Raw genomic sequence first — 230,686 nt, forward strand, 5'->3', positions numbered from 1 at the left:
TTTGAAAAAATAAAAGTGCCGGGAGGCGTAAGCTGGTCATCCAATACCGTTAAAAGCGCTTCGTCAAGAGTTCCGGTTTCAGCAGCCGTTTTTAAAAAGCTATTCCGCTGTTGGATAATTTTATTATAGCTGATCAGTTGTTTCAAATATTCCGGGTCAAGCTGGGAGAGCAGGGCGTCCATAAAGCCTCTCCGTTCTTCGCTGCCGCCGGTTATTAAAACCGCGTCATCCGGCGCAATTACCACACAGGGATAGCGGCCAATATGTTGGGAAAATTTATCATAAGGCGTTTCATCAATTAAAAATTCTTTCTTACCCGTTTCCCTTAAAATGCAAACGGCTTTTTCTTCCTGGCCACTCAGGGTAAACTGCCCCTCAATACGGAAGCCCCGGGCGCCCTGCTGTACATTGATGGTATCGGTATTACTGAAATAACTTTTGGTAAAACACAAATAATGGATGGCGTCCAGTATATTGGTTTTTCCCATCCCGTTATTGCCACAGATAGCCACCACCTTCTTCGGGAAGTCGAAACTCCGGTTGGTGTAATTTTTAAACTGTAAAAGCGATATGGAATGCAATTGCAACATCTGTTGATCAAAACTAGTGGTAATTACTGATTTCTCATTTCTGATTTGCCCGTTTTCCTGCCGGAATATGGAGAAAGCAGATGGGATCATCAGCACAAAAGATGTTTGTAATTCGTGCCTGCACGAATGGGACAGGCGCGCATTTGCGCCAGCTTTTACATTTATGCGTTCGCACTGCTGATTCCATACCCACAGGGCAAACGCATATAAATTTTTTAGAGCCGTTGGCTCGATTTGTTTTCGTAAAGCCGTGCTTTAGCGCGGCTTCGTGAACCAAACGCTGAACGAAGTGCCATCGGCACGGTTCTCTACCGTCTTTGGCTACTCTCCAAATGGCTTTAAACCCATTTTTTAACTATCTTTTCGAGGCAACGCCTCTCTATTGGCACTTCTTTTAATTTTGATGCGTTTGACCTGATTCCATACCCCGGAAATCCGAAAATTTCCCTTACATTTGCTACTCAAAATTTTAGACGCGTGGCAACAAAATTTTCAAAAGAAACCTACCTGTATTGGTATGAGCTGATGGAGCTGATTCGCACTTTTGAGCTTACAGCCGAGGAAAAGTATAAAATGGAAGGGAAGATCCGCGGTTTTTTCCACGCCTATGTAGGCCAGGAAGCCATCGCAGCAGGATGTATGACTGCTACTAAACCCGAAGATATTTTTATCACTGCTTATCGTGACCACGGTCTGGCGATTTCAAAAGGTGTTTCTGTAGACAGTTGTATGGCGGAATTGTACGGTAAAGCCACCGGCTGTGCGAAAGGAAAAGGAGGAAGCATGCACTTTTTCGGAAAAGAGCAGCATTTTTTTGGCGGTCATGGTATTGTAGGAGCGCAGATCGGAACCGGAACAGGCCTGGCTTTTGCCGAGCAGTACAAGGGAACCGATAACGTGGTGCTTTGTTTCTTTGGAGATGGTGCCGCCCGTCAGGGGATTTTACATGAATCCTTCAACCTGGCCATGCTGTGGAAGCTACCGGTAATTTATATCTGCGAGAATAACAACTATGCCATGGGTACTTCGGTAGAAAGAACCTCCAATATCCATGACATTTATAAATTAGGCTCCGCTTATGATATGCCCTCGGAAATGGTAGACGGAATGAATCCGGAAATCGTTCATGACGCCGTGGCCAAAGCGGTAAAAAGAGCACGCGAAAAAGGCGGTCCTACCTTATTAGAAATTAAAACTTACCGCTATAAAGGACACTCTATCAGTGATCCGCAGAAATATAGAACCAAGGAAGAAGTAGATGAGTATAAGGCGAAAGATCCTATCAATCAATTAAAAAAATATATCCTGGACAACAAAATTCTTACTGAAGCCCAGGTGAAAGAAATCGATACTCGTTGCGAGGAAGTGGTTGCGGCCTCAGTAAAATTTGCTGAAGAAAGCCCCATCCCGAACGATGATGAGGTATTAAAAGATGTATATGTGGATCAGAACTATCCATTTATCGTAGATTAAAACTAACAATTAATATATATTAAAATGACGGATAAGCGTAGCATAGGTACTGTAAATGAGCATAATGCAGGATCTGACGCAATGGACAACTTGAAAGTATTCTGGCTGCAATATGGAAAAAAAGTCAGCCTTGTTTTGGGAGCCGTGGTAGTAGTGGTTGCCGGCTATATGCTTTATAAATCATTTGTACAGAAGCCCAAGATCGAGGAAGCCCTGGATAAAGGATTTAAAGCTGAAGAATATTACAGGAAAGACTCTTTTAACCTGGCATTGAACGGTGATGGTGTAAATCCCGGGTTTGTTGCCATCGCTAATAAATACAGCGGTACCCCCATGGGCAACCTGGCAAATTTTTATGCAGGTGTTTGTTATATTAAGCTGAATCAGAATGATAAAGCCGTAAAACATCTTAACGAATTCAAGTCTGATTCCAAACAAGTACAACAGCGGGCTTACAAATTATTGGGCGATGCTTATGGCGACCTGGGCAATGGGGCCAAAGCGTTGGAAAATTATAAGAAAGCGGCCACCGAATTCGAATCAGATCAGATGGCATCGGCTGATGCACTGTTCAGTGCTGCTTACCTTGCGCAACATATATTGAATGACAAAAAGCAGGCGATAGACCTGTACACCCAGTTAAAACAAAAATACCCGCGTACCCAACAAGGTTTTGACGCCGATAAATACCTGGCGCAACTGGGGGTATATAATGTAAACTAATGGCAACACAAGGAAACAGTTCTTTATACACTATTGATGCGGGCATTCTTAAAACGGATGCCTGTGTTGTTTTGGTGAAAACAGAATGGAACGCTCCAATAGTGGACGCGCTCGAAGAAGGTTGTAAACGTGTCTTTGAACAGTACAAAGTACAATATCAGACATTGATCGTTCCCGGGGCAGTGGAGCTGCCGTTTGCGATCAAGCGTCATTGGACACGCACGCATGCCCAGGGCGGACCAGATGCCTTTATAGCGTTGGGCTGTGTGATAAAGGGCGACACTCCACATTTTGATTATGTGTGCGATACAGTCACCCAGGGAGTATTACAGCTAAACCTGTCGCTGCCGGTGCCTACTATTTTTGGCGTACTCACGGTTAATACCGAAGTGCAGGCACGGGAACGTATCGGAGGGGTGCACGGGCACAAAGGGGAGGAGGCCGCCATTACGGCTATAAAGATGATCAATTCTTAAATGAGGGATACTGGTCACTGGATGCTTGATCCTGGATCGACAACCATCAACATCAGGAATCCAATATCCAGTATCTAGTATCGAGCATCCAAAATCTGCCAGGCGATTAAAGAATTTAAAGTAAATCCGCAGAATAAAATGAACGTACAGCTATTTATACCCTGTTTTGTAGACCAGCTTTATCCGCAGACCGGCTTTAATATGATAAAAGTGCTGGAAAAGTTTGGATGCACCGTTTCTTATAACGCGGAGCAAACCTGTTGCGGGCAGCCGGCTTTTAATGCAGGCTTCTGGGAAGAATCAAAAGCCGTATGTTCAAAGTTTCTGAATGATTTCAGCGGAGCTGATTATGTGGTAGCGCCCAGTGCAAGCTGCGTAGGCTTTGTACGAAATTATTATCCCAAATTGTTCGACAATTCTTCTGTGCACAATGAAGTTAAAGCGCTCGGCGCCCGGATCTATGAGTTCTCAGATTTTCTTATCAATGTTTTAAAAATAGCCGATACCGGTGCTACATTAAGAGGCAATGCCACCTATCATGACAGTTGCGCTGCCCTGCGGGAATGTAAAATAAAATCGGAGCCCAGAACCTTGCTTTCCCATGTGCGCGGTCTGATAGTAAATGAAATGAACGATGTGGAAACCTGCTGTGGCTTTGGCGGCACTTTTGCCGTAAAATTTCCCGGCATCTCCATCAATATGGGTGAACAAAAAGTGGAGAATGCCATCGCCACTGGTGCCGAATATCTGATCAGCACCGACCTTTCCTGCCTGATGCATTTACAGGGCTATATCGACAATAAAAAATATGCTATAAAAACCATGCACCTCGCTGACGTACTGGCTAGTGGATGGTAAAAGAATCAGACCTGTGAGGTTTTGGTAAACCACACGGGTCTGGCTGTTATTTCCCATTTTCAATAATATGTGTTTTCGGATTAATTATATAGCAGAATTGCTTTATATTTAGTTCTCTTGATTTTATTAAAACGCAATTTAAAATGGAAAAGAAAATTCTTTTGAACGAGAAGGACATGCCTACTCAATGGTATAACATCATTGCCGACATGCCCAATAAGCCCCTGCCGCCGCTGCACCCCCAAACCAAACAACCCATCAGCGGTGAAGATCTGGCGCCTTTGTTTCCCATGGAGCTGATCCAGCAAGAGGTTTCTGCAGAACGATATATTGATATTCCCGAGGAGGTGCAGGAAGCCTATCGTATCTGGCGGCCGACGCCACTCATCAGGGCTACAGAACTGGAAAAAGCACTGCAAACAGATTGCAAAATTTATTACAAATATGAGGGCACCAGTCCCAGCGGTTCGCATAAACCCAATACGGCCATTCCCCAGGCTTATTATAATAAAAAGGCAGGTGTAAAACGGATCATCACTGAAACCGGAGCCGGACAATGGGGCACGGCGCTTAGTTTTGCCTGCAGCCATTTCGGTATCGATTGTGAAGTGTACATGGTGCGCATCAGCTATGATCAAAAACCGTATCGTAAAATACTGATGAATACTTTTGGGGCTAAAGTTTATGCCTCGCCCAGCACCAATACCCAGGCCGGGAAAAACGCCCTGGAGGCCAATCCCAATACACCCGGGAGCCTGGGACTTGCAATATCCGAAGCCATTGAAATAGCTGCAGGGGATGCCGATACCAAGTATTCATTAGGCTCTGTATTGAATCATGTGCTGTTACATCAAACCATCATCGGGCAGGAAGCAAAGAAACAATTGGAATATACCGGTGATTACCCGGATGTGATCATTGCGCCGTTAGGCGGCGGCTCCAACTTCGCCGGACTTTCTTTTCCGTTTATAAAAGATAAAATTTCAGGCAAGCAAATGCGTTGTGTTGCGGTAGAACCGGCGTCCTGTCCCAAATTGACCAAAGGAAAATTCATGTACGATTTTGGCGATACGCAGGGGTACACTCCCTTATTGCCGATGTATACATTGGGGCATACCTTCACACCCGCGGCCATACATGCAGGGGGATTGCGTTATCATGGCGCCAGCGTATTGTGCAGTCAACTGCTAAAAGACGGACTAATTGAAGCCAATGCCATCCAGCAACTGGAATGCTTTGAAGCCGGTATTTTGTTCGCCAAAGCTGAAGGCATTGTTCCGGCGCCGGAAGCGAATCATGGTATTGCCCAGGTAATACGCGAAGTGAACCGGGCTAAGGAAGAAGGTGTAAAAAAGACGATCCTGTTCAATTTATGTGGGCATGGCTTTGTGGATATGGCAGCCTACCAGGATTATTTCGCAGGCAAACTGGTGAATCATTCTTTTACTGATGAAGAATTAACCGGTGCCCTTAAAGATATTGAGGCGCTGCAGCCGCAGTAAAAAGGTTATGTTATTTTTTATCCGGGCGGTCTTTTGCTTTATGGAAGACCGCCTTTTGATAATCAGGCTACCTGTAGGTCGGCTTCCGTTTTAAAAGACATTATATGAAATATAAGCACATTATTTTTGATCTGGATGGGACCTTAATTGATACGGAAGCAACGGTATTAAATTCTTTAAAAGAAACACTAAAAGAAACTCAAAACATAGATTATACATTAGAAGATTTAAATTTTGCACTGGGGATACCCGGAGCAACAGCGCTTCAACAACTTAAAATCGATAACATAGAAAAAGTCTTATCCGTTTGGCAACAAAAATTCAAAATTCATTTTTCAAAAGTTCAATTATTTCCAGGTATTAAAGAGCTGCTTTTTGCTATAAAAGAAAAAAATATAAAAACAGGCGTGCTAACCTCCAAAACCAGATTAGAGTATATAGAAGACTTTATTCCATTTGGCTTAGGGGATAAAATTGATATTTCCTTATCTATTGATGATTACAAAGTGCCCAAACCATCATCAACAGGAATGGATCTCTACTTAAAGCAGGCAGGCATTAAAGCCAGCGAGGCATTGTATATCGGCGACACCCTATATGATTATCAATGCGCCAGGGATGCCGGTGTCGATTTCGGTTTGGCAGTTTGGGGTTGTAAAAAATTGGAAGGCATAAATGCAAAATACTTTTTTCTATCCCCTGAAGATATAGATCAGCTTATAAAAAGCAAATCAGAACTGGAAGAAGGATTGGCAAACAATGGTTGAATGAAAGGCCGGCGGTTGTAATGAAGTAACCGAGTAAAAGATTCCGGTCATTTCTTCGCAATCTTACTGTCGCCCTTTAAAACAATGTTCCCTGTTCACCCGCTTTATCGGGGATCTTTAATGAGAGACCAAAAGTTTCGTTCATCGAACGGATAAAATGCGCGGCAAGCAAGGGCGAATCCAGTTCCACATTCTGGTGCACAAAAAAATACAATTTTTGCAGGCCTTCGTTCCTCCATTTTTTAATACGTCCTATCCAGTCGTTCAACCGGTTTATATCGGTAGGGTGGTTGGCTCCAACAAAGCGGACAAATGCCACGGGGCTGGTAAGCCGCATGTGAAGCATATCCCGGCGCCCGGCGGTATCTACAATAATGTTAGAGAAGCTATGGGCTTCCAATAATGTTGTGAACCGTTTATTTACCTGCCTGTTGGCAAACCATTGTTCGTTGCGTACTTCAACAGCCAGCGGAATGCCCGCAGGAAAATGATTCAAAGTTGTTTCCAACCGGTTAAGATCTTTGGGCGTAAAATTATCGTGCACCTGTAAAAAGGCCATCCCCAGCCGGTCTTCAAAATTGCTGATGGCATTACAAAAGGTTTCCACTTCGGACTGCACTTCAATCAGGCGTTTATAATGGCTGATCGTATTCGTAAGCTTAGGGAAGAATTTAAACCCTTCAGGTGTTTTATGCTTCCAGGTCTCCACCTGTTTCCAGTCGGGCATTTTATAAAAAGTAGCATTCAGCTCAATGCAATTAAATTGCCTGGAATAATACTGAAGCTCATCTTTGGTTCCCTTCGGATAAAAGCCCTGCAGGTCGGTGCGGTTCCACTTGGCACAGCCAACATATACTTCAAAATCCGGTCCTTTTGTGTTAGTACCCAGTACCCATGCCGTTTCCGGGTCATCCCCAGGCAGAGAAAAATCAATGGCTCCGGGGTTATCAACTTTTCCGAATTTCATTTTTGTTTGGAAAGATAACTATTAACTATTCAGGAATCAATTCCGTTTATTCAAATCAACCTGAAAAACAATTCCCCCGGCAATGCATCTCTGGTTTAATTATCTTATTTTTGAATACCTCACAAAAGCACAACGATAATATATGAAAAGAAGAAGTTTTATAAAGACAACCGCTGCCGGATCCATAGCATTCCTGTTACCCTTCCCATCATGGGCATCGGGCAACGCCAATAAATTAAGAGTGGCCCAGGTAGGCGTGGGCAGCATGGGAGCTAACGACCTGGCAGCTATTGCCGCACACGCCGCTGTAGAGATTGTGGCGCTTTGCGATGTAGACAAAAATAATCTTAGCAAGGCCAGTGCACTGCATACCGGTGCACGCACCTTTTCAGATTACAAGGAAATGTTCAAAACGATGGGGCATGAAATTGATGCGGTAGTGGTGTCTACCCCCGATCATATACATGCGCCCGTGTCACTGCTGGCCATGGAGCACAACAAGCATGTATACTGCCAGAAGCCGCTCACCCATTACATTGCGGAATCAAGGAAAATGGAAGCAGTGGCTACACAAAAAAAATTAGTGACGCAAATGGGCATCCAGGTCCATTCATTTTACGATTATAAACTAGCCACCCTGCTCATCCGGAAGGGTATTATCGGGAAGGTAAAGAAAGTCATTGCCTGGTCGCCTAAAGTGTGGGGATATGATGGCGCAGAACCGCAGGGCAGCGATCCTGTGCCGGCATCGCTCGACTGGGACAAATGGTTGGGCACTGCTAAAAAAAGACCTTATAAAGAAGGATTCTATCACCCCAGCAACTGGAGAAAATGCATTGATTACGGCTGCGGTACGCTGGGGGATATGGGCGTTCATATTTTTGACACCCCTTACAATGCATTAAAATTAACGGTGCCGCTGAGCGTTAAGAATGAATGCCGCGCCCCCAACAGCTTTGGCCATCCTGAAAAAAATCATGTAACTTATGTGTTTCCGGGCACCGCTTACACCGCAGACAACCTCGAGTGGGTATGGTATGATGGTAAGTGCGCGCCGGAGCCCCAGGCCGACCTGCAGCTACCCGGTGGTGCAACGCTGCCGGATCAGGGGGCTATGTTCATTGGAGAAAATGGGAAACGTCTCCTATTGCCGCATTTTATGCAACTGCCCAAATTGATCGTTAATGATCAATACGAAAATATTGATGTTGCGAAATACGACCCCGATGGTGCCGCAGGAAAGCCCGTTACCAACTATGATGCGGAATCGCTCAAACATTATCACCAGTTTGTAGATACCTGCCTGGGAAAAGCAAAATGCAGTGCACCTTTTGCCTACTCCGCCAAACTTACCGAAGTAATTCTCCTGGGAGTGATTGCCGCGCGATTCCCCAATGAAACCCTGCACTGGGATAATAAAAGCGCGCGGTTTAAAGAAGCGAAAGCGAATAAGTTTATTTCAGGCTGAGCTAAATAAAAACAACAACGAAATACCATTTTTATTTTTTACCACATAGATAGGTAGCCTGCTATTACAAAAAAGGGAACATTGACCGGTTGGTGCCATAATAAACCGGCATCAAAATTATTTTTAAGGGGTGTACCCATGGCACACCAAATGATCTGCGGCCTTAACAAGCCTACCAACCGGTTGTTCCGATGGAACAAAATGACCGAAACGTTTCCCGATGCCTTGTATTAGAAAATTGTTAAATAATGCCTTCGGCATTACCCATTTTTAGAACTGTATATTATGATGATTAAACGTGCCGCGTAGCGGCTACCCATTGAAAGGAATTGTGTTAATTGTGATTGCGGTTCAGTATCAACAATGATTTTGACGCTAACCCGCTCTTTTCATGCGGTTATGCCCTTTTCGGTCTTATTGATTCACTATTCACCATTGCCTATTCACTTCTAACCCTTCCGCATCAGCTCCGCCACGGTTCTTCCCACCACCGGCGCCAGTGCCACACCCATGCCGCCCAGGCGCAGTGCGCAAAAACTACGCGTTGTCAATTGTTCTACTATCGGCATTTTCTCATTGCCCATGGCCATGATGCCGGCCCAGCGTTGTTCAATTTGCGGTTGTTGCCCCGGCAGCACTACGGTCGATAAAAACCGCTCTAATGCCTGCTGGATGGGGAGCGTGGGAAACGCATCCAATGTATATTCGGTTTGAAAGGACGTATTGCGGGCGCCCCCCAACAAAATCCGGTCGCCCATATTCCTGAAATAATAATAGCCTTCTTCACAATGAAAGGTGCCATTAAATTTGAGATCAGGGACCGGTGCGGTAAGCAATATTTGTCCGCGTGCCGGCACCAGATCAACTTGGGGCAATAGCTGCGCACTAAAAGCATTGGTGCAGTATACGATCTGAGTGGCATACAGATCCGGACCATTCTGTGTAACAAGCCGGACCCGATTGGACCTTTCATCCACTTCCTTTATTTCCGTGGCAAATAAAAACTGAACCCCGGTTCTAACGGCAAGCTGCCAGAGGCTATTGAGTAATTTACCTGAATGCAGGCTGCCTTCAAAGCGGTTTTCAATTAAATGGGAGATACCGCCAAATCCAAACGATTCGATCTTATCATCGGCAAGTGTAAAAGTATCTGGTGAGCCCGTTATTAAATAAAGCCATTCGTTCAAAACACTGAGCCGGGCCAGCTTTTGTTCGTCTGCCAGCAATTCATATCCTTTGCAAATAGTAAAATCAATAGGTGCAGCCGCAAGAATTTTTTGTATGATACGCAGCCCTTCAAAACGCATGCTGACCAACTGCAATGCTTTCTCACTTCCCATAGAATCAATATCTGCCAATATCTCCGTGGCGCTTCCAAAACAAGCGAATCCGGCATTACGCAGGGAGGCACCCGCAGGAGTAACGCCGCGCTCCACAACTGTTATTTTCTTAGAAGGAAATAGCTGACGCAGGTAGAGCGCCGTCCACAACCCGGTAAAGCCGGCTCCGATGATGATGATATCCTGCAGCGCATAGAACGTTTCCTGTTCCCAAATACTTATCTGTTGCGTATAATTACTGATAGTTCGCTATTTTTATTCTTAAAAGTACAAATTCTACATTCATCATTTAAAATTCATAATTCTTATGGCCTACTGGCTCATTAAATCGGAACCCTTCAAATACAGCTACGATCAACTGGTGAAAGATAAGAAAACCGTGTGGGACGGGGTGCGTAACTATGCAGCCCGCCTGAACCTGCGCGCTATGAAAAAAGGAGATTTGGCTTTTTTTTATCATAGTAATGAAGGCGTTGCCATCGTGGGCATTGCAAAAATTGTTAAAGAGGCCTTCCAGGATCCCACCACAACGGATGAACGATGGGTGGCAGTAGAAGTAGCGCCCTATAAAAAATTAAAAAAAGAGATTACACTGGCGGAGCTAAAAGAAATTCCTTCTTTAAAAAATATGGACCTGGTGCGACTCGGGCGTTTATCCGTACAAACGGTAAAACCAGAAGAGTGGGAGCTGGTGTTAAAAATGGCCGGCGAAAAAGTATAAGGGTCAAATTTTAATGGCGGCGCCTCATATATTTTCATTAACTTACAACCGTTAGTTTTTAAAAGTATATGAACAATTACAGTAACAATCTGATTGATAAACTTCCCCATCATTTAAAGCAATATATTGTTGAGCAACATTATGAGCATTACACATCCGTTGACCATGCGGTATGGCGTTATGTAATGCGGCAGAACTACCGGTACCTGAAGGACGTTGCTTATTATCCCTATATCCCCGGACTGAAAAAAGCGGGGTTAACCATTGAACACATTCCTGATCTGCAAACGATGAACGATCATCTGAAACAGATCGGCTGGGGAGCTGTTACAGTCAACGGCTTTATACCCTCACAGGCGTTTATGGAGTTCCAGGCCTACCGGGTTTTAATTGTGGCTGCAGATATCCGTCAGATCGAACATATCGAATACACACCAGCCCCGGATATTATTCATGAGTCAGCCGGGCATGCGCCCATTATCGGCGAGCCGGAATACGCGGCCTATCTGCAATTTACCGGTGAAGTGGGGACTAAGGCCATGCTGTCAAAAAAAGATCAGGAACTTTTTGAGGCAATACGAAAGCTGGCGGTTTTAAAAGAACTGGCTGGGACTTCCGAACGGGCGATCAAAACGGCAGAAGAAGCGCTACGCCATATTCAACAAAATATGGGCGCGCCTTCAGAAATGGCGCTGCTGGCGCGGTTGCACTGGTGGACGGTGGAGTATGGCCTCATTGGCACTTTGGAAGACCATAAAATTTACGGAGCGGGATTGCTCTCGTCCATCGGCGAGAGTGTTAGCTGCATGCAGCCGGAAGTGAAAAAGATACTTTATACAATTGACGCGGTCAATTACCCATACGATATTACCAAACCGCAGCCGCAGCTTTTTGTGACACCCGATTTTCAAAACCTGGTGCAGGTGCTGGGCGCATTTGCGGATACCTTGTCTTACAGAAAGGGGGGAAGTGAAAGCATACAAAAAGCAATTGATTGCGGCCTGGTATGTACCGCCGTTTACAGTTCGGGGTTGCAGGTGTCAGGGGTTTTCGCAGCTACGGAAATAGATGAGCTGACCTATATTCAGACAACCGGACCAACCGCACTTGCTTTTGCGGATAAAGAAGTAAGCGGCCATAGTAAACAGGTCCATCAAAAAGGATTTGGGTCACCGGTGGGGAAGCTTAAAGATTATGATCTTCCGCTGGAAACATTTACTATTGAGGCTTTAAAAAATAGCGGCGTAGAAAAAGAAAAAAACGCTGTGTTGCGCTTCCAAAGCGGCATTGAGGTTTCAGGAAGAGTAGTGGATCTACTTATATACGATGAAAAACCAGTGCTTATCAGTTTTATTGATTGCACCGTTACGGATACAATCAGCGGAAGGCGGCTGTTTGAACCGGAATGGGGGAAATATGATATGGCCGTTGGTGAAAAAATAGTCTCTGTTTTCTCCGGTGCTGCTGATAAAGATGCCTATGAGCAGATCACCATCATTCCCAAAGAAATGCCGCGGTCCAAATACACTAAAGAAACACTGCGATTACACGCTTTATATCAGCAGGTGCGTGCTATCCGGGAAGGCCGTGAAGCAGAAAGCGCTCTTGCAGCCATCTGGCAGGAGCTGCAGCAAAAATATGAACAGGACTGGCTTTGCCCGTTGGAGCTGCTGGAGATCTTAAAAGACAGATCGATCAATTCCGAAATGCAAAAGGAGATTGAAGGACACCTGCAAAAAATGAAAGCCGATCATGAAGAGCTTTCAAAATTAATTGAAGACGGGTTGCATACGCTAGGCCATATTGAATTGTTGCCGGGGCGTTAACTATACAAACCTGTGAGGTTTTAGAAACCTCACAGGTTTGTAAACTTATAAATCGTTTTAGTATAATATTCTTCCCCCGGCTTCAGCACGGTATTTGGAAACGAAGGAATCGTGATAGCATTCGGGTGCACTTGTGTTTCAAAACAGAACGCGGAAAAAGCAGTGTAGGGCTGTCCATTTTTGCCGGTAATATCGGGTGAACCATAGCTGTTATATAAATGCACCACCGGTTCTGTAGTATATACTTCCAGTTTTACATCTTCTTCATCGCACCAGGCTTCGGCAGCCACCTGTTCAATACCCCGTTTATCTAACGGAAAGCTGATATCAATCCCTTTTTCGGGATGTTCAATATTGCCCGTCTCCTGGTATGCGCTGAAATCATTCCGCGTTCCCTTTACAGGCAGCACCCTTCCGGTGGTACAATAATTTCCATCCTGCTCAAGATAATGGGAGGCATGAACTTTTAAATGATGCATATCGATCCTGCCTTTCCCGTTATTCAGGTTAAAATAGCTGTGGTGGGTTAAATTCACCGCAGTTGGTGCATCTGTAGTAGCTTTGTACTCATAGCTGAACTCATTGGCTTCATTTAATGAAAAAATGATCTGGACGGTAAGGTTGCCGGGGAAACCTTCTTCGCCATCAGGACTTACATATTGTAATACTACCTGCCCATTGTTTACGGTAATTTTATCCCACACTTTTTTATCAAACCCTTCCACACCGCCGTGTAACTGACAGCCGGAGCCGGAGCCCTGCAGCGCATATTCTTTTCCTTCAATGGTAATTGCTGATCCCTTAATGCGGTTCGCATACCGGCCAATAGCAGCACCATAGTAAGGGTAATTTTTCAGATAAGCGTCTGACCAATATTGCTGCGGTTCATCAAAGCCTAAAACAACATCATTAAAACTTCCATCCGATTTCCGTATTTTTATCGACATAATAATGGCGCCGTAATTGGTTACCTTAACTTCAGTTCCCGCGCTGTTCTTTAATGTAAATACATAAACACTTTTTCTATTAGGATGCTGCGCGGCAAGCTGCTCAGTAATTTCAATCATGAAGAATTGATTTTTGATAAAAATAATACTATTGTTATGACGATTAGTGAATTGCAAAAAGAATTTGAAAAAATTTATAATAAACAGACAGAGCATATTTTTTTCTGTCCTGGCCGTGTAAACCTGATCGGGGAGCACATTGACTATAATGGCGGACAGGTAATGCCCTGTGCTATTTCTTTAGGTACGACTTTGCTTATTGCGAAGAACGACGCCAATATTTTTCGCTTTCATGCCGTTGATTTCCCTGAAGCCGCTACCCTCGAACTCAATAAGAACGGCTATACAAAATCGGGGCCTGAATGGTATAATTACCCGGTTGGTGTGTTGCATGAAATGCAGCAGAAAGGTATTGCGCTTACCGGGCTTGATTTTCTTTTTTCCGGGAATCTGCCTGTTGGCTCGGGGCTCTCATCCAGCGCTTCCATTGAGGTATTAACGGCTTACGCAATTAATACTATGTTTAACGGAGCACTGTCAAATACAGATTTGGCGATACTGGGAAAGAAAGTGGAAAATGATTTTATGGGACTGAACAGTGGCATCATGGATCAGTTCGCCGTAGCGATGGGGAAGGAAGGGCAGGCCATTTTGTTGAATACTGGTACGTTGGACTATGAATACCTGCCTTTTGAGATCGGGGATTACGTGCTGGCTATTGTTAACAGCAATAAACCCCGCAAGCTGGTGGAGTCGAAGTACAATGAACGGTTTAATGAATGCCGGGCGGCGCTAAAGAAACTGCAGGAAAAATTTGCGGTGCAGCACCTGACTGATATCAGCAGCGTTGAATTTGAAGAAAGCAAACAGCTTTTGGGCGACCCGGTGCTGGAAAAGCGCGCCCTCCACGTGATCACTGAGAACGACCGGGTAAAAAAAGCGAAGGACGCATTAGTGAAAAAAGATATTAAAACGTTTGGGGAGCTAATGTATGCTTCGCATGATTCCTTACAACATCTTTATGAAGTATCGGGTGCTGAGCTGGACGCCATTGTTGATTTTTGCCGGACTTATAAAGACTGCATTGGTGCCCGCATGACGGGCGCGGGTTTTGGAGGTTGCGCCATCGCCCTGATAAAAAAAGATTGTTTTGACGATTTTGCTGAAAAAGTATCGGCAGATTATGAGGCGCGGATTGGCTATAAGCCAGGCGTTTTCTCCTCAATAATTGCTGAAGGGGTAAGGACGATTAAATAAGAGACCTGTGAGGTTTTTAAACCTCACAGGTCTTATTTTAGTACCCACTGTTTATACCTATCTAAGGCTTCCATAAAATAATAATCAGCATAACTAAGGGAAACATTTACTTCTGATTTTGAAGGAAGATTTCCCACACTTTGCGTAAGTATAAAACCCTTGCTGCCACCGGGTTTCGACCGGTAGGTAGTTGATAATGCCTTAAGGATAGTGGTGGCATCGCTTATATAGGCTGTTTTTTGTTTTGCATTGCTGTATTGCGCCAGTTCCAGCAGGGCGGAAGCCATTACCGCGGCGGCAGAAACATCCCGTGGCGCATGGGGAATATCCAGTGCATCAAAATCCCAATACGGCACTTTATCAGCCGGCAGATGTGGATTGGTCAGGATAAAGGCGGCAATCTTATGCGCCTGTGCCAGGTATTCCGGCTTTTTTGTAAACCGGTACATCATGGTATAGCCGTAAAGCCCCCAGGCCTGGCCGCGCGACCAGGCAGAGGCATCTGCATAACCCTGGTGGGTGACTCTTTTTAATACGGCCCCGGTGGCAGTATCATAATCCACCACGTGATAACTGCTGCCGTCCGGTCTGAAATGATTCTTCAGCGTAGTATTCGCATGGTTTTCGGCAACTTCTGCCAGGTATTTTGTACCACCGTTTCCTGATGCCCATTCCAACAACTCCAGGTTCATCATATTATCAATGATCACGGGAGCATTGAACTTTTTACTTTTATTCCAGGATTGAATGGCGTGCATTCCCCGCCGGTAGCGCTTTGTAGCCGTTTGCGCCGCGGTCAGAAGTACGTCTTTATAATGCGAATCTTTAGTGAGTTGATAAGCGGTACCAAAGCTGCAATTGATCATAAACCCGATATCATGATTGCCGGTATAATATTTCATCGGCTCTTCGATGGTCAATCTTTTTTTTGCTTCGGCAAGAATCTGAGGGTCTTTTGTTGCCTTGTATATCAGCCACAACGTTCCCGGGTAGAACCCGCTCGTCCACCAGTCAACACCTGAAGCATTCAGTTGGTCCTTTGCCGGATCGTAGTTTTGCGGCATTTTGTCTACCGGCACCTTTTGCATCAGTAGTTTATATTGTGCAGCGGCAAATGCTTCATCTTCCTTTATCAGGGCACGCATGTTTTGCTGGGCGTCGCTCACAAATACGGATAAAAGCAACCCGGCTACAATCGTCAATCGTAGAATAGGCTTCATTGAAATTGGTTGTTAGGCTAGTGTATTATCAGGCAATAGTTTTACCGGCATAGGACTTCCCCAGATCGACGCAGAGAAGGATTATTCCAATTACTTATTTACAGTTGACAAGACACTATTGGTTAAAAGGGCAAAATAATAAAAATCAGGAGGATGAGCAACAATTCCACATTGTTCCTATTTTTATGGTTTAAAAATCTTCTTATGAAATCGATTGGCTTTTTTTTGCTTTTTGGATTCCTGTTAGCATCTGGTACCGGTTACGGGCAAACGCATTTAGAACAGTTGGCTGCAAAACCGCATCCGCGGCTCTTATTGTTTAAAGGCGAAGAAAAGCAAATTGAAAATGCCATCGATAAAAATGCAGCTTTCAAAAAAGTAAACAGCCTGTTGCTGGAAGAATGCGATAAGATCATAGCTGCACCAGCATTAGAGCACAAAAAAATAGGAAAACGCCTGCTTTCCGTATCCCGCGAAGCGATCCGCAGGATCTTTTACCTTTCCTATGCTTACCGCATGACCCATGAAAAAAAATACCTGGATGCGGCAACGCAACAACTCCTCACCATTTCCGCTTTTGAAGACTGGAACCCATCACATTACCTCGATGTGGCTGAAATGACGATGGCAGCAGCGATCGGGTATGATTGGTTATATGATGAGTTGGCCCCGGCCTCCCGCGAAAAAATAAAAACGGCTATTTTGAACTACGGCATCAAAACCTCATTTGACAGCCATTTCAACAATTGGTTGAAAATAGATAATAACTGGAACCAGGTTTGTAATACCGGCATCACTTATGGGGCTATTGCCATTTTTGAATCGGAACCCGAACGCTGCAGTCAGGTCATTGCACGCGCTGTGGAATCCATAAAAAAGCCCATGAAATTATACGCGCCGGACGGGGCTTATCCGGAGGGTTATGGCTATTGGAGCTATGGAACCACTTTCAATGTTTTCTTTATTAATGCGCTGGAACAGTTGCTGGGAACGGATTACGGGCTGAGTCAACTGCCTGGGTTCCTTAAAACTCCCGGTTATCTGCAGCAAATGATCGCTCCTACCGGGGCTCCTTTTAATTATTCTGATGCCGGCCGGGGCGCCGAATGTAATGGGGCTATGTTCTGGTTTGCAAAAAAAATCAATGATCCTTCTTATGTATGGAACGAATTGCAATTCCTGGAGAACGATAAAAATAAAAATGCGCTGATCCATGATCGTTTTTTACCAACGTTGCTGCTTTGGGGAAAAGACTTGTCATTGACCAATAGCTCCGCGCCAAAAAAATTATTCTGGCAGGGGGGAGGGCCTACGCCCGTGGTAATGATGCGCACCAGTTGGACAGATCCAAACGCCTTGTTCCTGGGTTTTAAAATGGGCTCGCCAGGTAACAGTCATGCGCATATGGATGAAGGCTCCTTTGTTTTTGAAGCCGAAGGCGTGCGTTGGGCAATGGACTTTGGCATGCAGGAATATGAATCGCTGGAATCGAAAGGCCTAAATATCTGGGACCGTTCGCAGCATTCAGATCGCTGGAAAGTGTTCCGCTATACGAATTTTGCGCATAACACACTAACGTTTGATGACAGTCTGCAGCGTTTGGAAGGGAGGGCGGTTATTACGAAATCTTCCGGTGCAGCTGGTTTTAGTTTTGCAACAACGGACCTCAGCAGCGTTTATAAAGGACAAATAAAAAGTGCCGAAAGAGGTGTCGCTCTTGTAAACAATGGATACGGATTGATACAGGATGAAATAACCACTGCCAACAAATCCGTTAAAATGCAATGGCGGATGGTGACGCCGGCTACGGTCACCGTTAAATCAGCTACCGAAATTGAGCTGACAAAGAATGGAAAAACACTGTTCCTGCAGATCGTAGCGGAGCAACCCGTTACGATCAAAACCTGGAGCACGGCGCCGACCAATGGTTACGATGCGCCCAATCCGGGAACGACCATTGTCGGTTTTGAAACAGAGTTGCCGGCCAACAGCAAAAAAACATTTGCGGTGTATCTTGTTCCGGAGGATAAGGGTAAAGTTGATAAAAAAATTACTGCATTGAAAAACTGGCATTAAACCATTCGCAGCAATAGTCGTCAAAAAGGCCCGCGTTACCGTAGAAAAGAAAATAGAGCCGGTCAGCTATTTTTTTTTATCCCTGCAGGACGCAGTGAGTATATTTAATGTAATTGCTTCATCTGTAAAAAAAACGAATGGATAACCGCAGAACCTTTCTGAAAAAATCAATGTTATTATCCGGTGCCGCCGGTATTAAAACAACGCTCCCTGATTCACTGATTAAAGCCCTTTCTATTGATCCCGCTCTGGGAAGCACATTCCTCGATGCAGAGCATATTGTGATCCTGATGCAGGAAAACCGGTCTTTCGATCATTGCTTTGGCAGCCTGCAGGGCGTACGGGGACTAAACGATCCAAGAGCGATCACCTTGCCAGATCAGAAACCGGTTTGGTTCCAGACAAATGATAAAAAGGAGACCTACGGCCCCTTCCGGCTGAATATTAAAGAATCAAAGATCACCTGGATGGGCTCGCTGCCACATTCCCGTCCCAGTCAGGTAGATGCCTTTAATAATGGCAAATACGATAAGTGGTTGCTGGCAAAAAGATCCGGCAACGCAAAATACGCCCAAATGCCCCTCACGTTGGGCTTTTATACCCGTGAAGACCTGCCGTTCAATTATGGAATGGCGGATGCTTTTACGATCTGCGATCAGAATTTTTGTTCTGCCATGACCAGCACCACGCCCAACCGTTCTTTCTTTTGGACAGGAAATATTCGTGATACGGACGACGGCTATCCGCGGGATAATATCCGGAACGATAATTTCGGGCATGCAAAAATGACCTGGAAAACTTTTCCCGAATTGCTTTCTCAAAACCAGGTTTCCTGGAAGTTCTACCAGAATGAAATATCCTGTGGGGGCGGGTTTAAAGGAGAGGAGCGTTCCTGGCTGGCCAACTTTGGATGCAATCTCCTGGAGTTCTTTAAGGCCTATAACGTAAAATTTACTCCTTATTATATTGAGAATATAAAAAAACAAGTGCAGACACTTCCCGGCGAGATCAACAAACTGCAGGAAGAAAGCCCGTCCAGTGAAGAACGCGCCAATAAGGTGAAGGCCGCATTGCAGAAAAAACAGGAGGCTTTGGATAATGCCACTGCAGAGCTGAAACAATGGAGCATTGAAAATTTTAATGGCCTTACAGATGCCCAAAAACAATTATTCTATAACGCATTTGTGAATAATAAAGGCGATAAAAATTATCGGAATATTTCACGTTTGGATTATACGGATAACGGCACCAAACGCGAAGCAACGGTGCCTGCCGGAGATATTTTTTACCAGTTCCGTAAAGATGTAAATGAAGGGAAACTCCCAACGGTTTCCTGGTTTGCGGGACCCCAGAACTTTTCAGATCATCCCAGTGCACCCTGGTATGGCGCCTGGTATGTGTCGGAAATGCTGGACATCCTTACTAAAAATCCTGAAGTATGGAAGAAAACGATCTTTATTGTTACCTATGATGAAAACGATGGCTATTACGATCACGTGCCGCCTTTTTCAATTTGCGATAATAAGAAACCGGGCACCGGAAAATGCAGTGCAGGTATTGATACCGAGATCGAACATGTGCGCCTGGAATATGAATTAAAACAGGGAATACCAAAGAAGCAGGCACGGGAAGCCCCGGTAGGATTGGGCTTTAGGGTACCCATGCTCATTGCTTCTCCCTGGAGCCGCGGGGGCAAGGTATGCTCACAGGTATTTGATCATACCTCTACCTTACAGTTTTTGGAAACCTTTGTTAATAAGAAATACAATAAGCACCTGCATTTCGAGAATATCAGCGCCTGGCGCCGTACTATTTGCGGCGACCTTACGGCGGCTTTTAGTCCGTTTGATGGTAAGCCTGTAGAGCGGATACCCTTCCTGAAAAGAGATGCCTTTGTTGAAACCATTTTCAATGCGCAGTTCAAAAAGGAGCCAGGCGATTTCAGCGCGCTTTCTCCGGCCGCTGTCAAAGCCGTAATCGAAAATCCTGTTATCCCACCTTCTTTACCGCAGCAGGAGCGGGGCACGCGGCCGTCGCTGGCCCTGCCTTACGAATTATATGTGGAGAGCCGTTTATCGAAAGATAAAAATAACGTGGAACTGCAGCTAAAGGCAGGCAATACATTTTTTGGTAACGACGCACAAGGCGCACCCTTTACGGTTTATGCCCCTGTGGCTTATACTGATGAAACCGGTTCGGAAACCTGCAGGAACTGGTCGTTTGCCGTTAAAGCCGGCGATGCGTTGAACTATGAGTGGCCGGTAAAAGCCTTTGATAAAGGGGCTTATCATTTGCGCGTACATGGTCCCAACGGGTTTTACCGGGAGTTTAAGGGGAATAACACTGACCCTGCATTTGATCTTACTTGTGAATATGAAATGGACAGCCGTAATAAACCCACGGGAAACATATTATTAAAGATGAACAGCAGTGTCCCTGTGGCGATAGAAATTACCGATAACGCCTATAAAAATGCGGTTATCCAAAAACAGGTAAGCGGAGCGCAAAATCTTGTGTTGAACTTAAATAAAAGCGCCGGCTGGTATGATTTTTCCGTACGGTTAAAAGGCAATAGTTCCTTTGAAAAACGTTATGCAGGCCGGGTGGAGAAAGGAGCCGAAAGCACTACAGATCCTTTTATGGGACGTGTAGTATAGGAACTATAACGTCGTCCGCCTGGAGCGTGTTGTTATTGCCGGGCTGTTAAAAAAAAGTGCACCAACTTTTAAGCTGGCACACTTTTTTAATTTTAAGACTGAGGGTTTAACTTTCAACAGAGAAAAGCAGCGCCTGATCATTTCTTCTTTTGATCTTCGATCGTGATGTTCAGATCCGTTATGGTCTTTTTGATCTGCTCTCCATATTCCTTTGCAATTTTGGCCAGATTGCCGGATACGCCAAAGGGCTTGTTAAATGTGGCTTTAACCTGTGTGCTGTCGCCTTCTTTTGTAACGTTCACAAAAAGGTTTATCACCTTGCCCTCGCCCATGACAATATATTGTTCTGCCTGTATCGTTCCGCTGGTTTTATCTGTGTTTTTAACCGAGAACCGGATGTTGCTAACGGCCTGGAGCGCCGCAGCATAGACTTTATCAACGGGTTGTTTGGAGGTAAATACCCCAACACCTGGTTTTTGTGCCGATACAGTGATGCCCGTCAGCATTAAGGCCAGCAATACGATTGTGATTTTCATGTTTGATAAGATTTAAAAGTGTTTGAATTGAAATCGGGGGTAAAATTAAACAGGTCAAACGATTTGGAGAATACCGGTTTCCCTGTATTTCAGGCAAGGCGGGAACGATTATAATTTTTAAAAATAGAAGCAGCCGCGGCCGTGATTTGTGTGTTCACAAGCTATTTAGCTTCTTATATTGCTCACAGATTACACGGATTTTCACGGAACGCTTTAAAATCTGTGGAAGTCGCTGCCTTGGTTTGTGTCCGCACAAACCATTTTGCATAGTCACTTTTTACAGCACCGCCAGGCTATCTATTTTATCCTGGTCTATCTGCTTTACCAGCGCTTCAAGGGAATCAAACTTTAATTCTTCCCTTAAATATTGTTTTACATACACGCGGATCGTTGTTCCGTAAATGTCTTTGTCAAAATCAAAAATATTTACTTCAACGGTTCTTTTTTTACCGTTAACAGTGGGTCGTAACCCGATGCTCATCATCCCTTTTAACAGGCCGGCATGCCCGGGAACGGCAACATACACCGCATAAATACCATTGCCGGGGATGATCTTCTCTTCATCCTTCACATGTAAGTTCGCCGTGGGATATCCCAGTTCACGACCCAGCTTGTCGCCATGCACCACTTCGCCCTCAAAAAAGAAATCATAACCCAGTAAATGCCCCGCAGTAATGGCGTCGCCCTTCAGGATCGCTTCGCGGATCTTGGTGGAGCTGATGGAAATATTATCCAGCACATGCTTGGGTATTTCCCGTAGTTGATACTTATATTTTTCCTGCAGCAATTCCAGCAACTTATAATCGCCCAGGCGATCCCGGCCAAAACGGTGGTCATAACCTATCACAATGGTGTGTGGTTTAAATTTTTCGATCAGGAAATCGCATAAATAATCCTCGGGAAGCTGGTTGGCAAAAACTTCGGTGAAGGGAATGATCACCAGGTGATCGACCCCTAACTGACCCAGCAGCTCGATCCGCTCATCGAGCGTGGTGATCAACCGCAGGCCGAGTATAGAGGAATTAACCACTTTCCGCGGGTGTGGGTGAAACGTGATGATGACAGACTCGCCGCTTACGGCATTCGCCTGATCCACTATTTGTTTGATAACTTTCCGGTGCCCTTCATGTACCCCGTCAAATGTGCCGATCGTGATCACTGCGTTCCTGAAAGCCGGCAACGCTTCAATATTCCTGTGAATTTGCATAAACTACAAAATTAGCAAATCCTGCCTTATCTTAGCGGCTCCAAAAAAAGTAGAACTGATGTCGTTATATTCCAAAAGAGGTGTTTCTGCGCAGAAAGAAGAGGTGCACGCTGCAACAGAAAAGCTGGATAAAGGGCTTTATGAAAAAGCTTTTTGTAAAATTTATCCTGATGTGCTGGTGGGGGATGCCAACTGGGTAAACCTGATGCACGCCGACGGTGCGGGTACTAAAAGCATCCTGGCCTACCTGTATTGGAAGGAAACGGGCGATGTAAGTGTTTGGAAGGGCATCGCCCAGGATGCTATTGTAATGAACCTGGACGACCTGCTTTGCGTGGGTATTTATGATCATCTGGCCTTTTCATCTACTATCGACAGAAATAAAACCGTGATCCCCGCGGAAGTATTGTCGGAAGTGATCAATGGCAGCCAGGCTTTTTTTGACACCATGAAAACCTTTGATGTAAATATTACCTATATGGGCGGCGAAACCGCCGACGTGGGAGATGTGGTACGTACTATTGCCGTAAACGGAACCATGACGGCCCGTTGGCCTAAAGATAAACTGATCACCAACGAAAAGATAGGGCCCGGTAATGTGATCGTAGGACTGGCCTCTTTTGGAACTACCCATTACGAAAGTGAATACAACAGCGGACTGGCCAGCAATGGCCTCACCAGCGCGCGCCATGATGTTTTGAAAAAGGAATACGCCCAAAAATATCCCGAAACATTTGAACCCGGATTGCCGGACGAAGTAGTATATATCGGCCCGCATTCCATGACGGATATTGTTGAGGTAGAAGGAAATACAACAACTATCGGAAAATTATTATTAAGTCCTACGCGCACCTTTGCTCCAGTAATGAAAGCATTACTGGAGGAACATTTTGATGCCATTAAAGGCCTGATCCATTGTAGCGGTGGCGGTCAGACGAAATGTATGAAATACGTGCCGGCCAATGTAAAGATCATAAAAGACAACCTGTTTACACCACCGGTAATTTTTGATATTATCCAAAAGGCAAGCGGTGCAGACGCCCGGGAAATGTACCAGGTATTTAATATGGGCACCCGCATGGAAATTTACACCAATGAAAAAGATGCTGATGCTATTATAGCCCTGGCAAAATCATTCGGGGTAGATGCGCAGGTTATAGGAAGGGTAGAAGCTGCTGAAAAACAGGAGCTGGAGATTCATACCGGTACAGAAACCATCCGGTTCTGATCACTCCAGAGGGTGACTTATCAAAAACAACTGGTTTATTTAATAAACCGTTGGTCGTAATGCATTTTGATGAACCAGCCACAATGCACAACGGGCAGGCCTCCACGGTTAAATAATTTTCGTACAAGATTAATCAATTGATTCATAAGCTTTTGATTTAATTATCAGTCATAAAATTTCAGATAAAATTGATCTTACCGTCTTGCTCGAACGGCGTCAATTTCATGGGGACGGTACGATTTTCTTATACAAAGTTAAATTCCGTAACTGCCCATTTCAATAGCTATTTTTGGGTATGTGGATAAAATGGTAGTTTCTTTCCGGCAGTTGTAGAATGTGTACCATTATTTTTTTCACTCTATATTTTGTTTAAACCCGATCTTATTTCTTGACAGCGGGCGGCTTTGTTTTTCGATCAGCTCTTTGAGCACCACGAAAATATTCTCAATATTCCGGCTATTGCCTTTCACCTCTTTTTCCAGTTGCGCCAGCTGTCGCAGGATCTCACTATGAGTAAGGGTATATTCCTTAAGCTTTGTAAATACGCGGATAATCCGGATATTGACTTCTATGGCCGTATCGCTGTTCAATACGCTGGAAAGCATGGCTACTCCCTGTTCCGTAAAAGCGTTGGGAAGTTTTCGGATGCCGCCCCAGTTTGCCGCCAAACTTGAAGTCGCAATTTGCGACATCAAGTTGTCCAGTTCTTTTTGGGTAAGCGCAAACATAAAGTCTTTCGGAAAGCGTTTGCTGTTGCGTTTTACCTGTTCGTTCAAGCGCCTTGTCTCCACGCCATACATTTCCGCTAAATCCCTATCTAACATTATTTTTTGCCCACGTATTACATAAATGCGGTTGAGGATTTTTTGTTCTGCTACAAGCATTTGCAGGTCAGCCTTTGCCATACAATCGATTTAGGGTTTTTCATTATTTGGTTAGCTCCTTATAAAGATAGATAAAATATCAGCAAAAGACTACGACGGTAGTTCTTACTCAGGGCGAACGCATAAATTGGCTAAGCCACGAATGCGCTAATAAATGATTAATCTAATCGTAAAACAATGAACACAAATAGCGCCGGCGGCGCATGGGATTCGTGTTTATTTTCTTTGAATAGGGTACAACAGCTAATTCATTCGTGTATTTGTGGTAATCTTTTAAATTATGGCCCCCCTGAGTTCTTACAGTGTTTTTCAGTGGCAAAGCTCAGCCACAGAAACTCAGAAACACAGAAGGATATGCGTTACCTCAATAAAAATGCACCTCCTAATCCTTCGGCTCCCACAATTCCACTTTGTTGCCTTCGGCATCCAGGATATGCACAAACTTTCCGTAATCGTAGGTTTCAATTTTATCAACAATGGTCACGCCTTCTTTTTTCAGCTCCTCCACAAGCGCTTCCAGATTTTCAACCCGGTAATTGATCATAAAGTCCTGGGCGGAGGGGCCAAAGTATTTTGTCGTTTCCGGGAAGGGCGTCCATTGTGTTTGTGCTTTTTTGGTGCTGTCATCGCCTTCATACCACTCAAAACTAGCTCCATACGGGTTGGCGGGCAGGCCCAAATGTTTTTGATACCATGCCGTCATTTTCTTTGGGTCTTTGCATTTAAAAAAAATGCCCCCGATGCCTGTTACTTTTTTCATTTTATTGTTATGGTTTGTTGTCATTGTTTTAAAAGCGAAGCCCAGCACAAACGATGCGGCAATCAGCAATACGGTTACGATTATTCGTTTCATTTTAGAAAGATACCAATTCCCGGTATTTTTTGCAAGTGGCTTTTAAACAGTAAAGATGGGTAAGGTTGTTGTTTTTGGGCGTGTCCCGGTATGGGGCAGGGGTGTTGAGTGGTAAGCTGATTGGGGGAGTGCCCCATACCCGGGCCGGGCTATCCGCTCATACTCCGCCACAAGACCCGCCACACCGGGCTTCAGCGGGGTATCCGCTGCTATCCCTCACGCGGATTCCGTTTAAAACAGCGTGTTGCTTTTAAATGAAAAGTTTAAACAAACCGATGATAAAAAGGGGTGTACCTACGGCACACCATAAAACCCGGGGCCGTTACACGGCTACAAAGGGGTTGTCTCTACGAGACAAAAAACAGAAAAAAAAGTGGGGCAAATAACGATCTCTTTTTTATGCCTTTTATCTTTTGCAAGTGCTCCAATATTAGCTCTTTGTCTTAAGTAAATATGTCGAAAACATCCACCTTCATTCTCTACAAATATGCCGTAGGCATAACCCCTTTTTAGAAATAATATATCACAACGATTGACCATGCCGCGTAGCGGCTACCCTAATCGTTTTCAGGATCGGTAAAAAGGTACAAAGGATTGTATTCAATCCCGTAATCGTTCAACAACTCCAGGTATTCATCTCTGAATAGCTTTTTAGCGTGATGTTCTTTTTGATTCTGAATATATTTTACAACCGTGTCAATCTGTGCATGGCCATGACTAAACGCACCATAACCTTCCTGCCAATAAAATTTTCGCCGGGTAAATCTCTCTTTGTTTACAAATTCGCTGCTGTCGCCTTTAACCTGGCGCATTAATTCGGAAATGGATTGTTTGGGATTTAAACCAATAAACAGATGCGTGTGATCAGCGGCGGAATTAACGGCAATCATTTTATGACCATTATGTTGCACAATGCCGGTAATATATTTATGTAACCGGCCTTCCCATTCGGGTTGTATAAGCGCCTTCCGGTATTTAACAGCAAATACAAAATGGATGTGCAATTGGGTGTAGGTGTTAGGCATAGGTAATAATTTGTTATAAATATAATCATAAATATTTACATGGGGTGTGCCTACGGCACACCACCAAACCGGGCCGTTACACGGGCTACAAGGGGGTTGTCTCTACGAGACAAAAAACAGAAAAGGTGGGGGATAATGGCCTTTTTTTCATGTCTTTTATCTTTGGCAAGTGCACTTAAAGGGTTGCGCTTCGTCTTTGGCAAATATGCAGAAAACATTCCTTTTATTCTCTGCAAATATTTATACTAATGATCTTTTATTCTCGACAAATATGCCGTAGGCATTACCTCTTTTTAGAAACGGAATATACAACGGTTGCCATGCCGCATAGCGGCTACCCTTCGAGACCATTAAAAATATAAAAACTCCAATCCTTCAAGCGTGTTTCGTTAAAAATGGTATTGCTTTTAAAAGAAAAATTTGAACAAGCCGGTGATAAAAGGGTTGTACCTACGGCACACCATAAACCCCGCGCCGTTACATGGGCTACAAAGGGGTTGTCTCTACGAGACAAAAAACAGAAAAGGGCTGAGGAGTAAGGGCCTTTTTTCATAACTTTTATTCTCTGCAAATATTTGGAAACATTATATTAATGATCTTTTATTCTTTACAAATATGCCGTAGGCATAACCCCCTTTTAGAAACGAATTATACAACGGTTGGCCATGCCGCGTAGTGGCTACCCAAATAAATGTTGAATTCTTTATTTATTAAATAAAGAAGTTGGCCAATTCAAAAGGACGCGAACCCCGGCAGTATGGAGAGGAATCATTTTATTGTATCCAATGATTTCCATTCATGTCCGATGTTTTCCATTAAAAGGGCATTATCAAATTGTATGGTACCCTCTGGAAAAATGTTTTTGTCTTCGAAAAAACTGGATTTTACATTTTTGACCTTTAGCGGTTTTACTTCCCATTTATGTGTCTCTAATTTTAGTCCATCAAAATGTTTGCCGTTAGGAGAGTACCCGACCGAACCGTTTTCAAAAAACCTTGATGCATTTTCAAGAGTTTTAAATATCGAATCTTCATTGAATTTGTCGGTAAGGCTTGCGTCAATTTCAATAGTTGTGTTATCAGTGCTTGTAAAGTCGATATGATAATCGTTATTGTTTTCAATAACATTAAATTTTGCTAAATGATGTTTTCCCGGAAATATTCTTCTACCGACGAGTGTATTTAGTTTTAGAGAAGTGTCCCTTCTGGGAATAAAAACCCCTTGTTTTATTTGTCCATTTTCGTTCCATTCAACTGCAATTCGGTGGGCCGCATTTTCTGAACGCACCCCTAAAAAATCAGGAAACCCTTTTGGCCGGATGTTTTTAAGCCGGATTAAACAAATTCCTACAATTGATTTTCCATGAAAGATTTTTGGTTTAAAAGGCTTGGGTAAAATTTTCTTTACATATTCGGGTTCCGTAATAAAGTTGACGAGTATTCGCCTTTCAATTATCCCTTTAATTGTTGGAATTTTCATATTGTATTGGTATGGGTCCTTTATTTTGTGGAGAATCGATATAATGTTTCTATTTATTACAAAATAATTTTACTAAGGTTTCCATCATTGTATCGTTTTGCTTCACCTTTTTTTATTTAAAATCGACAGTAGACAGGCGGTCGTTCGAGGGTTCGTGGATACCGCGAAACGAAATAAATTATAATTGTTGTATGTAAGCATTAACCATTGTTTCCGTTCGATACTACAGAGGACAATAAAGTGCGCGCCATGTAACGCAACACAGGCAGCGCTCGATGCACGACCATCATATCTTCGTATGAATCCGCACCGAAAGGCTGTATCTCGTCAAAGTTCAGATGGGCAATCGGAACTCTTAAGGTATCTCGAAGCCGATCTCTCACGTCAGTAAACTTACGGCCAACATAAGGTTTAAAATACTCTGCTTGATACAATAAATCAGAGGGATGAAGAATTGCAGAAAGATCCTGAGGCATACGTTCGCATTCTTGATAAAGAGTTTCCCCCTGTTCTTTGATCGCCTCTCTCTCAATTTTGCGAATTGAAAAAACGCCTTCGATAACTTTGTAGAACGATAGTACTTGATAGAGCGGCTCGCATGAACTGAGGCCTTCGCGATAACAGGCCATCAATCTTCGGATCTCTGGTGTTGAAACTCGAAGATCAATTGACATTCCTTTGACTGCCCCGATGCAAGTCTGCGACAGTTGACAAATACCGGTGGCTACTTCGACCATCTTGCGACCGGTAGTGGTGATTGCTACTTCATGAGTAAACGATAGCTGACTCAAGAATGGCATAATTAGATTGTGAGCTTGTGCAGCCGCATGTCCAAAGGATTTTGCATGAAACTGAATTTTTGCTGCAGCAAGTCGATGATTTTCATTCGTGCTCAACGTAAAATTATGAATTGCGTCACCATCTCGTGATAGTTGATATGAAACATCAAATTGTTTAACTTCGGCTGGGGCTCCAATGAGGCTATCGCCTGTTGATTCGAGTGCGTCGAAGTTAAATTCTGTACTCGCACTCTGTACCCCCGGCACTCCAAGCCTATAGATTACGATGTATTCTCCCTCCGATCCATACGGACCATTTCCTAACTTCGAGCGAGGGTCAGTGTCAGGAAACTCGGGAACGATAGTATATATAACATCCTCCGTTACGATTGGACGCCCAGTAGTTGACGGTTGTCCTAGCGGGGTAGCATCGATTGCAGACTCGTTCTGTTTTTTTGTTCGAGACCCGAGCTTATTCCCTGACCGATTCTTCTTCTTTCTTGTATTTCTACTGATTGGCATAGCTAAATTTACCTACTTTAAAAGATTTTCTTTGAAGCTTTTATAATTTGTTAACAATAGCCTCTTTCAATTTTGGAAAAGCAAGCTCAATTGGTTTTTGAAAAGATCAGAAACTTCGTTTAAAGCTTAAGTCTTTACTGCAATTCTTCGATCATCTTAATTTAATGTATCGATATCATTCCTCTGTTTTCTTCTTTCATTGACCATTGAACTTGCCAAGTTCTACCATCAAGTTGGTCAAGCAGTATGAATGTAAAAATGTTCTGTGTCGAGTAAAGAGTAAATCTATCGTTCGTTTCTTTGTCTGTCGTTATTAAAGTCTCTGTACTTAAATTTGTCACCGAGCGATTCTTCTCTTTTACGTCAAATTGAACCTGCCACATTTGTCCATTTCTGGTATTTAATTTTATAAATGTCCACATATTTTGCGTTGGAAAAAGTCGATATGCAACGGCATTACTCTTTTGTGTTAATTGTCCATCGCTTTGTTTCTTGTCAACTTGAGCAAATGATTGCTGCATTATTGTTAATGCAAAAACAATCGATAGCATAATTTTTGTCATAGTTTTTGGTTTTATGTTGATGCGGACCTCTCAAATAGGTGAAAGTTTATTTATTTGTAATCATGCCAATTAGTTTATAATAAATAGTCTATTTCTCGGCAATCAATTTTTCGAATTTTATACCCATTTCCCCCGCGTTAGGGATTGCAGCGGCATCCTTTTGTGAAGTGCAACGGAACAAAAGATATAGCGGAAAGCCCGACCCGTAGGGAACGCCCTAAAAATTATTTCTTTTCAATTAGTTTTTCCAACTTCTCAATCATTTCTTTTTGTTGCTGAAGCATGCGCTCGTATAGCTCAACCATTTTTTCAACAGGATTAAAATTGAAAGTAGGAAAAGCATTCACGCCATTTGATTGGTCGTGTGTATTAAATGTATTAGATATGATACTTACGGCATGTTCCTCATCAAAATTCTGTATGGCCTCCGCAGGTATTTTTAACGCAGCGGAAATTTGTTGGAGTAGGGGAGCGTCAATGGTTTCTTTTTGTTCCAGAAGGGAAATTTTTTGCTGGTTCCAGTCATCCCCAAGCTCATAGGCAAGGGCGTCCTGCTTTATACCCAGCATTTCACGGAAGCGTTTTACATTTCGGCCCTGATGTATTTTTTTGTCCATAGCACTTGTATTTGTCATAGGTTCAAATTTAAGCGTTAATAATGACTTTAAAGATACGTAAAATACACCGGTTAAAAACAAGGCGCCGCGTGTATTTTACAATGCCGCGATGTTGCATACAGACCTGCCGCGGGTATAGTTTTGGGGTGCTAATAAACAGATCACCAAAAATAATAACCATGAAAAACAAATTGCCCAAAGACCCGTTTGAAACGGCCTGCTGGTGCGGTGCCAGCATTGCCGATCCGCGCCAGGTGCTGGCGGAAGCCTTTACCAGCACGGATATTAAAACCCTACGCCGGGAAATTAAACAGATCATCAGCTATGCACAAGCGGATAAATTATACAAAGAGCACGCGCCTTGTGATGTGCTGCTGGATATGAAAATTGTACGCTCTGTATTAAAAGCCACCCATGCGCTGAAGAATGAAAAAGGCAGCCCGGTTGCCGTTGCTGCAAACGACATTTTTGATAAGAGCTGTTATTGTAGTCCGGGCAATAAAGCTAACCCGTGGAGCGATTTTCCGCGTTGTTTGTCCCAAAAAGAATTTTGTGATCCGTACCGGGTGTTTAAAAAGTTTTTTAAAAAACAGTCGCTACACCAATGGCTGCAGCACTGGGAGGAAATGGTAACCTGCGCGCTGAACTATTACGCCAGCGGGGCGGAGCTGCATGGACTGCCGTTTTACTTCCGGCTGGTAAAGCTGTCGGAGGCGGCGCACCTGGTAGCTGTACGGGAGGGGCATCGCCTTAAAAACGGCCTTGCGGATAACCACTGAAACCTATTTTATAACACCAAAATTGAATAACCATGAAAGGACCAGATTACATGAGCCAGTTAAACGGCCGGGAACAAAACGCCTTTTATTGTATTAAAAAGCTGGTTGCCGCACGGCTGCAGCCCCTGATCATTTATTGCTATGGCTGCGAAACGCTGGTGCATACCCGTCGTAATTGTTTTATGACCAAACAGCGAACCGAGCAGCGACAATTTAGCTGCGATCTGTTGCTGATCACTCCGGATGAATGTGTAATTGACGACGCGTTAAAAACCGAGGTTCAGGAAATTACCAGTCACCTGGGCAAGGTAAATATGATTATACACCCATTAAGCTTTGTAATTCAGCAATTAAATGCCCAAAACCTGTTTTTTAACTGGATATGCAGGAATGGAATGTTGTTGTTTGATAAAAACGCGTCCACCCAATTATTGCCGGCCGCCATTGGCCGGGAATATCGCCGGCAGGCGGAGGAATTTTATACGGGCGACCCGGAAATGACCAATTATTTGGAGGAAAAATTGCAGCCGGTTGTTGCTACACAGCATTTAAAAAAGGAGCATAACCAGGAACTAAAACCTATGGAAATAAGGCTGACGCTGGATCCGGGAAATGGCTGGTGGTCAGGAATATAAATAAAATTATTTTATATATAATATTTATAATAAAATAATAATTAATTGATTAATTACATTTATATAAATTTAAATAGGACAACAAAAGGCCGCCGGGTTAGGAGTTTGATATATTATGTTAAATAGGATTGCTGATCAGAATTGAGCCGTCAGGGGATATCGGAGGCTGTTTTAAAAGCTGAGCGCCTGGGAAAGCACTGGCTGGAGTTTACGCGGCTCTGGTGCGTAGCCGTTTCATAAAGATTCATTGGCAAAGCCGGCCATGGGAATCGCTCTTTTGTTTTAAATAGATTATGGGCGGTTCCCGCAGTGGCTTACCGGGTTTACAGAGCGCACCAGAATCCAGGGAAAAACTCCGTGCAGCGATCTATGGAACGTTTCGACAACCGGTGGGTTCAGGCTGATCCATTCAAGATGGTAACCTGTACAACGATACATCCGCGGGCAGTGATGGAAAATCTGTAAAACAAACGTCTCCGTATAGAAATATGGAGACGTCTCATTTTAAACCTAACCCTAAATACCGCACACGATGTCCTGGACGAATAGTCCATTAGAATCCCCGTATGCGATTTACAAAGATACGATATTTTCCTATAATTTATATTATGTTAAGTAATACATAACATCCTACTGTTCTTACCATATGCTGAACTTTTGAAAAAATCTTAATTTTAAAATACAAACCTGTGTTTCCTTACGCTTGCCTATTGGGCGGATTTGATATTGTGAAAGTAATGCTTCCTCATTTTTATACACACTCAAAACGGTTTTATGGGTTATCTGCAAAAATTGGAAGAAACAATAAAGAAGCACTCGAAAAACAATTGGTGATTGGTAGTAGAAACGGAATCATTAAGTAACTAAAATTATAGCAATATGATATTTAATAAAATATCGGCAGTAATTGGAATGACAATAACTATATGGCCTTCAGGTCTGCAAGACCTATGCTGCAAGGATTCTGAGTGCATTTCAGAAAATATTGTAGTAACTACTGCTATTACAACCGGGCATTTAGGTAATACAAACACCATAGACCCCTGGAAATTATTTACAAAAGCGGATGCTGATAAAATAATGGGCCAATCTACGCATTTAACAGATAGTTCTTCTAAAGTAAAAGGATTGTCATCTTCCTACCTATGCAGTTACAAGACCGATGTTACAGAACCCGGGACAGGGAAAACAGGGGCTGTCTATTTTCTGTTTGAACAATACCAGCAAATTTCCGGTGCCAAAAAACGATACGCAGATGTTATGCTGGCAAATAAACCACATGGCATTGAAGACATAAGTGATTTAGGCGATGAGGCCTATTTCCACACGGACGGTACGGGTTTTTACTTTATTATGGTCAGAAAGGGAAAAAATGTGTTCAATATAAAAGTGAATAAGATAATAAAAACGACCTCTTTGAGTGAGTTTAAAAAAACGGCGAGAAAAATAGCCGCAGCGATTTAGCGCCAGTTATAAGCGTCCAGCAAATGACCAGATTTCATCATGTATTGAAAGTAAATTATACTATCGTCATACCGAGCGCTACAAAGTGGAGCCGAGGCATCTCAGTGATACCGGACTCCCCGAGAATTGAGAGCCCCTTCCGCTTCTCCCGACTTTCGTCGGGATGCGGTCAGGGTGACGATTGGAACAATATTCACTTAAGTAACCGATCGAATTTTTAAAACCGTTTCTATAAATTTATACTCTTTATTATGAATCACTATACTTTATAAAAAGCCTGTGCGTTATCGTAAGAAACAAACACAGAATGAAAATACCATCTGTCCTTTTATTGACCGTTGCAGTGTTATTTGCCGTTGCGGGGGCTAACGCTGCTACACCTAATAATGATACATCCGTTATAACCTGCGATGGCCCATGGAAATTTAAGACCGGCGATAAACCTCAATGGAGCGCCCCGGATTTTAATGATGCCGGCTGGGAGTTGGTAGATCTGTCTGCCCCGCCGGGTGCGCATGATGGCGATGTTGGCCTTTCAGGCTATGTGCCCGGGTGGACGGCTAAAGGTCATAACGATTATTCCGGGTTTGCCTGGTACCGTTTAAAAATTTCATTGCCTGCTGTAAAAGGCGCCCACCTGGCTATAGCCGGCCCCCCTGCTGTTGATGACGCTTATCAGTTATTTGTTAACGGGGTGCTATTGGGCAGTGCCGGCGATTTTTCAGGCCCGGTGCCGGTTGCATACAGTATACGCCCGCAGTTATTTTTGCTGCCGGATAGCCTTAAAAATAAAAACCAGGTAACGATTGCCTTTAGAGTGTGGATGAGCAAAGCCACCATAAGTCAGCTCCCGGATGCCGGTGGGATCCATATTGCCCCGGTATTGGGTGAGCAAAGTAGTGTTGAAACGATATATAAATTCCAATGGGGTCAAACCATCAAAGGCTATATAGCGGAAGTGATACTGCCTGCTATATTCATACTATTGGCACTGCTGATTTTTATTTTGTACAAACCCCGAAAGCAGTACAAATGGTTTGTGATGGCATTAATCCTGCTTGCCCTGGTGCGCACCAACCAGGCTGTTTTTTACTGGCTCCAGATAGAGAGCGCTCATGCATTTGATCTGATTACCACGGTTATCCTGATACCGCTGGTGCTGGGTAGCTGGCTGCTGGCCTGGTGGCACTGGCACAAACTGGTACGACCTGTTTGGGTGCCGCGGGTCATCCTACTGCTTACCTTTATTTATATGTGCGTACAATTGCTGGGGCTTCCCTGGGTGGCTGAATCCCTTCCCCACACTGTTTTTGACACGCTTTCCAAAGCCATACGCCTGGTATTTGTTTTATTGCTATTGTATATTATCTACCGGGGCATACGGCAGCGCACAGAAGATAAAGGGCTTGTTTTACTGGCCACCTTGCTGGTTGCAACGGGTTTATTTGCACCCGAATTATCGGCGCTGCATATTCAGGGCATCTGGTTTCCTTTTGGTGTGGGCGTCTCGCGCTCTCAGTATGCTTATATGGCGTTTGATGTGATCCTGTTTATAATACTGATCCGTCATTATAAACGACAAAAGCAAGATCCTGGAGTTTTTAAGAAATAACATTTTTCCGATTCGTGTCCCCACGAATCAGGGCGACCAGCCGTGGCGCTGTGTCTCCACGCGCCACTTCAGGATAAAAATGTTATGTGCCGTTCAGGCTTTGTTGACCTGGTTTCTGGTATAAGTTTATTATTTTTAGTTGCAGATTATGAAACGACTTGTATTTATTGCCCTATACATTGCAGGATTTTTTGGTAACGTGCAAGGTCAATCCAATAACAATAACATTACCAGTGTTTTTCTTTCCCGCCTGCCTATTGTTCCTGATGGCACTCTATGGTGCGGTCAGTTTTCAAGCCATAGTCCGAATCAGCAAAACGGCGATGTAAATCATTTTTTATACAGGGATGCACAGGACGATGCGGTGATCTTTGATGTGCGGGCACCGGGCTGTATCAAAAGCATGTGGGCAACAGCGCTCGACTCCAGTGCTGTATTAAAATTTTATTTTGATGATGAAAACAGTCCGCGTTATACGATACGGGCGATTGATTTTTACCAGGGTCGGCTGCCCGGTTTTTCCAGACCGCTGGTTGCTTATCAACGGCGTGGCTATTATATCCGCGACTCCTATGCCGGCAATAGCTTTGCTCCCATTTTCTTTCAGCGGTCGCTTCGTATAAGTGTTAAGGGCAATCCATCGTTCTATCATATTTTGTATGAGAAATATCCTTATGGCACAAAGATCGACCCGGCAAAAACACAGGAGCAGCACGATTTTGTTTTAGCAGCATTTGGCAATCAAAAAACGTCCGTTGCAAAGTATCCGGCCCAACAAATACAAAGCAAGTTGTTACCACGCCAGGAAATCAATCTGTTCCGGCAGCCCGGCTCAGGATCCATTCGCTCTATTGAAATAGAAACAGATACCTCAGCAGCTTTTTTGAAAGATGTTTTTATTGGAATGATCTGGGATGAGGCGACACAAAAAGATGATAAAGCGCCCCGGCTGGCTTTTGAAGCGACCAATAACAGCCGGCAATACCAGGTGCTGGCGCCCATCGGGATGTTTTTTGCTACGCCTGATTATGTGCTCCCGGTTCAGTCGCTGCCGCTTTCTGTTGAAAGATCCGGCAAAGACCGGTTAAAGCTAACTTGTCGCTTTGTAATGCCCTACTGGCGCAATGCGCGGATCATTTTGCAAAACCGGTCGGAGCGCTCTTTTTCCAATATTCAATCAAAAATTGTGTATGATGCGACGCCTTATCCTGAAAATAAAACGGGCTATTTTACCACCTTTTATCGCAAGGGAATTACAGAATACGGAAAAGACTGGTTGTTTTTTGCATCACCGGGTACCGGCTGGTATGTAGGTACTGTACAAACCTGCCGGTTGGAGCATTATTGCGAGGGCAATGAACATTTTTATATGGATGGCAACCGCACGCCACAGATTAATGGAACAGGAACAGAAGATTACTACCTGGGCTGTTTCTGGCCCAGCAAAACCTATCATAGCCCGTTTGCGGGAAGTGTGAATGATGTGCGCCGGCTTAGCGGTGGGGATACCAGTCGGTTTCTTACTATATTTAAAGAAGACTATTTATTTCCGGCTGCTTATTACCGCTTTCACCTGGAAATGCCCCTTCCCTTCTATAATGCCATTGATGCCAAAATTCAACATGGAGCTGAAGATAATATTGCTTCTGAATATTCAAGCCTGGCCTATGCATATTTAAAGTCAACTCCCAGTCTTTCTGAAACAGATTTTATCGATGTAGGCAATGCCTCCAGCCGGGCGTTTCATGGCTATCATTGCAGTGATATGGCAACACCTGTATCCCTGCTGGCGCGATACGAAGGCGATAATGTATACACCACCATACAAGATGAGGGTTTGTCACACAAAGGCGGCCGCATCCGTTTTACAATTTCTATTGACCCGGATAATGCAGAGGTACGACTCCGGCGGCGCATGGATCAGGCCATAGCACGCCAGGAAGCGGATGTGTATATTGATGGTGTATTTGCGGGCACCTGGTATGACCCACAATGCAACCCGGTTTTACGCTGGTACGATTCGGAATTTCTGCTACCCTCCCATTTAACAAAACAGAAAAAACAATTGGCGGTGGAACTGCGGGTACATGGCATGGCCGCCCCTTTTTCTGATTTTGAATACAGGGCCTTCTGCTATAAGCGTTTTAAATAAGATAAAATATGGCGCCGGAACACTGTAAGCAAAATTGGAACAAAAAACAGAAGATAACGCAAATAGCTTCCACGTAATGGCGTAGAAGAATACATCAGAACATTATTTTTTCATCCAAATAACAGACAACGGCTTTTGCGCCTGTTTATCATCATTGGGCGGAAGATGCGGCGTTGTGGGTACCCGGTTCAGACGCGCATAATTGGGAATGGCAAGCAGCGGTGTACCGTCGGCCCACTTGCCTTTAATGGCCATGATTCCATGCAAAAAATTGGGCTGCCACTCCAAAGAAAGCGGTGCATTACCCAGGGATTGGTCAATATTGGGTTGATCGGCCTGCTCCACATTATAAACCAACGGCCCATAGCGCAACGCCACTTTATCCTGGTCTGCTTTGATCTTATTATCTGCCGTAACTTTTTGTATTTGCATGGGTATCGCCCAGGTTACCCTGTCTCCTTTTTTCCAGGTGCGCTTGATAACGGCATAGCCTTTTTCTATTTTTACCGGAACCGGCTGGCCATTCACCATCAATGATTCCAGCCCGCTTACTTGTGGAAACGTAGTATACAGTTTGCTGGTAGCACGGTTGGGCACCCGGATGTAAAGCGTAAACGCCTTTGTTTGCTTGGGGTTCACCACCAATGACATATTACCGCTCCAGGGATAATCTGTTTTTTGAATCATTTCCACATCTGTGCCGGCTACTTTTTCAACATTTATAGTACTGCCGATAAACAGGTTCACATATAAACCATCCGTTCCTTTTACATAGGTCCAGGTGGGAATCATCAGCAAGGTTCTGGGGATATTGCCCACGCAGCAGGGACAAACATGCCATTGGTAGCGGCCTTCGGCCGTGTTTAAGGGATTGGTATAGGTAAAGTTTTTTCCATTAAGATCCAATGAACCTAACAATGCATTGTACATCGTTTCTTCATAAAGATCGGCATATTTGGCATCATGATAAGCCAGGTTCATTTTATATTGAAAGAAGATCAGTCCGCAACTGGAGCAGGATTCACAATACGCATTATTGCCCAGTGAATAGTTGGGACCAAAACCTTCGGAGGTTTCGCCGCTGCCGATTCCGCCGGTGAGGTAATATTTTTTGTTCACCATATTATCCCATAACGACAACACGGCGCTTTGGTAATCCTTATCCCCTGTTTCGGCGGCCACATCGGCCATGCCGGAATAATTATACACCGCACGCACTGCATGGCCTACGGCTTCATATTGCTGCTGCACGGGCACATGGCTTTGATCGTATGAGCTGCCGCCGTTGCGACTGTCCAATAAAAATTTAGCCAGCCGGATATAGCTGTCGCCGTGACTTTTTTTGCCTTCCATATCATTTACAAAACGGCCAAAGCGCACCAGCGCCTGCTCCATTTCCTGATGCCCATCGTACCAGGTCTTTTTGCCGGGGCCAATATTGGCAACCCAGCAGTCGGCCAGCTTTTTAGCGGCATTGTACAGTCGTTTGTCTTTTCCTTCGGTAAGGGTATAATGATTGATGGCTGATTCGATAAAATAACCGGCCACATACCCTTCATGGTTGCCCCGCCGCTCCGGCGACCAGCGCTGGTGCCATTTGCTGGTATCGCGCAAGGTAAACGCCGTTTGTAAGTATCCATCGGGCTCCTGTGCCGACAGGATAATGGGGATCCATTTATCCAGCGTCTTTTTCATTTTAGCCTGTGCCGCAATCATTTCAGCGTCTCCCTGCGGATCTACCATCAGCGCTTCGCACATCGATTCTACTGTTTGGTGTACCCAGGCATTGGAAAACACATATCCTTTGTGCTTATTATGTGGCTCACCCCGCAGCGCTTTAGCCGCTTCAATAAAATTATCAATGCCTCCGTCGCCGGTGGTAAGATCGGTGCGCTCGCATTGATCGATGCACCAGGGGATCCAGTTAACGATCATGGTCTTCAGCCTGTCGCTCCACAATTTGCTGTCGATTTTATACCGTTTGGTGTATACCACATCCAGGCGTTTTGCAGGCGGTGGTTCATGCACACTCACTTTTAAGGTAGACGAAGTTGCCTGCGCCCCTTCTGTTGCCGTTAACTGCAGCACATATTCCCCCGGAGCAGAAAAAGTAGCTGTAGCGTCTTTTTTATCGGCATGGCTGAATACCACGGCACCCGGACCGGAAACCTTGCTCCAGGTTATTTTATCAGCCGATGATTTAATTACACCAGACAGATAGGTTTTTCCGCCGGTTACAACGTCCCGGTCTTCGCCTGCGTTAACCGTGGGCCGCTGACCAAAAAGGATCATCGGGGCTATCAGTAAAAATACCAGCAATCGGAAGGCTTTCATATTTATGGCACTATTAAATTTGAAATAATACTCCAAATATAAAAAATAAAATAATTGTAAAAACAACATTTATTTGCCGCAGGAGCCTCCCTTTTGTCGAAAGCAAAAAGCCCATTTCCCTATTCTACTTAACGAGCGCATCGGGCCAGGCTACCGGGATGCCGCTGCTTTTCCAGACTGGCATTTGAGCGCCTTTCCGTTTCAATTCAGCCGTCATTAACCGGGCGAGTTCTTTGAGCTGTTGCGGGTCGGATTTTGAAAGATCATGTTGTTCTCCCAAATCCTTTTCAATATCGTATAGTTCTAATTTTTGCTGTTTCATTAAATAAACCAGTTTCCATTTACCATAGCGCATACCGCTCGACCAGGCATAACCCTCGTCCTCATTGCTTGTCCAGCGGTTGGGATAATGGAACAATAAAGGGCGATCATTTTTCACCATTGCCGGATTCTTCAGCACCGGAATATAGCTGATTCCATCTACAGGCGTGTTTAACCGAATACCGGCCATTTCAAGCACCGACGGAAAGAAATCCTCGGCACTTACATAGCTGTTGGTACGGGTACCGGGTTGCACCACACCGGGCCACCTCACCATCACAGGAACCCGGATGCCCCCTTCATAAGGCGATCCTTTTCCTGCACGCAGTGGCAGGTTCTGCGTATTGCGCGCACCTCCCCTGCCTGCATTGGCCAAACCGCCATTGTCCGACATAAAAATGACCACCGTATTTTTCTCTATCTTTTTTTCTTTCAGGTAGTGCATGATATCGCCCAGGCTTTTATCCATGCCTTCAATCAGTGTGGCATAAGCCGCTTCCGTAGGATCCAGTCCGGCGGCAAGGTATTTATTAATAAATCTTTTGTCTGGCTGAATGGGCATATGCACTGCATAGTGGGCCAGGTATAAAAAGAAAGGCTTTTTGTTTTCCACAGGAAAATTCATGGCTGCTATTGCTTTTTGTGTGAGCGCCTCGGTAAGAAAAGTATCTTTCCCATAAAATCGCTGCAAGTCAGGCACGGCGTTAAAGGTTGTTTTGCCGGGCATATTGCCAAAGTTTTGTTCGCCGTAATAACTTTGGGGATGCCCCAGCGATGAACCGGCGATGTTTACCACAAAACCCAGGTTCATGGGGTCACTGCCCCCGCTACCCAGGCTTCCCCAATGCGCTTTCCCTACATGAATGGTAAAATACCCGGCTTCCTTCAACAATTGCGGTAAGGGCTTCTTACACAGGTAGGTATTTTGTTCAGCAATATTACTGAGCCCGTTTATATTCCATTTAGGTGCCGTTAACTGGTCGTCTTTAAAATCGGTTGCTTCGTTAGGCGTAATGGCGGTCCAGTTAGTAATATGGGTGCGGGCAGCGCTCATACCACTTATCAAACTGGTGCGGGTAGGCGTGCAAACGGAATTGGCATAAGCCTGGTGAAACAGTATCCCTTCTTTTGCCATGCGTTCCATATTGGGGGTGTGAAACTTATGATTCAATGCCATTGCCGAGTCACCAAACGGTTGCGAAGTATCCATCCAGCCCATATCATCTACCAGGAACAAAATGATATTGGGCTTTTGCGTTGTTTGCCCCGGTGATTGCTGTGCCTTTCCTGTACCCCAGCAACAGATAAAAAACAAAATCTTAAGATAGCCTTTCATTTATATTTTTTTTGTAAATCAAGAGCCTTTTGCCTTGCGGATTAAAATTAATGATTATATCCGGGCCGGCCTCCCCATTCCCGCAGGCATGTTTTACAACGCTTCCTTGCAAAACGCACCATAAGACAATCTATAAAAATAAAATTAAAATCCATTGTACATACCAGCCGGATGAGTAAATTTGGAGGTACATAAATTTATTAACGCGCTTTCTTATAATTGTTTGCCGTGAGATTTCCGATTACTATCAGTGTTATCGCTTTTGCATTAATGGGTGCTTTTTTGTTTTCAAGATGCAGCCATAAATCGAAAGGGGAAAACGACGGGTTGGTGAGTTATAACTATGATGTTCGCCCCATTCTATCCGACAAATGTTTTGCCTGCCACGGGCCTGATAAGAATAAGCAGGAAGCGGGTCTGCGGCTGGATATTGAAAAATTTGCCAAAGCTCCTTTACGGGAAACCAAAGGCGCTTATGCCATTGTGCCCGGGAAGCCGGAAGCATCGGAAATGATCAAAAGGATCACTTCTGCCGATGCGTCTTACCAGATGCCCACGCCGGAATCGCATCTGGGAGTGCTGAATGAAAATGAAATTGCCATATTGACCAAATGGATCAAACAGGGCGCTAAATATGAAAAACACTGGGCCTTTACCACTCCTCAAAAAACAAAATTACCGGAGATCGATGATCATAAATGGGCCAGAAATGAGATCGACTATTTTATAGAAGAAAAATTAGAAGCAAAACACCTCACTCATAACCCCGAAGCCGGTAAAGAAGCACTGCTGAAAAGAATTTCACTGGACCTTACCGGCTTATTGCCCGACATTCAATTACAGAAAGAGTTTGTTGCAGACAACAGTCCCCTGGCTTATGAAAAAATAGTTGATAAACTTTTATCCTCTCCACATTATGGGGAGAAAATGGCCATCCATTGGTTAGATGTTTCCAGGTATGCCGACAGTTATGGTTACCAGGATGATGACATCCGGACCCAATGGCCCTATCGTGACTGGGTGATCCATGCGTTTAATGAAAACATGCCGTACGACCGGTTCATTACCTGGCAACTGGCGGGCGATATGCTGCCGGATTCCTCAAAAGAAAAAATACTGGCCACTGCATTTTTACGCAACCACAAAATAACCGAAGAAGGTGGCGTTATCCCGGAGGAGTACCGCGTGGAATATAATCTTGACAAAGTAAAAACCTATTCCAGGGCTTTGCTCGGGCTTACCGTAGAATGCGCACAATGCCACGATCATAAGTATGACCCTATTTCCCAAAAAGACTATTACCAGCTCTTTGCATTTTTTAATAACAGCAAGGAAAAAGGATTAGAGGGATTGGTTAATTCCGGGCCGGCAAAAACGCCCGTGTTGACGATTACATCTGAAGATACCAAAAACCTGTTGCAATTCATTAATAAAAGAGATACCGCCAGTGTTAAAGTCTGCGTAATGGGCGAGCTGGACACGATGCGCGCCACCTATATTCTGAACCGAGGGGTATATGATCAGCACGGCACTGAGGTAACGGCCAGCGCGCTGCCGGCGGTGATGAAATTTGATACTACCAAATATCAAAAAAACAGGCTGGGACTGGCCGAGTGGACGGTAGATAAACGCAACCCTTTAACCGCCCGTGTTTTTGTTAACCAGCTCTGGGAACAGTTTTTTGGTAAAGGCATTGTAAAATCCACAGGCGATTTTGGCATGCAGGGTAACTTACCCACCCATCCCAAATTGCTCGACTGGCTGGCAGTAGATTTTATGGAACATGACTGGGATATTAAACGTCTGATCAAAGAAATAGTGACTTCTGCCACTTACCGGCAGTCCTCAAACATAACTAAAGAAGCGTTGGCAAAAGATCCGGAGAATTTATATTATGCGCGGGCGGCGCGGATACGGCTTCTGGCGGAAAGCATACGGGACATGGTGCTGGGCAGCAGCGGCTTGTTAGTGAACGAAATTGGCGGCCCCAGCGTAAAGCCCTATCAGCCAAAAGGCCTTTGGGAAATGGCTACCTCTGGAAGAGGATCCTTAACCGTATACCGGCAGGATAAGAACAATGACCTGTACCGGAGGGGTATTTATACCTTTATCAAACTAACGGTTCCTCCCCCATCGATGATCATTTTTGATGCCAGTAACCGGGATCAGTGCGAAGTAAAACGATTGACGACCAGTACACCGCTGCAAGCTCTGGTGATGATGAACGATCCTACAGTACTGGAAGCCTCAAGAGTATTTGCTGAGCAGCTCACCGCAAAGGAACGTAATCCGGAACAAGCCATCGGTAAAGCTTTTGAAAGTATTGTTTGCCGGGTGCCGGATAAAAAAGAAGCCGGTATTCTGACCGCCTATTATAACGATCAGTTGTCAACATTCAGAAAGAAGAAAGAAACGGTTAATAAAATTATCGATGTCGGCGAATATCCTCATCCGGACAATCCGCCGGACCCTGCGGCAACAGCGGCATTGGTGCGCGTCATCAACATGATCTACAATATGGAAGAAGCGATCGTCAGGATCTGATAAAAAACAAAATAGTATGGAAAAAGAAGCATATGAATATGGCCTGAACCAGAACCGCCGCCGGTTCCTTACCAAATTAGGAATGGGCATTGGCGGGGCCGCTTTAGGTACTCTTTTAATCCCTGACCTGTTCAGTGGCAAAGATGTTGAAGAAGCCATAGTTTCCGGTCTGCCCCATTTTGCACCCAAAGCCAAACGCATTATCTATTTGTTTCAGAATGGCGCGCCTTCACAACTGGATCTGTTTGATCACAAACCCAAGCTGCAGGAAATGCAGGGCCAGGATTTACCTGAATCGGTACGCCAGGGACAACGTTTAACGGGCATGACAGCGAACCAGGCAAAATTCCCCCTGGCCGGAAGCGTTTTTAAATTTGAGCAATACGGCGAGCACCGGGCATGGGTCAGTGAGCTGCTCCCCTACACTTCCCGCATTGTAGACGACCTGTGCATTGTAAAAAGTTTATATACGGAGGCGATCAATCACGACCCCGCCCTCACCTTTTTTCAAACAGGCGCCCAGGTGGGTAACCGCCCCAGTATGGGATCGTGGCTGAGCTATGGCTTGGGCAGCGAAAACAAAAACCTTCCTGCGTTCTGCGTGCTATTATCAAAGGGCAAAGGAAACGGACAGGGCGTGTATTCCAAATTATGGACGAATGGTTTTTTAGATTCGATACACCAGGGCGTACAATTCAGCAATGGCGAAAATCCTGTATTGTATTTAGGCGATCCCGACGGAATGGATAAAACGGAGCGAAGAAAAATGCTGGATAAACTGGCTGAGCTCAACAATGAGAACTATGCCGTGGCGGGCGATCCGGAGATAAAAGCAAAGGTACAGCAGTATGAAATGGCCTACCGCATGCAAACAGCGGTTCCGGAAGTAACCGACCTGAGCAAAGAACCGGAGTCTATTATTAAATTATACGGCCCTGATTGTTTGGTGCCCGGTACCTATGCGGCCAACTGTTTATTAGCACGCAAACTTTCAGAAAGCGGCGTCCGTTTTGTACAGTTGTACCACCAGGGATGGGATTCACATGGCAATCTTCCCAAAGAGTTAGCGGGACAATGTAAAGATACCGACCAGGCATCGGCTGCCCTGGTCACCGATTTGAAGCAAAGAGGATTACTGGATGAAACACTGGTGATCTGGGGCGGCGAGTTTGGTCGCACCAACTATTGCCAGGGCGCCCTTAGCAAAGAGAATTACGGGCGCGATCACCATCCCCGTTGCTTTACCATGTGGATGGCGGGCGGCGGCGTAAAACCCGGTGTATATGGAGAAACAGACGAGTTTGGATACAACATTGTATCGAACCCCGTGCATGTACATGATTTTCATGCTACGGCCCTGCATCTGATGGGTATTGATCATGAAAAGCTGGTATATAAACACCTGGGGCGCCGTTACCGGCTTACGGATGTGGCAGGTAAAGTGGTGAAAGGGTTGATGGCGTAGCAACGTCAATAGTCAATAGCGTTGTGCGTTCAGCATTACGCGTTGGGCATTTAATAAAAATAAATCATGAACAGAAAAGCATTTCTTCAAAATACAGCACTCGGCACCATTGGCGCCATATATGCACCCGAATGGTTGATAAAAAACGACGTGATCCTGGGCCAGGGCAAAAAACGGTATAAATTAAACACACGGTGGAGCCAGGCTGATGTGGCCAAATACCCCGTGAATAATTGTCATGAGATGTTGCAGGACCGTAAGGGCCGCATACTGTTGCTTACAGACGAAACAAAAAACAATGTAATCATCTATGATAAAAACGGGAAGTACCTGAATAGTTGGGGCACAGAATACCCGGGCGCGCACGGGCTGACCCTGTTTAATGAAAATGGTACAGAGGTATTGTTTATTTGCGATAACAAACGCCACCAGGTTATAAAAACAACAATCGACGGCAAGGTACTGATGGTATTGGATTACCCTAAAGAAACCGGTGAATATACAAAGGCCGATGAGTATATACCAACAGAAACGGCTATTGCAGCCAATGGCGATATTTATGTAGTAGATGGTTATGGAAAAGATTTTGTAATTCAATACGATGCAAAAGGCCGTTATATAAGGCATTTTGGCGGACGAGGCACGGAAGCCAAACACCTGAAAAATGCACACGGCATTTGTATAGATAAGCGAAAGGGCAAGCCGGTGCTCATTGTAACCTCCCGGCAGCAAAATGCATTTAAACGGTATACGATGGAAGGCGTTTACCTGGACTCGATCGAACTGCCCGGCGCCTGGGTATGCCGCCCTGTCATTCATGGCGACTATTTGCATGCAGCCGTTTTACAAAGCAACAGCCTGCAGGGAAAACAATCAGGTTTTGTAACCATCCTCGATAAAAATAATAAAGTAGTGTCCAATCTTGCCGGTAGTGATCCGGTATATAACGGCGGGCAACTTCAGGAAATGAGTCAGAGTCTTAAGGTATTCGATTATCCGCATGATGTGTGCATCGATGATGAAGAAAATATGTATGTGGCACAATGGAATTCCGGCAAAGTATATCCGTATAAATTGGAACTAATAGCCTAATAAGCGGTTTTCTTAATGAGCTTAATGCCTAATGGTTCAAAAAAGTTCAAGCATAAAAGTAAAATGATGGAGGAACGATCGCGCGCGCAGGCAATTATCTTTAATGCCTGTATCTTTTTAAACTGCTTATTGGTTTTTTTGCTGTTCTTTGGAAGTGAGCTACGGTTGCCGGCTTTTTTACAGGTATTTGGCCGCGCGCACCCATTGGTCCTGCACTTCCCTATCGTGCTGCTGCTATTGGCTTTTGGATCAGAGCTCATCGTGGCCTCTTCCCGCGCAGCGGTTCCAAAAAATACCGCTAACTGGCTATTGCTTTCCGCCGCATTTACTACGGTAATTACAGCACTAATGGGTCTTTTTTTATCAAAAGAGCCGGGATATGGCGGGGATGAAGTGACTACGCATAAATGGCTGGGCATCGCCTGCTCCTTATTAGCCTTCGGATGGTATGGCCTTAAAGACCAGGTCAGAAGGAACAAGGCGATTACTACTGTTACAGGTATAGGCGTTGCGGCTGTCTTATTAGTGGCCGGTCATATTGGCGGCAATATAACGCATGGTGAAGATTTTCTTTTTTCGCCCGTGCTTGCTAAAAGCGAAACGCCCCAGGTGCCTTTTGAAGATGCGATTGTTTATACGCACCTGATCCAACCCATTTTTGAAAAGAAATGTATGAGCTGCCATAACAGTAGCAAGGCCAAAGGCGAGCTGGTAATGGAAACACAACAATTGTTATTAAAAGGAGGTAAAGACGGAAAACTCTGGGATACAACGGCTGCCGGCTTTGGCTTATTGATGCAGCGTATTCATTTACCGTTGGAAAGTAAAGAACACATGCCTCCACAGGGTAAACCGCAACTTACTGATGAGGAAGCCCGGATCCTGTACCTGTGGATCAAAGCGGGAAGCAGCTTTACACAAAAATTAGCGACGCTGCCTGATTCGGATTCGTTGAAAATGATTGCCCGGTCTTTCTTTAAAAGCAAGGATGAAGAACAGTACACTTTTGCCGCGGCGGATGAAAATACAGTGAAAAAGCTCAGCAATTCTTATCGCGTGGTGGCGCCCATCGCAACCGGCTCCCCCGCCCTGGACGTAAGTTTTTTTAGCGCAGCTCAATTTAAAGGTGAACAATTAAAAGAGCTGGAAAAGGTAAAAGACAATATTGTGTCTTTACAATTGAGCAAGATGCCTGTAACGGATGAAGACCTTAAAGCCATTGGCAGTTTTAGTAACCTGAGAGCGCTCAACCTTTCCTTTACCAAAGTAAAAGGAGACGGAATAAAGTACCTGGCCGGTTTGCAGCATTTAAAACAACTCTCCCTTTCCGGAACCGGCATTACGACGGGCGGACTGCAACCGCTGGCAAAATTAAAAACCCTTATCGCTATTGAGGTGTGGAATACCGCCATTACAGACAAAGACCTGACATCGTTAAAAAGTAACTTTCCCAAAGCCGCCTTTGACATCGGTTATAAGGGCGATACGGTCATTGCGAAATTGAGCACGCCCATAATAACTGCAGCAAATGATAAACAGATCTTCAGCAATACATCCCTGATCACCATTAAAAGCCCGGTTAAAGCAGCCATCATACGTTACACGACGGATGGCAACCCGCCCGACAGTCTGAAATCCCCCGGTTATGAAAAGCCGTTTATTATCGGCAAATCCGCTGTCATTCATGCACGGGCATTCTTAAAAGGATGGATCAGCAGCGACACGGCTACAGCCGGCTTTTATAAAAGCGGAATAAAAGTGGACAGCGTTTTTTTAATAACACGCCCCAACCCGCGGTATATTAAGAATGCTATGGATGGAAAAGCATTTATTGATGAAGCTTTGGGCGGTGTTAACTTTGGCACACCCGAATGGGTAGGATACCAGGACAGCGTGCTTGAAATATACTTATTTTTCAAACAGCCTGTAAAAGTGAGCGCTCTTACATTAAACGGGCTGGTAGCCACCGGAAGCGACATATTTCCTCCTGATGTATTGCAGGTTTGGGGAGGCACCACCACCCAGTCGCTGCAATTACTATCTCAAACCCGCCCCACACAGCCTTCCGCCAATCAGCCTGCTTATCTCGCCGATTTCACCGGCTCTTTTCAACCCCGGCAGGTCAGTCTTATAAAACTGGTTGCAAAGCCCGTTCGTTTGCCGGCCTGGCATCCCCGAAAAGGCAAGAAAGGCTGGGTATTTTGCGATGAAGTGTTGGTGAATTAGCAGTATTTTAATCGGGTGCAATGATGTAATACTGAACGGCCATTAGAATTACTACTATTTTTTTTCAATGGGTAGCCGCTACGCGGCATGGTCAATCATTATACGCTACGGTTCTAAAAATGGGCAATGCCGAAGGCATTTTTCAACACTCCTCTTATACAAAGTACCGGGGAGCCGTTTCGCCTGTTTTGTTCCATCGGAACAACCTGTTGGTAGACTTGTTACAGCAGCAGATCATTTTGGTGTGCCGTAGGTACACTCCGTAAAATAATTTTGATGCCGATTTATTATACTATCGACAGACGCGGGTTGCTCACGTTTATCGTTTGACATTTCACGACTTGCTTAGCGCCAGTATCCAATAGCGAAAAACAAGCCGCTGAAGCTCCTAAATGATGAGATTTCTCTTCCGCCTCCCCGTCTGACCGTCGTCCGGGCGGGCTGCGTCGGGTTCATCGAAATGACGATGCCCTAATGTGTCATCGCCTCAATTTCCCGGATCTACTCCCGCAGTGATAAAATATAGCTAACCATTATTTCAACATCATCAAAGGAAAGCTGCGCATGCGGTGTCATTACGGCGTTGCCCCAGCTTCCGCTTCCCCCCTGAATTATTTTTTTGGCGAGGTATTCAATATAAGCCTGGTTTACCGGGTATCGTTTGGCGATATCTTTAAAAGCAGGGCCAACAGACCGCTGGTCTTCTTTATGACAGGTATAACAATCGGAATAACCAATTAACACCTCCCCCTTTTTTGCTATAGCAACAGGTACGGGGTCGCTTGGCCCCGGTATCGCTTTAATATAATCAACCGGTTGCCGGGTTTCCTGTTTTGGCTGCCTGCCGCTACAAGCAGGGATACATAAAACAGCAACTGAAATACAGCTAATAAGGATTGTTATTCTTTTCATTCCAAACATATCGACAAAAGTACAATCCAAAAGTTTTATTCAACAATCCATTGCCATAACCGCCTCAAGTAATAAATTTGGTTAAAGCATTCAATACCGCTCCATTATTGCCTATCGGATTTACAAACAATACAAATGAAACGAATTCTATTACTCTGCGCTTTGGTCCCTTTTACATTCATGACAAGCGCACAAAACAGCCGGCCCAACATCATCTATATCCTTGCCGATGACCTGGGTTATGGCGATGTAAGTGCCCTGAATAAAAACTCCCAGATCCCCACCCTGCATATGGATCAGTTGGCGCGGGAAGGCATGGTCTTTACCGATGCGCACTCTTCCTCTGCCGTCTGCTCTCCTACACGATATGGCATATTAACCGGCAGATACAACTGGCGTACCCGTTTACAAAGCGGTGTATTATGGAGCTATGATCCTCCTCTGATCCCTGAAAGCCGCACCACGGTGGCTTCTTTGTTAAAGCAAAGTGGTTATCATACTGCATGCATTGGCAAATGGCATCTGGGCCTGGGCTGGCAACAAGGGGAGAACGGAAAGGTGGATTTTAATAAACCCATTTTAGGAGGACCTACCGCGATAGGGTTTGATTATTTTTATGGCATTACGGCCTCGCTGGATATCCCACCCTATTTCTACATAAAAAATGATCGTATTACCGCCACAGTTATTGATAGTATCAAAGGCGCCACGGGCAAAGGGTTTTGGCGCGCCGGCCCCATTGGTAATGATTTTAAGCATGAAGAAGTATTGCCACAGCTTACTCAAAAAGCAACTGACTATATAAAGGAGCAGGCCGCCGGTAAACAGCCCTTTTTTCTTTATTATGCCTTGCCTTCACCGCACACACCCATTCTTCCGGCAAAGGAATATTCTGGTCGCACGCATACCAACGCCTATGGCGACTTTGTGTTGATGACGGACGATATGGTGGGCAAAGTATTGCAGGCCGTTAAAGAGGCGGGCATCGAAAATAATACCATTATTATATTTACCAGCGACAACGGATGTTCGCCCAGCGCCGATTTTAAGGAACTGAAAGCAGCAGGGCATTATCCCAGCTATATCTTCCGCGGAGAAAAAGCCGATATTTATGAAGGCGGCCACCATATTCCGTTCATCGTAAAATGGCCGGGAAAAGTAAAAGCGGGCACCACAACTGCCACTACGATTTGCCTTACAGATTTCATGGCCACTGCCGCAGCCCTTACCCACCGGGCGTTGAAGGACAACGAAGGTGAAGACAGTTATGACCTGTTGCCCCTGCTGTTACAAAAAGGCGTATATCAAAGAACTTATACCATCCATCATTCCATCGACGGGAATTTTTCCATTCGCAACAAAAACTGGAAGCTGGAATTTGCCTACGGATCCGGCGGCTGGAGCGCCCCCAGGGAAAAAGCAGCCCGGACGCAACAACTGCCGCCGGTTCAATTATTTGATCTGGCAAAAGACATCGCTGAAAAAAATAATATAGCCGGTAAAAATCAGGAAATTGTAAAACAGCTTACCCATCAAATGGAAATCATTATTAATGACGGCAGAAGCACTCCCGGTGCTAAACAATCCAATGATGTGCCTGTAAATTATTTGAAATACCGGTAAGGAATATATCGGAAACAAAAGGCCTGTGGGATATTGGCATTTTCACTCTGTTCGTAATGCTTTAACCGGGTTGGCCACCGATGCTTTTATTGTTTGGTAGCCCACGGTCAGCCACGCAATAATTTCTGCGATCAAAATGGTTAATAAAAATAGCCCGATACCCAGATGAACCTTATATGCAAAATGTTGCAGCCACCAGTGCATTAAATAATACGCGATCGGGCTTGCAATTAAAAAGGCGACACCAATAAGCAGCGTAAATTCTTTCGAAAATAAATAAAGGATGCTGCTTCCGGAGGCCCCTAATACCTTCCGGATGCCTACTTCTTTGGTACGTTGTACGGCCATAAATGCAACAAAGCCATACAAACCCAAACAGGAAATAAAAATGGCAATACCTGCAAACAACTGAAACAATTTTGAAAGCTGGTTTTCCTGTTGATAAAAACCGGCGATCTTTTCATCCAGGAACTGGTATTCATATACAAAATCAGGATAGGTCTTGCTCCAGATGGATTCTATCGCCGCCAGGGTTTGCTTTGCCTGTTGCGGTTGTATTTTTATGTTGATGAGCCGGTAGAACATTTTGTTCGAACCCAATACCATGGGTTTCATTTCCTCTTTAAGCGAGTAGCCATTAAAATCTTTTACCACTCCAACCACAGGAGCGTCTATTTTTCCATTCCAAAAACTTATTTTTTTACCAATGATATCGGCGGGGTTTTTAAAGCCTGATTTTTTCGCCAGCAGTTCATTAACCACAAACCCGTTTACCGTATCGGCCGGGCTATAAGGCCCGCCAGCAATGAACCGGAGATTATAGGTCTTAAAGTAATCCACATCTGCCCATTTAAAGTCGGCTTTAAAACCCGTTTTTCTATCGGCATTATCAAATTTAAAGTCATCGTCCCACCCTGCCTGATCCATCGGGCTAAATGCGCTCATGCTCACCTCCTTTACACCTGCCAATTGCTGCAATTGCAGTTTTAGCGCGTCTTTAGACGGATGTGAAGTATCGTTAGCCATGGGCACGGTAAGAATGGCGGCCTTATCAAAACCCGGATCTGCATTTTGAAAAAGGTTCATCTGGCGTACGACTACTAATGTTCCTATGATCAAAATTTGTGCAACCACAAACTGAAAGACCACCAGTATTTTCCTCATGGAAAAACCGCCGGCCGTTTTATTGGTAAATTTATTTTTAAGAACGGTAATGGGATTAAACCCCGATAAAACAATGGCAGGATAAATGCCAGACAACAAAGTGACGCCGATAATGAGGCAGGATAAAAACAGCACTACCGAAGCACTAAACTGTATTTTTACGGATGTCTGTAACAATTGGTTCAGCAGGGGCAATACCATAAAAGCGATCCCAATTGCTATAATAACCGAGACCAGGGTAATAAGAAAAGTTTCGCTGAGGAACTGTAGTATCAACTGCATTTTATTGCTGCCTAAAACTTTCCGGATACCTACTTCTTTTGAACGGTTTACGGCCTGAGCGGTAGCCAGATTTATAAAATTAATACAGGCAATAATTAAAAGAAATAAACCGATCAGACTTAACGCTGCAATCAGTTCTCTGCTAAAGGTTTTTCCACTAAGCGTCCCAAACGCCCGATCATAGTGGATCTTATTTAAAGGTTGCAACATATAGCCCTGGTTGGCATATTCAGTGGGAGTATGTTTTTTTACAAAAATTTTCAGATCCTTATCAAATTGTTGTGCCGACACGTTTTTTGGAAGCACCACAAAAGTATTCAGCGATCCGTCCTGGGCGCCCCAATCGGTTGAAAGGTCTTCCTGCCGGGACGTTTTAAATGATAATACCACCTGCAAAGGAAAGTCCGTATTCACAGGCGTATTTTGCAGGATGCCGGTTACTTTGCAAATAGTACTATTATCATACCTGATCAACTTGCCGATAGCCGAATGCCAGTCTCCAAAATATTTTTCGGCGGTTGCCTGTGTAAGCACTACCGTGTTTACTTCCGACAAGGCCGTTTTGGGATCGCCCGCCAGGAAGGGAAAATTAAAGATGCTGAAAAATTCAGGTTCAGCGTAGAGAACATTTTCCTTAAACTTTTTTTGCGGGATATTGGTGGTATCGTTTAGTGCGGTTAGCTGCTTATTGTTCCGCGCATAGATGCGGGCCACCTGTTCCAACTGCGGATAATCTATGCGCAGGCCCTCTGCAACCGGAAGGGCACTCCCCTGCGAATAATGCATCCCTTCCGGGGTTTTGTTGGCGGCTACTACCCTATAGATACGTTCTTTGTTGTTATGAAAATCATCAAAACTTGTTTCATATTGTGTCAATAAGAAAATAAGCAGGCAGGCGGCAACGCCGATGGCTAAGCCGGCGGTATTGATGACTACGTAAGCTTTATGTTTGCGTAAATTTTGCCACGCTGTTTTCAGGTAATTTTTTAACATGATGGACCTACTATTATGAGTTGAGCAAGAAATAATATTCCAAAATCTTCAATAAAAATGCCATTTGTTTATTCACCTGATAAGCAATACGATGCATGCCGGTGAAAAATATAAATTGTACGTTTTTGATACAATGGTTGTTCATTTATACGACAAGGGAGCCGTATTAAGATATTGCGTATTTTCACCCGTAGAAAAATTATACCCAACAAAGAAACAGAACAGGAATCAATAACAACATGAGCCTGACAATCATTTCCATTCTTATTATCAGTTTTATTGCCTCGCTCGTTCGATCAACTCTGGGTTTCGGAGAATCGTTAATTGCGGTGCCCCTGTTCCTGCTTTTTTTGCCAGCAGCAACCGCAGTTCCTTTATCGGTAATGCTGTCGATTGTGATTGCGCTTATTATCGTTATCCAGGACCACCGGAAGATCCATTTTTATAGCGCCAAATGGCTTATTATTTATGCTATCCCAGGTATTCCTTTAGGACTGCTGATCCTTATATATGGCAATGAGACCCTGGTAAAAATAGCGCTCGGATTATTGATCATCAGCTATTCGCTTTATACCCTGGCTGTCAGAAAACCAAAAAGTTTAAAAGAAGACAGTCAATTATGGCTTTTTATTTGCGGTTTTTTGTCGGGCGTTTTTGGCGGCGCTTATGGATTGAACGGTCCGCCCCTGGTAGTATACGGTAATCTTAAAAAATGGACGGCAACACATTTCCGGGCTACGCTGCAGGCTTATTTTTTACCGGTAAGTTTACTTGGGTTTATCGGGTATTACGTAAAAGGATTGGTAACAGCAGAAGTGAATTATTATTTTCTGTTATCCCTCGCAACATCAGTGCCGGCAATATTTTTAGGCAGATGGCTAAACCACAAATTGAACAGCCGGTCGTTTCTCCAATACATTCTTTACGGGCTTATTATCATCGGTGTTATTTTAATACTAAATGCGTGGTCCGGTAAATAAATCTATTGGTTCCTCCGGGAACTCCCAATAACCCTCAGCCACTTCGGTTTCCAGTTCTCCAAAATCCCAGCCGCAATAGCCCACAAAGATCTTGACGTCCTTTTCAGTTAACCTGCCATTATTGATGGCCGCAACTGCCTGTTTAAAATTCCCACCCAGGTAAATATCATTTCCAATCAACTGGCCCTCATCGATTAAATCAGGTCTTCGATGAATAAAGTAGAGGTGCTCCTGGTCTACTGGGCCACCATTAAATAACGGAAATGCAGGGCTGTGGCGAAATTCCACTAATTCATTTAACTGCCGGGGAAATCGTTGACTTACGATAAAACCCATGGCGCCCTTTTCATTGTATTCAGTAAGGACAACGATCGCTTGCTTAAAATTGTCATCATCCATTAATAAACTGGCTTTTAAAATGACGCCGGTAGTAATATTCATTAGAAATTCTTAAACTGTATTTTTAAAAATTGCATTGTCTAAACCGGGAACTACCAGATGTGAAACTCTAAAATGCTCCGTGCTATTATCACTGAACCAGGATTTCTGTTTGTGCCGCCTGCAGTCCATCCGCCGCTGCCTTAATTTTCAGGGAACCACCGGCCCCTTTTTTTGCTTTTACAATTACCAATGCCATGCCGTTAAACGCCGCCTTATCACGACTTTGAAAAGATTCAAAACTGGTGGCATCCCCGTTATCGGTAGCTACGATCTCACCCCGCCCCTCTACGGTGAACCGGATCTTTGGATGCGAACCCGGCACCATTAATCCATTTTTATCTTCCACGCGCAGTGTAATAAAAGCAAGCTCTTTTCCGTCATTGGCTATCTTCTTAACATTGGAGACCAGGGAGAGCTTTGCCGCTGCGCCAGTTGTTTTCATTACATCCGTTGCCCAGGGTTTTCCGTTTTTATAAGCCATCACTTTTAATTCGCCGGGTTGGTACCTTACCTCATCCCATACCAGCCTGAAATCTTTGCCCGGTTGTTTCTTTTTGCGTCCCAGGCTTTTCCCGTTCAAAAACAATTCCGCTTCATCGCCCGAAGTATAAACATGTACCGGAACAATGGAATCTAAACGATCCGGCCAATTCCAGTGCGGGAGAATATGAGCCATTGGCAGATTGGGCCGCCAGTGCGACTGATACAGATAGAACCGATCCTTTGGAAACCCTGCCAGGTCGATGATGCCGAAATAGCTGCTGCGGGAAGGCGGCTTATTTTTTTGCAGTTCCGCTAATGCTTTTTCCAATTCCGCACGTTTCGACGGATCATTTCTGAAATTCAGCAGGTTGGTTTCGTCAGATCCGTAAGGCGTTGGTTCACCCAGGTAATCAAATCCCGTCCAAACAAACTCCCCCAGTAAGTGCGGAAACCTTGCATTGATCCGAAACTGTTCGTCCGGTGTGCAACCCCAACCCGGATGATCCAGATCGTAGGAGCTGATCTGCCAGTTTTTTCGATTGGTTCCGAAAAAATATTCGCCACGGGAACTAACGCAACTGGAGGTTTCGCTGCCCATTGTTGGCATATTGGCGTAACGTGGATCTGCATCCCACCTGGCTTGTTGCCCAAAAAAATAATTTACGCCCATCAGGTCCAGGCCCTGCACGGCACCTGATTCCCGGCCTCCATTGGGATCATTATACCCGTTAGATATGGGGCGTGTGGGATCTTCCCTGCGCATAATGTCTGCGAGTTCTTTTGTCATGGCCACATCGCGCTGATCCATCACTTCGTTCCCAATGCTCCAGATAATTACAGAAGGATGATTCCTGTCGCGGTGCACCAGTGCTGTCAAATCTTTATCGTGCCATTCATCAAATAATTTATTATAGTCGTTCTTCTTTTTGCCGTGTTTCCAGGCATCGAAGGCCTCATCCCAAACAAGAAAGCCCATTTCATCCGCCAGTGTAAGCAACTCCGGGGCAGGCGGATTATGAGACGTACGGATAGCATTGGCACCCATTTCTTTCAGCAGCGTCAACTGCCGTCTTAACGCACTGGTATTGATGGCCGCACCCAGTGCGCCCAGATCATGGTGCATACAAACACCCTGTATGGGTACCCTTTTCCCGTTTAACAAAAACCCGTTCCGGGCGGTAAATTCAAGCGTTCTTACACCAAAAGTGCTATAGTACGTATCCAGTTTTTTCCCGTTAATCCATACGGTGGTCACGGCAATATAACGGTCCGGCGTTTCAATGCTCCATAAGCGAGGATTAGGGATTGCTATTTCAACATTTACCTTGTTCTCCTTTCCTGCCGTCAGCGCTATGTTTTTTTGTTGGGCCGCCGCCACTTTCTTTTTAAGTGTGTTTCCTGCACCCGCCTCGAAAATATCCGTTTGAAGGGTTGCCTTTACCTCCTGACTTCCCTGGTTGGCAACGGTTACCTCCATTTTAACATCGGCAGCTTGTCTTGTAACTTTTGGCGTGGTAATATACGTGCCCCAACGCGCCACATGCACGGGATCTGTTTTTACTAACCATACGTGCCGGTAGATGCCGGCCCCGGGGTACCAACGCGAATCCCATTTTTCGGTATTCAGTTTTACTGCCAGTACATTTTGTTTTCCATATAAAAGATAAGGCGAAAGATCCATCCTGAAAGAAGTATAGCCATAGGGCCAGGTGCCTACATATTTACCATTCAGCCAGATCTCAGCATAGGCCATGGCGCCGTCAAAATCGATAAATACTTTTTTACCTGCATCAGCAGCGGCTATTTTAAAATACTTGCGATACCACCCGATGCCCTTCCAGGGCAGCTTGCCGGTTTCGCCCGCCAAGTCGATGCGGAACGGACCGGTGATGGCCCAGTCGTGCGGCAAGGTGACCTGTTGCCAATCTTTATCACTAAATCCTGATGCTTCAGTTCCCTGTGGTTCTTTCAGTCTTGTGCCATCAGGCTGTAGTCCGTAGCGTTTGAACAACCATCCTTCATCAAAGGAAGTAGCTCCCGCATTGCCCAGCCGGGTAAAGGTTGATTGCGCAAAGGTTGTTTGGAAGGATAATAGCATAAAGCATCCTATCGCGAATAGCCGGATGATAGAAGGAAACTGTATTTGCTGATTTTTATATTGCATCAGGATAAATTTTATCATTAATCTATATCATCGCCAAAGGCGATAGAATAAGGCTTCGAGACTACAAGTCTCGAAGAGCGCTACAAATCTCGAAGAGCGCTAATTGCACTGTCTGAAAGTTCTGTATTAAATACTTTCAAATTTCGGATCAGGGCTTTGGCCGCATTGCTTTTATCACCGATAAACTCCAGCGGGAAAAAGAGCGTTTGTACTTTTGCCGTTTGCTTTCCGTTAGGAAAAGTTCGTTTCGCCCCTTCCAGCTTTTCCTTAAGCACCCCATTTACATAAAGCGAGGTACCTTTATTATTCCCTCTGATCACAATAAGCGTCCATTCATTAACAGGGACAGAATAATCAAAACTATAATGATACCCCTCTCTTGAAAAGCCCAGTTTACCGGAGCCTTGCTGATTCAAGGTCACCACCGCATCTTTTGAACCAAACAATACAGCATTTGGCGCATTGCCGGCCTCAGGTCTAATAGAAAAACTAACGGTATAACCATAGCCAATTCCCGGATAGGGCGTTGTAATGAAACTATTTCCTCCCCTCAAATGGATCGCTTTTTCATTTTCATCATACGGGGCATTTACTTCTGCTGTTGTTATTGTTGCCGACGGATTAAAAATGCCCCCGGCATTCATTGCCAGCACCAGCGAGTCTTTTGCCCGGATGCGTCCTAACATATTTAAGCCGGGGCCTTCTTCCAGTTGTCTGGCATGCATTTCAAAATCAGTATATGCCATTGGCTTTACACTACCATCCCACATCTTTTGAGCTAATACCTGCATGGCAGGAAATACCCGGTGGTGCACATCTTTTTCCGTGATACCATTGCCTACATGATCATTCCATACCGCAAAGGCCCCTCCTCTTAAAAGCGGGTAGTGCTCATCAAAGGTCTCCTTTCCGATCCGGTTGGGCGTCCATTCTTCGTAAAGTTTTTTTGTATTCAGGTAATCATAATAGTACCCGGCAGCCGGCACAATATACAGCCAGCCATCTGGCGTACTGATCCCTTTATACCCCAATGCAAACATATCTTTTGGCTCGGCATAACCGTTATACCAAAGGTTCATAGTTACCCCCTTCACTTTTACCGGTGTGGTGCCCTGCGCGTGCGTCAGCGAACCCCACATGCGCACTTTTTTTCCAAAGCTTTCTACAAAGCGGATATAATGATCCGTAAACTTCCTGAATTTTTCCGCATCTTTTTTGGCATATTCATCTGTGCCGATATGCACTTCTTTCCCGATAAAAACCGGTTTGGGCCCTTGCAGGTATTCCCTGAACACATTATCAATTACTTTATACGTAAGCGGGTTGTCCAGGTCCAGGTGATCCATCCCATATTGTTTACTGCCAATGCCCGGGACGGCTTTACTAAAGGCCAGGGAATGCGCGGGTACATCAATTTCAGGAATGATGTTCACCCCATACCGCTGCGCCATCTTTTGCAACTCTATAAATTCTTTTTTTGAGTAACTGCCATCTTTTGCTGTAAGCCCGGGATACGTATCGTTCTGCAAACGGAAGGCCGAATAGGTGCTATCCCAATTATCACCAAAGAACTGTTTAAAACCGTTATCGTTTAAATGAATATGAAAATCATTCATTTTATAATAAGACATAAACTTTACATAATTCCTTAAAAAGTCCAGACTAAAAAATTTACGTCCTACGTCCAATACAAATCCGCGTACTTCATATTGCGGATAATCGAGCGCCACACCCTTTGGCAGTTTATGTTGGGCGTTTTGTTCTAATAGTTGCAGTAGCGTGCGTGTGGCCCAGATAGCACCGGCTTTGTCCTTTGCTTCAATGACGATGCCTTCGTTAATATGCAGCCGGTAACCCTCTGCATGTAAGGCGGTATCCCGATTATTGAAGGTAAAAAAAACCGCGCCTCCTGTTGCCTTGCCGGCGCCAACAGCCGGCTGAGGGGCTCCGGCTGCTATCGACCAATCTTCCGCCAGCAATTGTGCAACGGGCAGTAATTGCTCTTTGTATTTTGGATCAACAATCAGTTTAACGTTCTGCTTCCATTCAAATTGTCCGGTACTTCCTTTCCATTCATGTAAGGCAGGAATGACAAAGGGTGCTTCATTCGTTTGCGCCCGGGCAACTTGTGTTACCAGACAGACAACAACTACAATAGTGCAGCACCGGGCTAAAACAAAGAGTATCGTTCGAAACAAATTCATTATTTTCTGGTTTTTATTTTCGGTTTCATCAAGCCAGGCTCCGCGGGTGACGGCATGACGTTGCTTTTCTTATTCTACTATAATCTCATCGCAAAACAACCAGGCAGGCTGTCCCTCGCCGGGATGCCCTTTGGGGCATTGCCCCAGGTTTTTCGCAGTAATGCGCAGGTACCGGAAAGAACGGACATCAAAACGCGCAGTAAAATCTTTGGTTTGCGCCGCCCTATCCGTTGCAGGTATGGTATTCTTTACGATGGCCAGTTCGGTGTAATGTGTTCCATCAGCCGACACTTCATATTTTACCCATTGCGGGAAAAAGATCCACTGGCCATAACTTTGCAGGCAGCCCAGGGTTACACTGCCTGCTTCCACCGGTTTTTCAAAATCAATAGTAGCTACCAGGTCGCTACCATTAAATGCATGCCATTGTTTGCCGGCATCCTTTGTACCCCGTAAACCATCCGTAAGCGTTGCCGGGCCGTTAGCCGGATAATATTTACTATAAGGTGTTGCATACTGTACTGTTTTTCCGGTAGCCTTATTAAAGGTAAACACCTGTTGTGCCGGCCGCAGTTTTACCATGCTGTTATTGATCGCCAACCCTGCCTTTAATGTCATGGAGCGATCAATAGCTACAGGTTGCTCATAACGTTGGCTACCCGTACCGGGGTCCGTTCCGTCGGTTGTATAATAGATCACGCCCGCTTCATTTTCCGTTTCCATGCGCACTTTTAATTTACCGTTGTGAATTTCAGGCAGAATATCTACTTTGAAATTGCCTTTGGAATAACGGATCCCTTTTTGATCAAACCCCAACAACTGAGGTTGCAATCGCTGGTTAAAGTTTTGCCAGTTACGGGATGCTTTGGGGCTCCATACCACTTCCGCCAGCGCCAGCATACGGGGCAGGATCATATATTCCACATGATCATAGGTCTGGATCTGTTCGGTCCACAAATTTGCCTGTGCCCCCAGTATATGTTTCGCTTCCCCTGCCTTTAATTCCACTGGGATGGGTTCATAATTATATACCCGTTTTAAAGTGTTAAAGCCCCCGAAAGCCAATGGTTCTGTTTCCGGATCACCCTGGTAATGGTCGAAATACAATGGGGATCCCGGGCTCATCACCACATCGTGGTTCATCTGTGCTGCTTTGATGCCGCCGCTTTCACCACGCCAGCTCATCACCGTTGCTTCCGGGGCCAGGCCACCCTCCAGGATCTCATCCCAGCCAATCAGCTTGCGTCCCTTGGCCAGCAGGAATTTTTCTATGCGCCGGATAAAATAACTTTGCAGCTCCTCCTCATTTTTTAACCCTTCTGATCGCATCCGGCGTTGACACCGCTCACAATGCTCCCAGGTGGTTTTGTCTACTTCGTCCCCGCCCACATGTATGTATTTGGAAGGGAACAAGTCCATCACTTCTTTCAGAATATTTTGCAGGACTATAAAGGCGCTATCATTGCCCGGACAATAATTGGCGTGCGCTGTTCTTCCATAAAAACTACCCGGCTCATTAAAAGAAGCCGCGGGCGGTATGCAGGAATATTGGGGATAGGCTGCTAAAGCGGCTTCTGAATGCCCTGGCATTTCAATTTCCGGAACGATCGTAATATAGCGCTGTGCTGCATAAGCTACAATCTCTTTGATCTGCTCCTGTGTGTAATAACCGCCATAAGTGGCTTTACTGCGATCGGCATTGAATTGAATATCGGCCCAGTTCCATGGCTTGCCATAATCACTGATCCGCCATGCCGCCTGCTGCGTAAGCTTCGGATATTTTTTTATTTCGATACGCCAGCCGGCCCCATCTACCAAATGCCAGTGAAACACGTTCATTTTATAAGCGGCCATCAGGTCGATAAATTCTTTGATCAATTCGGGGCCAAAAAAATGCCGGCTTACATCCAGCATCATGCCGCGCCAGGAGAAACGTGGGTAATCCAGTATTTCCATACAAGGGATCTGCAATGCCTGGTTGGTGCGGATGGCCGGAAGGGTCTGCAATAAAGACTGTACACCATAAAACAATCCTTTTACCTGGTTGGCCTGTATGGTTATAGCTTCAGGTGTAACCGATATGCGGTAACCTTCGGCTCCTGCCTGGTCAACGGGCGCTATCCGAAAACGGATCATTTTATTTTTAGCTGTACGCTTATTATTGATGTCATACCCACTGAGCTGTTTGATATAGTTGCTGAAATAGCGGGCCACATCAGCCACTGCTTTGTTACTGACCGGCACTTCGATGCGTGCGGTTTCGTCTAAAATAAATACGCCCGGTTGTAGCTGCAAACTTACCGGCTGCGGGATAATAGATACAGGCTGTTGGGCCTTTATGGATACTGATATCAATAGCAACACTGCCGTTACAATTCTGAATCGCATATTCTTTTTATTAACTGATTCTGATCCCTGATAAAAAAATTATCTTATAACAATTTTCGTTATTGCAGTCCCCCCTGCCCTTTATATAAGCTCACTGGTTTATCCAGCTTTACTTTTAAAACAGTAACATATTTGTCACATGCCGCTTCGGGAACATTGATGTACACCAAACCGGGAATGGGGCTCCAGGATATCTTACCTACAATCTTTGGCTGCAACCGCGTACCCTTACCTACTACCGTAACTTGTTCAATTTTATTTTTCAACCCTTTGATCATCACCGGGCCATTTTGTTTGCCGTGTAAAAATAGAAAGAGTGTACTGGAATCTTTTGAAAGTGTGGAAGGGCCATAGAAATGCCCCTGGGGCAGGCCACCTACCGTGTTAAAGATCGCTTCGCCGTTTCTTTTATTCCAGGCGCCCAGCTCTTTCAGGATATGGATCTGTTCTTCCGGGATCGTGCCATCTGCTTTGGGGCCCATATCCAGCAACAGGTTACCGCCATTTGCTACCGCATCCACAAAAATAGTAATGATCTCGTACGGTGTTTTCCAATTATTATCATGATGAAAACCCCAGTTATCATTGCTGGTCATGCAAAGCTCCCACCAGTTATAATTCGGACGTGTAACCGGAAAATTCTGCTCCGGAGTTTCATAATCACCCCAGCCCTGCAGCCGCCCGTTAATGATCGCATTGGGGTTACCCGACAAAATAATAGTGCGTACTTTTTGCGCCTCCCATTCTTCGGCGCTATGCTCCCAGTCGCCGTCGAACCACCACAGGTCCGGCTTAAATTTTTTATTGATCTCCTTTATTTGCCCCTGGAAAAAACTCCGGAAGCGGTTCCACCGGTCATAATCATTGGCCACCACATACCGGTTGCTGTCTTTCAAAAAGCCGGGGTAATTATCATCCGACCAGTCGATCAGCGAATAATAAGCGCCGCATTTGATATTGCGTTTACGCAATTCATCGAAAAAAGGCTGAATCATATCACGCCCGGCTGGAGTTTTCTTAACGATACTCCGGTCGTTGAGGTGCGTATCATACATGGCTACGCCATCATGATGTTTGGTTGTGATCACCGAATAACGGGCGCCGCTTTCCTGTATCAGATCTGCCCAAAAGGCCGGGTTATAATTTTTAAGGGTGAACCCCTTTAGTTGTTTCATATAATCGGCGTAGCTTATTTTCTTATTGTGAAAACTCCATGATTCATCAATGCCATTTACTGCATAAATGCCTGCATGAATAAAGATCCCCAGTTTGGCATCTGCAAACCAACCCATCTTTTGCCGGATCTCCGCCGGCGGTACATTTTTTTGGCCGAAGCTCACTTGTACGCTTATCCATGTACAAGCCATCAGCACTACTTTCTTTATCATCTTTACAGATCGTTTTATTGATTGATTAATTTCCCATCTGTTTTTATCGCATCAGGGCTCATCCCTTTAATAATCACCTGGCTCAAACCTGCGGCCGTTAATTTATTTCTTAACACGGTTACGTTATTGCAGGCCGTAAGCCGAATCGTAGCGCCTGCGCCTGGCGTGGTGCTAATCACATTCCCTGAAAACTGCAATCCCTCCACGCTACGGGCTGAAAGCACTTCGCCATTAATACTTTTAAACAGGTTGCCGGTGATCCGGATATTATGATGCACATATTTCCCTGCCACCAATTGATGGTTCTCGGGAGCAATAGTTATCGCCCCGCTACCGTTATATCCGCATTCTTCAAACCGGTTATTGCGAATCGTTACATCCGTTACCGGGCCTGATTCAAACCAGTTGCCGGCATCATCGGCAATCAGTATGGGCGCCATCCCTGTATGATAGAACCGGTTATTTTCAATCACCACTTTTCGCCGGGAGGTCACCAAAATGCCTCTTGTATTGGTCCGTTCAAAACTGCTGTTCGTGATCCGGACTTCGGGTGTCCAGGTAAGGTTCTCTATACACGATCCTCTTTTTATTCCCTCCGGGAGCGCCCCTTTTAATTCCAGTTCCATTTCCCGGGAGTTAATCAACCGTGCGGATCTTAATACCGCTGCACCCTGCGGCAACAGGGTTTGCGGATTGATAAAAGCGATGCTGTCATTTTTGAAGAAGGCAGGAAAGCCATAAGTTTGATGATGCATAAACCGCACGGTTAATTTTCCCCCTGCATTTATGCCGGTTATCTGCAGGTGCGTGCCATGCACATTCACCGGGTCATCATGCGATCCTGATGTCCGGCAACTATCAATTATCACTTTCCCCCGGCAGCCGGAGAAATGAAAACAGTCGGCAAAGGCCGCAATGATCCTTCCGCTTCCCGGGCGGGGCGCTACGGTTACACGACGTAATGTGATATTTTCAGCAAACTGGGAAACAATACCCAGCCCATGCATATAATGCATGCGAACATCGTATAATACCACATCCCGGCTCTGCTCAATAAAACCGCCGCAGTTGTCGCGATAAGGATCCCGTATCGTCAATATATCGCCTGCTTTATAAAGCTCCTTTTTAAACATCCCTTCAAACACAACGGTATTGACCGCAGTTTGCCGGGCCTTTGCTTCCATCAAAGGGGCCGCGGTGCTATAACGCAGTTGATCAGCAAGAGCATCAAATAGGATGGTGTGAAATTTCCGGGTTTCCCATCCTTCCCCATAAAACACCAGTTTCCCGTTGTCGATCGTAAAGCGGGAGTCCGGGTGCATCCTGGCTTCTATACGGTTTTCGCTTACCCGGATCATTTTCAGCTCACTCATGGTAGGACGCTCGTAATCAAATGCTATATTTTGTATCCGGATGTTATGACTTTTCAATAAAGCAAACGAAATCATTTTCCCATGCAACATTATTAAACTTCCCTTTCCGTCGATCGTGAGGTTGTTGTGGTCTTCCAGTAAGAAGGCAATGTGTTTTATTTTACTTAGTGAATCATTTTCTGTGCAGTTTGAAATATATAATTCCCTTGCCGCAGCGCCTTCCGGCCAAACATCAATGCGTCCGGGTGGCAGCACCAATACTGATGATGCATATTGCCGGCAGGCCTCAAGGGCTCGTTGTAGTGCAGGCGCCGCGTTCTGATGGCTATTGGCTTTTACGCCATAATCGACCGCGCGGATTACAACCGGGGATTGCGCCGATGCGTGTGCAAAAAATAAAATGCACAATGACAAGCCACATCCGCGGAACCACCAACCACGTGTCAACCCTGTAAATAGCTGCATCTTCCAAATATAATTTTATTTGCCTCAAGATATTAATGCAACCGATTGCATCGATCTGTTATGCTGCTGATAATAAGCAATTTATTATTTGCAACTACATATATCCATTAGAATGCCGGTCGCAATTTTCCAGCATTATCAATATCCACTTTAGTTACTTTCCCCGGCTCTATAGTTACCTTAGGCCAATTTACAAATGCAGTATAAGATAGCGGGGTTTGCGCCTGGTTGCTTGTTTCTGCAAAAATGGCCACGCTTGCGGTATACTTTGTTTTATTGGTTATTGCCAGCGTAACCCCGGCTTTGCCTGTTTTTATAATCCGTGCTTCCACGTGATCAAACACCTGTACCTTTTTAGTATCTGTCTGCGCATAAATGCCCGGCAATTCCAAAGCCATTAGGACGCCGTTAGTTTCCGTCCATGAATTACGGGTATTAATAAAATTACCGATAGCATCTTTCCCTTCGGCATCGCTGGGTTGTATCCGTTCCATACTGCTACCTGTCAAATTGTTGGTGGTAATATGAACCGGAGGAATATTTACGGCTTCCGCCTGGGCGTGCTGAATATCGCCGATCAGGTCTGCATACAACGGGTTACTTGTAGCCCGGTACAGTTTAAACAAATAATCCCCGGAAGCCGTACAGATACCCGGCGCCGCATGTTTGTTCTGAATGCTGGCCCATACGGCGCCTGCCATATGACTGCCCAGCTTCCCGATCTGACTTTGTGGAGGGAAAACTGCATCATAAGACAGGGTCCAGGTTGCGGCCAAGGCAGCAGTAACCTCCGCTTTTTTTAACCAGCTTTTATCGCCCGTATAAGAATAAAGGGCCATCAGTGATTCCAAAAAGCCAAAGGCCGACTCGGAATTGGCGTCCATCGAAATATCTCCGCAATCACCGCCTGTAAGGCCTTGTTGCACTACATCCCTGTTATAATAATAGTTTGCGGATGCTTCTGCCACTTTTAAAAACCGGGGATTATGAAAATAACCTGATGCCAGTGCCAGGCCCGCTGGCGCTATCGCCCCGGCTGTAGAATTGAATACGGCAATTTCGCCTGTTTCCGGTACGATATACTGTCCGAACTGCCCATTTTTTTCCCAGGTATTTACAAATGCCCGGGCAAGCTTTTGCGCCGCCGCTTCCCATTCGGGTTTTATCATTTTCTGGAACCCCTGTGCTTTAAATAACAAAAGATGCTTTATCAGCCAAAGCAAGGCATCACTGTTCTTACGCACCATTGCCTGTACCGCCGGGAACGCAGGATTCATTTTTTCCGGGCGTATGGCCCCATCCGCAGTAATGCCTCCGTAAAAATAACCGCTTTTTCCCTGTAGCTTATTTATTACAAAATCCAGTTCCCGGCCCACCCGCTCCCGCTCCTTTTTATTGTTCAGCGCCAGCATGGGGTACGTGTTCATCATCCCGCTTACCCATCCTAACTGAAAGTCTTTGCTGTTCTCCGGAAGGTAATAACTGCCTGCCGGAAATTCTCTGAAATTATTGCTGGTAATAGTTGTGGCAAGGCCCGCATAATAACTCATCGGCAGCCAGCTACGCGGTTGGTTTTTCCCGGTAATATCTTTACGATGCTGCATAAAAAACATCAGCAGCTCCGGGATTCCGGTGGTGTTGATCACAAATAAACGCAGGTGCAGGGTCAGGCTGTCGCCCGCTTTCCAGTCAGGGGCTTTATCACCACTGCGATGAAAATCACCAAAACCCGGTGCCGTTTGGCGCATTGCAGGCGCCGTAACGATAAAGCTGCTTTGTGTTTGTTCTTTATTTTCAGTAATGGTAAGTCCATGATTCCCGTATTGAGAACACTGATCCGTTAACAGCACCAAACTTTTTCCGGATGCGGGGGCAAAGAAACACATGGCAGGGGTGGCCGCATTCCCTGTTTGTAATTCAACTACTGACGCCCGGTTCTTTTCAATAGCCAGGCGTGGATCATTAGATATGGTTAAGGGTACCTTGGGATTGTAATACATTTCCTTTGGATAATCCGGATTATAACCATTACCGATAGACGGATAGCGGTTGCCATTATAGAGTATGGCCGGCACCAAAACATAATTATTCCGGCTCCACCGGTTAAAATTAACTGCAATGCTGACTGCAGTTTGTGCCGACTGTCCCTGTTCCAGTATAAAGGTCGCCGACAGATCCATTGCCGCCGGTTGCCCCAGCACCCTGTTGGTTTTTATATGGAGTTGCCACCCCTTTGGCAGGCGTTGTTGATCATTAGCGGCAACCGTTTCTATCAGATCGGTACCGCGGTATTTTTTTACCGCGGCTTCTATATGCCCGCCAAAAGGCGCCAGTATGCGGTCAATATCCTTTAGTGATTGCGCTTCCGAACAAACCGCTGCCAATATCAGTAATATTATTATCGCAAAAAATCGTTTCATCAAAAAGTATGTCATTATAATAATTGCAAGGCCCCATATTATCGTGAGAAGTGAGACGACAAGCGTAAGTTTTTTACATTTGATATTTCACGAATAATGTAACACTAAATTCTCTATACATTAATTAGCCGGCCGGATCCAGATCGCCTGTCCTCCGGAAGGAAGCAAACGGGCATCCAGTTTAGTTGTTGCATCAACTGTAATTTTTTTTATGGACATTTTAGTACGTACGGGCGAAGCCGGATCATCATAATAAATGGAAGCGGTATATTGTTTACCCGGTTCCAGGAAGGAGCAATTGACGGTAATGTTCCGGGTATCATCATTTGTAATGCTTCCTACAAACCATTCCTTTTTACTTCTGCGGGCAATCGTTACGTACTGGCCGATTTGTCCGTCCAGAACTTTCGTATCATCCCATACAGTGGGTACGCGGTCAAAAAATTCCAGTTCGGGTTCGTCTTTTGAGTCTTCGGGCTTATCATACCAATACATAAACTGCAACGGGCTGTAATAAACCACCGATAGCGCCATTTGATGACCGGAAGTAGTTTTAAGCACCCGGGCATTCAACGTTTCAGCCAGCTTTGGCTTTAACTCCGGCCGGTGATAATAACAGATCGTATAATCTGCAGCGCCTGCCAAAAAACGGGTAAAGGGTAACACCGTATTATGCGTTGCATCCGGCATCTCTTCATTACCTCTTATCCCTTCCTGCGTCATCAGGTTCGGATAGGTTCTGCTAAAACCGGTAGGCCGGTATTCATCGTGAATGTCTACCATCAGATGATGCTGCGCACATTTCCTCACTGCTTCATGCAACCAGCTCGTCCATTTAAAGGAGCCTACATTTACAAAACCAAACTTGATACCTGCAACGCCCCATTTTTCATACAGCGGCAATAGCACGTCCAGTTGTTTTGCCAGGGCGATCTGGTTCACGTAAAGCAATACGCCAATGCCTTTTTGTGTTGCATAAGCGATGACCTGTGGCAAATCCAGGTCATTTTTGGGATTACGCTTCGGATCTACGTTCACTTTGGTTGCGTCCGCTGCCGAATCGTATTCATGCCCGTACCAGCCGGCATCAAAATGAATATATTGCAAGTGTCTTTTCACCGCAAAATCCACCAGGGCTTTCGCTCCGCTTGTAGAAAGCGTTATCTCCCGCATTACTTTCCCGGGTTTGATCCAGTTGGTGTTTTTAATGGCGCAAGGTGGATTCAGATTTAACAACAGGTCATCATGTTGCAAAAGCTGGGTGGGCTTTTCGGCGATCATAATCACCCGCCAGGGGGTAGCAAAAGGTGTTGGCAATTGTACTTTATCGAACATAGCACAGGCAATCGTGTTCGGTTGCGCCGGATCCAGTACAAATTTCGTCCGGCAATAATCCACTACTGCTGCTTCCGCCAATGCGGCATACAGTCCGTTTTTTAATTGCAGTGTCAACGGACGTTCGGCCTGTCCCGGCCATTTGCTCAATGGCAACAACTGGTAGCTTCCCTGCGCGTGATCGGTAAACCAGGCGCGGGTTCCCTCAGGAAGCGTAAACTCCGTAAAATCTTTGCTTATACTAATTATCGGGGCGCCGCTGTTGCCGTGGGGAAAGTTATAGCGAAACGCGAGGCCTTCGTTATAGGCCCGTACCTCCAGCAGCATGGTTTGCGAAGCGCCCTCTTTTTTTCTGAAGCTAAAGATCTTCGCCTGGTACCGGTCGCGCACCCGGCTTCGTTCCCCGTAAACGGGCGTCCACCAACTATCCTGTGAAAACGACCGGGTGGAATAGCGCTCCAGGCCTTCCTGCCAGTTTTCCACTCCCATTGCTGAACGTTGAACGATATCCTTTCCATTATAAGATATCGAATAGCTGATGCGCCCCTCCTCATTTACAAAAAGACTGAATACTGTTTTGCCGTCCGGAGACTTTAATACGGACTGGGCAAAAGACGATAGTGCTGTACTCATTAATAAAAAAAGAAAAATAATTTTGTTTTGCATTGCTTTGTTTTGTAAGTAACGAACGCTATTTCCATTTAAACAGTAAAATAAACTCTTTTGAGCCGCCCTGTGAAACTTCCGGTTTCGTAGTAATAAGCGATACAATTTACGAAGCGCTGTTAATACCCCGCGGCTCTTTTTAACACCACCGGCTCCACCTTATTTCCTTTTACCATCCGGTATAAGGTCCAGGTATTTTTATCATTCCCTGCTTCCAGCCGCCAGCTATAAGCAGGATCCGCCAACTTCGTTTTTACCCAACGCGGGAAGGCATTTGCCGCACGGGCATCTTCCCAGGTGCGGATCACTTTAAAAATAGCTTCTTTCTGCGGGCAACTTTCCACATCCTTCTGGTTCAACCGCAGGCTGTAGGTGGTGCCCAAACCGACAGAAATAGCCTGAACATGCTCATATTGTTCGGGCGTTGAGCGCGCCGTAACCGGGAAATTTCCACCCATCCCCACCGGGAAAAAATTGGAATAGGTTACATCCCGCAGGTCTTTACCCTGGCTGGTAGTACTGCCCCACTCCCTGGTATCCACATCATACAAATTTTTTCCGCCACCCACATTCCAGATGCTCTGGTAATGCCAGGAGCCTTCAGATAAGGTAGCGCCGGTAAAGCGGATATACGGCACGCCTATTGCTTTGGCGCGATCAAACATCTTGTGAAAAAAGCGTTTGGCCGAGTAATACCCCTGCCCGCTGTTAAACAGGAATTCCTGCCCGTCAAAATCATAGTAAGCCAGCCCGTTAATTTTGCAAACATCGGCATAATATGCCGCTATTTTATCCTGCAGGGGTATATTGGGAATAATACCATCGTATCCATAGTTAACCGTAACCTGTAATTTATAAATAGTATCGCCTGCTGCGTGGCCTGACGGGGTCGTTTTCCAATAGCCGCGTTTTACGTGCAACAGCCGGTAGGGAGGTTTATCCGAAACGCCTAAATAATAGATCAGCTCCTTCCCGATCTTTATCATATTCAGGTTTTCACAGTGCCCTTCCCAACTGGCAACTTCGTTGAGGTACTGAGGATCATTTACCAGGAGAACCGTATCCGAAGCATCGATATTTTTTAAAAGCAATCTTTTTTGCTGGTAGCACAGACTATCGCCCGGAACCGGGCTGGCATCTTTCGTACCTGGGGCCAGTGCATTAGTGATGGTCGTCCTCCCAATGATAAGACGTTTTTTTGCAGCTAGGGCTGCAAAGGCCTTGTGCGATAAACTACCTGTTGTCATTTTTATCGGCTTCCGCTCAAAATATTTTCCGTCAATATACCCTTCATTTCCCCTGTCGGGCCTTAAAAATCCCTGGTCGTATAAGCTGATCGCTTTAAAGCCCAGCCTGCTTGTATAAGAAATAATGCTGTCGTTCAGGTTGCCGTCGGTTAAAGCATCCGGAACAAAGGCCGCGGGATCCTTGATCCATTTGCCATTGATCGTAGGATAGGGCAATTGCTCCTTTAGTACGATCTCCCGTATCACGTCCATCAACGCCGTACTGTCCGGACTACCCCATAAAGCTACAGCCGATTCGATAAAATCCACGCCCGGCAAGGGTTGTACGTCAATATGATTAGGAAGATTCGCTTTCATGTGCGGGATCAATGAAAACAGGATCTCTCTTTTTATGGATCGGTCCCGCGACTGGTATGCTATGGAGATCCGGCCTTTTTCATCCACTTGCGCAGCATCTCCATACAGAATACGGTACCAGGGCTCTTTGTGCGCATAGAAGGCCACATCGCTGATACCATTGCCGCCCAGGCTGAGCACCTGTCCTTCATGCAGCGAATCCGGGAGCGGGAACCGTTGGGTATCCGGTGTGTGAATGATATATTGAAACGGAGCGGCGTCACCAATGGTAGCGGCCATGCCTCCCAAAGTATTGTCGTTTAGCGCCAACATTCCAATTGCATAGTTTACCACACTGCTGGTATCGCGCGCTACGCCAATGATCTCTCCCAACAGGTTGGTAATGGTAGTGTGGCAGGGGCCCCATTGGACGGCTTCGATCCCTGCCCTTTTTGAGAGCGATAATAATTGCAGTTTAAGGTATTTTTTTTGCGGGCTGATCCGAATGCACGCCACAGATCCGTTGCTATACGTCAGCCTCAGCAATCGTACCGCAGCGCTATAAGATGCTTTTACCGGTTCATAGCAGGTTTTGCTGCCGCCATCAAACAACAGCATCAATGGAGAAGGCCGGTCCGCTGGGCTAAATTCACGATAGGGCCGTACCGTACTATTTTTCATACTGGTGATAAACCCTTTATTATTGATATGAATGCCGAAATAATCGGTTTTAAAATCCCATTGGGCAAACAGCTTACCGGCCAATGCAAGGAAAATTATCAGCAACGTTGTTCTCATACCTACTTACCAAAATTATTATTCAAAACCAGCGGATTTAATCATCATCGGCTGCAGCAGCAGTCTTTACAAACGCACTTCGCAAGGGAGCGGGCATTACGCTGTGCTCGCCTTTTACTGATTTCCAGATCACTTCATTCAGCGGCCGGTCGGGCGCGCTGTCTGCCTTTGAAAAATCAAACTGCGCCGATTGTTGCGCACTGGTATTCCATACCGTATTGCGCTCCTGGATGTCGATATTTGCCGGGCGAACGGTATAAGGCGTCGTATCGGGCACTGACTGAAAGCAGCTCCACAGGGGCGTTGCAGCGGCATCGTACTGGCTCATGGGAGGCAGGCCCAGTATCAGTTCCATTGTCCGGAGGATCGCCGCGGTGGAATATAAGGTATGGTTTACCTGCTTCCTTTTAATATACGGACTGATCACATAGGCAACGGAACGATGGGCATCTACGTGGTCGGGGCCATCCTGCGCATCATCTTCCAATACAAAAATGGCGGTCTCTTTCCATATAGGGCTGTGTGCAATATGATCTACCAACCGGCCGAGCGCTAAATCATTATCCGCTACCATTGCCACCGGGGTATGACTGCCTTTTGACATACCGGCCGTATGATCATTGGGCAGGTACACCGTATTAAAACGCGGCACCGCATTGCACTGTACCAAGGAATCAAAATCATGCTCAAATACCTGTTCCCGGTATACATCCTGTATCGATAAATTCCACCCCGGGTAATTGTGACAATAATTAACCGGATCTTTTAATACCGGCAAAGTAGGATACCCGTTATCCATGAATTCTCCATAATTGCGAAAGCGGATACCAGCACGATGGCAGTAATCCCAGATAAAGCCCTTAGTGGGATTAGCTACCGGCCGTCCCCCGTCAAAATCATAATTACCCCCGCGCCCACTGTAATTAGCCGGCCAGGTCTTTTCAACAAAGTCGGTTGCATAACCTGCCATCGACCAGTTATGTCCGTCGGCGCTTACTTCAGCATTTACATAAAAATTATCCAGCAATACAAACTCTTCCGCCAGCGCATGCGCATTAGGGGTTATCCGCCTTCCGAAAATACAACGGCTGCTGTCGCCATTGCTCTGCGGCAAATCGCCCAATACCTGGTCGTAGGTCCGGTTTTCCTTTAATACATAAAATACATATTTGATCGGAGACGTTATTCCCTTACGGGTAGGTATAGGATTACCCCGCTCACCCGAAGCTGTTTGTTCCTTTTGTTTTGTATAAGGCGTATTGAGATATACCTGGCGTGCATAACGGTTTAATAACTGTTCCGTAGGAACCCGGATTATTGACAAACTGCCTTTGAACATGCTGCCGATATATTGCATGGGTTTTGTTGTGTCGCTTTTTTTATACAACGTCTCGTGTTTGCCTCCATATGGGTCATTGCCATCCGGATTGGGAAAGGAAGACATGCCTTTACCATTGGCTACCAGGATCTGGCTGCCCACAACCCGCACACAAGTGGGATACCAGCCGGTGGGTATATACCCTTTGGCCTTACTGCGGCCATGCGTTGCTACATCGAAAACGGCCAGGCAATTATTGTCGGCATTGGCAATGTATAATGTTTTATTATCGGGTGATAAAGCCACACTATTGGTGGTGGATCCGATGGGGGCCTCGGGGTACAACGCCGCGTTGAGGGTTTCCGTGACCCGTTTACTCTTACAATCAACTACAGATACGGAGTTCGAATTGGCATTGGCCACAAATACCCTTTTTCCATCGCGGGTAACGGCCATATCTGTGGGATGATCCTCCGTTGCTACGGAATCCGTGATCACTCCCCGCTGCGTATGGTATACCCATATTTTTTTTCCGCCCCAGGCAGAAATATACAATTCCGGCAGCACCGGGTTCAGCGCACAGGTATATGCTTCAGCAGAAAGCGATACTTTTTTTATCACTCTCATAGTGCGTACATCACAAACATATAAGGCATTATCTTCTTTCGTCACCACATATAACCGCTGATGCGGATCATCCACAACCAGCCCGGCCGGGCTGATCTTATCCTTAGGCCAGGGACGCCCCAGCGTAAGCGTGTCCTTCACGGTAAGTTTAGCACGCTGCAAGATATACCGGACGATAATATTATTATTTCCTCCTGAAACATACAGGTAGGGCGTCGTTTTTCCGAAACAGAGCCCCAGCCATGCTGAGCTGATGGGCACCTGCTGTACCAGCTTTTGCTGCTTTAGCTGTATAAGGTCGATGGTGTGTTTGCCGTTACCATTATTGGTTACGGCCACGTAGTTCCCATCCGGGGAAACCGCCATATTGAGTGGCAGATCACTGCTGAGCGGAATGGATGCTCCGGCAGGGGTAAGCGCCCATCCGTTAGGTAACTGCACTGCGATTGTTTTGCGGGCCTGCTGGGCAAATGCTATTCCACCCAGTAGCACAAAAGCGATAAGAAGAAGATCACGTTTTTGCATGAATACAATTTACATCATATCTGTGATGCTGTTTAAAATTATATTTTACGAATGCTTGCCTGGGATGGCGCGTGCGGACACGCGCCACGGCGCAGGTATCGTGAAAAGTAAAACGACAAATGGGAGCCGCTCAGGTTTCACTCCCGATAGCCATCGGAATAACATTTCACGTTTTACTCAAAGCCCATGCGGGTAATATTCACTTTCAAAGCCGCCTTCTTTATATAGTTTTAAAATAGCGAATCCCGGAGGTGTTTCAAAATAATATCCCGACCCTGCCGAATCTTTATCGCCCTTACCCCACCAGAATCCGCTCATGGCGCCATTGCAACAATACCATACACCATTGTAAAAGGTTTTATCATATAAATGATTATGCCCGCTTAAAGAGGCCCGTACCTTGTCTTTATGTTTATAAAAAAGATCTTTTAATTTTTTATGATCGGTATGATTGCCCCCTACCAAAATGGGCGTGGCCCCAAATGTGGGAAAATGGGATAGTATCAATGTAGGCGTGTTAGCCGGCGTTTGCTCCAGATCTGCAGCCAGCCATTGAAACTGTTCTTCATCCAGAGAAATGTCATGTGTATTATTGCCGTCCAGCACAATAAAATGCCAGCCGCCGCGGGTAAAACTGTAATAACGGTGTGGAATGTTTAATCGTTTTACTACATAATCTTTTCCATACATAGCATCTTTCTTATCGGGCGCCGCCCACCAGGAATCATGGTTGCCGATGCAGCTATAGATATCATATCCTTTGATCCGTTGCAAACAATCATCCCATATCTGCCACTGCTCCGTTACGCTTTCTCTTTTTACATTATTATAAGAAGCGTCGTGAATGGAGTCTCCGGTGTTCAGGAAAAAATCAACTTTTAGTTTTTTGATCTTATCCAGGCAGTCTTTAAAGCGCTGCGGTGCATTGTCCCCGCTGCGGATGTGCACATCGGTAATATGCGCCAAAGTAAGTACCGGCTTTTCCTTGCGGGAAACCGTTGTGTTGTTTAAACCAATTGATGCAGGCGCTGCCGCCAGTACCGGCAGGCTTGCAAGGAAGTTCTTTCTGTTCATTGCAGCAAAAATAATAGGGCTGACCAAAAGTTTCTTTTGGCCGGCCCCGTTGTTTTTAATTATTTTTTATTATTGCCATCCAAAAGGCTGTTTCAATTTAGGATTCTGCGTGGTTTCTAAAACAGGAATGGGTAAATAATAATATTTGGGCTCCATAAAAGTGCGGGTGCCGGTTCCTGTAACAGTGGCACCACCATTCTCCCCGTTTTGAAGATATAGTGTTACGTTCTGATCTCCGAAAGATCCCACTTTGTAATAGATCAGGGGCTTCCCTAATGAGTTCTTTATTTTGTTGTTATCATCGGGAATGGAGGCCGAGGCGCCAATTAAGATAATGTCCGGAACGCCATCCCCTGTAAGATCAAATTGACCCAGACCGGGGAAATAAAGCCCCTGCGCATAGGGCGCAAAACCGGTGGTTCCTGCATGCCAGCGCAGCAGATCATTATAGCGCTGCCCCTCCAGGGCAAATTCCACTCTTTTCTCTCTTCTTATTTCCAGGATCAGTCCCTGGTTCGGCCCCGTAACATCCGGAAATTTAGCCATTAAAACGGGGTCCGGATTTGCATTGGCTACCACCATGCTCAATGCAGGCATACCCGCACGGGTTCTTAGCAGCCCAATAGTTTTATCAATATCAGCCTGGGTAGCAGTTCCTAATTCCGCACTGGCTTCCGCGTAGGTCAACAATACTTCAGCATACCGGATGGCCGCCACATCCACACTGCTAATAACGGTTCCGTCTGTGCTGTTATTATCAAACCCTTTCAATTGATGATACCCGGTAAAATTATTACTCAACTTCTGTACATAAGGTGTTGTGGCGGGAATTACCACTAAACCGGGATACATATAGGTAGCGTACAACCGGGGATCCCGGTTTTTAAATTCATCTACAAACTGCAACTGCTTGTAGTTAGGGTTATCAGTAAATCTGGTGCCATCCTTCATCAGATAGGTTTGCACCAGGTCGCGTGAGGGGGATTGTTCATAATCCAGTATTCCAAAATTCCCTGAACTTGAAATTTTTTTTGATGCATCATAGGCCGTGTTCAGGATCACCTCCTTATTTGAGCTCAGGTCGTCGCTGTTGAACAGATCGGAATACTTTGCTGTCAGCGAAAATTTCCCCGAGGCTATAATGTCGCTGGCTTGCTGCTGTGCCAGTTGCAGGAACCGGGCGGCGGTGGCTTGCAGGTTCAGTTCCGGATGGTATTTTCTATACGCGCCTTCAAACAAAGCCATACGTGCGTACATTGCTTTTACCGCCCACAATCCTGGTGTTCCGGCGGGAACTTTTTCCATTACATTGGCGGCCGCAAAATCCAGGTCTTTAAAGATGCTGTCCACCACCACGGTGCGTGGGTCGCTGGCTTTGTATAACATGGCGGAATCCGATGGGCTAACCGCATGGCTATACCAGGGAACGTCTGAATAATTTTTTACTTTATCCAGGTAAAATTTCGCCCGGTAATATCTTGCCAAACCGGCATAGTGGTTCTTAACGGCATCGGATACATTCGCCCTGGCATAGTTATCCAAAAAATAATTAATAGTCCTTAACCGGCCCCAGCTCCAGTTAGGCGGTGCGTTCTGAGCGCTTATATTGCCGCTCATCAGGTTTTTTATGGTCACATTGCCGGTGGTGGCATAGTCGTCTGTTGACTGTTCGTTCCCGTTCATATATATCGAAGATCCTGGTTGATCTAAAAGTCCATTGATATATAATGACAGGTCGCTCTCTGTATTAAAATAGAGCTGCGGAGCAATAATAGTTTGCGGGTAGCGGTCAAGGAAGCCCTTTTTGCAGGAGCTTACCAGCACTACCACAACGATGATTGTAAAATATTTTTTCATCTGTATAGTTTTATAAAAGCGTAATTAAAAATCAAGGTTTACCCCAACAGAATATTTTCTTTGATAAGGATAAGCCCAGCCATAACCGTCGATGATCGATTCGGGATCCACGAATTTTTTGATCTGGGAAAACTCAAACAAATTTTCCCCCGTAAAGAACACCCTGAAGCGCTGGATTCCAAACCGGTTGATCAGGCTATGCGGTAAACTATACCCTACTGTAAGATTTTTAATCCTTAAATAGGCGGCGCTCAGCAGGTATTTTGTTTGTGGAATATCGAGCCCCGCACCATAATTATTATCTGCCAGCCATGACTGCAATACCGGGTAATAAGCATTGGGGTTGGCATTAGCCAGCCCTGCATTAATATAAGACTGAGAGTAGGTAGCTTTTTCCGCATCAGTTGCAGCTGTTGCGCGGTAAAAATCCAGGTTCCAGGGATAAATATTTGCATAAGGCTGCTGATACGGCCCCCAGAACAGGTAGTGATGCGGGTAGTAATCCATTTTTGCTATGCCTTGTAAGAATAGGGACATATCGATATTATTCCATCCCATATCGATATTAAAGGAATAACGATACCGCGGACTTGAATTACCGATGATCTTCAGGTCAGCCGGGCTTTTATCGCTGGTGCCCCGTGTAATTTTCTGGTCACCGTTCAGATCCACATATTTTGGCCAGCCCGGCACAATATCAAGCGACCCCCAGGGAACAATGGCGCTTTCATCCAACTTGGCAATCTCATCTTTGCTCTTAAAGAATCCATCGCTCTGCAATCCCCAGATCTCACCGACTGTTTGACCCTGCCGGTACTTAGCCGCAAACAATCCCAGCGGGTTATCGTACCGGGTAATTTTACTTTTATCATCCCATAACTGCGCTTTTACATTAAAGGAGAAGGGCTTGTTTGCTACATTGAACGTAGTATTATAGGCCGCAGTAAGCTCCCAGCCTTTGGTAGACATATCTGCCGCATTCTGCTGCGGAGCCGTAGTACCCAGCACACCCGGAAGCACTCTCGAGGGCGCCAACATTCCCGTGGTGTTGCGTATATAATAATCGAACGTAAAGTTCAGGTGATTATTCAAAAATCCCAGGTCCGTACCCAAATTCGTTGAAGCTACGCTTTCCCAGGTATAGTTATTCGGGTCAACATTCAGGTTCGGAACAGTAGTGATCGGCTGTTGACCGGCCCCACCGATCAGATACCCTGAAGTGCCTTTTCCCAGCCCGGAGATATAGCCATAATAGTCAACCGACTGATTCCCTTGTTTCGCATAAGAGGCTCTGAGCTTGAAAGTGGAAACAGCGGAGGAAAGCCCTTTCCAGAAATTTTCTTTGTTCACCACCCAGGCGCCGGAAACACCGGGTGTAAAGGCCCAGCGGTCATTAGGAGGAAATCTTGAAGACCCATCTTCGCGAGCAGTGAAGGTTGCAATATAGCGGTCATTGAATGTATAATCGGCCCGGCCAAAATAGCTCCGGATCGCATAATCATAATAATCATATCCAAAACCTGATTGCGTGATGCTGGGATCGGAGCCCAATGTAAGACCGATATAAGGCAGGTTGGTGGAGATCAGTTGGTTCCGGTTTACCGACAAGGGATTCCACTGATAATACTCCTGGTTATAACCCGCGGTAAGTTTAATATTATGCGCCCCGAATGTTTTATTGTAGTTGGCAAACAGGTCATAAATATCCTGTCGCACCACACCATTTACATTCGTAACCGATCCCGGTGCATTTACCGTTCTTACATCGTTAGGCCCGTAGCCTACCTGTATCGGCAAATAGGAATAATACCCATTCCAAAGCTCTCTTTTATTGCTGGCGGTCCCGGTAATGGTCAGGTCGCCATTTAAAAGCGTTACGATACCTCTTAAAATGTTAGCAAAACCGAAGCGGGTTTCTTTATTTCGTCCCCCGTCCGTTAATTCACCGGCTAGAATGCCGGCCGTATTATTGCCCCAGGATCCATCAGGGTTTTTAGGAACATTCACGGGTTGCGTATAATATACATCGGTTATATTATAGGAGGGCATATCTTTTACCATCTGGTACACGCTGATATTATCTTCCACCCGCAACCATGAGGTGGGGCTGATGCCCAGGTTAGACCGTACGCCATACCGGTCCCATTCATTCTTGGTCAGTTTGATTAATCCATTTTCTTTAGTATAATCAGCCGATAACAAATAGTTGATCGGATTTTTCCCCGAGGAAGATCCACTAAAGGAGAGGGTATGATACTGTGAGAAATTGGTATTGCTGAAAAAATAGTCGTTAAAATTATAGTTACCCATATAGGCCCATTTCGTAGGATCATCAGGATTCGGTTTTACATCCGGAGCCGATGAAGGATCGTCCGACCGCTGCTTGGCCCAGGTCTGTTCCCAGGGCGCAAAGGGAGAATATTTCCAGGGAGTGTTCTCGGTAGCAATGTTCATCACCTTTCTGTAAATAAACGGGTCTGTTACAGGATCGGGCATTACCGTTCTTTTAGAAAGGGCGAAATAATCATTATAAGAAACTGTATGGCGGCCACCTGATTTTCCCTTCTTGGTTACGATCATGATCACTCCAAAGGCTGCGCGCGCACCATAGATTGCGGCCGATGCACCATCTCTGAGCGTGGTGATCGACTCCACATCAGAAGGGTTAATGCGCAGCAGGTCGTCCGTCTGCGACGCCACACCGTCAATCAATATCAGAGGCGCTCCGCCCCCGCCGTTGATAGACCCCATGCCCCGGATATTAATATTGGGCGTGGCGCCCGGCTGCCCGCTGGAATAAGAAATATTCAGGCCCGCGCTCAGCCCTTGCAATCCCTGCAGGATATTGGCCACCGGGCGTTCCGCTATCTTTTTACCAGCGATCTGATCCACCGCCCCGGTGATCTCGATTTTCTTCCGGGTACCATAACCTACATTCACCACCACTTCCTGCAGTTGGTCATTACTGCCGCCCGGTTGCAGGTATATCGTAGCTGCATTGCTTCCATTTAATGGAACCTCCTGTAGCGCATACCCTATCGAAGTAAATACTAAAGTGGCGTTTTTTGGACAGGTAATAGTATAAGTTCCCGCGCCATCGGTAATAGTACCTTTACTGGTACCCTTTACGGCAACAGAAACTCCTTGCAGCAGACTGCTGTCTTTAGCAGACCGCACAACACCGCTGATTTTTACGTTTTGTGCACCTGAATAAATACAGAGCAGACAAAACAAAAGCGCGAAAGCCAGTTTTTGCATTGTTGAAATTTTAGGGATTTGTGATTATTTAAGCTTTTAAAAAAGAACAGTCAGATCATTATACCTGCTCACCGTCAATTTTCGTCATTGTTATTTTATCGTTCAGTCAAAGTGCAAAAATCATTACTATGGAAGCATTTGTTTCATTTGGCACATTAAGTATTTGATATGTTTATTTTACCAAATTATTAAATATTTTGATTGAACATTCATTCAATTAAAAATAAATTTAAACTGGCTACATTTTGCCACCTTGTGCAATCGGTTGCACAGACGACGGACGTCTTCAGGGCATGGTCAGACTATTTTTTTAGCGGACCTGCCGCCCGCCCATTGCATTTATTAACATAAAAAAAACACATCCCGCTTCATTATTATTTAGCTGGATTCAGTATTTTACTCTCCGGAACTACCACACTTTAAAATATTTAAAACCAAACTATGGGAAGAAAAAGTTTAAAAGAACCGAGACAAAAGGAAATTATAAAAGCGTTCTATAAGGTAGCCAAGAAAGAAGGGTTAGAAGAAACATCTATCGCTAAAATAGCGGAGGTAATGAAAATAAACCCCAGCTTAATTGTTCATTACTTTAAAAATAAACAGGAATTGGTTTATGCGCTGATTGCTTATATCCTGGACAAGTACCTGCTTATTTATAATGTAGAGAATATAGATGTCCCCACTTTAACTGATCTTAAAAAAGTGATCGACAACTTGTTTTCAAAGCAATGGAATAGTCTTTTCGACGACGGATTATTCTACAGTTGTTATGCGCTCACCTTCAGGGATAAAAAAGTAAAACAGATGTATCATACTATCGGCAGCACCCTCCGCAGCAGGCTGGCAGTGTTTCTTGCATCCTGTAAACATGAAAAAATACTATCAATGAAAAATATTGAGGAAGTAGCCGACAAACTTTTTGTATTAGTAGACGGATCCTACTTTTATGTAAGCCTGGTATCCGATAAAAAGGAATATGAAAAAATAGTAGACCGGCATAAAGCGGCTGCCTATGATTTACTTGGAATTTCCTGATCCCGCCGGCTTTTAAAATATTTGACAATTCCAATAACGGCAATCAATCCCCATAGCGCATTAGCAAAGATATTCGGTAGGTCACGAAGGTCATAAGCCTTTATTGCCAGCCCCGCTCCTCCCAGGAAATTCAGTAACTGGAAAAGCCAGCCGTCAAAACGGATATACCGAAAATTTAGCAAGAGGTAAGCGATGGTGCAACAACCAAAACCGATCCAACCAATAATATCTGATACCATACTATTTTTCCTAAAAATAAGACCTTACGGGCGCTTATCAAACATTTGTTTTCAATGTATCTTTTAAAAATACCAACGCAAGTTATATCATTCCGAGTTTGGTTGCTTTACTGATCAGGATGGCCGTGTTTTTTGCGGCAAATTTTTCGAGCAGGCTTTTACGATGGGTGTTCACGGTGGGAATGCTGATAAAAAGTTGTTCGGAAATCTCGGCATTCGTGAGGCCGGCGGCGATCAACTCCAGTACCTCTTTTTCTCGTCGGGTAATTACTGGTAACGCATTGCCTGATTCCTTCAACGAAAAGGCAGCTTCCGTGCTGAGGTATGTTTTTCCGGAAGCAACGACCGTAAGAGCCTCCAGCAGTTCTTCTTTTGTTGCATTTTTCAGCACATAGCCCGACGCTCCGTTTTCAGTAATGTTCCGGATAATGGCCTGCTGATTGAACGTGCTCAGTCCCAGTACAAATACGGAAGGATATTTTTGCCTTACAGCCTTGCACAAATCGATGCCATTCATATCCGGCAGGTTAATGTCCATCAGTATAATATCCGGCTGTTGCTGTTTTAAAAAGCTCAGACAGGAAGCAGCATTAGTAGCATGGCCCAGCCAATCGATATCCTTCTCATTTTGTAATAAGGAGCGGATGCCTTCAATCACCATATAATGATCATCAACTATAAATACGCTTATCTTCATTAATCAATGGACTATTTATTTATAAATGCTACTCCTGAATCCTGATCTCAATAAGAACAGAGGTTCCTTTGCCGGGTGCCGAGCTCAGGTCCAGCTTGCCTTTTAGAAACTCAACACGGTTCTGGATATTATTCCACCCTATACCAGATGACTGTCGCAGCCTGGCGGTATCAAATCCCTCTCCATCGTCTTCTACCGTAATACTTAACAACTGTTCGGATCCCGACCAATGTAGCTGCACCAGTACATTTTTAGCAGCCGCATGTTTGATGGCATTGTTTACCAGTTCCTGTACAATACGATAAATGGTAACGGCCGTGGTCTGTTCCATTTCAACAGCATCCGCTCCCACCGACTGGTAACTGGCATGTATTACGCCGCTGCGGTCAATTTCATTGCAGAATTCCTTCAAGGCTGCGCTCAGTCCATATCTTACCAATACTTCGGGCATCATATTATGGGCCACCCGCCGCATTTCTTTTATAGAACTGTCGAGCATATCGATACTGCGTTCAAAAGCCTGTGCATTATCAGGCGTTAAAATTAAATTCCCTTTCATAGTACTTAAAGAAAATTTTATGCCACTCAGCATGCCTCCCAACCCGTCGTGCAGGTCCTTAGCCAGACGGGTACGTTCCTGCTCCTCCCCCTTCAGAACGGCCTCTGTGGCGGTCAATTGTTTTTCGGTTTCAAGCTCGTCAATCTTAGCCTGTTGTAGCTTTTGGCGGTGTTTGTAGTTGCGGTAAGCAAGCAACGAAATGATCAATAACGCAACGGCGGCGCCGGCTAAAACATTTGTGAAAATATTTTTTTGCCGGAGCTGCAACTGTTGAATTTCTCTTTCTGCCTGTAAAGTCCTTATCTCACGGTCTTTACTTCCTACTTTATAACGCACCTCCATTAGCGTTATTTTTTTTCTCATTTCATCGGAAGATATGCTATCCGAAAGTCGCATTTTCTGATCAAGAAACCGGTAAGCGCTTTCGTAATCTTTCTGAAGAAAGCTGAGTCTGGCGCTATTGTCATAGGCGTTTACCTGACCCGATGGCATTTTAAAACTGATAGACTTTTGCAATAAAGTATCATTCATTTTCTTTGCTTCGGCCATTTTTCCGGCAGCAATCAAAGCTTTTATAAGTGGGTCTATCAGCGCTATTTGTTTATAAGTATCATCATTATCCTGCCCAGTTTTATAAGCAACTCCAAAATCTTCAATTGCTTGCTGGTATTGCTTTTTATTCAGATTTATGCTGCCGCGTACTTCGTAAAAAGACGCCTTTGCAGTCAGGTCATTTGTTTTGGCAACTAAAGGAGCTGCTTTGTTCAAAACACTTTCGGCCTTCGCATATTTTTTCTCTTTAATCAATCGCAGCGAATAATTTAAGCGATAACGTGCAATAAGAGCCTTATTGCCGCTTTTTTCGGCATCGTTGATAGCCTTATTTTCATATTCGTAGGCTTTTCCCGGTTGCAGCAACTCATCATATAATGAAGCTAATCCATCATACACAGTAGCAGATGGTTCAAATTTGTGATACTGTTCTAATAAATTTGCAGCTTTTAAATAATGATCAATAGCACTTTCGTGATCACCCATTTTTAAATAATCACCGCCGAGGTTATTGTGCAAGTATGCGGCATTAATTTTTGCAAACTGATTAGTGTCTTTTTGTAAAATTTGAAATGCAGTATCAGCATATAACATAGAAGTTGAGTAATCGCCCCTGTCTGCATAATAAAGCTGGAGGTAAATGTATCCTATCTGGACTCCCCGGGTGTTACCCAATTTTTGACTAAGTGTGATAACCTCCTTCATATAGGGTAATGCCTGCGACGTATTCACATTTACTGCATTTAAGACATAATCTACCAATATATTCAAGCGTGTTGTGTCATGCTGTGGATGTTTAGCGATTTCAACCTTAATGCTGTCCAGCTCTTTTGTTTGTGCATCGGAAACAGTGCTCCAGAGCAGTAAATTTGCGAATAGTATTAGCAGCTTTTTTTTCATTTATTGCAATTTAAGCCTTGGTTTAACAGCTTTTCTCATCCTTTTTAACGATTTTTAAAAAAACAGGAGGCTGCCTCACCATTCGAGACAGCCTCCTATCCTTTCAGTAAGGCCTTCTGCCATCAATTGTCAAATCCGCTACCAACTACATTTTTTAATGTATATGATGCAGCGATTAAATTGCCGGATGTTCCTGGAGCCAATCTTTCCGTTATCGAACTGGTAAGGGTATCATCGACAGGCCCTACATAATTGCCGCCTACAATTTTTTTTGATCTTCCTTTGTCAACTCCTGCAGTTGTAATTTTTCAATTGTCAATCTGTTTTTCATTTTAATAAATTTTTAATTGTTTAAAAGGCTTACGCTTAAAGTTAAAATACTTTTCCCATTTTAATGTCTATTTTGAGAAATCATTTTTTTAAGAATGCTGCCAGCTGGTACCTAAATATACTTTTATCGCGCTAAATAATAAAAAGATATTTTTTAAAATCATCTTTTTTAATGATTGTTCCCGCTGGTACCTGAATATACCTTTACGCTGTTAAAGAACAAAATAAGATCTTCCTTTACCAGAATTAAAACCAACTCCTCATCAAAATCATAATTCAATGGAAACAGGACCACAAGGGATCAATGATAATGAAAGTAAAACGATTGCTGTCATCAGTTATCTTACACCTATTGGCTGGATAATTGCCTATGTGATGCACCACAACAATAAATCAGTGTTTGCCAGTTATCACCTGCGGCAAACCTTACTGCTGATGCTTATTTCCCTGGGCGTTTATGTTGTTCAAACTATGCTTTTGTTTATTCCTTATATCGGCTGGCTGATAACACTATTCTCTATGGTGCTAAATATCGGCTTATTGGTATTATGGGTTATTGGTCTGATCGCGGCAATAAACGGCGAGGAAAAACCCATTCCCCTGATCGGTGAAAAAGCACAATTGCTCTTTGCGAAAATAGTATAAAGCCGTCGCGCAACATCAGCCAATACCCGTAACACCCTTTATAAAACAAAATTTAAACTAATGAGATCATATATGCCGCTGCTAACCCTGTTGTTGAGCATGACTGCCGTTGCACAAAAACAAACCTACGATATTGTTTCCTACACCCCGCCAAAAGATTGGACCGAAAAACAGAGCGGTAGCAATATTTCTTATTCACGGATCGACGGCGGTAGCTGGGCCCAGATAGCCATTTACCAACACCGGAATTGTGAAGGCGATATACAAACAGATTTTGATAAGGAATGGAACGAACTCGCGGCATCGAACAAAGCCATTTCATCTCCTGAAAGAACAATGCCGCAAACAGAAGACGGCTGGACAGTGATGAGCGGCAGTGGGATATGGCAATACAATGGGGCAAATGTAGCTTCTGTACTTACTGTTTATTCCAACAACAGGGTTTGTATATCCGTGTTGTGCAATGCTACTGCACAGCCGTATCTGAAAGATTACCAGGCATTGATAGGCTCGCTGGATCTGAATCCTGATGGTGTTTCGGAAATAGCTGCCACTGAAAATCCTAGTTCCACAGCCGCCGCCAATACACCAGCAAATAACGGAAATGCTTCTATCGCTGGTTTGTGGTGCGACTATGTTTTAGAAACAACTGCATATACCATTAACGGCAGGCCACAATATACCGCAGGGTATTTGAGAAAGGAATATACATTTCATCCCGATGGTACCTATATTTTTCGCAACAAACAATGGCTGACTAAAACGAAAGACATTTTATTCATTTATGAAACCGGAACTTATTCTGTAAGCGGTAATCAACTTACTATTACACCCGACAAAGGCAAAGGTGAGTTTTGGAGCAAAACAAACAGCAGCAAAGAATGGGGCAAGTTGGTTAAGTCATCGGATTATAAAGTGGAAAAAGTTACTTACTCATTTGAGATAATACAAGACCCGGCCTATGGCAATAGTATTGTTCTCAAACCCGGAAAACCTACCGAAAGAGATGGGGGAAAATTCAATGCTCCCAATGACCCATACGAATTTCGCTACAAAAAACGGGAGCAATTGGGTACGTTGATTGACAATCCACCTGGGTTTCAAATAAAATAATAAGCAAAAAAAGCGGGAAAACGATCAGGGAACACTTTCTCATGGAAATAAATAAATACAAACGATACAAATGAAAAAGTTCGTCGCCATTATTATTGCCTTTACTATTGCCTGCAACATTTTTGCCCAGCAAAAAAATCCCACCTCTGTAAAAGAAATACAGCAAAAACAAAAGGAGGCGCAGGCCGCCCTTGATAAACTTGCCCCCGAACAAAAAAAGATGATGGAACAAATGGGGTTTTCCACTAAAGTTCCCGCCATGCCGGCCGGAATAACAGACGCCCAGGTAGCAATGGCTGTTGGCGGCGATGCCGTGCCCAAAAGAAACGGTGCAATGATTGATGCTATTCCTAAAATAACGCTTAGCCCGGCAACCGTTCCGGCTTACATCAAAACGCTGGGGGATTATATTGAAAAATCACTTGCAAATGATGCCAGGATATTCGCCGGGCAAGTATATACAGCATTTAAAAAAACAAATACAATGCAGCGGCTATCGGTAATGCTGCCATCGGTTACTGGGCTACCGGCCAGCCGCAAGTAGCAGTGTATCTTAGCAGCCGGGCTTGTTCTGAAGATGCCTCCGATGCAGATCTGCTCAGCAACTTTGCTGCGATGCTTAGTATGAGCGGCGCACCGCAAAAGGCAATTCCGCTATTGGAATATCTAAACAAACAATATCCAGACAACACCACTATTCTCAACAACCTGGGGCAGGCATGGTTTTATTTGGGAGACGTGGACAGGGCCAACGAAAAACTGGATAAAGTGATAAAAGCATTTGCTTACCATCCGCAGGCAAATTATACGCAATGCCTGATACAGGAAAGTAAAGGCAATAAAGCACCGGCAATTGAAAAAATGAAAAACTCCCTGGCTTACAGCTACTCTTTAGATAAAATAAACAAGCTGCGCAAGCTGGGCTATTCTGTAAAGGGAAGCGACATGCGCACGCCTTTTCGCCCCGACCCCGACCCACTGGGGTTGCATAATTTCATGCGGCCTGACGCCCCCACTTCTTATGAAGAGGAACTAAGGCTGGGTGCAGATTGGGACGCTTTTCAAAAACAGGTATATGATAAAATAAGTGCGCTTAACAAACAGGAACTACCTTACCTGCAAGCCAATAATCAAAAGGCCCAACAGGCGTACCAACAATATCAAAATGCCAAAGGCGATTTAAGTAAACTAACTGCCGCCCCCAAACAAAAAGAAAATATTTACGGGAAAACAGCAGAAAAAAACCTTGAAGAAATGTCGAAGGACGGAGGCATTGCCTATCGGTTGGAAACAGCCAAAAAGCAAATTGATAATTTGAGGAATGATTTTGACAACAAAAACGAAGCAGAAAGAAAACAACTCGAAAAAGAGAACAAGATTATTGCGGAAACCGAAACTGAATATGCCCATAAAGGTGAAAATGTTGGTTTTGATAATTGTAAAGTACAGAAAAAATACAGTGAGTGGGTATATAAAAATTACAATAAACCCCTGGAAGAAGCTTACAAAAATTACCTGCATCAATTGTATATAAAAATCAACGAAGAGCTGTACTGGCGGCAGTTTACAACAGACGCAACTGCATTTGAAGCTGTTAAAATTGGAGCCAAGAAAGAATGGCTAGCGGCCCTATCCAACACAAGATATATTGCCACCGACAAATACGGCAAGTGTGCTCCTCCCCAAAGTAAAGATTCCCGATACAAGTTGGCCGACTTTGATGATATGCATTGCACCTATAAATCAGTACTTGATTTTGGGGTGTACAAACAGATAGTAGAATGTGGTAAAATGCGGGTAGAATTTGACGCTGGAAGGCTGAGTGGCAATTTCAATTTCAAGGCCGGAAATGATGGCAGAGACCACTTTGATAATGCCACTTTAGAAGCTACTGTTATAGACAAATCCATTTCAACCAACAAAGGGCCGCTGCAGATAGGCGCTTCGGTAAAAGCCGGAGTGGGTGTAACGTTTACCAGTCAGGGCATCGAAGATGTATACGCCACCGGCGAAGCCAAAGTAACGGTAAAATCAAATAGTATTGAAACGTTTGATCAGCATATATCCGAAGCTAGTGGCGGCGATAAAAGTCAGCCCGGAATGGGCGATGCACAATTGAGCGACAAAGGTGTTGAGGTAGGCGTTTCGGGCAAAATGAGCCTTATTTCCGGAAACACCTCCTCAAATATTTTTGTAAACACCCCTCAATAACAAAAAACATAGAAATGAAAAAAATAACTTTTATCCTGCTTTTTTTATTGTGTGTAGTTAGTATCCTAAAGGCACAGGTACCCGATGACGCGCCCGAAGCAAGAGCCGCTGCTATTGCCCGGCTGCAAAAGGCCGCTAGCTGCCAGTCTTGTAACGGATCCCCGGCTTTGTTTATGCCTTACGGCACCAGTTGTAACAGTCGCGAATTCCAGGCCCCGCCTATTCTGGCTGCCCCTAAAAAGCAATGGGAAATAAATCCCGGATGGTGGGGGGTGTGGACGCCGGTGCTGATTGGCAACCTGGTACTTGCCGGCAGTTGCAACAATGATGATAACGCCGGGCTTTCGGCTATTGATAAGCAAACAGGAAAAACAGTGTGGCGTATCGGCAATATCTGCGCAACAGGCAACCGGCGTGGTTCAACGGGCAATATAGCGCTCTATGAGCTGCCCTCCGGCGAAGCATTGCTGGTATACCCCCGGGAAGATGGTGGACCTACGGATTACTATGTAATAAATATAAAAACCGGCAAGATCGTGCGTACCCTTACCCCGGCAAAAACAGGAACCCTGCGTTACAGGGGCGGGATATTTACGACACTCAATCAAAGCCAGAAGGAAGGCAACAGTTATATCAGCGCGCTCAGCAGTGATTTGAAAAGTATTCTGTGGCAAAACAAGGAATTTAAACTGGCCATGCCCGACAAATCGGATCCACTATATACGCCTACTTTCAGTGCGCCGGCCTCATGGGGCGGCATCCTGTTTCAGACTGCCAGAAACAAGGATCAGGGCGAACCATTTACGCGACAGTTGCAAGCCATAGATCTTAGAACGGGGAAAACACTTTGGCGGCATACTGCGCAATCGGTAATGCTTAAACGAAATGAAAAATCCTATCGTTCAGACGACGGCATTCCCATGATAGCCGATGGAAAAGTAATCATCCGAGTGCAGGCAATGGCGTGGCCTAATGCATATGCTGCGGGCTTGCGGGCATTGGATCCCAATTCAGGCAAGATCCTGTGGACTACCCAATCGGCACCCGGCCTGCATATTCTTAGCCATGTGGCGGCCTGCAGCATGTTGGTCACTGAAGTGCAGCTAAATGGGAAAAAGGAACTATGGGGCTACCGGCTTAACGATGGAACCATAGCCTGGCGGCGCGTTATTTCTAAAAACGCGCAACTGATGACGTCGTCCGGCGGCGTCTTCTATGTAGGGGAACGCATTCTGGACAATGAAAACAACTATAAAGACCACCTCCTACAGGGCTTTGATGGCCTGACGGGAACGTTGCTCTGGACAGGCAGTTATCCTGATCATTATTTCGGCCTGGGCAATTCTAACAACAGTTGGGATATCGAAAACCCAAACGCCAGCACCCCGGTCTGGACTATTGACCGGGATGGCGCTATATATGGCGTTACGCTAAGAGGCGTCTTTAAATTGAAATAGATTTTTCTTCATCACCCCTAAAACAAAAAAAATGAAAAGACTGTTATCTTTTGTCTCCGCGCTGCTGGTGCTCACCGGACTGAAAGCACAAACCACTGATGTAAAAAAGGAAACTACGCCGCCCAAACCGGTAGCAGGTGTTGTTTCCTCCACAACGACCAAACCCGTCAAATTAACAACTCCCAAAAATGTAAAGGCGCCGGAATATAAATATGATAATAATAAGCCTGCCCAATTTAAAAAAGATAACAACGCGCCAAAGGCGGTTTCCACAAAAGCCATTAAAGCCGGCTAATGTTTTTCAAAAAACAGCATATTGAAAAAGCGCTGGCCATCAAAGCAGGGCCGAGCAAAATTCATGGCACGGGTGTTTTTGCAAAAGCGTCTTTTAGTCCAGGTGCTATTATTGAAAAAGTGCCCCTGATATTGCTGGACGCCACGGAACGGAGCCGACTGCAATACACCCCACTTTTCGATCATTATTTTTTACTGGACCATGCGCAAACACCGGTAGCATTGGCCCTGGGAATGGCTTCATTGTACAAGCATGCAGCCATTCCCAATGCGGCATACACTATTTTATTGAAGAAGGGGTTGCTGGTTGTAAAAGCGATCGCATTGATTAACCAGGACGAAGAGATCACGATTAATTATCACGGGAATACCGGTAATAAAAATGACGAAGCCACTCTATATTAAACAGTGCAAAGGAAAAGGCCGGGGCGTATTTTGCAAACAGGTCATTATAAAAGAGGAGCTGATTGAAAGCGCACCGCTCATTATTATCCCTGCTGCGCAAAAGGCATGGGTTATGGAGTCGAAACTGACCGATTATTTTTTCAACTATTGCGAAACGGAAGACGCCCTCGCACTGGCACTGGGTTTCGGCAGCCTGTACAACCATGCGGAACATAGTAATGCAGATTACAGGATTGATTACGACAACCGGCAAATCGACTTCTTTGCGCTGGAAGACATTCCAACCGGCAGGGAGATATGCATTAACTATGGCGGCGCTTACGGTAAAGATTACCGGAACTGGTTTGAAGACAGGAATATTCCTTATCAAAAATAGTTACTGAAAAACCATCTTTTTTAATGATTGTCTGGCCTGCCCAGGTAAACTATTTTCATCTTATGAATTTTTCAGCAAAATAAAACTACTAATTATGAAATCAATTTTTCTTTTTCTATTCACATTTGTCGTTGTTGGCCTTTTCGCTCAAACACCGGCAACCATTTATGCCAGGATCGCGAACAAAGACGGAAGCCTGGTTAAGGGTACCGCCTTCAATACCAGTAACAAGGGCATGTTCGACAACCTGTTAATCGTTAAAAATTTATCCGGAGGAACAGATAATTCAGCCATTATTGAACTCGAAGTACCTACAAGCGGCTACACAGCCACATTCCGCAGTCTGGCCCAGGCAACCGCTGCCCAACCTCAAAGTGCTCCGGCAAAACCTATTGCGACCAGAAACATAGCAACTACAATGAACCCCACAGTTGCTAACGCAGCTAAAACAATAACACCCAACATTGCACTGCTTGCATATCCCATATCAAGAATAGACATTTCGGTAACCGCAACGAGAGATGGCGGTAATGCCTCGATAGAATTCATAACACGGGAAATCATATTGGAAAACGTGAAAGTTGAGAGCTGTACAGAAAATATGGCAACCGGCACTACCAAAATAAAGTTTAAAGGAACCCGTATCGGATGGGTATATGTAGACCGGCCGCTGCCGGCTTTCAGGCCCGGCAATATCACCAAATCAGGATGGAACGCAGTTGCCGGGACCGCATGGAATAACTTTGAAATAATACAACGACCATATTAAATTTCTAATCCTATAAACCAATTGCAATGATAAAATACGTATCCTCTTTAGCAATGCTGCTTTGCACCATAGCAGTCAACGCCCAGCAAAAAACAACCCTGCCCATCACAGCTAAACCGGTCATTAATAAAACAACCGATATCACGAAAACGCTTGCCACCGGTGGCACCTCATTACAAACAACACCGACAACCTCCGCTGTACAGGAAAAACCAAAACCGGGAGGCGGCAGCACCTCGCCATCATCCCCCGCTCCTGCCCTCACTGACGCGGATTATTTCCTGGCCGTTGCGAAAGTGACAATAAAAACCGCCGGCGATAACAAAGAAAAGTTATCAAAGATGATGGTGAGCGTGTACCCGGCGGCTGGTGACGACAATTATCAAAAAGGCTACACACTGGAGAGCTGGCCCGAGGAGCTCAAAGTATGGAGCACCACCAATTTTACACTACCAAGAAGAGCAGGCTTTGAGCAGGCCTTCAACAGCCTGGCTCATTACAGACAAACAGGCGTAATGCTGGATGTATTGTACAACACCCTTGGTAATGGACCATTCTTCATCTCCGATGCCTGGAAAATACAGGAAGTAAGCGTAACGCTTGAATTTAAAGATAAAAACGGCAATCCACACCCAACCTACGGATCTAAGACACTCTATTTCCCTGGTGTGTACCTGGACTTTTACAAATGGAAGGTTTACTATAAAACAGACCCGTATTTTAACGCCCTTCCGCCAACGATTGAAAACAGGCCCTAATTTAAAAATCCACCTACATGAAACAAACATTCTCGGGAGGAAACATCCAGGTAAAATAATAGACAAATGAGAAAAATAGTATCGTTCCTGCTAATTGTTTTTAGTTGCGGAGCGGCGTATGCCCAAAAACAAACCTTTGACATCGTTTCCTATAACGCCCCTCCTGGCTGGACAACAAAACAAGAGGGCACTTATATTTCCTATTCCAGAATTGACGGAGGTAGCTGGGCGCAAATTGCCCTCTACCAGCACAGAAACAGTGACGGAAGCACCCAGACTGATTTTGATAAAGAATGGAACGATTTGGTTGCTACCGGTAAAACAATTTCATCGCCGGAAAAGACTGAACCGCAAACAGCGGACGGCTGGACGGTAATAAGTGGTTCCGGCGTGTGGCAATATAATGGAACCAATGTAGCCTCGGTGTTAACTGTATATTCCAACAACCAGGTTTGCGTATCGGTGTTGTGCAATGCCACAGCGCAACCCTATTTGAAAGACTATCAAGCACTACTTGGTTCGCTGGATTTGAATGCAGACAGCGTTTCCTCCAATGCCGAAATGCCCGTTAGCGCCTCTTCGGAGGAAACTACTCAACCGGCAAATACAAATAATTCCCCGCTTGCCGGAAAAATCTGGGAAGGTTCTTCATCAGAAAAGTTTAACGGAAGCGGTATGAACACAGGTGGCTTTTTTACAAAGCAATACCAATTCAATGCAGATGGCACCTACCGGTTCGTTGATGTGCTGGCCTCACATTATACCGATACCAAAACATTAAATCACAAGACGGGTACATGGTCGGTAGGTGTCAACCAGCTTACCATCAAACCATCCAACGGACAAAACGAAGAATGGAGCAAAGCAGAAAAAACAACTAATGGGAACAGCGATGTAACGAACCGCGCCATCAACGAAACCTGGGGCAAAAAACTAAAAAATGGTTCAAGAAAACTGGAGCAATATACCTACACTTTCTCTGTTGGAAAGAATGGAGATAAGGTTGCCCTGATACTGCAACGCAGCGGGCGTACCGGAAGGGAAGGCGATGGCAAAATCTCTTATTTCAATGAAACAGCACCCAGGCAATCGGTTAAATTGCCTAAAGGGATATAACAGCAGCTTCATACAAACCAATCCTTAGAAATGAAAAAAATATCCTTCCTACTTTTTGCCATCTGTATCACAGGGAGCATTTTTGGCCAAAAACAAACATACGATGTTGTTTCCTACACCCTTCCTGGTGGTTGGCAAAAAGAAGCAAAAGAAAACGGTATACAGGTGTATGCCACGGATACAAAAACCGGGGAATATGCCATTGCTATCGTTCTGAAGTCACAGGAATCAGATGGCACCCCCGCTAAAAATTTTACAGCTTACTGGGAAAAATTAATAAAAGGGACTGTAACTGTTTCTGAAGAACCGACTATGTTGCCCGCAACAAAAGATAGTGATTGGGATATTATTTCAGGGCAGGCGCCTTACAGCGATGGCGCTAATAAAGGTATGGTTACATTGCTGTCTGCAACAGGCAACAGGCAAACGGCAGCGGTTGTTTTGATGACGAATACAAACAAATATCAACCCGACATATCAGCATTTTTACATTCGTTAGCATTATCAAAAGCTACAGAAAATCAGGCCGGCGTTACTACCTCCGGAACAAAAAACAATGCAACCAACAATAGGATCGCTGGTTTGTGGACAGACTATACCACCGAATCCAATGGCTATGTAAATGGCTTCCCTCAGGTTACAGGTGGGTACACAAGACGGGAATATAATTTAAAGGCTGATGGCACTTATATTTTTCGTCACAAATACTGGAGCGCCTATATGAAAGAAATATTGTTTATTTATGAAACAGGCACCTGGAAAATCAATGGCAACCAATTAACGATTATGCCTACAACCGGCAAGGGTGAGTGGTGGAGCAAAGCGGCAAGCGGCAAAAACAGCGAATGGGGCGCTTTCAAAAAAGCCTCGGATTATAAACCAGCGACAGCTACTTATAGTTTCGGATTTAAATATTTGTCAGGAATGCAGCAAACCTACCTGGTGCTCCATAGCAACATTCGTACGCCAAGAGACGGCACAACCGCCGAAACCAATAATTATGAAGAAAGCTTTAGCCCTAAGGCGCTTGATAAATCGCTGATCGATAACCCCCCGGGATTTAAAAAATAACGCAATGAAAAATCTCATTTTACTGTTTGCACTATTGTTTTGCAACAACAGCATTAATGCACAAGTTCCCTGCAATGGTACCGCAGATAATTTGCCGGGGAAATACACCGATCATACTAAACCTAAATATCCTTTCAACCTTAAAGGCACCGTTGCAGAAAAAGCGGCGATGACCAGGCAACTGATCGCATTGGAAAAACTGGAAGAAGCCAGCCGCAGCAATTTCCAGTTAACGGGCTGTGTTGCCAGGGTCAATTTTACCGGTGGTGATAAATATGTTTTTGGCAGCTCCCCCCATACCATGAGCGGCTACCAATTGGGTGTATACCAGAACGTCTGTCATGTTACCGAACATGTTGTAAAAACCGTAGATGAATACCGGACAGTATTTCGTGTAGACATCAACCACCCGCTTACCGAAGGCACTTTTTATGGAGAAAGTGGCGTCTTCTATATTACCGATAAAAACGTCCGTTATGAAATTGCTATTGATGCCGTAAGAGGTCCCAGTTACGATAGAGACCGGGTCAATAACCGCAGCCTTATTTCGCAATATATTTCAGAGGATATGGTGTTGGCAAACCGGTCGGACGAAAGACAAGAACTGAAGCACAACGATTTTTTAAAAATAATCAACGGTGATGGCTATGTGGAGAACGGCAACGGGCGCTACGATAAAAAGCGGGGAAAATATTATTGGATTGACCGGCATTATTTTATTACAAGACCCCGAACTCCTTTGCTGGCACCGGTTACACGCAAACAATTACTGGAGGCGTTGCTGGAATATTATGAAATAGAAAAAGCAAATTTCTTCTGGAGCATAACTAATAAAATAAAAGACAACGGCAAAAACGTCGGTGTTTACGAAGCGGATAAAGCAGCCTATCAGAAAATATATGAAATGAAAAAAGCCAAAGCGCAGCAACTGCTTGCTGCACAAAAATCAGACTGGCTGCAACAACCAGCGTTGGTTTCAAAATACAGAGACAGTCAGCCGAATCGTTGGAATTACAAAGAATCTTACGGCTTGTTTGATTTTGAGAGCGGTTCCGCAAAAAGTGGTGTATTCGATTTTAATAAAGCTACCAAAGTTGTTCCTGGCGATAAACCTGTAATGCTTTACGAGTACAACCCGGAATACTTTAAGAACAGTGCCGATCAACCCATCAGCCCCCTGTTGATGGAGGTACAGTTCCGTTACGAAATAGATCCCGATAAAGGTTTTTCTGAAAGACTATTCAGCAATTTTGTAAAGAACTATGACATGAATGCTCTGAAGAAAATGATTGAATAAAAATCATCCTTTTTAACGATTCCCATCTCCTTTTTGCTCCGTTACTTTTACTACGTCAACTAAATCACATAACATGAAAAAAGCAATCATCCTAATGCTGCTTATTACCGGTGTTGCCAACGCAAATGCACAACTGCTGAAAAAAATAAGCACCAAAGTAAAACAAACTGCTACTAATGTCGAAAATACCTTAGACAATAAAGTACAGGAGCGCACCGCCCGCGCAGCTTCTGATAAAGCCGATAAGGTCATGAACGGAATTTTCGACGGTGGCAAAAAGAAAAAGAAAAGAGCCGGGGAAAATAATGAGCCCGAAGTCCGGCCACAGGCAATTGCTGTAGCTGATTCGGCGCATAGTACAGTGAATTAAAACAAGGCGGATTAGTGAAAAAAATCCGGCCACAACTCAGGTTCCGGCCACTAAAAAAAACTCTCCGCTGGCAGGCAACAATCCGTCGGCCCGATTGGCAAAATATAATTGTTTCAAATCCTTTGTCTCCACGACTTTCTGCTCCTTAAATCCGGCCGCCACCGCCAGTTGTAACACCTGCTCCGGTGCAAAAAAACTTACAAACGGCGTTCCTGCCTCACGCGCACCTTTTTCAGCTATTTCCTGCAACGGCTGATCTGTTGCATCCATCAGGTTGATGGGCAAATAAAACGTCATGGCTACTATAGACCCGGGCGCTAATGTTGCCAGTTGTCGCAGTGTATCCCGGATCGCCTCCCGTGTAAGATAGAGCGTTACGCCCGTAGAGGCCACCACTGCGGGTTTTCGGGGTTCAAAACCTGCCTGCTGTAACGCTTCCCACCAGGAGGTTTTCTCAAAATCCACCGATACAAAATGCAACCAGTCCGGCAGACCATAGCCCAGTTCCTGTAAACGCTGTTTTTTCCAGGTCTGTGTGCCCGGCTGATCAATTTCATAGAGTTGCAGCCCCGAAGCTATTTCCGGCCGGCGCTGTGCAAACGTGTCTAATCCCGCTCCAAGAATTACATACTGACCGATCCCTCTACGGGCTTCCTCCAGGATCAAATCTTCAATAAAACGGGCACGGGCGGCCATCGATGCCCGCAGGCGCCTGGTAAATTCCACGTGCATATCCGGGCGTTGCCGCCACCCCTCATCAGGAGCGATCAGTTCCAATCCAATTGTATCGGTAATGATCGATGGCGGCGCATCTGCCTCTGTATGAAGCGCGCGCCATAAGGCCGTTCGTACCGCCGTATTATCGGGTTTACTATTGACTTCCATTGATCCAATGTACTGATTTAAATTTAACCGGCTTTCGATAATTTCAACCGGGGTCGGTTATAGCTTATTTGATTTGCGTTAAGAGATAAAAGATCAGAATATAAAAAAATACATCAAACGGCATCTTTAATAATCAGGCTCTTGTATAACAACAACAGTATATGTCAGAAAAAATCGGTATATTCAATAGCTGTTAATTACTTAACTGATTGTTCTACTGTTTTAGTAAGGCAACCATATAGTAACAATAATGGGTGCATGCCTTTACTTAAAACAATAACAAATGCAGTTTGCTTCAATCATCACAGGAACCGGCGCGTATATCCCCAACAAAATACAAAAGAACGCAGATTTTTCCGATGCAGCGTTCTACGAACCAACCGGCCTGCCCATTTTAGCACAGACAAAGCTTGTTATTGAAAAACTCAAAAATATAACCGGGATATCCGAAAGACGTTATGCACCCGCTCATATTAATGCTTCTGATATGGCCGCAGTGGCGGGATGGCAGGCATTAACCGATAGCGCTATTGATCCGGAAACGCTGGATCAAATTGTAGTGGCACATAATTTTGGAGATATCTCTTATGGCACCATGCAGTCTCAGAATGTACCATCATTGGCTTGCAGGGTAAAACATATATTGGGGATTAACCGGCCGGAATGTATCGCATACGACGTATTGGTGGGATGCCCCGGTTGGCTGCATGCGGTCATTCAGTCCCATGCCTGGTTTAAGGCCGGAATGGCACAGAAAGTATTATTGATCGGCACAGAAGCGCTCTCCCGTGTGATTGACCCGGCAGACCGCAACAGCATGATCTTTTCCGATGGCGCGGGTGCCATTGTACTGGAGCATCAACCAGCAAAAATAAAAGGACCGGGCATCCTGGGCTGTTGCGCACAAACACACAGCACAGAGGAGCTCAGTTATATAAATATGGGTAAAGGATACAAACCCAATGAAGAGGAACGCCTGTTTATTAAAATGAAGGGAAGGAAAGTGTATGAATATGCCTTGAAGCAGGTACCCCTGGCCATGAAGGAATGTCTTGATAAAAGCGGCGTATCCATAAACGAGGTGAACAAGATCCTGATACACCAGGCCAACGAAAAGATGGATGAGGAAATTATTAGACGATTGTACGGACTTTATGGAACCACTCCCCCACAAAATATAATGCCTATGAGCATACAGTGGCTGGGGAACAGTTCGGTGGCAACCATCCCAACCTTATATCATTTAATACAGCATCATAAAATAGCCGGGCACCAACTTTCAGAAGGCGCCATTGTCCTCTTTGCATCGGTGGGGGCGGGAATGAATATTAACGCTGTTTGCTATCGCGTCTGATGGTCTTTAATAAAATTAAGTTTCACTTCGGCGGTAACATAGGAAACAGCGCTCTCATTTCAGGTTCAGTGAGCTGGCGGCCAAATTCGGCAATCTCAAAAGCTTCGGCATATTTAATACCGGAGCTATCGGATCCGTACCATTTTGTCAATGCCGGCATATTAACATTGGTAACACTACTATAAGGATAAGTGTTATCGTAAACCAGTTTTTTCTGCCGCTCGGGGTTCGCCCGCACTTCTGCTAATATTCCCATCTTGTATGGAATGGCATCATTCACCTGCGACCGCTGAACCGCACAGGCGGCTAGTTTTGTTGGCCATACCGCGTCGATGGCAACTGCAAAATCCGGGATATAGGAAAAATGGATCGTATGAAAATCGCGGATGTACACGAACACAGGCTTTTTCTTCATTTGCAGGCGGGGCGCGGCATCCCGTACAATATACCCCGCGGTCATATTATCAGTATGCCCTCCTGCCGCCGGATAATAAGTAAACACAACGTCCGCATCCCAATCCTGGATGCTTTTGATCACTCTATCCTGCACTTCCTTTGTGTTCTTCAGGTATTTATCATGATAACTGAGCACTTCATACTCCCCCAGGGAAAGGATCTGCTTTGACTCCATAGCTTCCTGGTAGCGCATTTTTGCCAGATCAGCAGGCTTCATAGCATAATGCCCCGCATCCCCGTTGGTTAAAGACATAAATTTAACCTGGTGCCCCATTTTTGTATAAAGCGCCGTGATGCCCCCTGTGTAAATCTCCCCTTCGTCGGGGTGGGCAAAAATGACCATTACCTTCAATGGTTTTTGAGCAAAAGCTAGGTTGCTGCACAGCAGGAAAATCGTCATCAATTGAAGCAATCTGGGCATAGTCGTTTTTTGTAAAGGTAGTATCGAAAATAAGCTATTTCGGGGAGTTCACTTTTATTGGTTCGGTAAGTACATCAAAAACTTGTCTTATTTTTACTGTTAAAACCTCAAGAGCAAACAAAATATGTCTCCATACCAACGAAAGAATACGCGCAGGAAATTTATAAAACGCGCCGCCCTGCTGGCTGCCGCTCCTACCATGATTACTAACACAGATTATTCCGGGCAACATCCCCAGATCATCCATCACGTTTTTTTCTGGCTCAAAAACCCGTCATCATCCGCCGACTTAAAGGAACTGATCGCTGGTCTGAAAACCCTTAAGGCCGTTCCACAAGTGAAGCAACTATTGATCGGTACTCCTGCATCCACCTTAAAAAGAGAGGTCGTGGATAATAGTTTCCAGGTATCGGAACTGATGTATTTTAATAATACCAAAGACCAGGACGATTACCAGTCGCACCCGGTGCATAAAGCCTTTGTTGAAAAATACAGCCACCTGTGGGCCAAAGTACTGGTATATGATATGGCGACGGGAAACCTGGAAAATATATGAATGCCGGTATAAAAAACCGGAAATAGTCCTTTTAAATTTCATGCAAAGAACGATCCGATTAAAAGCCGTCTTACCGTATCCGCCGGAACGGGTATGGCAGGCATTAACCCATCCCGGATTATTGGGCAGTTGGTTTATGAAAAATGATATTAAACCGGAGCCGGGGCATTCTTTTACGTTTCGTATGGCGCCGCAAAGGGGCTGGGATGGCATCACGCATTGCGAGGTTATAGCCGTGGAGCCACAAAAATTGATTGCTTACACTTACCGTGGTGAAGCAAGCGGCGAAAAAGCATTGGCCTGCGCAGGCATTCATTCCGGTACGGCTGATAAAATCACAAAAGGTATTTTTACAAAGCTGGACACGATCGTACGTTTTTCTCTGGAACCCACCTGCGGCGGCACCCTTCTGCATCTTGAGCAGTCTGGGTATAAAGGGTTAAAACTGATCATTATCAGCCTGATCATGCAAATGGGCTGGAAACGCCAGTTAAAGAAAAAACTGCCGGCTGCATTGCAAAAAATGACAACCGTATAAATAAGATCCCGGACCTTTCTCTAAGAATCTACCCCCGGGGCAAACACATCTAAATTAAAACAGATAGAATGAGGTATAGCCTCGAAAATTATTTCAAAAACGGGTTTCAATCCGTTTGAAGAGCTGTCAAGATAGATGGAGAACCGTAGGTTCGGCCCATAATGTGCCGTGCCAAGGGCACTCCAGCCACCACATCGCACATAAAACTGCACTAAAGCGCGGATTTATATAACCCAAACGAGCCGAAGGCTCTAAAAAATATAGATGCATTTGCACTGAGAATCTATCAAAGCATAAGACAGTATCAATTAAATTACCTACCTTTGCAATCTTGTATGTTATCCTAACACTCGATTTGTATCTTCTCCACTATTCAAATACAGTGATTGCATAACGTAAGGCAGGTATCGTATCTAATGCTTATGTGTGGATAGCCTTACCTTAGTTTATCATTTTTAATTTTATTTATTTTGTCATTTAACAATTTACAGCTTATTGCGCCTTTATTAAAAGCGCTGAGCGAAGCGGGTTATACAACCCCCACTCCTGTACAGGAAAAATCGATTCCCGTAATTTTACAAAACAGAGATATTCTGGCCTGTGCCCAAACCGGTACAGGTAAAACAGCCTCTTTTGCACTGCCCCTGTTGCAATTACTGCACCAGGAGCCCGAAGCAGCCAACAAAAATTGCCGGGCGTTAATATTAGTGCCTACAAGAGAACTGGCGCTGCAGGTAGCAGAAAGTTTTTCCGATTATGGAAAATACCTGCCGTTGAAACACGTAGCTATTTTCGGAGGGGTATCGCAACACCAGCAGGTGAAGGCCTTAAGAGAGCACGTTGATATTCTTATTGCTACCCCGGGCCGGTTGCTGGACCTGATGAACCAGCGCCATGTTTCCTTAAACGGGATCAAACATTTGGTATTGGATGAAGCAGACCGTATGCTGGACATGGGTTTCATCACCGACGTGCAAAAGATCCTTTACCGGATGCCGGCGCAACGGCAAACCATTTTCTTTTCTGCCACCATGCCGCCGGAAATTCAGCACCTGTCTGATTCGCTGTTGAAGAACCCCGAAAAAATCGCCATCACGCCACCCTCAACAACGGTGGAACTGATCCAGCAATCGCTGTACTATACAGAAAAGCAGAACAAATCTTCTTTATTGCTGCATCTGCTAAAAGATGAAACGATCACCAGTGTGCTGGTTTTTGCCCGGACAAAATATGGGGCAGATAAAATTGCCAAAAACCTTACCCGCGCGGGTATCAGGGCTGCAGCTATTCATGGTGATAAAACACAATCATCAAGGCAGCGCTCTCTTTTGAATTTTAAAACGGGCGCCGTAAGAGTACTTGTTGCCACTGATATTGCAGCGCGGGGTATCGATATAGATGATATGGGATATGTGATCAATTACGAATTACCCAACCAGCCGGAAACCTATGTGCACCGCATCGGGCGTACCGGAAGAGCCGGCGCTGCAGGCACGGCTATTTCTTTCTGCGATTATGAAGAAAAGATCTATTTGCGTGATATCCAAAAACTGATCAAACAAACGATCCCGGTTGTAAAAGATCATCCGTTTGATGTACCGCTGATGCATGCTGTTGAACAGGCACCGGCGCAACCTGCTCCCTGGAGCGGCAGAAAAAAAGGGCCTGGCGGTTCCAGAAGAGGACGCTCCTTTTTACAAAGGATCTAAGAATTTTTTAGCCACTGAAGCACAGAAGATACAGATTTTTTCTGTGCTTCAGTGTTTCAGTGGCAATTTTGTGCTGCTCAAAAAACTAACTCGCTTCCCGGTATACAAAATCCTCCAGTATTACTAAATACCCCTCTGTTGTTTTTTGTATTTCCACCATTGTTGGATAATACCCGCTGATCGCCACTTTTTTGGGTTGGGGAATGGACCGTTTAAATTCGGGATGCGTTTCAAAAAAAGCTTTGGTAATCATTGGCTCCAGGAAAGTAACCTTACCATCATAGGTGCCATAAATAAAGGTTTGCCCAAAACCCTGCGGAGTAAATTCAGCGGAGGTGGTATCCACCCAGTGGCAGCCCATTTGTGGCACGCCGCCGCCGGGATTGATATAGTTTGCCGGAAGATAATCCAGGGCCGGCCAATTGTCGAATTTCGCCGGAGCCAGGTCATAAGGAGGGATCGCATCTACATAGGCCAGGCTTACATTATAAAAATGAAAATCGAAGTGCGGCTTACCGTAGATCTGAACGGGCTCATGACCATTGGGGTTCCAGTCCAGTTCGGCATGGTTAAAGATCCGGGCGTCCACTTTAGGATGAAAAGGAAGAATCACCGTATTGGGCGAAATATTATTGCTGCCGCCGGGAGCAGGCATATCCAGGCTGTTCCAGGCGTCATTGTTAATACTGATGGCAAGACGCAACGGGTGCGCTGCATCGTCTACCTGGTATAAAGTAGTAACTTTCCCTTTCTTAAAAGAAACTTCCGGGCCTGTGTACACTTTGCCACCCGGCATCCCTAACACCTTTGCGGAGGAGCCCGGATGCAAACCCGCCACCATTGCGGCCGATGCGCCGGCATTGTGATCATTTAGTGGTGCGGTTTCCTTTGTGCAGGAGCTCAACAGGAGGCCTGCTGCCATTGTTGTTAAAAGCAGATTTCTCATTACATATTTTTTGTGTGAAGATTTATGGCGTTGCAATCAGTCTACCTTTTTGCAAATCGTTTTACATCATTTTTTATCTTTTTTACCGTTTGCAGGTAGCTGAAAATAGCTGTCAGATCAGAGCTATCCATCCCCGCAAACATGAACCAGGGCATGGGGGTATTAAAATCATTCGGCCCCAGTTTTTGTTCATGATAAGCTGAATCGGAAAAGCGTTTAAATTTTCGAAGAAACAATTCGTTTGTCCAGCTACCGATACCGGTTTCAACATCTGACGTAATATTAGGGGTGGTTACTACTGTTCCGTTGGGGAAATTAAAAGACCGCCCCCCGCCAAATTCAGAGCCTGCAATAATTTCACCGTGCTCATCTACCCGGCTATGACAGGCAACACAGTCGGCTACCGTTACCAGGTATTTCCCATATTGTACGGGATCAGTTGTTGCCGGTTTCGGCGATAAGACAGCTTTTTGGGGAATCGTGTTTACGATAAAGTTTACGGGGAAATCAAGCGTTCGTTCCGGCACTTTATTGGCAATGGCAGGCAGGGTGCGGAGGTAAGCAATAATGCTGTAAATATCCTCCTGGTCCATAGTGCCATAATGCAAATAAGGCATTAAAGGAAATAACGCATCGTTCGTTTTATTTTGCCCGGTAGTAATGGCTCTGAAAATTTCCCCGTCGGTCCAGCCCGAAAGCCCGTATGGAGTAAGGTTGCGGGAATATAAAGTACCCGGAAATCCCATTTCTTTTCCAAATTTTTCACCGCCGCCGCCAAAGGTTCCTTCTTTAATAGGCGCTCCGTATACCGTCCAGTCGCGCTGGCTATGGCAATCCATACAGGCGGCAACATGATTGGCCAGGTATTTGCCCCTTTCCACCCGCCCGTTTGTGCGATCCACTTTAATGTCAGGAGCCGCGCCAACGCTGGGCAATCCCTCTTTCACATACAAAAGAATTACCGCCAGGCCTCCCACTGCCGCCGCTATTATTATAAGCAAAACTTTTAGGATCTTTTTCATTTTTTACGCAGTTATTTGATTACGTTCCGGATGCATTCCACCCCGTCTGTAGTGTACTTTAAGGTAATAAAACCGGAGGCATTTTCAAGTATTGCCTGATACGCCTTCTGCCCGTATGCCTGTATTTCCGTCGCCTGCAGCAACCAGTAGCCGGCATAACTTTTTCTGATTTTTCTATTGAACAGCTTTGGCAACTGCTCCAAACTGCATTCCGTAATAACATAGTTCAGGACGCCTTTGGGTGAGAAACTTGCGGTGGCCTTGCGTCCGTTGTTTAAAAAAGATACATAACTGTAAGTGTCTTTCTGCGTCCATTTTGGTTCCGTTGCATTCGGAAATAAAATTGAAAAACTGGAGTGAGCCGCTGGGTTTGCCTCTGTGACCGTCTCTTTATTGATATCCACCAGTGCCATTAGAATGGTTGCATTGAATGCTTTTGCTACGGTGCCCTCGTACCTGTTTTGTGCGTATGAGGGAAGAAAACCTCCCAGTACCAGGAAGCATGCAGCGCTTAGCGTTTTGAGTTGCCGTTTCATGTCAATTCTTTTAAACAATTATGAATCAATCACTTTACGAGCATAAAAATACGACCTGACCAAGCGGCGGTACTATAAGAATCGGGTCAAAAACTATCAGTTTTGGGTCATTCAGGCATTGAAACCCAATCGGTAGGCGATACGCCGTACTGTTCTTTAAAACATTGACTGAAATAAGAGGGGCTGCTGAACCCGGTTTTGTAGGCGGTAGTAGCTATGTCCAAACCTGCGGCAATAAGACCACAGGCTTTTTGCAACCGGTATTGGCGAATAAGATCATTTGTTGAAATATTGAGCAGTGCTTTTAATTTGCGATTGAGGGTGCTGCGGCTCATGGCCATCACCTTGCATAAATAATCCACCCCCAGTTCGGCTTCGTCCAGTTTAGCATCCATTTCATTGTACAACTGTACCAGGAAGGGGTCAATAATTTCGGGCAACGGATCGGCAGGAGCCCGATGCGCCAGTTGCACCTGTAACCACTCCCGTTGCTTTTGCCGCAACTGGTAAAGGTTGGCAGTGCGCAATTCCAGTTCAGGCAAACTAAAGGGTTTGGTAAGATAGTCATCGGCGCCGGCGCCCAATCCCCTCAGGCGGGCATCATGTGCAGCTTTGGAAGTAAGCAAGATAAATCCTATATGAGCGGTACGACTGTCCGCTTTGCTTTTTTTGCACAGGTCGAATCCATCCTGCCCCGGCATCATCACATCGCTGATAACCAGGTCGGGCAATTCCCGCAAGATCAGCTCCCAGGCTTTCAGACCGTCTGCCGCCTCCAATACCCGGTATTGTTTGGCAAGGGCCTCTGCAAGGAAGGCGCGCAACTCATCATTATCTTCCACCACCAATAATAACGGAGCATCGGCGGATGCCAATGGTGTCGCCTCCTTTTGCAGGGAGGCGGACTCCATAACCGGCAGCGCTGCTACTTTTTTCATTGGCAGGGTAACTATAAAACGGGTATCGCTTCCCGGCCGGCTATCCAGCTCGATGCGCCCTTCCATTAACACGATCAATTCCTTTACCAGCGATAAGCCAATACCCGTGCCGCCGTAATTACGTACCGAAGAATCATCTACCTGGTAAAAGCGGGTGAATATTTTTTTATGTAAGGCTTCAGGTATGCCGGGACCGTTGTCGCATACTTCCAACCGGGTTGCCTCTGTTGCCGTTGCAGAAAGGGTTACAGTGACGCTTCCGTTTTGGGGAGTAAATTTCAAGGCATTACTTACAAGATTGGTTACGATCTTTTCCCATTTCTCTTCATCAAAAAGATAATAACCCTCCATGGCTTCTGCTATAAAACGGAGGGTGATATTTTTATCTTTTGCGGCAACTTCAAAACTATTTACACAACCGGAAGTAAACACCTCGATTTCACCGGCTGTTATTTTTAACCGGAGCTGCCCATGATCGAGCTTGGAAAAATCAAGATACTCATTCACCAACCGCAAGAGTTGTTTCGAATTTCTTTGAGCCGTTTTTATATTGTTGACGGCCGGTACTGAAAGCGAGGGATCCTGCGCCAGTTTTTCAAGCGGCGTCATGATCAGGGTTAATGGTGTTCTGAATTCATGGGTGATGTTACTAAAAAACCGGTCTTTCAACTCATCCACCTCTTTTAAGCGAAGCGCTTCCCTCCTTTCAAATAACAGGTTTTGCTGTATGCGCAAGCGACCTTCTTTAAACACAAAATACCAACGCACCAGCCCCAGCGCCAATACAACATAAATGACCCAGGCCCACCAGGTACCCCAAAACGGTGGCTTGATGGTTACTTTTACCGACCTGATAACATTGCTCCATAACCCGTTATTATCAGTAGCATTTATTTTAAAAGTATAGTTGCCCGGCGGCAGCGCCGAGTAGGAAGCTATATTGGAATAACCATTTTCTATCCAGCGATCATCAATCCCCTCCAGTTGGTAGCGATACCTTATTTTTTGTGGCTGGTTGTATAAAAGGGCAGCAAACTCAAAACGCAGATAGTTTTTGTCATAGGGCAATTCGATATCCGATAAAGTGCTCAGGGATTGCTTTATAATACTATTAGGAAGATTAATATCCTGCGGTTCATTGTTGATCAGCAAACCGGTTAACAACACCGGCACCTGCCCCGTTTTATTGATGAGTTCAAAATCGGCCGGATTAAAAATACAATATCCATCCAGTCCGCCAAATACCAGCCGCCCATCGGGCAATATGAATTTATGCGCCCGGTTAAATTCATTCCCCGGCAGGCCATCTGTTTTTTCAAAGGCCGTAATATGGCCGTTTTTCGGATTCAGCCGGAAAAGCCCTTTATTGGTGCTGCACCATAGTTTCCCTGTTTTGTCGGGCAGGATGCAATAAACAGTATTGTTGGGCAGCCCGTCATCCATGGTGTACGTCCGTTGCAATCCTTTATGTACATCCCATAATAACAGGCCACCGCCACGCGACCCGATCCAGAACTTATTTTTGTCTGCCGGGTCAGGGCAAATTTCAGTAAGACCATTGGGCACTTTATTCCCTACATACTTTGCCACCAGTTTTTTGCCATCAAACTGAAACAGTCCGTTTGCCAAAGTCGTCATCCAGATATATCCGCCGATATACCGGGCATCTGCAAGCTCCACGTCTGCAAAGTTCTTCGCATCGGGTTGCATCTTTTTTGGAACCGCATCAGGGCTGCTCCAGACATACCATACAGATTCGGACTGGTCGAAAGCCCATATCTCATCCCCGGGCATAGCAACAACGGCTGTAAAGATTTTTTGATCGGGCACATGGGCAAACCGGCGAAAGCCTTGCGGGGTAAACCGAAACACGCCTGTACGGGCATACCAGTTATTACAGGAATATAGATTGCCTTTGCTGTCCCGGGCCTGCCGGAAATAATAGCCCGCGTCGGGGTTTTTCCATTCTGCAGGCTGTAATGGCTTATTGCCGTTCAGCAACCCTGCTATTTCTTCTATAAAATTACCGGTGTTCCTGTAGGATTCAAAATGAAGCGCCTGAAGGTCTATTTTAAGCACACCCTGTGCATTTAAGCTTACCCACAATACATCCGACCGGTCGATAAAAAAGGCACTGATGCGGGCGGGAGCACCCGTGTTTTCCCAAAGCAGTTCCAGTGCTCCCTTGTCGGTAACCCGGTATATCCGTCCATAATATTCGAAATAAATATGACCACCGGGATCCAATTGCAGAAAATTTTCTCCTCTTATGCTGCCGGGCGGCGGAGGGGGCAGCACAATAACACGACTGCTCTTTTTATCAATATCCAGCAGGGTAAGCGTATTTTTTTCCAATGTGGCAACCCGGTTGCCGGGATAGCTTAGAATGGAGAACTTTTCTCCAAACACGTTCCAATCGGGGTTGGGGGGTTGCGGTCCTATATGGGTGTCGAAACCGAACCATTCAAATTTTGTCTGTGTAGTATCACTTACTTCCACCCCGTGCGCGCTTATTATATATATTTTCCCTTCTGGCGATTGGGTTATTGCCGATACAGAATCGGTATGCAACAGTCCGTTGGAAGTGCTGGCATAATGCACCTTACCTGTAATACGATCCAGCCAACCCATGCCTTTCTTATTATTGATCGTGAAAAACCAGCTATTAGTGGTGAAACTAAACCGGTACGATTGCCACCGGATACCCGGTATGGCTTCCAGCCGGCTACGTACCGTGTTGCGGGTAACCCTGAAGGACCGGAGATCAAATTCATCTGCTTTTGTAGGGCCGTAGTAAAGGGTAACAATATTATTGACCAGTTTACCCAACGCGTTGATCGTATTAGCGGCCAGCCCGGTGCTATCTTTGGGATCATAATGGAATGTTCTGAATCCTCTGCCATCATAACGGCAAAAACCATCCAATGTGCTCAGCCAGATAAACCCATCTTCATCCTGCACGATACCGCTGATATAACCCTGAGGGAGCCCGTCTTCTACCCCAAAATGTTGTTGATTGGTAAAAAGGCGCTGCTGTCCGAAAGCCGGTTGTATTATTACAAATAAGCCGGCTATAATAAATAAGCCTGTAGCCCTGGTAAAAGAAAATAAAAAAGCAGTCAACGCTTATGCATTTATAAAAGCGAAAAATCAGTTACATCGGTTGTTTGTCCTATAAAGATAAAACAAATCTGTTTAGTGATCGCAAATGAGTGACCAATGGTCAGGGCGCATGCAAAAATTCAGGAATTGCCACAAATGCACGAATGAATATATTTTTCACAGAAAATAGACATAAATAGCATGCGCCTTTAGCGCACATTTGCGGATTCGTGGCATTCGACAATAGTAGTACAGGCATTAAAAATTAGCATATGTTCGCCTGAACAGTTAGTGCAACGGCTCACATATAAAATCTTTCAACTTCATTTCGCTGATGATTGCGGTTATAAAAATCGGATCGCCTTCTATCCGTAAGATGCGGTCACAGTCCTCCAGGTCAAAATTCATTATCAGCTCCGGAAATTTTTGTTTTAGTATGTTGAGCATAGCCATCGAATCATGACGCCCTCTCACATTTGTTTTACAAACTTCTACCATAGCTCAATTTTATATTACGCTATCAAAGACTTAATTCCAATATTATAGAGAACACTCCAATACCCAAACTCAACGGCGTGTAGCAGTAGGCATCATGCCGGGAATATTTTATCTTTTTAAAAAAGCCGACATTAAGTTCATTGCTGGATAAAAAATCTGCCGCAGGCGATCAGGATACCGATAATAAAATAGATGACATTTGTGAGAACGTTACGGGGCTCGTTCCTGCGATAATGGATCCGGGCTGCAAAAGGCATGATCAACGCAAGGCACAGGGCGGCTACCGGCGTAAGCCAGGGCGCTATATGAAAGTACAGGGGCAGGATCAGCCCCACAGCACCTGCCAGTTCCGATAGGCCAATAAACCTGATAAAAACCGGGAAAAGTCCCTCTACTCCCGTTTGCCCTACGGCCACCAGTTTTTTTTCAGACAATACCGTTTTGCAGATGCCTGAATAAAAAAATGAAAGGGCCATAACAACCTGCAAGATCCAAAGAATACTGTTGCTCATAATATTTCTGTTTGTACACAAAGGTCAAAAATCAGAACAATAGCATCTTTGATATATATCAAAAACTCAGCGTTGCGCGCGCATACGGCTTAATGTTTCCTGCGTAATGCCCAGGTAAGAAGCGATCATACCCAGGGGCACCCGCCGGATAAATGAAGGATTGGTTTGCATTAAATGCCGGTAACGCTCCAGCGCATTGGTAAAATGCAGGTCGTCAAATTTTTGCTGCAACTGTATCAGGCCAAATGATACAAGCTTTCTGAAAAGGCTTTCAATATCATGATGCCGGGCACAAAGCGTATCCAGCACATCGCAGTGCAGCGAATAAAGAACAGAATCTTCCAGCAACTCAATCCCCCGCCGGTCTGGTTTGCGTGTTATAAAACTGATGATGGAGCAGGCAAAGGAATGCTCATCACTGATCCAGTCGGTTATATCCTTACCGTCTTTCAGGTAATAAGTCCGGGTAAGGCCACTGTCGATAAAATACAAGTGTTTGCAGGTGGTATCCGGTTTCACCAGGACAGTTCCCCTGGGCAACGTTTGCTTTTGAAGGTGCCGGGCCAGCTCCTGCCTGCTTTGCGCACACAGGTTTGTGTATTGAGAAACCGTTGAGAAGAAATGATCCATAGGCTTTATTTATGAAGTCCTGTCGCCATTTTATAGGCCAATGCTGCTTCAGAAAACGGTACCAGCGCATCTGATAAAATAGCATAGGTTCCTTGTTGAGATAATTCAATAGCAATCTTTTTGATCAATGCCAGCGTGGCTTTCATTACGCTGGAGCCCAGGCTCAACCGGGCTACGCCCAGATCCTGAAGCTCCCGGACGGACGGAGGCAACCCCGCCCCGATGGTAGGGTTAGCAAGTATATTAACCGGGGCATTAATTTCTTTAACCAATGTGGCGATCGTTTCCTTTTCCCATACGGGCTGCACAAAGATGCAGTCGGCCCCGGCTTCGCGATACATATTCCCCCGCCTTATTGATTCCGCTAATTTTTCCTTCGGCGAGCCAGGTGAAGTATAAAAAGAATCAGTTCTTGCATTGATCACTAAATGAATGCCCAATGAATCGGATAAGGAACGGATAGCCGCTATTCGTTCACAAAATTCCAGCTCATCAATTAGTACCGGGTTTAAATCAATGCTGTCTTCAATATTTATTCCAACAATTCCGGTGGCAATGATCCGGGTGACCGAATCAATTATTTCATCCAGCGTATTTCCATATCCGGCTTCTATATCTACCGTTACCGGAACCTGCACTCCTTTTACAATTCCCGTTATCACGTTAAGTAGTTCAGACAATTGCAGCACCTGGCAATCGGGATAGCCCAACGCCGCCGCTATTCCCATACTGGTGGTTGCTATGGCCTTATAACCACAGGCTTCTATTAATTTAGAGCTTCCGGTATCCCATGAATTTAACAGCACTAATATCTCTTCATCCTGGTGCCATTGCAGGAACTGCTCCGCTTTTTGTTTTTGAATCTGTGAAACCATATCTAAAGGTACAATTATTTTAAAGCTAAAATAATTGGCTAAAAATACTAATTTATTTAGTATTTAGCATACCTTAGCAATACAAACAAGAAATGGGTCAGTTACGGTTTCATAAAACGCTGTTTGAGCAACTGCAAAATGAAATATTGCAATTGCAGGGCCTGCGCGCGCCGTTGGAAGCAGCGCAACTATCTGTAGGCCTTGATCGTTTGCAGGATGCTTTTCCCGACCGGGCATTCCCACAGAGTGCTGTTCATGAATTCATCAGTTGCACGAAAGAAGCCGCAGCAGCCACTACCGGTTTTATGGCCGGCTTATTGGCCCCCCTGATGCACCGGGGCTGCTGTTTGTGGGTAAGCACCCGCCCCCACCCTTATCCCCCGGCTTTAAAATTGTTTGGGGTGGAGCCGGACCAGGTAATTTTTGTAACGGCCCGTAATGCCGTAGAGGCCTTATGGACCATAGAAGAAGGGCTGAAATGCCCGACACTGGCCGCCGTAGTGGGCGAAGTGCCGGAATTATCCTTTACCGCATCGCGGAGGTTGCAATTGGCCGTAGAGCAAAGCCACGTAACAGGACTGCTGCATCGCTGCACCGTACAACCACCGGGTATAGTGGCCTGCACGGCACGCTGGCGTATAACACCGCTGGCCAGCAGTGCTGTGGATGACCTTCCGGGTGTAGGCTTCGCCCGATGGCAGGTGGAGCTGCTGAAAATACGCAACGGGAAGCCGGGAACTTGGCAGGTGCAATGGACGCCTCAGGGCTTTGCTGTAACAATTCCCGAAAAAGAGGCCCCACCATTGGTGATACAAAAAACAGGATAACATGGCTCGCTTTTTAAGTATATGGTTTCCCCATCTGATTACAGACAGCATGATACGGCTGCGCCCGCAATTACGGCAACAGGATTTTGTGCTGACCGCGGAGCAACGGGGCCGCAGGGTTATTGAATGTGCCAGCCCCACCGCAATAAAAAAAGGAATTATGCCGGGCATGGTAGCGGCGGATGCACGGGCCCTGCTGCCGGAGCTGCAACTCTTTAACAACAAACCCGGACAGGAAGCGCGTTTGCTGACAAAACTGGCGCACTGGTGCATACGGTTTACACCGGTGGCTGCTGTGGACCTCCCGGATGGCCTGCTGCTGGACATTAGCGGCTGCGCCCACCTTTGGGGAACCGAGGCGGCTTATCTGGAAACCATCCTTGCAAAATTGAAAGCCGCTGGCTATACCGCCCGCGGAGCGATTGCGGACACGGTAGGCGCCGCCTGGGCCCTGGCGCGGTATGGCGCCGAACAGTGGATAGCGCCTCCTGCCGCACATTGGCAGGACTTGTTATCCTTGCCGCCGGCAGCCTTACGACTGGAAGCGGAGGTCCTGGAGCGCATGAAAAAACTGGGGTTCTGCACCATTGGCCAGTTGGATGCGATTCCACGCCCCGTGCTGCGCCGGCGTTTTGGGCAACGATTACTGTACCGGATGGAACAGGCGGCAGGCCTCGCTACGGAATGGATCGAACCCGTAACCCCGCCGGTACCCTTTCAGGCAACGCTCCCCAGCCTGGAACCGATACGCACAGCAACAGGTATTGCCCTGGCATTGGATCAGTTGCTGGATAAACTATGCCTGCGCCTGGCAAAAGAAGAAAAAGGATTGCGCACCGCACTGTTCAAGGGATACCGGATTGATGGCAATCTGCAACAGGTAAGCATTGGTACCAATCGCCCGGTACGCAACAAAGCCCATTTGTTAAAACTGTTTGAGCAAAAACTGGATTGCATTGCCCCCGGTCTGGGCATAGAGTTATTTATATTGGAAGCGCCTGTGGTGGAGCACTTCCCGGCACAACAGGAGGCGTTCTGGAAAACCCTTGGAGGCGATGAAGGTATTGAGCTGACCAACCTGCTGGACCGGATTGCCGGACGCATGGGCGCTGCCTGTATCCGCCGTTATTTACCGGCAGCGCATTACTGGCCTGAACGCGCGCAATATCAGGCGGCTTCCTTAACCGCAAAAGCAGCTATCGGCTGGAAAACAGACCGCCCGCGCCCGGTGCAACTGTTGCCATTGCCCGAACCCATTAGCGTAACAGCGCCCATACCCGATTACCCGCCCATGCTGTTCCGGTATAAAAACGAGGTGCACAGAATACAAAAGGCCGACGGACCGGAGCGTATCGAGCAGGAATGGTGGCTGGAAGAGGGCCTGGTGCGGGATTATTATGTAGTAGAAGATGAAAAGGGTGCGCGGTACTGGCTGTTCCGTTCCGGCCGCTATGAAGAAGGAAAACCCCGATGGTACCTGCATGGATTCTTTGCGTGAAGTAATGCTGTTTCGATGGACAAAAAATTAATAACCATTAAAAAAAGTTTTGCCGGAAGGAGGGTAAATCAGACACGGTTGAAGACATCCTTTTCCGCCTTTCCGGCGAACCATGTGCCACAACTTTTGGTAACCCGATCTATGATGCTATCATAAGCTAAAAAATGCATTATACGGAATTACAAATAACGACGAACTTCAGTTTCCTGCGCGGTGGATCGCACCCGGAAGAACTGGTACAATATGCGGCCGGACTGGGCTACACAACCCTTGCTATTACGGATCATAATACCCTGGCAGGTATTGTGCGCGCGCATGCCGCGGCAAGGAAAATTAAAGACAAAGATGGGAACCAAAAGATACACCTCATTCCTGCCTGCCGCCTGGACCTGGCTGATGGTCCGTCCCTGCTGGCTTATCCTACAGATATAAAAGCCTACGGCCGCCTCTCTGCCTTATTAACACTGGGAAACCTGCGTACTGAAAAAGGGAAATGTATTTTATACAAAGCCGATGTATACAGCCATGCCGAAGGCCTGCTTTTTATTATGATCCCCCCGGATGCGCTGAATGCGCAATTTGATTTTGAAGCAACTTTTATAGAAGTGCTGAACGAGTATAAAAAAGAATTGGGCCATCGCCTGTACTTAGCGGCTTCATTTATTTACCAGGGACAGGATGTAAAAAGAATGCACCGTTTACATCAATTGTCTTTATTATACAAAGTACCGCTGGTAGCAGTTAATAATGTGCACTACCATAGCCCTGCCCGCCGGGAGCTGCAGGACATCCTTACCTGCATCCGCGAGAAATGCACCATTCAAACAGCGGGTTATAAGCTCTGTCAGAATGCGGAGCGCTACCTGAAGCCGGAAAAAGAATTGCAGCGCCTGTTTCGCCATTATCCCGATGCGATAGCGCATACACAGGAAATTGTTACTGCCTGCCGGTTTTCGTTGGATGAGCTGCATTATGTGTATCCGGAAGAGCTTACCAGCGAAGGACGCACGCCTCAACAGGAGCTGGAGTTTTTAACCTGGCAGGGCGCCCGGGAAAAGTTCGGAACGGATATACCGGAAAAAATAAAAGCGGCTCTTAATGAAGAACTGGCATTTATAAAGCGAAAGAATTATCCTTCTTATTTTTTAACCGTATATGATCTGGTGCGCTTTGCCCGCAGTAAGGACATCTTATGCCAGGGGCGCGGTTCTGCGGCTAATTCGGTGATCTGTTATTGTTTGGGCATTACCGCTGTAGACCCTATACAAATAAAGTTATTGTTTGCCCGGTTTATGTCGGACGCGCGCGATGAACCACCCGATATTGATGTGGATTTTGAACATGAACGGCGGGAGGAAGTGATGCAGTATATCTATGAAAAATACGGACGGCACCGGGCAGGCATTGTTGCCACCGTTACCCAGGTGCATTGGAAGGGCGCCGTGCGGGATGTGGGCAAAGCGATGGGACTATCTGTAGATGCAGTAACGCATTTATCGAAATCGGCATATGAATTTACGGAGGAATGGTTCGCGGGCAAAGCTTTGTCCAGTGATGGTTTTAGCGCCAAAGACCCCCATCTGCTGAAAACGCTGGAATTAACCCAACAGTACATGGGATTTCCGCGGCAACTAGGGCAGCATACCGGCGGTTTTGTGATCACCCGGGGGCGGCTGTCCGACCTCTGCCCTGTCCTGAACGCGCGCATGAAAAACCGCACCTGTATTGAATGGAATAAAGACGATGTGGAAGCCCTGGGCTTTTTAAAAGTAGATGTGCTGGCCCTGGGCATGCTAACCTGCATCCGCAAAGCGTTTGACCTGGCCCGGCAGCATTATGGGCTTCAGTTAACGTTGGCCAATATTCCGCAAAAGGATAAAAAAGTCTATGAAATGATCTGTCATGCAGATACTATTGGGGTTTTCCAGATCGAAAGCCGTGCCCAGATGTCGATGTTGCCGCGCTTAAAACCTGAGAACTTTTATGATCTGGTCATTGAAGTGGCCATTGTGCGGCCCGGGCCTATACAGGGTGATATGGTGCATCCTTATTTGAGAAGGCGCGAGGGGTTGGAAAAAGAAGTATATCCCAAAGAAGAATTGCGGGAAATATTGGGGCGTACCAAAGGCGTTCCCCTGTTCCAGGAACAGGCCATGGAAATTGCCATTGTAGCTGCCGGTTTTACTCCGGCCGAAGCGGACGGCCTGCGCCGCAGTATGGCCACTTTTAAGGCACAGGGGCAGGTAAGCCAGTGGCGGGAAAAGCTGGTACAGGGAATGGTAAAAAGAGGTTATGAAGAGGAGTTCGCACTGCGTGTTTTTAAACAATTGGAAGGCTTTGGCTCTTATGGTTTTCCGGAATCACATGCCGCCAGCTTCGCCTTGCTGGTATATGTTTCTGCGTGGATCAAATGCTATTATCCTGATGTGTTTGCCGCAGCGCTGTTAAATAGTATGCCCATGGGGTTTTACCAGCCGGCGCAAATTGTGATAGACGCCCGTAAACACGGAGTGCCCGTATTACCGGTGGATGTTAATTATTCTGCCTGGGACAATACGCTTGAAAAACAATCCAAAGGTTTTTGTGCGGTGCGTCTGGGCTTTCGCCAGGTAAAGGGGTTGAAGGAAGATGATTGTTTGTCGCTGTTAGCACAGCGGAAAAACGGTTATACAAACATCCATCATCTGCATGATGCGGGCATGACGCAAGCAGCACTGGAACGACTGGCCGATGCTGATGCCTTCCGGTCGTTGGGGCTGGATCGCCGGCAGGCATTATGGGAAGTAACTGCCCTTGCCGACAAACCCCTTGGCGTATTTTCCGGACAGGCCTCACCAGGTGCAACGGAACCTGTTATATCCTTGCCGGAATTAAGCCTGGCAGCACATGTATTGCAGGATTATAATAGTACTACCCTTTCCTTAAAAGCACATCCTGTAAGTTTTGCACGACGAATGCTGACCGTTGCAAACTGTGCCCCTACGCAACACCTGTCGTTATGGCCTGATGGTGCTTTTGTACGGGTGGCCGGCCTGGTACTGGTACGACAGCGGCCACAAACCGCTACCGGTGTCTGTTTTATCACCCTTGAAGATGAAACGGGCATTGCCAACCTGGTGGTATTTCATAAGGTATTTGAAAAATACCGCAGAGAGATCCTGCAATCACGACTATTAATGGTGACCGGCAAGCTGCAAAAAGAGGGTGAAGTGATTCACGTGGTGGTGCATAAATGTTATAATCAAAATGTCTTGCTACAAGCAATGACTGAGACTGAAACGCCCGGCTTGCAATTCAATACAATCTCTTATATGAATGAAGCAACTCCCGGAGGGCAACAAAAAGAGTTGCTGCAAAAAGCAACGCAGGGTGAATTGTTCCCTTCAAGAAATTTTAAGTAATTGCTGAAATATTTTCTTATGTAAATATACCCTTACTCCTTTATCGGTTTTCTGGCGAACGGGAGACTTTTGTGACAACAATAGTACCATTCTGCTACGCGTCGCCCCAGTCTTCTGTGTTCCACCAGGATACCAAACCAACGCCGGTTTTGCTTTTAATGCCCAGTCACCGTGTTTTTTAAGGTAGCCATGCCTAAAGGTGCTATTTCTTTAAAGCACTACTTATTTTTCATCCGCTAATTTTATTTAAACCCCTATTGTTCCCGTCTTTACCTCCCCTGCCCGTTTATAATTGGCGAAAATAACACCACCCGGAGTAATGGCCGATTCCGTTAACGCAAATGCAGCAGGGATAGGGCCATCAGCAAATAAGTTTTTTCCTTTGCCCAGCGTCAACGGATAAATTTTAAGCCAGAGCTCGTCCACCAGGTCATGCTTTAGCAGCAACTGAACCAACGCGCCACTGCCCCAAACTTTAATCGCAGAACCCGTTGAATTTTTGAGCTCCCGGATAGCTGCCAGATCAGTTAAAACATGAGAGTTGTTCCACGCCGTAACAATCGGGTCCGACTGTTGTATCGTATTGGACAAAACGTATTTATTCACCTCCATAATGCCGGGCCAAAATGTGGCATGTGCCGGCCAGTAACGGGCAAAGATCTCAAATGTTTTTCTGCCCAAAAGAAGGTCTGCCGGTTCCATCTGTTTCAGCATCAGCTTACCGGAAGCTTCATCATCGTAGGGCGCAGACCAGCCACCAAATTTAAAATCTTCTGAGGGGTCCTCTTCCGGACCACCCGGCGCCTGCAGTACGCCGTCCAGCGTTATAAATTCTGTTACAATTATCTTTCTCATAGTATTTTTATTTATTCAAATTTAGACCACAAATACTGCGCCACTGCAGTGCAAATGCGACAATCACAGTTGCTGAATGCGAAAGCTGTCCGCGGTTATAATTACTATTAATTGATCGGGCATTGATATGATTTTGTATATTCGAAGGATTCGAACCATTATCCATAACGATTGTAACGATGCAAAACATTGTATTTAACGACACAAAAAAACACTACGAAATTTTAGACGGGTTAAGAGGCGTGGCAGCCCTGCTGGTAATATTGATGCACGTATTTGAAGTGTTTGCCAACGGCGATCACAGTAAACTGATCATTAATCACGGTTACCTGGCGGTGGACTTCTTTTTTATGCTTTCGGGTTTTGTAATTGCGCACGCTTACGACGACCGGTGGAATAAAATGACCTTGAAAGGCTTTTTTAAAAGACGCCTGATCAGGCTTCATCCGTTGATCCTGGTGGGTACGACTATCGGCGCTTTACTTTTTTATTTCCAAAAATCTTCTATGTTTCCCAATATTGCCGGAACAGGCCCGGGAATGTTTTTGCTCACCATAATTGCAGGATATCTTATGTTGCCGATGCCTGTTTCTATGGACATCAGGGGCTGGACGGAAACTTATCCGTTAGATGGCCCGGCCTGGTCTTTGTTTTTTGAATATCTGGCGAATATTTTATATGCTATTATTATCCGGAGGTTTTCTACAAAAGTGCTTGCTGTACTAGTGTTTATTGCTGCAATTATTTTGCTCCAGTTTGCCCTTACCAGCCCCACAGGCGATCTTGTCGGTGGATGGGCCTTAAATGAAGAGCAACTGCGCATTGGATTCACCCGGTTGCTGTTTCCTTTCCTGGCGGGATTGTTACTATCAAGAATTATCAAAATAAAAAAAATAGCGTACGGATTTTTGTTTAGTAGCCTTATGCTTATTGTAGTACTGGCTATGCCCAGAATAAGCGCCAACGGGCCACTGTGGCAGAACGGATTGTACGAAGCCCTGTCTATCATCCTGGTGTTTCCGCTTATCGTATATATTGGTGCCTGCGGAACAATAAAAAATGCTACCGCGAAACGGTTCTGTTCTTTTCTGGGGGATATTTCCTACCCTTTATATATTACACATTACCCGTTAATATATCTTTCCACCGCTTGGGTAACCAATCATAAAGTGCCCTTGTCCGAGGCCTTTCCCCTTTGCATCCTCATCGTCTTTATAGCTATTGGAATTGCTTATCTGAGTTTGAAATACTACGATATACCGGTGAGGAGATGGTTATCAGACCGGTATATGAAAACACGAAAATAATTTCAAAAAAATTATACCAACTTATTGGTCGTAAGATTCACTTTTACTGAATCGTAAAGCACCGTGTTTGTTTTCACTTGGTAAAAGTTAAAACTCAGGAATTGAGGCGATGCTGTGACCAAAAGATAACCGTAGCCGGAAAGGGACTGATCAAAACTAACGCCACCGGTTTTTTTCTTCGATGGCTTTGTGACGGGATCAGCATTACGCCCGCCGGTACCCGCAACAATAAACGGTATCTGCAGGCTTTTTTTGTTGAAGGAAATAGTACGCGTGTAGCGCTGATAATTGTGTGAATGGCCCGCCAGCACAGCATCCGGCATGATACCTGCTTTAGTACAAGCGTCATCAATGCCCGCCAGCATTTGTGCGCTTCCACTATGACCACCATTACTATAAGGCGGATGATGTGTAACAATGACCAACGCTTTTCTTGCATTTTTTGTGCGTTGCTGCTGGATGGTTGTCAATGCCTGCTGCAACCAGTTTTTTTGTTTTTGACCAACAATAGCATTATCTGCAATATAACCCGGGTTTTCAGCGATATTGGAATAGAGACCGATGATATCAACAAACGGGGCATCCAAATGCCAGTAAACGCCCGGCTGACTTGGCATTTCCCTGTAGATCGTGCCCGCCGCAGGTGGCACACCCGGAGCAGGTTGACAAAAATTCCTCATAAACGCTTCGAGTGTTGTTTTTTGCCCCGTGCTGGTTCCATCGTATTTGAATAGCTCCCCGTCATGATTACCCGGGATAGCAATTATTTTGCCCGGATAGGTTTTATACGGAACATAAAATTGTTCGTGGTAGCCGCTATCTGTATTGTTATAATAATTTACATCTCCCAAATGGAGAAAAAAAGCAGGCGAATGTTGCGGAGCCGAAATAGAATAATCTTTAGTCATCGCGTTCGTCACAGCCATCTGCTGAATATTATTCGGATTCCAGGTATCTCCTACAGCGTGAAATTTTATTGACCCCGCTGTAATAATTTCATTAGTGCCTTGCTGCCCGATTATGTCAGCCAGCGTCATAGTGGGGTTTCTTTGAGGGTCGGGTATCGGGAGTAATTTTGTGGCAATATAGTCGGTCATCCTCCTGCCTACTCCCCTGATCAGGGGCCGTTTTTCCGGGGGAAGGGTTGTGAAAAAAGGTTGCGCAAACCGAAAAGAATCGTGGGTACCTGTTTGCTCTTTGATCGAGTTTTTTTTAATTTGTCTTTTCATGCTAACCTGTATTTACCATTAGTAATAAAAAACCACAGGAAACTGTCAGCACTACGCCTTGGTAAGTTATGAAATTCTCTCTGAATGATCAAAAATCCCTACCTTGCCTTTTAAAAACAATGCACTATCGACTTATAACCTTAGCATCACTGCTCCTCCTGTTGAATGCAACCGCTGCTTTTGCGCAACAAACCGGTACTGTTTTTAATCCGGCCACTACAAAGGATATTATTCAGTCCCTCGCGGCTGATGACATGAAGGGACGGGCGGTTTTTTCACCAGAGATCGATAAGGCAGCCCATCTGATTGCAGCTTCCTTTGAAAAAAGCGGATTACAGCCATTAACAGGTACTTCTTTTCTACAACCCTTTTCCGTATACAGTGCCGCCTTTAAAGGTCTTACCGCCACGATCGATCAAAAAGAATTTTCCAGGGATAATATTATCGTAATAACGGGGCAGCCAGAAATTGCGGTTACAGAAACATCCGGCTACCGGATAGAACATATAAAAAGTGGCGATAACCTTTTTCGTGCTGCAAGTGGGTTTGTCCGGAATAATGCAAATACAATTGTGCTTGTGGACGCCTCCTTTTCAGAAAATTTTAAACGGCTTATTGCTTTTAAAAGAAACTTTTTCAAACGGGATTACTCCACCCTATTCATTCTGGGCAATCCCGAAATGAAGACCTTTTCTATAAAGGCATCACATACCATTAAAGAAAACAAACTGGCAAATGTTGCAGGCGTATTGCCCGGCAAATCAAAAAAGGATGAGTACGTCGTTTTTTCCGCGCATTATGATCACCTGGGGATCGGAAAGCCGGAGAATGGCGATTCCATATATAACGGAGCCAACGATGATGCTTCCGGAACCACAGCGGTATTAATGCTGGCCGATTATTTTGGTAAGCTGAAAAACAATGAACGTTCTATTATTTTTGCAACCTTTACGGCGGAGGAATCCGGCGGGTTTGGATCACAATATTTCAGCAAACAACTGGACCCGGCAAAAATTATGGCAATGCTGAATATTGAAATGATCGGCACCGACAGCAAATGGGGTAAAAATTCGGCGTATATTACGGGTTTTGAAAAATCAAACCTCGGAACGATCCTCCAGAAAAACCTGAAAGGGACCGGCTTTTCGTTTTACCCGGACCCCTATCCGGATCAGCAATTATTTTACCGGTCCGACAATGCAACGCTGGCCCGGCTCGGCGTTCCCGCACATACCATTTCCACTTCAAAAATGGATAATGAACCGCATTATCACAAGCCTAGTGATGAGGTAAAGACACTTGACCTGGATAATATGACGCAAATTATCCGTTCCATCGGATTAAGCGCTGGTTCTATTATTTCAGGGGCAGATACGCCTTCGAGAGTTACAGGCGAATAAAAACGGAAGCCCTGTGAGGTTTTGGAAACCTCACAGGGCTTCCGTTATGTAATTATATCCACAATTGCATCATAACCCAAAAGCAATTATGAATATAAGCATCCCTGTTCCCTGCCATGAAGACTGGAACCAAATGAAACCGGAAGATAGAGGCCGCTTTTGTGGAATTTGTGCAAAAACAGTAACTGACTTTGCAGGTATGACCGCTCAGGAAATCAGTGATTTCCTGATACGAAACCAGTCTGAAAAAATATGTGGGCGCTTTACTGACAGGCAGTTAGCTATGGAATACGACGAAAACATTCAGACTATTGCGATCCGTATTGCCCAAACCGGATGGCCCCTCGTCAAAAAAATGGCAGCCATTTTCCTGTTCCTTTTTTTATTATCGCATCCCGGTCAGGCACAGTCTGTAAACAAAAAGCCACCGGGCTTTGCTTCAACAATAAATGCAATAACCATCCCAAAGAGGGATTCACTTGTTACCACAGACAGCACTGTTACATCTGTAGATCCGTCTCAATGTATCGAGGGGAAGCTCGGTCGGGTTATTATGACATCTGAAAAAAAGAAAAACGAAAAACAAAAAAGATCCGGAAAATACAAAACCACTCTTCCGTACTAACCGGAGAAGTAGTGGTAGTTGCCGGAATGGTAAAAATTGACTGACGCTAAATGAAAGAAGCCTGCGATAATGGACCGGAATCAGTTTTATTAAAATGTATAAACGTACATGGTTTGTGAAGACACAAATCATTGCCTCGCCACGGTCAGTGTCTTCACAAACCGAAAAACGGCCAATTCATTATGCGATCTTGACCTGACCTCGACGGAGACTTTATAGGTCTGTTAAAATTTCGCTACGATCCCTGTATAATTATGCGGCGTTATTTTGCGCAGTTCATTTTTGAGATCGGCTGAAATTTTTAATCCCTTAATAAATTCATGAATGGTTTGTTTGGTGATGCTCGCTTTGCCCCTGGTAAGCGCTTTCAATGCTTCATAAGGATTCGGATATTTTTCCCGGCGCAGGATCGTTTGGATCGCTTCGGCAACAACCGCCCAGTTGTCTTCCAGGTCCTGTTTTAATTTTGCTTCATTCAACACCAGTTTGCCCAATCCTTTTTCGATGCTACGGATCGCAATGATCGTATGGGCAATGGGCACTCCGATATTTCTTAAAACGGTGCTATCTGTAAGATCTCTTTGCAGGCGGCTTATGGGCAGTTTGGCTGAAAGGTGCTCCAGCAGTGCATTAGCAATGCCCAGGTTTCCTTCGGCATTCTCAAAATCGATAGGATTTACTTTATGCGGCATGGCAGAAGAACCTACTTCACCAGCCTTGGTTTTCTGTTTGAAATAATCCATGCTGATGTAGGTCCAGATATCCCGGCATAGATCCAGCAATATCGTATTGAGCCGTTTAATACCATCGAAATGCGCTGCAAGATTATCGTAATGCTCGATCTGTGTGGTATACTGCATGCGTTGCAAGCCTAATATTTCATCTACAAATTCATTCGCGAATTTGATCCAGTCAACTTTTGGATAGGCCACATGATGCGCATTAAAGTTGCCGGTGGCACCGCCAAATTTTGCTGCAAACGGAATATAGGAGAAGAGCTGGATCTGGTTTTCCAGGCGCTCTACAAACACCATGAATTCTTTTCCCAATTTTGTGGGAGAGGCAGGCTGCCCGTGGGTTTTAGCTAACATGGATACCTCCCGCCATTGCCGGGCCTGTTCTTTTAGAACGGATTGCAGATTTGCATACGCCGGTATCAGTTCCTGCTCCACGCTGCCTTTCCATAGCATGGGAATGGCAGTATTATTAATATCCTGGGAAGTGAGGCCAAAATGGATCCACTCCTTTGCTTCTTTCGCATCCGTTTTATCCAGCTCGCTTTTTAAAAAATATTCAACGGCTTTTACGTCGTGGTTGGTTATCTTCTCAATCTCTTTAATTGCCTTTGCCTGCTCCGTGCTGAAATTTTCGATCAGGGCCCGCAGGTGTTTTTTTGCCGATGCCGATAGTTTCAAAAATTTCTTCTCAGACAGGAAAAAAAGATATTCTACTTCTACGATTACCCGGTATTTTATTAATGCATATTCACTATAAAATTCTTCTAATTGCTGTACCTGTTTATGATAGCGGCCATCAATGGGCGAAATGGAGGTCAAAGACATATTTTATATTTGAAGTTTTTGGTTTGAGGTTTATTGTTATTTAAACCTTAAACAGACTAAATTTGCACAAAAATAAAGGATTCAGCGTGGAAGAAAAGATAAGAGTGGGAATAATTAATTATCTGAACACCCGGCCCCTGTTATACGGCTTACAACACCCTCCCATCAGCAAAAAAATAGAACTGATCGAAGACGTTCCGGCCCGGCTGGCAGCGATGCTTCAAAGTGGTCAAATCGATGTTGGACTGGTTCCGGTGGCGATTACAAAAAAGTTGCCGCAGTATTTTATCAATGGCAACTATTGTATCGGCGCCATTGGCGATGTAGCTTCGGTTTGTGTTTTCAGCCAGGTGCCGCTTAAAGAAATAAAGACCATTTACCTGGACTACCAGAGCCGCTCCTCCGTGATGCTTTGCAGGTGGCTGATCAAAAACCACTGGAAGATCGATCCGGAAATTATTGACGCACAAAATGAATCCTACATAGATGCTATTAAAGGTGCGGCAGCGGGGCTGGTGATAGGCGACAGAGCTTTACAACAGCGGAACCGTTTCGAATACATTTACGATCTTGCAGGTGAATGGAAAGCCTCTACAGGACTGCCTTTTGTGTTTGCAGCATGGGTCAGCACCAAAAAACTTCCAGAAGATTTTATAGCCGAATTTGACACTGCCAATGCGTTGGGACTGCAACAACTGGACAAAGTAATCGCGCAGATTCCAGAGGGCATTTATGACCTCAAAAAATATTATTCACATGATCTCAGCTATACCCTTGACAATGAAAAGCGTAAGGGGCTGGAAAAGTTCTTAGCGTTACTTTAATGTTTCGTTTTGCAGCCTGTATGCTAACGCTGTTTAACCAAAAAGATTGCTGCTCAAATACCGGTCGCCGCGATCACAGGCAATGAATACGATAATGCCGCTTTCTATTTCTTTTGATAACCTGATAGCGGCCGCAGCAGCGCCGCCGGAGCTCATACCTGCAAACACGCCTTCTTCTTTCGCCAGTTTTCGTGTGGTATCCACAGCTTCCTGTTCGCTGATATCCATGATCCGGTCTACCCGGCCGGGCTCAAATATTTTAGGAAGATAAGCTTCCGGCCAGCGCCGGATACCCGGTATAGAAGCTTCCGCTGTAGGCTGGCATCCTACGATCTGAACATTGGGATTTTGTTCTTTTAAATACCGGGAGCAACCCATAATAGTACCGGTAGTGCCCATCGCGCTTACAAAATGTGTAATGCCGCCGTTGGTGTCCTTCCAGATCTCCGGTCCGGTGGTTTTATAATGCGCCTTCCAGTTATCCGCATTCGCAAACTGGTTTAAAATAAACGCTTCTCCTTTTGCAGCTTTGGCTTCGGCATAATCGCGGCAGGCTTCTATACCGTTGAGTAAGGTTACCCGGGCACCAAAAGCTTCCATTGTTAAGGTGCGTTCCCGGGTGGATGAATCGGGCAGCACCAGCTCCAGTTCCAGGTTGTAAAAGCGTGCGATCATTGCCAACGCGATCCCTGTATTGCCACTGGTAGCTTCCACCATTTTATCGCCGGGTTTAATATCGCCCCGTTCCAGTGCAGAAGCGATCATATTCAGCGCGGCGCGATCCTTCACGCTGCCGCCGGGGTTATTGCCTTCCAGTTTGACAAACATTTTTACGTTTGGATTGGGATTTAATTTCCTTAACTCCACCATGGGAGTATTGCCGATGAGATCCAGTAACGAAGACATTGTAAAATGTAAAATATTGAATGTTGAATTAATAAATTTTGAATGAACAACAAGTTACAGGTTACGGGTTTCTGATTACAGGTTGCAGTACGCTATGAACTATTGACCATTGACAATTCGCCTTGCAGCCCCATGCACTGCAGCACAAGAGTGCGACGCAAGACGGATGCCACCTGCACCCCAGCCGGGCTACCCCAACAACTCCTGCTCCACCAGGTCTATGGACGGCCGGTGATACACTTTTGAATTGGGGGGAATGCTGCGGGTAAGCCAAACGTTGCCGCCCACGATGCTGTTACTGCCAATAACTGTTTCGCCGCCCAAAATGGTAGCATTGGAATAGATCACGACGCCGTCCTCCACTGTCGGGTGCCGTTTGCTGTTCATCATCGTTTTCTCCACGCTCAGCGCGCCCAACGTAACACCCTGATAGATCTTTACATGATTACCGATCAACGTAGACTCCCCTATTACCGTACCACTGCCATGATCGATGCAGAAATATTCACCGATAACGGCTCCCGGGTGTATATCGATGCCGGTAATACCATGCGCATATTCTGTGAGAATACGTGGCAGGTGCGGCACCTGTACTACCAGCAATGCATGCGCGATGCGGTAATGAGCGATGGCAAAAAATCCGGGGTAAGCCCGGATGACCTCGAAGCGGGTCTTTGCCGCCGGATCACCAGCAAGAATAGCCTCTATATCTGTATTCAGTATGCGATACAATTCCGGCAACTGTTGGAAGAAACTGCGGGCTTTAACAGCACCTTCCCGGCAGGTTTCGGTAACCGCTAACACAGCGGCGAGCTCTTTTTCTCTTAATCCGAATTTATGATCCACTTCCTCTGTGCTGATAGGAAAACAATCGGCCCGTTCGGGAAACAGCAAACAGATCAGCGAATCGGCCCAGGATGCAATCACCTGGTTGGGCGGTACCGATGGCACTCCTTTTTGCGATTCAAATATTTTCTGATAAAAATCTTTTTCTACATCATCCATACGCTGCAAAACTAACATAATAAATAGAAATGAACTAAACCGACTGTTCATTTAGAAAGCGCAATAAGCAAATAAGCGCTTTACAGCGACTGCCCACCGGAAACTTCAATACGTTGTGCGGTGATCCAGCCGGCATCATCGGTACATAAAAAAGCGACCACCCCGCCGACATCACCCGGCAGGCCTACGCGTCCCAACGCGGTAACGCCGGCTATATGGTCGTTAATTTCCTTATTGTCCCTTACATGGCCACCGCCGAAATCAGTTTCAATGGCGCCCGGCGCCACCACATTTACCCGGATCTTCCTCGGGCCCAACTCTTTGGCGAGGTACCGGGAAAGCGTTTCTACCGCTCCCTTCATAGATGCATATACAGAAGAGCCCGGCATCGTCATGCGCGCCAGGCCGGATGAGATATTAACAATACCTCCGCCATCATTCATAAAAGGCAATGCCTTTTGTGTTAAGAAAAATACGCCCTTGTAGTGGATGTTGAAAATAGCATCCAGTTGCGCTTCAGTGGTTTCGGCTGCCAGCGCATATAAACCCGTACCCGCATTATTAACCAGGAAGTCAAAACCCGCACTTCCGTACTCCGCCTGCAGGTAAGCAGTAAGCTCTTTAAAAAAATCGTCGAACGAGGATACATTACTTGTATCTAACCGGAAAGCCGCCGCTTTTTGATCAAGCGACTGAATGGCTGCCATAACACTATCTGCCGCTGCCTTATTGCTGTTGTAGGTAAATACTATATCGATTCCTTTTTTGGCCAGGCTGATCGCCATATCCCTTCCTAATCCACGGCTGCCGCCGGTAACCAATGCTATTTTGTTTTTTGCAGGCATATTATTCTTTTTATTATGATCTTTGAATTATTTATTATCTAAAAGAACTATTCTGCTAAACGCAGAACAAAATAAAAGGTTTAGCCAGATGGCAAAAAGTAATATAACATTAACTTCCTGTAAATAAAAGAACATGAAAGCGTTCGATAAAAAAAAGCATTGGAATTCGATTTATCAGTCAAAGGCCGCAAATGAAGTAAGCTGGTACGAGCAAACACCCGCCACTTCCCTGGCCTTTTTCAACCAGCTACAGATCTCCCGTACAGCAAAAATTATTGATATTGGCGGCGGCGATAGTCTTCTGGCCGATCATCTGCTGGCATTGGGTTATGAGCATATTACGGTGCTGGATATTTCGGAAACAGCGATACAAAAAGCAAAGAAACGGCTGGGGCAGCAGGCCAACCGGGTGCATTGGATTGTTGCGGATGCAGCACATTTTAAATCTGCGGAGCAATACGATGTGTGGCACGACCGGGCGGCGTTTCATTTTTTGACGAGCGACCAGGATATTTCCAATTATATAGAAACTGCGCAAAAAGGAATTGTCCCCAACGGTGTTCTAATTGTTGGTACTTTCTCCAAACAAGGGCCTACTACCTGTAGTGGCATTAAAATAAAGCAATACTCGCAGCGCTCGATGGCCGACCGGTTTAAAGCATTCTTTAAAAAGATACAGTGTATCACCATTGATCACAGAACGCCTTTTAATACGTTGCAGCATTTCGTTTTCTGCAGCTTCAGAAAACCGGCAGTCATAAACTGACGCCGTTGCCTCCTGGTAAAGGAGATCGACAGTTTGCCCAACCTCATCAGGACTGATGAAAGATCAATTTTGTATTTCCTACCCAGAAATAATCGCCTTCTTTTAAAGCCGCTTCTGTTGTAGCCGAAAGCCGGATGGTATTTTTATCAGTGTTAAAAAAGGTGCCGTTCTTGCTCGGCATTTTATCCTGCAAAAAATAAGTATAGCCTCCTTCAGCATCAGCCCTCCGGATGATCTGGCAATGATTTTTTGAGATAAACCGGTCGGAGGTTCTGATGCTAAAATCAGCAGTCTCCGCACCCGGCAGGTCGTTCCGGCGGCCAATAGTACTATAGTCTTTTTCAATAAAAAACTGCTGGGCTTCGGTAAGTATATTAGACTGTACTTCAAGCGATGCACCTTTTTTCTCCGCAATGGTGGGATCAATATCAATCACCGAACCGGGCGCTTCCTTCTCTGTGATCTCAATTTTTCCATCTAACCCGTTATAGAAAAACTGCGCTAACTCCCGCCCGGTTTTAAAGCGTTTGGCCGGTTCTTTTTCCAGACAGGTTTGTACCAGGAGTGCCAGCCATGCCGGAATGTCACAATCTTCTGCAGGTTCACTTGTTTTTTCCCGAAAGGCGTCCATCCTTGCGTCGCAAAGATCAGGCACCGGCGCGGCTTTATGCTTTTCCTCCAGCGCCGCCATTTCATTCGTTTGTTTATAATCTTTCACAGGAAACGGAACCGCACCCGTCAACAGTTCATAGATCACCACCCCAAGGCTATAAATATCCGAAGGCGTGTCCACCAATGCTCCGCGCCATTTTTCGGGCGCCTTATATTCGGCCATGCCATCTTCTTTCTTGCTATGACGTACGGCCGCCGGATCCACAAACGACAGCCCGAAATCGATCAATACATAGCGATACAACCCATCCTCATTTTTTGTACGGATAATATTTTTGGGATTGATGTCGTTGTGGATGATGGCATTCCTGTTGATAATGACCGAATCCGTTCCTTTACGTTGCGGCATATTCCCTGATACATAATAATGATGGCAATAACTCAGTGCCGAGGCCATTTGAGCAATCACATCCATTGTATCTTCTATTGAAAAATATCCGTCGCGTTGTAAAAGGGTTTCCAGTGTTTCGCCATCCACAAACTCCATTTCAAGAGAAGGCTTATTATCCAATATATACTCGCCATATATTTTTACAATATTGGGATGGTCCAGTTGCTTTAGTATTTCCACTTCATTCTTGAAGTCGGTGTATTCTTTTGCCGTTTCGCTGGTCAGCACAAAATCCAGTTGTTTCAGCGCCACCACATGCTCAGGATCTTCTTTGCTTCGCGCTTTAAATACAGCAGAGAATCCGCCGTGGCCGATCACTTTTAAAATATCATATTTCGATGCTAATTCCTGCATAGCTAACTACACACTTGTTTAAACTTATTTTCAACTACACCCAACACCACCGTCATTCCGACAAGCCCGCCAAAGGCGGATGAGGAGGAATCTCAATAGTAAAGAATGAGATTTCTCATCCTCCCCGGTCGTCCGGGCGGGGCTGACGCCGGATTCGAAATGACGATAATAAATAAAGATCGTATTTCATAAATACGCTACTTACGGCAACAAATAAAATTCCAAAACAACCGTATCATTAAAACAGATAGAATCCCCGTTCTTTAAAATATGCGGCACGGCAGCGTTACCCAGGCTCACCCCTGTAAAATCATCCAATGAAGTATTAAAAATTTTTATTTTATGCGAAGGGTTATTTAAAAACCGGGAACGATAGATCTTATAGGCCCCTATTTCCTTATCGAATACGATCATGGCGTGAGAGCGGCTGATGAAATTATTGATCTTATATTGCGGCTCGGCCTTTTCCTCGATCCCAACAAAAGCTATATCATTATGGATCTTCGGTCCGTTCTCAATTTTCGGATCCTTACACCTGCCTATAAAATAATGTTTCCCGGTGGGCTCCAGGATATACTCCGGCTCCCAAAGAATACCTTCTGTAGCCACCACGCGGGCCTTTATTTTCCGGAGCGATTCTTTTGGCGTCAGCACCTCAACCCCTATGCCTTCGGTAATTACCGTTACTTTGTCCGCATATGGAGACTCATGTACCAGCTCCAATAAAAGATCCTCTTTATACTGAATCCCGCGGGATTTAAATTCCCTTTTGATGCGGTTTATATAATTCCCATCCTTTATAAGCGTGGCCAGGCTTACGTTTTCAACCGCATTGTCCTTGTAAGCCGAATGAAATACCAGACCGGTAACCACCGCATCGCCATAGCCCAGCATGCGTATGGTATTACTGATGGCGCCCAGGGTGATCTCTTTCAGTTCTTCAATATTATCAATACGCACAGCAGCAGGTGGCGGGCTGACTGGTTTCCTTTCTTCAACAGGCGCATCCTTTTTTCTTCTTTGTCAAAAGAAGCATCATCCGCATTGAGCTTTTCCGAAAGTTGTTCCAACTTTTTCTTAAACCAGTTCATGTTGTAGGTTATTAGTTATAAGTTATCCGTTATCAGTCGTGAAATGTCAAACATCAAACCCGTCCGACCGGGTCGTCCGGTCGGGCATTTTGTATTAAAAATATCCGGCATTTTGTAATTGTTTTAAAATAGCTACCGCAAGGGTCTTGGCATATTCTGAGTTACCAATTTCTTCGATCCGGATCGTAAACGCAATAGGCGCGCCCAATTTTGGCGAGTGCACAAAGAACGTGTACCAGGAATCCGTTACCCGCTTTAATTCCGTTTTATTATTTCCTGTTTTTACAATCTTATCCCGCTCCGGGCTCCCTGTTTTTCCATGCACTTCCAGTCCTGATGCTGCGGCTACCTTAACCGATTGCTCCCGCATAAAATCACTGATCAACGGGGCTATTTGTGGTTGTTTGGTAATGGTTACCGGACTTGGAGCAATCAATTGGTTACTCCAGCTTTTAAATAGAAAGCGCGAAGGGTTCAGTATTCCGCTGTCGGACAGCGCCCCCGACATTTTTGCCATTTGCAACGGCGTTACCATCAGTTCGCCCTGACCCCAGGCAATGTCGGAATAGCGCGACTGCAGCCGCTGCCGCGTATTCATCAGCCGCTGATTATTGAAAATATTTTTTCCTTTTGCAACAAACTGATCCCATTCCTTGAAATATTTTTCACTGTTATAGTCCTCCGGACGTTGAAAGTGAAAACCGCCACGGTTCAGAATATTGATCCCCAGCGCATCATAAAGATTAAATAAAGAAGATTCCAGATTCTTGTCATTGGCCAGTTTGATGAAATACACGTTGCTGGAGCGCACAATGGCGGTGCGCATGTCCACATTCATATTTTCCGGTTCCCCCTTGTGGATCGCTTCATCCGGATAAACAAAATAGCTAAACTGTGCCGCCGCAGGGCCATACTGATTCATAGCGGCTGTTGCATCCAGTATTTTGATCGTAGAGCCGGGTCTTGAATTAAAGGTGATCCCGAGGTCTTGCGGTACCACAACGCGATCCTGGAAGATCTGTTTGAAAATCGTACGGTAATCCGACTGTTCTATATTACTGATCAGTTTCAGATCCTTGTAAGACGGTGCCGGGTTGGATGCCGAGGCCAAAACATCTCCCGTTTTTGCATTAACGGCTACAACCGATGTTCTGAATTGATTAGAAGCCGCTGTGCCCTGGATCACCGCATTGATCCGCTCATTCAGGGCTACATCCAGCGAAAGCTGGATATCCTTATTCTTATTATTTTGCTGTTCTACCCACTTGCCTTCCATTCCTTCTTTGAGGATCGGCACCAACGCACTGTAATTATAATTAACGAGCTCTGACTCCCGCATGGTTACCGGCAGGAAGCGGTCTTCCTTGTACCGGTCGGATGTTTTTTGTTTGGTGGTATAGGAAACGTCAAAGCCCTTCAACATTGTGTAATGCCGGTATTCCGCGGAATAACCAGCTTCTTCTTCATTCGCGATCTCCTTGTTGTAATCGCCCAGCCAGAACAGCAGATCCGGCCCGAAGGGATAATAGCGGTGCTGTTCCCGCTTCAATTGCTCTTCATACAGATCTGCATTGGCGCCCAACGGAATCAGGCGGCTCTTTTGCTTTTCAAACGCCGTTTTGCTGGAGGTCGCTAATAAAACGCCATTGCGATCGTAAATATTCCCCGAGCGGATCTGTCGCAAAAAAATACCAATGCGCGGGTTATAGCTATATTGCCAGGCTCCTTTCCGGTTGAGCACCAACGCGGGTTTTACAATATATTCATTGGATTTATACTGATACCAGAACAAGCTGCCGATAAAAAAAAGCAGTACGGCAAAAAAGGTTAATATGGCATAGGCATTTACATTATCATACCGCTCCTTTACATATTCCATTTCCAGCGCATCTCCCCTTTCGTTGGAGATAATGAGCACCCATATAAAAGCGAGCAATGTGATGATGATACCTGCATTGCCCTTACTTAAAAACGGAACCGAGATGCCCGTCATCGGGATCAATCCTAACGTTCCCGCAGTAATAAGGAAAAACTGGAGCATCGTCGCAATGGCAATGCCCGCAGCAAAATAAAACAGGAAGGGCTTTCCCGTTCTTCTTGCAGCAAGCAGCGTGCGGTAAGTAAGTAAGCCAAAAGCAAGAAAGATCGCGATCAAAGCCACCAGGCCCAATTCTTCCCCAATACTTTCCAGGATCATATCCGTATGATAGGCCGGCATTACACTGGCATAGCCTTTTCCCAGGCCCTGTCCAAAAAAACCGCCGGCATTTAACGACCAAACCCCCTGTGCTACCTGGTCGCCTCCCATGAGCTGATTCTCCCATATATCTTTAAACATTCCGTTACGATCGGCCAGGCGCTGTGTAAACTCAAAAGGCAAGGCCGCCAGGAGAATAAAAGAAGAAATGATCAGCACAATAAAAAAAATGGATTCATACCGCTTTTTAAAGAACGCGTAGGCAAAAGTGCCGATAGTGGCTATTAGCGCAACCAACGGCAGGAAATCATGCTGCGGCGAATTGATCCCTATTGAAGTGATCATTAATACTACCGCATAGATAACGGCAGCCAGCACCATGGGGAAAAATTCATTCTTTGCAAAGGAATAGAAAAAAAGAAAGGTGAGACATAAGACAACCGCGGGGCCCAGATCGCCCAATGCTGCGTAAATGCAAAGCAAAAAACCAAACAACAACAGCATCTTAATATTATTCTGTGTCAGCCAGCGGTTGTCGGGGATATTGCGCAGGTATTCCGATTTGACGGCAAAATAAGCCGCAAAAAAAACGACCATCAGCAGTTTGGATAATTCACTTACCTGGAACCCGAACAAATTTACTTTTACCCCACTGCCCTCCGGTCCGGTGCCGGCAACAAACAGGGCCAATAGCAGGAGAATGGACAACAGCAACCAGGAATAACCCCTGGGCGCTTTTAATTTATTTGCCTCAGGTAAAAAATTATAGACCGGGTCGAACCATTTCGAATGATAAAAGCGATTCACCGGATTGTCCTTAAGAAAGAACAAAAGCACCGATGCTACCAACAATACGCCCGTTGCACATCTTGCCATTCCCGTTCCATGGATAAAGTCGCGCAGCGGGTCCTGCATGCTATACAAAGCCAATACCCCCGTACCGGAAAGAAAGAACAATAAAGGAAGGATAAACTGGTCGCTCCGGTAATTTTTTAACCACAATACAACGTGAAAGACCCAGAACGACAACAGGAACAGGGCCAGGGTTTTGAAATATTCCTTTTTAAAATCATCCGGTGTCCGAACGGTAAAAAACTTATCATTTTTGATCTGGCGAAACTCTGTCCGGTCCAGCACGCGTATCCTGTGAGGCGCCCCTTTGAATTCAAAGGTCTCATCGCCTTTTATAGCCACAACACCTTTCGCCGGTCCAAAATCATAGCCCGGTTTTATGGCGATCACCCGATAGTTGCTCTCCTTTTTAAGATTATAAAACTCATAGGATCCGTTGGGATTGGTTCGCGCGAAAAATGCCTCCGGCTCGTCGCCGTTTTTTACGCTTAGCGTATCTAAATAACCCGATGGAAATTCTTCCGTTAATTTCACCAGCACGCCGCCGGCTGCCGTCTCCGGCTGTTGCACTTCCTGTGTAAAATGTATTTTCCCTTTAACCGATAAAGATGTTTTTTCATTTTGCACGGCAACCTGGTCCGGAAATTTTTGAGGATCTTTTGATTCCCCGGCATAAAGGGCACTGTCCATATCAAGCCTTGTGATCGCGTTCAGGAAGCGGAGCTTGCCCGATTCACTGGACGTATTTAAAAATTCAGTGGCGGGGATCATCAGGCTGTTTTTGTTCAAAGCGCCCAGGTTCGGCAAGGAACCTTCTTTATCGATGATGCCCTTTATTTTCCCGGCAATAAACTGGATATAGTTTGCATCCGTGAAATAGCCTCCTTTGGTAAGGATCTGTACCAGCACCGGGGTTTTTACGGGAGCTACAAGATTCAGCATCTTACCATTCGTATAACCCTGATCGGCTTCCGCAAAAGCCGCTCTTTTATTTTGATAAAAGACAAAGGCCATCCCGGCCAGCAACAGCGTTACGCAAAGCAGCAGGAGGCGTTCTATTCTGCGCGGGTATAATTTTATTTTCTTGTTCATGAATTAGTATCCTTGCAGCGCCTTTTTACGGGAGCTATCTCTAAAAATGGTATCTGTTGCATTAATAAGGGAGTCTGTTCTGTGTAAATGCGCAGTGTCAGGAGCAGCAATACTGTCTTTTTTTAATAGGGTGGAGTCAACTGCCGGGGGCGCTAGTGCCTCCTTTCGGAAGAAAGATCCTGTACCGCTCCAGTTTACCAGAAACCCTACTACGAACGCGATGATTACCGGAACCATCCTTATTTTTTTTTACTGATTGTTGCACTTGTTGTTTCTTGGTTCATAATTGTTGCTGTTTGCGCATTTTCGGCTTCAATGGGGACTTCGATCGTATTTTTGACCGATCGTTTTCTTCCCGGTTTTTTAGGAGCGGCGTAGGTGGCCAATACAACAGTAATATTGTCTTTCCCTCCCAATGCATTGGCCTTATCAATTAATTGCTGCGCTTTTTGCTGCAGTGTATTATTTGCCGAGAGGATAAGCACCATCTCTGCCTGGGTTACCAGGTCTGTTAATCCGTCGGAACAGAATAAGGCGATATCGTCCGGAAGGAAACTATGTTCCCCGATATCAAAATAGTTGTCGGAATCATTTGCATCCAGCAATAACTCCCCCACCATTTTATTGATCTCATTGCGACGCGGATGCTGCATGGCTTCCTCTTCTGTAAGGTAACCGCTATCCTCTTTCATTCCTACAGAAGAATGATCCCGCGTTATTTTCAGCATAGCGCCATTCCGGTATACATATCCCCGGCTGTCGCCAACGTGCGCCACATACATTAACTCTTTATCTGCATCCAGCACGGCTACAGAAAGCACGCAGCTCATCCGGCCCAGCTCAACGTTCTGCCGCCGGGCTTCATAAATAGCATTATTAGCCGCTACGGCCGCTTCTTTCAGTAATTGCAGTGGTGCGCCAAAACTAAAGTTCTGGAAATAGTCTTCAATCGTTTGCTTGGAGATCAACGCGGCTTCGGCGCCTCCTTCATAACCGCCCACGCCGTCAATAGCACCAATAAGCGCCCGGGATGCTCTGCTCCACAGCGCAGGAACGGCAATGAAATTATCTTCATTCTCTTCCCGCTTGCGGCCCAGGTCTGTTTGCGCATATACGTCGATCTTTCTGTTCATAATTTCACTTTTGATTGTAACAGAAATACAAGGATGATAAATAATAACATTACCGCGCCGATCATGGGTTCATTTTTAGTTGTAAAGTTTATTGGAAGTTGATTAATTGAAAAGTTAACAGGGGTAATCCTTTTTAAACATTTCAACCTGTAAACTTGTAAACGCACAACCCTCACACCATCGCTTTAAAATCCAGTTGAAAAATGCCACACACGATGGTCGATTCACTTTTTAACGGGTGCCATACCGGGTTTTCCCCTACGCGGCTCACCTCCAGCCGCTGTTCGTTTACAAAAGCCTCGGCAAACAAAGCAATGTAAAAAGCCCGCGCGTTATCATCATACCGGATCATCACATGTTCTTTTTGCAGGCTGCCACTGGGCTCATTAATGCACAACAACGTGGCCGTGCTGGTCATCCCTTCGATCGCCTTTGTAATTTTCAGTTGCTTTTCCCGCATCGGAAAACTATACCGCTGTTTATTCAGAACAAATTGTACGGTAGCTAATTTATCCGGCGCTGCGCTATTCCTGGAACCGGCAGGCGCGCCCTGCATTGTTGTAAAATCGCCCAGCAGGTCTTTATTAAATTTGACCCTGAAATGCCCTTTGGATAAAATATCAATATTGCTAAACGTGTTCGGGTTCAGATCGTATTTGGAATATTTAGAATGTTTGCTGCTAACCGAAACTTTTATATGTTCTGAAGAGAGTTCCGACCACGACTTTTCGGAGGTAGGTGTGCTAACTACCTGGATGGTTCCGGGCTCGATTTCGCTATTATCAATCCCCCGCTCCGCCGGGCAGTACTGAAAATCCCAATAGCTGCCAATGGGCTCATACCGGGGGTACTGGGTCTTGCGCTCATTGATATACTCATAAAATTCATCCAGAATGCCCTCGGTAATGCCCGCCAGGCGTAGTTCGGCATGCTTGTAATCTTCGGGCCGCATCAGGATCAGATAGCTGCAATCATACATCATGCGCTTGTTAAACGATTCGCGTTCTACCGTTTCCTTAAAGGAGACCAGGATCTGATCCACCAACGCCTGGTTGGTTAAACGTACCGTTTCTTCTTCTTCCTCTTCTCCATCGGGCAGCAGCCATTTTTTTAATTTATCAAACATAAAACCGGTTTATTTTTTTGCATTAATTTCTAAACCATTAAGAAGTTGGGAAAATCAGGTCATCACAATTTTTCTATACGCCGTTCCACGATGCGTACGATCTTCATTTCCTTATCAAAGACCATCGATACATCTATATTATAGGGGATCCAGTCATCTGCATCATTTTGTTTTATTTTATAAAGCATATTAAAATCAACGTACGTATTACCGTTGGGATTGTGCGTAAAGGTATAGGACGAATTGGGAATATCCGCGTCCGTAAAGCGCCATTTACCATGATACGCGGCACATTCTTTCTGGATCTCGGATAAAGATTCATCGCTTTTATTATAATACTGATCTACCGTATCATGAAAAAAACGCGATAAACTGCCACAATCCTGGCGGGTACGGTAATAATCGTTGATCTTGTTTTTTATATCCGTTTCCTGTTTGCCCAGGTCTTCACTGGTTATTACCTGCGAGGAAGTCATGGTATCTGGGTGGGTTTGCTCCGTATCCGGCGCAGCCGTTTCCGGCAAAGGAAGGTCATTGGTTTTGGGCGCCGGTCGGGCGATGGGTTTCTCCGTTCGTTTTTTGGAAGTCTCTTTATTGGAACCAAATAACCGGTCCTTGTTAATCGCCAGTAACACCAATACCGTTACGATAAAAAATACCAGGAAGATATAGCCCAGGCGATTGGGATCTTTCCGTTTTCCTGATGAAACAGGTAGTACCGGCCGGCTGTTGCGAACCGGCTCCGCCGGAACAGGTGTAAACAGCATGGTTTCATCATTTCTTGTTTCGTTGGCGCCGATCTTTCGTAACTCCCTTCGCCCTTCCGGTTTTTTGCCCAGGTAATCGCCCAATAGCCCGTTCCAGGGCACGGGCAGCAATGCCGTATCCAATGGCTTGCGCACAATATTTTCCTGGATCTCAAAATCAGAAATTTTAGACGCATCATAGGGCGCTACTCCTGACACCAAATGATAAAAAGTAACCGCGAGCGAATATATATCGGTTTTATAGGACAAGGTTTTTACGTCATATACCTGCTCCGGGCTCATGTACATGAGCGTTCCCATTCTTGACCCCGTTTGGGTAACCGTAACGTTATCCCGCAGCTTGGCGATGCCAAAATCAAGGATCTTTATTTTCCCCTCTTCGGTGATAAAAAGATTGGAAGGTTTTATATCCCGGTGAATGATGTTCTTGCGATGCGTGTATTGTAAGGCATCCACGAGGTCGTTCCACCAGTTGATCAATTGCTGGTTGGTAAACTGTGCTCCTTCTTTCATCAGGAGGGAAAGGTCCTTTCCCTCCAGGTATTCCATGATCATGCAGGGACAGCCGTTCACAGTAGAATAATCGTAAATATTCCGGATATGCGGATGGTTCAACTGCACCATCAGGCGGGCCTCATTTTCAAACCGGCTCACGATCTCCGGTGTTCCGCAAAAGCGCTGTTGCAATACCTTTACGGCCGCGGGTTTTTGCAGATAATTTTCTGCATACCAAACCTCGGCCATGCCTCCTTCACCCAGTTTGTATTTTAATTTGTAGCCGTTAATGGTCGAATTCTCCATACCTGACGTGCTTAATCCTCTGATGATCGTTTTACGGTTAAATATCCTGTCTTTCGCTCCTTCAAACTTACTTTAAATATTTCTAATCCCAATGTTTTAGCTTGTCCGCCAGGACGCAAAAGCCCTGCTTATTTGTAGAATAGCTTCCCAAACCCAAATTTTCATTGCGTCTTCGCGCCATTGCAGTTAAAACATATAACAATATCCCTGGTTAATACCCCGTTTTGTCCAATGTAACCTGTAAAATAACGGCTCCTTTATGGAGGAAGCTCAAAATTTGTTATAAAAACGGTAAATGATGTGATTAAGACGGTGAATGACGGGCTTTTGTTTTGTCATTCATCGCCAGGGTTCTTAAAAGAAAACGGGCGTGTTTAAATGTTTTAATACAAACAAGTGTTCTGTTTCAATAATATTTAAATAACTGAAAAGATCATAAAATAAAAATCAATTTCACTTATATTTGCGCACTTTAGTATATTAAAAATTGTATATGGAGAAAAGTATTGTAATTCTTGCCGGCGGCGGCCCTGCTCCCGGTATTAACACGGTTATTGGTTCTGTAGCTAAAACATTTTTAAAGGATGGCTACCGGGTGATTGGTTTGCACGACGGCTACAAAAACCTGTTTAACGGAAAAGGAACTACAACAGACATCGACTTCAAACTGGCGGACGATATTTTCAGCCGCGGCGGTTCTTTTTTGCGGATGAGCCGTTATAAACCAAAAGATGATGAATTTACCAGCGAATTTTTTGAGCAGAATAATATAAAATTATTGGTTACCATCGGAGGGGATGATACAGCCTCCACGGCCAACCGCATTGCAAAATTCCTGACGGCCAAAAACGTGGCGGTTCAGAATATTCACGTTCCCAAAACGATCGACAACGATCTGCCGCTGCCTTACGGCCAGCCTACTTTTGGCTACCAGAGCGCGCGCGAAGAAGGCGTAAAACTGGGCAAAACTATTTATGAAGATGCCCGCACTTCCGGTAACTGGTTTGTAGTATCCGCCATGGGTCGTGAAGCCGGTCACCTGGCATTTGGCATCGGCGTTGCCTGTCATTACCCGATGATCGTGATCCCTGAAATGTTCAACAAAACAAAGCTTACATTAGACAAGATCACTAAACTGATCGTTTCTTCTATTGTTAAAAGAAATATCCTGAACATTCCTTATGGGGTTGCGGTAGTAAGTGAAGGGGTATTCCATTTTATGAGCGATGACGACATTACAGCATCGGGCATTCAATTCACTTATGACGATCACGGCCATCCGGAGTTGGGCAATGTTAGTAAAGCGCATATTTATAATATTCTTTTACAAAACGAATTAAAAAAACTGAACATTGCTGTAAAGAGCCGTCCGGTTGAATTAGGCTATGAGCTGCGCTGCCTGGCGCCTACGGCCTTCGATCTGGAATATTGTACCTTCCTGGGCTTTGGCGTAAAGCAACTGTTCGACCAGGGCATCACCGGCGCGGTAGTTACTGCTGATGCCACCGGAACCGTAAAACCGCTTTATCTTAAGGATGTGGCGGACGAAAAAGGAAAGGTAAAACCACGTTTAATTGATATGGAAAGCGCTGATGCGAAGACCGTGTTTGCACATACCCTGCATTATTTGACGGAAGCAGACAAAGAAGCCGCAAAGCAGTACCTGTCTAATCCTGAAGAATATATTTTCAACAATATCCTGGAGTGGAATTAAACAGAACCGAATAAATAAAAAACCGCCTTTACTGAGCGGTTTTTTATTTTTGTACTGACGATTTCCGGATTGCGCCGAAAATTGAAATTATTATCAGATATTGCAGGTTCAATTGAACCCTGCATATTTAATTAAAAGTAACATGACAGAAACTCAAAAAGTTCGAAAGAAAACATTACTACCTGTTGAACAGCCTCATGTGGATCATAGTATCAGCCGTACTAAGATTGTAGCCACCGTTGGACCTGCCTGTAATACTTACGATAAATTGTTAGACCTGGTGAAAGCCGGCGTTAATGTGTTCCGGTTAAATTTTTCACACGGTGTACATGAAGAAAAAAAACAGATCATTGAGTATATACGGGAAATTAACAGAAAAGAAAAAACAACGGTTGCGATACTGGGCGATTTACAGGGCCCTAAATTGCGCGTAGGCGATATGGAAAACGGCGGCATCACTGTAGAGCCGGGTGACAGCTTTATCTTCACCAATAAAAAACTGGTGGGCAATAAAGAGAAGATCTACATTTCTTATCCCAACTTCCACAAAGATGTAAAAGTGGGGAACAAGATCATGATCGATGATGGCAAACTGGAAGTAATTGTACGCAAAATATTACCCAACAACGATGTAAAAGTAGAAGTGATACTGGGAGGTTTTCTTTCCTCTAAAAAAGGAGTAAACCTGCCGGACACCAAAATCTCGCTGCCGGCATTAACGCCGAAAGACCTGGCAGACCTGGATTTCATCATTAGAGAACAATTGGGTTGGGTGGCCCTGTCCTTTGTGCGCCAGGTAGAAGATATTAAAAAATTGCGCAAGATCCTGGACAAACATAAAAGCCAGTCGAAGATCATCGCCAAAATAGAAATGCCCGAAGCGATCCCGAATATCCGCGAGATCATTCATGCTTCTGATGGTATTATGATCGCCCGCGGCGACCTGGGTGTGGAACTGCCGGTGGAGAAAGTGCCACTGATCCAGAAGAGCATTATCCGTAAATGTATTCACCGCGCCAAGCCGGTAATCGTTGCTACCCAAATGATGGAAAGCATGATCGACCGGTCCAAGCCCAACCGTAGTGAGATAACAGACGTTGCCAACGCGGTGCTGGAAGGAACCGATGCGGTTATGTTGAGCGCGGAAACTGCAAGCGGCAAGCATCCGACACTGGTGGTGCAAACCATGCGGAAGATCATCCTGGAAATTGAAAAAACAGAATACCATTATGATCTTTCAAGTGAACTGCAACCGCAGCCCCACTCTCCGTCTCTTTCAAGTGACGCGATTTGTTACAATGCCTGCAACCTGGCCAAGGATGCACGGGCGGATGCGTTAATTGGTATGACACAGAGCGGCTATACCGGTTTTATGCTGAGCAGCTATCGCCCCAAAGTGCCCTTGTATGTATTTACCAAGAACCGCGCGCTCATTGATCAACTGAGTCTGGGCTGGGGTATCCGTGCCTTTTTCTATGACGATGACCAGCACGACCTGGATACTATTTTTGCAGACCAGATCAATATTCTTAAGAAGAACGGATTTCTGAAACGCGGCGATACCGCTGTAAGTACGGGTAGTACGCCGGTGCATCTGAAACTACATACGAATACAATAAAAATTACAGAAGTACAATAAAAAATAAAAGCCTCCAAATGGAGGCTTTTTAATGAGCCTCTGCTGGCACACTCTCCAGTCTGTAAAAAGCCGAAATTCGTTTCTTTAAGCTTTCAAGGAGGTTCCTTTCATCGCAGCAGCATTCCTTGTCTGGAATATCTTGTGCCAAGAATTGATCGCTAACATAGTTTTCTAATTGCTACAGATTGATTCAATCTTTTGTTTTTCATTTTCATCGGGCAACTCTTTATCTGGAATATTCCTCAACGCAATAGCAGTCACACTGATCAGAAGGCCCGGGAGCGCCTATTTTTTACATTACGATAGCTTCTTTTTTAGCAAATCACTCCTGTAAAAAATCAGCGCAGTAAGGAACCTACGGTTTGGAGGAAAGAGCAGCTTCTACCTTCCCCTTCGACAAGGCCTTAAAGCAGCTTTTTGATTTGGGTTTTCGCGTGCGTGGGCGGTCAAACGGCCGGAGGCATTCGTTTGACCATGCCCTTTTTGCTCTACTTTTTGGGCGAGCAAAAAGTAGAAAATAAATAACCGACGGTTGCTGAAACTATACAAGCTCTCTGAGACATAATGGGTTTGCCCTTGGACTACTCCTTTCAGGGTTTTCGACGCTTCAGAGAGTGGCATTGGTTTTAACGAATAAAACAGTCTGCAGGACAAACTAAAAAGCAGAACCGGATCGATTCTGCTCTTGATATCATTTTCAATTTTAGATGCAAATCTTTAATACAGTAATCTTGTTTTAATTGTATGTTTTACATCTTTTAAAAGTGCAGTTGCCTTTTTTGAAACGCCCTTCTCAACATCCAATACCACATAACCAATTTCGTCGTTGGTTTTCAGGTACTGACCGGTAATATTGATATTATTTTTTGACAACAATGTGTTGATCTCTGAAAGGACGCCCGGTTTGTTATAATGGATGTGCAGGATCCGGTGCACGCCTTCCTGTGAAGGCAGCGCCAATCCGGGTACTGTATGCGACCCGTTAGTGATCCCTTTTTCGATCAGGTTAAACAACTTTGAGCTAACATCCACGCCAATATTTTCCTGCGCTTCTTCGGTGCTTCCGCCGATATGTGGCGTAAGGATCACGTTAGGCAGGTTCTGCACGGGCGTTGTAAATTTATCGCCGTTTTTCTCGGGCTCCCATGGAAATACATCAAGAGCCGCACCGCTGATATGCCCTTCAGTAATGAATTTGCTCAGATCTTCCAGGTTCACCACTTCGCCCCGTGCATAGTTGATCAGTATGGCGCCCTTCTTAAAATATTTAAGATTGTTCTTAGTGATCATGTACTTTGTCTGCGCCGTATCAGGCACGTGCAGCGTCACTATATCCGATTTCTGCAGCAGTTCCTTTAATGTTTTAGCATCCTTTGCATTACCCAGCGGCAGCTTGGTTTCCACGTCATAGAACAACACTTTCATCCCCATTGCTTCTGCCAGCACGCTCACCTGTGAACCGATGTTTCCATAACCAATGATCCCCAGTGTTTTTCCACGTAGCTCATAGGCGCCTTTTGATTCCTTCATCCAGATGCCTTCATGCGCCGCCCGGATCTTGTCTGGCAACCTCCTGATGAGCATAACGGAATTCGCGATAACCAGCTCTGCAACAGACCGGGTGTTGCTGTAAGGAGCATTGAATACCACCACACCCTTATCTGTAGCTGCTTTCAGATCCACCTGGTTCACGCCGATGCAAAAACATCCGATGGCCTGTAATTTTTCGGCGGCGGCTAAAACTTTTTGGGTAATATGTGTTTTGGAGCGGATGCCCAGTATATGTACATTTTTGATCTCTTTAATTAAATCTTCTTCCGACAGTGCTTTGGTTAATTTTTCTACCTGCGTGTATCCTTCTTCCTTAAACCGTTGTACTGCGGTATCACTTATATTTTCCAGAAATAAAATCCTGATTTTCTCTTTTGGGTAACTCGTCTCTTTTTTATTTGTCATGCAAGCAAATATCCTAATAAGTTAACAAAAATGAAAATATTAAGGCAACAAGTTTTTCTCTGAACAATATAATTTTAAATTTGCCACTTTAAAATTCAGTTACCTTGAGAAGATTTATAATTACTTTAGCCGGGATATTATTAACGATTGGTTGTAAGCTAAAATCACAAGACAAGAAAGAAAAGATCCAGGTCGCCCCTGCCGTATTGATCGCCCAGAATCCAGACCCGATAAGCGATGCGGAGAAAGCAAAGTATGCAGCCGAACTGGATGCCTTTTTTAATGCAGGGCTGCTCCGGCATGGTTTTAACGGGGGCATCCTCGTTGCAAAAGGTGGAAATGTTTTGTATGAACGTTATCACGGTTTCAAAAACCCCAACAATAAGGCTGATTCCATTGATCAGAATACGCCATTTCATCTGGCCTCAACCAGCAAACCCTTTACAGCGATCACGGTATTAAAACTGGTGCAGAACGGCAAGCTAGGATTGACAGATCCCGTAACCAAATTCTTTCCGGCATTCCCCTATACCGATGTTACCATTGAGAACCTCCTCAGCCATCGCAGCGGATTGCCGAACTATCTTTCAGTAATGGAAGACAAACAAAAGTGGAACCCCAAACAAATGATCTCTAACCAGGACGTGTTGAATTTTTTAATTCAATACCGTCCTCCCATAATGTTTAAAGCCAACACCCGTTTCACCTATTGCAACACCAACTTCGTATTGTTGGCATTGATTGTTGAAAAGGTGACCGGACAAAAATTTCCGGACTATGTAAAAGCCACCATTTTTGATCCGCTGCAAATGAACCACACGTTTATTTACACGCCCGCAGATAGTGGCCAGGTTATTATGTCCTACAAAGGTTCCGGCGCTCTTTGGACGAACGATATTTTTGAAAATACCTATGGCGACAAAAATGTGTACAGCACCCCCGAGGACATGTTCAAATGGGACCGGGCTTTATACAATCCGAACTTTATCCGGCCGTCGCTGCTCGATTCAGCCTTTCAACCCCACAGTCATGAAAAAGCCTCCATGCACAATTATGGCCTGGGTTGGCGCATGCTCAATTTGCCCAATGGCAAAAACGTCATTTATCACAACGGGAAATGGCACGGTTTCACTCCTGCTTTTGCCCGGCTGCTGGATGAGAAAGCGGTGATCATTATTTTGGGTAACCGGCTCAATTCAAATATTTATAATCAGGCCAAAAAGGCATATGATTTCTTTGGCGATTATATGCAAGGCAAAGTTGGTAGTGTAGATGAAGAAGGAGAAGGAAACGCCCCAGCGGCGCCCGCTGCTGCTGAAGCGGCTGCAGTGCCCGCGCGCGTGGCGAAAACGCCGCAACGCGCCGGCAAAACGGTTGCGCGCAAAGCCGTAAAAAGCACAAAAAAGAGCACAACCTCCAGTCATCAGCGCACAAAAACATCCGCGACAAAAAAGGCTGTTACTTCCAAACAGACACATACGGCTACAAAGAAAAAGAAGAAAAAATAAGTGTTGCACCCGGTAAAGTAAATTGATTTATATTAGCAGGTATATGATGATGTCCTGGCGTAATAAAAAATTGATCCTTGTTTTTTGTGTAATCATCTTATTTTTTTCCGGGAGCCTTGTGTTGGTCCGCTGCGGACAATCCACCTCAAACAGGAAAGAAGCCGTTAACGAGTATGTGGGCGACCAGGCCTGCATCAGTTGCCACAAAGCTGAATATGGACAATGGCAGCTATCCGACCATTACAAAGCCATGCAGCCCGCTACAGACTCCACCGTGCTGGGCGACTTCAATAATGTAACCTATACAGCCGACGGTATTACCTCCCGCTTTTTCAAAAAAGGCGGAAAGTTTTTTATCAACACCCAGGGGCCTGATGGTCAGAACCACGACTATGAGATAAAATATACTTTTGGTTATTACCCGTTACAGCAGTACCTGGTGGCATTCGATCGTGGCAGGATGCAGGCAACCCGCCAATCCTGGAACAGTAAAGACAAAAAATGGTTTCAACAATATGCCGGGCAAAAAATTGCGGCAACCGACTGGCTGCACTGGACGGGCAATGGACAAAACTGGAACACGATGTGTGCCGAATGTCACAGTACGAATCTGAAAAAGAATTATAATTCCGAAACTGACACTTACAATACCACCTTTAGCGTATTAACGGTAAGTTGTGAAGCCTGCCATGGCCCCGCAAAATCGCATATTGATTACGTTAACGGCAGTGACTATAAAAACGGGAATCATATTGCAGGCTCCTATCTCCGGGCACCAAAGAACAGTACCCAGTTGGCGCAGATCCAGACCTGCTTTCCCTGCCATGCGCGCAAAAGCAATATCAGTGCGGACTTGAAGAACAGTAACGAGATCCTCGACGACTATATTCCGGACATACCCACTACCGAACATTTTTATGCCGACGGCCAGGCCAATGATGAGGACTACACCTATACTTCATTCCTGCAAAGCAAAATGTATAACCGCGGGGTTAAATGCAGCAACTGCCACAACCCGCATACGGGTAAATTACTCGTTGCAGGAAACGGCGTTTGCCTGCAGTGCCATGACAAAAAATACGATGCACCCTCCCATACGTTTCACACGATAAACACCGATGGCGCCGCCTGCAAGAACTGCCATATGCCGGGAAAATATTACATGGGCAACGACTGGCGTAACGACCATACCTTCCGCGTTCCACGCCCTGACCTGTCTGTAACCTATGGCACGCCCAATGCCTGCAATAATTGCCATACCAATAAGTCTGCCCAATGGGCTTCCGACGCGGTAGTTAAATGGTTTGGCCCGACCCGACCTCATCATTTTTCCGAAGACCTGATCCCGGGCAGTAAGCTGGACGCCGGCAGCCAGGCTCATTTGATGCGGTTGATCCAGGATACAGCCACCCCTTCTATTGTTCAGGCAGCAGCGGTTCAATATCTTTCCAATGCACCGGGAGATAACAATGCAACAGCGCTGATACAGGAATTCAGCAACAAGGATGCGCAGGTACGGTATCGTGCGGTAACAGGCCTTTCCAGCTTTAGTCCGGGATTATGGAAAGACGCCATTCAGCCGATGCTTGTTGACAAAGTGCGCGCCGTGCGTATTGCCGCCGCAAACCTTGTTTTAAGCGCTAATGACCGGGAGCTCATCGCGGGACTGGGTACGGCTTATACTAATGCGTTGCAGGAACTGGAAGCAAATGTATTATACCAAACGGACTTTTCTGCCGGTGATGTAATTGCAGCCGACTATTATCTGAAACTAAAAAATTACGACAAAGCGGAATCTTTTTACCTGAAAGGCCTGCAAAAAGACGATCAGATGAATTATGCGCGCCTGAATCTTTCAACGGTATATAATCTTAAAGGCAATAACCAGGCGGCGCTGCAAACCTTACTGGACGCAGCCAGAATTGACCCAAAGAACGACCGCATTTATTTTAACCTGGCCCTGCTCTACAATGAACTGCAGCAACCGGATAATGTTGAAAAAAGCCTGCAAAAAGCGATCAGCCTGAAGTCAGCAAACCCGCGTGTGTATTACAATTACGGCATTTTGTTACAACAGAAAAAACAATACACCCCGGCAGAACAGCAATATAAAAAGGCACTGGAATTAGCTCCCGCTGACGCTGATATTAATTATGCCTTATGCGTATTGTATCTTCAACAAAACAACCCTGCAGCCGCCCGTTCCTATGCACAAACATTAAAGAAATACTACCCCGGTGATCAGCGTTTCTTCCAGCTCTGGCAACAGCTAGGACTGTTATAACTTCTTCCCCATTCTTCCGTTTTTAAAATCGGAACGGGCCTGAAGCAGCATTTTCAATAATGCGCCCTTTTTCTTACCGTAAAGAAAATTATTCTTGATCCGGTTTAGCAGGTCCTTTTTCAGGTAACCGATCTCTTCAGGAAATAAAGATTTATACTGCCGGGATACATATAGGAAATTCCGGTACATATAATACAGCCGGATGGAAGCGTGCAGTGGTCGTTGCGTTGCTTTAAAATTTTTAAGGGACCGCGCGCTTTGGTTGGTACCCAGGTGGTGATTTAGATATACATCAGTAAATTGAATTGTATCGAATCCGGCTTTCCCGGAGCGAAAACAATACTCGTGATCCACTTCGTCAATAAACAACTGCTCGTTAAAGCCACCAATCGCCCCGGCAAGCGGAAGGTTCACCATACTGCCAGAAGTGATCAATAACCGCGAAGAACGAAACGAGCCGGGTGCCACATCGGGCTTATTTTCAAAGGTCAATCCGAATAGTGCCACTTTTTCATTCCCGGGGAAATTTTCGATATGGAGTAAATACCGGGTCAGCTCTTCCGTTGCAAAATGAGAATCCTGGTCCATCGTAAGCAGCCAGTCATAGCCCTGCGCTATCGCCAGCGCCACCGCTTCATTGAGTGGCGCGGCTATCCCCCGGTTGATCCCGTTTGCAATAATGGTAATTTTTGGATGCGCATAAATCTCCGGAGGAAAAACATGCGCAGGTTCGCTGTTGTCGATAATATACAGTCGATCAACACGATCCAGGTAAGTGCTGATATTATCCAGCACTGCTGCGTCAGGAAAATAAGTAATCGTAACTGCTGCGAGCTTCATTCCTATATTTTAGATTTCTTCGCCGGGAAGATCGGGAAGGCGGTGTGCAAAAACTGAAAATAAGATTTCCACGCCTTCCCGATCTTCCCGGCTATCCTTTCAAAAATATCAATTCGTTTTCATTTAAAGTTTTTATTTTGCCGGTATGAACGGGAAAGAATCTTTAATTACGCGCATCTCCTGGTTAAAAAATCCTTTTAAACGGGCTACTATTGATGCGGCCAAAACCTTTAAAGGACAAACAGGTATTGAGATCGGCGGCCCCAGCAAGCCCTTTGATCTGCGCTCCTTTTTCCCGGTATACCTGTATGCCGGTAAAATAGACGGTGTTAATTTTAGTAATACTACCGTTTGGGAAGGAAACATAAAAGAGGGAGATTCTTATCAATACAGCGCAAACCGGCCCAAAGGCCATCAATACATCGATGAAGCGGCGGCATTGGCATCTGTGCCAGACAATCATTATGACTTTTTATTATCCTGCCATAGTTTAGAGCATGTTGCCAACCCGGTACAGGCGCTTAAACGGTGGAATGCCGTATTAAAACCCGGCGGCAGACTTTGCCTGATCCTGCCCGACAAACGGTACACATTCGATCATAACCGCCCCTACACTGCCTTTGAACATTTATTGCAGGATTATCGAAACGGCATTACCGAACAGGACGCAACTCACTTTGACGAGGTGATCCGTTTGCACGATCTGACGAAAGACCGGGAACAAACAAAAGCTGCGCTTATTGACCGGACGCAAAACAATTACACAAACAGATGCGTGCACCATCATGTGTTCTCTTTTGAGCTGATTGGACAATTGTTAAATTACTGCGGCTTTAAGGTGGACATGACCCGGGAATTTGCCCCCTTTCATTTGTTTACCCTGGCCACAAAGACTAATTGATCAGTTCTTTTTCCTAAATATTTTTTTCAACCTCCCGGTAATAGTAGGCGTTTGCCCAAAAGCCGCATAATCACCAATAGTAACGGTTTCATCCCCTTTAAATGTATTTTCAGGTTTTTTGATCCGCTTTTTCAGGTACACCACAATAGAATTATAAAACTGGATGGACCAGACGGATGTAGTGATCTGATCCATCATCTGCGCTTTTTGTTTCTTGTTGGCAAACCAGCCATGGAGGCTGTCGATATGCGTTTTGGCAAATTCAATAAAGGTCCCTTTTCGTTTTAGTCCGCCCCCATAGGTTCTGTAATACGAAGTATGCAGGTCTTCGCACACATAAATGCCATCCTCTTTTACATGATCAAACAATACATTAAAAGTGGTCAACTGCTGTTTCATCGTATGCCCGCCGTCGTCCAATAAAATATCAATCGGGGGAACTTCTTTCTTTAATTGTTCCAGGAACACCGGGTCTTCCTGTGATCCGATAAACACCTTTACATTATCGCCTTCAAATTTTTTGCTTTGCGGATTTACGTCAACCGCATATATCTTAATATTTTCTCCAAAATATTCCTTCCAGAACTGGATGGAGCCTCCATGTGCGATCCCTATTTCCAGGAACACCAACTCCTTTCCCCTGAATTTGGAAAAATAAAAATCATATATATCGATATAATTATCCCATTTATTTAAAAGCGGGCCGGAATAATTTTCAAATATTTCATGGATCGTTCTCATACAAAAACCGGTTTGTGTGGCCACAAATATAAGTCTGTACAGCATATACTTTTGTGCTTTTAAGGCTTTATAGTTGATTTTATTGCCACTAAAACACTGAAAAGCTTAGAAAAGCTTTCGCTTTTGGCAAGATCAATTAATAATCTGTCTATTTTAGCGGTTCCATGCATCCTTTTATCTCCATTTGTATTCCTGCCTATAACAGGGCTGATCGTTTAAAACGATTGCTGGATTCCATTGCAATACAGGGGTTCAGGGATTTTGAAGTTATTGTCACAGACGACAGCAACACGGATGCCGTCGAACAGCTCGTTTCAACTTATTCCGGAAAAATACCCATTCGCTACCAGCGCAACATTCCTGCCCTGGGCACGCCGGAAAACTGGAATGAAGGCATAAGGAAAGCCAGCGGAACATGGATCAAGCTGATGCACGATGACGACTGGTTTGCCACCCCTGCGGCGCTGGGAATTTTTGCGGAGCAAGCCCGGTTACATCCCGGAGCGTTTATTTTCAGCGCTTATAATAATGCATACGATAATGGCGCCAGCAAGGCCGTTTATCCTTCCTTATCTCGTTTGAAAAGGGTCCTCCAGTTCCCTTTGAATCTTTGGGCAAGTAATTGTATCGGCCCCCCTACGGTGGTAATGCACCCCAATGATAGAAAGCATATTTATGACAACCGTATGAAGTGGCTGGTAGATATTGATATGTACATCCGGCGCATGGAAGGCAATAAAACAGTATATATTCCCGAACGGCTGATCAATGTGGGCATGGGCAGCACACAGGTAACCGCGGCAGTGAAGAACGATCCGGCAGTTGAGATCCCCGAGCATTTTCTGCTGCTTAAAAAGGCGGGCCTGCATTCCCTGAAACATCTGCTGGTATACGATTACCATTGGCGCTTTATCCGCAATTTTGGGATCACAGGGTTTCAGACTTTTTATCAATATGGATATACCGGGCCGGAACTGCCCCTTTATAAAAGTATGATCCATTGGCAAAACCGGATTCCAAAAAAATTATTAAAAAAGGGAATTGTATCAAAATCCCTGATGTTTCTGCATTATTTATGCAACAGAAATAAGATCTAAGCACTTGCCAGGGAGACTGCGCAAATTTATTTATAAGCGCCATGGGCGCGTAGATTAGACGTAAATAAAAAGTATTTTTTGGCCCGCAGATTCACGCATCCCGATAAATCGGGAGCCATCGGCGCGGCGCGGATTATACTTCCTTCTTCTGCGAAAGTCTGCTTCCGATTTATCGGAACGCGGGAAACCTTTTTGACCGCAGATCTGCATGGATCATTTTCGTTGTATCCTTAAATCACGCTGCGATGCAAAACAATGGAACTGTGTCCGCCTATGGAGGATTCGTGGCTGCTTTTTAATTTACGCCTTCGTTCCGACGGCTGTTTGAAAGCAACAAAAAAACCAATACTTTCGTAACTACTCATGCGTTATTCGATCATAATCATTAATTATAAAACCCCGCAATTGGTGGTGCAATGCCTGCAAAGTATCTATGCCGGCACTGCGGATGCTATTGAAGTTATTGTGGTGGACAACGATTCGGCAGACAATAGCGAACAACTCATTAGGCAGGCTTACCCGCAGGTGCAATGGTTCCAGATGGGCTATAACAGCGGGTTTGCGCGTGCTAATAACCAGGGCATCCGGCTTTCAAAAGGTGAAATTGTTTTATTGCTCAATTCAGATACGGTTAATAACAACAACGCCATTTCCACCTGCTTCGACCGGTTTAACAACGACCGTTTTATTGCCTGTGGTGTACAATTGTTGAATGAAGATGGTTCACCGCAGATATCGGGTAATTTTTTTATGAAAGGCGGATTGAACTACCTGATGACGCTTCCGTACACAGGCGAGCTTATCCGCCGGATAGCTGTTGGATCGGGCGTAAAAAAAACAAATATCGCTGAAGCTACGAGTACCATTGAAGTGGACTGGATCAACGGTGCTTTTTTAATGGTAAAGAAAAGCGCCATTGAAAAAGCCGGGTTAATGGATGAAGACTTCTTCTTATATTCGGAAGAATCGGAATGGTGCAGCAGGTTAAAAAAACTGGGAGCCCTTTGTATTTACGGGGACCTGAATATTTATCACCTGGAGGGCGGTTCCTCCAAAGATGTCTTTAACTCAAAGCGAAAAGGCTACCGGGATTATTCCGATAAAAAGGGTTTGCAGATTATGGTGTCGAATTTCCTGGGGTTCCGGAAACAGTACGGCATTGGGTGGTACGTCTTCCACCAGGCCATTCATCTATTTAATATCCCCGTTTATTTTTTCATAGTGGTGCTAAAAAGCCTGGTGCTGACTCCGGGCGTAAAAAAAGAATGGAAGGAATGGTTGGGCTACGTCAAAAATGTTTTTAAAGCCCTGAGCTTGACCCCGAGGATCATCGCCAACCGGCCTTATTTTTATAAGATGCTCTAGGGCCGGTTGACAAGTTGAAAAGTTTAGATGTTGACAAGGGAAAAGCTTCACCAAACGCCCTCAACTGCTAAAAAAGGTCTCACAGATTTCTCAGATTTGCACGGATTTTAAAACCCTTCTGTGAAAATCCGTGCAATCTGTGAGAAATATAGCCTTATCATAAAAGTCTTTCAATTGCTTCAGCGGCTTTCCTAGTAATAGATCGCCAGTTAAAATGATCAAAGAAAGCAGCCGGTGTTTCGGATTTTTGTCGGGCAAGTATTCCTGTTAGTGCGCTCACGAAAGCCGTAGCATTCCCATCCTCCACAATTTTCATATTGCCGCCGGTAAGAAATGCATCCACGCCAATGGCACCAGAGGCATAAGAAACTGCCCGCGCATTGGCCGCCAATGCTTCTATCAGCTTTGTTTTGATACCGCCCCCATCCGTGACCGGGTTGATAAAAACGTCCGCCGCATCAAAATAGAGCTTGATATCATCAACAAAACCGGCATAGATCACATCCTGATCTTTATAGGCTTCGAGGTTGTTAAAGGAATCGGGTAATCCTTTGCCGCAAATAATTATCTTATAATTGGGCAACGATTGTTTTTGCAACAGCGGGTTGATCTTTTCAACAATTTCCTTTACCGCGTCCAGGTTCGGTTGATAACTCAGAGTGCCGTTAAACAGTAACAGGACTGTTTCCCCTTCCAATTGGTACTGCTCCAGGATGTGTTGTTTTGCTGTTTTTTTGTCTGCTTCAGGTGTGGGTTGCAGCCCCGGTATACCATAGGTGCAAACCATTGTTTTATGAGGAAGTAACCCAAAATTTTGAATAGCGAATTGCTGATCGCTGGCTGAAATAAAAAAACTGAGCGCCGCTTTCCGGTGGGTGAATTTTTCATAATGAAACAGCAGTCGCCACCACCTTTTTCCAAGGGTCCGGAACCGCGTACTTTCAATATTATGCGAATGAACTATGAGCTTAATACCAGCAAAATATTTCAATAAGGCCCCCAGCCAACCGTAATATGGATGTTCAATAACCAGACAGTTAATGCCAAGTTTCTTACACGCCTTTTTAATTTTAAAGAACAAAAAGGGGTTGGCGTAGCGCCATGCTGCTTTCGAAGTTCCCAAAACCGGCAATACGCTTATGTTTCCGCCGGCAAGCGGTTTATTTTCCTCAACGGTAAAACAAGAAAGAGCGGCAAACTCACCAAGACTTTGCAAAAAATAATAGATCCCCTTTTCTCCCCCCGTAACCGGTGGAACAATCCTGTAGGAAACTAAAGAAGCAATTTTTATCAAGCTGCCGTCTTGTTTTTTTTATTTTTATCTACCCACCATTGCATGGCGAAACCACCCAATACCAGGATTACAACCAAAATAGAACTGATATAAGAAACAGTGATTCCTCTTTTTACTGTTGCCGGTTCAAATGCAAACTGAACTTTATGTTTACCCGCCGGTATAACCAACCCGCGCATAAAATAATCTGTTTTTATAATGGCCGCTTCCTTACCATCAATAGTAGCCACCCAACCCGCAGGATAATATACTTCGCTGAACACAGCGAATTGAGGTGTTGCGCTGTTCGCGTTGTATTCGATAGCGTCGTTGGTATATTTTGTCAATGTAATAGTGGCCGTGGTATCCGCTTGTATAGCACCGATAGCGGCAACGGCGGCCTGTGGCACGATTGCGGTGTCTCTTAAATGCGTAGCCCCGACCGCCTGTAGTTCGCTGGCAGCATTCGCTTCCGGTTTCAGCCCCTTTACAAACCATGCCGCGCCAAATGCTCCCGGATTGGGAATAACGGACTGTTGTCCCTGTTGATTCTGGGTAATAATATATTTAACATCTAAGGCATTCAACAGGTCCTGTGGCGGTTGCTGGCCAAAATAGCGTTCAATAATATCCTGATAAATACGCAGCTTCGCCGGGTGATACCCCAGTACCGAACGGTGGAAATATACGGCGTGGTTATCATTCATTCCGTTTACATCAAACACCCGGTAATGCGGATCTTTGTCTTGCGAAATCTGATCATCGGCCGGTGTTTTTACAAAGCTCCGGGCTACTACTTCCTCTTTAGGAACATAATTCTCATCTGTCAGGTATTTTTTATCAATAGCCCACAAATCAATAAACACAATGAGTCCCAGCACAACAGTGGCAACAACCGGTTTCAATTTGTTTTTCATATATAGGTACAGTATTGCCAATAATACAGCAGCGAACAAAAGCGTTCTTAAAAGCTGCGCTCCGAATACAGATTGGCGCTCCTGCTTCGCTCCACCGATGATAATCGTTTTGATCTGATCCGGCAACTGACCACTGATCAGCTCGTCATAGCCTGAGTTATAGGATTGGCCCAAATAAATCAGTGCTATTAAAACGATCAATCCTCCCATCGTATACAGTACCTTTTTAAAATTTTGTTCCAAAAAAGCCTTACCATCCGGGGCAAAGAAGATTCGTTGTACCGTTAGCACAGCCATTACAATAAACGTAAGCTGCGGTATTACCAACGCCATTGAAGGCGCGCGAAATTTATTATACAAGGGCAGGTCATGCAATAAGATTCCGTTAAAATCGGCAAAATAGCCCCCCCAGCTCATCACAATAGCCAGTACGGATGCTACAAGCAAACCCCATTTTAATGGCCCTTTCAATATAACAAAGCCGATCAAAGCCAACAGTACAGCAAGGACACCCATGTAGGGAGGGCCCGAGGTTGATTCGCCCGGCTTGGCCATACCACCCCAATACCCCGGCATCTGCGCCACCATTTGCGGAGCGACCGCATTTAATTGCGGATTTCCCAATGCCGTTAATTGCTCAACCATTTTTTCCTGGCTGCTTTCTTTTAACGGTGAAGCGCTGCTTCCTCCATAAGCATCCGGCATCAACATTACAAGCGGTTCGGACAAACGCATGCTATAAGAAAAAGCGTAGCTGTCATCAAGCCCCTTTGTATTCACAGTTGTAACCTTGTCTCCCTGTATTTCCACGGATTTCCCCCCGCGCATGGTATATTCTGTATATTCTTTTGTTGTGGCATAGGTTAAATAATAAGCCCCGAGTCCCACCCCGGCAGCAACGCCACAGAGCACTACCGCAATACCGATTTGTTTAAAATCTTTTTCGCGGATCCATTGTGCCGTATAAAACAAGGTGATGAAGCCTGCGATTATAAAAAAGTAATAGTTCACCTGGGGGTGGTTCGACATCAATTCCTGGTAAGCGCCCAATACCGCTACAGCCAACCCGATCCAGTAGCGTCTATTAAAGATCAGCAGGATGCCCGCCAGCAATAAGGGCATAAAACCGATGGCAAGCATTTTGGTATTATGACCGGCGGAAATAATGACGGGGTTATAAGTGGAAAATCCATAAGCCAACGCCCCCAACACAGCAGCAAATGGGTTCAGGCCCAACGCAAGTCCAAGGATATAAAAACAAATACAGGCTATAAAGAAAAAGTTAGCCGGCACAGGCAATCCCAGCCCAAAAATTTTTGTAAGATCCGGCAGCACCGATTTTCCCTCCATCGCGATTTGGTAATTGGGCATCCCGCTGAACAGCGTTGTATTCCATAAAGGCATCTTTCCCGTTTTTTCTTTTACTTCAAAAGCGTTCTGTGCTGCGCCCTTCCAGCCAACAATATCATGTTGCTGTAATTCATTGCCCTCCAGCACCGGCTTACAGAAGATCAGCGCAACCACAACAAAAATAACAACCGCTATGATGTGGGGAATACTACTTTTTAACCAACTATTTTTCATGCTTTGTTTTTTGATGCCCGATTCTGGATACTGGATGCTTGATACTGGATACTGGATATAGGATACCTGATATTGAAAATAGCACCCCATATAAAAGAGATCACATCCAGTAACCTGTAACCAGAAACCAGTAACCAATACTAAGAATCCATTTTCTAAAGTGGGCAAAATAATGCTATTTTACAAGAAATTAGCTTATGCGGTGGTTAATATTTTTATCGCGAGTCGCCTTTTTATGCGGCATAATGGTCATCCTGGCGCTCTCCTTATTGTTTAAGGCCTGGAACCACAATGAAACCGTCAGTTCTACGGTAATTACTGCGGGGTACGCCTTGGGGCTGGTTATGATACCGCTCATCAATGTCCTTTATCTGATCAGTTGGGCTGCAGGTAAAAAACCGGGCACTGTTGTACCGCGCTGGCTGATTGTTTTCAATGTAATTTGCTTGCTGCTTATTTTTGCTTATATTTTTTGTATCAATGATCCATACTATCATCAGGCATAGACCTACCCGGCTTTATATTTTATTGGGAACTTTTTTTGTAGCCAATGCCATCATTGCCGAGGTGGTTGGCGTAAAAATATTTTCGCTGGAACGAACATTAGGCATTTCCCCTTTGAACATAAGTATCCTGGGCAACTACTTTTCCTTCAATCTTACGGCAGGCGTGCTCTTGTGGCCGGTGGTATTTATTATGACCGATATTATCAACGAGTATTACGGCATGAAAGGGGTTCGTTTTCTATCGTTCCTAGCTGCGGGTTTAATCGCGTATACCTTTATAATGTTCCAGGGAGCCATATTCCTTACCCCTGCCGATTTCTGGGTGCATAATTATGTAAAGAACCATGTACCGAACGCAGATTATGCCTACCGGGTGATGCTGGGCCAGGGTTCCTGGATCATTGTGGGCTCCCTGGGAGCCTTTCTCCTGGGGCAGATACTCGACGTAGCTTCTTTTCACCGGATCAAAAAAATAACCGGTGAAAAGGCCATCTGGCTACGGTCTACCGGCTCCACGCTGATCTCGCAACTGGTGGATAGTTTTGTAGTATTATTTATAGCTTTTTATATTGGGCCGCGCGTCTCTTCCAACCAGGGGGAGCCCTGGAGCCTGAAACTGGTGCTCAGCATTTGCGTGGGCAATTACATTTACAAATCCATTATTGCGATCGTTATGACCCCGGTCATTTATTGGGTGCATAACTGGATCGAACGGTACCTGGGGCATGAAATGGCCGCAAAAATGAAACAGGGCGCTATGGGGGAGGAAATTTGAAAATTTGAGAATGTGGAAATAATAAACTGATGAAACCGGCGTCATCCCGACACCTGCGTAGCCGGGGAGGGAGCCCGTGCAGGCGGAAAGAGAAATGAAAAACTATCAACAGGGCCGTCATTCCGAACGAAGAGAGGGACCTCGTGGTTAAGGAAATGAGAAAGTAAAATGGATAGCAGGTTAACTTTTCAACCTTTAAACCGTTCAACTTATCAACTTTTCACCCTATCTTTGCCTGATTTTTTAAACCTCCAAAAAAAATAAATGTCTGATACTCAAGCTCCCGCAATTTTACTTCTGGAAGATGGAACCGTTTGTACCGGTAAAGCCTTTGGCGCCATCGGCACTACCACCGGCGAAATTTGTTTTAATACCGGCATGACCGGCTACCAGGAAGTTTTTACGGACCCCAGTTATTATGGCCAGATCGTGATCATGAACGCGGTACATGTGGGTAATTATGGAGTAATTGATGAAGATGTGGAGTCCGACAGCGTAAAGATCCTCGGCGTGATTGCAAAAAACCTGAACGAAAACTATTCCCGCAGGCGCGCAATGGGCTCACTGGACGCTTATTTAAAAAAGAACAATATTGTTTCGATACATGATGTGGATACCAGGGCCCTGGTTACCCATGTGCGTACAAAGGGCGCGATGAACTGTATTATCTCTTCTGAGATTTTCGATATTTCAGCACTGAAAAAACGGCTTGCGGAAGTGCCTTCTATGGACGGACTGGAGCTGGCGTCAAAAGTATCTACAAAAACGGTTTACGAGGAAGGTGATCCGCAGGCTCCTATCCGCATTGCGGTGATGGACTACGGAATCAAAAGAAACATTCTTAAATGCATGACCGACAGGGGCGCTTTTGTAAAAGTATTCCCGGCAAAAACACCCCTGGAGGAAGTAAAAGCCTTTAACCCGGATGGCTATTTTATATCTAACGGGCCCGGCGACCCGGCGGCAATGGACTACGCTGTTGACCAGATGCAGCAGATCCTGAAAGAAGAAAAACCACTGTTCGGCATCTGCCTGGGGCACCAGTTACTGGCGCTGGCCAACGGTATTTCCACCTTTAAAATGCACCACGGGCACCGCGGCTTAAACCACCCGGTTAAAAATTTAATTACAGGCAGATCCGAAATAACTACTCAGAATCATGGCTTTGGCGTTGATCCGGATTCTATAAAAGGTTCAGAACTGGTGGAAATAACCCATGTCAATCTTAACGACCAATCCATTGAAGGGATCCGGGTGAAAAACAAACCCGCATTTTCCGTTCAATACCACCCTGAAAGCACACCGGGGCCGCATGACTCAAGGTATTTATTTGATGATTTTATCAATCTGATCAAACTTTCAAAAAATTAATAAAAAAACGCTCCATCCCGGAGCGTTTTTTTATTAGCGTTATACTTTCAGTTCGCCTAATCGCTGTAAGGCATACAGCATACAGGTTACGTGCATCGACTGCACAAACTGGTTTTTCCGGAATAGTTCTTTAAAATGCTCCATCGACACCAGTTCTATGTGAATTTCTTCATTAGGATCCAGTTGCTGTTCCCCCGTCTTTTTACCACCGGTGGCCAGGAACATATGCATCCAGTTATTGTTGGTGGAGGGATTCGCACAGGTTTTGCCCAGGTATTCATATTTTGAAAACTCGTACCCGGTTTCCTCCTTCAATTCTCTTTTAATGGCCGCCTCCAGGCTGGCATCCGTGTCATCAACACACCCGCCCGGGATCTCGTAATGCGTCTCTCCCAACCCATGCCGGTACTGCATTTCAAGCAGCACCTGGTTCTCTTCAGTAAGCGCGAAAGCCGTTACCCAGGTAGGAAACTCATATACATAGTATGGATCCACAATCTTTCCCTGCGGTGTTTTGCAACGGTCTTTGCGAACCGTAAACCAGAGGTCTTTAAACAAATATTCCGAAGACAGTGTCTTCCATTTCAAGTCTTCCATTTCCTTTTTTCTCTTAAATAATTGATTTGCGCTACATGATGTTTCCCATGCCAGGCGTATAGTTGCACGTAATAAGAAAGCGGACGGGCCACACCCGTTGCCGGATGGACCAACGTTCGGCTCCATTGCTGATCAGACAAATCCTTTATTGCTTCATGCCACCTTGCGTGTAAGGCATACAATAAGGTCACCGAAATATTAACCGGCAAATTGCGTACATCATTTAATTCGGCCCAGGCCACTTCATCGTAGGGCCGGATAACGGGGTTTTCTTCCGTCAGGCCCAGTTTAAACCGGGTGTAGGCATTTAAATGACTATCGGCAACGTGATGCACCAACTGATGCACCGTCCAGCCGCCTTTGCGGTAAGATGTTTGCAATTGGGCTTCATCCAAATTAGTAATAGCCGCTTCCAGCATATTGGGCAAATACCGGATCGCGCCCAGGCATTCCTGCTTTACGGTATCGGTAAACACACGCTCCTCCAGCTTACCAATAGGATATTGATTCTCGATCACGACCTTATCAACTTTTAAACTTATAAACCTTTCAACTACTAATGCACCTGCAGCAACTCTACTTCAAACAACAGCGTTGCACCCCCCGGAATGTCACTGCCCGCGCCCCTGTCGCCGTAAGCAAGATCCGACGGGATCCACAGCCGCCAGTGGCTTCCTTCCTTCATCAGCGGGATTGCGATCTGCCACCCCTTGATCAGGGCCTTCAACGGAGCTGTAAAAGGCTGGTTGCGCTTAAAGGAACTATCAAATTCTGTTCCGTCCAGCAATGCACCGCGGTAGTGGGCCGTTACAGAATTGCTTACTGCGGGTTGTTTACCGCTACCTTCTTTAATTACTTCATACTGGATCCCTTCGGGCAATACCGTTATGCCTTCTTTTACTTTATTTTCCTCCAGGAATTTTCTACCGGCCTCTTTCTGGGCTTCAATTTTGTTGCTCATAAAATCTCTTAATTTGTTTTGCAGACTCATATCTATTCAATAGTTTCGAAAGACGAAGATACCTTTCAAAGATATAGAATCAACACATAAGAATGGCTTTATTTACTACCCGGCTTTATATACTGCTGCTATTGGCGCTGTATGGCGGTTACTCTAATGCACAAGTAAAAACGACTCCGAAAAAAGGAACAGTGGTGCGTGTGCAATTCAAAGCACCCTCTATTACCGGCAATCCGGCCGGTGAGGCTTCCAGCCGTCATTTGACGATTTATTTACCGCCGGAATATCAACAATCAGCCATCCGCTACCCTGTCATCTATTTCTTACACGGAATGGTATGGACCGATAGCAGCACGATGCTTGATATACATTTCGATCAGCTTTTAGATGCGGCTATTGCTAACAAAGAGATCCCGCCTGTGATATTGGTTTTGCCGGATGCCAACACGACCTATAAAGGCAGTTGGTATACCAATTCTGCGTTAACGGGCAACTGGACCGATTTTATAGCAAAAGATGTGGTTACCTATGTTGACCAGCATTACCGCACCATTCCCAGCCGCAACAGCCGCGGCTTGTCTGGCATTTCCATGGGCGGGCATGGGGCATTAAAAGTAGCCATGCTTTATCCCCGGGTTTTTGGCGCTGTTTATGCGATGACACCTGCGGTATTAAACTGGTCGGATAGCACCAATACAAAACTCCCCGATTTTAAGGCAATACAAAAAGCGCAGCATATTGATGAACTGAACCGGGACGGCAGAGCGCTGGTTCTCGTGGATCTTGGACGCAGTTTTTCTCCCAACTTAAAACACCCTCCTTTTTATACGGACATGCCGGTCACCTATTCTGATGATGTAGCAAAAACCGATTCAATCGTTATAAAAGAATGGAACGAGCATTTGCCTACCCAAATGCTGGATCGTTACGCGGATGCGCTAAAAACATTAAACGGTTTAAAAATAGACTGGGGCAGAAATGATCTGGCGAGGCATGTACCAGGGACCTGTCTCGAATTTAGTAAGAAACTCGAAAAGCTGGGTGTAAAGCATTTTGCGGAAGCTTATCTGGGCGGTCACTCCGACCGGCTTTCCGGAATGGACGGGCGCGTTTACACCGATCTGTTGCCTTTTTTCAAAAAATATTTGAAATGGGAATGATTGGGCTCTCATTTTCGACATAGGCAGGTCGAAACAGTCTTGTAACTAAAATGCTCGTGTAAGTAGGGTTAAAAACTTTTCAGAAAGGCTTGGAACGGAAATGTTCTCGACTTAATTTCTCATAGGTCTCTTCAGTAACATTATTGTCCTGCTCCCACTTGTCAACCGCGCTATCTATTTGTTTGGCCAGTAGTTTTACAATAAACCGTCTTACCTGGGCAAAGTCGCGTTCAGAAAGCGGGTTTGTAAGCAGCCGTAACATCAGCATCTGCTGTTCATTCAAATTTGAGTTTTGTAGGGTCACTGGCATAAATGCTGTTTTTAACTAACTCGAAGTTACGAAAAATTGCGTTCTTAATCCTCCCTCAGGTTCTTTCCCGTAAGTTGAATGAACACATCTTCCAGGTTGGCTTTTTTCACCTGTTTCGGGCGTTCGAACCCTGATGCCACCAGGTGATCGATAAGATTATCAGGCGTATCCAATGCAACGATCTCCCCCGAATCCACAATGGCGATCCGGTTACAGAGATACTCCGCCTCGTCCATATAATGGGTGGTGATGATCACCGTGGTGCCCTCCCCATTTATCTTCCTGATCAGCTCCCACAGATTTCTCCGGGCCTGCGGATCCAGTCCGGTTGTGGGCTCATCCAGGAAAACAACTTTGGGTTTATTAATAAGTGTGGTAGCAACAGAAAAACGCTGTTTTTGACCACCGCTGAGATCTTTAAATTTTGCTTTGGCTTTTTCCTCAAGATTCACGGTTTTCAGCAACTCCATCGCATTCACTTGCTGGTTGTACAGGCCCGCAAAAAGGTCTACCAGTTGCAAAAGACTCAACCCGGGATAATAACCACTGGCCTGTAACTGCACACCAATGATACTTTTAATTTCATCCGGGCGTTCATCAAGATTGAAGCCGGCCACTGTAACCGTTCCGGAAGTTTTTTTGCGCAGGGTTTCTATGATCTCTAATGTGGTGGACTTGCCGGCACCGTTGGGGCCTAATAAACCAAAAATCTCTCCTTCCTGCACTTCAAAAGAGATGCCTTTCACCGCCCTGAAATTATCATAATCCTTTACCAGGTTGCTCACAGTAATAATCGGAATTGCCATGCGCTAAAACTACAAAGAAGTTGGGAATTGGATAAAGAATTGTTTAATATCGTCTAACCGCTAAGGCGCCATGGTGCTAAGATTCGGGGAACTTTCCCGAATAACCGCTCTGCGTCTTGGTCCTTGCGGTTAAACCCTCCTCAACAAAACCTTCGCGCGTCCGCCTCTTTGCGGTAAAACAAAAATAAACGACCTTCGCTGCCAAATTTTATACAGCATGAAGGTTTATAAATTCGGGGGGGCATCTGTGAACAGTGCGGAGCGGGTAGCTAATGTTGCCGGTATCCTGGAAAGATGCAGCGAGCCCGAACTGGTGATTGTAATTTCCGCCATGGGCAAAACCACCAACGCCCTCGAAAAAGTGGCGCAGGCATTTTTTGAAAACAAACAGGACGCTGCCCTGCAGTTGTTTGAGGAAATAAAAAAACAACATATCACTGTTGCCAAGTATCTTTTGGTTACCCACTACCTGGCCTGCGAAGCCCGGCTGAAAGATTTTTTTACCGAGGTCGAATGGTTGTTGCACGACCAACCAGTGAGAGAATACGATTACTATTACGACCAAATTGTAAGCATTGGGGAATTGCTTTCCACCTGCATTGTGAGCTTTTATTTAAACGAGCGCGGCATTACCAACGAATGGATCGATGTGCGCGATATATTCCGGACGGATGATAATTTCAGGGATGCTAATATCGAGCTCAGCTTTACTCAAAAAAACATTGAAGAACAGGTTTTACCCTTGATCAAAAATAAAAAATGGATCGTAACCCAGGGCTTTATCGGGGCTACCGACGAAAACGAAAGCACCACCCTGGGCCGGGAAGGAAGCGACTATTCGGCTGCGCTGTTTGCCAACCTGCTGGATGCGGAAAGTTTGACCATCTGGAAAGATGTCCAAAATGTAATGAATGCCGATCCCAAAGAAATCCCGGATGCAGTACCCCTGCCCTCGCTCAGTTATAGCGAGGTAATTGAAATGGCTTATTATGGCGCCCAGGTTATTCACCCCAAAACAATAAAGCCCTTACAAAATAAAAACATCCCGCTTTATGTAAAATGTTTCCTGGATGCAGCACTGCCCGGAACTATAATTCATAATACGATCACCAAAAACCTGCCCCCGATAATTGTGATTAAACGCAACCAGGTAATGATGGAGTTAAAAACAAAAGATTTTGCTTTTGTGGGCGATGCGCATGCTTATCAGTTGTATCAATGGTTTAATGAACACTCCCTGCGGCCTACGCTCACCCAGAACGGAGCGATCAGTCTGACCTTTGCTTTTGATAACTGGGAAGATAAAATTGCAAAATTCTCTTCGGCTGCAGCCGGGCTCTTTGACGTACATGTTACGCCGGGCCTTACCCTGACTACGATCCGTCACTACGATGCGGAAGCGTTGAATAAATATGTTAATGAAAAAGAATTACTGGTAAAACAGCAAACAGTAAAAAATATCCGGGTATTGCATCGATAGCCTTACGCTATGACAACATTCAGTCATTGTTTTTATCGTCAACCAGAATGAAGTGAAGGGTCTCAGTGTTAAAGAACGGGATTTCTCACCTTCCTGGCATCAGGTTCGAAATGACGTTGATTTATTCTCCCCCAACGGCAACCGTCTGGATCATCTTCTTTGCTACGGGCTTTTCCAGTCGCAACGCAGGCGACCAGGTGGGCATTTTTTCCATTTCGGCAATTACTTCTTTATCAACATAGTCGTCAATACCATTCAATACTTTAAAGTTAACCGGGCGGCCATCCGTATCAATAATAAATTCCAACTGCACATATCCCCCCGTCACGCCGTCGGGCAGGTTTTTAGTTGCATCGGCACCCACCTTCTTCAGGTAATCAGCAAAAGCCGTAGCCCCGCCAGGGTATTCGGGCCATTTAGCCACTACGTCCGCGACGTGATCAATCTTTCGGTGCGTGGGAACAAATTTTGATTTAGGACGCTGCTTGGGTAGAAACCGCTCGGGTACCGGAGGGGCATCATTTACCACGTATTCTCCATTATCACGGGTCATCACTACCGGCAACTCTTTATGTTGTTCAAAGTATTCAAATGCCTGCTCCAGTTTTACGTTCAGGGCTTTGTAGGAAGGGTTGTTCTCCAACGCCTTGTTCAAAAAATCGTAGCTTTTTTTAACGGTATAATTGATCGGGAATACATGCACCGGTATATAATCCAGTCCCGCGCTTTTGGCGCTTAAAGCGATTATATATAATTCATCGATCTGGTCATTCCTGATAGGGATACAACCCACAGTCGCACAGCCGCCGTGTATAAAAATATCGCCGCCGGGCTTACCCTGGTCAGACAAGATCCTGTCTGACACATTAGGGTAACTCAGTCCCAGTGAAAGATAATAATTGCTGTTGGGATTAAATTCATTAATATAATAGAAGCCTTCCGGCACCTGGTAATCGCCTTCAAAACGCTTTGGACCCAGAGACCCTGCCAACGCACAGATCTTATAAATCTTTAAAAGTTTGTATTCATCCTTTATAGAATTTTTTACCCAAACTTCCAACTGGCTGTCGTATTTAAAGGCCCGGATATACACATACCGCGCCGGCCAGTCGAGCCCCTTTAACTTAAATAAACTTTTAAGATATTCCCCTTTACGCTGAAAAGATTCCCGGGGATTCTTACTATTGATCTGGGACTCGAAAAACGCGCCATAAGAGGCAGCGGGAGCAGAATAAGCTGTTTGTGCCTGCGCAACTGCTGAAAATACCATCCCAAAAGTAAAAGCTAAAACTATTTTTTTCCCTTTTTGAAATAAAGCCATTTTTAACTGTAATAATTCGTCAGAAAATATATCATCGCCGTTATAACCACGACCCATAAAATTAAGCATTCCACCATTAAACGTTAATGGCTGAAAAATGTTGTAGATATCCGCTACAAGTTATCGACAAAAATAGCTTTTCTGTGTTAAAAAATGCACAATATGATCATTGGAATGCTAGCCGGTAAGCCGGAAATACGGGAAGGGATTGTTTTACTTGCCGCCTCACCGTCTTCCCGGCCCCATATTAAATTGTTTGAGGCGAAATGATTTTTCCGCCCCGGCTAACCACAAAATCCTAAATTTGAACCTCATATGATAGATTTACGATCCGACACGGTTACGCGTCCCGGCCCCGAAATGCTGCAGGCTATGGTGCAGGCAAAAACGGGCGACGATGTTTTCAGAGAAGACCCGGCTATAAATGAACTGGAAGCTCAATGCGCGGCCCTTTTTGGAATGGAAGCCGCACTATTCTGCTCCAGCGGTACCCAAACCAACCAGATCGCTATCAAGTGCCACACGCAACCGGGAGATGAGGTTATTTGCGATGCCGACGCCCATGTGTATCAGTATGAAGCCGGGGGCATCGCCTTTAATTCCGGCGCTTCCGTGCGCCTTTTGGCCGGTGACCGGGGGCGTATCAATGCAGCGCAGGTGGAAAATGCAATAAACCCAAACGACCTGCATAAACCGCCCAGCCGGCTGGTTTGTATAGAAAACACCAGCAACCGTGGCGGGGGTAGCTGTTATGATTTTGAGGAGTTAAAAAAGATCCGTTCCGTTTGTGACAACAACAAGCTTGCCTTTCATCTCGACGGAGCGCGGTTATTCAATGCGCTGGTTGCCAAAAATGAAACACCGGCACAATATGGCGCCCTGTTCAACAGTATTTCCGTGTGCTTTTCTAAAAGCCTGGGATGCCCTGTTGGGAGCGTATTACTGGGCACAGAAGCCTTTATTGCAAAAGCGCGGCGCGTACGCAAGATCCTGGGTGGCGGTATGCGGCAGGCCGGCTACCTGGCTGCTGCTGCAGTTTATGCACTGGATCATAATATTGAACGCCTGGCAACCGATCACCTCCATGCAAAACAAATAGCAGCAGTGTTATACAACTGCCCGTTCGTGCAAACGGTGCTGCCGGTGGAAACAAATATTATTATATTCGAAACAAAAAATACTACGGCAAAGGAACTGGTAGCGCAATTGAAAAACGCATCGATCCTTTGCCATGCTGTAGCCCCTGACCGCGTACGTTTTGTATTGCATCTTGATGTTACGGAAGCGATGGTTGCCGCCGTCATTCAGAAAATCCAATCACTACAATTTTAAATTAAGCAATATGTTACCCACCCAATCTCCCGTTAAAACAAAAAGCTGGAAAAAGCTGGCTGCACACGCTGCAACAATGAAAAACGTGCACATGCGCGATCTCTTTGCTTCAGATGAACAGCGCTTTGAAAAATACACGTTGCGTCATGGCGATATTCTCTTTGATTATTCAAAGAACCGGATCACGGATAAAACACTGGAGCTCCTTTTCGATCTTGCCAAAGAATCAAAAGTGGCTGATGGTATAAAAGCAATGTTTTCAGGAGAGATCATTAATAAAACGGAGCACCGTTCCGTACTGCACACTGCGCTGCGTTATTTTGGGAAAGATGTTATTGAGAGCCGGGGCGAAAATGTGCTACCGGAAGTGCGTAAAGTGCAGCGGAAAATGAAAGCATTTGCCGATGCAGTACATACGGGTAAACACCTGGGCTATACCGGCAAAAAAATAAAAACGATCGTAAACATTGGGATCGGCGGTAGCGATCTGGGCCCTTTTATGGTTACCGAAGCATTAAAACCTTATACTGTAAAAGGAATCGAAGCGCATTTTGTATCCAATGTAGACGGCTCGCAGATTGCGGAAACACTAAAAAAGCTCAACCCGGAAACAACCTTATTCCTGATCGCTTCCAAAACCTTCACCACGCAGGAAACGATGACGAACGCACATTCTGCCCGCGACTGGTTTTTAAAAAAAGCGAAGGATGAAAAGTTTGTAGCCAAACATTTCGTGGCGTTAAGCACCAATGCCACCGAAGTAAAAAAATTCGGGATCGATGTAAAAAACATGTTCGAGTTCTGGGACTGGGTGGGCGGCCGCTATTCGCTGTGGTCTGCTATTGGCCTGTCGATCGTGCTTACTATCGGCTATCATAATTTTGAGCAGTTGTTAAAAGGAGCGTACGATACAGATGAATATTTCAAAGCCACTCCTTTTGAAAAAAACATCCCGGTTATTATGGCCCTGATCGGGCTCTGGTACACTAATTTTTTCGGAACACAAACAGAAGCCATCCTGCCTTATGATCAGTATATGCACCGCTTTCCGGCTTATTTCCAGCAAGGCAACATGGAGAGCAACGGCAAAAGCACTGACCGTACCGGGAAGAATGTTACTTATGCCACCGGTCCGATCATCTGGGGAGAACCCGGCACCAATGGGCAGCATTCGTTCTACCAACTCATTCACCAGGGAACGCCGCTTATCCCCTGTGATTTTATTGCGCCGGCGCAAACCCATAACCCCCTGGGCGATCATCATCAGAAACTATTGAGCAATTACTTTGCACAAACAGAAGCACTGATGAAAGGAAAAACATTGAAGGAAGTAAAAGACGAGCTGAAACAATCGGGACTATCAAAAGAAGCGGTTGATCGGCTGGCTCCTTATAAGGTTTTCGCCGGCAACCGGCCCACCAACTCCTTTCTTATTAAAAAGATCACGCCGTTCACATTGGGTCAACTGATCGCGCTCTATGAGCATAAGATCTTTGTGCAGGGTGTTATCTGGAATATTTTCAGTTTTGACCAATGGGGCGTTGAGCTCGGAAAGCAACTGGCCAGTAAGATCCTGCCTGCATTGGAAGGCGATGCGCCTGTAACGGGGCACGACAGCAGTACCACAGGACTGATAAATGCGTACAAGGAAATGCGCTGAAAAAGCTATATTTGCTCCTTAATTACCTTGTATCCAGATTCCGGGATGTATGAAAAAAATTGAGTTAGAAATAGTAGCCTTGTCACACAGCATTACCCAAACCCATTCGTATGCAGTAGTGCTGGGTGAGGTGAACGGGTTGCGCCGGTTGCCCATCGTGATCGGGGGATTTGAAGCACAGGCCATTGCAGTGGCGTTGGAAAAAATGAATCCCAGCAGGCCTTTAACGCATGACCTGATGAAAAATTTCCTGGTAGCGTTTAATATTGAGTTGCACGAGATCATTATTTCTGATCTGCAGGAAGGTATTTTTTTTAGCAAACTCATCTGTTCTTCAGAGCATGATACGGTTGAGATCGATAGCCGGACATCCGACGCGATTGCCCTGGCGGTACGTTTCGGATGTCCTATTTATACTTATGAGAATATATTAGAAATGGCGGGCATTGTAATGGACGAAAAGGGAGAACCCAAGGCAACCCGGGAGGAAGCCGTTGGGGCCACCACCACAGAATCGAACCGGGATGACCTGAAAACGATGAGCCTTGAAGAATTGCATCACCTGCTGAATGAAGTGCTCGAAAATGAAGACTATATCCGCGCTATTGCCATTCGCGATGAAATCAACAGCCGGACAAACAGATAAAGTAAACCCGTGGTATTTTTTTCCAATTGTAAAATAAACCTGGGGCTGCATGTTACGGGCAAACGCCCAGATGGGTATCACGATATCGAAACTATTTTTTATCCGCTTCCGGTTTATGATGTATTGGAACTGATCCCGGCTGAAGTAACATCCCTTCATTTATACGGGCATCCCATCCCCGGAACGAAAGAACATAATATTGTTTGGAAAGCCTATGCGCTCTTAAAACAACAATTCCCCGACCTTCCCCCGGTAGCTTTTTATCTTTTAAAAAATATTCCTGTGGGTGCCGGCCTGGGCGCCGGAAGCGCCAACGGCACTACTGCGCTAAAAGCCCTGGACCAGTTTTTCGGACTGCAGTTAACCCGGCAACAACTGCTGCATGCAGCGCTCGAATTAGGCAGTGACTGTCCGTTCTTTGTGATCAACCAGCCCTGTTATGCCACCGGCCGCGGAGAAGCATTAGCACCCCTGCCGTTGGATCTGAAAAACTATTACGGCGTTATCGTAAACCCGGGCATCCACATCAGTACACCCTGGGCGTTCAGACAGCTTACACCCGCTTCTCCTGCAGTTTCATTAAAAGAAGCGGTGCTAACTCCGGTAACGGAATGGGTAGGTCTTGTTACCAATGATTTTGAGAGTGTGGTTTTCAATGAATATCCTGAAATAAAGCAGATCAAAGAAACGCTTCAACAATGCGGCGCCGCTTTTACTTTAATGACCGGCAGCGGAAGCACGGTTTTCGGACTGTTTGAAAAAGAGCCGCAACTGCCTGTATTCCCTGAACATTATTTTGTAAAAACGGTTTTATTAACCTCTTCAGCACCTCCGCTTCCTCATTTCTAATTTTTTATTTCTTATTTCAAATCCCCGCTTCCAGCTCATACCTCTTTATCATTCGCTTCCGCAATGCCGGTCCCTTTATCAATCGCTTCGCCCAAAGCCAGCCCCTTTTTAAACTCAGCGGCTGCCGTTCTCCAAAATACCGGATATACTCCAGTACGCTATTGGTGATATTCAGATTTTTTAGCGCAAACTCCCTGAAAAAAGCGCCATCTTCTTTCTTAAACTTTTTCAATTCTGCTGTTAATGCGGGTATCGTAAACGAATGCCCATAATACCGTCCCGAGCAATTTTTCAAAATGCTTTCTTCCAGTATTTCTTTCACGTATCCATCGCCGCAGGCAGGGTAATAAGAGCGGCTGTCAAAAATAACTACAGGCCGGCCGCAGGCCATCGCTTCGTAGGCAGAGCGCCCCACACCTACCACCAGGTCTGCCTGGTTTATGAGTTGCTCAACGTTCCAACCGGGGTTCTCATATTTATTCAGATAAATAAATGCCGCACCCAGTTCCCGTGCTGAAGCTGCTATCATTTGGTTGGCCTCATCTGAATGGCAAAGACTTAAAACCGTCTTCAGCTCGGATTGCAGCGGGACGGCAGCTTTGAAGCGCTCCAGGTTAATACCATTCAAAATGATCTTGCTTTTTATGTGTTTGTGCTGAAGATGTTCCTGTACTTCCTTTGAAATAGCAACATGTTTATGCGCATAGGAAGAGGGTTGTTCCAGCTCGGGGAAAACACCATGACAGGTTTGGATAATGAAGCCCCGGTTTACAAGGTATTTGACGCAGGAATTGTGATTGGCCAATATCAGGTCATATTTTTTCTTTGACATAAAGCCGGCACCAAGATCATTTTCGATTTTATCCGATACCAGGCCTTTATAAAAGGTAAAGTATTCCACCTCGAAACCGAGCCGTTTTAACTCCCCGATCAACGTATAGGCGAACGTTTCCGAGCCCCCCAGGTCTTTTAAATGATTAGTAGCTACAAGAATTGAGCGTGGATATTTTTTCATAATTGTAATTACCTGTTAGACGACAAACCCTGTAAAAACATTCAGTTCATTTATTTCCGCCTTGCTAAACTTCATCGTGGCTGATTCTTTTTCTACTGAGATGCAGAATAAAACGGAGAAATTTTTTCAATGCTGATCTGGTCAATTTGATGAGTTAACTCATAGGTGCTCCCTGCCGCCGGATAAAAATAATTGTCGGCCCTGGTATTTTTTTGTATCTTGGCGGCATGCAAAAAGTAAGCAGTAAACAATTATCCTTCCTGCGACAGCATCTTGATCTGTTGAACCACTGACGTAACTCCCGCGGTTAACTGCTTTTTTTATTATTTTCTTTTTACTATTTCGCTTTAATTTTTGTATATGTCTGCAATTGCTCAAAATACCAGCGCGTATTTTATCGATCTTGAAGAAGCCCATGGTGCCCATAATTATCACCCCCTGCCTGTTGTGCTATCAAAAGGCGAAGGCGTATTTGTATGGGATGTTGATGGGAAAAAGTATTACGATTTCTTAAGTGGTTATTCTGCCGTGAACCAGGGCCATTGCCACCCCAGGATCGTGGAAGCCTTTACTGAACAGGCCCGCAGGCTAACGCTGACCAGCCGCGCGTTTTATAACGACCAACTGGGCGCTTTTGAAAAATTTATTACCGGGCTGTTGGGCTATGATAAAGTGTTGCCTATGAACACGGGCGTTGAAGCTGTGGAAACTGCTTTAAAATTATGCAGGAAATGGGCATACGAAGTAAAAGGCATTGCCGAAAACGAAGCAGTGATCATTGTTTGCGAGCAGAATTTTCATGGCCGTACCACCACTGTTATTTCTTTTAGCAGCGATCCTTCCTCCCGGAAAAACTTTGGTCCGTTCACCGGCGGGTTTGTCCGTATTCCTTACAACGACCTGCAGGCACTGGAAACCGTATTGCAGCAAAAAAACATAGCCGGGTTTTTAGTGGAACCCATCCAGGGGGAAGCCGGCGTTATTGTTCCGGATGCAGGATATCTCTCCACCGCAAAAAAAATGTGCGCAGATGCTAATGTTTTATTTATAGCAGATGAGATCCAGACCGGCCTTTGCCGTACCGGTTATATGCTGGCCTGCGATGAGGAAAAAGTGCGCCCCGATATAGTGCTGTTGGGCAAAGCCCTGAGCGGGGGTATGATGCCGGTAAGCGCGGTATTAGCCGATGACGAAATTATGCTCACCATCAAACCCGGCGAGCATGGTTCCACCTATGGGGGCAATCCGCTGGCAGCCGTAACAGCCGTTGCCTCCCTGGAGGTATTGCTTGATGAGGATATGGCGCAACAGGCATTGGAACTGGGCGCTTATTTTCGCAGCCAACTGGAAGGGCTTGCTTCCCCGCATATCCGCATCATCCGGGGGAAAGGTCTGTTAAACGCCATTGAGATCAACGCTTCTGATCCTGATGCAGCCTGGAAGCTGTGTTTGGAAATGATGCAGAAAGGGTTGCTGGCAAAACCCACCCATGGTGATAAGATCCGGTTTGCCCCACCCCTCTGTATTACAAAAGCGCAACTGGATGAATGTATTGCCATCATTAAAACTTCTTTAACAATACTGGATGCCTGATTCGTCGCAAAGCTATATCACCTCTGTTTTGATCGGGTTGATTGACGGAATTATCATCCCCCTTACCGTGTACTGTTTTCTCATCGGCCTGGGAAAGCGCCCTTTTGATGTATGGAGCTATTCGTTATGTATTGTAGCGGGCACTGCGCTGATCCTCGCCGCAGGCGGCTATTTTACCCGAAGGGAAGAGCGTTCGCATACACATCAGCAACGGATATTGAACGTGTACAAAGGATTAGATGTGCCCGGTCTTATAAAAGAGGAGCTCATTAAAGATGCGCAGCGCGAAAATGAGGAATGGAACGATTCCTGGAATAGTAAGATGCCGTCAGCAGAACCACTTCCGCCTTTTAAATATGCCGCTGCTATATTTGCAGGTTGTATGACAGGTGGAACCGTTGTTCTTTTAAATGCCCTGAAATTTATTCCGCCTGACTGGAGGTTCTTTGTTGTTCCGGTAGTGCTGCTGATGGGATCAGGATTGCTGAAATACAAACTTTTTGGACGCCCGGCCTTCGGCGGAATGCTGCTTACCGGTGGCGCGGGGCTGATGGCGGCTTTGGGCGCTTATTGGATTGCTATATTTCTTCGATAAAAATTAACTGTCTGTTTCTTCCTTCAATTCCATTTGGGGGAAAAGGATCGTAAGCATCAGGATAACCGAAGCAATCAACACCAGGAACAAGCCAATTTGTCTTTCGGGACAATCGCCGGCCTCGCAACGGCTAAACAGAATAAAATTACGTATGGCCCAACCCAGATTCAATACCCCAAATAACAGGTTCATTCGTTTGGCCCATAATTTTGGAATAAACGTAAGGATCAGTATAATTCCCGCCAGGAAAAAATGGTTATAAGCAGGTTTTCCAAATCGCGTGCCGGTAGTATCTACCCCCGAAATGGTGAGGTGTTGCGATGCAATGATCGCCCAGGGCATAAAACATCCGATAGCAAGCGTCAATGCAGCCAGTAATGCGATCCATTGAGAACGACTTAGAATTTTCATGCTGCAAATAAAAAACAAACAGGTTTATAAAACAAGAACACCCTTAAAAAAGGATGTTCTATGAATTTTACAGGATAATATCTTAACAGGCGTTAAAGCAAGAGTTCGTTTACATCTTAACACCGTATTAACTGGCTTTATATTTAATATCTAAATATTATGCCAAAATCAAACTACAACGGCGGCCGTTACACATTTAATTAATTTTCAGAAGCTTACATCGAAATAAATCATTTATACAACTGTCCTGCCGCGTAATATTTGTACTCAAAGATGATGGACGGCACGCAAAAAAAATTAACTTGCAACGGATGAAAAAACATCGCGACTTGTAACTGGTTCCTGCTTGGGCAAAATTGTTTCCATACCTGTTCCTGCGGCAATGAATGATGCCGAACTTCTTGATCTGTTTAAGCAGAAGGGAGATCAGGAGGTGTTGGCGGGTTTATACCTGAGGTACAGCGATCTGGTTTATGGTGTATGTTTGAAGTATTTGGGGGAAGCCGAAGAAGCTAAAGATGCCGTAATGAATATTTACCAGGAGCTGAGGGAAAAGCTACCACGGCATGAAGTACAGCATTTTAAAAGCTGGTTGTATGTTTTGGCTAAGAACCACTGTTTGATGTTGTTACGGGCGGCCAAAAAAAACAGAACCGTTTCCCTGGAAGCACAAAATGTGCAATCCGACGACTTTTCGCATCTGGATAGTATAATGGAGAAGGAAGAAACGTTTAAAAAACTAGAAAAATGTATGGAAGGCCTTCCGGATGAGCAGGAAAAAACCATCCGGTTGTTTTATTACGATAATAAATGTTACAACGAGATCGCGCTATCAACAGGTCTGGAATGGAACCGGGTGCGAAGCCTGATCCAGAATGGCCGGAGAAATTTAAAAAATTGTATGGAAAAAGATGCCGACTGATCCAACATATCTATACACTTTTGAGGATATTCAGCGTTACCTGAGCGGGAGTATGGCCGCTTCGGAAATGCATGAGATGGAAAAAGCTGCGCTGAACGATCCCCTGCTGGCCGACGCACTCGAAGGATACCGTGCGGCATCCCCTGCAACAACTGCACAACACTTAACTGAAATAAAAACCCAGATTGCCGCAATAAAAACGGAAACCAAACCGACGCCCGTCATTCCTATACAAACCAGGAAAGCCAGGTGGTGGCAGGGATTATCGGCCGCAGTGCTGATCGGTTTAATGGTGCTGGCAGGATGGCTTTTTATGAAACCAGCAGTAAAAGAGGGTCAGTTGCCTATAGCACAAAATGCTACCCCTCCGGCACCATTAACAACGGAGCAGGTGCCGGTAAAACCGGATAGCGCTGTGCAGGTAGCTGCTATTACTGAAAAACTTCCCAAGCTTGTAACCAGCAAAAAAACAGGTATACAAAAACATACCGCCCCTGCTGCCGTTCCACCCGCTACCCTGGCGTTGCCGAACCCGGAACCACTTGCCGATCACACCCTTGCGGCAGCCCCTTTAAAAAAGCCGGCAATAGGCGACACAAGAGAAATAGCCTCCCTGCAGCCATCAGAAAATCCGGTATTGGCTATGCGCCGGAATTATTCCTATAGCGACAATAGTACTTTGCTCACCGGCGCACCCCGGCAGTTTTTTTCGGGAAAAATACTTGATCTGAAAGGGCGACCTATTCCGGGCGCCAGCATCATGGTATCAGAACATAATGCCACCCTTTCTAATACCGATGGCAGCTTTCGCCTGCCGGCACCGGATTCTATAGGTAATGTAAAAATTACAGCAGTGGGCTTTGATTCCAAAGCAGAACAGCTAATCGCGGGAAAAGTTATAAACGTAAGGCTTGACGAATCGCAAAACGCGCTGAATGATGTGGTGGTGATAGGTTATGGTACTCAAAAGAAGAGAAGCGCTACGGGAGCCCTGGCGAATGTAAAGGTTGATACACTTTCTTACAAGGAATCACCATACCCCCAGGGAGGCTGGGATCTTTTTTACAACAATCTTGCTACCAAAATGGGCGTTAACAATGCCACCGCTAATAGGGAACTGCATTTACTATTTGATGTAGATGAAGGCATTCCGAAAAATTTTACCATTATCAAAACCCCTGATACTGCTACGGCCGAAAAAGCCATCTCCATTATTCAAAAGGGCCCGCGATGGAAGGTGTTTAAAAGAAAGAAAAAAGTTGATCTGAAGTTAAAAGTTGATTAGGTAGCCTTTGTCATGGAAACACAGAAGCCGCGTAGCGGCGACCCATTGAAAGGCAATAATAAAATCGATTCCGGCTCATTATCTCATTGGAAAAATCGTGCATAAAAAAACAGGTATCAGCGTTCCCGCAACTACCTGTTTAAATATTTTTTTGATTGCTTTATTTAGCCGGTGTGATCACAATTTTTCTGAACTCGATGGGGCCATGATCGCCCTGAATATAGATGGGGCCGGGCGCTCCCTCATCGCTGTCCAGCGCGCCGCCGGTAATGCCGGGTATTTCCTGGTTGCAGATCACCGTTTTACCATTTGCCACAACCGTTACCATTCTTCCTACCAGTGTTATATCATAAGACTGCCACTGATCTGGCCCTAAAGCATTAATAACAGTAGGCGTTAAAAAGCCATAGATACCGCTAAACAAATGACTATCGGGATGCTTATCTTTCGGACTGTCTTCTATCTGCGTTTCATAGCGCCCTCTCAGGTACACGCCACTATTGCTGCCTTTGTGATAACGGAATTCCACATGTAGTTTAAAATCGGTGAATTTTTTTTCAGAGATCAAATTAGATCCTGAATGGGGGCTTGTCAAAACGCCGTTTTTCACGATCCATTGATTGGTAGTACCGGAGGTCCGCCAGCCTTCTAAATTTTTACCGTTAAATAAAGCGATGGGAGTTCCCCAAACGGGTGCCTTAGTGCGGTCGAGCCAGGGCGCCCGGACGCCTTTCCAGTTATATTGTTTTCCTTCGGCCGTTACAATAGTGCCTTCAATACCATCGCCCGCCAGGGCGCCGCTGATCTGAAAATCCCCGTCTCCTTTTTCCCATTGCGGCGGAATGGCGAAGTGAAATTTTCCATTGGTATAATGAACGTGCGCTATAGGGCGCACGCTGCCAACAATACACATAAACGACCCCACGAGTGCGCGGTTGCCGGAAAGGTTTACCTCCAGCCAGGCCGGCGCAGGCGTTCCATCCATATCGATAGTAATATCCCATCGGCCAATCAACTGAGAAGAATCGGCCGCAGCAGTGCCGGAAAAATGATTAGTGGTTGTTTTGGCAGTAACATTAAGCGCCGCAGCAAACAACAAGAGGCAAAAATTGAAACGAAGCAAGGATTGATACATAATTAAATTTTTCGGTTAAAACATTTTATAAGATAGTCATCAATTAGTTGTCATACCATGAAAAGAGTCGAATATCTGTTTAAGCTCTTTTGCCTTTTCAGGATTTGCCTTAATAAGGTTCGTCCGTTCCGCCGGGTCGGCATCCAGATCAAACAACTCCTTTGTAGCGGGAATCAGTTCATCCGTGGACTGCAGATGCCAATCCGGCGCTTCCCTGTATTTCCAATTGCCTACTTTTACCGCTTCCGGTTTACCATGATTTACTATAAAAATGGGCCGGTGTCTAAATTGCCCCTCTTTTGTTTTTCCCGTCAGGAGCATCCCTATATCCTGGCCATCCAGGGTTCTTCCTTTGGGTAACGGCGCTTTTGCCCATTGGGCTATTGTAGGCAAAATATCCAGGTTACTGATCGCACTCGCAGATTTTAAGCCTGCCGGTATTTTGTCTTTCCAATATACTATAAACGGCTCCCGCACACCGCCTTCATAGGACATTGCTTTGGCACCGCGAAAAATACCAGCCGTTCCTGCGTGATTTTTTTGCGTAACTCCATCGCCCGACATCCGGGGCGGAAAATCGCTCCAGGGGCCATTATCACTGGAGAAGATAAAGACGGTGTTATTCAGCAAATTTTTCTCCCCAAGTACTTTCCAGATCGCGGCAATGCTTTCATCAATTTCAGTAATTACTGCTCCCAATGCGCCGCCAGCCTTATTTTTCAGGTGTTGCTTTTGCGCGGCATAATACACGGGCAAATGGGGCATATTATAAGCAAGGTATAAGAAAAACGGTTGGCCCGGCCGCTGCTCTCTTATGATCTTTATACTTTCTTTTGTATATAACTGGGTAAGCGTTGAATCTTCCGGTTTAAAAATTTCCGGGGTCCTGTTGCGAAAGATCTTGATCACGGTATCGGTTTTTACATAGGGGGCGCGATAATCCTGACTGTACAGCATCCCATAAAAACGATCAAAGCCCTGCCCGGTAGGATAATTATAATCATGCTGATCTCCCAGGTGCCATTTACCCACCATTGCTGTTTTATAACCAGCGGCCTTCAGCATTTCTGCCATCGTTACTTCGGCATCCGGCAAGCCGAGTTTGGATCCGGGACCAATGGGGTCCGGAAGATTATACCGGGAAGCATAACGCCCTGTTAACAGCGAAGCGCGTGAGGGAGTGCAGGAAGGGCTGCTTACTATATAATTGGTGGACATAAATCCCGAACGAGCTATTTTGTCCAGAAAAGGCGTTTGAATGACCGGGTTGCCATAGCAACCGGGATCAGAATAACCCATATCATCCGCCAAAACAAAAATGATATTGGGCTGCTGCTGTGCTGATCCTGTTTTAACAACACTTAATAAGAAAAGCACCGGAAGCAAACGCAAGAATCGCAGCATTATATTTTTTTTCAAAAGTAATTACTATTGATCTAAGAAAGTCGCTTTTTTAAATGTTCTTTTACTGCTGGCCATTCGTCATCAATAATACTAAAGTAAGCCGAGTTTCTCTTTGTGCCATCACTGCGGATCATGTCATGGCGCAGCACCCCTTCAAACCGCGCGCCCACTTTGCCAATGGCTTTCCGGGAACGCTGATTATTTTCGTCTGTTTTTAATTGAAGCCGGACCACCTTCAGGGTTTCAAAGCAATAGGTGAATAATAAAAGCTTGCAGGCTTCATTCAGTCCGCTCCCCCAATAGTTCGGGTGTAGCCAGGTAGCGCCTACTTCAATCCTGTGGTTTGATGCATCAAAATCGATAAGGCTTGTTGTGCCGGCGACCATCGCCGTTTTTTTGTCAAAGACCACAAAAGGACATCGCTGCCCCTTTTGTTTAAGCGTTATTGTCTTGTCAAACATGAAACGAAAAGCTTCAGGGCTATCGCCTTTGTAAGGCATAAAGGCAAAAATGCGCGCGTCGTTTGCGGCAAGATATAATTCCTCAAAATGCTTTTGTTCCATTGGTACCAGTTCCGCGTAAGCATTCCCCAGAACCCGAACTTCGTTTACCCAACTCATAACTTATTATTAATTCCACCTTAAAGTAACGACAAAATATTTTAAGCGATTGTCCCGGCAGGGCGAACGCATAAATTGGTTAAGCTACGAATGCCCGCCTGTACCATCCGGGCAGGCAAGAATAAAATGATTAATCTATCCGTAAAATAATGAACACAAATAACGCCGACGGCGCATGGGATTCTGTACAACGAAATCGTTTAGACTGATTTTAAACCACATAGCCACAGTGGAAATCATGGCGTTTAAGGCGGTATAGAATCCCCGCCATGGCGGGGAACATAGCTAATGTGTTTTTATGTCCCTGTTATCTATATATCCTATGTATCTATCCCGCTGTGCGGGACAAATTATGGTTTAAAAAATTTCGTTGTATCCTTAAATCATGCTGCAACGCAGAACCATGGAACTGTGTCCGCCTCTGGAGGATTCGTGGCAATCTTTTAAATTTATGCATCCTCCCTGTTGTCCCGGTAGAAAATCAGCAATACAATAAATATATTTGTGTTTATGAACTATAAGTTTGCCGCCTTTTTTTTATTGGTACTGATCGCTGTTTCCTGCCGTAATAGGGCTCCGGAAACCATCATGAGGAAAGGCGTAACGGATTCCCTTGCCGCCCACAGAAAAACTATTTTAAAAGATATCCGGTATACGCTCCATTTCCAGGTACCTGCCGAAAAAGACAAAGAGATCCAGGCGAAAGAAACGATCCGTTTTTCCTATAGCTCAAAAAAAAGAAACTTGTTGCAGCTTGATTTTAAGGAAGCGCCGGATAAAATAAAAAAAATAATTATCAATAACCAGCCGGTGGCGGTAGTTTGCGAGAATGAGCATATTATTATTGAGTCTGCCTTTTTAAAAGAAGGCGCCAATCTGATAACTATTGATTTTATTGCCGGCAACGCTGCTTTAAACCGCAGGGATGATTTCATGTATACGCTGTTTGTTCCCGACCGGGCGCGTACCGTATTTCCCTGTTTTGATCAGCCCGACCTGAAAGCCGTATTCCAATTGAGCCTGACTATTTCAAAAGATTGGACGGGCATTGCCAATGGCGTGCTAACCGACTCCGTACTAAACGGCGGTTATAAAACATTGCATTTTGCAGCGACCGACAAACTCCCCACCTATCTTTTCTCCTTTGCTGCCGGCAGGTTTAATCGTGCCGTACAAAAATGGAGAAACAAAGACATAGAGTTTTTGTACAGGGAAACAGATAAAGAAAAGATCAATAACAGCCTGCCTGCGGTCTTTGATCTTTATAAAAAATCAGTTCTGTTTTACGAACAGTGGACCGGCATTCCTTTTCCCTTTCAAAAACATGGGATGGTGGCCATACCCGACTTTCAATTCGGCGGCATGGAGCATCCCGGAGCGGTGCTGCTTCAAAACGCATCATTGTTCCTGAACAAAGAAGCAACCGAAGGACAAATCAATAGCCGGGCACAGTTGCTGGCGCACGAAGTGGCGCATATGTGGTTTGGCGACCTCGTTACGATGAGCTGGTTTACCGATGTATGGATGAAAGAAGTGTTTGCCAACTTTATGGCGGATAAGGCCAATGCCAGCCCCAAAAACAAACAGGGATTTGCGCTGCAGTTCCTCACCACTCATCTCCCCTATGCTTATGCAACAGACCGTACACCCGGCGCTAACCCTATCCGGCAACCACTGGATAACCTGGAAAATGCAGGAACGCTTTATGGCAATATTATTTACCATAAGGCCCCGGTCATGATGCGGCAGTTGGAGCAACTGATGGGCGCCGCCGCCTTTCAGAAAGGCGTTTGCGAATATTTAAAGAAATATAGCTATGGCAATGCGGCATGGCCCGACCTGATCCGTATCATGGAACAATACACCCCGGCAGATCTTAACACCTGGAATACGGTCTGGGTAAATGAACCCGGGCGGCCGGTCGTTGACTATGCGGTTGAATATGAAAACGGACAGGTCAGCAATTTTTCCATCCGGCAAAAGCCGGAATACGGCAGAAGCCGGACCTGGCGTCAATCTTTTGATATCAGCTTTTATTATCCCGGACTGGTACGTTCATTAATCGTAAATGACAGTCTTTCTTCCCAGGAAATTCCCCGGGCCTTACAAAGAAAACAACCGCTGTTCATACAATTTAATGCCTCGGGAACCGGCTATGGCGTTTGGCCGGTTGATACCGCCATGTATCCGCGCTTGTTTAAGATTGAAGACAACGTAAGCCGTGCATCGGCCTATATAAACCTCTATGAGAATATGCTCAACGGGAGGTATAAAAAAGCAGAGGCGCTTCTTGACTTATTTGCTTCCGGCTTGCGACAGGAAACGGTGGAACTAAATCTTCAGTTGCTAACCGGCTATATCGGTTCCATTTACTGGAATTTTCTGGCGCCCGCCACCCGGAAAAAACGGGCAGGCAAACTGGAGCAGCTCATTTGGGAGGCGATGCAAAAACAAAAAAGCCCTAATAGCAAAAAGATCCTTTTCAAATGTTACCAGGATGTTTTTGAAACCGTGCCGGCACAGCAACAATTATACGAGATATGGCATTTGCAAAAACCTCCGGCTTCAGTAGTATTAAAAGAAGAAGATTATACCAGCCTTGCTTTTGCATTGGCTTTGCGAAAAGCCTGGCCCGATCTACTGCAACAGCAATTGCAACGCATAGAGAATCCAGATAGAAAAAAAAGATTTGCGCTCATTATGCCGGCCCTGTCATTCGACACGGCGGTCCGCGCCCGGTTCTTTAACGGTCTTTCCCGGAGAGAGAACCGTACCAACGAATCGGCTGTAGGAACTGCGCTCCTTTACCTGCATCATCCTCTGCGCCAGCCCTCTGCCGAGCCGTATTTGACCAAAACGCTGGAGCTTTTACCGGAAATACAAAAAACAGGGGATATCTTTTTCCCTGGAAACTGGCTCCAGTCGAGCTTTGGCAGTTATCAATCAAAATCAGCCTATGCGATCGTACAGGTATTTATGCAAAACCATAAGGACCTCAAAGAGAATTTAAAACAAAAAATATTGCAATGCACCGATAATCTGAGAAGGGCGCAGTTGATTGTTCAGTAAAATTATCTGTAACCCCGCCCCATACACAGCAAACATTTTTAATCATTTAGGAATTAAGGTAATTCAGAAAGAATCTTAATGACCCTTTTTACCACCAGTTACGTATTGATCTCAATGATGCTTACCCATAGTTGCGCATAATTGTTTTATCTCCACGCTTTTTCAAATCCGACTTCCTACAGCAAAATCTTATTATCTTTAAGGCTAATGATAAAGAGTGATGAAAGAAAAAAAATTTCAATTCTCCTATAAAGAGGTGCCCGACAGTAAAGACCTGAGCGACGAAGACGCTGCATTATTGCAACAGGCAAGAAAGGCCACTAAAAAATCCTATGCACCCTATTCGAAATTCAATGTAGCCTGCGCGGCAAAACTGGCAAACGGCCGCACGGTGATCGGGACCAACCAGGAAAATGCTTCTTACCCCGTGGGAATTTGTGCAGAACGGGCACTACTGGCTACCGTTGGCACCCAATATGCAGACGAGCCTATTGCAACACTGGCGGTAAGCTATCATTCGTTAAACGGTAAGAATGATCAGCCCATCTCTCCATGCGGTATGTGCCGGCAGGCTCTTTCGGAATATGAGAAACGTTCCGGCAATCCCATTCGCCTGTTGTTATCCGGAATGGAAGGGCCTGTTTATATCATTAATACGGTAAAAGACCTGCTGCCGCTGGCTTTCAGCGAAGAGCATTTAGGATAGACCGGGGGGATGTCTCTGCCACCTTTGCGGTTAAAAATACTTCTTAGACATCTTCGCTTAAGATCGCCCCGGTTCATAGTAAAGTATTACGCTTCCGGAAGCAAAGGTTTTTGTCCTTACAAGTTTAAGAAGAATTTTTTCGTTTATATTTTTAAACAACGGCAAACCCTTTCCTGCAACAACAGGATGCACACAAAGCTGGTATTCATCTATTAAATTAAGTTTTGTTAAGGCTGCGATCAGCCCCGGGCTGCCCACTAAAATATTACCGCCGGTTTCCTGCTTAAGTGCTGCAATTTCATCTTCCAAAGTTCGCTTTGCGATCCTTGCAGTTGCCCAGTCCACCTCTTTCAGCGTATGGGAAAAAACAATTTTTGGGATTCGGTCAATGGCCACCGCAAATGCGTCCATCGCTTTATTACCTGTGGGATCTTTCAACACGGTTGGCCAGTATTCCATAAGCTGATAGGTGATCCTGCCGTACAAAATAACGCCGCCATCATTTAAAAGATCGGCGTAATGCTGGTGCAGGGTTTCATCCGGGACGCCGGCCGTATGATCGCAAAAGCCGTCCACTGTCATATTGATTGCTGCAATTACTTTTCGCATGGTTAACAAGCTAAATTTTTATTATTCAACTCCACATTAAAATTCACTTTTGCGCCCAATGCGTCAAACACTTTTAAGATTGTTTCAAATCTCGCGTTTTTTACGCTATTCTCAATTTTTGATATTTGGGCTTTTTGCACACCTACCAAATCGCCCAATTGTTCCTGCGTTAAATTTCGTTCTTTCCTGGCATGCTTAATGGCTTGTCCTAATAAGTCAATTCGCAACTCATTTTCAAACACCTCACGTTTTTCCGTTCCACGTTTGCCAATGTGCTTATCGATCATTGTATCAAGGGAAACAGTTTTGAATCTATTGGTTGTCATAATTATTTATTTTTAATCTTATTGATTAAATATTGTTTTCTAATTTCTTCTGCCCGCTTTATTTCTTTAGCCGGCGTTTTTTGCGTCTTTTTCAAAATCCCATGTGTCGCTACAATCAAAGCTGGTTTTTCGTAGGTCGTATCCCAAAAAGAAAAAAGTCGGTACGCTTTACTGTTGTACAAGGTTCTGAACTCCCAAATAAAGTCATTAAGTTTTTTAAAAAGTTCGTTATCATTCACAAACTGAGCTTTTCTAATGTTATAATAAATTTTCTCTCTGGTTTTCTCGTCGAGAACTTCTAAAAACTCAACAGCTTCAGGTAATAATTCGATTTCAAAGGTTGGCTTCATCCGTAATTTTCACCAAAGATACATATTTCCCAATCGGGAAACAATTATTTTATAAAAATCCTTTTGTTTTACGAATGAATTACAAATCAGCTACTAATATTATCAGTCTATTTAAAAATAGGGCTTACACTGGTCAAATGTTTTCCTAAAAGAAAAGCTTATTTTGAGAAACTACCCAACAAATGTTCGTTCCAGCTCCACGCCCACCCTGCCTGAAAAATTCTCTATTGGCACCGTAAGTTTATACAGGCTCATCCGCAAATGTTTGATCTCTGGAAATTGGCTTTTCAATAGTTCCGCCAGCTCGGTCAAAAAGGTTTCCAGCAGCTCCCGCGGTTGCTGCATTTCTGTTTTTATCATATCGTAAATTGTCGCATAATTGAGCGTATCATGAATATGGGAAATGATACCTGCTGCTGCCGCAAAAGAAACAGCCAGGTTCATTTCAAATTCATTGCCGGCTTTTTTTTCCCCGGCATACAGGCCATGATAGGCAAAAAAGCGCAATTGCTCTAAACGGATGGTGATCAACTGAGACATTGTTATTTGCTTTTCAAGTGTAAAATTATATAAATTAAATTGCTGAGCAGGCTAAAGCAGGGCTCCAAATGATTAGCCGGGAAGTCGGAAAGACGGGAAGTTTTTTCATTTCTTACCTACCGTCTTTCCACCCTCCCGGCCCAGCTCTGCGAAACTTATAGTTTCGCAGCATCTTTCTGTCGCCTCCGGCGACATTATCAATATTATTACTAATGTATCCCTTTTTCGCCTAAATAACGTTCCGTATCCAGGGCCGCCATACAGCCACTTCCGGCAGCGGTTACCGCCTGGCGATAGATCTTATCCTGCACATCGCCTGCTGCGAAAACGCCTTCAACATTGGTTTTGGACGTACCCGGGATGGTTTTTATATAGCCTGCTTCATCCATATCCAGGAACGCTTTAAAAATAGCGGAGTTGGGCTCATGACCGATCGCCACAAAAAATCCATTGACCGCGATCTCCTGGGTTGCACCGGTTTTATTATTTTTTACCCGTACCCCCGTAACCGTTTTATCCCCTAATACTTCTTCGGTTTCGGTATTAAAATACACTTTGATGTTCGGCGTGCTCAACACCCGATCCTGCATTACCTTACTGGCGCGCATGGCTTCCTTTCGCACCAGCATATGAACGGTAGTGCACAATTTGGAAAGATACAGTGCTTCTTCCGCCGCAGTGTCTCCCGCCCCTACAATGGCCACTTCTTTTCCTCTGAAAAAGAAGCCATCACACACGGCGCAGGCGCTTACGCCAAACCCATTCAGGCGTTCTTCACTGGACAAACCCAGCCATTTGGCAGAGGCGCCGGTGGAAATGATCACAGCATCCGCTTCGATCAGTTTTTCATCATCAATCCATACCTTATGAGGCAGACTGGAAAAATCAACTTTTGTGGCAATGCCAAACCGGATATCGGCGCCCATTCTCTTGGCCTGTTTTTCAAAATCGATCATCATTTCAGGGCCCTGTACCCCGTCCGGATACCCCGGATAATTCTCCACTTCAGTTGTGATAGTCAATTGACCGCCCGGCTGAATACCCTGGTATAAAACAGGGTTAAGGTTGGCACGTGACGCATAAACTGCCGCGGTATAACCCGCCGGCCCCGAGCCTATAATTAAACACTTTACTCTTTCTGCTGCAATACCTTCAGTCATAGATTTAATTTGAATAATATACAAAAATAAAGGGAAAAGGTTTACCGGAGGAAAAGCTTCCCCACATTACAGGCAGTGGATTGTGAATTACTTGTCCTGCATTATTTTCGCCTGGTACGATTTATACAAATCGGCAAGGGCAGCGTCATAGTCCTTTCTGTCGGCAAACGCGCCGGGATTATATTTGCTATGGAGCGGATGTTTTTGCTGCAGATCGAATTGACTGGCATGTGCGGCCACCCACAGGTCAAAGGACAGCCTCTTCATTGCTGAAAAAGTATAGGCATAGTCGGACGCGATTCCCGGATACCCTGCCACCTCTGAAAATTTCCGGTCAACTATGATAGTAGGCATATTCGCCAGCAATACGCGATAGGTTTTGTTGTTGTCTTTTACATCCAGCATAAAACTACAGGACCCCATAGTATGACCGGGATGATGTAATAACTTTAAATGCGTTCCGCCCAGGGATACCGTATCCCCATCTTTCAGCAAACGGTCTGCTTTTACAGGAGCAAAAGTCGTCCCATATTTCCCCATTTCATAGTCCGACGCACCGCCGGAGGCCAGTACCGCCGCATCTTTTGCATCCACCATCATCAGAGCACCGGTTTGTTTTTTAATGGCTGCCATGGCACCTACATGATCATAATGAACCTGGTTGGTCAGGAGTATTTTGATATTTGTAAATTTAAAGCCCAGGGCTTCAATATTGGCTTTTATTAAAGGCAATGAGGCCGCAAGGCCTGTATTAACCAGTATATTCCCGTCGGGCGTTGTAACCAGGTAGCAGGCCAGTTCCTTTGTGCCCACATAATACAGGTTCCCAACGATCCGGAATGGAGCAAAGGGCTCCGACCATTCCGCAAGCGCCTTGGGTTCCACAACCTTTTGCCCGATAGCCGGCGAACAGACCAGGCTACAAATAAAGATGAACGACGCTATCCTCATATGAACGTTTATTGCTTTAGTCAGAAACAATTTGAGCTGCATAAAAACATTTTCTTAAGAATCTGCAAACTTTTTCCGGAGCGCATCCAGGCTCGACTGGAAGTTGTTTTTCGGATTATTTTGATTATTTTTTGCCGGCTGCTGGCGATTATTGCTTCCTGCTGGTCTTGACGGGGTTGCAGTTGCCGCAGCATCTTTCATACTCAGCGATATCCGCTTCCGCGCCACATCCACTTCCAGAACGGTTACCTCCACTTTCTGGTTCAGCTTCACCACCTCATTAGGATCGCTGACATAACGGTTCGACAAATGCGATACATGCACCAGGCCATCCTGCTTTACGCCTATATCTACAAAAGCGCCAAAGTTGGTAATATTCGTTACAATACCAGGCACCTTCATTCCTGCTTTCAGATCACTTACTGTAGCTAACCCCTCTGCAAAGCGGAATTCTTCAATGGCCGCCCGTGGATCGCGTCCGGGTTTTTCCAATTCTTTCAAAATATCTTCAATGGTGTATTGCCCCGCCGTTTCCGTTACAAAATCCCGGGCTTTAATTCCTTTTCTTAAATCCGCACTGGAAATCAGGTCGTTTACCGAACAATTTAAATTGCCGGCCATTGTTTCCACGATCGCATAACTTTCGGGGTGCACCGCTGAGTTGTCCAGTGGATTGACAGCATCCGGGATGCGCAAGAACCCGGCGCATTGCTCATAAGCCTTTGGCCCCAGCATGGACACTTTCAATAATTCTTCCCTGCTTTTAAACGCACCGTTTTTGGTACGATACTCCACAATATTTTTTGCGGTACTTGCCGTTAAACCCGAAACATACAGCAGCAAATGTTTGCTCGCTGTATTCACATCTACTCCTACATAGTTTACACAACTTTGCACTACCTGGTCCAGGCTATCTTTTAACCGGTTCTGATTTACATCGTGCTGGTACTGACCTACGCCAATGCTTTTGGCATCGATCTTTACCAGTTCACTCAGCGGATCCAGTAACCGGCGGCCGATGCTGATCGCCCCGCGCACGGTAACATCTTCGTCAGGAAATTCTTCGCGGGCCACTTCGCTGGCAGAATAAATAGAAGCGCCGCTTTCATTCACCATAAAAATAGAAACCGGTTTTCCGAAATCGATGCCACGCACCAGCTTTTCTGTTTCTTTACTCGCTGTGCCATTGCCGTACCCGATCGCGTCAATATTATAAGCAGCCACCATGCGTTTGATCGCCTGGGTGGCGCCCTGCCAGTCGTTCTGCGGCGGATGCGGGAATATGGTTTCGTATTTCATAAAAGTGCCGCTTTCATCTAAACAAACTACTTTACAACCGGTCCGGAACCCGGGATCAATGGCCAGGACTCTTTTATGGCCCAGTGGCGACGCCAGTAATAACTGTCGTAAATTTTCTGCAAACACTTTTATCGCCTCTTCATCGGCAGTTGTTTTGCTGTTCATACGAAACTCCGTTTCAATAGCGGGCTTCAGCAAGCGGCCGTATGCATCTTCAATGGCCAACCCCACTTGTGCGGATGTTTCATTCGATGATTTAATAAATTCATTTTTCAATTCACCAATTGCCGAATCTTTTTCAATGGCAATATCCATGATCAGATAGCCTTCCTTCTCCCCACGGCGGATCGCCAGGATGCGATGCGAAGGACATTTGGATAAGGGCTCTTTAAATTCAAAATAATCGCGGTATTTCTGTGCTTCTTCTTCCTCTTTTTTTGTGGTCAACACCCGTGAAGCCACTGATGCAGATTCAGCAAACAGTGAACGCACTAATGTTCGGGCAGATTCGCTTTCTGCGATCCGTTCCGCCACAATATCCCGCGCGCCCTGCAATGCATCCGCTTCATCTTTCACCTGTTCATTAATATATTTCGCCGCTTCACCGGATACATTTGCTGCGCCCTGCGCAAATAAAATATCCGCCAAGGGTTCCAGGCCTTTTTCAATAGCCACAGAAGCTCTTGTTTTGCGTTTGGGTTTGTAGGGTAAATAGATATCTTCTAATTCGGTTGCACTAATGCAGTCCTCAATCCGTTTTTTTAATTCCGGGGTTAATTTGCCGGCCGCTTCAATAGTCTTCAAAACGGTTTCTTTCCGTTTCTCCAGCTCGTCATAATATTTTATTTTATCGATCACCGATGCTACCTGTACCTCATCCATATTACCGGTTGCCTCTTTACGATAGCGGCTGATAAAGGGTATGGTAGCGCCTTCGGCATGTAACTGGTCCACATTACCTACCTGCTTCACCGCCAGGCTCAGATCTGCAGCAATTTGATGTATATATTTAGTATCCATTTTTTAAAATAATTGGGTTGCAAATGTAAGTGGTGCAACTTAAGAAACAAAGCACTGTGCATAAGATGCGTTTTTGTTAATTTTATGCACAATAATGAAACTTTATATAAAAAACATGGTCTGCGACCGCTGTAAAATGGCGGTAAATACTGCGCTGACGCATTTACACATCCCGGTAAAAAACGTTGACCTGGGAGAGGTTACGCTCGAGCGTACGATTACCCCAGGAGAAAAACAGCAATTGGAAGAAGAGCTGAACCAACTGGGGTTTGAATTGATCGACGACAAAAAGAGCCGGCTGATCGAAACCATCAAAAAGGAAATTATCGCGCTGGTGCACCACCAGGACGGAGAACTGAAAGTGAACCTTTCGGATTATCTGTCCGAAAAATTACATCGCGATTATAACTACCTGTCGAATCTTTTTTCCGAGGTAGAAGGCACTACTATTGAAAAATATTTTATCAACCAGAAAATTGAGCGGGTAAAGGAATTGCTGGTGTATGATGAATTATCCTTAAGCGAGATCGCCTACCAGTTGCATTATTCCAGCGTGGCACATTTAAGCAACCAGTTTAAGAAGGTGACCGGTTTTACGCCAAGTCATTTCAAGAACATCCGCGAGGAAAAACGTAAGCCGCTGGACAAAGTGTAAGGACCTGATACTCGATGCTTGATACTCGATCATCGATTCAGAAATCCAGAAACTAGGATCCAGCCTCCACTATCGAAAGTGCGCCACTGGGGCAGCGCGCTACCTGCTCTCTGATCCGATCAGCCGGAGCTCCATCCACATTGATCCATTTTTTTACTTTCGGGTCAAACACCTGGGGCAATTCTTTCCAGCAGCGGGTGGCATGGGCACAAAGTCCGGGCTTCCATACAACAGTTATGTCGTCATTCCGGTATAAAATCTTCTTCTCTTCGGGGCCGTCTTTTTTCATAAAAGTGCGCACCCTGATATCGTTTTCAAGAATCTTTGAGATGGGACAAGCCTTGGCGATCTCCTGCAGCCGCACCTTTTGCTCATCCGGCACCGCTTCCGTAAAATAAAGATCCCGGTCAATTACCGTAACGATTTTTCCCTCTTTTATTTCCTGGTACAGGTTGGTATTTACTTTTATTTCAGTGATAGCCCAGCCTTTCCGTTCGATATACATTTTCAACGTAATCAACGTGCAGGATGCAAGGGAAGCCAGCAGTAAGGTAAACGGATCTGGTCCCAGGTCCCGGCCGCCTTTCGATTCCGGCTCATCTGCAATAAAACTGCCATTGCGCCAGGTGATCGTACATTGATATTTTGCTGAGCCGATTCCGGCATTTACTGGTTTTTCAAGCTGATATTTCATAATTTGTTTTATTAGTATACTTAGAAGAACGCTGAATGCTTAACGCGCAAGGCAGATCGCTTGTTTTGCAGTATAATTCCCAACGCGCTACTTCCTATTCACTTTTCACCATTGACCATTTGCCGTTTTCCTTTTCCCAAAATTACGATTACTCTTGTTTTATTCGGTTAACATAGATTAAGCAACCGAAATATTATAAAACAAAGGAGAAATGGTGTAACAGTTCCGTCCCTTAAGGTTCGGAACTTTGTGTTATAATTTATTAAACCGATTTATTATGAGCACAGCAACAATAAAAGACACGAACACCATTAAGCAAAACATCCCCGTACTGGAAATGACCTGTGCTTCCTGTGCCGTTAGTGTAGAAAGCATGATCCAATCATTGCCAGGCGTCATCAATGCCTCTGTAAATTTCGCATCTGGTTCCGTGGCAGTGGAGTACCAGCCCGGATCCGTAACCGTTCAGGATATGCAACAGGCCGTGCAGTCAATTGGATATGATCTGTTCCTGGAAGACAAAACAAATACAACATCCCTTGAAGCTATTCATGCTAAAAAATTCCGGGGGCTCAAAAATAAAACGATGGGCGCTGCGATCATCACCCTGCCCTTAGTGATTATTGCCATGCTCTTTATGCATATACCCTATGCCAATGAAATCATGTGGGCCTTGTCAACACCCGTTGTTTTATATTTTGGGAAAGATTTTTTCATTAACGCATGGAAGCAAGCCAAACACCGTTCCGCCAATATGGACACACTGGTAGCCCTGGGTGCGGGCACCGCTTATCTTTTTAGCGTATTCAACACCTTGTTTCCCGGCTACTGGGCCGCACATGGGCTAACAGCGCATGTATATTTTGAAGCCGCGGCAGTTATTATTTGTTTTATCCTGCTGGGCAAACTTTTAGAGGAAAAAGCAAAAGGGAATACATCAGCCGCCATACGCAAACTGATGGGTTTGCAACCCAAAACAGTTACTATTATCAAAGCAAACGAAGAACAGGTAACAGTACCCATTGAGCAGGTGGCCAAAGGCGATCTGCTGCTGGTAAAGCCCGGTGAAAAAATCGCTGTAGATGGAACGGTAGTCGCAGGAAACTCTTATGTAGATGAAAGTATGCTGAGCGGCGAGCCCCTGGCCGTTATTAAAAATGAAGCAGACAAAGTATTTGCAGGCACCATTAACCAAAAAGGGAGCTTCCGTTTCAAAGCCGAAGGAATCGGTTCGGACACCCTGTTGGCGCAAATTATACGGATGGTGCAGGAGGCCCAGGGAAGTAAGGCCCCCGTGCAAAAACTGGTGGATAAAATAGCAGCCATCTTTGTACCGGTTGTTATGGTAATTGCATTGCTGGCATTAGCCAGTTGGGTGATCTGGGGAGGCGCTAACGGGCTCACCCAGGGCCTGATCGCATTTGCAACAGTATTGGTGATTGCATGCCCCTGCGCATTGGGATTGGCGACGCCTACCGCACTTATGGTGGGGATCGGCAAAGGAGCCGAAAAGGGGATCCTGATCAAAGACGCGATGAGCCTTGAACTAGCGAAAAAAGTGAATGCCCTTGTTTTGGATAAAACCGGCACGATTACCGAAGGCAGACCGGCCGTTACCAATAGTTACTGGGAGGCGGATACTGTTTACCTGCAACAGGTGCTGTATAGCATCGAGCAACAATCGGAGCATCCGCTGGCTGCGGCCATCGTTGCTTATTATAATGAAACAGCGGCAACGCCCATTACGCAGTTTGAAAGCATTACCGGCCGGGGGGCTAAGGCCACAGCATCGGGGAGCACCTATTATGTAGGCAATCAAAAATTATTGGAAGAGCACACCATTAACATACCGGATCATTTTTTGATTAAAGCAGACGAGTGGAGCAAGCAGGCGCAGACGGTGATCTGGTTTGCGAATGAGCAGAAAGTGCTGGCAGTATTTTCCATTGCGGATCAGATCAAAGCAACCACGGCTGAAGCCATTGCACAATTAAAACAAGCGAAGATTGAGGTATACATGCTTACCGGCGATAATGAGGCTACGGCCAAAGCTATTGCCGCCCAAACGGGCATATCCTCTTACCGTGCTGAAGTTACGCCCGCTCAAAAGGCCGATTTTATAAAAGAACTGCAACAACAGGGGAAGATCGTAGCAATGGCCGGAGATGGCATTAATGACAGCGCGGCGCTGGCGCTGGCGGATGTTGGCATCGCGATGGGCAAAGGAAGTGATATTGCCATGGATGTTGCAGGCATGACCCTGATCTCCTCCGACCTCAAAAAAATACCCGAAGCGCTCCGGCTGTCGAAACAAACGGTGGCCACTATCCGGCAAAATCTTTTCTGGGCGTTTATCTATAATATCATCGGCATCCCGGTAGCTGCAGGTATTTTGTACCCGGTAAATGGATTCCTCTTAAACCCGATGATTGCCGGGGCTGCCATGGCGCTCAGCAGCATAAGCGTAGTAAGCAATAGCCTGCGCTTAAAATGGAAACGCTAAGGGGTTTTAAACAAAAAGGTCATAATATTGTATTGAATATAACGTCCAAACTTTGGCAAAATGCTATTCTTGGGCTATTTTCACGAACAAATTCTTAAAAATGGAAGACAATTATTCAAGAAGTACACCAGAAACTATTTTTTCAAGACCCGAAGTCGTGGGTTCGCGGTCCAGGTCTTTTTTAGCAAACGTATTCAGCTACATGTTTGTGGCACTGGGTATCACTGCTGTTGTGGCCTATTTTTTTGCGGCCAATGCTGATACGTACCTGGTGCCGATCGCATCTAACAAATTGTTTTTATATGCCATAATCTTTGCGCCGCTGGGTTTTGTTTTATTGATGTCTTTTGCCTTTAACCGGCTTTCCGCCCCGGTATTGCTGGCATTGTTATTATTATATTCAGCCATTAACGGCATCAGCTTTAGCTTTATATTCCTGGCATACACCTCAGGTTCGGTATTTGGATGTTTTCTTACTGCTGCGCTGATGTTTGGAATAATGGCTGTAATGGGCTATACTACCAAACAGGACCTTACCTCTATGGGCCGTTTGATGACCATGGGTTTGATCGGCATCGTTATCGCGATGATCGTAAACTGGTTCTTAAAGAGCAGCTCATTCGACTATATCATCAGTTTCATCGGGGTGATCGTGTTCACCGGGTTAACCGCCTATGATGTGCAGAAATTAAAAAGGATCGGTGAAGGCATTGACGAACAAGGTAATGTTATGAGCGGCGATGTTAAGAAACTCGCGGTAATGGGCGCATTAAGTCTCTACCTCGATTTTATCAACTTGTTTTTGATGTTGCTGCGTTTATTCGGCAGAAGAAATTAGTGCGTTCAGGAAGGCTCTTAATGCCTCTTCACTCCTTAACCCAGAATCTTAATGGTTTAGATCAACAACATACTTAAATTTTAAAGCCGGTTTTATCGCCGGCTTTTTTCATCCTATGGAATTAAAAGCAATACTATCTGGCGCATCTCTTACAAAAGAACAGGTGGCTGCTATTGTAACCTGGATCGGGGCCGGTCAGCAACGGTTTGATGAGCTGTTTGGCATTTTCACAACGGGATCCAATCGCATGGTTCAAAGAACCGCATGGCCCCTTAGTTATTGTGTAATACAGCACCCTTCCCTTATTCAATCACATTACAAAACAATTATACAACTATTAACTGCTCCCGGGCAGCCGGCAGCAGTTAAACGCAATATTCTGCGGCTGCTGGACCAGGGTGCAGTATTTCCCAAAAAATTTCATGGACAAATCATTGACTTTTGTTTTAAAACCCTTGAAGATCCCAAAGAGCCCATCGCCGCCAGGGCCTTTTCCATGGGCATTCTTTCACGATTTACTGATACCTACCCCGAAATCCACCCTGAACTAAAAACCGTTGTGGAACTCATATTGCCAAATGCCTCGCCGGGAGTGAAAAGCAGGGCGCTGAAGATATTGAAGCAATAAAAAAGCGACCATTAACTGATCGCTTCAAAATATTTAAAAATCCGGAGGGCTATAACTTCCGTATTTTGATATCGCGGAACCAGATATCATGCCCGTGATCCTGCAAGGCAATATGCCCCGATTTGAACTTTGCAAAATCCTTCCATTTAGAAAACTTACTGCCGGCCACCAGTTGGTCCCATTCAGGACTGCCGATCTTAGCCCTTGCCGTGGTAACCCCGTTCAATTTCAACTCCAGGTTCCCATCTTTTAACCGGATCGTTGCAAGGTTCCATTCCCCCACGGGTTTGGGTTTTGAAGTGCTTTTAGCATCGATCAGATCATACAGGGCCCCTGCCAGGTGCTTGGTATTTTTATTGTCCTCCGCTTCTATATTATCCAGCACCTGCATTTCAGGTCCGGTAAGATAAGTGGCCGGGTATTTGGCTTTATCATCCTGCACCAGGAAAATAATTCCGCTGTTTACGCCCGGAGAAGCCTTCCATTCCACTTCCAGTTCAAAATTTTCATAGGCATCATTGGAAACAAGGTCACCGCCAGAAACACCGCTCGCTTTGGCTTTCGGATCAAACTGCAAACTGCCATCGGCCGCTTTCCAGGAGCCCTCGGCATTTTGTTTACCATAAATATGCCAGCCGTTCAATGTTTTCCCATCAAACAATAACTGCCATCCGGCAGCTTTTTCTTTTGCTGAAAGCGTATTGGGCTGCAGGGTGCCAGAAGCTTTTTTCTGCCCCGTACAGGAAGAAACAGTAAGCCCCGCTGCCAAAGCTGCTAAAACGATTTTATTCATTCAGAAATTTTTTAGAACTATTTGTTCAATAACAAAACATATTTCACCATGGCCTTTGCATCCGCTTCCGATACATTAGGATGTGGGGTCATAGGAACATCGCCCCAAACACCGCTACCGCCGGAAATCACTTTGTTTGCCAATTTGGTAATGGTAGCATCATCTGCCCCTGCATATTTTTTAGCCACATCCCTGTAGGCGGGGCCTGTCAGCTTTTCATCAATTTTATGGCAGGTGATACACTGGTACTGCCCTACCAACGCCAGTCCTTTTTGGTAATCAGGATTAGCTGAATTATCGGTTCCGGAAGTTGCAGCAGGTTTAGCGGCAGTACTGTCTCCTTCGGTTTTTTTCTCACCTTCGCCACCACCACAGGCAGCCGCCATGGTTGCCAGTATTACTGCTGATAAAATAATTTTCTTCATTTTCTGTTATTTGTATTTTTTATAAAGATATTAATTCAATCCCAAAACCCTTCTGTTCAATTCATCGTCTTTTACCGTTGCTGCAAAATCATCAAAGGCTTTTTCGGTAACGCGGATGATATGATCCTGAATAAACCGGGCGCCTTCCTTAGCGCCGTCCTCAGCGTTCTTCAAACAGCATTCCCATTCCATAACCGCCCAGCCTTTAAAATCATATTCAGCTAGCTTCGAGAAGATCGTCCTGAAGTCTACCTGACCATCACCGGGGCTCCGGTACCGGCCGGCTCTTTTAAGCCAGGGCTGATAGCCGCCAAAGGCTCCTTTTCTGCCGGTGGGATTAAACTCTGAATCCTTTACATGGAAGGCTTTGATGCGTTCATGAAAAATGTCGATATACTCAATATAATCCAGGCATTGCAATACAAAATGCGAAGGGTCATATAATAAACAGGCCCTTGGATGGTTGTTTACTTTTTCCAAAAACATTTCATAGGTGTCCCCGTCAAACAGGTCTTCACCCGGGTGAATTTCATAACAGGCATCCACACCGCATTCATCAAACACATTCAGAATAGGCGTCCAGCGGCGGGCCAGCTCGGTAAAACCTTCTTCTACCAAACCGGCAGGGCGCTGTGGCCAGGGATGAAAAGTGTGCCATAACAACGACCCGCTGAAAGTAGCATGGGCATTCAATCCCAGGTTCTGAGAAGCTTTGGCTGCATACTTCATCTGCTGTATCGCCCATTCGGTACGCGCTTTAGGATTATTACGCACTGATTCAGGAGCAAAAGAATCAAACAGCAAATCATAAGCGGGGTTTACCGCAACCAACTGCCCCTGCAGGTGGGTAGACAGTTCCGTAATCTCCATCCCGCAATCATTCACCAACCCCTTCACTTCATCAGCATAGGTCTTACTTTCTGCAGCTTTTTGCAGATCAATAAACTGATCATTATTGGTGGGGATCTGCACGCCTTTAAAGCCCAATGAATGTGCCCAGGTGCAAATCGACTTTAAATCATTAAACGGGGGCTGATCGCCGGCAAACTGTGCTAAAAAAATACCAGGTCCCTTTAGCGTTGTCATAACAAAAACTTTCTTTTCTGTGTCGTTATAAATAATAAGTGGTTAAATGTACAAAATCTTTGAAATAATCAGGACTGTTTTAAAAATTTTAAGTAGCCTGTTATACTACCAACTGTTCTTAACAATGATGCAGGGAATAAAAGTGAAGCGTTAAAAAATAAAATATATATTTAGTAGATAAGAAGTAAAAAATAGTACATTTAACCCTTAATTATTATTTTAATTTATTTAACGAAAGCATTGATATGAAGCCAGGCATTAAGATTCAGCTATCCTTTATGATGTTCCTTGAATTTTTTATTTGGGGGGCGTGGTTTGTAACCTTGGGAACTTTTTTAGGGAAAAATCTACAAGCAACCGGAGGTGAAAGCGCAAAAGTATTTGCCACGCAATCCTGGGGCGCTATAATTGCCCCCTTTATTGTTGGGTTAATTGCCGACCGCTTTTTTAATGCCGAACGGATCCTTGGCATTTTGCATCTTATTGGTGCAGCCCTGATGTATTTTATGTTCCGTTCAGAAAATATCAGCAGCTTCTACCCCTACGTATTTACTTACATGGCCTTATTTATGCCTACACTGGCACTGGTGAACTCCGTATCTTTCCGGCAAATGTCTAATCCTGAAAAAGAATTTTCTTTTATCCGGGTATGGGGTACTATCGGCTGGATCGTTGCAGGACTGCTGATCAGCTATGTTTTCCATTGGGACAGCAAAGAAAGTAGCGACCAAGGGGCCCTCCGCAATACGTTCGCCATGGCTAGTGTTGTTTCTTTAGTGCTGGGCATATTTAGTTTTGCATTGCCCAAAACACCGCCCGTACAAATCGCCAAAGAAGACCGGTCGATAACTAAATTGTTGGGGTTAGACGCGCTCAAACTGTTAAAAGATAAAAACTTCCTGGTATTCTTTATTGCGTCCATCCTTATTTGTATTCCGCTGGCTTTTTATTATCAGAATGCCAACCTTTTTCTTTCAGAGATCAACCTGGCAAACCCAACCGGTAAAATGACCATCGGGCAAATGTCTGAAGTGTTGTTCATGCTTTGTTTGCCGATATTTTTTAAACGGTTTGGCTTTAAGAACACGATCCTGCTGGGCATGCTGGCCTGGGCATTGCGTTACGCCCTGTTTGCTTATGGCAATCCGGGCGAACTGGCCTTTATGTTGATCCTGGGTATTGCATTGCACGGGCTCTGTTATGACTTCTTTTTTGTATGCGGCCAGATCTATACGGATGCAAAGGCAGGTGAAAAATATAAAAGCGCAGCTCAGGGGCTCATCACCCTGGCCACTTATGGCGTGGGAATGCTGATCGGATTTGAGGTAGCCGGGATGATCTCGGACCACTATAAAATTGCCGAAAATGCGCACGACTGGAAAATGGTGTGGCTGATCCCCGCAGGCATTGCCGCTGCAGTAATGCTGCTGTTTGCCCTCAGCTTCAACGACAAAACAAAAGCAGAAGCTCCAAAAGAAACAGGAGCTGTTATATAAACAAATGGAAAAAAAGAATCCAACACGCAGAAGTGTAATTAAAGCATTAGCATTGACCACTGCCATGGCGGGCAATGTAAACCTTTGGGCAGCCGGTACTGCTCAAAAGAAAAAGGAAGCAATGAAATTAAAGGGAAATATCAATCACAGCGTTTGCCAATGGACCTTTGGCAAAATGCCGTTGGACGAGTTATGCCTTAATGCAAAAAAATTAGGATTGGGTGCTATCGACTTGCTGGCGCCCAAAGACTGGCCTACTCTGCAAAAGCATGGGCTCATCTGCTCGATGTGTTATATCCCCGGTAAAGTAAGTCTTACCGATGGGTTTGCAGGAACTGAGTTTCACGCCGGACTGATCAGGGATTATGAAGAAGGGATCCCCCTGGTAGCTAAAGCAGGCTATAAGAACCTGATCTGCTTTAGCGGCAGCCGCCGCGGCATGGATGATGAAACTGGTTTTAAAAACTGCGTGGATGGGCTTAAAAAGATCCTGCCACTGGCTGAAAAGAATAAAGTAACGCTGGTGATGGAATTATTGAACAGCAAGGTAGACCACCACGATTATATGTGCGATCATACGGCCTGGGGTGTGGAACTTTGTAAACGCCTGGGCTCGGAAAACTTCAAATTGCTGTATGATATTTATCATATGCAGGTAGATGAAGGAAATGTAATTGCAAACATCCGCCAACACCATGAGTATATTGCACATTATCACACCGCCGGAGTTCCGGGCAGGCATGAACTGAACGACAAACAGGAATTGTATTATCCTGCAATCATGAATGCCATCGTAGCTACCGGTTTCAAAGGCCATGTAGCACAGGAGTTTATTCCTACCGGCAAAACAGTTGAAGAAAAACTACAGGCATTAAAAGATGCTATCACGGTATGTGATGTATAACCTTTAAACCAATAATGAGATCTATGTATAAGAGAAAGGAATTTCTTAGAGTATCCGGCGGCCTGGCATTGGGCCTTGCTTTTGGTTCGGTAGCAGAAGCCTGCTCCCCATCAAAAGGAAGCATAGCGCGATTAGGATTACAGTTGTATAGCCTGCGGGATGATTTGCCCAAAGATCCGAAAGGGGTACTGAAACAGGTAGCCGCCTTTGGGTATAAAGATGTGGAAAGTTTTGAAGGCGCCGAAGGAATGTTCTGGGGAATGGGCCATAAAGGGTTTAAACAGTATATGGACAGCTTGGGGATGCAGATCGTCAGCAGTCACTGTGACTATAAAAAAGACTTTGAAAAAAAAGCAGCCGAGGCTGCTGAGATCGGGATGAGTTACCTGATCTGCCCCTGGGTTGGCCCCCAGAAAACACTGGATGATTATAAAAAACTGGCCGAAGAATTTAACCAGGCGGGGGCTATTTGTAAAAAGAACGGGATCCGCTTTGCCTACCACAACCACGATTACAGCTTTACCTTACAGGACGGCCAATATCCGCAGGATATTTTCATGGAGCAAACGGATAAAAGCCTGGTAGATTTTGAAATGGATATTTATTGGGTAGTGACCGCCGGGCAGGATCCTATTGCCTGGCTGAAAAAATATAACGGGCGTTTCCGGCTCTGTCATATTAAAGACCGGAAAAAAGGCGTGGCCCCTACAAAAGGAGAACCCAACCTGAGCGTAATTGTGGGAACGGGATCTATCGATTTTAAAAAGATCCTGGCGGCTGCCCGCACAGAAGGAATGAAACATTATATTGTAGAACAGGAAGCCTACGAGAAAGCGCCCATTGAGTGTGTAAAAGAAGACGCGATCTATTTAAATAAATTGACCTTTTAACCTGCGTTAAACCAACCTATATATACTCTAAAAACCGGCAAACTCTGCGCCGGTTTTTTTTATTGTGCTAAAATAAATATGATAAAGACTAGTCGGGAAGACGGAAATGCGGGAAGAACCTTCCGCTTTGGCGCCTTCCCGGCCAACGCAAAAAAAACCGGCACATCACGCGCCGGTTAAAATATTTTTATACCGATGGATCAATGAACCGCCGGAGCCGCAACATGGCCGTTCTTCGCCAGCTTGTCGATATTTGCCATATCGTTAACAACATCTACCGCCTGATCCAGGTAAATATCCTCGCTTAAAGACTTCTGCCATTTCTTGATCCTGTCTTCTTTATTCTTGTCTTCAATATTAGTAGTATTAGGATCATTGGGTAATAACGAAACGTTCAGCCTGTTTTTTAATCTGGAAACCGCAACGATCTGATCCGCTTTCTGTTTGATCTCTTTCCGCTCCTGCCGGTAGGTATCAATATTTAAAGGATAGCTCCTGTCATTTTCTTTTGCCAGCCATTGCGCATCATCCTTAATTATTCTGAAAACACTATCAGACTTAAGACGTTCATTGCTCATCGTCTTTAATTCGGGAAGGTTCCAGGCACTCTTCCAGGGCGTATAAGCAGCTTTACTGATCTCATCATAAGGTAATGCGTCCTTATTATCCCGCTCCCGTACTTTTGCACCTTCCAGCGGGCTGGCCAGCACAATATCCGGCTCCACCCCTTTTAACTGGGTAGATCCGCCACTGATCCGGTAGAATTTCTGTAAAGTAAGTTTTACGGTTCCCAGATCCGATTCTCCGTAGGTAATACCGGTTTTCGCATCCAAACCTATATTGCGTTGCACGGTACCCTTGCCATATGTGGAGGTACTGCCTATAATTACACCCCTGCCATAATCCTGGATCGCTGCGGCAAAGATCTCGGATGCAGAAGCGCTGAACTCGTTCACCATTACCGCAAGCGGGCCGTCGTATAAAACAGAATCATCCTTTACGTCCAGCACATTGGCACGGTTAATACGATCTTTCACCTGCACCACCGGGCCTTTTCCTACAAATAAGCCCACCATTTGCACTACATCATACAAAGAACCACCGCCATTATTCCTCAGGTCGATAACAATTCCATCCACTTTGGCATCTTTCAGCTTTTGTACTTCTTTAGCTACATCGATCGAACTTCTTCTTCCGTTTGCATCATCAAAGGCCGCATAAAATTCCGGCAGGTAAATAATCCCGGTCTTTGTATTTTTTGAAGAATCATTTACAATGGCGCTCCGCGCGTAGGTGTCAATATCATTAACGATCTTTTCCCGTTTTAAGGATACCACTTTTATAGTTCCATTCGGTTTTTTGATCGTAAGCTTTACGATAGTTCCTTCCTTTCCGCGAATTAATTTCACCGCGTCCTGCACACCATATCCCATCAGATCTTCAGACGGGCCATCGCCCTGGGCTACCTTCGTAATGATATCGCCCGGTTCCAGTTGGCCCGATTTTGCTGCCGGGCTGCCTACGTTACAGGAAACGATCTTTATTTTTCCATCGCCCTGCTGCAACAGCGCACCGATGCCATAAAAGGTTCCGCTCATTTCTTCATCAAAATACCGCTTATCTAACGGGGGCATAAAATCCGTATGCGGGTCCATTATATTCGTAATAGCCAGCATAAACATGTTGAACTTATCGTCGGCAGTAAATTTAACTTTGTAACGTTCAAAAAAACGGGTCATAACCGTATCCGTTTTTAACCGTGCTTCTTTCTCCAACTGCGCATCGGTTTTTACCGCATATCCTTTTTGACCTTTATTGCTTTTACGCTCATCCAGCAGGTCCACATAACGTTCCAAAGAAAGGTATTTCAGTTTTTTTCTCCAGCGATCTTCGCGCTCCTTTTCATTAGCAGGGTATTGTAATTGATCTCCATCCAGTTGAACAGACTCATTTGTTTTGTAATCAAAGGGGCGGTTGAGTATCGCCGTTGTCCATTTTGTTGCCTCCGCATTTCTTCTGTCAAAAACAGATGAAATGGCCAGGAAACTTTTAACAGGTGCGCCTTTGATCTCATCATCAATTGCATCGCCATATAAAGCCTTCAGCGAATCATAATCCGATTTAAGAAAAATGTTCTTCTCATGATCCAGGTCGCTCATAAATTTATCAAACACTTTTTCCGAAAATTTATCATCAATATTCTGCGGGCTGAAATGGGCCTGAGCCAGCAACTGCCCCACCAGTTCCATGATCTGTTCATATTTGCCCGGAGGCGGGCCACTGCGGGCGATGGATGATTTAAAAGCTAAAAAAGAACCGGCCAGCAATAAAATCAACAGCACAAAAGGTAATCTCTTCATATTTAATAAATATTTTAATACAGAACGCATCTTTCAAAATTAACTTAAAAAACGATGACTTACGTACTGATTAGCACGTATTTCTCTAAGATTTTGATAATTTTGGAGCAAATACCAGCCCAAAATCGTAAACACCTAATTTTTATTCATTTAATGGTCTTTATTTTATAAAAATCCTATTTTTACAACATCCTAAACCCGCTACTATGCCAGCACACAATGATTCCAGTCAGATATTGCTTTTTCACGAATTGCTTTATGGCAGTTCCCGGTCGTCCCGGCGGGCCCGCCAATGCCTGATGACCGATTATAATTTCACCAGCCACCAGTTGCCGGGATACCTGCCCGGCGCTATGCAGGACGGTGTTTTACGGCCCGATCCCGGGCGCAGCTATGTTTTCCGGTCTGTTCCCGATCACACTTATTCGTTCATAGACAGGAATGCGAATCAATTGAAAGGGCTGAAGCTGAACGTTCCGAAAAATACGCAGCAAGTTGGGCCCGATCACCGGGCGGTTGCCGACCACACTTATTACCGCAAAAACCCGGCTGTTGAATATTTATCCCAAAACTGGATACCCATCAGCTCCCTTGGGTTGGGCATTACAGGAACGGCTACAGAAGCCTATTTAAAAATAAAAAACTACAAGGGGTTTAAGGCGGCTGTGCAGGAAGGCAAGTTTATTGCCAACTGGAATGGGAAGCGGGTATGGAAGGCCGGTTTCCGCGGCAATGCCCGTGTATCTTCCAGCATTGTAGCCAGTGAAAAGGCGGCTTTTGAAGCGAGTTATAGTACGATGAAATTGGTAAAATCTATTGGTCATGCAGGTGCTTTTGCAGGAATAATCATTTCGGGAATTGATGCCTACAATAAAGGGTTAACGGCCGAGGCAAATACAAAATTTGTAGTTGATGTAATTATGACTGGGGTTGTTATTGTTCCTGTGGTAGGATGGGCTATTTCAGGGCTGTATTTTATAACAGATGCTGCACTTACCCTTAACGGCAACGACTGGTGGCATCTCGTTTGGGAGAAACTCATTCTGCCCACGCAGGCGTCGCTTGAAAATGCCAAAAAAGTCTATATTGAATCTGTGAATAGAGGTAAACAACGAAATGGCTATCAATACGGACCTTTTTAAATATTTAACAAATGCTTTTTTTAAAATACTTTTTTTATCGGGTCCATAATTTTGTTAACAAGCGAAGGTCAAATAAAGATCCCGAAGATTATGCCTTTTATGTGACTGCTATTTTTTTAGCATTAAATTTCGTAGGCATATTTATGTGCATTGCCAATATCATGAATTTTAAGAAATTTACCATATCTCCTATGCTAAGGGTAGGGCTTTTTCTTTTACTCATAATCATTTATATACTAATTTACAGACGAGTTATTCTAAATGGGAAGTATAAGCAATTTTGCAAAAACGCTTATTATGAAAGTTCTATTTTGAACAATTTATCAATTGGAAACTTTTTTTGTATAGCATTTATGATAACGCCTTTAGCCCTTTACATAATAGCAACTCTTACGTTTCATAGACTCTAAATTGGATTATGCGTTTCTTTAAATATTTTTTTTACCGGGTTTACAGGTTTTATAATAAACGATGGCCCAATAGTGATCCGGAAGGGTATGCATGGTATGCGGTATTTTTATTTGCTATTTACTGGCTAATTGGAGTTACAGTTCTTTTCTCTAATATTTCATTTGTAACACAAATAATTGCTGAAATGGATTGGTTAAAATCAAAACCTGCTATTATCGCTGTCGGCCTGCTTATAATAGGCTTTTTTTACTGGCGCTTTCTATATAAAAAGCGGTATTTGTCTTTTTGTAATGACGCCTATTTTGAGCACACCTATTTACGAAACAGAACAGTTGCCAAGACAGCTCTGTGGCTGTACACGGTCCTTCCATTTATATTGATAATTTTAGGAATCATTATAAAAAAAAGCATGTAATATGCTCTTCTTTAAATATTTTTTCTACCGTATCTCTAGTTTTTACAACAAACGCTGGCCGGGTAAAGCGCCGGAAGATTATGCCTTTTATGTGACTGCTATTTTTTAGCATTAAATTTCGTAGGCATATTTATGTGCATTGCCAATATTATAGATCTTAAGAAATTTACCATACCTCCTCCGCTAAGGATAGGGCTTTTTTCTTTTACTCATAGTCATTTATGTCCTAATTTACAGACAAGTTATTTTAAATGGGAAGTATAAGCAATTTTGCAAAAGCGCTTATTATGAAAATTCTATTTTGAACAATTTATCAATTGGAAACTTTTTTTATATAGCATTTATGATAACGCCTTTAGCCCTTTACATAATAGCAACTCTTACGTTTCATAGGCTCTAAATTGGATTATGCTTTTCTTTAAATATTTCTTCTACCGGATTTACAGGTTTTATAATAAACGCTGGCCGGATAATGATCCCGAGTTGTATGGCTGGTATGCCGTTTCACTATCTGTGGTTTATTGGTTCATTGCAATGAGCGCATTAGCATCCCTGATGCCATCTTTAAAACTCTTGCGCCCCAACTCAAATATTATGGGAGGAAAAATAACCGGAGTCGTTGTAGTGCTGGGTATCGCAGTTTTCTTTTATCAGCAATTTCTTTATAAAAACAGGTACCTCACTTTTTGCAACCCTGAATATTTTAAACCCACTATTTTTAACAAGAAAACCATTGTTGAACTGCTGTTTTGGTTATATATTTTGCCTCCTTTTATAATAATTGTAATCAGGATGGCAACCTGAAGCTATCAATCAAAATATTTTTTTTTAAAAAAAAGACATACTCTCCTTCCTGCAAACTCCTTTTAAAAAATAACACTTCCTTATACTTTGTATCAGAATTTTATTTACATTTGCAGCCCTGTTAAAATGGTGGCTATAGCTCAGTTGGTTAGAGCATCAGATTGTGGTTCTGAGGGTCGCCGGTTCGAACCCGGTTAGCCACCCTAAAAAACCCCGGATGCAAATTCGGGGCTTTTTTATTCCTGGTTCCGGCGCACCGTAACCTAAACCAATAAAATCGGCAATATGCACTACTGGCTCTATCTTTTACCGGCAATTTCCGCTCTTGTTGGCTATCTGTTAAACCGGATCGCGATTGGCTACTTTTTTAACAGCTACCTCCCCAAACGGGATAACGCATGGGCACAGCAACTCGGAAAGATCGCCGCCGAACAAACGTCAGGTAGCATTAACCTGGAAGAAAAGATCAGTGACCCTGCTTTGATCGAAAAAGCAATGCCCGCCATCGAAGCACATATAGATGAATTTTTAAACGTAAAGCTTAAAGAAGAAATCCCCATGCTGGCCATGTTTGTGGGCACTAAAACAACAGACAAGATAAAAGAAGTATTTATCAACCAGTTACGGCTGTTATTTCCACAAGTAATGCAGCAGATCGCCGGGGGCCTGAAAGAAAAGCTGAACATAGAACAGCTCGTTTCCCGTAAACTAAAAGACACGCCATTATCGTTTATCTTAAAGAAAGAACTGGCGGGCATCGCTCAGAATTTTCCATGGCTGGGGGCCTTCTTCGGACTCATTATCGGCGGCATTAACCTGGCGTTGATCTGTTTTATCCTGGGCAACCTGTTATAAGTTCATTTGATCGCCCATCATAATATTTTTACACAAACAACAAGAATTCTGTTTATTGCGCGTCTAAAGCACAAACCTATTTTAATGATAAGATATTTTACGCTCGGATTATTGTTACTGCTCGCAACGGGAATATATGCTCAAAATGGCCAGATGCCCAGTGGCTCACTTTATGGCAAAGTTGTTGACTCCGCTACTAATAAAGGCATCGATGCCGCTACGGTTCAACTGCTCCAGATAAAAAAAGACTCCAACGGCACAACAAAAGAAACCATTGTTACAGGGATGCTTACCAAGGCGAACGGGGAATTTAACCTGGATGGGGTGCCCGTAATGGGAAGATATATGCTTCAAATTTCTGGTATTGGTCATACTACCTATCGCAAGCCTTTCCAGTTTTTTGATCCTTCAAAAATGCAAAAAGGCAACAGGGATATGAGCAGCATGATGAATAACCTGGACAAAGACCTGGGAAATATTAAGCTGGCGATCGACAACCAAACGCTGTCGAACGTAACGGTTACTGCAGCCAAACCCACCATGAGCCTGGGTATTGACCGTAAAGTGTATAACGTGGAAAACAACCTGATGGCAGCAGGGGGAACCGCTACCGACCTGCTGAAAAATATTCCGGCCGTAAATGTGGACATAGACGGAAACGTGAGTATCCGTAATGCATCGCCCCAGTTATTTGTGGATGGAAGGCCCACCACCCTCACGCTGGATCAGATCCCTTCTGATCAGATCGAATCAATCGAGGTAATCACCAATCCTTCCGCAAAATATGACGCCTCCGGAGGTAATGCCGGTATTTTGAACATCGTGCTGAAGAAAGCAAAACGTGTAGGCTACAGTGGTAATGTGAGGGCTGGTATCGACCAAAGAGGAAAATGGAACCTGGGCGGCAACGTCAATATCCGCCAGGGCAAGTTCAACTTTTTTGCCAACGCGAACTACAATCAGCGCAAATCGATTTCTAATGGAGTAACCGATCGGAACACTTTTGGAAAAGACACTACCTTCCACCTGTTACAGAACGACCATAACCTGAGCAACGGCGAGTTTATGTTTGGCCGCGCCGGCTTTGATTATTTCTTTGACAACCGGAATACGTTCACCCTTTCAGGCATCGGCGTAAAAGGGAACTTTAATAATAGTACGGAGAGCAATTTGCTTGTGGATACATTGGCTCCCGGCTTTGATGCACAATCAAAAACAATCCGTTTATCCGATAGCCGTTTTGGCTTCAGAAACCTGGGGGGAAGCTTTGGATATGTACATAATTTCCCAAAAAGCGGGCATCAACTGACCGCAGATCTCAATATTAACAAAAGCAGGAACAACAGTACCTCCAATATCAACAATCAGATCTTTAGCAATAGTGCGGGTTCGCAAACCGGTACGTTCCAGCAACAGCAATTGGGCTCGGGAAATAATAACCGGTTAACCGCCCAGGCGGATTATACCAACCCTATCAGCGACAACTCCAAACTGGAGGCAGGCGTTCGCATCAACAGCACAAAAACGAATAGCGTAAGTAATTTGTATTATATGCAGAACGGATCGTTTGTATTGCAGCCGCCCCTGTCATCACAATACAACTATAAGGACCAGGTATTGGCAGCTTACGGTAATTTCAGCAGTAAAGTAGGCCAAAACTTTGGCTACCAGGTAGGGTTAAGAGCAGAACGCTCCAATTATGACGGTACGGTTTTTTCCAGCACGAAAAATCCCGATGGCTCTTATAGTGAAAGCAGCAATGCCTTTAATATAAAATACCCTGTGAGCTTGTTTCCCAGCGTTTTCCTTAGTCAGAAACTGAACGACAAACAAGACTTTCAATTGAACTACAGCCGCAGAATTAACCGGCCGAGCTTCTTCCAGTTATTCCCTTATACGGATTACTCGGACTCACTGAACCTGAGCCGCGGTAATCCCAATCTTAGCCCGGAATTTGTAAACTCCTTTGAGCTCTCTTATTCCAATAATTTCACCAGGAAGAATAACCTGATCCTGTCTGTTTATTACAAACACACCACCGGGTTGATTACCCGTTACAGTTATAAAGACATTAACCCGCTCAGCGGCGACTCGGTTATTGTAAACTCGTTCACTAACGCCAACTCCGGTTTCGTGGGCGGCTTTGAAGCGATCAGTAAAAACAGTATCACTCCCTGGTGGGATCTTACCAGCAACATCAACGTGTATACCTCTAAGATCAATGTTGATGATCCTTCTATTCGTACCTCCAAACAATTATACAGTTGGTTTGGCAAAATCAATAACGAGATTAAACTTCCTAAAAATTTCACCCTGCAATTGTCCGGCGACTATACCTCAAAAACAGTCTTAGCTCCCGGCGGTAGCGCGTCGAGCGGATCGGGCGGCGGCCGAGGCTTTATGGGAACCGTAAGCGGTAACGCTCAGGGATTTTCGATGCCCAATTACGGCGTAGACGCAGCGCTGAAATATGAGTTCCTGAAAGCAAAAGCCGCATCCATTACCTTATCCGTAAACGATATTTTCAAAACACGCAAAAGCGATGTTTATACCGATGCAGGATTTTATGATCAACACCAGATGCGCACAAGAGATCAACAGTTCTTCCGCCTCAACTTTTCTTATCGTTTTGGAAAATTTGACGCAGCGCTGTTCAAAAGAAAAAATGTAAAAGGAGAACAGGAAAGTATCCAGGGAGGCATGCAGGGAATGGGTGGCCAATAACAATAATGCACCAGAAACAATTTCCAGCAGCATAGTATATTATTTCGTGGCAACGCCGGCATTACAACCGGCGTTGTTTTTTTATTCAACCTTTTACACCCGTTTTTGTTCTATTTCAATTGTCAATTAGTAAAAAAAACCTAAATTGATGTGATGATCCTGTATAAGCAACAGGTTGTTTTCTTCAATTTTTTATTTGGACATTTTTAATCTAATGGGCTGATTTATAGCTTGGAAAAAGAATTACATATCGTTTGTCCTGATGTTCCGTGTCCTGCCGACTATGGCTGTATCATCGACATCATGAACCGGATAAGAGCCTTGCATGCATCCGGAATACGCATACACCTTCATTATTTCAGTGAAAATCACAGCAATGCTCCCCGGGAATTACATTCCTTTTGCCAGTCGGTGTGTTTGTATGAACCAAGAAATAAAAGGCAATGCAGCGGTGCTTCCCTGCCCTATAATGTTGCGGCACGCATCAATGATTTACTGATCGAACGGTTAAATGCTGATGACCACCCTATTCTTATAGAAGGCCTGTCCTGCACGGGAATCATTCCTTTTTTAAAAAACAATCAGCGTAGTATTTGTGTGCGTATGCATACCAATGAGGAGCTCTATTATCAGGAGCTGGCGCGAAGCACCACCGGGCTTTTTAAAAAATTTCATTATGCAGCAGAAAGCCGGCATATAAAAAAATACACGGCCGCACTTCCTAAAAATGTGTTGCTGGCCTGCGTTTCGGATCCCGATCTTTCTTTTTTCAGGGAACGGGGGTTTGAAAACATATTTCGCCTTCCCACTTTTCCCAACTGGCAGCGCGTGAACAGCCTGGAGGGAATAGGCACCCATTGCCTCTTTCATGGAAAATTATCTGTGCCGGACAATGAACAGGCCGCCTTATGGTTATTGCATAAAGTATTTAACAAAGTACGGGTCCCCTTTATTATTGCAGGTAAAGACCCCAGCAGGCAATTACAAAAAGCCGCGGCGCTGTGTGAGCATACCTGCCTGGTAAGCAACCCCTGCGAATCAGAAATTAATGACCTGGTACAAAAGGCACATATAAATATTCTCCCCAACCTTAATAAAAATTGCACCGGAACCCGGTTAAAACTACTGCACGCATTGTATTCCGGGCGGCACTGCGTAACAACTCCTTCTATGATAGCTGAAAGCGGACTGGGAGCTACCTGCCATATCGGGACTACGCCTAACGCCCTGGCTTCCATTATTTCTCAGCTATATTATAAACCTTTTGAAGAGGATGAAATTCAGCTCCGCAAAGCCCTCGTGGAGAAAACTTTTGACAACTCAAAAAATACCGCCTGCCTGATTGACCATCTTTGGTAACAGTTTTTTGGCCGTTCCGATGGCACTTAATTCTCCGCTCAGCTCTTCTGGGCCGACCCAAAAGCCCTCTGTCATGCCTCCCGATAGTCATTGGCATGATCCGGCATCAAAATTCACGAGTAATTCTCAATAGATTCTGAAACAAGTTCAGAACGACAACGTGAACAGGCTTTTTGGTCAGTCCCTACCTGATGAACAAACCTCTGGCTTTCTTTGGCGTAATGAATGTCATTGTACCGGATCAGAGCTCACCCCACCCAGAACATACAAAAGGCATGGCCTCAATTTAATTGGTTAACAAGGGACTTCAGTTCCTTGTTAACCTGTGCGTAAGTAGAACCAGAGAACCATAGGCCCGGCCGACCGGTCTATCCGGGCGGGCTCGGCTTATAAATCGGTCCGGCAATATTATCCTTTGCAATCAACATGCCCGTGGGTATTTAATAAAATGGATGGCGGGTTATTGGAGGATCCAGTGGTGTATACAAACGCAGTTGTTTTATTAAAACCGAGGCTGAATGGGTCTGAAAAAGTGGGTTTGAAGTTATTTATGTCAATTATTACATAAAATTAAAATATAATACGTTTTATACAGAATCTAAATATGCAAATAAGTAATATTGTTCATTTTAAATCAATAAATTATAAAATAAATACAAATTAAATATATACGAATACAAAATATAGAATTATAAAGAAAAATGATAGAAATAAAGTGAAATATTACTTAGCTATATGTAAAATAAATAAATGATAATGAATTTTATATAACATATTTATCCAACTAATTAAATTAGTTTTATTTTAACGGAACCTGACGCCCAAAATACTATATTTATTAGTATAACTTTCACGCTAATTTTTAGATGTCTGAATAATATACAGCGTTTTAACAGGCATTTTTTCGCAACTGGATAAATTACCGTTTACTTTGCCTTTTAATTCAAAACCACACCCATGAAACGAATCTTAATTATTGTAGTTATAGCAGGGCTGCTACTCCCCTCCTGCATGAAATATCAGGATATAAAATTTTTGGGAGTAGACCATGTAAGGATTGGCAAACTGGGGATGAATGAGTCCACGTTGGACATGAACCTGGTGTTTAATAACCCCAACAGAATGGGCGCCACTATTAATAATGCCCGCGGCCAGGCCTGGATACAGGATATCTATATCGGTGATTTTTTGTTAAGCGAAGACGTGAAAATTCCCGCCTCAAGCAATTTTTCAGTACCGGTAAGCCTGAAGTTAAATCTGAAAGACCTTGTAAAAAACTCCCTGAACCTCATTACCCGGGATTCTATAGCGCTTCGGGTAGATGGCAGCGCACAACTGAGCAAAGGCGGCATTATAAAAAATTTCCCGCTCCGTTATTCCGGCAGGCAATCGTCTCAACAATTATTGGGACAATTAAGATTTTAGCGAAGTACGGCCACGGGGACACAAAGCCACTAAGCCATTATTCTTTGTGCCTTCGCGCCTTCGTGGCCTCAGCACTAAATGCCCTTCCAGTTGGCAGGATCTTCCCGCCAGTTTAACAAAAGGGCCGCATCCGCTTCCTTAATAAGTCCCTTTTCAAGGGCCAGCTCCAGCAACACCGGGTAGCTGGTCAATGGCTTGTAATTTATTCCCCTTTCGGCAAATGCCTCTTTAGCCACCTGGAAGTCGTAGGTAAAAATGGAAACCATCCCCACCACGTTCAAACCAGCGGCAACAAGCGCATCTACGGCCTGCAGGCTGCTTTTTCCGGTGCTCACCAGGTCTTCTACCACGGCTACCTTTTGCCCTTTTTCAAACAATCCTTCCACCTGGTTGCCCAATCCATGCTCCTTCGGTTTGGGGCGCACATAAATAAAAGGCAGTTTTAGTTGATCCGCAGCCAGCGCCCCCCAGGCAATAGCGCCGGTAGCAACGCCGGCAATACCATCCGCTTCGCTAAATTGTTCAAAAAGCACATTAGTCAACTCACTTTTTATAAAATCGCGTACAAAGGGAAAAGACAGCACACTGCGGTTGTCGCAATAAATCGGGCTTTTCCAGCCACTTGCCCAGGTAAAGGGCTCTTCGGGGCGTAACTTCACGGCATTTACCTGTAATAATTTCTCTGCAACAATTTTTGCATCATTCATAATAGCGTCTTATAATTTTTATTATTGGAACTATTGCCCGGATGTGATTTTTCGTTATTACATTATGTACTTTTGAACTGAAAAATTTCACCCCGGATCCCGCGCGAAATTAAGCGCTATCCATTACAAAACTATATCTAAATGCAAATTAAAATCCATATAAACGATAAAATACTTTACCTGTGCAATGTATTGGACCAACCCCTGCAAACCTTATTGCACCACCCGGAAACGGTTTTTATTGATGAACTGAACGGGCATTCAGTAAAAGCCATGCTCCGCGAACTGACGTTGCCCGAGATCAGCACGGGCATATTTTTACACCAGGATTTCGACGAACTGAAAAAAGTGTTTTTCAAAAAATTTGAAGTGGTACAGGCCGGGGGCGGATTGGTTACAAATGAAAAAAATGAAGTGCTGATGATCTTCAGACGGGGCTTCTGGGATCTGCCCAAAGGGAAACGGGAAACGGGCGAAACTATTGAAGACTGCGCGATCAGAGAAGTGCAGGAAGAAACAGGGCTTACACAAGTAACGCTGAAAGCGCCCTTGCAGATAACCTATCACACTTACGAACTGGGTACCCATCATATCCTTAAGGAGTCGCATTGGTTTTTAATGAATGCAAAAGCAGAAGAGGCGCTAATTCCGCAAACCGAAGAAGACATTGAAAAGATCACCTGGGTGGACCCGAACGATATCGATCCTTATAAAGAAAAGGCTTATGCCTCAATTAAAGAGGTGTTGACTGCCTGGCGTAGTGAAAAGGCACAATAACACCATAGGTTGAAACCTTAGGAATTTATTAACGGCAGCCGCAGCAGCAACAACGTCTAGTTAATAAAGACATTCGTATTCATCAAAACCAGTAAAAAAATTTTATGAAAAAGTTATTCACCCTTGCTGTATTTATATCCGGGTTGGCCATAGCACAGGTGGCCCGCGCCCAGGTCAGTGTTAATATTAATATCGGCAGTCAGCCACAATGGGGTCCTTCCGGATACAACTATGCACGTTATTATTACATCCCCGAAATCAATGCCTATTATGATGTGACCAGCCGTACCTATATCTTCCAAAACGGAAGAAGGTGGGTTACAAAAAGAAGCCTGCCCGGTCGCTACCGCAATTTTGATTTGTACCGCACCTACAAAGTTGTGGTAAACTCAGACAGGCCCTGGCAAAACAACGCCGTGCATATACGCAATTATTCGAGGTACAGGACAAATTACTCCCAGGTAAACATCAGGGATTATAATGTCCGCCATGACAATCGGGGTAACAACCGGTATAATGATCACCAGAATGGACGGCACGACCGGGACCGCAGGAACGACCACAGGCGGTAAGGCTTCCTGGCAATAGTTTATGAATAAGGGCGTTCTTGTGAACGCCTTTATTTTTCCTTTTTCAAAAGGTAATTGCCCACGGTGCATTTCAGACATTGCCGTTCTTCGCAATAGCGGGTTTGCTGTTCTATTAATGATTGGGAATCCAGCGCCGATTTAATAACAACACCCAATGCGCTAAACTCTTTCGTTATCGCATTTTTTTCCGCGGGTATATCTTCCAGCCAACGAACCGCCCGCTCCTTCAGTTCATTTTTATCAACAGCATCGCCGTAGGCAAAAAGCATGGGGCACACAGTGTTAACAATAATGTTGTTGATCATTGACGCACCAACCGGCTTTTCTTTAAACAGGCCTTCCTCCTTAAGATTGTAGTGGTAATTCCAGAAATCATTGGTGCCGACCTTAAACAAAAGCCTTATTTCCTGCAACGCCGTTTTCTCCAGTATTTTTGAAAATAAATGCACCGATGAGTGAACCACCGATGCAAGCTGCGCCAACCGGATGGTGGGGAAATTGCCCGGCCGCATGCGCAAAAAATGAACCGGCCCGGCAATGGGTACCAGGTTATATTTTTTTTGCAGGAACGCGTATTCACGTTGCAACATTTTAGGATAGGGATCATCAAAGGTCTCCTGCAGCAAGCCTGCCTGCCCCAGCAGCAGGGCTTCCAGTTGCTGAATTTGATTTTTATGTTTTGCCAGCAATGGCAACGGAATGGATCGCGCCATCGATTCAAAGGCATCAGCATTCACCGGTACACCAAAATTTCTTGCCAGCAGCCACCAGAAGCTTTCCGCCCAGTGATGTTTATTCTTCTTCTGGTATACTTGTATGAGCCTTCCTTTACGGATCAAACGTTCCGCGATCAAGCGACTCTTCCATACATTGAAAATAATATCCGGAACTTTTCCGATCTGTCGTTCACAGGGTATAAATGCCTGTGCGTTCATCAGCACATAATATTTTTTCAGCAGGCTTCTGGATATCAATGTTTTTAATTCAAGTACGGGTATCCCCGACTGCCATTCGTCGTGTTCATAAACGACATGCAGGATCACTTTCCTGTAGTTTTTATCATGCTGGTGCTGATGCCGGTTCCAATCCGAAGTTTTCAAATGCACTTCCACCGCTCCCGCCCAGGTAGTCTCACCAATCCTGATACGTGCATTCTCAAAATCGGGCCCCTGGTTCCGGTTCAGGGTTCCGGCCTTTATAATGCAGACCGGCTCGCCATCAATTGTAACCAGGTCCCGGAGGTTAAAATACTGGAATTGCCAGATATACTGGAGTAGCTGCTCGTTCATAGGTAAAGCTTTAAGTGTTTTCAGGTGTTATCTTCTCCACAAATATACAAAACCAAAAGCAGATCTTCCCAATATTTAAAACCGGGCAGACATATAAATGTTTCTAATTGTTCATACGCTGAGTTTCTAATACTTATACTTGATACAACGAAAATGACCCCTGCAGATCAGCGGGGCAAAGGTCTCCCGAGATTACGCAGAATATCGCAGAAGAATGAAGGGTAATCCGCGCCGCGCCGTTGGCTCCCGATTTATCGGGATGCGTAATCTGCGGGTATTTGTGGCAGCCTTTGGATTAAGTGACCTTGGCCTGCTTAATATCAAAACCGATGTGCTACAATTGCTCCAGCTCTTGCAATACACGGCTCACAGGCAAACCCATAACATTATAAAAATCACCATTGATCTTTTTTATGCCCACCACACCGATCCATTCCTGGATGGCATAAGCGCCCGCCTTATCAAAGGGCTGGTATTTGTCGATATAGTAAATAATCTGCTGCGGCGTTAACGGATGTAATACCACTTCAGTGCATTCGGAAAACAGAATCTCCTTTGTATGTTTCAGTAACGCAACACCCGTAATCACCCGGTGTGTATTCCCCTGCAGTTGGGTGAGGATATTAATGGCCTCATCTTTATTCGCGGGCTTTCCAATGACCCAATCATTTAAGACAACGATCGTATCCGCAGCAATAATAATGTTATCAGACCCCACCTGATCCTTTATTGCCAAAGCTTTCCGTTTGGCTACATCTGTAACAGCGGCATTCAGTTCCAGTCCGGGCCTGAAGGTTTCATCAATTTCTTTCGTCAGTACCGTAAAGGGAATATCTGCCAGCTCTAAAAGCCGTTTGCGCCGGGGCGACGAGGAGGCAAGTATAACAGGATCGCTGGTCATATCCATCACAAATAAAAATAAAAAGTTATCATAGACAATATGCCGGTAAGCATAATAGTCTTTGTAAGGTTGCTGATATCATGATAATCTTTCGAACTATTGGCCCCTATCAATTTTTTGAACAGGTATAGGGCGGGTACAATGATCAACACCGTACAATAGGCAACGCCCAGCCACCAGCCTAGCTGAAGAATATAAACCTGTACCACCCCTAAAAGCGCTATCAGGAGCATGATCCAAACGGCCACATATACTTTCGTGGCGTTAATACCCCATACGATGGGCATAGTTTTACATCCGTATTTACGATCGCCGGCTATGTCTTCCACATCTTTGATCGCTTCTCTTACCAGTGAAATAATAAACGCAAAGCCTGAATACAGAACCGCAAAGCGGAATAATTTCAATTGTTGGGGCAGCGCATTATGAAAGGCGTCAAAAAAAGAAAATTTTGAAAGAAAAATGATCATGATCGTCCAGGCGGTAAGCAGCGAAACGATAACGTTCCCGATTAAGGTATCTTTCTTAAACCTTGCAGAATAGAACCATAATAAAATGACGCAAATAACATTCGCCACTACCAGGTACCACCTTGAAAAGGGATTAACGGCAATAGCCGTTAATAAAATACCGAGCACACTCAGTACCAGGTGCCAGAGCAATGCCCACCGGCGGTTAATATATTTTCCGATGACCATCTTTCGGGGATTATTAATACGGTCGATATTCATATCGAAATAATCGTTGATGATATTTCCCCCAGCAGCAATAAACAAGGAGGCAACCACCAGCAATATAAATTGGAGCGTGTCGCCTGCCGGTATACTATTTCTATAAACAGGGTAATAAATACCATATTGAAACAGCACCTGCGTCAGCATTATAAAAATGAGGTTGGGCCACCGGACCAGTTTTAAAAATGCAGGGATCAGTTTCATCGTATCTTAAAATTAAGTAGAGGCGATTAACGGTTCATTTCCCCATTGATCATTTGCCCGCAGCACTTTTTCAATCACCTCGCGTACACAGCCACGGCCCCCCGGTAACCCGGATATAAATTTGGCGGCTCTTTGTACATCAATCGCCGCATCCAGCGGACAACAGGATAACGATATACTGTCAAAAACAGGAAGATCGGGCATATCATCTCCCATAAACAGTACTTCATCTGCAGGAATCCCACGGTCTTTCATCAGGTTTTCAATAAATGCTTTTTTATCCTTCACCTGGAAATGCACTTCATCAATTCCCAGGCGGTTCAACCGGAGCTGGACGGCCGATGGGGCCGATCCCGAAACTATAATTATTCTGTAACCATGCTTCACGGCCAATTGCAGCGCATACCCGTCCCGGGTATTCATCGTACGGGCCATTTCGCCGCTTTCCAAAACCAGTAGATCGCCGTTGGTCAATACGCCGTCCACATCAAACATAAAAACCCTCACTTTCTGAAAACGCTGCAGCAAATCCATCTGATCTTCTTATTTGATTTCCTGCAAATGTATTGGTTTAAACGCATTTTAAACACTTCCCGTTAATGGTGCATCAATGCATTTGACAGGAAATCATATACTGCAAGCTGCTCCGGATAATTATTTAACAGCGCTTTATGCCGGGCGATCGTTTCCAGATCTTTTCTGATGGCCGGCCCCGTTTGCATATTGCGCGGCCGGTCCGTGGTAAGCCGGTCTACCGTATTCCGGATCAGTGGCAATAGCTCATCAAAACCAATCCCTTCCTTTTCACAAAAAGTTTCGGCAAGATCAAAAAGATAGTTGGTAAAATTATTTACGAACACCGCCGCAACGTGCAATTTTGAGCGCAGCGCGATATCTGCATGATGCACCGGAAGGTCGGTGATCGATTGCGCCAGGTGATCTAAAACGTTCCGGGTATATACATTAACGGCCTCTGTATAAATAGTGAGTTCAGGAAACACCACCTGTTCTTTACGGATACTTTGCAAAGGGTAAAAAACGCCGTAGTTTTCGGAAACCTTCTCCAGTGCTTCCATAGGAACTGCCGCTGCTGTATGCGCTACTACTTTATCTTTGAGCTGCAAATCGGCGGCAATGACGGGTATGGCAGCATCGGCAACTGCTATCAGATACAGATCCGCATCCCGGGTGATAAGGCTGGTATAATTAATCGACTTTGTGCCCCATTCATAGGCCAGTTTCGACGCTGCTGTTGTATCTCGTCCGTAAACCTGCACTATTTCATGGCCGGCGGCCACCAGCTTTTTACCCAGTACGGTTGCCACGTTTCCTGTACCAACTATAACAATCTTCATAATATCAGATACCTTTGCTTGCGGATGAAATTACAAAATTTTATAAAGGCAGGGTTAAAAACACAGATCAGCCTCCTCGCCCTTTTCTCAAAACGGAAAGCCGGCAACAAAGCCTTCAATATATTCTGTACGCCTTTTGGAAAAACAACGTATGCAGCTACCGCCGTGTTACAATCTGCAGAAGCATTGCAAATGACCTGCAACGGAATGCTGCTAAGAGGTTACCGCTGGAACAAAGGCGCTCCTGAAAAATTGTTGATCGCGCATGGTTTCCGCTCCCACACCCAGCGTTTTGAACATTTAATTCCTCATTTAATAGAAAGGAACTATGAAATTGTTGCTTTTGATGCGCCGGCGCACGGGCTAAGTGCCGGCAAGCGGATCAATGCAATTGACTATACCAAAGCGATCAGTCTCATCACCAGCAGGTACGGCCCATTCGATGTTTATGTAGCACACTCCTTTGGCGGGCTTGCCGTTGTGCTAAGTGTGGTGGCGGAACAAGCCCAAAATGAAAATAAAAAAATTGTGCTGTTCGCGCCTGCCACTAACGCCCAAACCCTTGCCACCACTTTTTTGAAAGCGATGGCTATCACGGACCCTTCGACACAAAAACATTTTTACAACAATGTTACGCGCCTGAGCAATGGCAAAAACCTGGATTGGTTTTCGATAGAAAGATGCCTGCCGGATCTTCGTTCCCCGGTTTTATGGATACAGGATCAATCGGACCAGATTATTCCTGCAGCAGAAGCCTTAACCATTAGCGATTTGCGTTATCCTAATATTGAATTCCTTTTCACCGAAGACCTGGGGCATAGCGGCATTTACAGAGACGCCGCTGTTCTAAATAAGGTTTATGCTTTTTTGGATAGCTGATCTTTTTCCTGTTTCAATAAGCCTGACGGTGCCCCGTGCTATGATAATTGGCTCCAACAAACTGTTTTTTAGTATTTTGAGTGCATTCCTGCAAAAGGTCGTATCTTTTCGGATGGGCAAAAATGAGCCGATTTAAAAAAAAAATTTAATCTTGTCCAAAATTTGGCTTCAAAAAGCAGTTGAGATAGAAATATGGCGAAGAATTTATTGATAGTAGAAAGCCCTGCAAAAGCAAAGACAATAGAGAAATTTCTGGGTAAGGATTTCCAGGTCAAAAGTAGTTTCGGGCATATACGTGACCTGGAAAAAGCAGGTATGGGAATCGACATCGAAAGGCAGTTTCATCCCCGTTATGTGGTTTCTGAAGGAAAAGAAAAAGTGGTACGCGACCTGAAAACGCTGGCGGCAAAAAGTGAAGAGATCTGGCTGGCAACGGATGAGGACCGTGAGGGGGAAGCCATCAGTTGGCACCTTTGTGAAGTATTGGGTCTCAACCCCAAAACAACGAAACGTATTGTTTTTAATGAGATAACCAAACCGGCTATTCAACAAGCTGTTCTGTCGCCCCGCCATGTAGATATGAACCTGGTAGACGCCCAACAGGCCCGCAGGGTGCTGGACCGGATCGTAGGGTTCGAGTTAAGCCCGGTCTTATGGCGGAAAATAAGCGTCAAAAATAATTTAAGCGCCGGCCGGGTACAAAGTGTGGCCGTACGCCTTATCGCCGAACGGGAGCGCGAGATAAATGCTTTTGAACCGCAAAGCAGTTTCAAAATCGCGGCAATTTTTACGGCAACCGATATTACGGGGAAAAAAGTTTCCTTTAAGGCCGAAGGCGCCAAATACAATACCGCTGAAGATGCAGCCCAATTTCTTCAGTCCTGCGTTAACGCGGCTTACAATGTTAGCGATATACAGGTAAAGCCCGGCAAGCGCACCCCCGCCCCGCCGTTTACTACTTCCACCCTGCAACAGGAAGCCAGCCGGAAGTTTGGGTACAGTGTGAGCCGTACCATGCAGATCGCCCAGCAGTTATACGAGAACGGGCATATTACGTACATGCGTACGGATAGTGTCAATTTAAGCAATACCGCCCTTGGCGACCTTACCAATACTATAAAGAGCATGTACGGCGAGGAGTACCACCAGTTCCGGCGGTTTAAAAATAAAAACGAAAGCGCGCAGGAAGCGCACGAGGCCATCCGCCCCACCTACATGAGCAATATCTCTGTTGAAAACAACGACTGGAAACGGTTGTACGACCTCATTTGGAAGCGCACCATGGCCTGCCAGATGGCCGATGCCCGGCTGGAGAAAACCACAGCGAAGATCCGGATCTCAACCAATAAAGAAGAACTGACTGCGAGCGGCGAAGTGATCAAATTCGATGGTTTCCTGAAAATTTATCACGAGGACCGGGACGATGAAGATATACACGAAGATGAATTGCAGGAAGGCATGCTGCCTCCTTTAACAGTGGGCCAGGAATTGCCATTGGTAGAGATGACCGGCACTGAACGGTTTACCCGCCCCTCCCCCCGTTATACGGAAGCCTCACTGGTAAAAAAACTGGAAGAGCTGGGCATTGGACGGCCTTCTACTTATGCCCCCACGATCTCAACCATTTTAAAAAGAGAATATGTGGAGAAACGGGATAAAGAAGGAACGGAGCGTAAATACCGGACAATCCTTTTAAAGGACAACATCCTGCATAAAAAAGAAGCCGTTGAGATGACCGGCGCAGAAAAATCAAAATTATTTCCTACGGACCTGGGGCTGGTGGTTACCGATTTCCTGAAGCAATATTTTGGCGATATCATGGATTATGGTTTCACCGCTAAAATTGAAGGGGAATTTGATGAAATAGCCAATGGAAAACTGCAATGGAATAAATTAATTGACGACTTCTATCACCCGTTTAAGGGCGATGTTGACAATACCATTGAAACAGCCGAACGCATTAAAGGAGAGCGGGAACTGGGCACGGACCCGGAGAGCGGAAGACCCGTTTTTGCCCGTATGGGACGATTTGGTCCTATGGTGCAGATAGGTAATGCAGATGATGAGGAAAAGCCTCGGTTTGCCACGCTACGTAAGGGCCAGAGCATTGAAACCATTTCTTTTGAAGAAGCCATCGACCTGTTTAAACTGCCGCTGCAACTGGGAGCGCATGAAGGCAGGGAAGTATCCGTAAATGTAGGCCGTTTTGGCCCTTATGTAAAATGGGGCGAAGATTTTATTTCAATTCCAAGAGCCGAAGATCCTTTATCTGTAACTATGGAGCGTGCCGTGGCGCTGATCCGGGAAAAACAGGTTGCCGACGCCCCTGTTGGATGGTTCGATGCAAAACCCGTTACTAAAGGCAAAGGCCGGTTTGGGCCCTTTATTAAATGGAATGACCTTTATGTTAATGTTCCCCGCAGGTATAATTTTGAAGCATTGACACAAAATGATATCGATGAACTGATCAGGGCCAAAATTGAGAAAGAATCCAATCGTTATATACAACAATGGCCTGAAGAAAAGATCGCTTTGGAAAACGGGCGTTGGGGTGCATTTATACGCTTCGGTAAGAAAATGGTGAAACTGGGCCGGAAAGATACCGGTGAAAAATATACACCGGAAGAAGCTGCACAATTGCCGCTGGAAACCGTTAAAAAAATGATCGAGGCGGAACTGCCGGGGGCTTTCAGCAAGCCCACCAGGAAGGCCGCCGCTAAAAAATCTCCGGCTAAAAAGACGGCGACTAAAAAGACCGCAGTAAAAAAGAGCAAAAAATAAAAACCGCGACGGGGGCTGCTATTTACCTGCAAGAAACTGCCTGGCATGCTGAACGTGACAGCCCCAATATAACTGATCTTTGGAGGTCATGGTAAAAAAATTATAATACATTGAGTTATTAACCGCCATATCCGTTCCGGTTCAAATCAGATGATCTGAAGCCCGTATCCCCAAGATTATCAGAACACTATGTCATTGTAGTCCAAAAGCAAAAAGCCTAGTTTCATCAGCGATCAATTCCCGCTTTCTTATCCATAACCTTCTGCCATTTTTTTTCAACTACTGACGCGGCAGTTGCAACTATTACGGCAACAACAATAGTCACGATACAAATGGCAAGAAAACCCGCCGGGTCGTCCTCTTTATTATGGAATACTTTTATGTATAGCCCTGCTGCCGCAATTAAAATACTTAATATAATGGCGCAATACCTTATGCTCCTTAAAGCTCCGATAGCGGCGGACGAGCCTGCTTTATCCTGACCAATATATCCAAGCAATTTGAACGCCTTATACAACGCAACAAAGAAAACGATAGCCGTTGCGTATCCATACAGGATAAACGGATCCGAATAAATGCGGAGCAAATCCAGGTTGGCGGCCCTTCCCTCGGTTAAGGGAACCCGGATCAAAAAGACCAGCATAACAATGCCGGTAAGCACGATGACCGCCTGCAGGAAGGTTGTTAAACTTCTTTTCATAATGCACCTACAATATAACGAAATATCCTAAAATAAGAGGCAAATGCGCCCCATAAAAAACCATTTTCCGGGGCAACCACCCGTTTAACAAAAACAGTGTATTTTGCAGCATGACTTCCCTTTATGTTGCAGCGCTCAATTCCGGCAGTAATGGTAACTGTTATTATATCGGCAACGATGAGGAGGCGGTATTGATAGACGCCGGCCTGTCTTGCCGGGAAACAGAAAAAAGGATGTACCGGCTGGGGCTGACGATGAAGAAAGTAAAAGCGATTTTTATATCGCATGAGCATAGCGACCATATCAAGGGCCTGGAAGTGCTGTCCCGCAAGCACCAGCTCCCCGTTTACATTTCTGCGGGCACATTACGGCACGCAGGCCTTTCACTGGATCCAGACCTGGTACAGTTCCTGTGCGCAGGAACGCCCGTCCACATCGGCGCGCTCGCAGTCAGCCCTTTCCTAAAACACCACGATGCCGCTGATCCACACAGCTTTACCGTGGAAGATCCCCATACCTGTATCGGCATTTTTACTGATATTGGAAAAGTTTGCGAAAACCTCAGTACGCATTTTCAAAGATGTCATGCGGCATTCCTGGAAGCCAATTACGATGAAGTGCTACTGGAAAAAGGACGGTACCCTTATCACCTAAAAAAAAGGATCCGTGGCGGTCAGGGACATTTATCCAATAAAGAAGCGCTTGATCTTTTTACTTCCTGCCGGCCACCACATATGAGCCACCTGTTCCTCTCTCATCTTTCTGCCGACAACAATAACCCCGACCTGGTCCGTGACCTGTTTCATAAGCAGGCGGCAACCACTGCTATCATTATTGCCTCCCGATACGGGGAAACCCCGGTTTACGCTATTTCCGGCAGCAACGCCGGCGCCCCGCGTACATTGGGACAGTTGACACTGTTTTAGCAAGGCCCCGTAGACAAAACAGCCCAAAAGCATTTTATCAATACTTCCCCCATCAGGCGATTAAACCCGGCATAAAGGAGCAGGTCAAAAACAAAAAAACATGCAACAACATAGCATCCTCCCTGCTTTTTTACCAGGTTTGCTGTGGCTGGCGCTGTTCGGCAGTTGTACAAAAAGTAGCACGCCCCCTTTGCCACCGCCGCAGGGCGCTCCCGTTACCCTGGTATTACACCCAGACCAACCCGGAGATGCCCTGCCCGCAACGTTTACGGGCTTTAGCTATGAAACCAGCGCTTTAACAGATGGCAATTTTCTTAGTCCTTCCAACACGGTACTTATTCAATTGATCCGCAATCTTGGCAGGGGCTTCCTGCGGGTGGGGGGCAACTCCAGCGATAACCTGGTTTGGACGGGCGGCCCCCGTAGCGCCCAAACCGGCAAGGACTCGCTTACCACCAGCGATATAGATCATTTTGCAGCTTTTGCCAATGCGGTAGGTTGGCCCGTTATTTTTGGGTTCAATATGGGAGTGTTTGACCCGGCGCGGGTTGTATCAGAAGGCACCTATCTCAACAACAGCTCCCTGAAAAATACCATCGCTTATTTACAAAACGGGAACGAACCGGACCTGTTTGCCGGGAATGGGCATCGAAGCGCTACCTTCCAGTTACCCGATTATGAAAAGCAGTGGGAACAATACTATACGGCAATCAAAAGTAATAACTTAAGCTTTCCGTTTGCCGGGCCCGATGTGGCGTATAATACCAAATGGACGGCGGGTTTTTCCGCTTCCGAAAGTCACAACATAGGTTTGCTTACCGCCCATTATTACCGTACAGGACCGGCAAGTGATACCACTATTACTTATAAAACCATCCTGGCGGATGATACCCGTTTGCCCACCTACCTGGATGCATTGAATACCGATGCAAAAGCGGTGCAATTGCCTTACCGGATCGCGGAATGTAACAGTGTATACTCCGGAGGTCGTAAAGGCGTCAGCGATGTGTTTGCTTCGGCCCTTTGGGCATTGGACTTTATGTGGACGGCAGCTATGCATCATTGCCAGGGAGTTAATTTTCATGGTGGCCAGGGAGGCGCGTACACCCCTATTGCTATGACCAATGGTATTCCCATAGCAAGGCCGGAATACTACGCCCTGCTTGCCTTTCATGCCGCGGCTATGGGCAGGCTGATACCCGGCAACGTCTCCGGCACCCGGTTAAATGTAAACATATTTGCATGTGCCGATACCGGTACCGAATATGTGACGATCATCAATAAAGAGGAACAGCAAGCCATCGCCTTAACTATTCAGCCGGGGATAAAGGCACAGACAGCCCAGGCACTGGCCCTCACGGCTCCCGGCCTCACTGCAACCAGCGGTATAACTTTCGCCGGAAGCCAGCCGGATGCTTCGGGAAATTTTGCGCCGCAGAAAAGTCCGGTTTATGCACCAACTAATGGAAACATTGTTATTGCCATTCCTGCGGGAAGCGCGATGGTAGTTATTATCAAATGATACCGGTTATACGTTTTAATTTCATGTCAGGCATAGCCCTTAACCCCCGCTCCTGTCTGCACAAGCTGGATCAATTGTGCAGTTCGCACTGTTGTAGAACCGCTGAACTTCATACCTTTAAATAAAAACAAATGGCTAAAAGCAACCGGCTGTTGTATTTTCTGGCGCTGATCAAAATAATAATTCCTTACTTACTGCAACATCCCTTTTACGAGCCCCACCGGGATGAGCTGCTCTACCTGGCCGAAGGCCGGCACCTAGCTTTGGGATTTATGGAAGTACCTCCCATGCTCTCATTATTTTCATGGTTCACCAACCTGTTTGGCGGCAGTATGTTTTGGGTAAAGTTATGGCCTTCATTGTTTGGGGCCGCCACCTTCATTGTCTCGGGAAAAATAGTACAATCACTCGGTGGAAAAAAATTTGCGATCCTCTTGCTGTTCCTGCCCTTCCTTTTCGGCGCCTACCTGAGAATGTTCTTTTTATTTCAGCCCAATGCACCTGAAATTTTTTTCTGGACCATGATGGCGTTCAGTATCATCCGTTTTACCCAAACCAGCAACCCTAAATGGTTATACCTGTTTGGCGTAAGTGTTGCCTTAGGCATGCTGAGCAAATATTCGGTTGCTTTTTATACTGCAGCCATTTTACTGGGGTTATTATTTACCCAACACCGAAGCCTGTTCTTAAATAAACATTTTTGGTATGCAGCATTGATCAGCTTTATTATTTTCCTGCCCAACCTGGCCTGGCAATACCTGCATCATTTCCCGGTTGTATTTCATATGCGGGAACTGCGGGACTCGCAGTTGCAATATGTGCATCCACCGGGTTTTCTGGCAGATCAACTGTTATACAACCTGCCTTGTTTTTTTATATGGCTAACCGGCTTCTTTTACGCATTACGCTCCAAACAATATCGTTTTATTGCCTGGGGCTACCTGTTCGTAATAGCGCTCCTGCTGCTGGGTCATGGCAAGAGCTATTACGCAATGGGTGTATACCCCGCGCTCTTTGCTTTTGGTGCCGTGCAATTGGAAAAATTCACGGAACTAAAACGAAAACGCCTGCGGATAGTGCTTATACTTTTCCCTGTAATAACCGGTCTGTTCTTCATACCGCTTTTACTACCCGTTTTGCCGCCCCCGCAACTTGCCCGTTTATATGTAAAACTGAATGCCCGGAAAACAGGTTTATTGCAATGGGAAGATTTAAAGGATCACCCGCTGCCACAAGATTTTTCAGACATGCTGGGCTGGAAGGAAATGACGCAGAAAGTGGCAAAAGCCTATAACCTGTTGGACAGTTCCTCAAAAAAAGATGTATTTATATTTTGCAATAATTACGGAATGGCGGGTGCCGTGAATCACTATGGATCGGAATATCATTTGCCCGAAGCCTATAGCGATAATGCGAGTTTTTTGTATTGGCTTCCTTCCGGAAAATATATCCGGGACATGATCCTTGTTACGGACGATGCCCATGAAGAGCAACATGATTTTGCAAAGGGTTTTGTATCGGTCGCAAAAATCGATAGCGTTACCAATGAATATGCCAAAGAAAAAGGCGATTATATTTATTTATTCAAAGGAGCCGATAATAATTTCCGGGAGTTTTTCAGGAAAAAGATTGAAAAAGATAAGTTGAGATTGAAATATTGACTTTTAAATATTGAGCATATAAGCAGTTTCAACCGTATATTGACTCGCATGCAGAACCGGCTGTATTTATTTTAGATTCGCTTCGTCACGGGCGATGAATTGCTGATCCACGAGCTATTTTCCTTTCAGCCACATGGGTTTTTTCTTAAGAATTTTTTTATAGACCGGACAATCTTCCGAATGACAACCCGGCAAATACCCGGTGCTCATCAGGAATTCGTTTACAATCTCGCCCCCGGTAAATTTAAAATGCTTTTTAAACAGCTTCACCCACTCTTCTTTGGTTTTGGGGTGATGATGATCCAGCCAGTTTTTAAATGACCCAAATTCCTTTTGAAGCAAGCACATCACTTTAGCATTTTCAATAGCCGCATTTATTTTCAGGCGATTCCGGATGATGCCGGCATCCTGCATTAATGCGTCAAATTTCTTTTGATTGTATTTGCTCACTTTTTGAATATCAAACTGATCAAATGCCTTATAAAAAGCATCTTTCTTTTTAAGAATGGTTTCCCAGCTCAGGCCGGCCTGGTTGATTTCCAAAACAAGCCTGGCAAACAGTTCATTGTCTGAATCCAGCGGAAAGCCATATTCTGTATCATGGTATTTTTCATGAACCGTACCCTTTCCTTTTTCTTTTACGAATGTGCAATAAAATGACATGCTGCAAAATGCACAAAAAAATATAAAAAAATATTTTGCTGTTAATGTATCTGCATTTATATTTGCACTCCCAACGCGGAAAACAAAAGGGAGTTTAGCTCAGCTGGTTCAGAGCATCTGCCTTACAAGCAGAGGGTCGGCGGTTCGAACCCGTCAACTCCCACCAATACCAACAAGGGTTTCAGACGATGAAGCCCTTTTTTGTTGCCCTCACTTGCAAACAAATTAAGACTCATTGAGTAGGCACAAGAAGGATTTTTCGTGCATTATAACGAGTGGCGCTTGAGCGCAATTTTAAAACTGTTGGAATTTTCGATAGATCTTCGAAACGATGCCGGAGTACATCAACCCGGGCCTTTTGTTGTGGAGAAAGCTGCATGCCGTAAATGTATTGAAACACTTATAGAAAAAGATGTTGTAAATTAGCAAAACTCAAATTATGTGGAAAGAAATGATCATCCTGCTGAATTACCTGAAAAACGACGTTGCGACTGAAGAAAATGCATAGTCCCCCTGCCCCGGAAGTATCGACAGCCGGTAAAAAAATATTTAAAGTATTGGCAATGCAGCAACAACAATTGAGCGAACCAGTGTACCTGGATAAAAAAGATTATTCATTTTAAACATTAAAATTATGAAATCAAGAGTCCGGCTTTCCTTATTAATATTGTTTGTATCAATCATTCCGGGAGCCGCTTTTCATTGTTTCGCCCAGAATAAAAAGACTATTGATTTATTAAGCAAAGAGAATGCGCCGAAATGGCGTGGGTATAATAGTGCAACATTACCTCCGGGCTGGACAATCAGCAATGGTGTGCTCTCGCTTGACCCCACAATAAAATCCGATGGTTCATATAAGGGAGGCCAGGATGTGATCTTTGGAGGACAAGAGTTCGGGTATTTCGAGCTGACAATTGAATGGAAAATAGCGAAAGGAGCCAATAGCGGTATTTTTTATCACGTTAAGGAAGGTTATGGATCCCCCTCAAGCCTCGCTCCGGAATACCAGCTTATCGACGACGTAAATTATGCACAAATGCACCCCGATTTAAAAGATTATAATGCACACTTTGGCGCAGTGCATCCGGCACTGTTACAGGATTGGCAGAAAACCGGGGCTGACTATGCCATGCACCCCGCTGATGAAACGAAAAAAATATTACACCCCGCAGGCGAATGGAACACTACCAGGATTGTAGTGGCCCCTGGCAGAACAGAACACTGGCTTAACGGGGTAAAACTATTAAGTTTCGAGCCCTGGTCAAAGGATTGGGAAGAACGCAAAAAAGCCGGCAAATGGGCGAAAAGTGATAATTACGGAAAGTTTAAAACCGGCTATATAGCATTGCAACATCATGACGGCTCGCTATTTTTCAGAAATATACAAGTAAAGCCGCTTGAATAAAAATAACAGGTTTGACCAATATTTATTTCAGCGGAATCACCATATTCCATGTTTTATCCACTTCGTAGGGTTTGGGTCCCGAACCCGTAGCAGCAAATAAATGGGTGGGGCTTCCGTTTTCAAATAACAAAAAGGGGCGTTCAAAATTGGCCTGATGCGTAACGGTGCCATCGTTCCATTTTATTGTCCGGGAGTAGGCTTTTACAGGACTGGACAATTTCCAATCCACTCCATTCTTAGAAGTGGCGTGAATACCTCCGCCTTCTTCCCCACAAATGTGACCAAAGCGATCTTTCATTATTAGTTCGTAATGATCTTTATTCCACCATACAAAGGGGTCCTCCACGTCACTTTCCTTATCTTTTGTACTTTTAAAATCAAACAAGGGTCCATCTGAAAGTCGTTCGTAGGGTCCATTATAACCATTTTTGGATATTGCCGCGCCCAGCATTAACGGCGGTTCCGGCCCTTTGGGAGAGGATTTGTACATAAGATAGATCTCACCACCAGGAAGTACCACCGGAGAAGGATTGGAAATAATAGACGCATCCCATTTACCAGGCCGGGGTTCCATCAGAGGGTGGCTGATCCTTTTCCATGGTCCTTTTACCGAGCTGGAAACAGCTACTGCCGCCCGTTTATGCATCCAGGCCTTTTGTGCCAATCCGTTTGCCCAGATATTTGCGGCATCATTGGGCACCGGAAAATCATAAGTAACCCCTACATAATATAAGAGGTATTGTCCATTATATTTTGTAATGCGCGGATTAAACGTACACAATCCATCAAACCATTCTTTTCCTCTTGGTCCCAATACCACCTCTACAAACGAATACGGCCCTTCGGGTTTATCTGCCACAGCTCTTACAATTTCCGAGTTGGTTACCCAGTTACCAAAACCGATCTCTTTTGGCCACCGGGAAGCAAACATATGATACCTTCCGTCTTCGCCCTTTACAACTGAAGGATCCCAGATCCAATA

The 230,686-nt window shown here is 45.1% G+C and carries 190 protein-coding genes and 2 tRNA genes (2 of these 192 cut by a window edge); 96 read left to right on the plus strand and 96 right to left on the minus strand.

Going from position 1 to position 230,686, the window contains the following annotated elements; all coding sequences use genetic code 11:
• Window positions 1–680, minus strand: the 5' portion of a protein-coding gene (gene recF / locus NIASO_RS04350) for a DNA replication/repair protein RecF (RefSeq protein WP_008583183.1). 493 nt of this gene lie to the left of the window's left edge; 680 of the gene's 1,173 nt are visible here — the first part of the coding sequence; it begins with the start codon at window positions 678–680; its stop codon lies beyond the left edge, outside the window.
• Window positions 681–1,067: 387 nt separating this feature from the next.
• Between recF and pdhA the strand changes: the two genes are divergently transcribed.
• From pdhA to NIASO_RS04380, 6 genes are all read left to right on the plus strand, one after another.
• Window positions 1,068–2,063: a pyruvate dehydrogenase (acetyl-transferring) E1 component subunit alpha gene (pdhA, locus tag NIASO_RS04355; RefSeq protein ID WP_008583181.1), complete on the plus strand. Its 996-nt coding sequence runs from the start codon at window positions 1,068–1,070 to the stop codon at window positions 2,061–2,063.
• Window positions 2,064–2,087: 24 nt separating this feature from the next.
• Window positions 2,088–2,786: a tetratricopeptide repeat protein gene (locus NIASO_RS04360; RefSeq protein ID WP_008583179.1), complete on the plus strand. Its 699-nt coding sequence runs from the start codon at window positions 2,088–2,090 to the stop codon at window positions 2,784–2,786.
• Window positions 2,786–3,262, plus strand: a complete 477-nt coding sequence (gene ribH / locus NIASO_RS04365; RefSeq protein ID WP_008583177.1) for a 6,7-dimethyl-8-ribityllumazine synthase — start codon at window positions 2,786–2,788, stop codon at window positions 3,260–3,262. The genes NIASO_RS04360 and ribH overlap by 1 nt, the downstream gene beginning before the upstream one ends.
• A gap of 138 nt (window positions 3,263–3,400) precedes the next feature.
• Window positions 3,401–4,120 carry a (Fe-S)-binding protein gene (locus NIASO_RS04370; protein ID WP_008583175.1) on the plus strand — a complete coding sequence of 240 codons (720 nt, stop codon included), beginning with the start codon at window positions 3,401–3,403 and terminating at the stop codon, window positions 4,118–4,120.
• Window positions 4,121–4,263: 143 nt separating this feature from the next.
• On the plus strand, window positions 4,264–5,622 hold the full coding sequence (locus NIASO_RS04375; RefSeq protein WP_008583173.1) for a TrpB-like pyridoxal phosphate-dependent enzyme: 1,359 nt from the start codon (window positions 4,264–4,266) through the stop codon (window positions 5,620–5,622).
• A 104-nt stretch (window positions 5,623–5,726) separates the two neighbouring features.
• A complete protein-coding gene (locus tag NIASO_RS04380) occupies window positions 5,727–6,389 on the plus strand; it encodes an HAD family hydrolase (protein ID WP_008583171.1) in 663 nt (220 codons plus the stop codon).
• 76 nt (window positions 6,390–6,465) lie between these two features.
• Here NIASO_RS04380 and NIASO_RS04385 read toward each other — a convergent pair whose 3' ends face one another.
• Entirely contained in the window at window positions 6,466–7,356 is an 891-nt protein-coding gene (locus NIASO_RS04385) for a DUF72 domain-containing protein (protein ID WP_008583169.1), read from the minus strand.
• 142 nt (window positions 7,357–7,498) lie between these two features.
• On the opposite strand from NIASO_RS04385, the gene NIASO_RS04390 reads away from it, so the two are divergent.
• Window positions 7,499–8,824 (plus strand): Gfo/Idh/MocA family protein, encoded by a 1,326-nt coding sequence (locus NIASO_RS04390; protein WP_008583168.1) that lies wholly within the window; start codon window positions 7,499–7,501, stop codon window positions 8,822–8,824.
• A gap of 449 nt (window positions 8,825–9,273) precedes the next feature.
• On the opposite strand, the gene NIASO_RS04395 is transcribed toward NIASO_RS04390, so the two are convergent.
• Window positions 9,274–10,314 (minus strand): NAD(P)/FAD-dependent oxidoreductase, encoded by a 1,041-nt coding sequence (locus tag NIASO_RS04395; RefSeq protein WP_025298703.1) that lies wholly within the window; start codon window positions 10,312–10,314, stop codon window positions 9,274–9,276.
• Window positions 10,315–10,471: 157 nt separating this feature from the next.
• Here NIASO_RS04395 and NIASO_RS04400 point away from each other — a divergent pair, with 157 nt between their 5' ends.
• Both NIASO_RS04400 and NIASO_RS04405 read left to right on the plus strand, forming a co-directional pair.
• The gene (locus NIASO_RS04400; RefSeq protein WP_008583164.1) at window positions 10,472–10,885 is read left to right on the plus strand and encodes an EVE domain-containing protein; all 414 of its coding nucleotides are present in this window, start codon (window positions 10,472–10,474) and stop codon (window positions 10,883–10,885) included.
• 68 nt (window positions 10,886–10,953) lie between these two features.
• Entirely contained in the window at window positions 10,954–12,711 is a 1,758-nt protein-coding gene (locus NIASO_RS04405) for an aromatic amino acid hydroxylase (RefSeq protein WP_008583162.1), read from the plus strand.
• Window positions 12,712–12,740: 29 nt separating this feature from the next.
• On the opposite strand, the gene NIASO_RS04410 is transcribed toward NIASO_RS04405, so the two are convergent.
• Window positions 12,741–13,778, minus strand: coding sequence for an aldose epimerase family protein (locus NIASO_RS04410; protein WP_008583160.1), 1,038 nt, complete (start codon window positions 13,776–13,778; stop codon window positions 12,741–12,743).
• A gap of 36 nt (window positions 13,779–13,814) precedes the next feature.
• Between NIASO_RS04410 and NIASO_RS04415 the strand changes: the two genes are divergently transcribed.
• The gene (locus tag NIASO_RS04415; RefSeq protein WP_008583158.1) at window positions 13,815–14,975 is read left to right on the plus strand and encodes a galactokinase; all 1,161 of its coding nucleotides are present in this window, start codon (window positions 13,815–13,817) and stop codon (window positions 14,973–14,975) included.
• Between the two features lie 32 nt (window positions 14,976–15,007).
• Here NIASO_RS04415 and NIASO_RS04420 read toward each other — a convergent pair whose 3' ends face one another.
• The gene (locus NIASO_RS04420; protein WP_008583156.1) at window positions 15,008–16,195 is read right to left on the minus strand and encodes a glycoside hydrolase family 88 protein; all 1,188 of its coding nucleotides are present in this window, start codon (window positions 16,193–16,195) and stop codon (window positions 15,008–15,010) included.
• A 204-nt stretch (window positions 16,196–16,399) separates the two neighbouring features.
• On the opposite strand from NIASO_RS04420, the gene NIASO_RS04425 reads away from it, so the two are divergent.
• Entirely contained in the window at window positions 16,400–18,271 is a 1,872-nt protein-coding gene (locus NIASO_RS04425; protein WP_008583154.1) for a heparinase II/III domain-containing protein, read from the plus strand.
• Window positions 18,272–18,408: 137 nt separating this feature from the next.
• Window positions 18,409–20,928 carry a phosphocholine-specific phospholipase C gene (locus NIASO_RS04430; protein WP_025298704.1) on the plus strand — a complete coding sequence of 840 codons (2,520 nt, stop codon included), beginning with the start codon at window positions 18,409–18,411 and terminating at the stop codon, window positions 20,926–20,928.
• Between the two features lie 137 nt (window positions 20,929–21,065).
• Here NIASO_RS04430 and NIASO_RS04435 read toward each other — a convergent pair whose 3' ends face one another.
• On the minus strand, window positions 21,066–21,464 hold the full coding sequence (locus NIASO_RS04435) for a hypothetical protein (protein WP_008583148.1): 399 nt from the start codon (window positions 21,462–21,464) through the stop codon (window positions 21,066–21,068).
• Between the two features lie 277 nt (window positions 21,465–21,741).
• A complete protein-coding gene (locus NIASO_RS04440) occupies window positions 21,742–22,671 on the minus strand; it encodes a bifunctional riboflavin kinase/FAD synthetase (RefSeq protein ID WP_008583146.1) in 930 nt (309 codons plus the stop codon).
• A gap of 58 nt (window positions 22,672–22,729) precedes the next feature.
• Here NIASO_RS04440 and NIASO_RS04445 point away from each other — a divergent pair, with 58 nt between their 5' ends.
• Window positions 22,730–23,899, plus strand: a complete 1,170-nt coding sequence (locus tag NIASO_RS04445; RefSeq protein WP_008583145.1) for an AIR synthase-related protein — start codon at window positions 22,730–22,732, stop codon at window positions 23,897–23,899.
• Window positions 23,900–24,252: 353 nt separating this feature from the next.
• Here NIASO_RS04445 and NIASO_RS04450 read toward each other — a convergent pair whose 3' ends face one another.
• The 7 genes from NIASO_RS04450 to NIASO_RS04480 all read right to left on the minus strand — a co-directional run bounded on the left by NIASO_RS04450 (window position 24,253) and on the right by NIASO_RS04480 (window position 30,702).
• Window positions 24,253–24,804, minus strand: a complete 552-nt coding sequence (locus NIASO_RS04450) for an ORF6N domain-containing protein (protein WP_008583142.1) — start codon at window positions 24,802–24,804, stop codon at window positions 24,253–24,255.
• Window positions 24,805–25,165: 361 nt separating this feature from the next.
• Window positions 25,166–25,636, minus strand: a complete 471-nt coding sequence (locus tag NIASO_RS04455; RefSeq protein ID WP_008583141.1) for a VOC family protein — start codon at window positions 25,634–25,636, stop codon at window positions 25,166–25,168.
• Window positions 25,637–26,193: 557 nt separating this feature from the next.
• Window positions 26,194–26,661 carry an IS200/IS605 family transposase gene (gene tnpA, locus NIASO_RS04460; protein WP_008583140.1) on the minus strand — a complete coding sequence of 156 codons (468 nt, stop codon included), beginning with the start codon at window positions 26,659–26,661 and terminating at the stop codon, window positions 26,194–26,196.
• Between the two features lie 768 nt (window positions 26,662–27,429).
• On the minus strand, window positions 27,430–28,140 hold the full coding sequence (locus NIASO_RS04465) for a DUF2071 domain-containing protein (protein WP_008583137.1): 711 nt from the start codon (window positions 28,138–28,140) through the stop codon (window positions 27,430–27,432).
• A 200-nt stretch (window positions 28,141–28,340) separates the two neighbouring features.
• Window positions 28,341–29,441 (minus strand): methylamine utilization protein MauJ, encoded by a 1,101-nt coding sequence (gene mauJ, locus NIASO_RS04470; protein WP_008583136.1) that lies wholly within the window; start codon window positions 29,439–29,441, stop codon window positions 28,341–28,343.
• A 161-nt stretch (window positions 29,442–29,602) separates the two neighbouring features.
• Window positions 29,603–30,004, minus strand: a complete 402-nt coding sequence (locus tag NIASO_RS04475) for a hypothetical protein (protein WP_008583135.1) — start codon at window positions 30,002–30,004, stop codon at window positions 29,603–29,605.
• Between the two features lie 224 nt (window positions 30,005–30,228).
• Window positions 30,229–30,702: a helix-turn-helix domain-containing protein gene (locus NIASO_RS04480; protein ID WP_245605223.1), complete on the minus strand. Its 474-nt coding sequence runs from the start codon at window positions 30,700–30,702 to the stop codon at window positions 30,229–30,231.
• A gap of 98 nt (window positions 30,703–30,800) precedes the next feature.
• Between NIASO_RS04480 and NIASO_RS04485 the strand changes: the two genes are divergently transcribed.
• The 5 genes from NIASO_RS04485 to NIASO_RS04505 all read left to right on the plus strand — a co-directional run bounded on the left by NIASO_RS04485 (window position 30,801) and on the right by NIASO_RS04505 (window position 37,263).
• The gene (locus NIASO_RS04485; protein ID WP_008583133.1) at window positions 30,801–31,400 is read left to right on the plus strand and encodes a hypothetical protein; all 600 of its coding nucleotides are present in this window, start codon (window positions 30,801–30,803) and stop codon (window positions 31,398–31,400) included.
• A gap of 32 nt (window positions 31,401–31,432) precedes the next feature.
• Window positions 31,433–32,035, plus strand: a complete 603-nt coding sequence (locus NIASO_RS04490) for a hypothetical protein (RefSeq protein WP_008583132.1) — start codon at window positions 31,433–31,435, stop codon at window positions 32,033–32,035.
• An 879-nt stretch (window positions 32,036–32,914) separates the two neighbouring features.
• The gene (locus tag NIASO_RS04495; RefSeq protein ID WP_008583131.1) at window positions 32,915–33,499 is read left to right on the plus strand and encodes a hypothetical protein; all 585 of its coding nucleotides are present in this window, start codon (window positions 32,915–32,917) and stop codon (window positions 33,497–33,499) included.
• Between the two features lie 307 nt (window positions 33,500–33,806).
• A complete protein-coding gene (locus NIASO_RS04500) occupies window positions 33,807–35,111 on the plus strand; it encodes a glycoside hydrolase family 2 sugar binding (protein WP_008583130.1) in 1,305 nt (434 codons plus the stop codon).
• A gap of 148 nt (window positions 35,112–35,259) precedes the next feature.
• Window positions 35,260–37,263, plus strand: coding sequence for a DUF2961 domain-containing protein (locus tag NIASO_RS04505; RefSeq protein ID WP_008583129.1), 2,004 nt, complete (start codon window positions 35,260–35,262; stop codon window positions 37,261–37,263).
• A gap of 102 nt (window positions 37,264–37,365) precedes the next feature.
• Here NIASO_RS04505 and NIASO_RS04510 read toward each other — a convergent pair whose 3' ends face one another.
• On the minus strand, window positions 37,366–39,597 hold the full coding sequence (locus NIASO_RS04510) for a glycoside hydrolase family 127 protein (protein WP_008583128.1): 2,232 nt from the start codon (window positions 39,595–39,597) through the stop codon (window positions 37,366–37,368).
• A gap of 124 nt (window positions 39,598–39,721) precedes the next feature.
• Entirely contained in the window at window positions 39,722–41,254 is a 1,533-nt protein-coding gene (locus NIASO_RS04515) for a sulfatase (protein ID WP_008583127.1), read from the minus strand.
• A 228-nt stretch (window positions 41,255–41,482) separates the two neighbouring features.
• Here NIASO_RS04515 and NIASO_RS04520 point away from each other — a divergent pair, with 228 nt between their 5' ends.
• The 4 genes from NIASO_RS04520 (at window position 41,483) to NIASO_RS04535 (ending at window position 48,581) form a co-directional block, all read left to right on the plus strand.
• A complete protein-coding gene (locus NIASO_RS04520; RefSeq protein ID WP_245605224.1) occupies window positions 41,483–43,798 on the plus strand; it encodes a PSD1 and planctomycete cytochrome C domain-containing protein in 2,316 nt (771 codons plus the stop codon).
• Window positions 43,799–43,814: 16 nt separating this feature from the next.
• Entirely contained in the window at window positions 43,815–45,263 is a 1,449-nt protein-coding gene (locus NIASO_RS04525) for a DUF1501 domain-containing protein (protein WP_008583124.1), read from the plus strand.
• A 66-nt stretch (window positions 45,264–45,329) separates the two neighbouring features.
• The gene (locus NIASO_RS04530) at window positions 45,330–46,355 is read left to right on the plus strand and encodes an NHL repeat-containing protein (RefSeq protein WP_008583122.1); all 1,026 of its coding nucleotides are present in this window, start codon (window positions 45,330–45,332) and stop codon (window positions 46,353–46,355) included.
• Between the two features lie 63 nt (window positions 46,356–46,418).
• On the plus strand, window positions 46,419–48,581 hold the full coding sequence (locus NIASO_RS04535; RefSeq protein ID WP_245605225.1) for a DUF2231 domain-containing protein: 2,163 nt from the start codon (window positions 46,419–46,421) through the stop codon (window positions 48,579–48,581).
• Window positions 48,582–49,082: 501 nt separating this feature from the next.
• On the opposite strand, the gene NIASO_RS04540 is transcribed toward NIASO_RS04535, so the two are convergent.
• The gene (locus NIASO_RS04540; RefSeq protein WP_245605226.1) at window positions 49,083–49,493 is read right to left on the minus strand and encodes a c-type cytochrome; all 411 of its coding nucleotides are present in this window, start codon (window positions 49,491–49,493) and stop codon (window positions 49,083–49,085) included.
• Window positions 49,494–49,628: 135 nt separating this feature from the next.
• Here NIASO_RS04540 and NIASO_RS04545 point away from each other — a divergent pair, with 135 nt between their 5' ends.
• A complete protein-coding gene (locus tag NIASO_RS04545; protein ID WP_008583118.1) occupies window positions 49,629–51,116 on the plus strand; it encodes a sulfatase family protein in 1,488 nt (495 codons plus the stop codon).
• Between the two features lie 42 nt (window positions 51,117–51,158).
• Here NIASO_RS04545 and NIASO_RS04550 read toward each other — a convergent pair whose 3' ends face one another.
• On the minus strand, window positions 51,159–53,555 hold the full coding sequence (locus NIASO_RS04550) for an ABC transporter permease (RefSeq protein ID WP_008583115.1): 2,397 nt from the start codon (window positions 53,553–53,555) through the stop codon (window positions 51,159–51,161).
• Between the two features lie 239 nt (window positions 53,556–53,794).
• On the opposite strand from NIASO_RS04550, the gene NIASO_RS04555 reads away from it, so the two are divergent.
• A complete protein-coding gene (locus NIASO_RS04555; RefSeq protein ID WP_008583113.1) occupies window positions 53,795–54,535 on the plus strand; it encodes a sulfite exporter TauE/SafE family protein in 741 nt (246 codons plus the stop codon).
• On the opposite strand, the gene NIASO_RS04560 is transcribed toward NIASO_RS04555, so the two are convergent.
• From NIASO_RS04560 to NIASO_RS04620, 13 genes are all read right to left on the minus strand, one after another.
• Window positions 54,512–54,976: a YqgE/AlgH family protein gene (locus NIASO_RS04560; protein WP_008583111.1), complete on the minus strand. Its 465-nt coding sequence runs from the start codon at window positions 54,974–54,976 to the stop codon at window positions 54,512–54,514. The genes NIASO_RS04555 and NIASO_RS04560 overlap by 24 nt on opposite strands.
• Window positions 54,977–55,064: 88 nt before the next feature.
• A complete protein-coding gene (gene galB, locus NIASO_RS04565; protein ID WP_008583110.1) occupies window positions 55,065–57,623 on the minus strand; it encodes a beta-galactosidase GalB in 2,559 nt (852 codons plus the stop codon).
• An 80-nt stretch (window positions 57,624–57,703) separates the two neighbouring features.
• Window positions 57,704–59,827 (minus strand): family 20 glycosylhydrolase, encoded by a 2,124-nt coding sequence (locus NIASO_RS04570; RefSeq protein WP_025298711.1) that lies wholly within the window; start codon window positions 59,825–59,827, stop codon window positions 57,704–57,706.
• 69 nt (window positions 59,828–59,896) lie between these two features.
• The gene (locus NIASO_RS04575) at window positions 59,897–62,215 is read right to left on the minus strand and encodes a glycoside hydrolase family 20 protein (RefSeq protein WP_008583105.1); all 2,319 of its coding nucleotides are present in this window, start codon (window positions 62,213–62,215) and stop codon (window positions 59,897–59,899) included.
• Window positions 62,216–62,274: 59 nt separating this feature from the next.
• The gene (locus NIASO_RS04580) at window positions 62,275–63,603 is read right to left on the minus strand and encodes an alpha-L-fucosidase (RefSeq protein ID WP_008583103.1); all 1,329 of its coding nucleotides are present in this window, start codon (window positions 63,601–63,603) and stop codon (window positions 62,275–62,277) included.
• Window positions 63,604–63,617: 14 nt separating this feature from the next.
• Window positions 63,618–65,441: a right-handed parallel beta-helix repeat-containing protein gene (locus NIASO_RS04585; protein WP_008583102.1), complete on the minus strand. Its 1,824-nt coding sequence runs from the start codon at window positions 65,439–65,441 to the stop codon at window positions 63,618–63,620.
• Between the two features lie 107 nt (window positions 65,442–65,548).
• Window positions 65,549–67,861, minus strand: coding sequence for a hypothetical protein (locus NIASO_RS19585; RefSeq protein ID WP_025298713.1), 2,313 nt, complete (start codon window positions 67,859–67,861; stop codon window positions 65,549–65,551).
• 120 nt (window positions 67,862–67,981) lie between these two features.
• The gene (locus NIASO_RS04595) at window positions 67,982–69,829 is read right to left on the minus strand and encodes a glycoside hydrolase family 97 protein (protein WP_245605227.1); all 1,848 of its coding nucleotides are present in this window, start codon (window positions 69,827–69,829) and stop codon (window positions 67,982–67,984) included.
• Window positions 69,830–69,981: 152 nt separating this feature from the next.
• Window positions 69,982–72,243, minus strand: a complete 2,262-nt coding sequence (locus NIASO_RS04600) for a hypothetical protein (RefSeq protein WP_008583096.1) — start codon at window positions 72,241–72,243, stop codon at window positions 69,982–69,984.
• Window positions 72,244–72,280: 37 nt separating this feature from the next.
• On the minus strand, window positions 72,281–74,713 hold the full coding sequence (locus NIASO_RS04605) for a bifunctional YncE family protein/alkaline phosphatase family protein (RefSeq protein ID WP_008583094.1): 2,433 nt from the start codon (window positions 74,711–74,713) through the stop codon (window positions 72,281–72,283).
• Between the two features lie 177 nt (window positions 74,714–74,890).
• Window positions 74,891–75,787: a metallophosphoesterase family protein gene (locus tag NIASO_RS04610; protein WP_025298714.1), complete on the minus strand. Its 897-nt coding sequence runs from the start codon at window positions 75,785–75,787 to the stop codon at window positions 74,891–74,893.
• Window positions 75,788–75,856: 69 nt separating this feature from the next.
• Window positions 75,857–77,644, minus strand: coding sequence for a RagB/SusD family nutrient uptake outer membrane protein (locus tag NIASO_RS04615; protein ID WP_008583091.1), 1,788 nt, complete (start codon window positions 77,642–77,644; stop codon window positions 75,857–75,859).
• Window positions 77,645–77,668: 24 nt separating this feature from the next.
• A complete protein-coding gene (locus NIASO_RS04620; RefSeq protein WP_008583090.1) occupies window positions 77,669–80,902 on the minus strand; it encodes a SusC/RagA family TonB-linked outer membrane protein in 3,234 nt (1,077 codons plus the stop codon).
• A gap of 441 nt (window positions 80,903–81,343) precedes the next feature.
• Between NIASO_RS04620 and NIASO_RS04625 the strand changes: the two genes are divergently transcribed.
• Entirely contained in the window at window positions 81,344–81,937 is a 594-nt protein-coding gene (locus tag NIASO_RS04625; RefSeq protein WP_008583088.1) for a TetR family transcriptional regulator, read from the plus strand.
• Here the strand turns inward: NIASO_RS04625 and NIASO_RS20670 are convergent.
• The 3 genes from NIASO_RS20670 to NIASO_RS19590 form a co-directional block, all read right to left on the minus strand.
• On the minus strand, window positions 81,913–82,176 hold the full coding sequence (locus NIASO_RS20670) for a CBU_0592 family membrane protein (RefSeq protein ID WP_008583086.1): 264 nt from the start codon (window positions 82,174–82,176) through the stop codon (window positions 81,913–81,915). The two genes, NIASO_RS04625 and NIASO_RS20670, sit on opposite strands and share 25 nt — an antisense overlap.
• Window positions 82,177–82,258: 82 nt before the next feature.
• Window positions 82,259–82,873 (minus strand): response regulator, encoded by a 615-nt coding sequence (locus tag NIASO_RS04635; protein ID WP_008583084.1) that lies wholly within the window; start codon window positions 82,871–82,873, stop codon window positions 82,259–82,261.
• A gap of 28 nt (window positions 82,874–82,901) precedes the next feature.
• Window positions 82,902–84,884, minus strand: a complete 1,983-nt coding sequence (locus NIASO_RS19590) for a tetratricopeptide repeat-containing sensor histidine kinase (protein ID WP_008583082.1) — start codon at window positions 84,882–84,884, stop codon at window positions 82,902–82,904.
• Window positions 84,885–85,493: 609 nt separating this feature from the next.
• Between NIASO_RS19590 and NIASO_RS04645 the strand changes: the two genes are divergently transcribed.
• The 14 genes from NIASO_RS04645 to NIASO_RS04710 all read left to right on the plus strand — a co-directional run bounded on the left by NIASO_RS04645 (window position 85,494) and on the right by NIASO_RS04710 (window position 97,096).
• The gene (locus NIASO_RS04645; RefSeq protein WP_008583080.1) at window positions 85,494–85,859 is read left to right on the plus strand and encodes a DUF4870 domain-containing protein; all 366 of its coding nucleotides are present in this window, start codon (window positions 85,494–85,496) and stop codon (window positions 85,857–85,859) included.
• Between the two features lie 60 nt (window positions 85,860–85,919).
• Window positions 85,920–86,972, plus strand: a complete 1,053-nt coding sequence (locus tag NIASO_RS04650) for a hypothetical protein (protein ID WP_008583079.1) — start codon at window positions 85,920–85,922, stop codon at window positions 86,970–86,972.
• A 70-nt stretch (window positions 86,973–87,042) separates the two neighbouring features.
• Window positions 87,043–87,516, plus strand: a complete 474-nt coding sequence (locus NIASO_RS04655) for a hypothetical protein (protein ID WP_008583077.1) — start codon at window positions 87,043–87,045, stop codon at window positions 87,514–87,516.
• A gap of 113 nt (window positions 87,517–87,629) precedes the next feature.
• Window positions 87,630–89,183 (plus strand): tetratricopeptide repeat protein, encoded by a 1,554-nt coding sequence (locus NIASO_RS04660; protein ID WP_157547196.1) that lies wholly within the window; start codon window positions 87,630–87,632, stop codon window positions 89,181–89,183.
• Window positions 89,184–89,197: 14 nt separating this feature from the next.
• Window positions 89,198–90,640 carry an outer membrane protein assembly factor BamB family protein gene (locus NIASO_RS04665; protein WP_008583073.1) on the plus strand — a complete coding sequence of 481 codons (1,443 nt, stop codon included), beginning with the start codon at window positions 89,198–89,200 and terminating at the stop codon, window positions 90,638–90,640.
• Window positions 90,641–90,671: 31 nt separating this feature from the next.
• Window positions 90,672–90,935 carry a hypothetical protein gene (locus NIASO_RS04670; protein WP_008583071.1) on the plus strand — a complete coding sequence of 88 codons (264 nt, stop codon included), beginning with the start codon at window positions 90,672–90,674 and terminating at the stop codon, window positions 90,933–90,935.
• Window positions 90,935–91,339 carry an SET domain-containing protein-lysine N-methyltransferase gene (locus NIASO_RS04675; RefSeq protein ID WP_008583069.1) on the plus strand — a complete coding sequence of 135 codons (405 nt, stop codon included), beginning with the start codon at window positions 90,935–90,937 and terminating at the stop codon, window positions 91,337–91,339. Before NIASO_RS04670 ends, NIASO_RS04675 begins: the two co-directional genes overlap by 1 nt.
• Entirely contained in the window at window positions 91,317–91,715 is a 399-nt protein-coding gene (locus NIASO_RS04680; RefSeq protein ID WP_008583067.1) for an SET domain-containing protein-lysine N-methyltransferase, read from the plus strand. The genes NIASO_RS04675 and NIASO_RS04680 overlap by 23 nt, the downstream gene beginning before the upstream one ends.
• Before the next feature lie 94 nt (window positions 91,716–91,809).
• Window positions 91,810–92,484: a hypothetical protein gene (locus NIASO_RS04685; RefSeq protein ID WP_008583065.1), complete on the plus strand. Its 675-nt coding sequence runs from the start codon at window positions 91,810–91,812 to the stop codon at window positions 92,482–92,484.
• Between the two features lie 26 nt (window positions 92,485–92,510).
• Window positions 92,511–93,242, plus strand: a complete 732-nt coding sequence (locus tag NIASO_RS04690; RefSeq protein WP_008583063.1) for a hypothetical protein — start codon at window positions 92,511–92,513, stop codon at window positions 93,240–93,242.
• A 66-nt stretch (window positions 93,243–93,308) separates the two neighbouring features.
• On the plus strand, window positions 93,309–94,358 hold the full coding sequence (locus tag NIASO_RS04695; protein ID WP_008583062.1) for a hypothetical protein: 1,050 nt from the start codon (window positions 93,309–93,311) through the stop codon (window positions 94,356–94,358).
• A gap of 30 nt (window positions 94,359–94,388) precedes the next feature.
• On the plus strand, window positions 94,389–95,429 hold the full coding sequence (locus tag NIASO_RS04700) for a hypothetical protein (protein ID WP_008583060.1): 1,041 nt from the start codon (window positions 94,389–94,391) through the stop codon (window positions 95,427–95,429).
• Between the two features lie 4 nt (window positions 95,430–95,433).
• Complete coding sequence (locus NIASO_RS04705) at window positions 95,434–96,726, plus strand: hypothetical protein (RefSeq protein ID WP_008583058.1); 1,293 nt, start codon at window positions 95,434–95,436, stop codon at window positions 96,724–96,726.
• 73 nt (window positions 96,727–96,799) lie between these two features.
• Window positions 96,800–97,096 carry a hypothetical protein gene (locus NIASO_RS04710; RefSeq protein WP_008583057.1) on the plus strand — a complete coding sequence of 99 codons (297 nt, stop codon included), beginning with the start codon at window positions 96,800–96,802 and terminating at the stop codon, window positions 97,094–97,096.
• 36 nt (window positions 97,097–97,132) lie between these two features.
• Here the strand turns inward: NIASO_RS04710 and NIASO_RS04715 are convergent, their stop codons facing one another.
• The gene (locus NIASO_RS04715) at window positions 97,133–97,981 is read right to left on the minus strand and encodes a class I SAM-dependent methyltransferase (protein ID WP_008583055.1); all 849 of its coding nucleotides are present in this window, start codon (window positions 97,979–97,981) and stop codon (window positions 97,133–97,135) included.
• A 283-nt stretch (window positions 97,982–98,264) separates the two neighbouring features.
• On the opposite strand from NIASO_RS04715, the gene NIASO_RS04720 reads away from it, so the two are divergent.
• The gene (locus tag NIASO_RS04720) at window positions 98,265–99,335 is read left to right on the plus strand and encodes a 3-oxoacyl-ACP synthase III family protein (RefSeq protein WP_008583053.1); all 1,071 of its coding nucleotides are present in this window, start codon (window positions 98,265–98,267) and stop codon (window positions 99,333–99,335) included.
• Between the two features lie 22 nt (window positions 99,336–99,357).
• Here the strand turns inward: NIASO_RS04720 and NIASO_RS04725 are convergent, their stop codons facing one another.
• The gene (locus tag NIASO_RS04725) at window positions 99,358–100,212 is read right to left on the minus strand and encodes a PIG-L deacetylase family protein (protein WP_008583050.1); all 855 of its coding nucleotides are present in this window, start codon (window positions 100,210–100,212) and stop codon (window positions 99,358–99,360) included.
• A gap of 124 nt (window positions 100,213–100,336) precedes the next feature.
• Here NIASO_RS04725 and NIASO_RS04730 point away from each other — a divergent pair, with 124 nt between their 5' ends.
• From NIASO_RS04730 to NIASO_RS04740, 3 genes are all read left to right on the plus strand, one after another.
• The gene (locus NIASO_RS04730; protein WP_008583049.1) at window positions 100,337–100,768 is read left to right on the plus strand and encodes a Dabb family protein; all 432 of its coding nucleotides are present in this window, start codon (window positions 100,337–100,339) and stop codon (window positions 100,766–100,768) included.
• 40 nt (window positions 100,769–100,808) lie between these two features.
• Entirely contained in the window at window positions 100,809–101,306 is a 498-nt protein-coding gene (locus NIASO_RS04735; protein ID WP_008583047.1) for an SRPBCC family protein, read from the plus strand.
• Between the two features lie 470 nt (window positions 101,307–101,776).
• Window positions 101,777–103,015 (plus strand): DEAD/DEAH box helicase, encoded by a 1,239-nt coding sequence (locus tag NIASO_RS04740; RefSeq protein ID WP_008583046.1) that lies wholly within the window; start codon window positions 101,777–101,779, stop codon window positions 103,013–103,015.
• An 85-nt stretch (window positions 103,016–103,100) separates the two neighbouring features.
• Here the strand turns inward: NIASO_RS04740 and NIASO_RS19595 are convergent, their stop codons facing one another.
• From NIASO_RS19595 to NIASO_RS04780, 8 genes are all read right to left on the minus strand, one after another.
• Window positions 103,101–103,961, minus strand: a complete 861-nt coding sequence (locus tag NIASO_RS19595) for a DUF5602 domain-containing protein (RefSeq protein ID WP_008583044.1) — start codon at window positions 103,959–103,961, stop codon at window positions 103,101–103,103.
• Window positions 103,962–104,002: 41 nt separating this feature from the next.
• Window positions 104,003–104,983 (minus strand): c-type cytochrome, encoded by a 981-nt coding sequence (locus tag NIASO_RS04750; protein ID WP_008583042.1) that lies wholly within the window; start codon window positions 104,981–104,983, stop codon window positions 104,003–104,005.
• Between the two features lie 11 nt (window positions 104,984–104,994).
• The gene (locus NIASO_RS04755) at window positions 104,995–105,519 is read right to left on the minus strand and encodes a hypothetical protein (protein ID WP_008583040.1); all 525 of its coding nucleotides are present in this window, start codon (window positions 105,517–105,519) and stop codon (window positions 104,995–104,997) included.
• 107 nt (window positions 105,520–105,626) lie between these two features.
• Window positions 105,627–109,580, minus strand: coding sequence for an ATP-binding protein (locus tag NIASO_RS04760; protein WP_008583039.1), 3,954 nt, complete (start codon window positions 109,578–109,580; stop codon window positions 105,627–105,629).
• A 267-nt stretch (window positions 109,581–109,847) separates the two neighbouring features.
• The gene (locus NIASO_RS20310) at window positions 109,848–110,057 is read right to left on the minus strand and encodes a hypothetical protein (protein WP_008583037.1); all 210 of its coding nucleotides are present in this window, start codon (window positions 110,055–110,057) and stop codon (window positions 109,848–109,850) included.
• A 137-nt stretch (window positions 110,058–110,194) separates the two neighbouring features.
• Entirely contained in the window at window positions 110,195–110,569 is a 375-nt protein-coding gene (locus NIASO_RS04770; protein WP_008583036.1) for a DoxX family protein, read from the minus strand.
• A gap of 66 nt (window positions 110,570–110,635) precedes the next feature.
• Window positions 110,636–111,199, minus strand: coding sequence for a Crp/Fnr family transcriptional regulator (locus NIASO_RS04775; RefSeq protein WP_008583034.1), 564 nt, complete (start codon window positions 111,197–111,199; stop codon window positions 110,636–110,638).
• Window positions 111,200–111,204: 5 nt separating this feature from the next.
• Window positions 111,205–112,074 carry an isocitrate lyase/PEP mutase family protein gene (locus NIASO_RS04780; RefSeq protein ID WP_008583033.1) on the minus strand — a complete coding sequence of 290 codons (870 nt, stop codon included), beginning with the start codon at window positions 112,072–112,074 and terminating at the stop codon, window positions 111,205–111,207.
• Window positions 112,075–112,166: 92 nt separating this feature from the next.
• Between NIASO_RS04780 and NIASO_RS04785 the strand changes: the two genes are divergently transcribed.
• The 3 genes from NIASO_RS04785 to NIASO_RS04795 all read left to right on the plus strand — a co-directional run bounded on the left by NIASO_RS04785 (window position 112,167) and on the right by NIASO_RS04795 (window position 117,800).
• A complete protein-coding gene (locus tag NIASO_RS04785) occupies window positions 112,167–112,901 on the plus strand; it encodes an ImuA family protein (RefSeq protein WP_008583031.1) in 735 nt (244 codons plus the stop codon).
• Window position 112,902: 1 nt separating this feature from the next.
• Window positions 112,903–114,399 (plus strand): Y-family DNA polymerase, encoded by a 1,497-nt coding sequence (locus tag NIASO_RS04790; protein ID WP_008583029.1) that lies wholly within the window; start codon window positions 112,903–112,905, stop codon window positions 114,397–114,399.
• Window positions 114,400–114,563: 164 nt separating this feature from the next.
• Window positions 114,564–117,800, plus strand: coding sequence for an error-prone DNA polymerase (locus NIASO_RS04795; protein ID WP_008583027.1), 3,237 nt, complete (start codon window positions 114,564–114,566; stop codon window positions 117,798–117,800).
• 246 nt (window positions 117,801–118,046) lie between these two features.
• Here the strand turns inward: NIASO_RS04795 and NIASO_RS04800 are convergent, their stop codons facing one another.
• The gene (locus NIASO_RS04800) at window positions 118,047–118,655 is read right to left on the minus strand and encodes a dihydrofolate reductase family protein (protein ID WP_008583025.1); all 609 of its coding nucleotides are present in this window, start codon (window positions 118,653–118,655) and stop codon (window positions 118,047–118,049) included.
• Window positions 118,656–118,834: 179 nt separating this feature from the next.
• Between NIASO_RS04800 and NIASO_RS04805 the strand changes: the two genes are divergently transcribed.
• On the plus strand, window positions 118,835–119,962 hold the full coding sequence (locus NIASO_RS04805; RefSeq protein ID WP_008583024.1) for an acyltransferase family protein: 1,128 nt from the start codon (window positions 118,835–118,837) through the stop codon (window positions 119,960–119,962).
• 11 nt (window positions 119,963–119,973) lie between these two features.
• On the opposite strand, the gene NIASO_RS04810 is transcribed toward NIASO_RS04805, so the two are convergent.
• Entirely contained in the window at window positions 119,974–121,191 is a 1,218-nt protein-coding gene (locus NIASO_RS04810; protein WP_008583022.1) for a metallophosphoesterase family protein, read from the minus strand.
• A gap of 119 nt (window positions 121,192–121,310) precedes the next feature.
• Between NIASO_RS04810 and NIASO_RS04815 the strand changes: the two genes are divergently transcribed.
• On the plus strand, window positions 121,311–122,591 hold the full coding sequence (locus tag NIASO_RS04815; protein WP_025298719.1) for a M28 family peptidase: 1,281 nt from the start codon (window positions 121,311–121,313) through the stop codon (window positions 122,589–122,591).
• 133 nt (window positions 122,592–122,724) lie between these two features.
• Complete coding sequence (locus tag NIASO_RS04820) at window positions 122,725–123,216, plus strand: hypothetical protein (protein WP_157547198.1); 492 nt, start codon at window positions 122,725–122,727, stop codon at window positions 123,214–123,216.
• Between the two features lie 224 nt (window positions 123,217–123,440).
• Here the strand turns inward: NIASO_RS04820 and purB are convergent, their stop codons facing one another.
• Entirely contained in the window at window positions 123,441–124,778 is a 1,338-nt protein-coding gene (purB, locus tag NIASO_RS04825) for an adenylosuccinate lyase (RefSeq protein WP_008583016.1), read from the minus strand.
• A gap of 62 nt (window positions 124,779–124,840) precedes the next feature.
• Here purB and NIASO_RS04830 point away from each other — a divergent pair, with 62 nt between their 5' ends.
• On the plus strand, window positions 124,841–125,602 hold the full coding sequence (locus NIASO_RS04830; RefSeq protein WP_008583014.1) for a menaquinone biosynthetic enzyme MqnA/MqnD family protein: 762 nt from the start codon (window positions 124,841–124,843) through the stop codon (window positions 125,600–125,602).
• Window positions 125,603–125,635: 33 nt separating this feature from the next.
• Here the strand turns inward: NIASO_RS04830 and cysM are convergent, their stop codons facing one another.
• The 3 genes from cysM to NIASO_RS04845 all read right to left on the minus strand — a co-directional run bounded on the left by cysM (window position 125,636) and on the right by NIASO_RS04845 (window position 128,358).
• Complete coding sequence (gene cysM / locus NIASO_RS04835; RefSeq protein ID WP_008583011.1) at window positions 125,636–126,508, minus strand: cysteine synthase CysM; 873 nt, start codon at window positions 126,506–126,508, stop codon at window positions 125,636–125,638.
• A gap of 189 nt (window positions 126,509–126,697) precedes the next feature.
• Window positions 126,698–127,531 carry a serine O-acetyltransferase gene (locus NIASO_RS04840; RefSeq protein ID WP_245605229.1) on the minus strand — a complete coding sequence of 278 codons (834 nt, stop codon included), beginning with the start codon at window positions 127,529–127,531 and terminating at the stop codon, window positions 126,698–126,700.
• A 62-nt stretch (window positions 127,532–127,593) separates the two neighbouring features.
• Window positions 127,594–128,358 carry an SDR family oxidoreductase gene (locus tag NIASO_RS04845; RefSeq protein WP_008583008.1) on the minus strand — a complete coding sequence of 255 codons (765 nt, stop codon included), beginning with the start codon at window positions 128,356–128,358 and terminating at the stop codon, window positions 127,594–127,596.
• A 133-nt stretch (window positions 128,359–128,491) separates the two neighbouring features.
• Between NIASO_RS04845 and NIASO_RS04850 the strand changes: the two genes are divergently transcribed.
• Window positions 128,492–129,124 (plus strand): class I SAM-dependent methyltransferase, encoded by a 633-nt coding sequence (locus NIASO_RS04850; RefSeq protein ID WP_008583006.1) that lies wholly within the window; start codon window positions 128,492–128,494, stop codon window positions 129,122–129,124.
• Between the two features lie 46 nt (window positions 129,125–129,170).
• Here NIASO_RS04850 and NIASO_RS04855 read toward each other — a convergent pair whose 3' ends face one another.
• The 8 genes from NIASO_RS04855 to NIASO_RS04890 all read right to left on the minus strand — a co-directional run bounded on the left by NIASO_RS04855 (window position 129,171) and on the right by NIASO_RS04890 (window position 139,600).
• Entirely contained in the window at window positions 129,171–130,541 is a 1,371-nt protein-coding gene (locus NIASO_RS04855; RefSeq protein ID WP_008583003.1) for an FHA domain-containing serine/threonine-protein kinase, read from the minus strand.
• Window positions 130,542–130,742: 201 nt separating this feature from the next.
• Window positions 130,743–131,501: a hypothetical protein gene (locus NIASO_RS04860; protein WP_008583002.1), complete on the minus strand. Its 759-nt coding sequence runs from the start codon at window positions 131,499–131,501 to the stop codon at window positions 130,743–130,745.
• Window positions 131,474–131,632 (minus strand): hypothetical protein, encoded by a 159-nt coding sequence (locus NIASO_RS20160; RefSeq protein ID WP_008583001.1) that lies wholly within the window; start codon window positions 131,630–131,632, stop codon window positions 131,474–131,476. Before NIASO_RS20160 ends, NIASO_RS04860 begins: the two co-directional genes overlap by 28 nt.
• A gap of 94 nt (window positions 131,633–131,726) precedes the next feature.
• Entirely contained in the window at window positions 131,727–135,773 is a 4,047-nt protein-coding gene (locus tag NIASO_RS04865; RefSeq protein WP_008582999.1) for an FtsW/RodA/SpoVE family cell cycle protein, read from the minus strand.
• 3 nt (window positions 135,774–135,776) lie between these two features.
• Window positions 135,777–136,010, minus strand: a complete 234-nt coding sequence (locus tag NIASO_RS04870; RefSeq protein WP_008582998.1) for a hypothetical protein — start codon at window positions 136,008–136,010, stop codon at window positions 135,777–135,779.
• A 2-nt stretch (window positions 136,011–136,012) separates the two neighbouring features.
• Window positions 136,013–136,906, minus strand: coding sequence for a PP2C family protein-serine/threonine phosphatase (locus NIASO_RS04875; RefSeq protein ID WP_008582996.1), 894 nt, complete (start codon window positions 136,904–136,906; stop codon window positions 136,013–136,015).
• A 172-nt stretch (window positions 136,907–137,078) separates the two neighbouring features.
• Entirely contained in the window at window positions 137,079–138,032 is a 954-nt protein-coding gene (locus tag NIASO_RS04885; protein ID WP_008582994.1) for a hypothetical protein, read from the minus strand.
• Between the two features lie 62 nt (window positions 138,033–138,094).
• The gene (locus tag NIASO_RS04890; RefSeq protein ID WP_008582993.1) at window positions 138,095–139,600 is read right to left on the minus strand and encodes a serine/threonine protein kinase; all 1,506 of its coding nucleotides are present in this window, start codon (window positions 139,598–139,600) and stop codon (window positions 138,095–138,097) included.
• Between the two features lie 493 nt (window positions 139,601–140,093).
• On the opposite strand from NIASO_RS04890, the gene NIASO_RS04895 reads away from it, so the two are divergent.
• Both NIASO_RS04895 and pyk read left to right on the plus strand, forming a co-directional pair.
• Window positions 140,094–141,314: a 6-phosphofructokinase gene (locus NIASO_RS04895; RefSeq protein WP_008582992.1), complete on the plus strand. Its 1,221-nt coding sequence runs from the start codon at window positions 140,094–140,096 to the stop codon at window positions 141,312–141,314.
• Between the two features lie 142 nt (window positions 141,315–141,456).
• On the plus strand, window positions 141,457–142,953 hold the full coding sequence (gene pyk / locus NIASO_RS04900) for a pyruvate kinase (protein WP_008582991.1): 1,497 nt from the start codon (window positions 141,457–141,459) through the stop codon (window positions 142,951–142,953).
• A gap of 717 nt (window positions 142,954–143,670) precedes the next feature.
• Here the strand turns inward: pyk and serA are convergent.
• Entirely contained in the window at window positions 143,671–144,909 is a 1,239-nt protein-coding gene (serA, locus tag NIASO_RS04910; protein ID WP_008582990.1) for a phosphoglycerate dehydrogenase, read from the minus strand.
• A gap of 104 nt (window positions 144,910–145,013) precedes the next feature.
• On the opposite strand from serA, the gene NIASO_RS04915 reads away from it, so the two are divergent.
• Window positions 145,014–146,417, plus strand: a complete 1,404-nt coding sequence (locus NIASO_RS04915) for a serine hydrolase domain-containing protein (RefSeq protein WP_008582989.1) — start codon at window positions 145,014–145,016, stop codon at window positions 146,415–146,417.
• Between the two features lie 43 nt (window positions 146,418–146,460).
• Window positions 146,461–148,701, plus strand: coding sequence for a tetratricopeptide repeat protein (locus tag NIASO_RS04920; RefSeq protein WP_008582988.1), 2,241 nt, complete (start codon window positions 146,461–146,463; stop codon window positions 148,699–148,701).
• On the opposite strand, the gene NIASO_RS04925 is transcribed toward NIASO_RS04920, so the two are convergent.
• A complete protein-coding gene (locus NIASO_RS04925; protein WP_008582987.1) occupies window positions 148,696–149,541 on the minus strand; it encodes a glycosyltransferase family protein in 846 nt (281 codons plus the stop codon). The two genes, NIASO_RS04920 and NIASO_RS04925, sit on opposite strands and share 6 nt — an antisense overlap.
• Before the next feature lie 145 nt (window positions 149,542–149,686).
• On the opposite strand from NIASO_RS04925, the gene NIASO_RS04930 reads away from it, so the two are divergent.
• Window positions 149,687–150,442: a methyltransferase domain-containing protein gene (locus NIASO_RS04930; RefSeq protein WP_008582986.1), complete on the plus strand. Its 756-nt coding sequence runs from the start codon at window positions 149,687–149,689 to the stop codon at window positions 150,440–150,442.
• On the opposite strand, the gene NIASO_RS04935 is transcribed toward NIASO_RS04930, so the two are convergent.
• Window positions 150,443–151,183: a class I SAM-dependent methyltransferase gene (locus tag NIASO_RS04935; RefSeq protein WP_168128483.1), complete on the minus strand. Its 741-nt coding sequence runs from the start codon at window positions 151,181–151,183 to the stop codon at window positions 150,443–150,445. It abuts the gene before it with no gap.
• A gap of 164 nt (window positions 151,184–151,347) precedes the next feature.
• Between NIASO_RS04935 and NIASO_RS04940 the strand changes: the two genes are divergently transcribed.
• Together NIASO_RS04940 and NIASO_RS04945 are read left to right on the plus strand one after the other, a co-directional pair.
• A complete protein-coding gene (locus NIASO_RS04940; RefSeq protein ID WP_008582984.1) occupies window positions 151,348–152,280 on the plus strand; it encodes a glycosyltransferase family 2 protein in 933 nt (310 codons plus the stop codon).
• Window positions 152,281–152,643: 363 nt separating this feature from the next.
• The gene (locus NIASO_RS04945; protein WP_008582983.1) at window positions 152,644–153,645 is read left to right on the plus strand and encodes a glycosyltransferase family 2 protein; all 1,002 of its coding nucleotides are present in this window, start codon (window positions 152,644–152,646) and stop codon (window positions 153,643–153,645) included.
• A gap of 157 nt (window positions 153,646–153,802) precedes the next feature.
• Here NIASO_RS04945 and NIASO_RS04950 read toward each other — a convergent pair whose 3' ends face one another.
• From NIASO_RS04950 to NIASO_RS20165, 3 genes are all read right to left on the minus strand, one after another.
• Window positions 153,803–154,939, minus strand: coding sequence for a glycosyltransferase family 4 protein (locus NIASO_RS04950; RefSeq protein WP_008582982.1), 1,137 nt, complete (start codon window positions 154,937–154,939; stop codon window positions 153,803–153,805).
• Complete coding sequence (locus NIASO_RS04955) at window positions 154,936–157,419, minus strand: YfhO family protein (RefSeq protein ID WP_025298723.1); 2,484 nt, start codon at window positions 157,417–157,419, stop codon at window positions 154,936–154,938. Before NIASO_RS04955 ends, NIASO_RS04950 begins: the two co-directional genes overlap by 4 nt.
• 190 nt (window positions 157,420–157,609) lie before the next feature.
• Window positions 157,610–157,777, minus strand: coding sequence for a hypothetical protein (locus NIASO_RS20165; protein WP_157547201.1), 168 nt, complete (start codon window positions 157,775–157,777; stop codon window positions 157,610–157,612).
• 122 nt (window positions 157,778–157,899) lie between these two features.
• Between NIASO_RS20165 and NIASO_RS04965 the strand changes: the two genes are divergently transcribed.
• Both NIASO_RS04965 and carA read left to right on the plus strand, forming a co-directional pair.
• Complete coding sequence (locus NIASO_RS04965) at window positions 157,900–158,700, plus strand: queuosine precursor transporter (protein ID WP_008582979.1); 801 nt, start codon at window positions 157,900–157,902, stop codon at window positions 158,698–158,700.
• Window positions 158,701–158,964: 264 nt separating this feature from the next.
• Complete coding sequence (carA, locus tag NIASO_RS04970) at window positions 158,965–160,071, plus strand: glutamine-hydrolyzing carbamoyl-phosphate synthase small subunit (RefSeq protein WP_008582978.1); 1,107 nt, start codon at window positions 158,965–158,967, stop codon at window positions 160,069–160,071.
• Between the two features lie 39 nt (window positions 160,072–160,110).
• Here carA and NIASO_RS04975 read toward each other — a convergent pair whose 3' ends face one another.
• Genes NIASO_RS04975 through NIASO_RS04985 form a run of 3 tightly spaced genes read right to left on the minus strand, consistent with a single transcriptional unit; the run spans window position 160,111 to window position 161,629 of the window.
• Window positions 160,111–160,668, minus strand: coding sequence for an NUDIX hydrolase (locus NIASO_RS04975; RefSeq protein ID WP_008582977.1), 558 nt, complete (start codon window positions 160,666–160,668; stop codon window positions 160,111–160,113).
• Window positions 160,656–161,186 carry a YfiT family bacillithiol transferase gene (locus NIASO_RS04980; RefSeq protein WP_008582976.1) on the minus strand — a complete coding sequence of 177 codons (531 nt, stop codon included), beginning with the start codon at window positions 161,184–161,186 and terminating at the stop codon, window positions 160,656–160,658. Before NIASO_RS04980 ends, NIASO_RS04975 begins: the two co-directional genes overlap by 13 nt.
• A 38-nt stretch (window positions 161,187–161,224) precedes the next feature.
• Window positions 161,225–161,629 (minus strand): FKBP-type peptidyl-prolyl cis-trans isomerase, encoded by a 405-nt coding sequence (locus tag NIASO_RS04985; RefSeq protein WP_008582974.1) that lies wholly within the window; start codon window positions 161,627–161,629, stop codon window positions 161,225–161,227.
• A 92-nt stretch (window positions 161,630–161,721) separates the two neighbouring features.
• Here NIASO_RS04985 and NIASO_RS04990 point away from each other — a divergent pair, with 92 nt between their 5' ends.
• Window positions 161,722–162,789, plus strand: coding sequence for an alpha/beta hydrolase (locus NIASO_RS04990; protein ID WP_008582973.1), 1,068 nt, complete (start codon window positions 161,722–161,724; stop codon window positions 162,787–162,789).
• Window positions 162,790–162,868: 79 nt separating this feature from the next.
• Here NIASO_RS04990 and NIASO_RS04995 read toward each other — a convergent pair whose 3' ends face one another.
• Together NIASO_RS04995 and NIASO_RS05000 are read right to left on the minus strand one after the other, a co-directional pair.
• On the minus strand, window positions 162,869–163,099 hold the full coding sequence (locus tag NIASO_RS04995) for a hypothetical protein (RefSeq protein ID WP_008582971.1): 231 nt from the start codon (window positions 163,097–163,099) through the stop codon (window positions 162,869–162,871).
• Between the two features lie 44 nt (window positions 163,100–163,143).
• On the minus strand, window positions 163,144–163,905 hold the full coding sequence (locus NIASO_RS05000) for an ABC transporter ATP-binding protein (protein ID WP_008582969.1): 762 nt from the start codon (window positions 163,903–163,905) through the stop codon (window positions 163,144–163,146).
• A gap of 217 nt (window positions 163,906–164,122) precedes the next feature.
• Here NIASO_RS05000 and NIASO_RS05005 point away from each other — a divergent pair, with 217 nt between their 5' ends.
• Window positions 164,123–165,385 (plus strand): aspartate kinase, encoded by a 1,263-nt coding sequence (locus tag NIASO_RS05005; protein ID WP_008582968.1) that lies wholly within the window; start codon window positions 164,123–164,125, stop codon window positions 165,383–165,385.
• A 121-nt stretch (window positions 165,386–165,506) separates the two neighbouring features.
• On the opposite strand, the gene NIASO_RS05010 is transcribed toward NIASO_RS05005, so the two are convergent.
• Entirely contained in the window at window positions 165,507–166,775 is a 1,269-nt protein-coding gene (locus NIASO_RS05010) for a L,D-transpeptidase family protein (protein ID WP_245605230.1), read from the minus strand.
• Between the two features lie 246 nt (window positions 166,776–167,021).
• Between NIASO_RS05010 and NIASO_RS05015 the strand changes: the two genes are divergently transcribed.
• Genes NIASO_RS05015 through ispE form a run of 4 tightly spaced genes read left to right on the plus strand, consistent with a single transcriptional unit; the run spans window position 167,022 to window position 171,193 of the window.
• Window positions 167,022–168,038: a threonine aldolase family protein gene (locus NIASO_RS05015; protein WP_008582963.1), complete on the plus strand. Its 1,017-nt coding sequence runs from the start codon at window positions 167,022–167,024 to the stop codon at window positions 168,036–168,038.
• A gap of 10 nt (window positions 168,039–168,048) precedes the next feature.
• Complete coding sequence (gene pgi, locus NIASO_RS05020; protein ID WP_008582961.1) at window positions 168,049–169,698, plus strand: glucose-6-phosphate isomerase; 1,650 nt, start codon at window positions 168,049–168,051, stop codon at window positions 169,696–169,698.
• 49 nt (window positions 169,699–169,747) lie between these two features.
• The gene (locus NIASO_RS05025; protein ID WP_008582960.1) at window positions 169,748–170,344 is read left to right on the plus strand and encodes a bifunctional nuclease family protein; all 597 of its coding nucleotides are present in this window, start codon (window positions 169,748–169,750) and stop codon (window positions 170,342–170,344) included.
• A gap of 9 nt (window positions 170,345–170,353) precedes the next feature.
• Complete coding sequence (gene ispE / locus NIASO_RS05030; protein WP_008582958.1) at window positions 170,354–171,193, plus strand: 4-(cytidine 5'-diphospho)-2-C-methyl-D-erythritol kinase; 840 nt, start codon at window positions 170,354–170,356, stop codon at window positions 171,191–171,193.
• 16 nt (window positions 171,194–171,209) lie between these two features.
• Here ispE and NIASO_RS05035 read toward each other — a convergent pair whose 3' ends face one another.
• Window positions 171,210–172,208, minus strand: coding sequence for a glycosyltransferase (locus NIASO_RS05035; RefSeq protein WP_008582956.1), 999 nt, complete (start codon window positions 172,206–172,208; stop codon window positions 171,210–171,212).
• Between the two features lie 360 nt (window positions 172,209–172,568).
• Here NIASO_RS05035 and rocD point away from each other — a divergent pair, with 360 nt between their 5' ends.
• Both rocD and NIASO_RS05045 read left to right on the plus strand, forming a co-directional pair.
• Window positions 172,569–173,801, plus strand: a complete 1,233-nt coding sequence (rocD, locus tag NIASO_RS05040) for an ornithine--oxo-acid transaminase (protein ID WP_008582954.1) — start codon at window positions 172,569–172,571, stop codon at window positions 173,799–173,801.
• On the plus strand, window positions 173,794–174,396 hold the full coding sequence (locus tag NIASO_RS05045; protein ID WP_008582953.1) for a hypothetical protein: 603 nt from the start codon (window positions 173,794–173,796) through the stop codon (window positions 174,394–174,396). The genes rocD and NIASO_RS05045 overlap by 8 nt, the downstream gene beginning before the upstream one ends.
• A 3-nt stretch (window positions 174,397–174,399) precedes the next feature.
• On the opposite strand, the gene NIASO_RS05050 is transcribed toward NIASO_RS05045, so the two are convergent.
• Window positions 174,400–174,807, minus strand: a complete 408-nt coding sequence (locus tag NIASO_RS05050; RefSeq protein ID WP_008582951.1) for a hypothetical protein — start codon at window positions 174,805–174,807, stop codon at window positions 174,400–174,402.
• A gap of 346 nt (window positions 174,808–175,153) precedes the next feature.
• Here NIASO_RS05050 and NIASO_RS05055 point away from each other — a divergent pair, with 346 nt between their 5' ends.
• Together NIASO_RS05055 and NIASO_RS05060 are read left to right on the plus strand one after the other, a co-directional pair.
• On the plus strand, window positions 175,154–175,729 hold the full coding sequence (locus NIASO_RS05055) for an RNA polymerase sigma factor (RefSeq protein WP_025298726.1): 576 nt from the start codon (window positions 175,154–175,156) through the stop codon (window positions 175,727–175,729).
• Window positions 175,719–177,014 (plus strand): carboxypeptidase-like regulatory domain-containing protein, encoded by a 1,296-nt coding sequence (locus tag NIASO_RS05060; protein ID WP_008582947.1) that lies wholly within the window; start codon window positions 175,719–175,721, stop codon window positions 177,012–177,014. The genes NIASO_RS05055 and NIASO_RS05060 overlap by 11 nt, the downstream gene beginning before the upstream one ends.
• Before the next feature lie 160 nt (window positions 177,015–177,174).
• Here NIASO_RS05060 and NIASO_RS05065 read toward each other — a convergent pair whose 3' ends face one another.
• Genes NIASO_RS05065 through NIASO_RS05075 form a run of 3 tightly spaced genes read right to left on the minus strand, consistent with a single transcriptional unit; the run spans window position 177,175 to window position 180,173 of the window.
• Window positions 177,175–178,149, minus strand: coding sequence for a 3-keto-disaccharide hydrolase (locus tag NIASO_RS05065; RefSeq protein ID WP_008582946.1), 975 nt, complete (start codon window positions 178,147–178,149; stop codon window positions 177,175–177,177).
• Window positions 178,150–178,188: 39 nt separating this feature from the next.
• Window positions 178,189–179,553 (minus strand): sulfatase-like hydrolase/transferase, encoded by a 1,365-nt coding sequence (locus NIASO_RS05070; RefSeq protein ID WP_008582945.1) that lies wholly within the window; start codon window positions 179,551–179,553, stop codon window positions 178,189–178,191.
• Between the two features lie 32 nt (window positions 179,554–179,585).
• Window positions 179,586–180,173 (minus strand): GNAT family N-acetyltransferase, encoded by a 588-nt coding sequence (locus tag NIASO_RS05075; RefSeq protein WP_008582944.1) that lies wholly within the window; start codon window positions 180,171–180,173, stop codon window positions 179,586–179,588.
• Window positions 180,174–180,683: 510 nt separating this feature from the next.
• Here NIASO_RS05075 and NIASO_RS05080 point away from each other — a divergent pair.
• The gene (locus tag NIASO_RS05080) at window positions 180,684–183,242 is read left to right on the plus strand and encodes a M1 family metallopeptidase (RefSeq protein WP_008582943.1); all 2,559 of its coding nucleotides are present in this window, start codon (window positions 180,684–180,686) and stop codon (window positions 183,240–183,242) included.
• A 220-nt stretch (window positions 183,243–183,462) separates the two neighbouring features.
• On the plus strand, window positions 183,463–183,948 hold the full coding sequence (cdd, locus tag NIASO_RS05085) for a cytidine deaminase (RefSeq protein WP_008582942.1): 486 nt from the start codon (window positions 183,463–183,465) through the stop codon (window positions 183,946–183,948).
• A 57-nt stretch (window positions 183,949–184,005) separates the two neighbouring features.
• On the opposite strand, the gene NIASO_RS05090 is transcribed toward cdd, so the two are convergent.
• From NIASO_RS05090 to NIASO_RS05120, 7 genes are all read right to left on the minus strand, one after another.
• Complete coding sequence (locus NIASO_RS05090; protein WP_008582941.1) at window positions 184,006–184,557, minus strand: dihydrofolate reductase family protein; 552 nt, start codon at window positions 184,555–184,557, stop codon at window positions 184,006–184,008.
• Between the two features lie 2 nt (window positions 184,558–184,559).
• Window positions 184,560–184,883 carry a helix-turn-helix domain-containing protein gene (locus tag NIASO_RS05095; RefSeq protein WP_008582940.1) on the minus strand — a complete coding sequence of 108 codons (324 nt, stop codon included), beginning with the start codon at window positions 184,881–184,883 and terminating at the stop codon, window positions 184,560–184,562.
• Window positions 184,884–184,885: 2 nt separating this feature from the next.
• The gene (locus NIASO_RS05100) at window positions 184,886–185,233 is read right to left on the minus strand and encodes a type II toxin-antitoxin system RelE/ParE family toxin (protein WP_008582939.1); all 348 of its coding nucleotides are present in this window, start codon (window positions 185,231–185,233) and stop codon (window positions 184,886–184,888) included.
• A 171-nt stretch (window positions 185,234–185,404) separates the two neighbouring features.
• The gene (gene folB, locus NIASO_RS05105) at window positions 185,405–185,773 is read right to left on the minus strand and encodes a dihydroneopterin aldolase (protein ID WP_008582938.1); all 369 of its coding nucleotides are present in this window, start codon (window positions 185,771–185,773) and stop codon (window positions 185,405–185,407) included.
• A 209-nt stretch (window positions 185,774–185,982) separates the two neighbouring features.
• The gene (gene trxB / locus NIASO_RS05110; protein WP_008582937.1) at window positions 185,983–186,933 is read right to left on the minus strand and encodes a thioredoxin-disulfide reductase; all 951 of its coding nucleotides are present in this window, start codon (window positions 186,931–186,933) and stop codon (window positions 185,983–185,985) included.
• 87 nt (window positions 186,934–187,020) lie between these two features.
• Window positions 187,021–187,884, minus strand: a complete 864-nt coding sequence (bla, locus tag NIASO_RS05115) for a subclass B3 metallo-beta-lactamase (RefSeq protein WP_025298727.1) — start codon at window positions 187,882–187,884, stop codon at window positions 187,021–187,023.
• Between the two features lie 54 nt (window positions 187,885–187,938).
• On the minus strand, window positions 187,939–190,203 hold the full coding sequence (locus NIASO_RS05120) for a Tex family protein (protein WP_008582935.1): 2,265 nt from the start codon (window positions 190,201–190,203) through the stop codon (window positions 187,939–187,941).
• 94 nt (window positions 190,204–190,297) lie between these two features.
• Between NIASO_RS05120 and NIASO_RS05125 the strand changes: the two genes are divergently transcribed.
• Window positions 190,298–190,858, plus strand: coding sequence for a helix-turn-helix domain-containing protein (locus NIASO_RS05125; protein WP_008582933.1), 561 nt, complete (start codon window positions 190,298–190,300; stop codon window positions 190,856–190,858).
• Between the two features lie 52 nt (window positions 190,859–190,910).
• Here the strand turns inward: NIASO_RS05125 and NIASO_RS05130 are convergent, their stop codons facing one another.
• Window positions 190,911–191,552, minus strand: a complete 642-nt coding sequence (locus NIASO_RS05130) for a (4Fe-4S)-binding protein (protein WP_008582932.1) — start codon at window positions 191,550–191,552, stop codon at window positions 190,911–190,913.
• Window positions 191,553–191,829: 277 nt separating this feature from the next.
• On the opposite strand from NIASO_RS05130, the gene NIASO_RS05135 reads away from it, so the two are divergent.
• From NIASO_RS05135 to NIASO_RS05145, 3 genes are all read left to right on the plus strand, one after another.
• The gene (locus tag NIASO_RS05135) at window positions 191,830–194,055 is read left to right on the plus strand and encodes a heavy metal translocating P-type ATPase (RefSeq protein WP_008582931.1); all 2,226 of its coding nucleotides are present in this window, start codon (window positions 191,830–191,832) and stop codon (window positions 194,053–194,055) included.
• Between the two features lie 100 nt (window positions 194,056–194,155).
• Window positions 194,156–194,893 (plus strand): Bax inhibitor-1/YccA family protein, encoded by a 738-nt coding sequence (locus NIASO_RS05140; protein WP_008582930.1) that lies wholly within the window; start codon window positions 194,156–194,158, stop codon window positions 194,891–194,893.
• A 115-nt stretch (window positions 194,894–195,008) separates the two neighbouring features.
• On the plus strand, window positions 195,009–195,521 hold the full coding sequence (locus NIASO_RS05145) for a hypothetical protein (protein WP_008582927.1): 513 nt from the start codon (window positions 195,009–195,011) through the stop codon (window positions 195,519–195,521).
• Between the two features lie 49 nt (window positions 195,522–195,570).
• Here the strand turns inward: NIASO_RS05145 and NIASO_RS05150 are convergent, their stop codons facing one another.
• From NIASO_RS05150 to NIASO_RS05160, 3 genes are read right to left on the minus strand one after another with little or no spacing between them, the layout of a single operon-like run.
• Entirely contained in the window at window positions 195,571–196,314 is a 744-nt protein-coding gene (locus tag NIASO_RS05150) for a 3-keto-disaccharide hydrolase (protein WP_008582925.1), read from the minus strand.
• A 17-nt stretch (window positions 196,315–196,331) separates the two neighbouring features.
• On the minus strand, window positions 196,332–196,739 hold the full coding sequence (locus NIASO_RS05155; RefSeq protein WP_008582924.1) for a c-type cytochrome: 408 nt from the start codon (window positions 196,737–196,739) through the stop codon (window positions 196,332–196,334).
• Between the two features lie 30 nt (window positions 196,740–196,769).
• On the minus strand, window positions 196,770–197,825 hold the full coding sequence (locus NIASO_RS05160; protein ID WP_008582921.1) for a sugar phosphate isomerase/epimerase family protein: 1,056 nt from the start codon (window positions 197,823–197,825) through the stop codon (window positions 196,770–196,772).
• A gap of 245 nt (window positions 197,826–198,070) precedes the next feature.
• On the opposite strand from NIASO_RS05160, the gene NIASO_RS05165 reads away from it, so the two are divergent.
• The 3 genes from NIASO_RS05165 to NIASO_RS05175 are packed head-to-tail and all read left to right on the plus strand — an operon-like array spanning window position 198,071 to window position 201,115.
• Window positions 198,071–199,321 carry a nucleoside permease gene (locus NIASO_RS05165; protein ID WP_008582919.1) on the plus strand — a complete coding sequence of 417 codons (1,251 nt, stop codon included), beginning with the start codon at window positions 198,071–198,073 and terminating at the stop codon, window positions 199,319–199,321.
• Window positions 199,322–199,325: 4 nt separating this feature from the next.
• On the plus strand, window positions 199,326–200,225 hold the full coding sequence (locus tag NIASO_RS05170) for a hydroxypyruvate isomerase family protein (RefSeq protein WP_008582917.1): 900 nt from the start codon (window positions 199,326–199,328) through the stop codon (window positions 200,223–200,225).
• A gap of 23 nt (window positions 200,226–200,248) precedes the next feature.
• Window positions 200,249–201,115, plus strand: coding sequence for a sugar phosphate isomerase/epimerase family protein (locus NIASO_RS05175; RefSeq protein WP_025298728.1), 867 nt, complete (start codon window positions 200,249–200,251; stop codon window positions 201,113–201,115).
• A 200-nt stretch (window positions 201,116–201,315) separates the two neighbouring features.
• Here NIASO_RS05175 and NIASO_RS05180 read toward each other — a convergent pair whose 3' ends face one another.
• Window positions 201,316–203,475, minus strand: coding sequence for a carboxy terminal-processing peptidase (locus NIASO_RS05180; protein ID WP_008582914.1), 2,160 nt, complete (start codon window positions 203,473–203,475; stop codon window positions 201,316–201,318).
• Between the two features lie 206 nt (window positions 203,476–203,681).
• Here NIASO_RS05180 and NIASO_RS05185 point away from each other — a divergent pair, with 206 nt between their 5' ends.
• The 7 genes from NIASO_RS05185 to NIASO_RS05225 all read left to right on the plus strand — a co-directional run bounded on the left by NIASO_RS05185 (window position 203,682) and on the right by NIASO_RS05225 (window position 212,610).
• Window positions 203,682–204,617: a hypothetical protein gene (locus NIASO_RS05185; protein ID WP_008582913.1), complete on the plus strand. Its 936-nt coding sequence runs from the start codon at window positions 203,682–203,684 to the stop codon at window positions 204,615–204,617.
• A gap of 1,234 nt (window positions 204,618–205,851) precedes the next feature.
• Window positions 205,852–206,247 carry a hypothetical protein gene (locus NIASO_RS05200; protein WP_008582905.1) on the plus strand — a complete coding sequence of 132 codons (396 nt, stop codon included), beginning with the start codon at window positions 205,852–205,854 and terminating at the stop codon, window positions 206,245–206,247.
• 129 nt (window positions 206,248–206,376) lie between these two features.
• A tRNA-His gene (locus NIASO_RS05205) sits at window positions 206,377–206,450 on the plus strand.
• Window positions 206,451–206,532: 82 nt separating this feature from the next.
• Window positions 206,533–207,102: a hypothetical protein gene (locus NIASO_RS05210; protein WP_008582903.1), complete on the plus strand. Its 570-nt coding sequence runs from the start codon at window positions 206,533–206,535 to the stop codon at window positions 207,100–207,102.
• Between the two features lie 84 nt (window positions 207,103–207,186).
• The gene (locus NIASO_RS05215; protein WP_025298729.1) at window positions 207,187–209,826 is read left to right on the plus strand and encodes an outer membrane beta-barrel family protein; all 2,640 of its coding nucleotides are present in this window, start codon (window positions 207,187–207,189) and stop codon (window positions 209,824–209,826) included.
• A gap of 231 nt (window positions 209,827–210,057) precedes the next feature.
• Window positions 210,058–211,185, plus strand: coding sequence for a glycosyltransferase family 4 protein (locus tag NIASO_RS05220; RefSeq protein WP_008582899.1), 1,128 nt, complete (start codon window positions 210,058–210,060; stop codon window positions 211,183–211,185).
• 957 nt (window positions 211,186–212,142) lie between these two features.
• Window positions 212,143–212,610: an LEA type 2 family protein gene (locus NIASO_RS05225; RefSeq protein ID WP_008582898.1), complete on the plus strand. Its 468-nt coding sequence runs from the start codon at window positions 212,143–212,145 to the stop codon at window positions 212,608–212,610.
• 74 nt (window positions 212,611–212,684) lie between these two features.
• Here the strand turns inward: NIASO_RS05225 and pyrE are convergent, their stop codons facing one another.
• Window positions 212,685–213,317, minus strand: a complete 633-nt coding sequence (gene pyrE / locus NIASO_RS05230; protein WP_008582896.1) for an orotate phosphoribosyltransferase — start codon at window positions 213,315–213,317, stop codon at window positions 212,685–212,687.
• 141 nt (window positions 213,318–213,458) lie between these two features.
• Between pyrE and NIASO_RS05235 the strand changes: the two genes are divergently transcribed.
• Window positions 213,459–214,094: an NUDIX hydrolase gene (locus NIASO_RS05235; RefSeq protein ID WP_008582894.1), complete on the plus strand. Its 636-nt coding sequence runs from the start codon at window positions 213,459–213,461 to the stop codon at window positions 214,092–214,094.
• Window positions 214,095–214,198: 104 nt separating this feature from the next.
• On the plus strand, window positions 214,199–214,666 hold the full coding sequence (locus tag NIASO_RS05240) for a hypothetical protein (protein ID WP_008582893.1): 468 nt from the start codon (window positions 214,199–214,201) through the stop codon (window positions 214,664–214,666).
• Window positions 214,667–214,713: 47 nt separating this feature from the next.
• Here NIASO_RS05240 and NIASO_RS05245 read toward each other — a convergent pair whose 3' ends face one another.
• The 5 genes from NIASO_RS05245 to NIASO_RS05265 all read right to left on the minus strand — a co-directional run bounded on the left by NIASO_RS05245 (window position 214,714) and on the right by NIASO_RS05265 (window position 219,167).
• Entirely contained in the window at window positions 214,714–215,973 is a 1,260-nt protein-coding gene (locus tag NIASO_RS05245; RefSeq protein WP_008582891.1) for a DUF2851 family protein, read from the minus strand.
• A gap of 334 nt (window positions 215,974–216,307) precedes the next feature.
• On the minus strand, window positions 216,308–216,874 hold the full coding sequence (locus NIASO_RS05250) for a Maf family protein (RefSeq protein ID WP_044046480.1): 567 nt from the start codon (window positions 216,872–216,874) through the stop codon (window positions 216,308–216,310).
• 5 nt (window positions 216,875–216,879) lie between these two features.
• A complete protein-coding gene (locus NIASO_RS05255; protein WP_008582887.1) occupies window positions 216,880–217,812 on the minus strand; it encodes a geranylgeranylglycerol-phosphate geranylgeranyltransferase in 933 nt (310 codons plus the stop codon).
• A 12-nt stretch (window positions 217,813–217,824) separates the two neighbouring features.
• A complete protein-coding gene (locus NIASO_RS05260) occupies window positions 217,825–218,346 on the minus strand; it encodes a KdsC family phosphatase (protein WP_008582885.1) in 522 nt (173 codons plus the stop codon).
• Window positions 218,347–218,408: 62 nt separating this feature from the next.
• On the minus strand, window positions 218,409–219,167 hold the full coding sequence (locus NIASO_RS05265; RefSeq protein ID WP_008582883.1) for a Rossmann-like and DUF2520 domain-containing protein: 759 nt from the start codon (window positions 219,165–219,167) through the stop codon (window positions 218,409–218,411).
• Between the two features lie 24 nt (window positions 219,168–219,191).
• Between NIASO_RS05265 and NIASO_RS05270 the strand changes: the two genes are divergently transcribed.
• Together NIASO_RS05270 and topA are read left to right on the plus strand one after the other, a co-directional pair.
• Complete coding sequence (locus NIASO_RS05270) at window positions 219,192–220,046, plus strand: alpha/beta hydrolase (RefSeq protein ID WP_008582881.1); 855 nt, start codon at window positions 219,192–219,194, stop codon at window positions 220,044–220,046.
• A 192-nt stretch (window positions 220,047–220,238) separates the two neighbouring features.
• Window positions 220,239–222,827, plus strand: a complete 2,589-nt coding sequence (gene topA, locus NIASO_RS05275) for a type I DNA topoisomerase (protein WP_008582879.1) — start codon at window positions 220,239–220,241, stop codon at window positions 222,825–222,827.
• Window positions 222,828–223,053: 226 nt separating this feature from the next.
• On the opposite strand, the gene NIASO_RS05280 is transcribed toward topA, so the two are convergent.
• Window positions 223,054–223,527 carry a DUF2975 domain-containing protein gene (locus NIASO_RS05280; protein WP_008582876.1) on the minus strand — a complete coding sequence of 158 codons (474 nt, stop codon included), beginning with the start codon at window positions 223,525–223,527 and terminating at the stop codon, window positions 223,054–223,056.
• Window positions 223,528–223,637: 110 nt separating this feature from the next.
• Here NIASO_RS05280 and NIASO_RS05285 point away from each other — a divergent pair, with 110 nt between their 5' ends.
• The 3 genes from NIASO_RS05285 to NIASO_RS05295 all read left to right on the plus strand — a co-directional run bounded on the left by NIASO_RS05285 (window position 223,638) and on the right by NIASO_RS05295 (window position 227,636).
• Window positions 223,638–224,453, plus strand: coding sequence for an MBL fold metallo-hydrolase (locus tag NIASO_RS05285; protein WP_008582874.1), 816 nt, complete (start codon window positions 223,638–223,640; stop codon window positions 224,451–224,453).
• Between the two features lie 100 nt (window positions 224,454–224,553).
• Complete coding sequence (locus NIASO_RS05290) at window positions 224,554–225,975, plus strand: hypothetical protein (protein WP_008582872.1); 1,422 nt, start codon at window positions 224,554–224,556, stop codon at window positions 225,973–225,975.
• A 131-nt stretch (window positions 225,976–226,106) separates the two neighbouring features.
• Window positions 226,107–227,636 carry a glycosyltransferase family 39 protein gene (locus NIASO_RS05295; protein ID WP_008582870.1) on the plus strand — a complete coding sequence of 510 codons (1,530 nt, stop codon included), beginning with the start codon at window positions 226,107–226,109 and terminating at the stop codon, window positions 227,634–227,636.
• A 114-nt stretch (window positions 227,637–227,750) separates the two neighbouring features.
• Here NIASO_RS05295 and NIASO_RS05300 read toward each other — a convergent pair whose 3' ends face one another.
• The gene (locus NIASO_RS05300) at window positions 227,751–228,299 is read right to left on the minus strand and encodes a DNA-3-methyladenine glycosylase I (protein ID WP_008582868.1); all 549 of its coding nucleotides are present in this window, start codon (window positions 228,297–228,299) and stop codon (window positions 227,751–227,753) included.
• Between the two features lie 88 nt (window positions 228,300–228,387).
• Between NIASO_RS05300 and NIASO_RS05305 the strand changes: the two genes are divergently transcribed.
• The 3 genes from NIASO_RS05305 (at window position 228,388) to NIASO_RS05310 (ending at window position 229,704) form a co-directional block, all read left to right on the plus strand.
• Window positions 228,388–228,465: transfer RNA gene (locus NIASO_RS05305), tRNA-Val, on the plus strand.
• A gap of 334 nt (window positions 228,466–228,799) precedes the next feature.
• Complete coding sequence (locus NIASO_RS20555; protein WP_262491847.1) at window positions 228,800–228,922, plus strand: hypothetical protein; 123 nt, start codon at window positions 228,800–228,802, stop codon at window positions 228,920–228,922.
• 11 nt (window positions 228,923–228,933) lie between these two features.
• A complete protein-coding gene (locus tag NIASO_RS05310) occupies window positions 228,934–229,704 on the plus strand; it encodes a 3-keto-disaccharide hydrolase (RefSeq protein WP_008582866.1) in 771 nt (256 codons plus the stop codon).
• Window positions 229,705–229,726: 22 nt separating this feature from the next.
• On the opposite strand, the gene NIASO_RS05315 is transcribed toward NIASO_RS05310, so the two are convergent.
• Window positions 229,727–230,686, minus strand: the 3' portion of a protein-coding gene (locus NIASO_RS05315) for a glycoside hydrolase family protein (protein ID WP_008582864.1). Its footprint extends 153 nt past the window's final position; 960 of the gene's 1,113 nt are visible here — the last part of the coding sequence; its start codon lies beyond the right edge, outside the window; its stop codon occupies window positions 229,727–229,729.

Origin of the sequence: Niabella soli DSM 19437, assembly GCF_000243115.2 — a bacterium.
Taxonomy (GTDB): Bacteria; Bacteroidota; Bacteroidia; order Chitinophagales; family Chitinophagaceae; genus Niabella; species Niabella soli.

What these genes read in the sequence shown, in the direction of transcription:
- NIASO_RS04360 (WP_008583179.1), top strand. Translation starts at nt 2,088, where the DNA reads ATGACGGATAAGCGTAGCATAGGTACTGTAAATGAGCATAATGCAGGA.
- ribH (WP_008583177.1), top strand. Translation starts at nt 2,786, where the DNA reads ATGGCAACACAAGGAAACAGTTCTTTATACACTATTGATGCGGGCATT.
- NIASO_RS04370 (WP_008583175.1), top strand. Translation starts at nt 3,401, where the DNA reads ATGAACGTACAGCTATTTATACCCTGTTTTGTAGACCAGCTTTATCCG.
- NIASO_RS04375 (WP_008583173.1), top strand. Translation starts at nt 4,264, where the DNA reads ATGGAAAAGAAAATTCTTTTGAACGAGAAGGACATGCCTACTCAATGG.
- NIASO_RS04380 (WP_008583171.1), top strand. Translation starts at nt 5,727, where the DNA reads ATGAAATATAAGCACATTATTTTTGATCTGGATGGGACCTTAATTGAT.
- NIASO_RS04385 (WP_008583169.1), bottom strand. Translation starts at nt 7,356, where the DNA reads ATGAAATTCGGAAAAGTTGATAACCCCGGAGCCATTGATTTTTCTCTG.
- NIASO_RS04390 (WP_008583168.1), top strand. Translation starts at nt 7,499, where the DNA reads ATGAAAAGAAGAAGTTTTATAAAGACAACCGCTGCCGGATCCATAGCA.
- NIASO_RS04400 (WP_008583164.1), top strand. Translation starts at nt 10,472, where the DNA reads ATGGCCTACTGGCTCATTAAATCGGAACCCTTCAAATACAGCTACGAT.
- NIASO_RS04405 (WP_008583162.1), top strand. Translation starts at nt 10,954, where the DNA reads ATGAACAATTACAGTAACAATCTGATTGATAAACTTCCCCATCATTTA.
- NIASO_RS04410 (WP_008583160.1), bottom strand. Translation starts at nt 13,778, where the DNA reads ATGATTGAAATTACTGAGCAGCTTGCCGCGCAGCATCCTAATAGAAAA.
- NIASO_RS04415 (WP_008583158.1), top strand. Translation starts at nt 13,815, where the DNA reads ATGACGATTAGTGAATTGCAAAAAGAATTTGAAAAAATTTATAATAAA.
- NIASO_RS04420 (WP_008583156.1), bottom strand. Translation starts at nt 16,195, where the DNA reads ATGAAGCCTATTCTACGATTGACGATTGTAGCCGGGTTGCTTTTATCC.
- NIASO_RS04425 (WP_008583154.1), top strand. Translation starts at nt 16,400, where the DNA reads ATGAAATCGATTGGCTTTTTTTTGCTTTTTGGATTCCTGTTAGCATCT.
- NIASO_RS04430 (WP_025298704.1), top strand. Translation starts at nt 18,409, where the DNA reads ATGGATAACCGCAGAACCTTTCTGAAAAAATCAATGTTATTATCCGGT.
- NIASO_RS04435 (WP_008583148.1), bottom strand. Translation starts at nt 21,464, where the DNA reads ATGAAAATCACAATCGTATTGCTGGCCTTAATGCTGACGGGCATCACT.
- NIASO_RS04440 (WP_008583146.1), bottom strand. Translation starts at nt 22,671, where the DNA reads ATGCAAATTCACAGGAATATTGAAGCGTTGCCGGCTTTCAGGAACGCA.
- NIASO_RS04445 (WP_008583145.1), top strand. Translation starts at nt 22,730, where the DNA reads ATGTCGTTATATTCCAAAAGAGGTGTTTCTGCGCAGAAAGAAGAGGTG.
- NIASO_RS04450 (WP_008583142.1), bottom strand. Translation starts at nt 24,804, where the DNA reads ATGGCAAAGGCTGACCTGCAAATGCTTGTAGCAGAACAAAAAATCCTC.
- NIASO_RS04455 (WP_008583141.1), bottom strand. Translation starts at nt 25,636, where the DNA reads ATGAAACGAATAATCGTAACCGTATTGCTGATTGCCGCATCGTTTGTG.
- tnpA (WP_008583140.1), bottom strand. Translation starts at nt 26,661, where the DNA reads ATGCCTAACACCTACACCCAATTGCACATCCATTTTGTATTTGCTGTT.
- NIASO_RS04465 (WP_008583137.1), bottom strand. Translation starts at nt 28,140, where the DNA reads ATGAAAATTCCAACAATTAAAGGGATAATTGAAAGGCGAATACTCGTC.
- mauJ (WP_008583136.1), bottom strand. Translation starts at nt 29,441, where the DNA reads ATGCCAATCAGTAGAAATACAAGAAAGAAGAAGAATCGGTCAGGGAAT.
- NIASO_RS04475 (WP_008583135.1), bottom strand. Translation starts at nt 30,004, where the DNA reads ATGACAAAAATTATGCTATCGATTGTTTTTGCATTAACAATAATGCAG.
- NIASO_RS04485 (WP_008583133.1), top strand. Translation starts at nt 30,801, where the DNA reads ATGAAAAACAAATTGCCCAAAGACCCGTTTGAAACGGCCTGCTGGTGC.
- NIASO_RS04490 (WP_008583132.1), top strand. Translation starts at nt 31,433, where the DNA reads ATGAAAGGACCAGATTACATGAGCCAGTTAAACGGCCGGGAACAAAAC.
- NIASO_RS04495 (WP_008583131.1), top strand. Translation starts at nt 32,915, where the DNA reads ATGATATTTAATAAAATATCGGCAGTAATTGGAATGACAATAACTATA.
- NIASO_RS04500 (WP_008583130.1), top strand. Translation starts at nt 33,807, where the DNA reads ATGAAAATACCATCTGTCCTTTTATTGACCGTTGCAGTGTTATTTGCC.
- NIASO_RS04505 (WP_008583129.1), top strand. Translation starts at nt 35,260, where the DNA reads ATGAAACGACTTGTATTTATTGCCCTATACATTGCAGGATTTTTTGGT.
- NIASO_RS04510 (WP_008583128.1), bottom strand. Translation starts at nt 39,597, where the DNA reads ATGAAAGCCTTCCGATTGCTGGTATTTTTACTGATAGCCCCGATGATC.
- NIASO_RS04515 (WP_008583127.1), bottom strand. Translation starts at nt 41,254, where the DNA reads ATGAAAGGCTATCTTAAGATTTTGTTTTTTATCTGTTGCTGGGGTACA.
- NIASO_RS04525 (WP_008583124.1), top strand. Translation starts at nt 43,815, where the DNA reads ATGGAAAAAGAAGCATATGAATATGGCCTGAACCAGAACCGCCGCCGG.
- NIASO_RS04530 (WP_008583122.1), top strand. Translation starts at nt 45,330, where the DNA reads ATGAACAGAAAAGCATTTCTTCAAAATACAGCACTCGGCACCATTGGC.
- NIASO_RS04535 (WP_245605225.1), top strand. Translation starts at nt 46,419, where the DNA reads ATGATGGAGGAACGATCGCGCGCGCAGGCAATTATCTTTAATGCCTGT.
- NIASO_RS04540 (WP_245605226.1), bottom strand. Translation starts at nt 49,493, where the DNA reads ATGAAAAGAATAACAATCCTTATTAGCTGTATTTCAGTTGCTGTTTTA.
- NIASO_RS04545 (WP_008583118.1), top strand. Translation starts at nt 49,629, where the DNA reads ATGAAACGAATTCTATTACTCTGCGCTTTGGTCCCTTTTACATTCATG.
- NIASO_RS04550 (WP_008583115.1), bottom strand. Translation starts at nt 53,555, where the DNA reads ATGTTAAAAAATTACCTGAAAACAGCGTGGCAAAATTTACGCAAACAT.
- NIASO_RS04555 (WP_008583113.1), top strand. Translation starts at nt 53,795, where the DNA reads ATGAGCCTGACAATCATTTCCATTCTTATTATCAGTTTTATTGCCTCG.
- NIASO_RS04560 (WP_008583111.1), bottom strand. Translation starts at nt 54,976, where the DNA reads ATGAATATTACTACCGGCGTCATTTTAAAAGCCAGTTTATTAATGGAT.
- galB (WP_008583110.1), bottom strand. Translation starts at nt 57,623, where the DNA reads ATGCAATATAAAAATCAGCAAATACAGTTTCCTTCTATCATCCGGCTA.
- NIASO_RS04570 (WP_025298711.1), bottom strand. Translation starts at nt 59,827, where the DNA reads ATGAATTTGTTTCGAACGATACTCTTTGTTTTAGCCCGGTGCTGCACT.
- NIASO_RS04575 (WP_008583105.1), bottom strand. Translation starts at nt 62,215, where the DNA reads ATGCGATTCAGAATTGTAACGGCAGTGTTGCTATTGATATCAGTATCC.
- NIASO_RS04580 (WP_008583103.1), bottom strand. Translation starts at nt 63,603, where the DNA reads ATGATAAAGAAAGTAGTGCTGATGGCTTGTACATGGATAAGCGTACAA.
- NIASO_RS04585 (WP_008583102.1), bottom strand. Translation starts at nt 65,441, where the DNA reads ATGCAGCTATTTACAGGGTTGACACGTGGTTGGTGGTTCCGCGGATGT.
- NIASO_RS19585 (WP_025298713.1), bottom strand. Translation starts at nt 67,861, where the DNA reads ATGAAACGATTTTTTGCGATAATAATATTACTGATATTGGCAGCGGTT.
- NIASO_RS04595 (WP_245605227.1), bottom strand. Translation starts at nt 69,829, where the DNA reads ATGAGTACAGCACTATCGTCTTTTGCCCAGTCCGTATTAAAGTCTCCG.
- NIASO_RS04600 (WP_008583096.1), bottom strand. Translation starts at nt 72,243, where the DNA reads ATGAGAACAACGTTGCTGATAATTTTCCTTGCATTGGCCGGTAAGCTG.
- NIASO_RS04605 (WP_008583094.1), bottom strand. Translation starts at nt 74,713, where the DNA reads ATGCAAAAACGTGATCTTCTTCTTATCGCTTTTGTGCTACTGGGTGGA.
- NIASO_RS04610 (WP_025298714.1), bottom strand. Translation starts at nt 75,787, where the DNA reads ATGAACAGAAAGAACTTCCTTGCAAGCCTGCCGGTACTGGCGGCAGCG.
- NIASO_RS04615 (WP_008583091.1), bottom strand. Translation starts at nt 77,644, where the DNA reads ATGAAAAAATATTTTACAATCATCGTTGTGGTAGTGCTGGTAAGCTCC.
- NIASO_RS04620 (WP_008583090.1), bottom strand. Translation starts at nt 80,902, where the DNA reads ATGCAAAAACTGGCTTTCGCGCTTTTGTTTTGTCTGCTCTGTATTTAT.
- NIASO_RS04625 (WP_008583088.1), top strand. Translation starts at nt 81,344, where the DNA reads ATGGGAAGAAAAAGTTTAAAAGAACCGAGACAAAAGGAAATTATAAAA.
- NIASO_RS20670 (WP_008583086.1), bottom strand. Translation starts at nt 82,176, where the DNA reads ATGGTATCAGATATTATTGGTTGGATCGGTTTTGGTTGTTGCACCATC.
- NIASO_RS04635 (WP_008583084.1), bottom strand. Translation starts at nt 82,873, where the DNA reads ATGAAGATAAGCGTATTTATAGTTGATGATCATTATATGGTGATTGAA.
- NIASO_RS19590 (WP_008583082.1), bottom strand. Translation starts at nt 84,884, where the DNA reads ATGAAAAAAAAGCTGCTAATACTATTCGCAAATTTACTGCTCTGGAGC.
- NIASO_RS04645 (WP_008583080.1), top strand. Translation starts at nt 85,494, where the DNA reads ATGGAAACAGGACCACAAGGGATCAATGATAATGAAAGTAAAACGATT.
- NIASO_RS04650 (WP_008583079.1), top strand. Translation starts at nt 85,920, where the DNA reads ATGAGATCATATATGCCGCTGCTAACCCTGTTGTTGAGCATGACTGCC.
- NIASO_RS04655 (WP_008583077.1), top strand. Translation starts at nt 87,043, where the DNA reads ATGAAAAAGTTCGTCGCCATTATTATTGCCTTTACTATTGCCTGCAAC.
- NIASO_RS04665 (WP_008583073.1), top strand. Translation starts at nt 89,198, where the DNA reads ATGAAAAAAATAACTTTTATCCTGCTTTTTTTATTGTGTGTAGTTAGT.
- NIASO_RS04670 (WP_008583071.1), top strand. Translation starts at nt 90,672, where the DNA reads ATGAAAAGACTGTTATCTTTTGTCTCCGCGCTGCTGGTGCTCACCGGA.
- NIASO_RS04675 (WP_008583069.1), top strand. Translation starts at nt 90,935, where the DNA reads ATGTTTTTCAAAAAACAGCATATTGAAAAAGCGCTGGCCATCAAAGCA.
- NIASO_RS04680 (WP_008583067.1), top strand. Translation starts at nt 91,317, where the DNA reads ATGACGAAGCCACTCTATATTAAACAGTGCAAAGGAAAAGGCCGGGGC.
- NIASO_RS04685 (WP_008583065.1), top strand. Translation starts at nt 91,810, where the DNA reads ATGAAATCAATTTTTCTTTTTCTATTCACATTTGTCGTTGTTGGCCTT.
- NIASO_RS04690 (WP_008583063.1), top strand. Translation starts at nt 92,511, where the DNA reads ATGATAAAATACGTATCCTCTTTAGCAATGCTGCTTTGCACCATAGCA.
- NIASO_RS04695 (WP_008583062.1), top strand. Translation starts at nt 93,309, where the DNA reads ATGAGAAAAATAGTATCGTTCCTGCTAATTGTTTTTAGTTGCGGAGCG.
- NIASO_RS04700 (WP_008583060.1), top strand. Translation starts at nt 94,389, where the DNA reads ATGAAAAAAATATCCTTCCTACTTTTTGCCATCTGTATCACAGGGAGC.
- NIASO_RS04705 (WP_008583058.1), top strand. Translation starts at nt 95,434, where the DNA reads ATGAAAAATCTCATTTTACTGTTTGCACTATTGTTTTGCAACAACAGC.
- NIASO_RS04710 (WP_008583057.1), top strand. Translation starts at nt 96,800, where the DNA reads ATGAAAAAAGCAATCATCCTAATGCTGCTTATTACCGGTGTTGCCAAC.
- NIASO_RS04715 (WP_008583055.1), bottom strand. Translation starts at nt 97,981, where the DNA reads ATGGAAGTCAATAGTAAACCCGATAATACGGCGGTACGAACGGCCTTA.
- NIASO_RS04720 (WP_008583053.1), top strand. Translation starts at nt 98,265, where the DNA reads ATGCAGTTTGCTTCAATCATCACAGGAACCGGCGCGTATATCCCCAAC.
- NIASO_RS04725 (WP_008583050.1), bottom strand. Translation starts at nt 100,212, where the DNA reads ATGCCCAGATTGCTTCAATTGATGACGATTTTCCTGCTGTGCAGCAAC.
- NIASO_RS04730 (WP_008583049.1), top strand. Translation starts at nt 100,337, where the DNA reads ATGTCTCCATACCAACGAAAGAATACGCGCAGGAAATTTATAAAACGC.
- NIASO_RS04735 (WP_008583047.1), top strand. Translation starts at nt 100,809, where the DNA reads ATGCAAAGAACGATCCGATTAAAAGCCGTCTTACCGTATCCGCCGGAA.
- NIASO_RS19595 (WP_008583044.1), bottom strand. Translation starts at nt 103,961, where the DNA reads ATGAGAAATCTGCTTTTAACAACAATGGCAGCAGGCCTCCTGTTGAGC.
- NIASO_RS04750 (WP_008583042.1), bottom strand. Translation starts at nt 104,983, where the DNA reads ATGAAAAAGATCCTAAAAGTTTTGCTTATAATAATAGCGGCGGCAGTG.
- NIASO_RS04755 (WP_008583040.1), bottom strand. Translation starts at nt 105,519, where the DNA reads ATGAAACGGCAACTCAAAACGCTAAGCGCTGCATGCTTCCTGGTACTG.
- NIASO_RS20310 (WP_008583037.1), bottom strand. Translation starts at nt 110,057, where the DNA reads ATGGTAGAAGTTTGTAAAACAAATGTGAGAGGGCGTCATGATTCGATG.
- NIASO_RS04770 (WP_008583036.1), bottom strand. Translation starts at nt 110,569, where the DNA reads ATGAGCAACAGTATTCTTTGGATCTTGCAGGTTGTTATGGCCCTTTCA.
- NIASO_RS04775 (WP_008583034.1), bottom strand. Translation starts at nt 111,199, where the DNA reads ATGGATCATTTCTTCTCAACGGTTTCTCAATACACAAACCTGTGTGCG.
- NIASO_RS04780 (WP_008583033.1), bottom strand. Translation starts at nt 112,074, where the DNA reads ATGGTTTCACAGATTCAAAAACAAAAAGCGGAGCAGTTCCTGCAATGG.
- NIASO_RS04785 (WP_008583031.1), top strand. Translation starts at nt 112,167, where the DNA reads ATGGGTCAGTTACGGTTTCATAAAACGCTGTTTGAGCAACTGCAAAAT.
- NIASO_RS04790 (WP_008583029.1), top strand. Translation starts at nt 112,903, where the DNA reads ATGGCTCGCTTTTTAAGTATATGGTTTCCCCATCTGATTACAGACAGC.
- NIASO_RS04795 (WP_008583027.1), top strand. Translation starts at nt 114,564, where the DNA reads ATGCATTATACGGAATTACAAATAACGACGAACTTCAGTTTCCTGCGC.
- NIASO_RS04800 (WP_008583025.1), bottom strand. Translation starts at nt 118,655, where the DNA reads ATGAGAAAGATAATTGTAACAGAATTTATAACGCTGGACGGCGTACTG.
- NIASO_RS04805 (WP_008583024.1), top strand. Translation starts at nt 118,835, where the DNA reads ATGCAAAACATTGTATTTAACGACACAAAAAAACACTACGAAATTTTA.
- NIASO_RS04810 (WP_008583022.1), bottom strand. Translation starts at nt 121,191, where the DNA reads ATGAAAAGACAAATTAAAAAAAACTCGATCAAAGAGCAAACAGGTACC.
- NIASO_RS04815 (WP_025298719.1), top strand. Translation starts at nt 121,311, where the DNA reads ATGCACTATCGACTTATAACCTTAGCATCACTGCTCCTCCTGTTGAAT.
- NIASO_RS04820 (WP_157547198.1), top strand. Translation starts at nt 122,725, where the DNA reads ATGAAACCGGAAGATAGAGGCCGCTTTTGTGGAATTTGTGCAAAAACA.
- purB (WP_008583016.1), bottom strand. Translation starts at nt 124,778, where the DNA reads ATGTCTTTGACCTCCATTTCGCCCATTGATGGCCGCTATCATAAACAG.
- cysM (WP_008583011.1), bottom strand. Translation starts at nt 126,508, where the DNA reads ATGTCTTCGTTACTGGATCTCATCGGCAATACTCCCATGGTGGAGTTA.
- NIASO_RS04840 (WP_245605229.1), bottom strand. Translation starts at nt 127,531, where the DNA reads ATGTTAGTTTTGCAGCGTATGGATGATGTAGAAAAAGATTTTTATCAG.
- NIASO_RS04845 (WP_008583008.1), bottom strand. Translation starts at nt 128,358, where the DNA reads ATGCCTGCAAAAAACAAAATAGCATTGGTTACCGGCGGCAGCCGTGGA.
- NIASO_RS04850 (WP_008583006.1), top strand. Translation starts at nt 128,492, where the DNA reads ATGAAAGCGTTCGATAAAAAAAAGCATTGGAATTCGATTTATCAGTCA.
- NIASO_RS04855 (WP_008583003.1), bottom strand. Translation starts at nt 130,541, where the DNA reads ATGCAGGAATTAGCATCGAAATATGATATTTTAAAAGTGATCGGCCAC.
- NIASO_RS20160 (WP_008583001.1), bottom strand. Translation starts at nt 131,632, where the DNA reads ATGAACTGGTTTAAGAAAAAGTTGGAACAACTTTCGGAAAAGCTCAAT.
- NIASO_RS04865 (WP_008582999.1), bottom strand. Translation starts at nt 135,773, where the DNA reads ATGAACAAGAAAATAAAATTATACCCGCGCAGAATAGAACGCCTCCTG.
- NIASO_RS04870 (WP_008582998.1), bottom strand. Translation starts at nt 136,010, where the DNA reads ATGGTTCCGGTAATCATCGCGTTCGTAGTAGGGTTTCTGGTAAACTGG.
- NIASO_RS04875 (WP_008582996.1), bottom strand. Translation starts at nt 136,906, where the DNA reads ATGAACAGAAAGATCGACGTATATGCGCAAACAGACCTGGGCCGCAAG.
- NIASO_RS04885 (WP_008582994.1), bottom strand. Translation starts at nt 138,032, where the DNA reads ATGTTTGATAAATTAAAAAAATGGCTGCTGCCCGATGGAGAAGAGGAA.
- NIASO_RS04890 (WP_008582993.1), bottom strand. Translation starts at nt 139,600, where the DNA reads ATGGAGAATTCGACCATTAACGGCTACAAATTAAAATACAAACTGGGT.
- NIASO_RS04895 (WP_008582992.1), top strand. Translation starts at nt 140,094, where the DNA reads ATGGAGAAAAGTATTGTAATTCTTGCCGGCGGCGGCCCTGCTCCCGGT.
- pyk (WP_008582991.1), top strand. Translation starts at nt 141,457, where the DNA reads ATGACAGAAACTCAAAAAGTTCGAAAGAAAACATTACTACCTGTTGAA.
- serA (WP_008582990.1), bottom strand. Translation starts at nt 144,909, where the DNA reads ATGACAAATAAAAAAGAGACGAGTTACCCAAAAGAGAAAATCAGGATT.
- NIASO_RS04920 (WP_008582988.1), top strand. Translation starts at nt 146,461, where the DNA reads ATGATGATGTCCTGGCGTAATAAAAAATTGATCCTTGTTTTTTGTGTA.
- NIASO_RS04925 (WP_008582987.1), bottom strand. Translation starts at nt 149,541, where the DNA reads ATGAAGCTCGCAGCAGTTACGATTACTTATTTTCCTGACGCAGCAGTG.
- NIASO_RS04930 (WP_008582986.1), top strand. Translation starts at nt 149,687, where the DNA reads ATGAACGGGAAAGAATCTTTAATTACGCGCATCTCCTGGTTAAAAAAT.
- NIASO_RS04935 (WP_168128483.1), bottom strand. Translation starts at nt 151,183, where the DNA reads ATGAGAACGATCCATGAAATATTTGAAAATTATTCCGGCCCGCTTTTA.
- NIASO_RS04940 (WP_008582984.1), top strand. Translation starts at nt 151,348, where the DNA reads ATGCATCCTTTTATCTCCATTTGTATTCCTGCCTATAACAGGGCTGAT.
- NIASO_RS04945 (WP_008582983.1), top strand. Translation starts at nt 152,644, where the DNA reads ATGCGTTATTCGATCATAATCATTAATTATAAAACCCCGCAATTGGTG.
- NIASO_RS04955 (WP_025298723.1), bottom strand. Translation starts at nt 157,419, where the DNA reads ATGAAAAATAGTTGGTTAAAAAGTAGTATTCCCCACATCATAGCGGTT.
- NIASO_RS20165 (WP_157547201.1), bottom strand. Translation starts at nt 157,777, where the DNA reads ATGAGCGGTATCATAACCAGCCCCAAGGCGTACCCCGCAGTAATTACC.
- NIASO_RS04965 (WP_008582979.1), top strand. Translation starts at nt 157,900, where the DNA reads ATGATCCATACTATCATCAGGCATAGACCTACCCGGCTTTATATTTTA.
- carA (WP_008582978.1), top strand. Translation starts at nt 158,965, where the DNA reads ATGTCTGATACTCAAGCTCCCGCAATTTTACTTCTGGAAGATGGAACC.
- NIASO_RS04975 (WP_008582977.1), bottom strand. Translation starts at nt 160,668, where the DNA reads ATGGAAGACTTGAAATGGAAGACACTGTCTTCGGAATATTTGTTTAAA.
- NIASO_RS04985 (WP_008582974.1), bottom strand. Translation starts at nt 161,629, where the DNA reads ATGAGCAACAAAATTGAAGCCCAGAAAGAGGCCGGTAGAAAATTCCTG.
- NIASO_RS04990 (WP_008582973.1), top strand. Translation starts at nt 161,722, where the DNA reads ATGGCTTTATTTACTACCCGGCTTTATATACTGCTGCTATTGGCGCTG.
- NIASO_RS04995 (WP_008582971.1), bottom strand. Translation starts at nt 163,099, where the DNA reads ATGCCAGTGACCCTACAAAACTCAAATTTGAATGAACAGCAGATGCTG.
- NIASO_RS05000 (WP_008582969.1), bottom strand. Translation starts at nt 163,905, where the DNA reads ATGGCAATTCCGATTATTACTGTGAGCAACCTGGTAAAGGATTATGAT.
- NIASO_RS05005 (WP_008582968.1), top strand. Translation starts at nt 164,123, where the DNA reads ATGAAGGTTTATAAATTCGGGGGGGCATCTGTGAACAGTGCGGAGCGG.
- NIASO_RS05010 (WP_245605230.1), bottom strand. Translation starts at nt 166,775, where the DNA reads ATGCTTAATTTTATGGGTCGTGGTTATAACGGCGATGATATATTTTCT.
- NIASO_RS05015 (WP_008582963.1), top strand. Translation starts at nt 167,022, where the DNA reads ATGATAGATTTACGATCCGACACGGTTACGCGTCCCGGCCCCGAAATG.
- pgi (WP_008582961.1), top strand. Translation starts at nt 168,049, where the DNA reads ATGTTACCCACCCAATCTCCCGTTAAAACAAAAAGCTGGAAAAAGCTG.
- NIASO_RS05025 (WP_008582960.1), top strand. Translation starts at nt 169,748, where the DNA reads ATGAAAAAAATTGAGTTAGAAATAGTAGCCTTGTCACACAGCATTACC.
- NIASO_RS05035 (WP_008582956.1), bottom strand. Translation starts at nt 172,208, where the DNA reads ATGAAAAAATATCCACGCTCAATTCTTGTAGCTACTAATCATTTAAAA.
- rocD (WP_008582954.1), top strand. Translation starts at nt 172,569, where the DNA reads ATGTCTGCAATTGCTCAAAATACCAGCGCGTATTTTATCGATCTTGAA.
- NIASO_RS05045 (WP_008582953.1), top strand. Translation starts at nt 173,794, where the DNA reads ATGCCTGATTCGTCGCAAAGCTATATCACCTCTGTTTTGATCGGGTTG.
- NIASO_RS05050 (WP_008582951.1), bottom strand. Translation starts at nt 174,807, where the DNA reads ATGAAAATTCTAAGTCGTTCTCAATGGATCGCATTACTGGCTGCATTG.
- NIASO_RS05060 (WP_008582947.1), top strand. Translation starts at nt 175,719, where the DNA reads ATGCCGACTGATCCAACATATCTATACACTTTTGAGGATATTCAGCGT.
- NIASO_RS05065 (WP_008582946.1), bottom strand. Translation starts at nt 178,149, where the DNA reads ATGTATCAATCCTTGCTTCGTTTCAATTTTTGCCTCTTGTTGTTTGCT.
- NIASO_RS05070 (WP_008582945.1), bottom strand. Translation starts at nt 179,553, where the DNA reads ATGCTGCGATTCTTGCGTTTGCTTCCGGTGCTTTTCTTATTAAGTGTT.
- NIASO_RS05075 (WP_008582944.1), bottom strand. Translation starts at nt 180,173, where the DNA reads ATGAGTTGGGTAAACGAAGTTCGGGTTCTGGGGAATGCTTACGCGGAA.
- NIASO_RS05080 (WP_008582943.1), top strand. Translation starts at nt 180,684, where the DNA reads ATGAACTATAAGTTTGCCGCCTTTTTTTTATTGGTACTGATCGCTGTT.
- cdd (WP_008582942.1), top strand. Translation starts at nt 183,463, where the DNA reads ATGAAAGAAAAAAAATTTCAATTCTCCTATAAAGAGGTGCCCGACAGT.
- NIASO_RS05090 (WP_008582941.1), bottom strand. Translation starts at nt 184,557, where the DNA reads ATGCGAAAAGTAATTGCAGCAATCAATATGACAGTGGACGGCTTTTGC.
- NIASO_RS05095 (WP_008582940.1), bottom strand. Translation starts at nt 184,883, where the DNA reads ATGACAACCAATAGATTCAAAACTGTTTCCCTTGATACAATGATCGAT.
- NIASO_RS05100 (WP_008582939.1), bottom strand. Translation starts at nt 185,233, where the DNA reads ATGAAGCCAACCTTTGAAATCGAATTATTACCTGAAGCTGTTGAGTTT.
- folB (WP_008582938.1), bottom strand. Translation starts at nt 185,773, where the DNA reads ATGTCTCAGTTGATCACCATCCGTTTAGAGCAATTGCGCTTTTTTGCC.
- trxB (WP_008582937.1), bottom strand. Translation starts at nt 186,933, where the DNA reads ATGACTGAAGGTATTGCAGCAGAAAGAGTAAAGTGTTTAATTATAGGC.
- bla (WP_025298727.1), bottom strand. Translation starts at nt 187,884, where the DNA reads ATGAGGATAGCGTCGTTCATCTTTATTTGTAGCCTGGTCTGTTCGCCG.
- NIASO_RS05120 (WP_008582935.1), bottom strand. Translation starts at nt 190,203, where the DNA reads ATGGATACTAAATATATACATCAAATTGCTGCAGATCTGAGCCTGGCG.
- NIASO_RS05125 (WP_008582933.1), top strand. Translation starts at nt 190,298, where the DNA reads ATGAAACTTTATATAAAAAACATGGTCTGCGACCGCTGTAAAATGGCG.
- NIASO_RS05130 (WP_008582932.1), bottom strand. Translation starts at nt 191,552, where the DNA reads ATGAAATATCAGCTTGAAAAACCAGTAAATGCCGGAATCGGCTCAGCA.
- NIASO_RS05135 (WP_008582931.1), top strand. Translation starts at nt 191,830, where the DNA reads ATGAGCACAGCAACAATAAAAGACACGAACACCATTAAGCAAAACATC.
- NIASO_RS05140 (WP_008582930.1), top strand. Translation starts at nt 194,156, where the DNA reads ATGGAAGACAATTATTCAAGAAGTACACCAGAAACTATTTTTTCAAGA.
- NIASO_RS05145 (WP_008582927.1), top strand. Translation starts at nt 195,009, where the DNA reads ATGGAATTAAAAGCAATACTATCTGGCGCATCTCTTACAAAAGAACAG.
- NIASO_RS05150 (WP_008582925.1), bottom strand. Translation starts at nt 196,314, where the DNA reads ATGAATAAAATCGTTTTAGCAGCTTTGGCAGCGGGGCTTACTGTTTCT.
- NIASO_RS05155 (WP_008582924.1), bottom strand. Translation starts at nt 196,739, where the DNA reads ATGAAGAAAATTATTTTATCAGCAGTAATACTGGCAACCATGGCGGCT.
- NIASO_RS05160 (WP_008582921.1), bottom strand. Translation starts at nt 197,825, where the DNA reads ATGACAACGCTAAAGGGACCTGGTATTTTTTTAGCACAGTTTGCCGGC.
- NIASO_RS05165 (WP_008582919.1), top strand. Translation starts at nt 198,071, where the DNA reads ATGAAGCCAGGCATTAAGATTCAGCTATCCTTTATGATGTTCCTTGAA.
- NIASO_RS05170 (WP_008582917.1), top strand. Translation starts at nt 199,326, where the DNA reads ATGGAAAAAAAGAATCCAACACGCAGAAGTGTAATTAAAGCATTAGCA.
- NIASO_RS05175 (WP_025298728.1), top strand. Translation starts at nt 200,249, where the DNA reads ATGTATAAGAGAAAGGAATTTCTTAGAGTATCCGGCGGCCTGGCATTG.
- NIASO_RS05180 (WP_008582914.1), bottom strand. Translation starts at nt 203,475, where the DNA reads ATGAAGAGATTACCTTTTGTGCTGTTGATTTTATTGCTGGCCGGTTCT.
- NIASO_RS05185 (WP_008582913.1), top strand. Translation starts at nt 203,682, where the DNA reads ATGCCAGCACACAATGATTCCAGTCAGATATTGCTTTTTCACGAATTG.
- NIASO_RS05200 (WP_008582905.1), top strand. Translation starts at nt 205,852, where the DNA reads ATGCTTTTCTTTAAATATTTCTTCTACCGGATTTACAGGTTTTATAAT.
- NIASO_RS05210 (WP_008582903.1), top strand. Translation starts at nt 206,533, where the DNA reads ATGCACTACTGGCTCTATCTTTTACCGGCAATTTCCGCTCTTGTTGGC.
- NIASO_RS05215 (WP_025298729.1), top strand. Translation starts at nt 207,187, where the DNA reads ATGATAAGATATTTTACGCTCGGATTATTGTTACTGCTCGCAACGGGA.
- NIASO_RS05225 (WP_008582898.1), top strand. Translation starts at nt 212,143, where the DNA reads ATGAAACGAATCTTAATTATTGTAGTTATAGCAGGGCTGCTACTCCCC.
- pyrE (WP_008582896.1), bottom strand. Translation starts at nt 213,317, where the DNA reads ATGAATGATGCAAAAATTGTTGCAGAGAAATTATTACAGGTAAATGCC.
- NIASO_RS05235 (WP_008582894.1), top strand. Translation starts at nt 213,459, where the DNA reads ATGCAAATTAAAATCCATATAAACGATAAAATACTTTACCTGTGCAAT.
- NIASO_RS05240 (WP_008582893.1), top strand. Translation starts at nt 214,199, where the DNA reads ATGAAAAAGTTATTCACCCTTGCTGTATTTATATCCGGGTTGGCCATA.
- NIASO_RS05245 (WP_008582891.1), bottom strand. Translation starts at nt 215,973, where the DNA reads ATGAACGAGCAGCTACTCCAGTATATCTGGCAATTCCAGTATTTTAAC.
- NIASO_RS05250 (WP_044046480.1), bottom strand. Translation starts at nt 216,874, where the DNA reads ATGACCAGCGATCCTGTTATACTTGCCTCCTCGTCGCCCCGGCGCAAA.
- NIASO_RS05255 (WP_008582887.1), bottom strand. Translation starts at nt 217,812, where the DNA reads ATGAAACTGATCCCTGCATTTTTAAAACTGGTCCGGTGGCCCAACCTC.
- NIASO_RS05260 (WP_008582885.1), bottom strand. Translation starts at nt 218,346, where the DNA reads ATGGATTTGCTGCAGCGTTTTCAGAAAGTGAGGGTTTTTATGTTTGAT.
- NIASO_RS05265 (WP_008582883.1), bottom strand. Translation starts at nt 219,167, where the DNA reads ATGAAGATTGTTATAGTTGGTACAGGAAACGTGGCAACCGTACTGGGT.
- NIASO_RS05270 (WP_008582881.1), top strand. Translation starts at nt 219,192, where the DNA reads ATGAAATTACAAAATTTTATAAAGGCAGGGTTAAAAACACAGATCAGC.
- topA (WP_008582879.1), top strand. Translation starts at nt 220,239, where the DNA reads ATGGCGAAGAATTTATTGATAGTAGAAAGCCCTGCAAAAGCAAAGACA.
- NIASO_RS05280 (WP_008582876.1), bottom strand. Translation starts at nt 223,527, where the DNA reads ATGAAAAGAAGTTTAACAACCTTCCTGCAGGCGGTCATCGTGCTTACC.
- NIASO_RS05285 (WP_008582874.1), top strand. Translation starts at nt 223,638, where the DNA reads ATGACTTCCCTTTATGTTGCAGCGCTCAATTCCGGCAGTAATGGTAAC.
- NIASO_RS05290 (WP_008582872.1), top strand. Translation starts at nt 224,554, where the DNA reads ATGCAACAACATAGCATCCTCCCTGCTTTTTTACCAGGTTTGCTGTGG.
- NIASO_RS05295 (WP_008582870.1), top strand. Translation starts at nt 226,107, where the DNA reads ATGGCTAAAAGCAACCGGCTGTTGTATTTTCTGGCGCTGATCAAAATA.
- NIASO_RS05300 (WP_008582868.1), bottom strand. Translation starts at nt 228,299, where the DNA reads ATGTCATTTTATTGCACATTCGTAAAAGAAAAAGGAAAGGGTACGGTT.
- NIASO_RS20555 (WP_262491847.1), top strand. Translation starts at nt 228,800, where the DNA reads ATGCATAGTCCCCCTGCCCCGGAAGTATCGACAGCCGGTAAAAAAATA.
- NIASO_RS05310 (WP_008582866.1), top strand. Translation starts at nt 228,934, where the DNA reads ATGAAATCAAGAGTCCGGCTTTCCTTATTAATATTGTTTGTATCAATC.